Consider the following 230,686-nt stretch of genomic DNA (forward strand, 5'->3'; position numbering starts at 1 on the left):
ATTCTGCACAAGAAATTGCCAAAGTCATTCAACCACAATTTAAAGATACTTCTTTAGAGATAATAGAAATAGTAATTGAACGATATAAAGAGCAAAACTCTTATTCACTTAATCCGATTCTTGATGAGAAAGAATGGAATAACCTTCAAATTATTATGGATGAAGCAAACGAATTGAGACAATATGTAGACCATGAAACACTAGTAAAAACTTCCATTGCTAATGAGGTTAGTGGACAATGAAAAAAAAAGAACTATTTAACTATTGAACATGTTTCTCACACCTTCTTCACTAAGGATACATTTACACATGTACTTGAAGATATCAACTTCACAATAAATAGAGGAGAATTCATATCATTTTTAGGGCCGAGCGGGTGTGGAAAGACAACCTTGTTATCAATTATCGCTCAACTAATAAAACCAACAAACGGAAACGTCTTACTAGAAGGTAGGAACATTTCTCTAAAGGAAACACAAATAGGTTATATGCTTCAACAAGATTATCTATTTCCTTGGAAAACCATTCAAGAAAACATTTTACTCGGGTTAAAAATATCAAAACAATTATCTAATGAAAAAAAAGAACGAACCTATCAGCTCTTAATGGATATGGGACTTGAATCGACTATAAATAAATTACCCCAGCAACTTTCAGGGGGAATGAAACAACGAGTCGCGTTAGTAAGAACGTTAGCTACAGACCCGTCTTTATTTTTATTAGATGAGCCTTTTTCTGCTATTGATTTTCAAACTAAATTAAAATTAGAGGACCTTGTCTTTACAACCTTAAAAAAATATCAAAAGACCATGATTTTAGTAACACATGATATTGGAGAAGCCATTGCCATGAGTGACCGTATTTTTTTATTTTCAACAAAACCTGGACAAATAAAAAAAGAAGTTTTAGTTAACAAAGAATTAAGTGAAACGACACCTTTCCATGCAAGACAAACTTCCTCCTACAAATCTTTATTTCAACATTTATGGAAGGAGATTGAACAACTTGACAATTAAGGACAATCAAATACTTCACCAAGCTTATATTAAACAAATGAAGAGAGATAAAATTTCGATTATTTGCTCTCAATTATTAATCGTCATTTTCTTTTTTTCATTCTGGCAACTTGCCTCTGATGAAAAATGGATAGATCCATTAATATTTAGCTCTCCGGCCAAAATCTTTGATTTATTTATCTCAAAAATGTTAGATGGCACACTTCTACCTCACGTAAGTCTAACTATATTTGAAACCATTTTAGGTTTCTTAATTGGAACCATTTTAGGAACAGGAATAGCCATGGTTTTATGGTTTTCAAAAAAGCTCGCTAGAATTATGGACCCTTTTCTAGTCATTTTAAACGCTATGCCTAAAGTAGCACTAGGTCCACTCCTAATTGTTGGGTTAGGTCCTAATTTATCTTCTATTGTTGCAATGGGAGCGATAATATGCGTCGTTATTACGACCATAGTCGTATACTCAGCCTTTAAAGTAGTTGATCAAAATTACAAGAAAGTACTATTAAGCTTCGGTGCATCTAAATGGGACATTTTTAAGGAATCTGTCTTACCAGCTTCGTTACCCACCATAATTTCGACTCTAAAAGTTAACGTTGGCCTGTCATGGGTGGGTATCATCGTAGGAGAGTTCCTCGTCTCAAAACAAGGTTTAGGATATTTAATTATATACGGATTTCAAGTGTTTAATTTCACACTCGTTTTACTCAGTTTACTGCTCGTCGCATGCTTTGCCACCATTATGTACCAAGGTGTAAGTTGGTTAGAAAAAAGACTTATTCGTCACCACTAACAACGTACCCACTCTCCTCAATATACTCCATAGTCATAGGAAGAACATCATCTTTCATAATAAAGCTATATCGATCGTCATCTATAATCTTATTGGGAAATTCTTTAACTAAAATAGGACCCCATGTTTCAAAATAATGATGTTTCTTAACAATTGAAGAGACATAGGCAAAATAAATATTTTTAATAATACACGAACCCTTTCCAACTACTTTATATTGACCTATATATTTTATCTCATTAACTATACCTCCTGTCTCTTCCTCAACTTCTCTGCAAGCAGCTTCCAGTGGTATTTCTCCTTCCTCTACCTTTCCTCCAGGAAATTCAAACCCACGGTGTTTATGTTTTGTTAACAACCAATGATGATCAAACCGACAAACAACCCACACATGTTTTGGATTTTCAGAGAAAGGATGATCATCAAAGGACAATTGAATTTGATTTCGATAGTAATCGTAAAAGTAAGAAATCATAAAAGTCTCCATACTCCAATCTCTTTTTTTCCTCTATATTCTAACACAAGAAAAGGAAAGCGACTTGTAAAGGAAGTGGTAAAAGAAATTTGTAAAAATTATGTTTGACGATCTATTTCAGAAACCAATCTTTCTGAAGAAATATGATTTTTTGCCTCTTCATCCCCTAATTCATATAACATCTTATAAATTTTTTTATGAAGATCATCAATATGATCATTCTCCCGATCATAATGATATTGTATATATGGAGCATGAGAACGAAAAAAACCTTTCCAGTCTTCCCTGTATAGTTGGTCAAAATACTCTCTTAACAGAGTAATTTCGTCATTATCTGCTTTAATTTTAAAATCCCAAGGTGAGTCTGTAGCTGTCGTTAATATTTCACCACTAGATATCGAAATATAGTAAGTTTTTTTCATGATGCACCTCTTCTTTTTTTATTATTCTTTTAAAAGAAAGAAGGTTCTATACAAAAAGCATATAGGACCTTCTTTCCATTTTATTTTCGACGAATATACTTACTCATCCAGTTTACTAAGTCATGCAAAAATCCAGGAATGGGTATTCCTACACGATCTGAATTCTGTAAAATAGATAAGATCTCATAACAAATATAAAAAAATAATGGTTGCATCTCGAATAACTAGGCTTGTTTGAAAAAAGTAGTCCAAAAAATGAGCTACTGAAACCAAAGAAAGGATAGTAATTTTTCCAAATATCTTGTTAATAATGAAACGAACTTTTAATTTTTTTTTGTAATATTCCACAAATGAACCTGTATAATATTCAATAACCATTAATGAAACCAATATAAAAAACAGTGTGTCTAATTCTCCAAATAAAAAACTAACAGTAGCTGCACTAATAGAAAGTATAGCAAGGAACCCTCCATCTCCACGACTCATATCATCTCCTCCTATCTTTTAGATTTTTGGAGAGTTTTGCCTTTCTACTATCTATCATATGTAGCATTCAAATAATTGCTTGGACAATTTATTATTAAATCTGTCCATTTTAATGTAAAAAAAAGAGTATTCAATAAAGAATACCCTTTTAAATCACTATTTTATTGTTTTATTATTGTAAAAATGATTTTAACATCCAATTGTGTTTTTCTAAGCTTTGATGGATAGCAAGAAGCATATCACCTGTGGATTCATCTCCAACTTCATCAGCTAATTCCATTCCTTCTTTTAATTCCTCTGCTACTTTTTCAAAATCTTCTTTAATGGTTTGTACCATTTGTTCAGCTGTTTCACTTCCATTCGCTTCTAAAATCGAAGATACTTGAAGTACCTCTCTCATTGTAGCAACTGGTTTTCCATCTAAAGCAAGTAAACGCTCCGCTAATTCATCAATATTGGTTGCTGCTTCTGTATAAAATTCTTCAAATTTTTCATGTAAGGTAAAGAATGAGGATCCTTTCACGTACCAGTGATAGTTATGTAGCTTCACATACAAAACCGTCCAATTTGCTACTTGCTTGTTAACAACGTCATTTAATTTTTGAGACATAAGATGACCTCCTAAATTTTTGTTGTTCAATATTACCTTACCCTTTTTACTTGATGATAAACTTTCTCTTCTTTATATTTTGTCCATCCTTATTATAACATGCTAAACATAAATCAAAAAATAATATGAATATTATTTAGATAATTAAGGAAGCTGATTTTAATTTGTGAACAGAATATGAAGAACACCACCTAAAACAACCTTTATATCCAAAAAGGAAGAAGACGTATAATCGTCCTCTCCCCTTTCTCTCTTTTTAGCCGAACACTCTTTCTAAGTCTTTCTTATCTTGACTTAACCAAAAATTCATTAAGCGTTTTGCTCCATCAAGATCGTGAAGTTTCGCTTGACCACATTGTTTTTCATTAGCAGCAGGAATCTCCGTAATATTCACTGCATCCTTGAATGTTTCTTCTAGTAAGTCAATGATTTCAGAAACCTTAGGGGTTCCACTAACAACTAAATAGTATCCAGTTTGGCATCCCATTGGTGAAACATCAATAATATCAAAATGATCATACTTCTCTGCGTACTTACGAATCGTAAAGGCTAATAAATGCTCAATAGTGTGAATAACATCTGGCTTCATCGTCTGTTTATTTGGTTGACAAAAACGTATATCAAACTTATTAACAACTCCATCTGTTCCAATGTGATGTACTCCACAATGGCGAACATAAGGGGCTACAACTGCATTATGATCTAATTCAAAACTTTCAACTGATGGCATTACTTTGACACTCCTTATTGTTCCAATATTATTATGATCTACGTTACTCATGATACTATTAATTCCGATTAATTTCATCTTTTTTGTTTCAATTTCCTTTTTTTTAAGCAAAACAAACTGTGATTAAGGGTAATTTATTTGTTAAAATATATTTACTATAAATGCAGAGATGGTGACGAAATGAAACGCATATTTATATTGGCAATCAAACTTTATCAAAAATTTATTTCTCCCTTAAAGCCTCCCTCATGTCGATTTTATCCTACTTGTTCAAATTACGGAATTCAATCAATAGAACGCTTTGGTATTTTTAAGGGAGGATTTTTAACCATCTATCGTATTTTAAGGTGTAATCCCTATAACCTTGGTGGTATTGATCCAGTCCCTGAGAAAGATGATAAACGAAGCTTCTTTGCTATTCTGCGAAATAATAAACAAAAGTAAACCATTAGTAACTACATACTAGTGGTTTTTTTTTAGAAAATAAAAGGATTATGAAGTTGAATATTTGAAAACATGAATATCTCCCTACTATCTTATTATAAAACAAACTAAATATTCAGTTTTATATTTTTCTGTTCTCAAATCGGAATCATTACGATATAATGTGTAAGTATGATTTACAGGAGGGAAACAAATTGAAAAAACTATTTAGTATTTTTACTATACTTATATTCATTACTGGCTGTTCTAGCCAAAGCGCTGAAAACGAAACGGATCAATTGAGTGTTAGTACAACTATTTTTCCACTATATGATTTCACCAAAAAAATTGGTGGGGATGAAGTAGAAGTAACAACTATTTATCCACCTAATGTTGATGCTCACTCGTATGAACCTTCTTCTAAAGATATGGTTGAAATGGCTTCGGAATCTTCCTTTATCTATTCAGGTATTGGATTTGAATCCTCTTCTAAAAAAATAGCGGAAAGCTTAGAAAAAGAAGGAGTGAAAATCATCGCAACTGGCGAAAATCTCTCTCTTCTAAAGAACAATGAAGAAGAACATCAAGAAGACGAAAGCCATGAAGAGGAATCTCATCATCATGATGTAGATCCGCACATTTGGTTAGACCCTGTTCTAGCTATCGAACTTGCCGAAAATATTAAAAATGGTCTTATTGAATTAAATCCTGAATCAGAAGAAATTTTTGAAGAAAATTTTCAACTGTTAAAAGATGATTTAGAAGCTCTCGATCAACAATTTAAAGAAGTAGTAAACGAAGCTCCACAAAACAAATTTTTAGTTGCACATGGTGCTTATGGTTACTGGGAAAAACGTTATGGCATTGAACAAATAAACGTATTAGGACTCTCACCAAATCAAGAACCTTCTCAAAAATCGTTGCAAGAAATAATTGAAACATCGCAAGGATATGATTTTAAATATATGATCTTTGAAAATAACGTTAGCAACGAAATCGCAGAAGTTGTTCAGCAGTCAATTGGGGCAGAAACACTTACTCTTTATAACTTGGAATCCGTAACAGAGGAACAATTTCAAAACGAAGATTACTTTAGCTTAATGAAAAAAAACCTTAAAACACTTTCTATCGCTCTTCAAAATAAATAAATGATCAACGCTACACCTGCTGTTTTTAAGCAGGTGTTTTATTATAAAAAAAACGAATACCGAATAGAAAAGAGTGGATAATAAGGAAAACAAAAACTTGAAGGAGAATCTTCATGGAACATGTAGTAATTGCCCGATCATTATTTGGCTTAACGATGGCTTTTCATATTATCTTCGCCACATTAGGGGTCGGTATCCCTTTAATGATCTTGATATCAGAACTACTATATCAACGAACAAAGGATAAAGACTATGCAATTATGGCTAAAAGGTGGACGAAGGGGCAAGCTGTCTTGCTAGGAGTTGCCATTCCTTCCGGTACTATTGCAGGTGTACAGCTAGCCTTGTTATGGCCAGGGTTCATGGAGATAATTGGGAAAGTCATGGCTTTACCTTTCCAAATCGAAATTTATGCTTTTTTTATTGAAGCTCTTTTTATGTCCATTTATGTCTATGCCGCTGATCGAATTTCTCCCTTCATGCGAATTGTAAGTGTCTTTTTTGTCCTAATTGGCGCGACTGCTTCCGCTGTTCTTATTACAAATGTTCATGCATTTGAAGGAACTCCAGCAGGGTTTGAAATAAAAGATGGAACAATCACAAACGTTGATCCATGGGCTGCCTTTTTTAACCCAAGCTTCCTTGTTACAGCTGGACATGTCGTTGTTTCTGCTTTTATGACGGGGGCTTTTGTCATTGCATCAATTGCTGCCTTTAAGATGATTAAAAATAAAAACAACGAACGCATATACAAATTTCATCGCAAAGCCTTATTGATTGGGTTAGTTGTTGGTGGGGTATTCTCGCTATTGACAGCGATTAATGGGCATTCATCCGCACAATACTTACACGAATATCAACCTGAAAAGTTGGCCGCTGCTGAAGGATTATTTGAGACTCAAAATTATGCCCCACTCGCCATCGGAGGTTTTACAGATAAAGAAACAAAAGAGGTGAAATTTGCTATAGAGATTCCTTGGGCACTAAGTTTCCTAGCAGGCAATTCATTTGATACCGTTGTTGTGGGGTTAGATGACTTTCCTGAAGAATATTGGCCTCCTCTTTTTGTACATACTCTATTTAATGCCATGGTTGGTATCGGAAGTATGTTAATCCTGCTTTCCATCATTGGTTTTTTATATTATAAAATTCTTAAACGTCCCTTCTTTCCACAATGGCTTATGTGGTTATTTGTCGCTTCAGGACCGTTATCTGTTTTAGCAATTGAATTTGGTTGGATTTTCGCCTGTACTGGAAGGCAGCCTTGGGTTATTTATCGAATCCAGAAAACAGTTGATGCTGTAACAAATGTTCAACCTTTAGGAATATGGCTATTATCCTTTTTCTTTGTCTATATCGTTCTAGGTACTGCTGTTGTTTTAGTTCTTCGTTCTTATTTTAATCGTCATTCTGTGGAAGATGATCTAAATAGGATTAATCATAATCAAATGAAAGGAGAGCCATTATGACCTCGGATGAACTACTAGCGATAAGTATTGTATGGGGGTTTATTTTTATTTACTCCGTTATGGCGACCATGGATTTTGGTGCTGGGTTTTGGTCGATGCTCTACGTTAACAAACGAAATACAAAAGCTTCTTCTATTGCAAATCGCTATTTGTCACCTACCTGGGAAGTCACAAATGTATTTATCGTTGCTATCGTAGTCGCTTTAATAACCTTTTTTCCTGGAGCGATTTATACGCTTGGAAGTGTACTTTTAATTCCTGGAAGTATTATCTTAATTTTATTAGCTATTCGTAGTGGTTTTTTAGCCTTTTCTCATAGTGTGAAAGGCTACGAAAGATTATTAGTGATCATTTCAGGAGTATCAGGGTTTATTATTCCCGCTTTATTAATCCTTGTTTTACCGATCACGCATGGGGGTTTTGTTGACAATCGAAATGGTGTACCCTATTTATCCTTTAGTGAGTTACTGACGAGCCTTAGTTCCTATGCATTTATTGCTTTTGCTATAAGTAGTACTCTGTTTCTTTCTGCCCTGTTATTAGCAGATTACTCTAACGTAGCAAAAGAAGAAGATGCTTATTTATCCTATCGTAAAGACGCAATCATAACAGGGCCAATTTCCTTTTTTTCTGCTCTGTTAATTATGTTAACAATTAAACAAGATGCAAACTGGCTTTATGAAGGTATGGTACAAGACGTCCATTTATTAATCCTTTCTGTCTTGTTATTTCTTGGAGCTGGACTTGCGCTCTTTATACCTAAACGGTCTCAAAAAGGAAGACCTAGACTTGCCATTATTTTGATTACAATTCAATATTTTTTAGCAAGCTATGTTTATGGGAAAGCACATTTACCTTACTTAATTTATCCAACCATCACAATAAACGATGCCTTCACTCACCCAAACACGTTTAAAGCCTTATTTATCACTTACATCTTTGCCTTTTTAATCTTGTTCCCCGGATTCTATTATTTCTGGAAAATATTTATGAAAGATCAAAAATATGTTGAGGGGAAAAAAGTGTCTAGCGACAACAAGCATTAGGATCATCAACAATACAAGGGTACATCAACTAAGTTAGCCACGTTGGGTGCGTCAAAAACGAACGTATTGATACATAAGCACTGGTGCAAAGTAAAACAAAAATGTAATAGTTTCTTAATTGTTCAATGTATGTTTCTTCTTAAATTTAGCTAAACTAATAATGACTTTAACAAAGGGGGGAAAAAACGATGCCAAATAGTGTTCAATGTGAAGTTAATAACTGTACCTATTGGGGTTCAGGAAACAATTGTACAGCTGATGCCATCTATGTTGTTAGTCACACAGGACGTCAAGCTTCTGAAACGAAAGAAACTGACTGTAATACGTTTAAACCACAAAATTTATAAACAATTGAAAGGAGATTGAACGCTAAATGTCAATCTCCTTTCAATAAATTAATTAAAACAGGATTATTAAAAGGAGGTAAGGTTATGTCTATTGAAGAAACCATTAACGATGCGGTACGTTTTGAAATGTCAGGATTTAATGATACCGAATATTTCCTTACCCTTCACAGTTCCCTTCACTTATGGGATGATGATTTCACAAATTACTACTCTCTTCCAAAAGAAGTTCAGCAATTAATAAGAACTAAAGAATATAGCGTACTATAACTTTGAAGCACTCATTTGAGTGCTTTTAGAAGCCATCTTTCTTCTTACAAGCCATTTACTAATTAATCCATGACTTGGTGAGAAGATGAAAGCTAAAATAAACAACACACCCGTTGCACTTGCCATAGAACCTGAAATTGACACATTAAATAAGCTTGCGAAATAATAGCCTATAAAGGCAGATGAGACCCCTATTACGACACTAATCCAAAGCATATGAACTAACTTATCAGTCAATAAATAGGCGGTAGCTGCTGGTACTATAAGCATGGCCACTACTAAGATCGCTCCTACGCTATCAAATGATGCGACGGTTGTAAAAGACAGCATGGTCATTTGTAAATAATGAATGAATGTAATCGGTATTCCAAGCGCTAACGCCATTTCTGGATCAAACGATGCGACCTTAAATTCTTTGTAAAATAGACCGATAATAACCAAATTCAATAGTAATACAAAGCCTAGTAGCCAAACAGCTTGAGGAATTCCACTGATACCAAACAAGGTTATCGTTTCCCATGGAATAAATGTGATTTCTCCCATTAACGCATGATCAACATCTAAGTGAACATTCCCACCATACACCGACAGTAAGATAACTCCTAGAGCAAATAAAAAAGTAAAAACGACACCGATCGAAGCATCGGATTGAACTCCTTTGTTACTTAACACTTGTACTAGATAAGCTGTTAACAAACCGACTACAGCCGCCCCAAGTAAAAGTGCTCCTCCATTTAGCGTTCGGGTTACAAAATAAGCCCCTACAATCCCTAACAAAACACTATGGCTAATTGCATCGGCTAACATTGCCATTTTTCGAAGAACCAAATACGATCCTATTAATCCACAGGAAGCCCCAACTAATGAACCAGTTAATAATATCCACGCATCATAACTCATTTGCATACATTCCTTTAGGTTTTAATTGTGGTACTCTCTGATGGACTTCTAAAAGTTTCATCAGCTGATGCTTGACATCAGAACCAAGTTGCTCAAGGGAGAAATCTTCCTTATCCTTTAAATGCAAATGACTAAATTCCATTTCATGCATTAAATACATCTCATATAATCGTTGATTTAAAGCAAGATTATAGGCTTTTTCAAGACCTATTTCTGTCAACTTCCACTTATTCGAAACATTTTCAACAACATTTTGTTTTTGAAGATCATTCAATAACCTTTCTGTTTGAAAACCTTGAACAGGACGTTTCAAAATAATTTCATCAACCGAAAACAACACTTGTTTACTGTCCAATTTTTTTTCCTCAGTTAAGTCATATAAAGACAAAAGAATTTGGTTAATTGCGGTTTTTCTCCTAAATCTCAAATGTTTAAGCATAACTGAAAACAGTCCACGATTGGGTGCAAAAATAAGCGAGAAAACAAATAAACTTGTTGCAGCAACAACAATTAAAGGTCCAGTAGCCATCCCTTCTGTTACTGTACTTAAAAGTGTTCCAATTACACCTGATAATGCTCCAATAATTCCAGAAATAACAATCATGACAGATAGTTTCTCTGTCCAATACCTTGCTGCAATAGCCGGAGTAATTAACATGGCTGCCATCAAGACAACGCCCACTGTTTGCAGACCAATGACTACGGCTAATACAATCATTAACATTAAGATGGCATTAAAGAATTGAGTAGGTATTCCTAATCCTTTTGCAAACTGCTCATCGAAGGTAATTAATTTAAACTCTTTAAAGAACAAGCCTGTCAAAATTAATAGTGACAAGGCGATCACTGATATTAATTGGACATCACTCTTAATAACAGAAGCAGCCTGCCCAAATATAAAGCTATCTAAACCACTTTGATTTCCGTTACTTGAGTGCTGTATATACGTTAATAAAACGATTCCAAAGCCGAAAGAGACCGAGAGAACAATACCGATAGCTGAATCCTCTTTAATTCTTGAATGTTTAATAATCGCTTGAATACACCATGTTGAAATTAAACCGGCGATCGTAGCACCAACAATAAACCAAAACAACGATTTCTCACCCACAAATAAGAAAGCAAAGCATACACCTGGAAGAGCAGCATGCGCCATAGCATCTCCCAGTAGGCTTTGTTTTCTTAAAAGGGCAAAGCTCCCCAGTACTCCGCTAGCTAAACCTAACAAAAGTGTTCCCATCAAGACCCACTGTGTATTAGGATCTTGAAGCTGATTGAGTAATGCGTTCATCTTAACCTCCCCTTTTCTAGGTTAAATAAGTATACAAATATACAATATTTAAACAGCCAATCGTACTTTTCTTTAATTGGTTATCATTGTTTTATCTTGTAAAAATGTTAATTTACCACCATATGTTTTCTGTAAATTGTCAACCGTAAATACTTCGTCCGATGGCCCAAAGGCTACTTTTCTCATATTCAACAACAAAACCCAATCGAAGTATTCCGTTACTGTTTGTAAATCATGATGAACCACAAGAACGGTTTTTCCTTTAGCCTTTAATTCATTCAATAAAACAATAATTGCTTTTTCTGTTGCCGCATCCACCCCTACAAAAGGTTCATCCATAAAATAAAGGTCCGCGTCTTGGGCTAATGCCCTAGCTAAAAAAACACGCTGTTGTTGTCCACCGGATAATTGACTAATTTGCCTGTTCGCAAACTCCAGCATTCCTACTTTTTTCAAACAAGATTTTGCAATTTCCACATCATCTTTACTAGGACGTTTAATCCAACCGACGTGACCGTATCGTCCCATAGTAACAACGTCAATTGCGTTTGTAGGGAAATCCCAGTCTACAGAACCTCTTTGAGGGACGTACCCAATTCTTTTAATCATTTTTTTATATGTGTTACCAAAGAACTTAACATCTCCTGAAGCTTTCGGGATCAAACCTAGGATCGCTTTAATCAAAGTAGATTTTCCAGCCCCATTCGGCCCAACGATTCCTATTAATTTTCCTTCCGGAACATCAAAAGTTATTTCCTGTAACACTGGTTTTTTATGATAAGCAACCGTGACATTCTCTATCGATAAAGGTGCAGTCATGACAAGATGCCTCCTATTTTAAAGAATCAACAATCGTATTAATATTATGTTTATACATGCCTATATAAGTACCTTCTTCCGTTCCTTCTTCTCCCATTGCATCACTAAACAGTTCTCCACCTATAGATACTTCATGCCCTTTTTCCTTTGCTCCTTCAACAACCGGATCAAGGTTCCCTGGGTTAATACTACTTTCAATAAATACCGCTTTTATTTGACGTTCCGTAAGAGTGTTCACTAAATTTTGTACATCTTTAAGCCCATATTCTGAATCCGTACTCAATCCTTGCAATCCTAATACTTCAAATTCAAATTGTTCACCAAAATAAGCAAATGCATCATGAGCTGTAACGAGTACTCGAGAATCTTCAGGAATTTCTTCAACCTTTTTCTTTGATTCAGCTAATAAAGTATCTAACTGCTTCTTATAGCTATCTGCGTTAGCCAAATAATCTTCTTCGTTTTCTTTATCAGACTCAATTAATTGTTCTGCAACGGCATCTACTGCATATTTCCAAAGTTCAATATTAAACCAAACATGAGGGTCATGCGCATTAGGGTTAGCTGGATCTTGAATCAATTCGTCCTCAGGAATAGCGTCCGCTACTGCGACTGTTGGTTTATTTTCTGACATTTTCTCTAATACTTCACCCATTTTTCCCTCTAAGTGAAGACCATTATAAAAGATGACCTCAGCATTATTCAATTTTTTAATATCTCCTTGAGAAGCTTGATATAAATGAGGGTCTGTTCCAGGTCCCATTAAAGATTCTACTTCAACATGGTCACCACCTACATTTTTAACAATATCTCCGATTTGAGCAATTGTTGTGGTAACTTTTACTTTCCCTTCACTGTTTCCATTACTTGCTTCCTCTGTTCCACATGCACTAATAATAAATAAAATCAATAAAGATATAACACTCAACATCCATTTTTTCATTTTCAATTCCTCCTACTCCCTACAATTTTCCCTTAATTTTATTTTGTTACTTATATTGTGTAGAAATTAATTTTATTGTCCTAAAAAAAAATAGACTGCTATAAATATTTTTCCTACATCCAACAATTTAACCTATGACTAATTTCCTGTCAATAGTTTTAACTTATAAGTGAGAAATATTTTCAAAAGAATGAAGAAACAGAAGGAATTTAATCTTTCTAGAGGCAAAAAAAAATTCTTAAAGGGCTCCATTTAAAAGGAACTCTTTAAGAATATTATATAAACATGAGCTTGTTGAGGTTATATTGAAACTCATTCCTCAATAGAAATGTATCACATCTTTTTTATTTGTGCTTATTTGAATTTTAAGAAAATCACTTCATGATACCGGTAAAAAGCACTATTTTCACAAGGAAAAAAGATGTTATGGAGCCTTTTTTAATGATTTATCACTTTATTTTAAATAATCTCCTCTATTTTCGTTACATAGTTAAACAATTGGTCCTCATTAACTTCGATACCAGATTGAGTAGGAACTTTCACTTTTCCCCTCGTGGATGGTAATTGGTTTTTTCAAAATATCTTGCTCAAAAAAACGGGAAGACTCTGAAATATCCCCTGGTATTGTAAAGTTAGGGAGCGTGGCTAGGGCAATATTTTGCGACTTGGAAATTCCGGTTTCTACCATACCTCCAACCCAGACTGGGATATTATGCTCTCTACATAAATGATGAATATTGGTGGCTTCAGTTAAACCACCTACTTTACCAGGTTTAATAGTCATGACTTTACAGCTTTTTAGGGCAATGGCTGTTTTTGCATCAGACAAACTATTAATACTTTCATCTAAACAAATAGGTGTTCCCATTCTTTTTTGAAGTTCTGCATGCATGGTAAAATCGTTAAAAAGAAAGGGCTGTTCAATCATAAGAAGGTTAAACTGGTCAAGTTGCTTTAGTAAAGAAAGCTCTTTTAAAGTATAGGTACCATTGGCATCTACCATTAAAGGTATAGTAGGAAACTCTTCTCTTATTTGTGCAATAACCTTAACATCATTTCCAGGCTTTATCTTTACTTTAAAACGTTTATATCCTTGTTCTTTTCTTAAATGAATGTCATCTATCATATTTTCAATTTTAGATAAGCCTATGACAACGCCGGCATCAACTTCGTGCTTTCTCCCCCCTAGTAAGAAAGACAGGCTCTTCTTCTGTAGTTTACTATAAAGATCCCAAAGGGCTCCCTCTAACCCTGATTTGGCCATATGGTTTCCCCTTATAACGTTAAATAGTTGAGCAGCTTCAACAGGGTGTAATAAAGGTTTTTCCAATACGAGAGGTGCTAAAAATTTTTTTAATGTATATAAAGCTGATTGTAACGTTTCTTCTGTATACCAAGGAGAGGAAAAGGCAACAATTTCTCCCCAGCCTGTTCTTCCATCTTCATTCGTCACTTTTAGAACAATCACTTCTCGATTTTGTAGTACATTCAAACTCGTTTCAAAGGGATATTTAAGTGGGAGATTAATTTGGTAGACAGTAATTGATTTTATATTAATCATGTTGAATATCCTTTAACTTATGCCTTAAAAGTTTATTTGTTGCATTGCGAGGTAATCGATCCATAACATATATTTTTTTTGGAATTTTATATTTCGCAAGTCTTTGATAACAAAAATCTTGCAACACTTTTGTATCCACTGTACTCTCTAACACAACAAAAGCAACAGGGACTTGTCCCCAAATAGAATGCTTTTCTCCCACAACTCCTGCTTCTATTACCTCTGGATGTGACTGAAGGACTTGTTCAATTTCTACCGGGTATATATTTTCTCCTCCTGAAATTATTAAATCGGAACGGCGATCAACAACATACAAAAAGCCTTCTTCATCTAAATAGCCTAAATCTCCTGTAAAAAACCAACCTTCATGAAAAGCACGTGTTGTTCCTGAATAATAACCCCTCGTTACATTAAGACCTTTAACTGTAATCTCTCCAACCTGATTTGCTGGGCATAGCTTTCCATCATTCATTATTTTTATTTGGCATGGAAATAACGGTTTCCCAGCTGATCCAAGTTTAACCATACTAGATTCAGGTGATAAAGTAGCAATTTGTGAACATGTTTCGGTCATTCCATAAGTTTGATATACCGGAATTTCTCTTTTTTTACATTGCTCTAATAAGAAATCATCAACTGGACCTCCACCTACTAACATGCAGCGAAATGATGGTGGATAAACCTCTTTTAAATCCTCTATCATTAGTTGAAGCATTGTATTTACAACGGATATAATCGTCACCTTTTCATTCATAATTGCCGCATTCGTTAATACTGGATCGAACTTATCATGAACGATGATTTTGATCCCATAAATCATACTCCGAATTAAAATGGATAACCCACTAATATGAAATAGTGGAACAGTTACTAACCAGCAATCTCGATGGTCTAGACCTAGATTTAAAGCAGAACCTACGGCACTCCACCAATGATTTTCATATGTTTGTAAAACAGCTTTAGGACGTCCTGTCGTTCCGGACGTATACATCATCGTTGCTACATTGGACAAAACCACTTCTCTAGCATTCATCGTATTTTTAAGAAGATCTAAATCGTAAACTTTAGACATAGAAATTTTTTTTTGATTAGATAAAAATGAAAGTACTTCCTCAAAATGATCATCCATTATAACAAATTGCAATTTACTATCTTCAATTTGATACTGTAACTCTCTTGCAGATAACTTAGTATTTAAAAAAACAACGACAGCGCCTAAATGAAAAAGTGCATGGATGTTCAAAACCATATCAAGACTATTTGTCATATAAACTCCAATATGATTTGACTTTCTCACTCCCAAATTTGCTAGTTTTTCAGCTCTTTGGACAGATTGTCCATAGAGCTGTTTAAAAGTTAACACTTGATCCTCATATTGTACGGCTTGACGATCTGGTGTCAATAAAGAACGTTGATAAAGCCAATTCGGCATCGTTTGATTCATAGAATCACCCCATTTCTCATGATAACCGTTCACAAAACAAAAAGTGCCCTTGGCACTTTTTGTTTTCATCTTATGGGAAGCGTGGAAACTGCTTAAAGTCAGGATTTCGCTTTTCTTTAAAAGCGTTTTTCCCTTCTTTTGCTTCTTCCGTTGTGTAATATAAAAGTGTTGCATCCCCTGCAAACTGTTGTATTCCAGCTAGTCCGTCCGTATCTGCATTAAAAGCAGCTTTTAAGAAACGTAAAGCTGTGGGACTTTTTTCAAGCATTTCCTTACACCATTGAACTGTTTCTTCTTCTAATTGCTCAAGTGGGACTACTTTATTTACTAATCCCATTTCATATGCTTCATCTGCACTGTATTGGCGACATAAATACCAAATTTCACGCGCACGCTTATGACCAATGATTCTCGCTAAATATCCTGATCCATATCCTGCATCAAAACTCCCAACTTTCGGTCCAGTTTGACCAAAAATAGCATTGTCTGCTGCCAATGTTAAATCACATACTACATGTAAAACATGTCCTCCACCAATCGCATAACCAGAAACCATGGCAACAACAGGCTTAGGAATGACCCTTATCAATCGTTGTAAGTCGAGTACATTTAAACGAGGAATCTCATCCTCTCCTACATAGCCCCCATGACCACGAACATTTTGGTCTCCACCTGAACAAAAAGCTTTGTCTCCTGCACCAGCTAATACGATTACACCTATTTCAGAGTCATCCCTAGCATAAGCAAATGCATCAATTAACTCCATGACCGTTTTTGGTCTAAACGCATTATGTACCTCTGGACGATTGATTGTTATTTTTGCAATACCTTCATGTGTTTCATATAAAATATCTTCATAATTTCGTTCACTTACCCATTCTATTGACATTTAAAACCCTCCAAATTAATGATGTAAATAAAATCCCCTCACTATTTTACCAAAAATCTCTGGACGTTCCACATGAATTGCATGTCCAGCATCTTTTATATTCGTATTTTTTACATCAGGGAACTTTTTTTTCATCTGTTCATGGATTAAACAAAATTTTTCATCTAACTTTCCGCTTATTAAATGTACTGGAACATTTACGTTTTCAAGTTGGTCCCACCATGAAGGCTGACGACCTGTACTCATTCCTCTTAAAGAAGCAGCTAAACCTTTAGGATCATTTTTCAGACGTTCTTCCTTCAACATCTGTTGTATAGATTCAGGGAGCCTTTTCAACGATTGAAAGAGAGGGATGTTTCCCCAATAATCCACAAATGATTCGAGTCCTTCGTTAAGAATAAATTGTGCTAACTCATCATCATTCACGACTCTTGCTTCTCTTTCAAATTCTGTCATTAACCCTGGGGAGCTACTCTCAAGAGTTAAAGTAAGAACTCTCTCATGAAAAAATTGAACAAAAGATAACGCTACTCTTCCTCCCATTGAATAACCAAGCAAATGCACCTTATTCAATGAGTAAACATTCAATATTTCATTTAAATCTTTACATACCTCTTCCATGGAGTACCTTTCAAATCTTTCTGGTTGGGCACTTTGACCATGTCCTAGCAGATCTATAAGGATGATTTTAAAACCCATTAATGATTTCTTAACGATTGGTTTCCACTGATTTTTATTGCCAGTAAACCCGTGAAGCAATAAAATAGGAAAGCCCTCACCTACAATCTCAATGTCATAAAATACGTCACGGACATATGTTTTCAATTCATCCACGCCTTCTTTATTTCTTCTGATACTTTCCCAATTAACGACCTATGACGCTCTGCTCGTTGATGACGATCCGTCATCACTTCGACAACTGTAAAACCGGTTGGATTAGTTAATGCTACTTTTAACTGTGTCCACTCTGTTACACGATGATAGTTCGCACCATACATTGTGGCTGCAAATGAAAAATCAAGGTCAGTGGCAGTTCCAAACAAAGTTTCAAAATGTTCTTTTTCCTTCGATTGAGGTAGAAAAGAAAAAATACCTCCCCCATTATTATTCACCAAAATAATCGTTATTGAAAGGTTGTACAATTTTGCTGCTAGAAGTCCATTCATATCATGGTAAAAAGAGAGATCCCCTATAATTAAATAAACATGTTTATGAACCTTGGATATGCCAAGACCTGAGGAGATTATTCCGTCAATTCCGTTTGCCCCTCGATTTGCATAGCACGTAAACTCTTTATCACATTTACTTAAAAAAGTATCAACATCCCTTATTGGCATGCTATTACTAATAAAAAGAGAGGATTCGTTAGGTAAAATTTGTGGCAATTGAGTGTACAAATGTCCTTCAAACATAGGGAGATCATCAGGCGTTAATTTCATTATTTCCCAAGAAATCCGATTGGCTTCTAACCATCTTTTTGTCCAATCTGTTAAATGAATATTCTCTAATCGATTAGCAAGAGTATAACAAAAATAAGCTTCATCACATTGTATATGCTTAACTGCCTGAAGTGTAGCGTCCCTCCATCCTCCCGCAGCATCAATAACCCATTGTTTAATATCTGCATGTTTTTCAAACCATTGGAAAATTGATTTAGAAACAGGCATAGAGCCAAATCGTAAAACGAGTTCTGGCTTGAGCGTTTCTTTCATTTGTTCATCTTTTAAAAGTGTATCATATTGATCAATTATCAACGTCTTATCATGATTGCCATATCTAAGATTCGAAAGTGGATCCGCTAAAATTGGAAAACCTGTTTTTTCTGCTAAAGAGAGAATTGCTTCTTTAAAGTTAGGATGATGAAGTTCACCACAGACGATTAAACCTTTTTCAGTTGCACTTAGTTCTTTTTCAAAAGCATCAAAATTTTCGATAATAGACATTCCCAAACTAGTCTCTATTGGTTGTTCACATTCCTCCCATAAATCTTCTGACAGATTAGGAGTTAAAGGTTCTCGAAATGGAAAGTTTAAATGAACAGGACCTTTCGGTTGCTTCATACTTTCTAAGGCGGCTCTACTTGCCATTGTTTTTGCATATGTTAATAACTTTTTTGTATCTTCTGGGATCGCCATATCGACAAAATATTTCACATGTTCCCTATAAAGATGAGTTTGGTCAATGGCTTGAGGTGCTCCAACACCTCTCAATTCATGAGGGCGATCTGCCGTTAAAATAATTAAAGGTACTCTTGATAGATTCGCCTCTACAATAGCAGGCATATAGTTTGCCGATGCCGTTCCTGATGTACAAAGAATAGCCACCGGCTTTTGCTTTGCTTTTGCAATCCCTAAACCAAAAAAGCCTGCTGAGCGTTCATCAACATGGACATATACATTGATTTCTGGATGTGAATGAAATAGCATCGCGAGAGGAGTAGACCGTGAACCTGGACTAATAATAACTTCTTCTACGCCCGACTGCACAAGCTGATGAACAAATTGACTTACATATTTCGTTAAAGATTTAATCTCGCACATTATTAAGCCCCCCAACTGCTGAGAGCATTGGTTTTAACTTGATGATGGTTTCTTCATATTCGAGTTCTGGGTCAGAATCACGAACGATTCCACAGCCAGCAAATAAAAAAGCTCGGTTATTTTGAATCAAACCCGAACGTATAGCTACTATAAATTCCCCATTGTCCTCAAAATCAAGCCAACCAATGGGCGCTGCATACCATCCTCTTTCCATCGGTTCTTCATCACGAATGTATTTCATCGCTGCTTGTCTTGGAAATCCCCCAAGTGCTGGTGTGGGATGAAGACTTTCTACAAAATCAAAAAGTGAATAACCTTTTTTAACAATCCCCATTATAGGTGTATATAAATGCTGAACAGATCTTGTCTTCAATAAAGTAGGTTTTTTTTGACATTGATACGTAATACATCTTTCTGAAAAATTTTCACGAATCATATTAACAACAATTTGATGTTCATGAAGATTTTTATGATCTCCAAGAAGATCGTTCCCTAGCTGATGATCTTCTTCTCTATCCTTTCCCCTTTTAATCGATCCTGCTAAACAAGTAGAAAATACTTTTTGCTCTTCTTTTTTTATTAACCGTTCAGGTGAAGCTCCTAAAAATGTGCTCTCATTACTTTCAATTGCATATATGTAGCTTGCTGATTGTTCTCTTTGCAGTTTTTCAATGACTGGCTCCACATGCTTTTTATGCTCAAAACGTAACATGATTTCCCTTGCTAAAATTACCTTTTCAAACGTACCTTCCTTTATTTTCGTCGTCGCTTTCTCAATGGATCGCTTCCATTCCGAAACATAGTATTCTTCGCAAATAACCGACGCCTCATGATCATCTATCGGTTTTCGATTTAATTCTACCGTGAATAAATGTTGGATTTCATGAAAATAATCCATAACACTTTTAACCGTGTCTTCTTTTTTTACAACTTTATTAATGGTCAAAAAAGCTTTTTGTCCCTTTAAAGTGTATAAAAATGAAGGCATAAAAAATAATCCTTCACCGAAGTCATTCCATTTATCTTCCAACTTTTTTTTCGGATCAAACGATACGCCCCCGATAAGAATAGCCCCTGTACCGATGACTCGAGGACCAACAAGGTACGAAGACCTTCTCCATTCATGCCATTGCGCCTCTATTGTAAAGAATCGAGTATTTAAAGTAGAGTCATTTTTAAAGACTAACTCATGACCAATTCCCACTTGTGTGAATTCTTGGTTAGGTGTTGACCAATAACTTCTTTGTCCTTTATTGTGTCGAAAAGCACGAAAAACTTGCAGGGGATCCATCCGATTTATCTCCCGTACTTCACTAATAATTTGCTCACAACTATGTTTTTTTACTTTTTGTATAAGTTCACTAACTTTTTGCCTTAAAGATTCTTCTTGCTGTGTAGATACCAAATACATCATCCCCCGTTACAAATGACTAAAAAGCGGAAGCGCTTTTATATGAAAGTTCTCTTTTTCTTTTTTTAAACTACCTTTATTATATACTTTTTTGAACTAGTATGAAAAAATAAAGATAATGACCCCGCTACATTATTTCTTACTTTGATCACATACTTGGAAAATCTATTATATAATAACAATGAAAAAAGATTGACACAAAAACGTCAAACTTCTAAACTTAGCTTGGAGTTAATCTATTTATAAGTGTTCATCAAGTAAAAAAAGTCCAGACACCAACTTCACTTTTTGAACAAATGATTAACTCAAAAAAGGAGTTGATATCATATGGGCAATTATGCCTCAGCATCTAGTTTACCACCATTTAAACACGATAAAAATTTTAAAATTTGGTTCCAATTATTAAGACCCCATACGTTGACAGCTGGGTTTATCCCCGTATTTGTTGGGACTGTTTTAGCTTTATTAGATGGATTTTTTCGTTTAGACTTATTTATCGCTATGCTGATTGCCTCACTATTCATTCAATCAGCAACCAATATGTTCAATGAGTATTATGATTTTAAACGTGGGCTTGATCATGAAAATTCTGTTGGTATTGGTGGAGCGATTGTCCGACATGGTGTTAAACCTGAAACAGTTCTTCGCCTTGCATTTGTTTTTTATGGTATTTCATTACTATTAGGATTATACATTTGTTTTCATTCAAGCTGGTGGATTGCCTTGGTTGGATTTATTTGTATGTGCGCAGGTTACTTTTATACTGGAGGTCCCTACCCTATTGCCTATACCCCTTTTGGTGAGATAACAGCTGGGTTATTCATGGGCGTTATTATTGTTTCCATTTCTTTTTTCATACAAACTGGATTCATCTCATTACAAGTAATTCTAATGTCCTTGCCATTATCCTTATTAATTGCAACTATTCTTATGGCAAATAATATACGTGATTTAGATGGTGACAAACAAAACGGTCGCAAAACGTTAGCCATTATGTTAGGAAGAAAAAACGCTATTATTTGTTTATCCATTATATTTGGACTAAGTTATTTGTTACCAACACTTTTCATTATATTCGGCTATGGTTCTTTATGGTTATTACTTGTAGCTTTTAGCATCCCTCATGCGATTAAAGCAATAAAAGGTTTTATAGGAAAAATAAAGCCTATTGAAATGATGCCTGCCATGAAAGCAACAGCACAAACGAACACTATTTTTGGTTTATTTTTATCCATAGGGCTTTTAATTCACTATTTTATTGAAAATTATTCTTAATCAAACAGCTCCGTCTAAATGTTCTTTCAGACACTTAGGCGTTTTTTACATAAAAATTGCCGTAATGTTTTTGCCTCCTATTTTAAATACTAAATAAAAAGGAGGCTTAACATGTTATCACCTGAACAGATTTCACACTTTCGTCTTCGTTTATTAAATCGACAGGAAGAAGTCAAAAAACAGCTAAAAGAAAATGATCACTTTGGGCTGGAAAGGAGCTTAGGTCAAGAATCAACTGGGGATTTATCGTTATACGATAACCATCCCGCTGATAGTGGGACAGAGCTTTACGAACGAGAAAAAGATATCGCATTAAATGATCATTGTAAAGAGCAATTACATGAAATTGAGAATGCACTTGAACGTATTAACAATGGAACATATGGGTATTGTTCTGTCTGTGGCAAAGATATTGACATTCAAAGACTTAAAAGCATTCCAACAGCCAAAACATGTGTTGACCACACAGTGAATCAACCATTAAAGCACTCAAGGCCAATCGAAGAAGAAACGTTTCTTCCACCATTCGGACAATACAATTATGATGATAGAGGTACGGCGGCTACGGACTCAGAGGATATTTACCAAGAAGTAGAGAAGTATGGATCGTCGAATACTCCTTCTGATTTTTCTTATCCACCTAATGATTACAGTGAAACGTATGAAGAGTATAACGAGCCCGTTGGTTATGTAGAAAGTTTTGAAAACTTTATTGGAACCGATATAGAGGGGAAGAATATAAAAGTTTACCCTTCTATAGAACACGAAGAATATGAGTCATCTCTTGACGAGCAAGGAACTATGACAAGCTTTGGAGACTTACCTGCCTATGAGAAACAACCATATATTAAAAAAAAGCTGAAGTCTTGGACGGAAATAAGTAATAAAAAGAAGAGAGGCATCCATGTGCCTCCCTTTTGTTTCCTTATTCTATCGTACTAATATTCCAAATTTGATTCGCATATTCAGAAATGGTTCGATCACTGGAAAAGTAACCAGAATGAGCGACATTACAAATCGCTTTATTCATCCACATTTGCGGTTGATTTTTATATTCGTTTTCAACAACCTTTTGTGCAGCCAACATAAGAGGCAAAATCGCGAATCACAAAGTAATAGTCATTTTCAGAAAGTAAACTGTCGAAAATAACTTCAAACTCATTATGACCTGTTTTAAAAAGACCGTTTTTTAGCTGATTAACCACTTGAAAAATTCTTTCATCCGAATGATAATACTCAGTTGAACGGTACCCACCATGTCGATAGTAATCTAACACTTCATTTGCCTTTAACCCAAATATAAAGATATTTTCTTCTCCAACCTCTTCTCTAATTTCTACATTGGCTCCATCTAACGTTCCGATTGTTAGAGCTCCATTCATCATGAATTTCATATTACCTGTGCCTGAAGCCTCTTTACTTGCAGTTGATATTTGTTCACTGACATCTGCTGCAGGGATAATTTTTTCAGCTAATGATACGCGATAATTCTCCATGAAAATAATCTTAATCTGATCGTTTATAGTTTTATCATTATTAACAATATCAGCTAAAGAATGAATAAGTTTAATGATCTTTTTTTGCATAATAATAACCTGGAGAAGCTTTAGCACCAAAAATAAACGTTCGTGGATATATAGAAAAATTAGAGTCTTCCTTTATTCGATTGTATAAATACATGATGTGTAATACATTAAGAAGTTGACGTTTATAAGCATGCAAGCGTTTAACTTGGACATCAAAAATAGACTGTTCATCAACTACGATTCCCATCTGTTCTTGAATATGATTAACTAGAAGATGTTTCCTTTCTTGCTTAACGCGTTGAAATTGCTGCTGAAAAATCCGATCATTCGCATATTGCTTTAGGTCCAATAATCGTTTTGGCTTCTTAACCCACTCATCCCCTATCGTTTCCGTAATCAAACATGATAGTTGAGGATTCGCTTTTAATAACCAACGTCTATGTGTTACTCCATTTGTTTTATTATTATATTTCTCAGGATAGATTTCATAAAAATCTTTCATCTCGCGGTGCTTTAAAATTTCAGAATGAAGCTTAGCCACGCCATTTACACTATAGCTACCTACAATAGCCAAATGAGCCATTTTAACAACTCCATGGGCAATGATGGCTGAACGTTCAATTCGGTTCCAATCTCCAGGATACATATTCCATAAATCATGACAAAAACGTTCATTAATCTCTTCAACGATCATGAATATTCTAGGTAATAGTGGCTTAAAAAGGTGAATTGGCCACTTTTCTAATGCTTCTGATAAAGTTGTATGATTCGTATAGGAAACTGTATGATTGGTAATAAACCATGCTTCCTCCCAGCTCATCCCTTGCTCATCCATTAAAATTCTCATCAACTCAGGAATGGCTAATACTGGATGAGTATCATTCACATGAATGGAGACATAATGATGTAAATCTTCAATATTGAGCTTTTTTTCTACATGAGTCTTTATAATTTTTTTTAGACTAGCTGAAACTAAGAAGTATTGTTGTTTAAGCCTTAATATTTTTCCTTCGTCATGTTTATCATCAGGATATAAAAAACCTGAGATTTCTTCTGTTTGTCTCTTATATCTTAAAAGATCATTTGTGTTGAACTGTTCACTTGGTTCTGCACTCCATAGTCGTAACGTATTGACCGTTGATGTATGATATCCAACAATCGGCACTTCGTAAGGGACTGCCTTAACAATCTCTTTATCAATATGTCGGAAGCATAAACGACCTTCTTCAACTTGTGTTTCAACTTTTCCCCAAAAGGGTACTTCAACTGCTTCATCTTCCTTACGAACTTCCCACACGTTCCCATTTTTCAACCATTGTTCTGGGTACTCAATTTGGTCCCCATTAACAATCTTTTGATCAAACAAACCATGTTTATAGCGAATACCATAACCATGACCAGGAAAGTTTAGAGAAGATAGTGAGTCCATAAAACAGGCAGCTAAACGGCCTAATCCTCCATTACCTAGCCCAGCATCACTTTCAACATCTTCAATCTCCGACAACCGTAGCCCTAAATCAGTTAAACCTGATTCAACAATATCATAGATACCTAAATTCAATAAATTTTGTCCTAAGAGCTTACCTAACAAAAACTCAATAGATAAATAATAAACTTGTTTATGACTATCAGTACGAAGTTTTTCATTTGTTTGAATCCACTTTTGGCTTATCATTTCTTTTGTCATTAGTCCTACCGTTAAATATTGCTCATCTAAAGTAGATTCTTCTACCGTTTTTCCAAATTGGTTTTTTATCCGATTAACAAACTGCTTTTTAAACTCTTTCTTATTCGAGAACATTATTTTCTCTCCTAGCTATTAAATCAGCATATAACTGATTATATTTAAATGCAGATTGTGCCCAACTATAGTCCTGTCTCATTGCCTCTTTAACAAGGTCTTCCCACAAGTCTTTTTGCTTATAATAAAACAATGCCCGTTCAATAGTATATTTCATATCATGGGCATTAAAATGGGTAAATGTAAAACCGTTTCCTTCTTTCGTATCTTCTCGAAAAGATTTTACGGTATCATTTAAGCCTCCCGTTTCACGAACAATTGGAATTGTCCCATATTGTAAAGAAATCATTTGACCTAGTCCACAAGGTTCAAACTTTGAAGGCATTAAAAACAAATCCGCTCCGGCGTATATTCTATGTGCTAAAGGCTCATCAAATCCAATATAAGACTTACACTTTAATGGATATGTATACTCTAAATACCTAAAATAATCTTCAAACTCCTTTTCACCAGTACCTAATATAATTACTTGTACATCTTGCTCTTCAATAATTTCATGAAAAACACGCTTAACTAAATCCAGCCCTTTTTGCTTCGTTAATCTAGTAATGATAGAAATAATAGGGATACTTTTATCTTTTTTTAACCCGAACATTTCTTGCAATGCTAACTTATTCAAACTTTTTTTATAAATGTTCTGTTCACTATACTGAACTTTAATATATTGATCTATCCTTGGGTTATATAATCCATCATCTATCCCATTAAGAATTCCAACTAACGAATCATCTCTTATGTTTAATAATCCATCTAAATCTTCTCCGTAATAGGAGGTCTTTATCTCGTTTCGATAAGTAGGACTAACCGTTGTAATGATATCTGCAGAAACAATACCAGCCTTCATAAAATTAATTGCGCCAAAAAACTCTATCTTTTCATAAGATTGATCTGTTAAGTTTAATAAGTCATGTATAACTTGCCTTGGAAATACACCTTGAAACTGCAGATTATGAATGGTTAATATAGTCTTCGTGTTAGAAAAAAAGGACTGCTTGCTGTACTCCTCTTTTAACAAGAATGGAATCATCGCTGTGTGCCAATCATGACAATGAATAATATCTGGCCTGAACTTTATTTTTTTTGTCACCTCTAATACTGCTCTTGAAAAAAATGAAAATCTTTCCCCATCATCGTAGTGGCCGTATAATGAATCACGTTTAAAGTAATATTCATTGTCAATGAAGTAATAATCCATCCCATCTACTCGAAGAAATTCAATTCCACAGTATTGTTTTCTCCACCCAACATCAATCGTGATGGTATCAATCTTTTTCATTCTTTCTATATATTTTTCAGGGACTAACCCATATTTAGGTAACATTATCTTTGTTTCTGTACCTAGCTTTTTTAATTCCTTTGGCAAAGCTCCCGCGACATCCGCTAATCCACCTGACTTGATAAACGGAACACATTCACTTACAACGAACAAACTATTCACGATTTCATCAACGCTCCTTGTGATGTCCCTTTTTTCACAACATACGGTTCAGAACTTGTTCCTGACAACTTGATTTCCTCTCCAATTTGCACATCTTTGTCTAAAACGGCATTCTCTATCTTACAACCATCTCCTATTTGAGATTTCTGCATTACAATACTGTTTTTCACTATCGTATCTTTTCCAATCTTTACAGCTCTGAAAATAATACTATTTTCTACTTCTCCTTCAATAATGCATCCATTTGCAATTAACGAATTTTTAACCTTTGACCCTCGAACATATCGAGTAGGAGGTTCGTCCTTTACCTTTGTATAGATAGGCATTTTAGGATGAATTAAATGCTTCCAAATAGTCGGATCTAACATTTCAAGACTATGTTTATAGTAATGAAAAACTGAATCAATAATAGCGACATACCCGTCATGCTCATATTGACATACAGTCAATTGAGATGAATCCTCCACTAAATCTTGCACCGTCATCGTTTCAGAGTCTTTATATGTATCAATTAATTGAAGCAGTAATTCTTTCTCCATTAAATATATCTTTAATGGTTGACCATTTTGGCATATTTCAGTGATATCACATCCTATACTAATATGGCGTTCCAATACAGGTTGAAAGTTAATATTGATGACGGTATTACTGTTGCTTATAACCGCATATTTTTGACGACTTCTAAGAAAATAGTCTATATGATCAGCATATTTCTTAAATGATCCTATCTTTTTATTTTCTACATAATTTTTTGGAGAAGGGAAAAAGAACAATCCATCTCGTTTTCGATTCAAATTCCATTCTTTCCCCTGATCCTAAATGATCCATTAACGACCTATATTGATATATTGGAAATATCCCCACACTATCAATCTCTGAATTAACCATGCTCGATAAAATGAAGTCAATCAATCGATATCTTCCCAAAATAGGGATTGCTGCTGTATTTCTTACTAAGGCTAACTCTTTTAGTTCTTCACGATCCATCGTCGCATCGATTACTCCTAACATCTTAGCCAAACAATGATCATCCTTTCATTTAGTTTAGTATATAGATGACATTCCTCTTCTTTGACTTTTCAAAAGGGACTTATGGAGAAATATTTGATTGTTCGATCATTTCTTCTGTTACTAAAATAATTTCATCTTGGTTTTCCTCGAGCTTTAAAATAAATCCATTTGGTATTTCAACATCACTTGGAACAATGGCATTTTCAATAAACACATTTTCACCTATAACAGCATTAGGCATTATGACAGATTTTTTTATAAAAGAGTTGTTTCCAACTGTCACTCCTTGAAATAGAACTGAGTTTTCCACATTCCCACTAACAAAACAACCTTCATTAACGAGAGATTCAACTACTACAGCCTTATCATCAATATATTGTGGTGGATGATTCGGATTCACGGAATAAATACGCCAATAATAATCAAAAAGATTTAACTGAGGACGTTCCTCCAATAGATCCATATTCGCTTCCCATAAACTTTTAACTGTCCCGACATCTTTCCAATACCCTTCAAAAGGATAAGCAACTAACTTTTTACCTTCATCTATTAAAAGAGGAATGACATCTTTCCCAAAATCATTACTCGAGTAAGGATTTCTTTCGTCCATTTCTAAAAAATCTTTTAAAATAGACCAATTAAATATATAGATTCCCATGGAAGCCAAATTATTTTTCGGATACTGTGGCTTTTCATCAAATTCTTTCACAATCATATGTTCATCCGTATTCATAATTCCAAATCTACTTGCTTCATCCCAAGGCACTTCAATGACAGAAATAGAAACATCTGCTTTTTTTTCAATATGATAATCAAGCATCAAGGAATAATCCATCTTATATATATGATCGCCTGATAAAATTAAAACGTACTCAGGATCATATTGTTTTAAATAATTTAAGTTATGATATATGGCACTGGCAGTCCCTTTATACCATCTCACCTCTGAGGACTCTGCATATGGAGGAAGGACACTAACGCCTCCATCCTTTCGATCCAAATCCCACGCGCTACCAATGCCAATGTAAGAATGTAATTCTAAAGGTTGGTACTGTGTTAATATACCGACTGTATCAATTCCTGAATTTGAACAATTACTCAATGGGAAATCTATAATTCGATACTTCCCTGCAAATGGTACAGCTGGCTTAGCGATATTTTTAGTCAATGAACCAAGTCGACTACCTTTTCCTCCTGCTAGAAGCATTGCTACGCACTTTTTTTTCGTCATTAACTTTCTTCCCTCCTCGCTTTTTTACTGCTCGTAAAATTGAAATACCTAAAGGCGGAATAGTCATTTCTATATGATATGGTTTCCCATGATAAGCTTCATCAATGATAGGCAAATCTTTTTTGTTCACTTGACCAGACCCCCCATATTGTTCATCATCGCTATTTAACACTTCCACATAACGAGTTTTAAGTAAAACCCCTACTTTATATTGGTGGTAAACTTCAGGAGAAAAGTTACATACTACTAAATATTGATCCTGATTATTCGTTCCTTTTCGAATGAATGAAAAAATACGTTGCTCTCGGTTGTTAACATCGATCCATTCAAATCCATCTTGATGATGGTCCAATTCATATAACGGTTTTGAACGTAAATAGAGCTTTATTAAATCCTTCGTGTATTGATGAGCTTTACTATGCATTTCATAATCAGTAATAAACCAATCTAACTGCTCTAAATCTTTCCATTCATCATATTGTGCGAACTCACTACCCATAAATAATAATTTCTTTCCTGGATGTGAAGTGAAATAGCCTAGTAGAAGTCTGAATTGAGCAAACTTTTTCCAATAATCACCTGGCATTTTATTCAATAACGATCTTTTCCCATGCACGACTTCATCGTGAGAAAAAGGTAAAATAAAGTTTTCAGAATAAGCATAAATCAAGGAAAAAGATACTTTATCATGCAAATGTTTTCTTTCTTCGAATCCAGCTTCCATATAAGTTAAAATGTCATTCATCCATCCCATGTTCCATTTATAGTTGAAGCCTAGTCCTCCATCATATGTTGGACCAGTCACCATTGGCCAATCCGTTGAGTCTTCTGCAATCATTAAGATCGTTTCATCTGTAGCAAAAACCGCCTCATTCAATTTCATTAAGAAAGCAATAGCATACGGATTAGGTTGAAGCTCATCACTATTTTGCCAATAAACCATATTGGCAACTGCATCTACTCGAAACCCATCAATATGATAGTTCTCAATCCAAAAAATTGCTGAAGAAATAAGAAAGCTTTGAACTTCTGGTTTTCCTAAATCAAAGTTTGCTGTTCCCCATATATAGTTTTCTCGGTCCTTCTCGATAGGATAATCGTAGGTTGGTGTTCCATCAAACATATATAAACCATGCTCATCTTTACAGAAATGTCCAGGAACCCAATCTACAATTACCCCTATATCATTTTGGTGACATTGATCAATAAAGTACATTAAGTCATGAGGCGTACCGTATCTACTGGTAGCAGAGAAATAGCCCGTTCCTTGATACCCCCAAGAGCGATCATATGGGTGCTCAATGATTGGCATTAGTTCAATGTGAGTAAATTTATGATCTTTAATATACGGAATCAACTCTTCTACCAACTCACGATAAGTCAAAAAGGATCCATCATCATGTTTTTTCCAAGATGCTAAGTTTAGTTCATAAATAAACATAGGACGATCATAGACTGCTTTTCTCTTTTTCTTCCGATACCATTTATCATCGTTCCATTCATATCCCCCTATGTCATAAACTTTAGAAGCAGTATTTGGTTTCACCTCAGCAAAAAAGGCGTATGGATCTGCTTTTAACTTTTTTTGACCGCTTTTTGTCCATATTTCATATTTGTATAATTGTTCACTTCTCATACCTGGCACAAACAAAGACCATATTCCTTGCTCATTTATTTTTCTCATTGGATAATGTGTACCGTCCCATTCATTAAAATCCCCAACTAAGCGTACATCCATAGCATTTGGAGCCCATACGGTAAAACAAACTCCTTCAACACCGTCAACGTTCTTCATATGTGCGCCAAATAGGTTGTAACTTTTAAACAAGGAACCTTCGTGAAATAAATGGACATCAAAATCGGAAGGAATTAATACTGACATTTATATCACCTCTATTAGCTTTCCGTCTCCCTTATTACCATAATTCAAAAAAAAAGAGGAAATCCCTTTTCTGAAAACGCTTCAACATTTTGACATAGTTCGTCATTTTTTTCATTCTAAAATATTTTATTATTTATTTTTTAATTAATAATTCTAACTATTCCATCAAATATTTATTTAACAGTATATATAGGTATATAGATATCTTAATAAACTATTCTAACAAATTGAACATTTGTCGATTTATGTCGTAAATAAAAGAAACAATTCTCCTCTTCCTAATAAGGATTAAAAAATATACAGTTGGACCTATATCTATTTTTTATTAGTAAAAATTAGTGGTAATGTGATCATAAAGAAAATTTTGAAGATATTTCGTTAAGAGACAAGTGCGGAGAAAAACATACGAGTAGTTGGGCAGTGGAACTAGATAACAATGATAACATCAGCCAAATCAAAACAGATCTTTATACTTTCTTTCTTAAGAACACACAAAAAACCTTAGAGGTTCTATTCTCTAAGGTTTTTACATTCCTATTATTTATGACCCGTACGGGATTCGAACCCGTGTTACCGCCGTGAAAGGGCGGTGTCTTAACCGCTTGACCAACGGGCCTTACATTAATGGCGGAGAAGGAGGGATTTGAACCCTCGCGCCGCTCGCGCGACCTACACCCTTAGCAGGGGCGCCTCTTCAGCCACTTGAGTACTTCTCCTTATGGCTCCGCAGGTAGGATTCGAACCTACGACCGTTCGGTTAACAGCCGAATGCTCTACCACTGAGCTACTGCGGAATAACAACAAAATATAATTTACCACCATAGTATACATGGTGGGCCTGAATGGACTTGAACCATCGACCTCACGCTTATCAGGCGTGCGCTCTGACCAACTGAGCTACAGGCCCATAATATGTATGGAGCGGGTGATGGGAATCGAACCCACGACATCAGCTTGGAAGGCTGAGGTTTTACCACTAAACTACACCCGCAATTTTTTATGGGGCGATTGATGGGAATCGAACCCACGAGTGCCAGAGCCACAATCTGGTGCGTTAACCACTTCGCCACAACCGCCATAATTCTAAAATGGTGGCTCGGGACGGAATCGAACCGCCGACACATGGATTTTCAGTCCATTGCTCTACCAACTGAGCTACCGAGCCTATATAGTAATATTTGTTAAAATGGCGGTCCCGACGGGAATCGAACCCGCGATCTCCTGCGTGACAGGCAGGCATGTTAACCGCTACACCACGGGACCACTTTTTTTAGTTTTGGTTGCGGGGGCAGGATTTGAACCTGCGACCTTCGGGTTATGAGCCCGACGAGCTACCAGACTGCTCCACCCCGCGATAGTATTAGTTATTTAATTATTCTATGCTCTTAGTTAGCACAGACTGTCCCGATCTCAAATTGTCTATTCAAGATGCTGCTCGATCGGTACAACTCGCTGTGGATTCGACGATGCTTTTGCTCGTTGCTCCACCCCGCGATAGTATTAGTTATTTAATTATTCCATGCTCTTAGCTAGCATAGACTGTCCCGATCTCAAATTGTCTATTCAAGATGCTGCTCGATCGGTACAACTCGCTGTGGATTCGACGATGCTTTTGCTCGTTGCTCCACCCCGCGATAGTATTAGTTATTTAATTATTCCATGCTCTTAGCTAGCATAGACTGTCCCGATCTCAAATTGACTATTCAAGATGCTACTCGATCGGTACAACTCGTTGTGGATTCGACGATGCTCTTGCTCGTTGCTCCACACCACGATAATATCAACAGTTTCTTAAAAAATAATATGGCGGAGGAAGAGGGATTCGAACCCCCGCGGGCTTTGACACCCCTGTCGGTTTTCAAGACCGATCCCTTCAGCCGGACTTGGGTATTCCTCCAAATTATGGTGGACCCTGTAGGACTCGAACCTACGACCGTTCGGTTATGAGCCGAATGCTCTAACCAACTGAGCTAAGGGTCCACATTCACATAATTTATTATTGGTAGCGGCGGAGGGGATCGAACCCCCGACCTCACGGGTATGAACCGTACGCTCTAGCCAGCTGAGCTACACCGCCAAAATATATCATTTTCATAATCTAAATATTTGGTGGAGCCTAGCGGGATCGAACCGCTGACCTCCTGCGTGCAAGGCAGGCGCTCTCCCAGCTGAGCTAAGGCCCCTTGTTAAAACATAATCGATCGTGGTCGGGAAGACAGGATTCGAACCTGCGACCCCATGGTCCCAAACCATGTGCTCTACCAAGCTGAGCTACTTCCCGTAAATGGCGCGCCCGAGAGGAGTCGAACCCCTAACCTTTTGATCCGTAGTCAAACGCTCTATCCAATTGAGCTACGGGCGCTAAATGGTGCCGAGGGCCGGACTTGAACCGGCACGGTAGTCACCTACCGCAGGATTTTAAGTCCTGTGTGTCTGCCAATTCCACCACCCCGGCATGGGGAATGATCTTGGAGCGGAAGACGGAATTCGAACCCGCGACCCCCACCTTGGCAAGGTGGTGTTCTACCACTGAACTACTTCCGCGTATCTTAATGCGGGTGAAGGGAGTCGAACCCCCACGTCACAAGGACACTAGATCCTAAGTCTAGCGCGTCTGCCAGTTCCGCCACACCCGCGAAATTCAAAATGGTGAGCCATGAAGGACTCGAACCTTCGACCCTCTGATTAAAAGTCAGATGCTCTACCAACTGAGTAATGGCTCTAAAAAACTCGTGGTGCCGGCAAGAGGACTTGAACCCCCAACCTACTGATTACAAGTCAGTTGCTCTACCAATTGAGCTACACCGGCGTATAAAAAGTGAACTATTATTTGATTTTTCTTTCTTAAAACGTCATCCCGACTTCTATTAGTTTATTCAAGATGTTGTTCAGTCGGTATGCTGATGCTTATTCTATGAAGCCTATTCGGTCGTGCTCTACCAATTGAGCTACACCGGCGTATATACCCAGACCTTACGGTCTTTGTTTTAAATATTATTAGATAACAATTTCATTTTAAATGGTGGAGGATGACGGGATCGAACCGCCGACCCCTTGCTTGTAAGGCAAGTGCTCTCCCAGCTGAGCTAATCCTCCAATGCTTGGCAACGTCCTACTCTCACAGGGGGAGACCCCCCAACTACCATCGGCGCTAAAGAGCTTAACTTCCGTGTTCGGCATGGGAACGGGTGTGACCTCTTTGCTATCGTCACCAAACATAGGGTTTACGACTTTTAATAAACGGCACATTTTTTTGTCATCTTCTTTCGTCAACGTCGTCACGTACTGGAGTACGCTCCTCGGTTTCCTCAGTTGATTCCTGAAATTACTCGCCTCTCAAACCCCTTGTCCCATTTTAGAGGGACAAAATATATTATACTTATTTTTATGATAATATCAAGCGTTTTTTCAAAAGAAAATTCATTCTTTCAAAACTAAATAACGAAGGGTGACAAGAATCGCATGTGTGTGGTTAAGTCCTCGATCGATTAGTATTCGTCAGCTCCATGTGTCACCACACGTCCACCTCGAACCTATCAACCTGATCATCTTTCAGGGATCTTACTCTATTGCTAGATGGGAAATCTCATCTTGAGGGGGGCTTCATGCTTAGATGCTTTCAGCACTTATCCCTTCCGCACATAGCTACCCAGCGATGCCTTTGGCAAGACAACTGGTACACCAGCGGTGCGTCCATCCCGGTCCTCTCGTACTAAGGACAGCTCCTCTCAAATTTCCTGCGCCCACGACGGATAGGGACCGAACTGTCTACGACGTTCTGAACCCAGGCTCGCGTACCGCTTTAATGGGCGAACAGCCCAACCCTTGGGACCGACTACAGCCCCAGGATGCGATGAGCCGACATCGAGGTGCCAAACCTCCCCGTCGATGTGGACTCTTGGGGGAGATAAGCCTGTTATCCCCGGGGTAGCTTTTATCCGTTGAGCGATGGCCCTTCCATGCGGAACCACCGGATCACTAAGCCCGACTTTCGTCCCTGCTCGACTTGTAGGTCTCGCAGTCAAGCTCCCTTGTGCCTTTACACTCTACGAATGATTTCCAACCATTCTGAGGGAACCTTTGGGCGCCTCCGTTACTTTTTAGGAGGCGACCGCCCCAGTCAAACTGCCCACCTGACACTGTCTCCCACCCGGATGACGGGTGCGGGTTAGAAGGTCAATACAGCCAGGGTAGTATCCCAAAGACGCCTCCACCGAAGCTAGCGCTCCGGCTTCCAAGGCTCCTACCTATTCTGTACAAGCTGTACCAACATTCAATATCAGGCTACAGTAAAGCTCCACGGGGTCTTTCCGTCCTGTCGCGGGTAACCTGCATCTTCACAGGTACTATAATTTCACCGAGTCTCTCGTTGAGACAGTGCCCAGATCGTTGCGCCTTTCGTGCGGGTCGGAACTTACCCGACAAGGAATTTCGCTACCTTAGGACCGTTATAGTTACGGCCGCCGTTTACTGGGGCTTCGGTTCACACCTTCGCTTACGCTAAGCGCTCCCCTTAACCTTCCAGCACCGGGCAGGCGTCAGCCCCTATACTTCGCCTTACGGCTTCGCAGAGACCTGTGTTTTTGCTAAACAGTCGCCTGGGCCTTTTCACTGCGGCTCTCTCGGGCTTGCACCCTACCAGAGCACCCCTTCTCCCGAAGTTACGGGGTCATTTTGCCGAGTTCCTTAACGAGAGTTCTCTCGATCACCTTAGGATTCTCTCCTCGCCTACCTGTGTCGGTTTGCGGTACGGGCACCTCCCACCTCGTTAGAGAGCTTTTTTCTTGGCAGTGTGGAATCAGGAACTTCGGTACTCTATTTCCCTCGCCATCACAGCTCAGCCTTCATGATGAGCGGATTTGCCTACTCATCAGCCTACCTGCTTGGACGCGGCGATCCAGTGCCGCGCTTACCCTATCCTCCTGCGTCCCCCCATCACTCAAATGGTGGGGAGGTGGTACAGGAATATCAACCTGTTGTCCATCGCCTACGCCTTTCGGCCTCGGCTTAGGTCCCGACTAACCCTGAGCGGACGAGCCTTCCTCAGGAAACCTTAGGCATTCGGTGGAGGGATTCTCACCCCTCTTTCGCTACTCATACCGGCATTCTCACTTCTAAGCGCTCCACCAGTCCTTCCGGTCTGGCTTCACCGCCCTTAGAACGCTCTCCTACCACTGTTCCATACGGAACAGTCCGCGACTTCGGTGATACGTTTAGCCCCGGTACATTTTCGGCGCAGAGTCACTCGACCAGTGGTATTACGCACTCTTTAAATGGTGGCTGCTTCTAAGCCAACATCCTGGTTGTCTAAGCAACTCCACATCCTTTTCCACTTAACGTATACTTTGGGACCTTAGCTGGCGGTCTGGGCTGTTTCCCTCTTGACTACGGATCTTATCACTCGCAGTCTGACTCCCAAGAATAAGTTTCTGGCATTCGGAGTTTGACTGAATTCGGTAACCCGATGAGGGCCCCTAGTCCAATCAGTGCTCTACCTCCATAACTCTCATCTTGAGGCTAGCCCTAAAGCTATTTCGGAGAGAACCAGCTATCTCCAAGTTCGATTGGAATTTCTCCGCTACCCACACCTCATCCCCGCACTTTTCAACGTGCGTGGGTTCGGGCCTCCATTCAGTGTTACCTGAACTTCACCCTGGACATGGGTAGATCACCTGGTTTCGGGTCTACGACCCTATACTCTATTCGCCCTACTTAAGACTCGCTTTCGCTACGGCTCCGCCTTATCAGCTTAACCTTGCATAGGATCGTAACTCGCCGGTTCATTCTACAAAAGGCACGCCATCACCCGTTAACGGGCTCTGACTACTTGTAAGCACACGGTTTCAGGATCTCTTTCACTCCCCGCCAGGGGTGCTTTTCACCTTTCCCTCACGGTACTGGTTCACTATCGGTCACTAGGGAGTATTTAGCCTTGGGAGATGGTCCTCCCTGCTTCCGGCAGGATTCCTCGTGTCCCGCCGTACTCAGGATCCACTCTGGAGAGAATGAGATTTTGACTACAGGATTGTTACCTTCTCTGATGGGCCTTTCCAGACCTCTTCATCTATCTCATTCCTTTGTAACTCCGTATAGAGTGTCCTACAACCCCAAGAGGAAACCTCTTGGTTTGGGCTAATTCCGTTTCGCTCGCCGCTACTCAGGAAATCGCGTTTGCTTTCCTCTCCTCCGGGTACTTAGATGTTTCAGTTCCCCGGGTGTGCCTTCCATATCCTATGTATTCAGATATGGATCCTACTCCATTACGAGTAGGGGGTTTCCCCATTCGGATATCTCCGGATCAAAGCTTACTTACAGCTCCCCGAAGCGTTTCGGCGTTAGTCCCGTCCTTCATCGGCTCCTAGTGCCAAGGCATCCACCGTGCGCTCTTTCTAACTTAACCGTTAGAATCTATCTTTTTGACTTTTCAGTAGTTCAAAAACTCTTGAAAAAATGACGGTCGAATAACTTTGTTGTCTCGCTACTCCACTCCTCATGTACAGAGTACGTACACTGTGGTGCTCATAGCTTCGACGCCTCGTTCTTCTCGGCCCTTTTCCCCTTCGCTTTTTGAACAAGATCTTTCAGTCATAAATCACAATTTTGATGTCTTGTCATTTCGTTATTTAGTTTTCAAAGAACGAAGTCTTTCTGTTTGAGAGATGATCTCTCAAAACTAAACAAACCAAAAAGAGTCTTTACGTTTATGTCTCGAAAGAGACAGTTTTCCTTAGAAAGGAGGTGATCCAGCCGCACCTTCCGATACGGCTACCTTGTTACGACTTCACCCCAATCATCTGTCCCACCTTAGGCGGCTGGCTCCCTAAAAAGGGTTACCCTACCGACTTCGGGTGTTACAAACTCTCGTGGTGTGACGGGCGGTGTGTACAAGACCCGGGAACGTATTCACCGCGGCATGCTGATCCGCGATTACTAGCGATTCCGGCTTCATGTAGGCGAGTTGCAGCCTACAATCCGAACTGAGAATGGATTTTTGGGATTGGCTTCACTTTGCAGCTTCGCTGCCCTTTGTTCCATCCATTGTAGCACGTGTGTAGCCCAGGTCATAAGGGGCATGATGATTTGACGTCATCCCCACCTTCCTCCGGTTTGTCACCGGCAGTCACCTTAGAGTGCCCAACTGAATGCTGGCAACTAAGATCAAGGGTTGCGCTCGTTGCGGGACTTAACCCAACATCTCACGACACGAGTGACGACAACCATGCACCACCTGTCACTTCGTCCCCCGAAAGGGAACCTTCTATCTCTAGAAGTAGCGAAGGATGTCAAGACCTGGTAAGGTTCTTCGTGTTGCTTCGAATTAAACCACATGCTCCACCGCTTGTGCGGGTCCCCGTCAATTCCTTTGAGTTTCAGTCTTGCGACCGTACTCCCCAGGCGGAGTGCTTAATGCGTTTGCTGCAGCACTAAAGGGCGGAAACCCTCTAACACTTAGCACTCATCGTTTACGGCGTGGACTACCAGGGTATCTAATCCTGTTCGCTCCCCACGCTTTCGCGCCTCAGCGTCAGTTACAGACCAGAGAGTCGCCTTCGCCACTGGTGTTCCTCCACATCTCTACGCATTTCACCGCTACACGTGGAATTCCACTCTCCTCTTCTGCACTCAAGTTCCCCAGTTTCCAATGACCGCTCGCGGTTGAGCCGCGAGATTTCACATCAGACTTAAAGAACCGCCTGCGCGCGCTTTACGCCCAATAATTCCGGACAACGCTTGCCACCTACGTATTACCGCGGCTGCTGGCACGTAGTTAGCCGTGGCTTTCTGGTTAGGTACCGTCAAGGTACCGCCCTATTCGAACGATACTTGTTCTTCCCTAACAACAGAGCCTTTACGATCCGAAAACCTTCTTCACTCACGCGGCGTTGCTCCGTCAGACTTTCGTCCATTGCGGAAGATTCCCTACTGTCGCCTCCCGTAGGAGTCTGGGCCGTGTCTCAGTCCCAGTGTGGCCGATCACCCTCTCAGGTCGGCTACGCATCGTCGCCTTGGTGAGCCGTTACCTCACCAACTAGCTAATGCGCCGCGGGCCCATCTGTAAGCGATAGCTAAAAGCCACCTTTCAACTTTAGACTAGGTAGTCTTAAGGTTCATCCGGTATTAGCCCCGGTTTCCCGGAGTTATCCCCGTCTTACAGGCAGGTTGCCCACGTGTTACTCACCCGTTCGCCGCTAACACTATGAAAAGCAAGCTTTTCATAGTGTTCGCTCGACTTGCATGTATTAGGCACGCCGCCAGCGTTCGTCCTGAGCCAGGATCAAACTCTCCGATAAAATGGTGTCAGATTTAATCTGATCATTTTATGAGTTTGCTAACTCATTGTTGTTTCAAAAAAATTGACGCTTTTGGTTTGTTTAGTTTTCAAAGGTCATCAACAAGAACAGCTTTTTAATGATACTAAAATCAAAAGAGAAAGTCAATGTTCTTTTTTATTTTTTTCTTCTTGTTGTCTTAGCGACGAAAATAAATATATCATGATCAAAAATAATAATCAATAGTTTTTTTAGAAAAAACACAATAAAGTCTTCAGTTAATTTCATTTTTTTCTATTCTATAAAATTTAGGTGCGTGTTTAAAAATATGGAAAAATAATGCTGGATAGAAAAACTTAAACCCTTTCTAACTACATCATCTAATAAAAGAGAAACATCAACTATGTACATCCAATATATATAAACTTTAGACGTCTTCGATGAAAGAGTTGAAGCTAAACAAGAACAAGACTGTCTACTTATAGGGGTGTCAACTAAGAGCACCCTAAATCTGTGAATAACGAAGACCCAATTTCCTGTAGGCGTCTCCCAACGAAGTGCAATAGAAAACATTAAAAACCACAACTCAATAAAAAAAGTTTACATATCTAATCATGTTGAAAATACTTCCATTAAAAGAATTCAGCTATCAAAGACCTCCAACAATCATCATAGCTAAAATCCAAACTTACTGAACATTGACTGTTACGTTAGTTCAATTGTGTATTAGTAATAAGAATCCAAAAAGTCCGTAATATCGTTATTTATTTTTAACAATCCTTCATTGGAAGGAAAGTGTCCCATATCGATTGTTCTGAATGTTATTAAATTAGGAATTATATCTTTCACTATATCACTTAAACGTTCAACTGGAAAAAAGATATCATTCACTCCAGTAATCACTAAAGTAGGAGAATAATAGTGAAGCAAATCCTTCTTTTCTGTTAACTTAGGCATGTCCTGTTCTAGTTTCACATATTTAAAGATATCCCCTATTATTTGCTGGTCTAAATCTCCCATGTCACCATCTGACATTGCAGTTGTTATTTTTTTCAGTTGCTTCTGGGATGATGTGATTCTATATAAAAAGAGTGGGATTAAAATATTCATTACCATTTTGGTTTTCAATCCTAGTGAAATTCCCGCTGGGGCAACTAAGGCAGAACAACTTATTCTTTCCGGATGATATGTAGCAAGTCTTAGAACGATACCAGCACCGTAGGAGGGACCAATAAAAGCACTATTTGCTATCTTAAGGGAATCCATCAGTTGAATGATCCATTTAGCAAAACAATCACCCTTTGCAGAAATTCGTTTTTCCTCACTAAACCCCGGATGACCTATTGTATCAGGTGCATAAATTCTATACTGATTAAGTAAGGGAGTAAACCACGACAAAGTCATCGGATAAATACAATTACCACCTTGCAATATAAATAAAGGCTTAGCATCTTGAGGACCTGTGACTAACACATGGGTTTTACCAGCGTCAGTAAGAATAAACCTACGTTCAAACACCACAGGAAGAACATTTAAATAAGTTTCATAATATCGTTGAATCCTTCTTTTTCCTTCAATACTCCTATAAATCGACCTACTAACCATCCATATCCTCCACCCTAGCTTTACTACTTTTCTTAATTATTTATTCAAGAAAACATACGATAACCCTCTACAGAATAATTGTCCATCTCATAGGGGAATATAACGAAACATAGTCACATTAAATAGGTGAGAGAATGAACAAGCGTACAATTGAAGAATACAATAAAATATACGTCCAAAACCAAGAAACCATTAAGTCTTACGTTGACTATTGGAAGGAAAATGTTTTGTTTCAATGGGAATGGTGGTTACTTGTGGCTTTCTTAGTCGTACCTTGGCTATTATTTCTTCGTTATAAAAACAAAGAACGACTCCCAGAGATTTTAATTTTTGGTCTACTCTGGATAAATACCTCTATTCTTTTAGATGGGCTCGGTTATAACTTCGGAGCATGGGGATATCCAGTTCAAATCATTCCCTATCTTCAGAAAGCACTACCATATGACTTAGCCATCATACCTGTTACTTTTATGTTTATGTATCAGCTCTTCCCAAAAGGGTTAGCGTTTTATGTTGCCAATCTAATCTGTTCATTCGGTGCTTCTTACATTGCTGAACCTCTTAGTGAGTGGGTTCATCTTTACGAAATAAACGATTGGGAATACATTTATTCTTTTATTATCTATTTTATCTTAAATACTCTTTTTCGTTTACTGACTTTAAAAATCACAACTTTCCATAGGGAATAATCACCTTTTTAATACAAACAAACTAATCCCTAAAATAATGACACTTCCACCTATTATTTGCGTTAATGTCACTTGTTCTCTTAACAACCAATAAGCCAACAGAATAGCTCCAACTGGTTCAAACAGAATGGCGATGGAAATTATATTCGTGCTCACCCATTTCAATAACAAGTTAAAAAGAGAGTGTCCAAGTAATGTTGGAAAGATAGCCAACAAGAGAAATAAAGTCCATTCATTCATATCATATCCTATCAAAGGGTATTGAATTACCAGGCAATAAAGAAAGAGTGTGATGGAACTAAAAGAATAAACAGTAAACGTATACGTGGTGATAGATACCCGTTCTCGAACAGATTGACCAACTAGCAAATATCCTGTGATAAACGCACAAGCCAAAAGGGCCAATAAATCTCCAAATAAAGCAAGCCCATTAATACTAAAATCACCCCAGCTGATGATCACACTTCCGATAATCGCTACACAGGCACTTAAAAGACCTGTATAGCTGATTTTTTCTTTAAATAATAAATATGTACCGATAAAAGAGAAAATCGGCTGCAAGGTCACAAGTACGACAGAACTCGCTACAGAAGTGTATTCAAGTGAATGGAACCATAAAATAAAATGGAAAGCTAAAAGAACACCAGCTATAGCCGAGAACAACCATTCACGTCGAGTTAGGTTTTTTATTTCTTTTCGGCTTTTCCAAACAAAATATGGACATATTAAAAGGGCGGCTAAAAAAAGACGATAGAAGGCAAGCACAGGTGCGGGTGAGGTAGAAAGCTTAACTAAAATGGCAGAAGTAGAAACAGACATAACAGCCCCAATTAAAATAAAAGTTATACTTAGTTTATTCATCATTTAGACCTCTATATCTTTATCAGTTTCGTTAAATTATTAATTAAGCAGAGAACGGAGCGCTAAATTACATCATTTACTATAAAACGTCCGTTAAACGTAAAGGTAGTGATTTGTTAACAGTCAATTGTTATCCGTTTTCAACTAACCTAACTTTTTAAGACTAATTGTTACGTACAATTAAAACGGTGCTCACACTTCTCTGCTACTGGTTTCACCCAGCTTTAAAAATATATACAATTAATACTCTTAAAGCTAGGAAAAATCTAGCCTCTTTTAGTAATCTAAATATCTTGTTGCGCTTTTAAACTCAAACTCTACTTGATGATTTTTCGCTTCAATATCTTGAGACAGTCTGTTGACTTGTCGTTCTAATTTCAATGCTTTTTTTCGATACTCTTCAGGATCATATAAGGTATGGATCATAACCTTCTCCTCATGATGCCAATTCGAAGATAACGTTTGTTTCTTCCTTTTTCCGTATTCCTTAAACACATTTACCTCTTCACGTAATTGTTTAGCTAGTTCGATTGCTTCTGTAATAGAAATCTCCTTATCGTCCCAGAAAACCTTAGCTTGCAAATTCATTTCCGCCATTGAAGTATCTAACCGTCTAAAGTCTTTTCGGGATCTTTCGATTTCAATCGTGACATCATCCACTGATCGTACAGGCTTTTCATATTTTTCTCCAACAATTGTTTCTACTGTCGAAACGGAATCTCTTTCCTCTAGTAAATCAGCAATATATCTTGAAATAATGCTTCTTAAAGGAACCGCTTGTGCTAAAGTAATTTTCAAGTAGAACAACTCCCTTACACTTAATAAGATGAAATATATTTTAGCACATCATCTAAAAAAATCCTCTATAAAACTCTCTTAAAGGTTCTTTCTATTTCATCTTGAATTTATATTCGAACAGGAGGGATTGATATGACCATTACATTATCCGGTGTTCAATTTAATCATGCTGAAAACTATATATTAGAAAAATCAAGACCTTTAGAAAGCGCGTTATATTTATACGATTTTAAAGATGGAAATAAGGAAGAAGTCTTAAAAGAACTAAAGTTTTTTCAAAACGAAGATGGTGGCTTTGGAAATGGGTTAGAACCTGATTTTAGATGCAAGCATTCATCTGCCCTTTCTACTTCTATTGCTTTGAATATTTTATTAAATATAGGTACTGATCATCACAATCAACAAGTAAAAGAAGCTATAAATTACTTGTTAGGAACTTATGATAAGAACAAAAAAGGTTGGGCAATCGCTCCAGATGAAGTAACATCAGCTCCACATGCGATTTGGTGGAGTATGCCTGACCAGTTTGCATGGGGAAACCAAACAGCTAAAATTATTGGTTCGTTATTTTCATATAATCAACTTGTGGATAGAACCTTTTTAAAAAAATTAATTGAAGAAGCAATAAGTTATCTACATGCTCAATCAAAAATGAATCAGCATGAGTTTCTTAGCTTTTTACGTTTAGCTGAAAAATTATCTAAAAAAGAAGCAGAACATATATATTCCAAATTACTTCAATTATCAACCGAAACTGTTACAACAGACATTGCTAAATGGAGTACATATTGTCTTCAACCACATCAAATCGTTCGCACAACACAATCTCCTTTTTATGAGACTTACAAAGACATTTTATTCGACAATCTGTCTTATTTAGCGGAGACACAAACAAAAGAAGGATATTGGCAGCCTACATGGCATTGGGGACAATACGAAGATGTTTGGCCAATCGCCGAAAGAGAGTGGAGAGGTAAACTAACCTTAGATAATCTCATCACATTACGAATGTTTGAATGGATCGATTGAGTATATAGTAACATTATAGATAAGTATAATATTCCTATTCCAATCCCCTAACTGGTAATATATACTTTTAATTCAGATAATGGTTATCTTTTCATTTTGTATTCAGTTCGAAGAGTACATAAAGATGTAATCATTTCTTATAAAAAAAAATAAAAAAGGAATGTTTTGATGCGAACAAAAATAATACTTTTTTCTATTGTTTTAACATTAATAACAGGATGTAGTCTTTTTGCATCTGAAGAGCAAGAAGAAATTATTGATTTTGTTAACAATGATATTCAAAAAATTGCTACATATGAAGCTGAGGCACAACAAGCACTAGATACTGTTATTGGAGAAAACTATACGAATGATGCAAAAATGTATGAAGTACTAACTGAAACCGTTATCCCTACTTATCAAAAGGCGGTAGACGAAGCTAATCAGCTTAATTCTGACTTGGATGTATTAAAGAATTTAATTTCTAAAATCAAAGAAGGATCAAATGTCTATTTAGAGGGAGTTATGTTACTAAAAGAAGGAATAGAAAAACAAGATCCTGAACTAATAAATCAAGCCAATGACAAATTAGAGAAATATACACAACTATCTACAGAATACCAAGAACAAGTAGAACAGATAGCAGAAGAATATAACCTTGAATATGAAGATGAATCTATTAAGAATGAAACAACTCAATAAATATAAGAAACCTTTCATTAAAGAATAACCTACTAGAGGTTGTTCAAAAAGTCATAAAAAATTGCTGTCGAATAACTTTGTTGGTTTGCTTTTCCAACACTCCGACGCCAGGATTGGCTAGCACGGGTGTTGTCCCTAGGATGGCGATGCAGACGATGTGCTAGCGTCAACGTTCCTCCTTTAGCTCGTGATCCTTCTGTACGTATACGTACACCCCGAGTGCTTCGATGCCCAGGACGGGCTAGCGCGGGCGTTGCTCTCGAGACGTGGTTAAAATTAGCCCGCGTTCCTTTAGCAGACCGCCTCGTTCTTCTCGGCTCTTTTTCCCCTACTTTTTGAACACGCACTATTAATATTTAAAGGATTTGGAATTGAAGAAGATTCAATTTAATTAATTGTTCAATTGTGTTATAGGGAATACCTTCGAACGACGAAAGTATTCCCCTTTTTAAATCTTCCTTTTATTGCTCCTTTATAACCAGTCCAATTGCTTTCGCAAAACCAAGTGCTTGTTCAGGTGAGACGATACACCCTTCAAGCTTTTCCATTGATACAGTGAGGTTCTCAAACTGACAAGAACTTAAATCGAGTTTCTTCATCGTCACCTCAGCAAAATTAGCTTTATTCACATTACATCCATCATAGAAAACATTCAGAAACTTTGATTCATAAAAATCCGTTTGAACAAGTGAACATTGTTCAAATCTAATTTGCTTTAAATCTGAAAAACTAAACGAAGCTAGATTAGCCATGCAATTGAAGAACTTTACATTTCTTAAAGCCGCTCCTGACAGATTAATCCCCATGATTTTCGAGTCAATTATTTCCACGCGATGAATGATAGCATCACTTAAATCTAGGTTAGATAAATCACATTTAATAAACTTTACATCTGTCAACTCACTAAATCTCAATGAAACATTGTGAAATGATACATTTTCAAATACCGTTTTATCTAAATAGAGTTTTTCACTCTCATGGTTAGCAATCTCCTGGTCAGTAAGAATTACACCATTCATTTCTTGATCAACTATTGAATCAATACGATCTAAATGTGCAGGGATTTTCGGTGGAGTCGGTTGAGTTGTTTTTCCCATAAACATGAGTCTCCTTTTCATTTATACAAACTAAATTCTATTTAATCATTTTAAACCCTCTTTGAGTTAAATAGATAATTTCACAAACAATTAAATAGTAGTTGCACATGACAAAAAATGATGGTAAAATTTTTCGTGACGGATTATTTAGGGGCATTAGCTCAGCTGGGAGAGCGCTACACTGGCAGTGTAGAGGTCAGCGGTTCGAACCCGCTATGCTCCATATATAAAGAACACATTTAACCCCTAGTTTATAGGGGTTTTTCTTATGTAACAGTTTTCTAGTAAATGAGTAGTACAGGGCGATTGGGGACGAATTGGGGACACTTTTATTAATAAGGTATTTTATTAAGGCTCTTCGCCATTTAGAATGATCATATAGTATTTTCAAAGGCGGACAAGGGAGTGAGTTCAATTGATCGCTCAGTATTCTCCACCTGTTACAAGTTGAAAAAACCAGCTCTGTAAGGAAGAATACACCTTTTTATTAATTGAGTTGATTTCAGATGTTTAGATTTAAGCACTTACTTTACACTGTAAGTAGCGAAGAAGCTATTTTAAAGAGGTTTTTAGTACCCCTCTTCCCTTTTATAGGGGTTATTCAATATTACTAAAAATATAAACCACAAAACTTATTGTAATGGATCATTTTTTTCTTGTGATTTTTGTATAAGAGAAGGTAACCCTTAGAGCCACAATGGATATAGCGATTTTAGTTTTTTAAATGGTTTCTGTATATAACCCTTAAACAACAAAAGTTGCACTAAACGACTCCGCACTAAAGTACGGAGGTTTCTCGTAGGCGGACTGAACCGCCTACGAGTTTTATCGGCTAAAGCCGACTAAAAGAAATGCTATGGTTTTATACCACACCTCCTGCTACGCAAGTGCTTCCGCAAGCTAAAGCATCGTATTTAAAATAGAGTTGGTTGTTGCATCAATCTCAACAACGTTATTATCATCTGCCACGTATACCCTCTGAGTTAGTTCGTTAACCGCTATGCTATATGGGTCAAAGAAGCCCGTTATCGTGTCGACAAAAAGATTCGTATCCGCATCAAGGACACCTACTATATTATTGAATCTATCAACAAAGTAAACCGTATTTAATAGATTGTTTGCCGCAACTCCATTGAACGTTCCTGATAGTGTAGTTGTAACCATATTTGTCAGTAGATCAATTACATTTGTAAAAATACCTAATACTAGAATTGAATCCACAACGTATAATTGCTGGGTATTAAGACTGATTGCCATATTTTGAACATCAGTAAGGTCTGAAGAGAGGGTGACCATGTCAATTATTTCATTTGTCGTACCATCAATGACAGTTAATTAATCTAATCTTTCATAACCGACATATAATAATTAACAAGGGATAGTAGTATAGTTTCATGGACACACCTGAGTTAAGTTTTCTAATTCTTGACTATAATAAAAAACGAAAGGATGTGTCCTTGATGGGTAACCAAGGTGTTAGTAAAAAATTCAATGAAGACTTCAAAAAAACGGTGGTTAATCTTTATCATTCTGGCAACTCAGTAAGCAATCTAAGTAGCGAATATGGCGTGTCTGAAGTGACGATTTATAAATGGATTAAACGATTCTCTCCAATCAATTTAGAACATGGTTCGACCGTTACAACGGACGATTTAATCCAATTAAAAAAACAAATGCGCCGCCTTCAGGAGGAGAATGAAATATTAAAAAAGGCTATGGCCATATTCGCGAAAAAGTAAGTAAAACTGAGTTAACCGCTACGATTGAAAAGTATAAAGATCAACACCCTATACAAGCACTGTGTGAAGTCCTAGATATTCCAAGAAGTACGTATTATCAATCACTACATGAATCAGAGTCTAATCGTGATCGTGAGAACAAGGAACTAACCAAAGAAATGATGGAAATTCATATAGATAGTAAAAAACGGTACGGAGCACCCAAAATTCATATGGAACTCGAAAAAAAAGGATTTTTCGTGAGTCTAAAAAGAGTTCAAAGGCTAATGAAAAAAGCTGGAATCCGCTCCATTATACAAAGGAAATATCATCCTTATACTAGTCAGCACCAAGTAACAGAACAAGAAAACTTATTAAACCGAGACTTTACCACCACAACGATTAATGAAAAATGGGTGGGAGATATTACGTATATCCATACGATTAAAGATGGTTGGTGCTACTTAGCTTCAGTGATGGATTTACATTCTAAGAAAATCATAGGTTATTCCTTTTCAAAAACGATGACGACAGACCTAGTGACAAAAGCACTGGATCATGCGTATGAAACGCAATTTCCTAAAAAGGAGCTCATCTTTCATTCGGATTTAGGCTCTCAATATACAAGTGAAGAATTTGCAGAATCCATCCGTTCCAAGGGGATCAAACATTCATTTAGCCGAAAAGGTTGCCCATATGATCATGCTTGTATTGAATCGTTTCACGCTATTTTGAAAAAAGAAGAAGTCCATCAAGTTAAATACCTAAACTATCAATCGGCTAACATGGCTTTATTTCAATATATTGAAGGCTGGTACAACCGGAAAAGAATCCATGGAGGTATTGGGTATCGAACTCCAAAAGAAGTAGAAGACAGCATTCGGGCATGCGCATAGCGACTCTCTAACATGTGTGAATCAAGCTTTATAGGGAGTAGCGGGCATGATAGCCTCCTTTGGCGATGCCGATGTCGGAGCATCTGGTTTCTCGGCAACAGAATCATGCCCGCGGAGGGACCCTGTCAAGCGTCAAATTAAAACAAGTTTTCTTCGAGCATAGGTATTAAAGTGAACTAACTTTTTTGTGTCCGAAAATTTGACTCAGATCCACAAGTTATCTCGGTTAAACCAATTGTTGCGAATTGTTGACCATTCACATTAGCGGTTGCTGTAATAGTATCTTGTTGACCACCCACATTAGCGGTTGCTGTAATAGCAGCTTGTTGACCACCCACCGATACAGTCGAAGCAAAATTACCGCTTTCATCTGTCACCGAAGGATTAGGAGAGAAAAAGACGCCAGCACTAGATGAGAATGTAACATCTACGCCTGAATCTGGTACACCATCTGTGGTGACACTTCCCGAAATTACCCCTTCACATACAATCAAATCTGGTAAGAATAAGTTCACTTGTGGCGTAATTGGATAGTCAATGTCTTGCAAGGTTTCTGAGTGGATACAAGCAATCGAACAAATTGAACAAACTCACTTGTGGCATCAAATAACGTAACGGTTGGATGAACAGCCGTCGCCGTCGTTGCATCATTGCGATTATTTAATTCAATTTCCACTTCTACTAAAAATGAAGATAAGGATGCCGCGCTATACACCTCCCTTTCAGTACTATTTGGACTTACAGTAAACGAATCCAAATTAACAAGTAACTCGGGTGATGAGCTTTCATTATAAAAACTTACGGTCACATTGGCACTACTTGACGGATCCGTATTGCGGATAAGGATTTCAACAATATTTACATTTAAAATCGAGTTATCAATTGGTCCTGTAGTAAAAATAATGGTCACTGAGAATTTACACTCCTTTCTAGTTTGTCTTATATCATATGTCATTGTTTGAGTAGTGATTGGACGAAAGCATATTTTTGGTTTTTTTAATAAAAGGTATCTGTCAAATCCCGCTGAGTTTTCTGACCTTCTTGTAAAAAAGCATTAAACATAGTTTAAAGTGTGTAAATCATCTAATTTACGAATTACAAAGGAAGGCTGTCTGTTAAATCAACGTCACGATTTAACAGACAGCCTCTTCTTCTTACAGCCTTGGATCAACAGGATCTGATTCCAATGCTAATGTTCCTAAAACACATTCATGAATTCTTTCAACAGATTCTAAATGGACAAACCGTTTAATTCCTTCCATACCTAATGAAAATTCCTTCAAAGCTAATTTTTGCTTTTTATTTGTGTTTCGTTTCTTCAATCGAGTAAGATTCTCAGGCTGCAAATAATCCATCCCATAAATAATATGTAGATATTTACGACCTCTTACCTTAATAGCAGGTTGAATTAACTTTCCCTTTGATTCGGTCAAAAAACACTCGGGTTTTATAACGATTCCTTCATGTCCATCTTCTGTTAAACGTTCCCACCACACAATGACTTCTTCTTCACTTTCTTGGTTTGTAATAATTTTATACTCAGTTTCAACAAAAAAGTTTGAGCATTCAGCGAACGTTCTATTCATATCCATATGCCATAGATGTGTCTGATGAAAGAAGGTTTCCTTACTATGTGCAAGCAAATGGAAAGGAGCAATTTGAATTTGTTCAATATCATGAACATCCCAACAGTATTGTTGAAAAACATATTTGAATAGATGGGCATTGTCGAGCTTTGTCTCATACTCATCTAACCAGCTTTGTAAGCCGTCCATGTTATTTTTCGCTTTAGTTAACTTGTCTTTTATGGTTTTTCTGTCCAGAATCGCATGTTCAGAAACATGTGCATACTGACTCTTAATTAGTTCCTGTGCTTTTAAATTCCAAGGCATAATTTCAGCATCTAAAAGGATAAAGTCGGTATCATATTTTTCAAAATAACCGCTTTTAAGTAAGTCATTATTAATATTTATCAGGAGTTTCTCTTCTGTAGCTTCATCAAAAAAACGTCTTCCCGATCTCGTATAAATAGTCCCTAACCCTTCTCTTCCAACATATTTAACTGAAGCTTGTTTATCTTTAAATAAAAGTAAAATAGCTCTACTTCCCATATGCTTTTTTTCCGCAATTAATGTTTGTATACCTTTGCTACGATAATAGTCAATGGCTTCTTGTGGATGCTCTAAATAATCCTCTTTCTGTGAAGGATTTGGTGTTGGACTCATCGTTGGTGGAATGTAAACTAAATCCTCCAAAGGAACAGTGAAATGAGAGAACGTATCGATAGCTGGATATACATATTCTTTCGGAATCTTAACGTTACCAAAGTCACTTGTTACAGAATAGCCTTCTAAATATTTTTCAATATTTGGCGGATTCAACCGAATTTGTTCCCATTTTTTCAGTGGGTTGTCTACTTCTTGAGCGTAATTTTCTTTAGCTGGAATAGAAATTAGTTGTTTTTCTGGATAACGAAAAGCCGTTAATTTCCCACCGAAAACAGCCCCTTGGTCAATATTAAGAGTGTTATTATTAATAAATGGCGCCGGTTTAGGTTCATGCCCCCAAATAATCAAATGACTCGTTTTATGATCTACTGTCCAATCGACCCTTACTGGTTTTCCTCTTTCATCTAGTCCATCTGTTTCTCCATATCGGCAAAAATCTTGAATATCAGGTGATTGCTTTGAAATAAATTCATCTTTTATTCCAGCGTGTGTACATACAACTAACCCAATCCCATTTTGTTTTAAAACATAATGAGAAGGTGCCTCCAACAGTAATTTTTTTAGTCGTATTGCTAACTTTGCTGTTTCTTCTTCCCCTTGTCTCTTTTCATAAATTTGAAATTCTTCTTCTACTTTTTCATCCCCATGTTTTAACGTCACGTTTTTACCGTCTAACCAACGAGCAATTTTCCACCCATGGTTACTATCAATCATATAAGCAAGGTCATTCTCAACGTGTTCAAGAAAAAAAAGCATCGTGTTAAGCGATTGAGGCCCTCTGCTCATAATATCTCCTAGCGATAAAAATTTCCTTCCTTCTGGGTGAACATAATGGCCTTGAACATCTTTTTCATATCCGAGTTTCTCTAGTAGTAAAAGTAATTCATCAAAGCAACCATGAATATCCCCAATAATATCTATTCCTGCTCCTATCTCTAGCTCAAGAGGATTTTTCTTTCTTATTAAATGGATGTCCTCATCACTATTCATAAAGTAAGTTGCCAAATAAGGTTCTTTTTTTATGAACCTCTTTTCTTTTTTGAATGTGTGATATTGTTGTTTAATCCTCCTCTTTCCTCGTGGAAAATCCCTTTTCTCATCTCTTTCTAGCAACAATTCTTGATCCGTATCAAAGACAAGCGAAACAATAGGGAGATGATTTTTTTGAGCTATTGTAATCATTCTCATTCGGTCTTCAGGATTAAGGTGAGTAGCATCAACAAATGTTCGTTTATTTAACTTACATCTCGATTGAATAAGGGTATCCATGATAGCAAACGCTTCTATCGAAATGCTTTTATATTCATCAAAAAGGAGATCAACTTGATCTTGAGAGTCTCCTTCCATGTTAATGAATTCTTTATCACTGACTAACAATCGACAATCATCAGAACTTACAATTTCTGAAGGATCTATTTGATTTTCCTCTAATAACTTTTTCAAAAATGTCGTTTTTCCACTATTCGATGGGCCTATTAACAGAACGATACAAGCGTGTGGCAAGACAATATCCATCTTTATTTCTCCTTCCTTATAAATGTACACATTTGAGTAGGTGCTCCAAACCGTTCATGAGATTCACCTATTTCATAGAAAAAAAGATCATACTTGCTATGTTGGTTATAAGTGTGACATCTTTTTTTAAACTCTTCACGTGTCCATTCAAACCGATGGTCACCATGTCTATACTCATCTTCTAACTGATAAACCTGATTATATTCTCTATTTGGCGTTGTAATTATCAAACTATTGGGTTGATATTGATGCAATAGCATATCCATCACCCTTGGAAGTCTTGATGAATCAATATGTTCAATAACCTCACATAAAATAACAATGTCTTTATTTTTTAACCTTCGGTCAAAGTAAAAAAGTGAGCTTATTATCGGTATTGGGTATAAAAATCCCTTTTCTTCGCTTGCTTCCTCAAAGCGTTTTCTTGCCTTTGTTGCTGATGATAATGACGGTTCTACTGCTAAAATTTCTCTGACTCCTTTTAAAAATCCTAATTTTAACGACAAATTTCCTTCACCAGAGCCAAAATCAATAATAGACTCATGCTTTGTTAGCTTTTTGATATGGTCAATGATGGTTTCGTAACGCCAATCATTTAATCCTTTACTCTTTCTACTTTCATTTGGTTGAATATCTTCAACTAACCGAATGACTTCCTTAAACCTTAACGATCTTTTTAAGATAAAGTTCCTTTGCGGATGAAGATCGAGCCATCCTTCCCCGTATCGTTCGATTTTTTCAATTTCTTTCTCATCTATATAATAATGCTTATAATTATCCAAAACAGGTATTAGAACAAACAATTGTCTTAATCCCATATGTAACGTCGTTTTCTTTTCTATTTGAACAAACCTAGCCGAGCTGACTGTTTTAAAGTCAAATTGATAATTCGTGTCGCCTTTAGATATAGAAACGTTATATCCTATGGGAGCAAAAAGATCAATTATTTGCTGGTCCGATAAATCAGAAGCTATTGGTCCAAAACTGAATTCTAAATTAAAACAATGACTCACCCATTTTGAATATTCTTCTTTTGGCTTTCCATTAAGAGCAGTGCCAAGAGCTGATCGAGTAAGGGAGCAAAAAATACTACTAATGGCAAACTCTCGATCGTTTATATACGAAGTGATGTCGTATCGTTCGGAACTATTTTTTACCAATTCAATTGGATCAGGCGTAACGAAAATAGTCGCTTCCACCTCATTCTTTTCAAACGTATTGTAAAACAATCTAACTAAATGACCATTTTGCTTTCTTTCATATAAATTTTGCGGGTTTTTTGCCAATAAAAAGGATAAAACCCTAACATTTTCTCCCGTTGCTTTTATTGATAACTGCATTTCTACCACTTCTTTCTTAAATGTTCTGGTATTATAGTTATAACATATAGTAGTAAAGGAAACGAATTCTTATATTTATCCCTTAATCACCCATTCAATATTAATATATATGGAAAAGGTGCTGTTTAAAAAAGAAGAAAATTGTTAGCTTAATAGGATCTTTTTTCTAGTAGGGTTACTTTTGTGTCTATTAATTTTTTTCAAACAAACAGAGCCTCTAGATATCGGTACGATTTCATCATCAAATGAAAGAGACGTTGTTTTAGTAGGTTTTCGGAAACAGGCAATCTTTTGAAGAGTTAAAAATCAAAGAAGTGCTTATAAACAATAGAATTGAACCAAATGAAGAAGTAATGCAAGTAGTTAACCCATCTGAAGCATTTGTTATCGGAGAACTACTTGAGGAAGAAGGTAGTCAACCTCTGAAACTACCTTCTTTTATACTATGCTCAAATACGAGCATATAAGAACAGATTAATAGATTGGATAACAGTACTCCAGAAGAAGAAAAGGGCTATAGCGTGAAGGTATGGACGATAAAAAAATTCAACAAGTAGCTATTTTCTATACGTGGCTCGCTGTAACTAATGAAAATGTGGTTATTATTCCTAAGTGAAAAATAAATAAACAGTGAAAGTGCATGTTTAAAAAGTAGGGGAAAAAGGACGCTGAATAGAAAAGCTGAAGCCCTTTGCTCACACCCGACCAGCATAAGGAGAACATAAGGTGAAGGTGTTCTTTACCTTCACTAGATGTTTGACTATTTCTGAAGATCTACTAAGAACAGTCACGTCCTGTGACTAACGTAGATCCACCTAAATCCTTTAGGCGTCTCCGATGTAAGGGCCGAAGCTAGACAAGAACGAGGCGGTCTGCTTAAGGAACGCAGGCTAAGTTCAGCCACGTAGCGAGAGCAATGCCTGCGCTAGCACCTCCTGTGCGTCGGAGGAGCGGAAAAGCAAACCAACAAAGTTATTCAACCGACATTTTTTTAGGACTTTTTTAAACAACCTCTAAAAGAAGAATATGTAAAATTCACTGTTTTTTATCTACTACTCTTAGTAACTACCATTAACTCACTCACTACCTACTTTCCCATCAACTACTTTTATCTTATAGATATAAAGCCATTCACTCGTTCGCACAATATTTTCAAGGTCTTTCTCCGTTAATCCTTCAATTGTTATCGAACCAATCGGTTTTTCAGAAGAAGTAAGTTTTTTGAGTGCGATGACATTTTCTTTATTAAGTTCAATCTCAGTCTCCTCTTCAAGCATGCTAAAAATAGTGGCAAAAATGCTTTGGTCATTTTCATGATAAACATATTGCGTATGATCATGCTGTTCATTATCGATGAAACTTGCTTTAAGAATAGTATCACTTTGTTGTTCTTCATTTTGATCGATCGTCAATTCATCAAATAGAATACTAACTACTGAAGACTCTGGTTTGAAACTACTTTTATGTAAAAACTCCTCTAACTTTTCTCCATCGAGGTATCTTTCAATCCAAAGTTCTACAGTATATCGATCTAACTTCCTAGAAGATATATCGTACGCTAAGGTATAGTTACCTTTTAGTGCATCAACAATTCCCTCTTCACGTTCACTCATTTCCATCGGTTCAAGAATAATATCCTCACTCATAAATAAGGATAGATCGTTCCGATACAGATACAAAAATAGTCCAATGATACCGATGATCATGGTAATAAAAAACATCGACTTTTTCTTCATAATACTCTTCTCCTTTTATTAACAATCCTAATTTTTAATGAAGGGACTATTTTAATTATTTTCTTGGGAAACATTTGAGTTTTAAAGCGTCGTTTTTATTGTTTAAATCACTCTTCGTCTCTCTTATATTATTTTTTGTCAGACGTTTTAGGAACGATTGCAGTTAACAAAAATCCAATACCAAGGACAATCAAAATTCCTGAACCTGCATGACCAATCGCTAATCCAATCCCTAACCCTAATAAAAGACATCCTGGTATAAAATAATTATTTCTATTATTCATTCTAGATGTTGTTCAAAAAGTCATGAAAAATTGCTGTCGAATAACTTTGTTGTCTCGCTATTCGACTCCTCAGGCGCACACGATGTGCTAGCACAGGCGTTGTCACAGGACGTGACTGAACTTAGCCTGCATTCCTTTAAGCAGGCGCCTCGTTCTTCTCGGCCCTATTCCCCCTATTTTTTGAACACGCACTTCTAAAAAAAAACACTCCTCTTTTTATTAAGTAATCACTTCATAACACTTTCCGTATTCAAATGATATATTCGTAAACCATCCTTGATATTCCTGCCGCGGGGTCCTTCTATTAATTTCTAAAAAAATACAGAAGCCAAGTAGACGATAAAATCGTCATTCTTGGCTTCTGTATTTTTGACCACCTTCAAAAAGGTTAATCCTTTTTCATGATTAACTTTTCTATTTTTTCGACAATGACGTCTTCAAGTGACCTTGATTCTTGTAAAAGGCTCTTTACATTATCTTGAAGAATAACCTTTCCTTCATAAAAAAACAATACTTCATCCGCTAGTTCTTCAACAAATGATAAAGTATGCGTTGAAAAAACGATCGTTTTCCCTTTACTTTTCTCCTCAAGCAGTCGATTCTTTAACCATTTAACCCAGTATGGATCTAAGCCATTTGTTGGCTCGTCTAATAAAAGTACCTTTTCATCAGACAATAGCGTTTGAACAAACGATAACCGTTGTTTCATTCCTTTTGAATACGTGTTGATTCGTTCATTTCTTACTTCATATAAACCAACTTCTTTCAATAAAGAATTACACTTCTTACTATCGACTTTTTTTAAAGTCCCCAATAATTTTATGGCTTCTATCGCTGTTAAGTTTGCTGGGAACTCAAGGTCGTCTGGCATATAAGCAAATTGATCTTCTCCCCAGTTCACTTGACCTGTTGTTGGACGAATATTGTTCGTTAATAATTTCAAAAATGTGCTTTTTCCAGCTCCATTTCCACCTAGTAACGCCACACATTGTCCTAAAGGAACTTGATAAGTAAAAGGCTGAAACCCTATTTTTCCTGTTCGATATTTTTTTGAAAGTTGACTGATTTCAATCAAGTTGGATTAACTCTCCTTTCTTTTCAAAATAAAATTGCTGATAAAGATGGGGATAACAACCCATAGTCCTGAAATGATTACATATACAGTCATTCCTATTGGTGATAAAAAAAAGCTGGAAAATTCATAATAGACCGGTCCAAGAGTAGAAGAATAACCAGAATAAATCATAAACCCTGTTCGAAGCCATTCAGCTGGATTAGTAAATGTTAAAACAATAACCATATTCTTCAATAGATTTCCCGACACGATCGTACCTAAAGACATTATCATATAATCATAGATAAGTAAGAAAAACGCCCATACAGTTAATGATAAAGATAAACTATGTATTCGGTTTGTCGCCAAGCACCCTATTAAAATTGATAAAGAAGAAAAAATTGCAACCGTACCGATCGAAAGGAAAAATAATAACCAATCCAAATGATGACCACGTTGAAGAGAATAAAATAAAATCACAAAGCCAAATCCTATGATTAACATCGTACAAAAAGAGAAAAACAATGAAATTAGCTTTCCTGTCGTATAACTCATCATATTTAGTGGATATGTCTTCATGAGCGAGAACCATTTAGACTCAACGTCGGTAGAGATTGATAAAGAACCAATCGTCAATGTAAACAAAGGTAGTAAGAATAATAATACATTTAAAATAGAAGCAGAAAACCTTGTAAAGGAAGCCGTAGGTGGCAATGAAAAAAGCTGAATACTCGTAATTGTCATTAATAAAAATGTAAAAAGTAAGCCGAACAGGAAGAACGTGCGATTCCTAAACATACTTTTTTGTTCAGACGAAATAAATACTTTTAATTTGTTCATTGATGATGAACACCCCACTCATGTTGCTGCAAGTCGTCGAAGGACAGGAGCTTCCCTTTTCCTTCTTGATTAATAAATTGATCGGCAGCTTCTTTTGTAGAAAAAGCAACAACTCCATACGACATCGGTGTCCAAAGTACAGGATCAAACACATAAAATGCATCACTCACCTCAATCCATTCATTTGTTCCATACTCTTTTACATAGCTAGCACCAATTTCGTTATCTTCTTTTTGAAGAACATCCTGTACTAAACAACCAATATCATCATACATAAGATGATCTTTATTAGCTAAAACGACTTGGGCTTCGTAACCTTCATGAACAATACTCATATTACAAACAAGACATACATCCACTTCTTTTTTGATTTCCTTAGGACTATAATCCTGTTCACTACACCCTGAAACAAAAAATACCAACATAAAAAACAAGGTTAGCTTGAACTTCTTCTCCATAAAACAACTCCTCCTCCTATTAACAAAATAGAAAGTCCAAACAAACTCTTATCAAAAGAGATTTGACCTTCCTGTTCAGCAGATTGAATGAATGGTTTTTGGTCTATAACCACACTTTCATAGTCAATTGATAATTTTTTCTCTAACTTGTTAAGCATCGTTACTGCGGGTGATTCGAAAAAAAATTGAAATGCTTGATGTTGGTTTATGAGCTTCGCAAAGGAATCTGAAGAATGATATGGAGTATCGCCAAACATGTCATGATTCATATCAAACCCTGTATAGTCATCCCAAAAATTCTCAGTCACAATTGCTCCTTCAGTACCAGAAATGGAGGATAATATGTTTCCATAAAGTTGATTTTGGTTAAAGAGGTTGGTTGAATTATAATTTAGAAATTGGACGCCCGTCTGATTACCACTAATTACATTATCCTTGATTGTTGATTTTCTTACCTTTTGCAAAGACAAGCCTACTTGATTATACTCAAAGCGATTGTCTTGAATTGTCGCGTCTTCTCCTTCAAAAAGCACTAGACCATATCCGTTATAATCCGACTGATGAGCAATGAGATTTTCTTTAATCAACGTGTTTGAAGTCACCATTTGCATAATACCGGTGATATTATCTTCTAATTCATTTTGAACAACCTCATTATCCCTTGTATACATCAAATGGATACCATAACGTGAGTTAGAGACTTGACTATTTAAGATTTTAGCTCCTTGATCATTTTCAATATAAATTCCATCTAAAAAAGAATCAATGTGGAAATTGGAAAGAGCAATATTTATTGTATTATATAACGTAACTCCATTTCCTTTATTAGAGAAATGACCTTCGATACCATTTATAATGACATTGTGTAATTGACTGCTCTTTACTTCAGTTAATTCAATTCCCTTTTTCATACTTGATAGTTGAACATCTTTTATCGTTACACCCTCACTATTATTTACCATTATTCCAGTTGTTTTTTTATCTGATCCTTCAATTGAAATGTTCTCTACATGAACATTTGCTGTGTCTTTTATTAAAATGTATGGTTGCTCAGTTTGATTTTTAAGCACTACATTCCCTTTTCCAATCAGGTTAATTGATTTATTAATGCTAATTGGTTCAATGTATATTCCTTCTTCTATGTAAACGGTAGCACCAGGTTTTGCTTGATCGATTTTTAGCTGAACGGACTCACTTGCAAAGGAATGTGAAGCAAAAACAAAAAGCAACAAGTTTAAGAGTGATAAAAAAAAACATTTTCTCATCTAGTTCACCTCTCTTCATCAATAAAAAAGAGCTAAAACTATGTCTTAGCTCCTTTATTTATAATGATTAATGAGAATCGTGGTTGTCTTCCTCATTATCTTCATCACTCATATCATGGCCCTCATGATTTTCTTTATCATCGTGGCCCATCCCTTCTCCATCTTTCATTTTCTCCATCTTTTTCATGTGACGATGACTTGCTACTTCATCAATATCATTTATTGTAGAAAAGGATGCTTTTTCGCTGCCTAAGTCATCAATGAACGTTTGTCCTTCTTCTTTAGTTGAAAAGAATGCATATCCATAATTCATCGGCGTTTTAATTTCAGCTTTTACAATGGTTGCTTCTTCTAACTTGATCCATTCATCTGTATTGTAATCTCTAACATATTTTTCTAATGTTATCTTATCCATTCTTTCTTGATTTAACATACAACCGATATCGTCAAAGAACAGACTATTTCCTTCTGAAGTGATTCCTTGTGCAGAAAATACGCCCATATCATGATCCTTTGGATAGACCATCATTTCACAATAAGCACATTTTGTTTCTTCACTCGGTTCTTTCATCTCGCTATCAACTTCAGTCATTTTTGTTTCTTCATTCACCTTTTCAGTAGTTTCTGATTCAGTTGTATCATTTTCATTATTATTTCCACAGCCAACAGTAAAAATAAAAGACATACAAATTATAACTACTAACCATTTTTTCATCTACCTCTCTCCTTTCCATTAAAAATTTTACAAATTAAATGTGAAATATCCATGAAGAATAGTGTGTCTAATTTATGTCTTTTTTAATAATCAAAAAACAGGAAAGTGGGTGTTATTGCAAATTCACAATTGCTCTATAGTTCTTAACATTCCATTCTATATTCCGATATAAACAAAAAGGCTTTGGAGTTGGTTTTAGTGAAGAAGAAGAGAAATAAAACAATTTTTATTTTATTCATAACAGGCTTATTGACCATCGTAGTTACTCTCACTGCATATGGCCTATATAATTACCAAAGAGCAGAACAACAAATAGATGAAGCAATTTGGTCTTCAAAAGAATTATCTTTTCTATTAGATGACCTTACCTCTTATATTTTAAATGACCAAAAACTTCCTCTAGATGACCTCGAAAGTGAAAACATAAATACATCTGCAAAACTATTTCAAACAAATGAATATATGGGGAAATTTATGATTGGAAACAAAGAGGAATTACAAGACATACTTGACAAAGAAGTGAAGGAACCGTTAGATGAAGCTAGTAAACTTTTTCAAACTTTAAAAACATACGAGAATATTTTTGAACAATTTAATGAAGTATCAAGTTTGTATGTAGAATTACCTCTAGGCAAAAAAACAATAGCCGCTATCAATGACTTGAATCATCTGTTAGAATCTGAAGAGAAAAACCTCTCTAACTTAAAGAAAAATGAAGTTACTCAAGCCATTCAATACAAGCTATCAACTTTTGAAAAATTCATGACAAAATCTTTAACCGTTATAGACATAAATCATTCTTTGGATGAAATTGAACAATCTCTCTCATTAAATGGAGTTGATCTCGACATTATTGAAGAGAAATTAGCAGAGATAGATGATCAAATTGCGCTAGTCGAAGATGAAAAACCAAAAGAGATATTATTCGATCGTTTCAACTCTTTACAAGATAATTATCAACAACAATCCTATAACATGGCAATCATAGCAAAACAAAACGAGACAAATTCCAGTTTAAACGTAGCTGATACTCCGCCTACCACTACTAGCAACAAATCTGTTGTTATTAAGACCAGTGAGAATAAGACAGAACAAGAAAAGAAAATAGATAACAATCAAAGCTCTCAACAACAATCTGACGAACATGAAACAGAAGAAGGGATACCCGAGACTTCAACTGAGGAACAATCTAGAGAAGGGGTTGAAGAAGAACCATCGGAGAATAAAGACGAAGAAAAAGAGGACGATTCAAGAGAAGATAAAATTGATGAACCAGAAAATCCAGGTAGTGAGGAACCCGAAGAACCTAATGAGCCAAGTAATTAAAGATTAACAAAGCGCCCTTTTCTAAAAAAGGGAGCTTTGTTCCTTCTTTCTTCTTACTCTTTTATAACCTTTACATCATCTACGCCTGCTTCAACGAGGCTACCACTTCCTTCATCTGCTGCTTCAAATTGAAGAAAGATCGTTTGACCTGCATACTCCGATAAAGAAAAAGATTCTGTTGACCAATTGGCATCTTGATCGGTTGAAGAACCTAATTCTTCATAAAGAAGATCTTCACTTCCATCACTCTTAATTATTTTTACCTTGAAGTAATCATCCGAAGTTGCATTTGAATAATGACCTAAATAGTAGGCAAATGTCAGCGTGAGTTCACCATCTGATGGCAAGATTATTTCTTGAGAACGAATGGACGTCTTCCCACCATCTATATCATTGCTTCCAACAGAAAATCCAGCACTTCCTTCTGTTACTAATCCATAACTACCACTAGGCGTGGTGCCCTGTTGCTTAATTCCACTATAAGAAGTTGATTCTGGATTGGCTCGTTCCCAATTACCGGTTGTAGCGGTGTCATTATTATTAGGATTAGGGGTCCATCCTTTATCTGACTCAAAGTCATCTTCAAAAACGATTTCCCCATCGTTTCCTCCATCGTCACCACAATACTGACCTTCTTTTCCAATCACGCCATACGGACAATCTGCTTGTTCTGTCAAATAAAGAACCGCTTCTTTATTTCGTTCGGTTTCTTCATCAATGACCTCATCTGGTGGATAAAAACCTGGATTCGAGCTAGTAGGATACATTTCAAACGTAAAGGCAAAGATTCCTTGATCACCATAAGCCCAATCTGACATATCTCCATCTGTAACATATAAGTCACTTGATTGTTGGGGCGTATAACCGTTTAACGCTCCCATCTGTTCAGCCATCTCGACAAATACGTCATAATCATCTTGGGACATATCACTAGGAACATCTGTATACGTATAGCCGTATGGATAGAGAATTAACTCACTATACGTATGGAAAGATATAGCTGTTGTAATTTGTTGCTTCCCATCAACAACTCTTCCTTCAATAAAATCACGAATAGCTGCTGTTTCTGGAGCTGAAAATGCACTTGTTCCTCTATACGTATCACTATAAGGGTTTCCACTTGAGCCACCACAACATCCCCAGTTGTAACCATAGTTACGATTTAAGTCTGTCCCCACATAAGATGAACCACTATTAGGTTGACGGTTTTTCCTCCAAAAATCGTAACCTCCATCTTGAATATCATACTCTCCTCCGTCAGGATTTAAGTTAAAAATAATAAATATCTCTTTTGAGTTCACTAAGTCCGTTATTTGAGTGTCTAATCCATAATTATCCGTAAACAATTCTAGTAAATAAAGAGTCATTTCAACCGTCAAATGTTCTCTTGCATGATGCAATCCAACGTAAAGCACTTCAGCCTCGTCTTCATCCACAGTTGGATTATCACTAATTTTGACAGCAACTAAATCTCGGTTTTCATAAGAATTTCCAATAGTGAATTTCTCAACAATGTCGCTATGATCATCAACTGCTTGTTCTATTTCTTCAACCATCTCATCATAATTATGATACTCTGAATCACTAGGGGGAAAATCAAAGATCTTCGCATAATCATTAAGCAATTCTTGTTTTTGGATTTTGAAATCCTTCTTAATCTGTTCAATCTCTGAAGTGAGTCCTACCACTACAACATAGTCTTCACCTATCTCTTCAATAACAGCTCCTGATTGAGCCACTTTTGTTCTTTCCTCTTTCGTGTTGACATCTAACACTTTTACCTTCTGTTTCTCTTCATTGGCAAAAGCTTTTTCTGCATGAATAAACATAGGTGAGCAAGCCAGAACAAGCAAAGACAACATCATCAATACAATACGTGCTTTCTTTTTCAATGCTTTTCTCCTCCCTATAAACCAAATTATATTTCTGAATATTTTTTATATTAGCAATATTATTAATATTTAACAACAGTATTTATTACGAAATTAAAAAGATGATTCAAAAGGCATTGTTTCAAATAATAAACGCTTCTCTTTCTTTTGATTTTCATTCTTTTTACCTAGTAGAAAAAAACTCTTACTTTTATGGCATAATAATTGTCTGTATTCTATCATTTTTATCTACTGCTCCATATGCTTAAAAATAAATATGAAATTAGAAATAAATATGGGTTTAGACATTTTAGTAAACTAAATATCTAAAATTTTTATATAATTATACATAAATTTTTATATAATATTTTTCGAATCTATTGACCTATTGGTCAATCAGCTTAAAACTCTTATGATTAGAGTAGACTAATAAAAAAGGAGGAAGTTATGAAACTTTTTATGAGCTTTATAATCGTAGTAGGTTTGGTTTTTATTCTTTTAACCCCTCAAATGAAAGCGGATTCATCAGGTAATGCGTATCCTATCGTTCTAGTACACGGACTTGGTGGTTGGGGTAGTGAGGAGATTAGTGGCTTTAATTATTGGGGTGGACTAAATAACATTCAATCCCATCTTAATAAAAAAGGGTTTGAAACACACGTTCCAGCCGTTGGGCCAGTATCAAGTAACTGGGATCGTGCAGCTGAACTATATGCTTACATTAAAGGTGGAACCGTTGATTATGGTGCAGAAGCTCATTCAAATCAACATGGTCATGATCGCTATGGAGATACATTCCCTGGTGTTATTAATGATTGGAATAGCACAAATAAAATTCATTTGTTAGGCCACAGCATGGGAGGACAATCATCAAGACAACTAGTAGAGTTCTTGAAATCAGGTAGCGAAGTAGAAAAAACATATCATGAAAACCATCCTGAAGAGGAGGCCATGTCATCATTGTTTGAGGGAGGAAAAGATTGGGTTCATAGTGTAACCACACTCGCTACCCCCCATAACGGTTCAGCTATATCAAACGAATCTGAAGATTTTCTTCCTCTAATTAAATCTTTAATATGGAAATATCTTTCTTTAATGGAAACACATACAGGAAACTCTTTTAACTACGATTTTGATTTAGATCACTGGGGGCTCAAACGTCAATCTGATGAATCACTTCATTCGTATATTGACCGACTCTTCAATAATGCTTTTTGGGAAACAAACGACACCTCTCAATTCGATCTTTCCCTAGAGGGAGCTAATGAGTTCAACAACCAAGTAAAAACATACGAAGACATATATTATTTTTCTTATACGGGGGATGCCACTTATAAGTCTGTTATAAATCAGTATCGTCTTCCTTTACTTTCAATGAATCCACTTTTTTACACGACTAGCTTTTATTTAGGCCGATACGATGACATTTTTTATGGAATAGACTCATCATGGTATCCAAATGACGGACTTGTTAGTGTTCCTTCCTCCCAGTACCCTATAGGTCATTCCGCTAAGGCAGTAACGAGTCAACAATTCGAAAAAGGGGTTTGGAACTATAACCCTACACAATACCGTTGGGATCACACAGACTTTATCGGAATAGATATTTCTGACACTCTTGGTTTTAGTGATATTAAAGGCTATTACAAGGACATTGCCGAAAACCTAGCTTCCTTACCTGAATAAAGAAATAAAGAGTAAAGGAGAAGGGATTAGACCCCTTCTCCTTCATTCTTTTTTACCCTTAATGTAAATGTTGTACCCTTAGTTGAACTTTCCGTTAACTGAAGGTCTCCGTTTTGCGCATGAGCAAGTAGGTGACTAAATGATAAACCTAGACCTAAACCTCTTACTTTATGCTTTTTATCTTCCCCTCGGTAAAACCGTTCGAAAATAAACGGTTGTTCTTCCTCAGGAATTCCTGGTCCATTATCTTTCACATCGATGGCGACATATTGCTGTTCTTCATAAACATGGATTTCTATGATCCCTTTCATATTCATAGCTTGGCTACTATTATTCAATAAATTGATTAATATTTGTTGGAAGCGATGAGGGTCTGCAACTGCAAAGGTATTTTTGGTATGACTTTTAATATCTATCTTTATTTTTTTCGACTCGTCGTGCACTACTTGCCATTGATACACAATTTCTTTGACAATTTCAACAACATCTACACTCAACAAATTAACCTTCAATGCTCCTGATGAAAAACTGTTAAAATCCAACAAATCTTCCACCATTGTCTCAAGACGCTTTGTCTCATTTAAGGAAATTGCTAAAAACTCTTTTGCTTCTTCTTGACTGACAATACCATCTTTTACGGCCTGAATTAAAGCACTGATAGAAGTGACAGGTGTTTTCAATTCATGTGTAACTCCAGCTAACAACTCCGTCCTTATTTGCTCTAATTCTTTTAGCCTTTTTGCCATTTCCTGAAACGAATTATTTAACTGATGCAACTCCAATTCTCTTACTTCTGATATTGGATCAATATGATAATCACCGTTTTTTATTTGGTTAGCTGCATCTGCTATCTCTTGAATTGGTTTTGCTAATTTTTTCAACATCAAGTAAATCGTTACCCATCCTAACATTCCGATGATAATACAAAATCCGATCAACAAACCAATCTGTTCTTTTGATAAAACGTTTTCCTTTGGCTGAAAAACAACTGCATTCCCAATAATTTCATCTTCTTCATTTGTTATAGGTGCAATAATTAAATACCCTTCACGATTATCAGGTAAGTTTATTGTCTCCACTTCTGTATCCTCAGAAACTTCAACATTTTTCACTTCTTCAAGAATAAACTGGGCAACCGGATCAATAATAGGAAGCTCATTTGATTGCTTCGCTTGTTTCTTAAAGGTACTAAACTGTACCTCATGATGTTGATCAATAATAAATAAGTGCTGTAATTGCTCAACTCTTTCCCCGTTTTGCATTAACCTCATCACAATTCTTTCAATTTCAGTGTTATCTTTCAATCGATCGTTAATTACTACATCTTCCGCTACATTTTGTATTCTTATTTTTATTATTTCTAGTCGATTGTTCATTTCTGTTTGTCTCATCCAAACTATTGCTATTAAAGCAAAAACAATCAAACCAATTAATAATGTAAGAAAATACCGCCTAGTCCAAATGTGTATGAGTGGTGATTTCTTTTTATTCACAAACACAGAACTGATACCCCGTTCCTCTCAATGTTTTTATTTCCCCTTCTTCCTTTGGCCAATTTCCTAATGACTTACGAAGACGCTTGATCGATAAATCAACCGCTCGGTCACTTCCTTCATAATCAATTCCCCATACATGTTCAATCAGTTGTTCCCTTGTAAACACTTGGTTTGGGTGTTCTAAGAAAAAAAGTAGCAGAGCTTTATCCTTGGGTGTGCACATCACTTCTACACCATTTAAGTAGACTTGATGACTAACCTTATCGAATCTTAATGAACCGTAATAACGTACATCTTCACGTTCTAGCACTTTCCCCGTTCTTCTTAACATTGCTTGAACACGAGCGACTACTTCCTCTCCAATGAATGGTTTTGTAATATAATCGTCTGCTCCTTCGTTAAACCCCTTCAGTTTTTTATCTGTATCTGATAACGCTGTGATCATAATGATAGGAATTGAATATTTTTCACGAACCTCATTTAATACCTCCCATCCATTTTTCTCCGGCATCATCACATCTAATAAAATTAAAGAAGGATGAAAAGATTCTAGGATTTCTAGTGCCTTGACACCGTCTTCAGCCAGTTTGACTTCATACTCTTCTTTTCGAAGATAAGCTGCTAGCACACGTGCGATCGATTGTTCATCTTCAACAATTAATATTTTTTCCATGTTATCTCCCTTGCAAAATTATCTTTATGTAAAATAGTGCTTTTAGTTTAACCTAAAAGCACTGATATTGATACAAGTTATATAATCTGTTTCATACCCTGGTTGACTGCGTTGTTCATATATTCCATCAGAGCTTGACGATACTCTGGGTATTCATTGAGAGCCATTTCAATGTTGGAAAGAATAAACCCTAGAGGTTCCCCTACATCATAGCGTTTTCCTTCAAATTCATAAGCATACACCTTTTGTTCAGTCATTAAGGAAACAATCGCATCCGTTAACTGAAATTCTCCACCGCTTCCTGTCCCTATTTTTTGAAGGTGCTTAAAGATTTCTGCTGTTAATACATAACGTCCCATGATTGCTAAAGGAGAAGGAGGGTTCTTTTTTAGGTTTTTCAACACATGTCTGTAGTTGATAAAGCTTTCCTTCTCTACTCACAGGATCAATGATCCCATACCTACTTGTTTCTTGTAACGGTACTCTTTTTATACCAATGACAGAAGAGCCTTTTTTCTCATGTTGTTCCATCAACTGCTTAATAGCTGGCTTTTTTCCTCTGACAATGTCGTCTCCCAATAAAACAGCAAAAGGCTCATCTCCAATAAAACTTTTTGCACAAAGAATAGCATCTCCTAATCCTTTCGGTTCTTTTTGTCTAACGTAATGAATGTTGGCTAATGTTGATATAGACTTCACTTCTTGTAACAAACGATCTTTCCCTCTATTACTTAATGTACGTTCTAATTCACCTGCTCGATCAAAATGATCTTCAATGGCTCGTTTATCTTTTCCCGTTACAATAATAATATCTTCTATTCCAGCTTGAGAAGCTTCTTCCACAATATATTGTATTGTGGGTTTATTAACAATTGGTAGCATTTCCTTTGGTGTTGCTTTTGTGGCTGGTAAGAATCGAGTTCCTAGTCCTGCTGCTGGTATAATCGCTTTTTTAATTTTCATGTCAATCCCTCCGTTTTAATTGGTAAATACCCATAGCTTACTTAAAAAAAAGTTAAGAACGACACCTAAGATGGTTGCTATTCCCTTACTTACAATAATTGAAAAGGTTGATAATGCGGTCATACACAACATGGTGAAAGCTAAAACAAGGATATTCACTGTGACAAACTTAAGAAAAGTAGCTTTTGATTTTGATGATGTTTGAAAGGTAACCCTTGAATTCCAAAAATAACTATTTGCAACTCCTGCCCCATAAGCAACCGGTTGAGAAATCAAGTAATGAAGATTTAATAGATCATACATCATCCAAAACGTGATAAAATCTACTATTGTATTAGATATACCTACGATAGAAAAAAGTAGAAACTGTTGATATCTTTCCAAATTAGCACTGATAAGGGCGAGGACTCGCTTACATAATAAGCGAATCACGTTTTATTTCCTTTCTTTTGTTTCGCTCACTTTCAATAATATACAAAGGGCGATCTCTAGCTTCGTCGTAAATTCTACCGATGTATTGTCCAATGATTCCTAAAATCATGAGAATGACCCCAAAGAAGAAAAGATTAATTGAAACAATCGATGCCCAGCCACTAATAGTCGAGTCAGTAAATAGTTTAATCATTAAAACATACACCAAGTAGATAAAACTAAAACCAGAAGTCATAAAACCTAAATAAATGGCAAGTTGTAATGGTTTATCCGAAAACGAAGTAATGGCATCTAAAGATAATTTCATCATCTTTTTAAGCGGGTATTTTGTTTCTCCTGCGAAACGTGGCTCACGTTCATATTCTAATGCACACTGTTTAAAGCCTACCCAGCTAACCAATCCTCTAACAAAGCGATTTTTTTCTTTGATAGAGGAAAGTGCGTTACACACTTTCCTATCAATTAACCGGAAATCTCCTGTGTCTAAAGGAATATCTACGCTTGTTAATGAGCGAAGTGTTCGATAAAATATTGAAGCTGTCGCTTTTTTGAAAAACGTTTCTCCTTTTCTTTCCTTTCTCTTTGCATATACGACTTCGTATCCTTCTTCCCATTTATCAATCATTTGTTTAATAATTTCAGGTGGATCTTGCAAGTCTGCATCAATCACCACAATTGCGTCTCCTTTGGCTGAATCCATACCAGCTGTAATGGCAATTTGGTGACCAAAATTCCTTGAAAAATTGAGTACCCTTACATGATCATCACGTCTGTATATAGCATCAAGCTTTTCTAACGTTTTATCTTTACTACCATCATTTACAAAGATTAATTCATATCTGTATCCAGATTGATTCATGACATTTTTCAATCTCATGTAACACTCTTCAATGACTTCTTCTTCGTTAAACATCGGTACAATGATAGAAACCATTTTTCTCATCATTTTCACTCCTAATTTAATTTATATAAATCGGAAGATCCACCCATTTTCCCAGGACCTTGTTGTCTACTTTTTTCCATTGATTGCGTATTTTCATCACTATATTCAGATTCCGGAACAAGCTCTCCATTTTCCCTTATCCAATCTTGAATGTCTTGAGAAAGACGATTACTTACCATGATATAAGTTGCCTTTCCTTCTTCAACTAACTCTTGAAGCATTTCAAGTGTGAGAATATTGTCTCCTCCGTTAAAACCTCCATAGGCTACAGCAGGTAATCCTGTTTCAATAATCATTGTTGAAACGTCATGTGAAGATTCCGCCATTACTAAATAGCTTTCTTCTTGATAGTTTTCAACGAGATAGTCTTGTAAAGCCGAACTTGAATCCCCACTTGGCCCACCCTTCTGGTCATTGTCTAAATCTGGACCTGCATATGGTAATGAACTTGATGCTCCATAGATGATCGGCGTTAACGCCCAGTAACCAGGTGCCACTAACAATGTAGAGATTCCTAAAATAGCTGCTATCTTTTTCATTTGAGGACTTGTGTTTAAAAATAAAACTACCAATCCTGCAACACCGATAATAGCTGTTAAAGGTATCATCCACGATCTGACGCTTTCATAAGACCACACAATGGACATTTCATATACTACCGTAGTGATCCAAGCTACAGGTAGTAACCATTTTCTCCAAGTCTCTCCTACTTTCCAATCTTTCCACATTTGCTCAAGCCCAATAGCCGCTAGAGCTGCTATCGCTGGAGCAAGCATCACTAGATAATATCTATGGAAAAATCCTGCAAAGCTAAAGAAAATCGCCATTGGTACAAACCAACTTAACCAAAAGAGTGTCATTTCTTGCTTTCTAGTTAAACGAAAGCTTTTCACTTTACTAAAGATGGCGATGCATGTAAACAAAATTAAAGGAATTAACCAGCTTATTTGACCAGATAACTGTTGGTTAAATAACCTTAAAATACTTTCCGATCCTGTTTCATTATCCATTCCACCGCCATTTCCATCAGCTTGACCTTGACCATCATTTGGACCATCCTGACCAAACCGACCTTGACCATCACTCGTTCCGCCTTGACCCGATGGACCTTGACCACCATTTGGACCACCTTGACCAGGCACCATCATTTGATTCCCTTGACCCCCTTGTTGTTGGCCACCTTGGCCTCCCCCGCCACCTCCAACTAGGCGGGATACACCATTATGACCAAATATTAATTCCATTACGGTATTATCTTCGGAGCTACCAATATAGGGACGATCCTCTGTTGATACAGAATCAACTGCAAATGCCCATGAAAAGGATACGCATCCTACAATCACTCCTGCGACTATAGTTGGAACAATCTTTCTTTTCCATGAAACCTTTGCACCAATCCAAAAGATAAGTAGAAACGCCGGGATCACCATATAGGCTTGAAGCATTTTAATATTGAATCCTAATCCCACAAGAAAAGCTGCAATAAATAACCATTTCCACTTTCTTTCGTCTATTGCCTTAAATAACAACCAAGTGGCAATTAATAAATCGAAAACTAATAAACTATCAATCGTGTTATTTCTTGCTACAGCAACTGCTATTGGCGTTAGTGTAAAAAACAAAGCTGCCATTAACCCTACTGCTTTACTAAAACGCTTCGTAAGAATGAGATAAATCATCCCTGCTGACAAGGCTCCTGCTAGTGCTTGAGGAAGAATTAATACCCAGCCTTTATACCCAAACACATTTGCAAACATTGTTTGGATCCAAAAACCAAAAGGTGGTTTATCAACTGTGACAAATCCTGCAGGGTCGAAAGATAAAAAGAAGAAATTATGCCAGCTTTGCATCATACTTTGAACAGCGGCTGCATAATATTCATTTCCCCATCCATCTTGAGCAATGTTATAAATATTTAAGAAAAATGCTAGTACCATAATTCCTAAAAGTGCGATTACATGTTTTTGTTTCAATTTATTTATCATCTTTACTTGCACTCCTTGTTTGTGATGTTAAATAAATCATAATCAGTGAATGTGTCAATAGAATGTCAATAAGAAAATAAAAGCGCAAGCGGCCGTTTAACGACGAAGGGGCTTGAGCACTTCGTATGAGATAAAGGAAACACGAAAAGCCCGAAAGCGGAGGATCTACTAAGTTCAGCCACGTCCTGTGGCAACGTAGATCCACCTCCCTCCTGGAGGCGTCTCCGTTGACTTATCATAGAGAAATGGAACATCATCTAAAGACGTCCACGTCCTGTGGACAACGATGATGCTAGCACTTCCTGTGCGTCGAAAAACTTACGAGTCGTTGGGCGCTGGAGCTAGACAAAAATAAAAGCACCATCCGAATAAGGACAGATTTTTATACTTTCTTACTCTGAAATAAAAGCGCATGCACCCGTCTAGCGACGCAAAGTAAAGGAACGTCAACTAAGTACAGTCACCTCGTTCTTCTCGGCCCTTTTCCCCCTACTTTTTTGAACACACAATTTAAAAATATAGTGTCCTTAAATTGATTGAATGAATAGGCTGAAGGAGGAGGGATAGCCATGATTCAAATTCAATATCAACCTATTTCTCAACAAGCGGTCAGTAGTTTGATGGGAAGCTATGGAGAAATTTTATCTAAAATGATTCAATATAAAGAAGTTTATCAGTACAACAATCTACAAGAGTTAGCATTTGAATTGTATTTTCGAAAACAAACGATGAAAGCAAGCGTAGATTTAAATAAGAGTGGGGTCACCTTCGCCGTTTTTAAGGAATCATTTTGCAACCCTAAGTATTGGAGGTTAACCAATCGAGGAGCCTTCGTTATTAAAAGTGGAATAAGACCTCGTGACGCAATTAGAGATATTTTTCTCAACGGAAAAAAGTATGCGTTTGAGTGCGCAACGGCTATCGTTATTATTTTTTATAAAGCGGCTTTACAATCCATCAAAGAAGAACAGTTTGATCAACTATTTAGTGGTTTAACACTTTACGATTGGCATTATGATGATGATCTTGGAGTCATTACAAAAGAGGGGAATGACTATTTGCAAGGTGATTGTGTTTATTTTAAAAACCCAGATGTTAACCCGTTAACTCCTGAATGGAGAGGTGAGAACTGTATTATTTTACAAAACGATTTGTATTTTGGACATGGGATTGGTATAAAAACGGGGAGAGAAATGATTGAAGAGATAAATCAATTTAGAATACCTGGAGCCACTCGTTCTGCCTACTTGCTCTCGCAAGTAACTAGACCTAACTATCAATACTTATCACAATTTAAAAAAACCCTATATTTTCTAATTTTCCGAGAATCGGGGCAGCCTCTTTCATTTGAGACGCCCTATTCCCTTCATTGTTTCATTTGATATAACTCTTGCCTCATAAGGATTCAAAGAAAAGCTCGTGATATTATAATGAGTGTCGCTCTGATAATTTGTCATGACTAAATAATCTGAACTCAATAAAATGTCTTCATTTTGATAATGTGCTTCATTATCACTTAAATTTACAATTACTACTGCTATTTCATTTTTAAATGAACGTTGATACGCAAATATTTGTGGATGATTTTCTAATATTAATTCATACTTTCCATAAATAAATAATTTATTATATTTGCGTAGTTGGATAAGTTTCTTATAAAAATTCAAAATAGAATCTTCTTCTTTTAGCTGTTGTTCAACATTAGTATCAATATAATTATTATTTTCTCCGAACCATGGCGTTGCTTTAGAGAATCCGCCATTCATAGTGTCGTTCCATTGCATAGGTGTTCGTGAATTATCTCTTCCTTTCTTCTGGATGATCTTCATGACTTCTTCATGGCTACGACCTTTCTCTGTTTCAATCTCATAAAACTTTTTCATCCCTACATCATTATATTGTTCAATTGTCGAAAAATGAACGTTCTTCATTCCGATTTCTTGACCTTGATAGATAAAAGGTGTTCCTTGCATAAGAAAATACATAACAGCTAGTGCTTTTGCACTCTCACTAAGGTACTGTTCATCGTTTCCCCAAACAGAAACTGCTCGCGGCTGATCATGATTCTCAATAAAAAGAGCATTCCAACCTTTAAGGTGAAGCCCCTCTTGCCACTTAGACAATGTCTTCTTTAATTCAACTACATCAACTGACCCTTCTAATTCTGTATCCCATAACCCTAAATGTTCAAATTGAAAGATCATATTAAAAATACCATTTTCTTCTCCTACCCATTGCTCAGCTTCTTCAATTTTCACACCATTTGCTTCGCCGACTGTCATTATGTCAAATTGTGCAATCGTTTGCTCTTTGAGCTCAAATAAAAAATCCATAATCCCTTTTACGTTCATATGATAATCAAAAGAAGGTACATACTCTAGTTGTTTAGGATTCGGCAAACTAGGTAAACCAGGTTGTTTTTTTATGTGTGAGATCGCATCGACTCTAAACCCGTCAATTCCTTTATTTAACCACCAATTCATCATTTCATATATGGCTTCTCTCATCAGCTTATTTTCCCAGTTCAAATCTGGCTGTTTCTTATCAAAAACATGTAAGTAATATTGACCTGTTTGCACATCGTATTCCCATGCAGAACCACCAAAAATACTCTCCCAGTTATTTGGCTCTTTCCCGTCTACCCCATCTTTCCATATGTACCAATCTCTTTTATTACTGCCTTTACTTTTCCTTGCCTCAAGAAACCATGGATGCTCATCACTTGTATGATTAATGACTAAATCTAAAATTAACTTCATCCCTCGATTATGAACTTCTTTTAATAAAAGGTCAAAGTCATTCATATCCCCGAACTCTTCCATGATGGCATAATAATCACTAATATCATAACCATTGTCCGCATTGGGGGATTTGTACATTGGACATATCCATATGATATCGATTCCAAGTTCCTTCAAATAATCCAGCTTTAACATGACTCCTTGCAAATCTCCTATTCCATCATTGTTCGCATCCATAAAGCTTCTTGGATAGATTTGATAAACAACTGCTTCTTTCCACCAAGTCTCAGTCATAACACCATTCACTCTCTTTACAATTTTTATATCCAGCTATTGCAAAAGTGAAAGGAGAGTTCCAAATAACTTTCCCTTTCACTCCGGATCTTTGTCATTTTATAATGTATTCTTTCTAACTTCCACCGTTTTTATATGATAATTTTCCTTTTCAATTACTTTGAAAGAAAAGGCGCCTTCTATTATTTCTTCTCCTTCCTCTATATTAAACTTTTTCTTTAAAAGCCAACCCCCTATTGTATCAACGTCTTCATCTTTTATTTGAACATTTAATATATCGCTTATTTCTTCGAGCAACAACTTTCCATCTACTATATAAAAATCCTCATCCTTTTTTTGAATGTCTGATATTTCATCTTCATCAAATTCATCTTTTATTTCTCCGACGATTTCCTCAAGAATATCCTCCACTGTTACTAAACCGGAAGTCCCTCCATATTCATCGACTAAAATCGCCATATGACTTTGTTCTGATTGCATCTTGAGAAGCAATTCATTAATGGATATCGTTTCAAGTACGGTGATAACAGGACGAGTAAATTGGGACAGTGATAGTTCATCTATATTTATTTTTTGTATACCATAAAATAAATCTTTTAAATGGACAACCCCAATAATATGATCTTTGTCCGCTTCTATAACAGGATAACGAGAGAATCGTTCCCTTTTCATATAGTTTAAGCATTCTGGAACTGTACTATTAGTTGTTAATGTTCTCATCTCTGTTCTTGGAACCATTATTTCATGAGCTACACGATTATCAAAATTGAAAATTCTTTCGACATATTGATACTCAGACTGATTTATTTCACCACTTTTATAGCTTTCAGACAAGATAATACGTAGTTCCTCTTCACTAAGAGCTGCCTCAGCCCCCTGCGTGTTTTTTACCCCTAGCATTCCGGAAACGATTCTAGCTGATTGATTTAAAATAACAATAAAAGGGTACATCACTTTTTTGAACATCAATAAAGGCTTTGCCAATCTCAATCCAATGACTTCTGCTTTCTGTATAGCAATTCTTTTAGGAGCCAATTCTCCAAATACAACGTTTAAAAAAGTGATAAAAGCAAAAGCAACACCTACAGATAAGATCGTCGTTATCGACTGATTTAATGGCAAAGCACCAACAAGTGGATCCAAGACTGCTTTAATAGTTGATTCCCCTAGCCACCCTAGTCCCAGCGCAGTAATCGTCACCCCTAACTGACAGGCGGATAAATACTCATCAAGATTGTCGATTATTTTTAAAAGTGCTCGAGCATTCGAGCTCCCTTCGTCAACTAATTGTTTTATCCTCGTACGTCTTACTTTAACGATGGCGTATTCGGTGGCAACAAAAAAACCTGTTAAAGAGATTAACAAAGCTACGGCTAAAAATTTTACTAATATCAATGTTATAGACTAATGAAGGCAAGAGAAGTATTTTAATTTTCATCATGGTTTCTATAGTACGAAATACTTTTCTTGAGTTAGTCTCTTTCACCTCCATAAAAAGAATCAATCCCGATTTCCTTGCATAAAAATCAACAAAAACTTGAAAAGCTGTAACAAAGATAATAGAGCGGCGCAACATAAGTTAATGCAGCTGCATTTAAAACTTTATTGACGCCCATTTCTTCATGATTGTTTATTATTCCTTCTTCTAATAAAATTCTTTTTGCTCGCGAGCCTAGCATTAAATTCAACAGGTAAGGTAACGAGTTGAAATAGAACAGCTACCGAAAAGAAAATAACCCCAAGACCAATCAAATCTAGACTCCCGAATAAAATACCTCCAATTAATAATAAAGGAGCGATGCTCGAACTAAAATTGACAGCAGGAAACAATTTATGTCGTAATACAAGCGCTCCATATGATTCTTTATGTTGAATAGCATGTCCAACTTCATGTGCAGCTACTGAAATGGAGGAGATAGAATGACCACGATAGACAGGGGTTGATAACCTAACCACTTTTTGTACAGGATCATAGTGATCTGTTAGACTCCCTTTCACATGTTGTACAAGTACATTTGTTAAATCATTTTTATTAAGTATTTGTCTTGCAACATCTGCTCCAGTGACACGTGAAGAAGCTGTAACTTTTTCATACTTTTGAAAATTTCCTTTCACCTTAAATTGTGCCCATATTGTAAGACCGAAAGCAAGTAATATCAGTATATCAATTGGAAAAAAGAACATGGTGAATTCACCTTTCTTTTGATTGATGTATTTTTCATTGCCTCATCTTATTGTTTCTTCATTACATAATTCATTATGCTACTTTTTTGTTTTTGGATAGTAAACGACCATAATGATTAAAATAAAACCAACCATAATTAAATAAAATGAAGTTTGACTCGTTACAATTTTCAAAAGCTCGACAAGCGAATAATCTTTTTGGTAATGGTTATATATATTTAGATCTAATATAAACATAATTGCGCCAACAATTGCAATTTGAATACCGATAAACAGTAGAAATATTCTTTTAGAGAAGGTCATACGTATCCCCTCTTATACTTATATTGTTACTTATATGTATGGGGACGAAATCAAAGTTATACATGCTTGTTTAAAGAAAAGCGGAAGCACACGTTTAGCGAACTATAAAACCAAATACAAGAAGAAGAGAACAATTTTTAGCTGAAACCTTCAACTAAAAAAGCAACCCAAGCAGTTGTTAATCGTTATGTAAAATTTTTTATACAAATTGGGTTAATACCATCTTAAAAGAAATCTTTACTTTTACTCTCGATAAGGAACAGGATGATTTTCGTGAAAACTAATAAAGTTTTTATTTTTTGGCTTAAATGGCCCATATACTTGAGAATAGCCTTTATCGTACTCATTATAGTAATTCTTTTTGGAGAATTTATTTCCTTATTGGAACCTCAAACCTTTGCGAGTCCTTTTGATGGTATTTGGTGGGCATTCATTACTATTTCTACCGTTGGTTACGGAGATTTCGTTCCTGAAACCCTAATAGGAAAAACGACCACTATTTTACTTATTCTTCTTGGTGCAAGCTTTATCACTTCTTTTTTCGCTCATTTATCAGCAGCAGCCATTTATAAGCAACGTTCTTATATAGAGGGAAGCGTTTCTTTTCAAGGGAACAAACATATTGTCATTATCGGTTGGAATGAAAAATCAAAAAACTTGCTAACCACTCTACAAAAAATAAAACCTGAATATTCAATTGTATTAATAGATGAAACGTTAGAAGAAACCCCTTTTTTAGATGAACATATTCATTTTGTGAAAGGGAGCCCTTCATGGGATTCAACTTTACATAAAGGGAATATAAAAGAAGCTGAGGCAATTTTCATTACTCCAGATCAACATAAAAGTGAGCTGGAAGCAGATATGCAATCGATCTTAACTCTTATTGCTGTTAAAGGGTTAAATCCTTCTATATATGCTGTATGCGAAATTTTAACAGAACCTCAAACGATGAATGCTTATCGCGCTGGAGCTGATGAATTAATCCGTTCTTTTGAATTAACGAGTCAAGTGATGGTGAACAGTTATGTATCAAAAGGAGGGCTTTCTGAAGTATTTTCAGAATTTAATCCTGCTAATGGTCATTTTTTCGCATTAAAAGAAGCCTCAGATGAATGCATTAATCAAAACTTTTATGATTTACACCAGAAATTATTAAAAGAAGGAATTTTATTATTGGGTATTAAAAGACAGGGGAAGACATATATCCATCCTCCCCTTACTTTTATATTTTCAAAAGGTGATTTATTGCTTGTTTTGACTAGTTAACAGAAGTTTCTCAACCTTTTTAACAATTTGTTTACCCACCGGGATAATTTCACTCGGAACAGTAGCATCTGGGTCTTGTGGTTCTTGAAATTGGTCAAAAGAGGCTGATAGATTTCCTATATGGACATGATCATCTAACCCAATTTGATATTTATGGGAAAGAATATACGGCCTCATCAGCTCGACCTGCACACCCTTAGTATCTAACTGTCCATCTACTACTTTAAAAGGGATTCGAACAAATTGATAGCCAACATGGTCATCCATTTTGTAATCAAATGACCCATGGTCATAGTCCCAATTACCTCCAATTGAAAATCCTAAAGGTTTAAGAGCTTCCTCTAAAAAATCTAACTTATACTGACGTTTTTCAAGTTTTGATGGTAGTTCAATCAATTAAAAAACCCTCCTCGCATTTGTTAGCTTTCCCAAAAAGAAAGAGAATACGAGGAGGGAGTGAAATTATTTATTTAAGCGTTTTTCAAGTTCCGCTTTCTTTTCTTCAAAACCTGGCTTACCTAATAAAGCAAACATATTGACTTTATATGCTTCAACCCCAGGCTGATCAAAAGGATTAACCGCCATTAAATAGCAACTCATCGCACAAGCAAGCTCAAAGAAATACACTAAATAACCAAAACTATATTCATCCAATTTTGGAACATTAACCACTAAGTTAGGAACTCCCCCATCTTCATGAGCAAGCATTGTTCCTTGAAACGCTTTTTTGTTAACAAAATCAATGGATTTTCCAGCTAAATAGTTCAATCCATCTAAATTTGATTCATCTTCCTCAATCGTTAATTGATGACGCGGTGTCTCAACATTAATGACCGTTTCAAATAATTCTCGTCGACCTTCTTGTACATATTGACCTAATGAGTGTAGGTCAGTTGAAAAGTTAGCTGAAGAAGGGAAAATTCCTTTTTGATCTTTTCCTTCACTCTCACCAAAAAGCTGTTTCCACCATTCAGAGAAATACTGAAGGGATGGCTCATAATTGATTAACATCTCAATTGTATACCCTTTTCTATAAAGGACATTACGGACAGCTGCGTATTGATAAGCAATATTCTCCTCTAATTCGGAGCTACTTAATTGTCCCTTAGCATCTTGAGCACCTTTCATCATCGCTTCAATGTTTGCTCCTGATACGGCAATTGGTAATAATCCAACAGCTGTTAAGACTGAATATCTTCCACCTACATCATCTGGAATGATGAATGATTCATACCCTTCTTCTTCAGCAAGTGTTTTTAATGCTCCTTTTTCTTTATCTGTCGTTGCATAAATTCTTTTTCTAGCTACTTCTTTCCCGTATTTTTCCTCTAGAATCTTACGGAAGAAACGAAAAGCAATTGCTGGTTCTGTTGTTGTACCTGATTTTGAAATGACATTGATAGAAAAATCTTTGTCATTTAGCAAGTCTACTACATCTTTCATGTATGTGGAGCTAATGTTGTTACCTACAAAAATAACTTGAGGTGTATTTCTTTGCTCTTTAGTTAACGAGTTGTAGAATGAATGATTTAACATTTCAATTGCGAGCTCGAGCACCCAAATAAGAACCACCAATACCAACAACTAATAAAACATCTGAGTCTGTCTTTATTTTTTCCGATGCCTTTTGGATACGAGAGAATTCTTCTTTGTCATAGGCCTCAGGTAGTTCAACCCAACCTAAGAAATCGTTCCCAGCACCCGTTTTTTCATGAATTGAATGATGTGAAAGTTTTACAAAATCTCTTAAGTATGTAAGTTCATGCTCCTGAAAAAAAGATAAAGCATTGGAATAATCAAATTGAACATGCGTCATGTGATTTTCCTCCATAATCATAGTGAATTTTTTCATTTTCTATCTCACTTTATCGAATATAAAAAAGTAAATCAAGATAACATGTCACATGAAAGCGCAACCATATAAAAATTTTGTTTATATGTAGTAAAAACAAAACAAAACTGTCACGATAGCTTTGTGACAGTTTTGTTATATAATCTCTTAAAGTGAGGCGCGTAAAATTGCAAGAGTACCTTCTCGATCCAACTTGTTAAAGTTTCCATATTCTCCATTCACAATTGCTTTGTCAGCGATTACATCAAGTGTCTCTTCATTAATTTGATAATCTAAAAGCTTCGATGGAGCACCTATTGATGTCCAAAAACGGGTTAACTTTTCAATTCCTTCAATGGCAACATCCCGATCCGTTTTATTCGTTGAATCTACATGAAACACTCGTTCAGCTAACTGCTTAAAACGGTCCACATTTATATCAACATTGTGCTTCATCCAATTTGGAAATAGAATAGCAAGACCACCTGCATGAGGAATATCATGTACAGCAGAAACAGCGTGCTCTAAATTGTGAGTGGCCCAATCTCCTCTATATCCCATTTGAAGAGATCCATTTAAGGCGATTGTTCCACAATATAAGATTGTTTCACGATGTTCATAGCTATTGAGATCTTCTAATAACTTTGGTGCTGCCTCCATCACTGTTTGCAACACAGATTCACAAAGTCGATCTTGTAGTGGGGTATTGGTTGTATTGTGAAAATATTGTTCTAAAACGTGAGACATCATATCAACAATTCCATAAATAGTTTGATCTTTTGGAACTGTATATGTATTTTCAGGATCTAAAATTGAAAATTGAGGGAAAACAACTGGTGCTCCCCAACCATATTTCTCTTTCGTTTTCCAATTCGTAATAACTGAACCTGCGTTCATTTCAGAACCAGTAGCTGCCAACGTTAAAACTGTACCAATAGGGAGAGCTTCAGTTGGGAAATGCTTTCTAGTGACGATATCCCATGCGTCCCCTTCGTATTTAGATCCAGCAGCAATCGCTTTCGAACAATCAATTACACTCCCACCACCTACTGCTAAAATAAATTCAACGTTGTTATTTTTAGCGATTTCAACTCCCTTTCGCACTGTTGAAATTCTAGGATTAGGTTCTACTCCAGAAAGTTCAAAAATTTCTTTATCCGTACTCTTTAATTCATTTACTACTTGATCATAGATTCCATTTCTTTTTATACTTCCTCCACCATATACTAACAGTACATTTTTAGTACTACTAGGAATTTCCTCTTTTAGTTTTGACATTTGACCTTTTCCAAATATCAATTTTGTCGGATTCCAATAAGTAAAGTTATCCATATCCAAAACACCTCCACCTCATATTATGGACAATCGTTCTTTTTAAAGTAAAGTAATCTGCTTTCTTACTCTGTTATAAAATTGTGAGGTATATTTTTTAATTTTTTTCACAGTCTATTGATAAGTGTTCAAAAAGAAAGTAGCTTTCTATTTTGGACAACTTTTCTTATATTTAAAGGAGGCATTTGGATGAGTGGAATACAGAGATCAGCTCTTGTCCTTACGATAATTGGCGCAGTGAATTGGGGATTAATTGGTTTTTTTCAGTTTGATTTAGTAGCGGCTATATTTGGTGGGCAAAGTTCAGCATTATCCCGTATTATTTACGGTCTTGTAGGAATTGCAGGATTAACAAATTTAGGACTTCTATTTAAGCCTACAGAAGAAATGGCAAATGAACCGAACCATGAAACACATTGAAAAAGGAACCAAAACAACTATCTACTTATAAATAGAAAAGGAAGCCAAAAGGATTTTTTCCAGATGACTTCCTCTTTCTTATGTCTTACTTTTTCAATAGATCTTCTCTTGAGGACTGCTCAATCCACTCTTCTAGTTTATCTTTCAAAGTATTAAAACCTTGTGAAGAATTTTCTACTTCAATAGACTTTTTAGGTGCTTTCTTTTTAGGTGCTTTTTCCTCCGTTTGTCTAATCGATAAACTAATTTTCTTTTTGTTTTCTTCAACTGATAAAATTTTCACTTTTACCTCTTGACCTAATTTTAAATGGTCATTTATATCTTTTACAAAACCATTTGTCACTTCTGAAATATGAACGAGACCTTGGGTTTGATCATCTAATTCTATGAACGCACCATATGATTGAATCCCAGCAACTTTTCCAGTTAATACATTTCCCACTTCTATATTAGTTTCCATAATGACACTCCTACCTAAATATATACATTTTATTTCGTTCTGATTACGCAATAAAAAATTATATCATAGTTATTCATGATTTTAAAGTGAATATTAATTACACTGAATATCTTATCAGTTCAAAAATATGGTATTATGTTATAGAACATATACAATGTTGTTGGAATTTATTCAAAGGAGGAGGTAGGTTCATTGAGTACAGTGGGAAATAATATTAAGTTCTTTCGAAAACAAAAAGGGATGAGTATTCGAGAACTAGCCATAAAGGCACGTATAGGTACCCAAACAGTAACAAAATATGAAACCGGCGAGCAAATTCCTGACACTTCAACAATCATGAAAATCTCAACTGTTTTGGATATCCCTGCATCCGAACTATTAGAACATGTAGAACCAAACATGAGCGGCATAGATCAAGAACTAGAAAGTTTAATTAATGAACTCGGTATTAAAAAGACAAAATTAATATTAAGAAGGGCAAAAGAGTTTACAGAAGAAGATTTTCTCCATGTTATGCATATGTTAGAGAAAATAAAAAAGACTTAAAGTGCGTGTTTAAAAAGTAGGGAAAAAAGGACGCTGAAGAACGAGGCGGTGTAGCTTTGAGCACTCACAGTGTACGTTCTTGGTACATGAGGAGCGGAAAAGCAAACCAACAAAGTTATTCAACCGACATTTTTTTTAGGACTTTTTAAACAACCTCTTAAAGAAATGAATGAACGAAGGTTACTCCATGACCTTCGTTCAGTTCAATATCAACTATTTAAAAATCTTTCTATTCGTTTAATTGCTTCCAGTAGTTCATCTAAAGAGCATGCATAAGAACAACGTACATACCCTTCTCCACCTTCTCCAAAAACATTTCCAGGTACAACAGCTACTTTTTCCTCAATTAAAAGCTTTTCTGCAAATTCTTCAGAGCTATACCCTGTTTTAGTTATGCTAGGAAAGGCATAAAAGGCTCCTCCTGGAAGATGACAATCTAATCCTATTTCATTTAGCCGTTTAACAAAAACATTTCTTCTTCGCTTATAGTTTTTCTTCATATACATAACGTCTTCTTCTCCGTTTTTAATGGCTTCTATCGCACCGAATTGTGCCATCGTCGGGGCACACATCATGGAATATTGATGAATTTTAAGGATAGCTTCAGATATGAAATCTGGAGCTGCTACATACCCTAGTCTCCATCCTGTCATAGCATACCCTTTTGATAATCCAGAAACCAAAATGGTTCTTTCTTTCATTTTAGGTAGAGATGAAAAGCTAGTATACTGATCATCATAGGAAAGCTCAGCATAAATCTCATCAGAAATAACGATTAAATCCTCTTCTTCTGCTAAGCAAGCTAAACTATTTAATTGATATGTAGATAACGTAGTACCTGTTGGATTGTTAGGGGAACAAATTAAAATCGCTTTTGTTCGTGAAGTTATGTATGGCCTAATTTCCTCGGCATGAATGCCAAATCCATTCTTTTTTTTAGCGGTAACAAAGATTGGTGTTCCCCCAGCTAAAGAAACGAGCGGACCATAGGAAACAAAACAAGGAACAATAACAATCACTTCATCTCCTGAATTTATAATGGCTCTTAACGCTAAATCAATCGCTTGACTGGCTCCAACTGTCACGAGTATTTCTGAATCGGGACGATAACTAGCATTGAATCTTCGTTCTAAATATAGAGAAATTTGTTCTCTTAACTCAAAGAGACCAGCATTAGCTGTATAGGAAGTAAATCCTTGTTCTAGTGAATTAATACAAGCTTCCCTTACGCTCCATGAAGTAATAAAATCAGGTTCGCCCACCCCTAAAGATATGACTCCTTCCATATTAGCAGCTAAATCAAAAAATTTTCTAATCCCAGATGGCTTTATCTCTTTAGCTCTATGGGATAAATAATCAAGCTTTGTTTTCATGGAGACACCACAATTCTTCTATCAGGGTTTTTTTCATCGAAAATTTTCCCATCATGTTTGTATTTCTTCAATATAAAATGGGTGGTTGTCGAAAGGACAGACTCAAGAGTGGATAATTTTTCAGAAACAAAGTTTGCAATAGCAGACATGCTTTTGCCTTCAATAATGACAGATAAATCATAAGTCCCTGACATTAAATACACGGATTTAACTTCATCAAATCGATATATTCTTTCGGCAATTTCGTCAAATCCAACCCCTCTCTTTGGTTGAACTTTCACATCAATCATAGCGGTTACACCTTCTTGACCATCAACTTTTTTCCAATTGATGGTTGTTGAATAATCTACGATGACATTCTTTTTTTCAAGTTCTTTAATGATTTTCTCAACTTCTTTTTCAGAAAGATCAACCATATCAGCAATTATTTCATTTGAAACACGACTATCCTTCTCTAAAACCTCAAGTATTTCAATTTCCTGTTTTGTTAGTTTCACCCAAATCCATCTCCAAACAAATGATTTTTTGAATAGTATATCACGATTTATTAAACAATCCTCTCCATATAAAAACATTTTTCTATGTGCTGTAACTTAAAAAATTACCATGAAACTCGGCTTTTAAATGGGGACAAACTAATCGAAAGAATTTCAATGTAAATGGAGAGAAGCACCATGATTGAACAAACAAAAAAAATTTTAGGAATAAACATTCATTACCAATATTATTTCGAGCATTCAAGTAAACCATCCGTTATATTAATCCATGGTTTTTTATCTTCATCCTTTAGTTTCCGTAAATTAATCCCTTTACTCATGAATCATTTTAATATTATTAGTATTGACTTACCTCCATTTGGCCTTACCGAAAAATCTCCATCCTTTGTTCATTCATATAGAAATATGTCAAATGTAGTGATTCAACTTTTAGAAAAATTAAATATTAGACGAGCCATTTTTATTGGTCATTCTATGGGGGGACAGATTGCTCTTTATACCGCTAAGTACCGTCCTCAGTTAGTGGATCGCTTAGTGTTATTGTGCAGTTCTAGTTATATGAAACGAGCACGTTCATCATTAACGATAGGCTCAAGAATTCCTTATTTTCATATAATCATTAAACGAGTTTTAGCTAAACAGGGAGTATTAAACAATTTACGTAATGTTATTTATGATCATTCGTTAATTGATGATGAAATGATTAACGGTTATTTACAGCCATTTTATGATCATAATATCTTTATTGCTCTCCAAAGAATGATTCGTGACAGGGAGGGTGATTTACAAGAGGAAGAATTAAAAAAAATTACCATTCCCAGTTTATTGATTTGGGGAGAAAATGATAAAGTCGTTCCAGTTGATGTAGGAAAAAGACTTCAAAAAGATTTGCCTTGCTCTAAATTAATTACTGTGAAAAGAACAGGTCATTTACTTCCTGAAGAGAAGCCAGACCTTGTTTACACAAAGATAATGGATTTTGTTGTAAAATAGACCAACGAGCTAAAGTTGGTCTATTATCGTTCACAAGATTGTTCATTAACCTTCTCTTGCAATAACCCAGCCATATTTATACATTCTTGAATAGGAATCATTTGTTCAAATGATTGAAAATAGATTTCTTGAATACGTGAAGCTAGCTCTTTTAGATCATTCATTGAATAAAGATAACTAATTACCTCCATAACTTCAGTTTCATACGCTGCCTCACCATATCCAAGAGGGTCCCAACTTTTTAATAACCCGATAATTTTATCCACGATCAGTTTTAACACCTCAAAATTTGATAATTTACACTATCTTATCATAGATTTAAGATCAATTACTTAGAACAACTTAGAAAACTTAGGTATAGTAGAATAAAGGAGGATTTTCATAATGAATAAACTAGATTATGTTTTTGATCGGACAGGAACTTCATCTGTAAAATGGGACTTTTCGAAAGTGAAATTTGGTCAAGAGCACCTTTTACCGATGTGGGTAGCTGACATGGACTTTCAAGCTCCCAAACCCGTTATTGACGCTATTCAAAATAGAGCTGAGCATGGTATATTCGGTTATTCTTCTCCTACAATACAAACAAGAAGAATTGTTACAGACTGGGTTGAAAAAGAATATCATTGGAACATTCCCACATCATCCATCGTATTTACTTCTGGTATTGTAAATGCTATTAGTATGGCTATTCAGGCCTTAACAAATAAACAAGATCAAATTATGATACAAACACCCGTTTATTATCCTTTTTTCGAAATGATTGAGCGTAATGAAAGACAAGTAATTGAAAATCCATTGCAATTAGTAGACAACCGTTATGAGATTAATTTTGATGATCTAGAAAATAAATTTAAGGAAAATAACATAAAAATGTTTTTGCTATGTCATCCACAAAATCCTAGCGGCAGAGCTTGGTCAAAAGATGAACTAAATCAGGTTGGAGAACTATGCGTCAAATATGATGTAACGATCGTTTCTGATGAAATTCATTGTGATTTAATGCTATATAATAAAAAACATATCCCTTTTGCATCATTGAACAATGATATTGCTGATAGAACCATCACTTGTTTAGCTCCTAGTAAAACCTTCAATATTGCAGGTCTTCAGTCTTCAGCTATTATAATTGAAAACAGTGTGATGAGGAAAAAATTCGAGGATACACTAAAGAGACATGGTTTATTCACACTTAATACATTTGCTATTACTGCTTTAGAAGCTGCTTATCAACACGGAAGACCTTGGTTAGATGAATTGAAAGAATATCTCCAATCTAACATTGAATTTGTAAAAACAGAACTAGAAAAATCTCTCCCTTCTATAAAAGTCATGATACCAGACGCTAGCTATTTATTATGGATTGATTGTAGAGAAATCTTATCAAATGAATCACAATTAAAAGAGTTACTACTTCAGAAAGGGAAGGTTGCATTAGAAATGAGTGGTCAATATAGAGGGGAACCTGGATTTGTAAGAATGAATATCGGATGTCCAAAGGAGCTGGTAAAAGAAGGAGTTCAAAGATTGATTTTCGCTCTTTCTTAGATAGATCCTTTACTATATACTTAAACAAGAATGACTTAAGTAATAGGACGTGAACAACATGAAAAAAAACAAACAACTTATCCCACTCTTATACAGTCTTTTCATGACAGGAGCAATCTTTGCACACCATTTTTTTTGGATGCATTTTTTCGAATCAGCTTATACAGCTATACTAGTTTTTGTTTTAGTTATTGTTTTAATAATTAGCAATTTTACTTTTTTTCGCGACGACTTAAAAAATTGGTTAAGTGTTTTTTTACTTTTTTGGTCAGGCAATTGGCTACTTTTATTATTCTTAAGATCTGATGTATTGCAATCAAGCGCATTTATTAGTTTCTGTTTTTTTCTTACTCTCACCATTTTCTTATTGATCAAAATTCAAATTGAGAAAAGACTAAAAAAATCATAGAAGAGGCTTCAGCAAAAGGAAACTTGATAACAGTAAAAGCCAAGAATGCTGTTATGTAAACATTCTTGGCTTTTGGTGTTGCGCTTTTCTAAGACAAAAATGGACTTTCTAGACAGCCCTCTACTTAAACTACCTCATTCTTCTTCAGGCTCTATCACATTTTTATCTTTTCTTTCGGCTTCTTCTTCCGTGATTTTCCCACATGCAATGCGCTCACCTGAATCTCCAGATGGTTGAGTCATACCATCATCCCTTTGACTCGTAATAATAAGGGATGTACCTTTTTGAGAAAAAAGAGACCCTTTTTGCCCTTTCTTAAGCGTTAACTGAGGACCAACAAGTTCTACATCTACTTTTCCACTATCAACAATTAAATTTGGTAAATCTCCAGCATGGGCTCCATCAGGATGCATAAGCCCATGATCAACATTATCAGGATTAAAGTGATTTCCAGACGTTTTAAATTCGGGAGCTTCACAGTTTGGAAACTCATGAACATGTATACCAAGCTCACCGGAAGGAAGTCCCTCTAATGTCACTTTTAAACCTACGCCCTCTGGCTCTTCTGTCAACTTCACTGTCCCCAATGAGTCTCCATTACTATTAAACATTTCTACATCCATCTTGGTTATCGATTCATCACCAACGCAGCCTGACAGAAAAATAAACGCTAATACGAGTGTACGAAAGGTTTTTTGCATAATCTGACACTCCAAGAAAAAGATTCTGAAATTTTATCCTCACTTATTATAGAGTGCACAACTCGAAGAAAACTATTCATTTTAACAGACTACATACACATAAAGTGAAAATATAGTACATCCTTTACAAATCATTTTTCAGGCAACTTTTCTTTATACTTCGTTTCTGTTTCTTTCTGTTCCTTTTTGGACATACGGATAATCCATAAAAATGTAATAAAAGCAAAAATGATAAAAACAGCCATTGTAATAAATGCGGGAATATATTCTCGTTTATCTTCAGGAAAATATAAAAAAAGACCATATATTAAATTAATCATACAATTCATCCTTTTTTTCAAGTTAGTCTCATTTTATCTCTACCAGTAAAAAAAACACAAGAAAATCGAAATATGTTTACTTTTTTGTTAACATATAAGAAAAGCGGAAGCGCACGTTTAGCGACGAATGATGAATAACGTCAACTGAGTACAGTCACGTCCTGTGACTTACGTTGACGCTAGCACATCGTGTACTTCGGAGTCGCTGGGTGCTGAAAAGAGCACGTTTGGCGAATCATGAGACACTACTAAAAGATAATATCAAGGAGTGAGAACAGTGAAAACCGGCGATCCAGTTACTGGGATTTATAAGACAGGGAAATACATAGGAGAAATTACAGAGGAAAGACCGCAACATTATTTAATAAAAGTAAAAGCCGTTATTAAACATCCTACACAAGGAGACTTACATAACCCTAATAAAGTTGAAGTCCCTATATTTCATGAACGAAGAGCTCTGGCTGAAAATGAACAAACAAATATCCCAAAGGGTATGGTGAAACCTTATGAAGGCTCGTTACCCGATTATAAAGAATCACTTAAACTGTCCCTAAAGAATCAACTTGACGAACTCGAACAAAAAAACACTCCCTGGTCAAGAAAATCTAAAGAAACGTTATTATCTCTTAAAAAGGACTATTTCAGCAAAGATTAAACAATTATTATTCTAAATAATTGTTAGGGTGAGATAGATGAAATGAGCTCGTTTAACCACCTCATCGATTGCTTTGTTCGCATGACTTCTTGCTCTATTTTCATTTTTTCTTAAATACAGGAGTCCTTCCTTACCTTATTTGAAGAAACCCAAAAGTCAATAGAACTTTTGGGTTTTTATGTTGCAAACTTCTTTAAAATATTTTTCTTATCAATTCGATCTCCTATTGTCGTTGGTTGATGCTCCTCTAAGTAACGTTTATCATTTTGAACTAAATTATATATATTTAAGGTCGTCATTGCATCATCTAAAGCACAATGATGTTTTCCAGTCCCTTTTTTTCCATATTCCTCAACTGCTTTCCATAGACCTGTTTGATTTTTGTCACCGAAAAACCGCTTATACTCCATGGATAAATCATGATTTTTCCCTTTTAAAGGATTAGGTAGATGATGCTTAACACAGTTTGACTTTAATACCCTCATGTCCATATTTCCCCATGTAATAACAGTTCTTTTATTTGGACGATCAATTTGCTTCAAAATACTAGTGAGCTCATAAAAACTAATTCCATGATCAACCTCTTCCTGAGTAATTGACAAAAAAGATTTACATCTTTCCGTTAACTCTGGAAAAAATGTCGGTTTAACAAAAGAGGAAAACTTACGTTCAATTTTTTGATTTAAAACACAAACCATTCCAACTTCAATTATTTCTGGAAAAAAACCTTGTGGATGAAATTTTCTTTCAGGCATTGTAAACTCAAAATCAATAAATAACAAGCTCTTGTCTTCCTTCATAATCACTCCCCCAGCTGTTTTATTTGAATCATTAGTAAAATATCTTTATTCACCAGCAGTTACTGCACTTTATAATCATTATATCACCGAGTTGTTATAATTATCTTTGTTTTCAGAAAAAAATATAAAGACAATTGTTTCATTTTTTAAAATGTTTCTTGTAGCATCCAATCATCCACTTGGTTGAAATAACGATACTGAATCTCAGTGACTTTTTATTCAAACAGAATAAACAACTCTTTCTATGAATAAACATAGTTTAAGAACTTGTCAGTTTTGAACACGACTTTTATAGATTGTCAATGCGGAAAGGAGATAAATAATGAAAATCATCAATATTATTCTTTTTTGTTTTTTATTATTTTTTGTTCCCTTAGCTGTCTCAGCAGATTCAAATTCGGTAGATAATACGCTCAGATCAGAACTCAATGAAAAACTATCGAATGAAGTTAACTACTATAACGAAGGAACAGTGAAAGTAAAAGACTGGAAAACAGCTAATGGGGAGATAATTGAAAATGTGACAGACGAGAATGGGGTGGAAACTAAACCATACAATTCTAAAGTAACGATTATGTATGTTGAATATCAAACGGTCCGTGACCAAATCGTTTATTTTGATAAAACAGGCCTTTTTATTTGGGACCATAACAAAGAAAAGTTTTTAACCTTGTCAAACATCTCTAATATTCCTGAAATAAAAGAATTTTTCACTAATTATTCAGGTGAACTTCACACTAATCTACAAATTTCTAGTCAAATCATTATAATTTCGATGATTCTTTTCATTTTCATTATTCCTCTAATCCAAGCTTTCATTTTAACACCCAAAAAAGCCACATCTCATTTACCAAATAACCAGAGAGTTTATGACTAATAAGAAAAGCGCAAGCGCCTGTTAAGCGACGTACATTAAATAACTCCTCAGAAAAGAGATGCCTACACAGCATCTCTTTTTAAAATTCTTCCCTATAGAGAGGGAAGCTCATGCAACGTGGGCCTCCACGCCCTCTTGATAATTCTGAGCTAGGAACTTCAATTACCTCAAGACCATGTTGGCGTAACAGTTTATTTGAAACATAATTTCGATCGTAAGTTACAACTACTCCAGGTTCAATTGCTAAAGTATTGGACCCATCATTCCATTGTTCCCTAGCAGAAGCAATGGGATCCCCTCCTCCGCAAGGAATGAAGTCTATCTCATTTAAATCCAGCACTTCTTTTAACGTTTCCTTTAAATTAGATCGACGTTCGATTTTTATTTTGTTCTCGTTTTTACTAGGCTGTAAAATAAAGATATTCATATGATCATCTTTTCCTAGAATGGTAGGATGAATGGTAAACTGTTCTTTATTAATCATCGTAAAGACCGTATCTAAATGCATAAAAGCTCTTAATTTAGGTATCTCAATTGCCACTACTCTAGTTATAGATGTTTGATTTTTAAATAAATTTAATGCTAGTTGTTCGATTGCTTGAGGCGTAGTACGAGAGCTTACACCTATAGCAATGGTTTGTTTATTTAATATAAGCTGGTCTCCACCTTCTATTGAGAAAGGACTACTACGCTCAAACCATATTGGAGTGTCTAAATTAGAAAGTCTCGGATGAAAACGAAAGATATAATTAATAAACATGGATTCACGAATTCTAGCTGAACGTGCCATTTTATTAATAGACAGCCCTCTTCCTACAACGGCTGCGGGATCTCTAGTGAAGTACAAATTAGGTAGTGGATCTAAATAAAAGGGATAGTGGTTGTCCATAAATTCATGGAGATGTACTTTCTGGTTTTGGTGGATTTCTGTTTTCAACACGCCTGTCATCGACTTTTCAATGGTATGCTTAGTACTACCTTTTAAAAAAAAATTCTCTCAAATGCTCTTTTGAACCATTTATATTCAACTTATTTTCCATGAGAAGATCATCAACAAATTGTTCTTTAATATCACTTGAATATAATGTTTGTTCAAGCAATGATTCTAAATAATAAACTTCAACACCCTTATCCTTTAACACGTTTGCAAAAACATCATGCTCCTTTTGAATAGTAGGTAAATAAGGTATATCATCAAACAGTAATCGTTCCATATACTGAGGAGTTAAATTCTCTACCTCTTTCCCTGGACGATGAAGAATGACGGATTTTAACTTGCCAATTTCTGATTGAACTTTAAGTGATGTTAGTTTCAATAGTATTCTCTCCCTTTCCCCTAATATATTTATGTTCTGCAATTTCTACAAAATTCCTGTTAAAACTTCCAATATTACGGTTCCTTTTTTTTGATTACCTTTATATATTCTCTTGGTCCAAATTTGAATTGTTTATACTCCTCTTGCTCAACTTGTTTATAGTTAATATTCTCAATATAAGAATTATGTTCATCCTTATCAATCGTGCTATTTAATTGCTTGTCTAAAAAAGCTGCACCAACAAATAAGATAAAAAAAATGAGCAACGCCACCAAACTTTTCTTTTTACTCATCATCTAAACCTCCTCATTGTATATGGTGGCTAATGAAAAAAAATTTATTCTTCTTTCCTATTTAATAAATCATATCCTCTAAAAATGAGACCATAATAAGGTAAGATAAAGTACTTTTCTTCTTGATATTAAGTACGTTATAATATTTTCAGGGTCATCTGACCATGAAATGAAAATTTGAGGAGGTACATCATGTCGCTTTTACACTGGGCAATTCTTTCACCTTTTATTTTTGCCCTTTTCGTTCCATTGTTTTTTAAATACTTAAAAAACATTCATACAGGTTGGTTTGTTCTTCCACTACCAATCTTATTGTTTTTTTATTTCATATCTTTCATTCAAGAAACCATGCATGGTGAAACTATTAAGGAGTCAGTAGCTTGGATTCGATCACTTAATATTTCTTTCACCGCCCATGTGGATGGTTTATCTCTTCTCTTTGCCCTATTAATTACAGGTATTGGGACGCTCGTCATTTTGTACTCAATTTTTTACTTGAATAAACAAAAAGAACAGCTAGGTTCTTTTTATTTGTTCTTAATGTTATTTATGGGAGCGATGCTTGGTGTTGTTTTATCCGACAATATCATCGTTTTATATACATTTTGGGAACTAACAAGCTTATCTTCTTTCTTGTTAATTGGTTATTGGAATAATAGAGAAAAATCTAGATACGGTGCTCAAAAGTCATTATTAATTACCGTTTTTGGTGGGCTATCCATGCTAGGAGGCTTCATCCTCTTATACTTAATAACAGGCACATTCAGCATCCAAGAGATGATGAATCAAACGAATCAAATTTTAAATCATGAGCTTTTCATTCCAACCATGATTTTGATCCTATTAGGTGCCTTTACAAAGTCTGCACAATTCCCTTTTTACATATGGCTTCCAGACGCCATGGAAGCACCGACACCAATCAGTGCTTATTTACATTCAGCTACTATGGTAAAAGCAGGCCTTTATTTAGTAGCAAGATTGAGCCCTATTTTCGCATTTTCTTCTACATGGTTTTGGATTGTATCAAGTGTTGGAATTTTCACCTTACTATGGGGATCAATAAATGCGGTTAAGCAAACAGATTTAAAAGCTATTCTAGCTTTCTCAACTGTCAGCCAACTTGGGATGATAATGTCCCTTCTAGGTGTTGGAGCAGCTTCCTTACACCTTGAAAGTTTAAGCGATGGAATATATCCTGTCGCAACAACAGCAGCCATCTTCCATTTATTTAATCATGCTACCTTTAAAGGAAGCTTATTCATGGTGGCTGGAATTGTTGATCATGAAACAGGAACAAGAGATATTCGTCGTTTAGGTGGACTGATGACTGTTATGCCGATTACGTTTACAATTGCTGTAATTGGTTCTTTTTCAATGGCAGGATTACCTCCGTTCAATGGGTTTTTGAGTAAAGAAATGTTCTTTACTGGTATGGTTGAATTAACACATATGGATTTTTCTAATGTTCAAACATGGGGAATATTATTTCCTATTATCGCTTGGATAGGGAGTATCTTTACCTTTGTTTACTGTATGATCTTTGTATTTAAAACATTTACAGGACCTTATAAACCTGATCAATTAAAGAAACAAGCTCATGAAGCTCCTATTGGTATGTTGATCTCACCCATTATTTTAGCTTCATTTGTAGTGATTGTTTTCTTCTATCCAGACTTGATCTCTCATACGATTTTAGAACCAACTGTTGCAGCGATCCTGCCTGCTCAATATATCGTAGAGGAGATTCACATAAAGCCATGGCATGGATTCAATATCGAATTATTTATGACCATTGGTGTCGTTATTTCAGGTGTTCTCCTTTATAAATTATGGCCGAAATGGCAAGCTATTTATAACATCATGCCAAACAAGCTTACTCTTAACAAAGGTTATGATCACGCCTTAGCTAGTTTAGAAAAAAACTCGTCAAATCTTACAAAACTCTATATGACTGGATTTATTAGAGATTACCTTATTTATATCTTTAGCTTCTTCATTCTTATTTTAGGAGCCACCATGGTGATTAAAGATGGATTTGTTTTCAACACAGAAAATATCACGTCCATACGATTATACGAAGTCATTTTAGCACTTGTGATGGTCGCTGGAACGATCACCACCGTTCTGTCCCGATCAAGACTTACAGCTATCATCGCTTTAAGCTCAGTTGGATACTCTTTATCTTTATTTTTTGTCTTATTTAGGGCTCCAGATTTAGCCTTAACGCAGCTGATTATTGAAACGGTCTCTGTCGCTTTGTTTTTATTAGCTTTTTATCATCTACCTGAATTAACTAAGCACGAAAGAAAATTACATTTTCGTTTTGTTCATATTTTAATCTCATTTGGTGTCGGAATAATGGTTACCTTAATAGCCATTTCTGCCAACAGTCAACGAGTGGGGCAGTCCATTTCTAAGTATTATGAAGATTTTAGCTATAAGATCTCGCTGGTGGAAAAAACATGGTGAATGTTATACTCGTTGACTTTAGAGGTTTTGATACGCTATTTGAAATAACAGTACTTGGAATCGCCTCTTTAGCTATTTACAGTATGATCAAATTAAAGGTTGCAAAGGAGGGGGAAAGTTGATGGCAAATCAAAAAATAAAAACAAACGATGTCATTCTTCAAACAGTTACACAAATCATTTTATTTATTATCATCATCTTTTCTATTTATTTGTTCTTTGCTGGGCATAACGCGCCAGGTGGAGGGTTCATAGGTGGTTTAATGACGGCAAGTGCGATCGTTCTTTTGTTAATTGCCTTTGATATTAAAACTGTAAAAAAAATCATTCCAATAAATTATATATTACTTACCTCTATTGGGTTAATGATCGCCGTATTATCAGGCGTTGGTTCGTTCTTTTATAACGAGTCGTTTTTATCACATACGTTTGATCACTTCCATCTCCCTTTATTAGGTGAGACGGAGTTAGCAACCGCGACCATTTTTGATCTCGGTGTTTACCTCGTTGTAATTGGGGTAACGATGACCATTATTCAAACGATTGGAGAGACGGAATAGTGGAAATAGTAATGTCAGTCGTTGTAGGGATTCTGTTTATGGCAGCAACTTACCTTATTCTATCGAGGAGTTTGTTACGAATCATCATTGGTACTGGGCTATTAAGTCACGGTGCTCACCTTCTCATCCTAACGATGGGAGGTCTAAAACAAGGGGCAGCCCCTCTTTTAAGTGAGAAAGCCGGATCTTATGTTGATCCCTTGCCACAAGCTTTAATATTAACTGCTATCGTTATAAGCTTTGGTGTAACCTCCTTCTTTTTAGTTCTAGCTTATCGCTCGTATCAGGAGCTTGGAACTGACGATATGCACCGATTAAGGGGAAATGACTAAATATGATTAACTTTATTATTTTACCAATTCTTTTACCACTTTTAACAGGGATATTATTGATTTTTTTTAGAAAGCAAATCAAAATACAAAAAGTCATAAGTACATTAATATCGGCAATTAGTATTATATTGTCCATTTACTTAGTATGGTTAGTTCAAACTGAAGGAATTCAAACATTAGAAATTGGCGGTTGGCAAGCACCTTATGGAATTGTGTTAGTAGCCGATATGTTTGCTAGCTTGCTCGTTTTAACAACAAACATCATTGTATTTACATCGCTTCTTTTCTCGTTTAAAACAATCGGAGTTGAGCGAGAAAAGTTCTTTTACTATTCAGGCATTCAATTTTTAGTAACTGGTGTAGTTGGAGCATTTTTAACAGGGGATATCTTCAACCTGTTCGTCTTTTTCGAGGTTATGTTAATGTCTTCTTATTTTCTAATTGTATTAGGTGGAACGAAGATTCAATTAAGAGAATCGATTAAATATATATTAGTAAACGTGATATCATCTGCTTTATTTGTGATAGCTATTGCGTACTTATACGCTCTAACAGGAACGCTAAATATGGCAGATCTAAGCGTAAAAGTATCTGAACTAGGACAATCAGGAATTATTACCGTCATTTCTGTCTTGTTTTTAATTGTTTTCGGACTAAAAGGAGCAATCTTTCCATTGTTTTTCTGGCTTCCTGGGTCTTATAAAGCTCCACCTGCAGCAGTCACTGCACTATTTGGTGCCTTGTTAACGAAAGTAGGGGTCTATTCGATCACTCGTGTTTTCACTTTAATTTTCATTACTGACGTAGGCTTTACTCATGGATTGATTGGTTGGTTGGCAAGCCTTTTCAATGATCTTTGGTGTCATTGGCGCAATTGCTTATTGGGATATTCGCAAGATTGTCATCTATAACATTATCACTGCCGTTGGAGTCATTTTATTTGGGGTTTCAACTATGACATTTGCAGGAGTCAGTGGAGCAGTCTTTTATGTCATTCATGATATTATTATTAAAGGTGCACTGTTCTTCATTATTGGTGCACTGTTCATCTTAACAGGAACGGCAAACTTGAAAAAGATGGGTGGATTAATTCATAATCATCCGTTATTAGCATGGTTATTTTTTATTTCTACTTTATCATTGGCAGGGATTCCACCTTTAAGTGGATTCATTGGAAAGATTAATATCATTCAAGGCGGCTTTGAAACGGAAGACTATGTTATATCCTTCGTTGTTCTTTTCTCAAGTCTACTTGTCTTGTACTCAGCATTAAAAATATTTATCAACGGGTTCTGGGGTGAACAGAAGCTTGCAAAAGATGAAGAAAAAGGATCAATTAATGTACTTTATGTACCGATCACCATTTTAGTTGTTATTTCCATCGCATACGGCTTTGGAGTTGAGCTTATTTACCCGTTCGTTTCTCAAGCGACAGAAACGTTATTAGACCCTACCATTTATATAGAAGCCGTTCTAAAGGAGTAGATGATATGGCTTTTCAAATTTTAATTAACTTCGTCATTGCATTAACTTGGATGTTTCTAAATAACCACTATAGTGGAATATCTTTTATTGTTGGTTATTTGATCGGATTATTTATTATCTTTTCTTTAAGAAGATTCTTTTCGACAAGGTTTTACATGTATAACGTCATTGCTGTAATCAAGCTTGTGTTCATTTTTTTCAAAGAATTAATCCTTTCAAATATTTCTGTTCTCAAGGTTATTCTTTCACCAAAATTGAATATGAAGCCGGGCATTTTCGCTTTAGAAACTGAACTAAAGACCGATTGGGAAATTTCAATCCTTGCTAATCTAATCACGTTAACACCTGGAACACTTGTCATTGATATTTCGGATGATAAGAAAATATTATATATTCATGCAATGGATATTGAGGACGTTGAAAAAGCTAAGTTAGATATAAAAAACACTTTTGAAAAAGCCATACAGGAGGTGAGCAAGTAATGCTACAAACGATTTTTATTGTATCATTAGGAATTATTGCGATCTCCTCTCTCTTCCTTATTTATCGCTTAACAAAAGGGCCATCAATACCTGACAGGGCTGTTGCATTAGATGCAATTGGTATAAATCTAATAGGAATTACAGCCATTATCTCTGTCGTACTCAAAACGAAGGCATTTGTTGATGTCATTTTACTAATAGGAATTCTCGCATTCATTGGTACGGTAGCCATTGCTAAGTTCCTAGAGAAAGGAGAAATTATTGAAAATGATCGTAATAAGTAAAATTGTCATCGGCTATCTCATCCTTCAAGGGGCCTTATTAAGTTTAATATCATCAATCGGGATTATTCGATTACCTGATATTTACACGCGAAATCATGCGGCTTCAAAAAGTGCAACACTAGGTATTATCTCCATATTGTTGGGTGTATTTTTAGATTTCTGGATAGTAGAGGGTTACATGAACGCACGAATTATATTAGGGATTATTTTTGTATTCTGTACAGCACCCGTTGCAGGTCATTTAATTAGTCGTGCTGCATACAACACGGGTATTCCCATGTCTGAGAAAACCGTGAAAGATGATTTAAGAGCAAAGAAAAAAAGATCTGTCCAATAACTTGTTAACAGATCCTTAAACTTAAAAACGTTGATTTAACCATCAACGTTTTTTTGTGATGATTATTGAAAATAATTCGTTCTTTATTACTAGCTTACTCTCTTAACAAAAAAATAACAATAACCATATAAACGATTAACAAAAAAATGATAGGTAAGACACCTTCAACATTCAACATGTATCCCCCCTTAGAAGTTACTCGCTCAATAATTATTTTTCTATCCATTCTAACGGAGAAAAATCATGTTGAAATTGATTTAATGTATCATTTATGTAAATTAAGAAAAGCGGATGCGCACGTTTAGCGACGAATGATGAGGAACGTCAACTAAGTACAGTCACGTCCTGTGGGCAACGATGATGCTAGCACCTCCTGTGCGTCGAAAGCGCTACCCGTCGCTGGGCGCTGGAGCTAGACATTAAGAAAAGCGGATGCGCCTTGATAAAACATTTACTTAAGGAGCAACACCTAATAACGTCTAATGTGAAACTAATACACCCTTTACTTTTTTTTCACTCATTCAAAGTAACAACTTGTTTTTCACTATTTTCTCCATCTCACTTACTGAACGTTCTATTGTTGCTTGTTTCAAATAGACGGGGCCGTTATACTCAATGGTGTAATCAACAATTTGTTCATTTTGCAGTAGACACTCTACCCTTGCTACTCCTTCCATAAAACGAACCTCAAATTGTGCAACTAGCTGATCATCTAAAACATAAAAAGTAGGATCATCAACAACCAAAGAGTTTCATCCCTTTCATTATTATTTGACTCGGCGAACTTGAACAAAACAAACTATAAACACGCAAGAATTAGTCAATAATGAGATACTTCTTCTTTTAATACCAATTTCCTTCTTTATTCTCCTTTTTTACGTGCTATTTACAATAAGTAAATCGTTATACAAAATTCAACAATAAGATTCTGACAAATGCCCATAGTCAATGTGAATATAGAATCAATATTGACGATGATCCATATACATTACTTGAGGTGAATGAAATGAAATATTATTATCCTGTTTATCCCCCTTTCATCCCATACTACTACCGCCCGTTTCCAGCTATTAGTCCAAACACGTTTATTGAATCTGCTAAAACCATTCCGCCATACTTGAAAGACTTGACTAGTCTTGCTGAAAAGATTTCTTCTGATAGGCAATATTCCGAACAATTAATGAATGCAGCTCAAGAATCTGACCAGCAAAAAGTAGATTCACTCATTCAAGGACTAAACTTAGAACATTCTATAAAGACCACATATACGCCTGATGGAGTGCGCTTTGAAATATCAAGTACACGCTGTCGGGTATCAATGTCTTTAAGATGGAGATAACCATTCCATCACCATTTATTCATTGATGTTATCTCCATTGTCCATTCAAACGCTTTTTGGTAAATATAAATTACCTCTTGTTCACAAATATGGAAATATTGAAGGTTCCATTCAAATTTCTCAATTTATAAGGAGCATTTTAAAACCTTACTAATAGTACGTGTTCAAAAAGTAGGGGAAAAAGGGCCGAGAAGAACGAGGCGAATGCTTAAAGGAACGCAGGCTAAGTTCAGTCACGTCCTGTGTCAACGTCTGCGCTAGCCCGTCCTGGGCATCGAAGCACCACAGTGTACGTTCTCTGTACATGAGGAGTGGAATAGCGAGACAACAAAGTTATTCGACTGCAATTTTTCATGACTTTTTGAACAACCTCTAATATCATTATCTTTTCTAACAAAGCTCCCTCTATTGTATAGTCTAAGGGTAAAGATCGGACTATTTTGATGTAGAAGTGTATCCATTAGAGATAACATCCCTGTTAGAAAATAGGTAGACGAATTTTTTCTTCCCATTTTCATTGAAAGTAATTCACATATTTTTGCCCACGTTAATGAGCTTAATCACTTCATTATGAGCACTATTTTTATTGTCAGATAATATTTAATTGATAAAATAAAAAACCATTTTTTCATTTTTTTTATTCCTAGTAATACAATCGCTTGTTGGATTGATTGAATTTGACACCTTCTTTTTAACCCTGGAGAATGAATTAATTTTAATAACTTTTAGCTAAGTGCGAGATCTTGTTCGATAATTTTCGTTAATTTCGTTACATCCGGCTCGTTCTTGTCAAAAGCTCTTGTAGCACTTGATAATAAGAATGAAGAGACGTAGTAGGTACATCGTAACCTGATAAGATCTTAGGCTTACAAAGAAGTACCCCTAAAAAAATCAAATCCCGATTGATAAGCTTCTAAATATTCTTCTCTTGTCTCTACCTTTTCTGCTAAAAATAATATCTCAAAATCTTTAAATTGCTTAATGATTTCTTTTCTAACAACTTTTGATGTCTGTTTAAAATCAATTTTTAAAATATCGATAAACGGTAAAATCTCCTTAACATTAGGACTATTAACAGCTGTGAACTACATACCACCTACGCTAGCGCTTAGAGGTGGATGCTTCCTAGGTACAGAAACCTAATGGTCTCTAATGGACTAGGCGATCCCTCGTGAACCAAGAGTTCTTGTTTCCTTTATGTAAGCTTTCGAATACCTTCGTTTTTGATATTGATTGACGCATTCCAATCACGATCGGACGAGAATCCACAATGACAATGGAACACTCGGTCAGAAAGCGTCAATTCTTCCTTGATTTGACCACAATTTGAGCATGTCATTTAGAAGTGGGCGACTTCTCGGCAATTACGTTAAAATTATCTAATGCAATCACTTCTTCTTCTCTATTAAATATAGGTTCTCTACCAACATAAACTTGCAATCCGTTCACGTCTATATTAAATTAAGTCATTTAAACCTATGTTTATTTTAATGATAGGTTTTATAGAGTGTTGACGATAATTGTCGAATTGTACTAAACCCCATATTAAATTGATTTGAATTCTTCTCATAATTTTAAATTGTCACTAATAGACGAACACCCACACTCATTGAATACGACTGCATATAGTATTTTAACGAAAACGTGAAGGAGTGTGTAAATATTGCCAGCCATTTCAGGACAACAATACATTCAACGAATAGATAATATGAATTCGAATGTTTGGTATTGTGGAGAACAAATAACAGGGCGGTTATCAAAACACAAAGCTTATAAAGGGGCTATGGGCTCTAAAGCTAGACTTTATGACCTACAAATGACAAAACACTTACGAGAAAAAATGCTGTATTCCTCTCCTTTATCAGGAGACTTTGTTGGGTTATCTTTTTTACAACCAAAGACAAAAGACGATTTAATTCGAAAAAGGGAAATGTATATAGAATGGGCTAAAACAACTCATGGTCTAATGGGGAGAACTCCTGACTATTTAAATACAGGATTAATGGCTCTTGCTTCTGCATCTGTTATCTTGAAGGATCAAGATAACCAGTTTGAAAAGAATCTTTATAATTTATATGAAACAGCAAGAGAACAAGACTTATCATTTACCCATAGCTTTATCAACCCACAAACCAATCGTTCTTCTTTTTATTTTGAAGATCAAGATGAACCAATTGCTTTAAGGATTGTAAAAAAAACCTTTGAAGGAATTATTGTATCTGGGGCAAGATTACTGGCTACAGAAGGTGGAATGACCGATGAAGTATTAATTTTCCCAACAGGTGGTACTTTAGTGGATGAACAATATTCTTTCGCTTTCAGCATCCCAAGTAACACAGCTGGGTTACACTTTTTATGTAGAAATACTTTTGTTCAAAATGACTCTACCTTTGATCACCCTCTTTCATCGCAGTTTGAAGAGATGGACACTTTATTAGTTTTTGATTCTGTTTTAGTTCCTTGGGATCGAGTGTTCTTTTACCATCGAAAGGATATAGCTGAAAGGTTGTTTAGTAAGAGTGGATTCACTCCACATATATTGCATCAAGTCGTTAGTCGTCAAGTCGTTAAAACAGAGTTTTTATTAGGTATTGCTCAGTTACTAGTAGAGACACTTAGTGTCTCTGAATATCAACATATTCACGAAAAAATAACAGAACTTATTATTGGATTGGAAACCCATCAAGCTCTCCTATATAAATCTGAAAAAAATTGTAAATTGGATTCTTTTGGTCTTATGACACCAGAAACAGAACCTCTTTATATTGCAGTAAAGTTGTTTACAAAATGGTATCCAATATACACAGAGGTTCTTCAATTAATTGGAGCAGGAGGATTGATGATCCTCCCAACAGAAAATGACTTTAAAACTAAATTTACAGAAGAAGCTTATTCAAAATATATATTAACAGACAAAGTGAATGCTAAGGGTCGAACGAAATTATTTCGCCTTGCTTGGGATTTAACGATGAGTTCCTTTGGAACTAGGCAAACATTGTATGAACGCTTCTTCTTTGGTGATCCAACAAGGTTAGCTACAAATTTATATAAGAGCTATCCACGGGATGAATATAGAGAGAGAGTTTTATCCTTCCTTAATATTGGACCATTAGACAATTAAGAATTTGTCACCATTTTCTATTTACATTTCTCTTGACCAGTAGGTTATTTTTTTCGCTAGTTGCTCTGCAATTTTTTTTGAAGTTCTAAGCTCAATCGATTGAAAAAGTTCACTGTATAGCTCTTCATAGGACATATTATAATCAAATATCGTGGACCATTGTATTTGTGGAATAGCGACCAATGTATATTCCTCTTTTTTATTTTCATAAATGTAAACATTTTCGATGTTAACATCGTCAAACGTTATGTTCGCTTTTCTTATTTTCATAATTATTTCTCCTTTCGCATAAAATGTACCTAATTATTATACATTTTTTTTAACATATAAGAATAAGAAAAGCGCAAGTGCCCGTTTAGCAACGAAGGGGCAAAGGAACGTCAACTAAGTACAGTCACGTCCTGTGACTAACGTTGACGCTAGCCCGTCCTGGGCATCGCCGTATGAGATAAAGGAAACACGAAAAACCGCAGGCTTCGATGTTGACTTATCATAAGGAGGAGGGCGAGGAATGAGGAATAATGAACGTCAACTAAGTTCAGCCACATCCTGTGACTAACGTTGACGCTAGCACATCGTGTGCGTCGGAGTTGCTGGGCGCTGGAGCTAGACAACGATGAAAGCACTCTCTTATAAAGGACAAAGTTTATACATTCTTATCTTTTTAAAAAAACAGGTGATTAGGGTCACCTGTTTTCATCTAAGAACAATCTATCTACAAGTTAAAAAACTGATTTTGATCAAACACATTAGGATTATATTCATTTGAAATATTTTTTTCATTGTAGTAACGATGTATATCACCACTATTATTGCTTCCGGCACCGCTAGCAGCTTTTAAACTACTTTTAGGAGATAATTTAAACGTGTCACCTACTTTAATCCCACCATCTTGAATTCTTTCTACTTCCATCGGTCCAACAAAAGCTGGCATTAAACATTCTCCTTTCAACTTATCATATGGTTCAGATATAAAATATGCAGGGATTTATTTAGTGGTGCAAGTATATATGTTTAATAATCTCCTTTTAAGGAGGAATCCTCATTGTTTATTATGCCTGTTGATAAAGATCTCTATATTCAACTATTAGAAACACATCATGCTAGTGAATTGTATATGCTCATAGAAAAAAATAGACTCTTCTTACAAGAATGGTTGCCGTGGGTAGCTTATACAACTACACCAGAACAAGTTCAACAATTTATTCAACTTTGGCTTGAACAGTTTTCACAAAATAATGGGTTTAATGGAGGAATACGATATCATCAACAATTAGTAGGGGTAATTGGAATGCATCATATTGACTGGCAGAACCTAAAAACAATGATTGGATATTTATTAGAAGAAAGGGCTCAAGGGAAAGGTATTATGACCAAATGTACTTCCGTCATGTTAGATTATATTTTCTTTGAAAAAGGATTACACCGTGTAGAAATTAGCTGTGGAGAACATAATGAAAAAAGTTGCGCAATACCTGAACGACTGCGTTTTAAAAAAGAAGGAGTATCAAGGGATGGAGAAAGATTAATGAACCGCTTTCATTCATTAATAAACTATTCCATGCTTAGAGATGAATGGCTAAAGTTAAAAGAATTTAAATAATTTTAGAATATTCATTTTATTTATGATAACCTATAAAGAAAAGATAAAATAAAGGCTGGCTCAAAGGGTGATCGAATGTTAGATATTGAACAAATGAAAACATTTCTTGCCGTTGCACAAACTCATCATTTTACTAAAGCAGCAAAAGAATTAGGTGTAACACAATCTACAGTCACATCAAGAATCAAGCAAATTGAAAGTATATATGGAACCTCTTTATTTTCTAGGAATAATAGAAAAGTAGAACTGACAACAGCTGGTCAATCTGTCGTTCCTATTTTCCAACGAACTTTGCAGCTCCTGGAACAATCCATTTCAACTATTCAAAATCGCAACCGGTATTTACAAAAACTATCTATCTCTTGTATTGATCCAATATGGACGAATAATTTCATAACAATGGTTCGCGACTTCTCATCTCATTATCCTGAAATTTCGTTTTCATATAAATCATTGTCAAACACGGATTCCCTGCATACACTCACTGATGGAATATCAGATATTTGTTTAACCTCTAGACCTATCTATCATTCAGATATCAAATGCGAAAAAGTTATTGAGGATCAGTATACGTTATTTGCACATCAAGATAGTAGAAAAGTAAAAACAATATCGCCTAATTTATTTAAAAAGTCCTTGTTTATTGAATACCCATGGGATGAGACGTTTAACCAATGGTTTAAGAAGCATGTTTCTTATCAAGTAGCTGACTTGAAAATTGAAAGTTATCCTTTACTAATTAAGTTAATGAAACAAGAGAAAACATTTTATTCCGTTTCATTAAAAAGTACAATTATGCAAGAAGATGATTTTACTCCTATCAAATTAACGATGAAAGAACCGTTTCCAAATCAAAGTATTTTCATAGCCTATAAAAAAAGCCATCCTCTTTCAACATGTTTAAATGAATTACACCAAAAAATAGAAATATTTTATCAAACCATCATCAAGTCCAATTTAATGGATAATGAAGCACCTCCCCTTCCTTGGCAACAACCGTTAGAACTAAATAAGATGCTTTAGTAAAGCTGCATCTTTATTATGCAAAAACCAAGCGGGCTAGGCAAGTCCATAGAACGTGGATGCTTTCCACTCCTGAAAGGTTTTAATCGTTTAAAAAGAGCTTGTCCTCCTAACTGGAGGCAAACTCTTTTTCTATCTTTTAATATACGCCTACTGCATTCCAAGCATCTTTTACTGCATTGTACTCAGTACTATTGCTACCATAAATATCAGCTGCAGATTGAAGCAATGCTGCACGTGCATCAGTAAACTGACTTGTAGATGTTAAATAGTTTGTTAGAGCACGGTAATAGATCTTTTCTGCTTTTGAATCACCAATTTCTTGAATGGTGTAGTAAGCCGCCTTGTTTGGAATTCCACTATTAATATGAACTCCACCCCAGTCACCTTCCTTAGTTTCAGGAAGATTTTGATAATTATTCATATGAGCAGGTTGATCATATAAAGTTGGATCAGACAAACTTCTTAAAGCATCTCCTGAGCGACTTGGTGTGTAAATATCTTCACCTAATAAGAAATCCTCTGGTTCAACAAAGTAACCAAATACGTCAGAAAAGGATTCGTTTAAAGCCCCTGATTGACTGACATATTCCAAACCGGCTGTATATTCTGTTACAGCATGTGTTAATTCATGAGCAACAACGTCTAATGCGCCAGATAATGGATCGAAAGTATACCCATCTCCATCACCGTAGACCATTTGCGTCCCATTCCAGAATGCATTATTGTAATTTGAATCATAGTTTACAGTCGAACGAATCGTTGAACCTCTATCATCAAAACTATTTCGGTCATGAGTTTCATAGAAATAATCATAAACAATTTCCGCATTCGCGTGCGCATCGACTGCTGCACCTTGAGAACGTGAAGTCCAAGCATTGTTCCTATCAGTAGAATAAGACCCTGGTAAAGACGTGTAATTATTAGCTGTTCTTGTTTGAATCGTACCACTCATTGCTGACTTTGTTTCATCATATAAATAATACGTACCGTTATAGTAATATGTGTTTAACGACTTCTTATCTCCATTAACTCCATACCCATATCCAGTTGTTGATGCTTCATGGATAACGTTTTGAGATGAAATTACTTTTCCATTTTTTGCATTAATATAAATCATCCAGTTAGCTCCGTATGGCTGAATGAATTGCAAATTCACTTTATACGCTAATAAGAATTTCCCCTCATTTTCATATACAACTAACTCAGCATTTTCCACTGTATCTTCAACATCACTGAAAGCAAATGGATCTGAGAGGTCTTTTTCAACAATGGTTTCTTCTTTATTAAGATCGATATGTTTCCATGCTTTTTTCAATGCTTTATTCGTGTCTATTTTTGCTTTCGTATTTTTTAATTTTTTTGATGCTTCTGGTTGGAGATTCCCGTTTGTAGCAACGACTTCCCCTTCTTTATTGACATGAACTAAGAATTCACTACCATCCACTGGGACACTATTTACATGTTGAATATATTTATAATGTTTCATTCCAATTTCATCATTTTCTACTCTTACTAGTTTTAATTGGGCACGAGGATCGATATCAAATAATTGTCGGTTTTCCTCTAAGAAGGATTCAACTTGCCCGCTAGATTTAACAGAATCATCAGATAACTTACCTGATAAAAAGGTAGGTGAATCTTTCTCTTCATTCCATTGTTTCTCTACTAATTCAAGCTTCTCTAGTGCCTCTTTCTTCTCTTTACTCGTTTCCTGCTAGAACTCCGGGTGCAAACGTTGCAACTGATAGTCCAGTAGCTAATACAACAGCTAAACTTTGTTTTTTCAAAAATATCTCTCCCCTTTTTTAAAATAGTTTGAAAAATTGTTATAAAAACACCTTAGCATAGAAATAGACATACGTATATTGGGAAACTTGTCGAAAAATCTAATGAATATACAAAAGATTTTATATTTATTTCCCAATTTTATATGTCTACTATTCTTGATATAATAGATTGTTCATCAAATTTAATAAAAACAAATATACAGGTCGATAGTTTCATAAATATTTTAGAACGTTTTAACTATTGTTCATAATGTATTTGCTCTTTCATTGACTCTTTACGGAAAAAAAGTGTATAATCTTGATTTGATTTTCTTCCAAAAATGCGAAAACAATATACATATGTAAAAACAAATCCCAGCGAGAAAAATGAAAACAAAATAACAATAATCATTTCGAAATACTTCATTTGAACAACTCCAATTTACAGATATTTTCTCTACTGTTTTGACGACAGTCATCGACAAAAAGTTTCATAATGTTAAACCTTTAATAAACTTCATTTTGTTTTAATAGCATTTACATAACAATCACAAATGTATTTTAAATTCTTTTGAAATTCGAAGTAAACACTTCTAGAATTCTCCAAGTACGTGTTCAAAAAGTAGGGGGAAAAAGAGCCGAGAAGTCGAAAAGTATCATCGCCTTGATCAGCCACGACAAACATAAGATGGGATTACTTTGAAAGGTGCTCTTTACCTTTCATGAAATCCTAGCTATTTCTGAAGATCTACTAATACAATGGATCATCAACTAAGAACGGCCACGTCCTGTGGCAACGTTGATACTAGAACATCCTGTTCATCGACGTCCTGTGGGTAACGTAGATCCACCCCCTTCCTGTAGGCGTCTCCTGGCTAGGCGATAGAACTAGACAAGAACGAGGCGCCTAGTCAAAGGAACGCAGGCTAAGTTCAGTCACGTCCTGTGACAGCGTCTGCGCTAGCCCGTCCTGGTCATCGAAGTACTCGCAGTGTACGTACACATAAAGGATCACAGGCTAAGAACAACCACGTCGCGCGAGTTAACGACTGCGCTAGCACATCGTGTGCGCCTGAGGAGCGGAAACGCAAACCAACAAAGTTATTCGACAGCAATTTTTCATGACTTTTTGAACAGCCTCTTCAAGGTTACTCGCTAATAAGCTACCCTTCATACCTTAGTCTCATTCAGACTATTCAGTCATCTTACTTTCGAATCATTTTCATGTGACATTAATCATATTTAACAAAAAAGTATATCTAATTTTACATATCTATTATATGATTATTCACGTGATAGTTTCAGACTATTTCAATAATAATATACGGAGGTTTTGTCATTTGAGAAGAAAACTACTATTGTTACTCGTCTTTGTTATGTTTATTCCACAAGTAGCTGAGGCAGGAAAGTTTTTCCCTGGAGAAACTAGCACTCCTGGTGAATGGTTTTTAGGAGACATACCTACTGAGATTGATTACTCAAAAGCCCCTTTGGTATTTGTTCATGGTTTGAATAGCTCGGCAGAGACATGGACCGACGACAATGATATGGATGAAATGGTTTACGAGAATGGATATGAAAGCGCTTATATTAATCTATATCCTGAAGAAGATATGTGGGATAATGGAAAACTATTAAAAGAAAAATTAGAAGAGATATATGACCATTTTGGAAGAAAGGTCATTCTTGTAACGCATAGTAAAGGTGGAATTGATTCGCAGGCTGCATTAGTTCATGAGGGCGCTGATGAATATGTAGAAAAGGTAATTACGCTATCAACTCCTCATTATGGTTCTCAGTTAGCAGATCTTGCATACAGTAGTTGGGCTAGCTGGCTGACTTCTATCATTGGTAGTAAAAGTGATGCTCTTTATTCACTTCAAACAAGCTACATGAGCTATTTTAGAGAGCAGACAGATTCCGACCCTGATAGTCAGTCCACACCTATCTATACATTTGGCGGAAAGGATTGGGGTTCTTTTGGGGGATACCTTTTTTGGGGAGGATTATACTTAAGCAGCTATGGAAAAAATGATGGTGCTGTTACCGTTAAAAGTTCAAGGCTGCCGTATTCAACAGAAATAAGCGTTGGAAATTGGGATCACTCTACCATCAAAACGGGTAGTGCAACCTTTAACCTATTCGAGTCATATTTAACTAGTTCGAATGCAAATCAAAATTCACTGACAACCTCATCCACATTATCAAAACAGAACACATTCAATTTAGTACAAAATTACAATAGCTCTTTTACGACTAATGTCTCTTTGGATGAAGAAAAGACTACTGCTAACTCTATTTTTCGCGGTGGAGAATATATTGGAAAACAAAAGGAAACATTTTTTGTAGATGAAACGACAACCTCAATTAATCTTGATTGGATGAGTGCATACGAAGATACGAAAATTACGTTGATTAGTCCAAGTAAAAAGGTGTATAAAAATGTTCAAACATCCCTTGATGTAGACTCTGTTTTTAAAGGAGCCTATCACCACAAAATAACAGTAAATAAACCTGAAGTAGGAAAGTGGACGGTTAAAGCGAAACAACCTAATAAGAAGGATGGATACTTCTTACAAATATCATTTGATAGTGATTTGAATGACGACCTTGAAATTGAAAAGAAAAAGACGACAAAAAATAAAGTTCAGATGAAACAACAAGTTAAACACATTAAAAAGAATTCTCTCTCAACAGATGTAACGATTCAGTATTCAGAAAATGGCGAAAAGAAAGAAGAAAAACTATCTTCTACTAACATTAAAGATCTCTCGGACATCCCTCTACAAAATAAAGGAGAAGGTATTTATCATATCTCGATGGAAATAGAAGGTAATACAGAGAGAAATAATAAATTTGAACGATCTCTCCTTTATACTATCTACATTGATGACAAAGGAAAAGTACACCAAAAGTAAGGATACAAAGGTGGCTTAAGCTGTACTGCTTGAAGATTTCTTCTTCCTATTTTGAACAGCTTGAGTCACTTTCATTTCTAAATCAGCAATTTTTTTACTCGCTAAATGTAACTCTATTTTCCGATAATGATGCCTTCCAAACGGTTCTTCATCTAATTCATCCGCTAATTTCACAACCTTTTGCAGGGGACTTACTGCTAACTCACCATCTGGCAAGTAAGAATCTGTATGCAGTAATATGGCGATGGCAATTTTTTTAGCATCTTGAGGCTTCTCGCCGAGCTTGATCAAAAGCTTGTGTGCACGTTCAGCCCCTTTAATGGCGTGTATGTCATTTTCCCGATACCTTTGAAAATCCCATGTTCCATCGGTATACCATTCGTAATGTCCAATATCATGAAGCAGGGCAGCCTTTGTTGCTAAATCAGGATTTACTTCATGACTTATGGATAATTCGAAAGCATGAAAACTAGTAGAGATGGCATGCGCTAAACCTGAACGTTTTAAATATTTTTGTGCAATAGGGTCATTAAAAACATCCGTTAACGATACTCTTCTCATTTCCAAATACCCTCCTAAAAGTTTTCTTTACAACATAACATATAGCAAACTATGCTTCAACTCATTTGGCATATTTTATAACCAATCTTCTCATTCAATAGTATTTGAGTGTTGTGTTTTGAAAAGTCCTGATCAATAGTGTATAATTACACTAACACTACTTAAGTTAGGAATGACCTATGTGAAAAAGAAAGATTGGATCAAGCTCATATCGACTAAGATACGTTTAATACGAACCGAACAACATTATACTCAAAATGAATTCGCTGAAATTGTCGGAATAAGCAAGAAAACACTGGTACAAATTGAAAAAGAAAGACAACTTGCAAGCTGGCCTTTAGTAGTCACTATCTGTGCTATATTTAAAGAGAGTGAACTGTTGCAGCAACTTGCAGGTGGAGAACCTATTGAACTTGTTACTCTACTCTCCCCTGCAAAAGCCACCGATCCAAAAAGAAAAAACACTCGGAGGTAAAGTATGGTGGAAAAATATAGAACATTCAGATGGATTTCGATTACAACAAAATTTAATTAGTCAACATTATCGTATCCTAGATGACCAAGACTTCAGGTGCTTTTTTTCATTTGATTATGAAGAAGCCCTATTATTTTTTGAAAAACTAAAAAGAGATAAACACATATAAGCCTGTGTTTATCTCTTTTCCCATTCAACCGAAAATACAACACCATTTTGACTATTTTCAATGGTTAATTTCACATTATGCAAATCAGCAATCCGCTTCATTATTGCTAATCCTAACCCAAAATTCCCGTTTTCTCCTTTAACAAAAGGTTTAAAAATAGATTGAGCAACCTCTTCTGAAATCGGATCACCATCGTTTTTAAAAGTAGCTATGACCTCTCCTTCTATCGTTTTGTAAATATCAATGGAAATTTTCGTTTTTGCATACTTAAGCGCATTGTCAATCATATTTTCAAAAAATATTTTCCACTGTTCGTGGTCACCTATAATTGTGACATCTTCAATTGAAGAATCTATGTTCACTTCTTCTCGTTTATGATGGAGACGGATAATTACCTGCTCAACAAGTAGTTTTATATTTATTTTTTCTTTTTTTCGTTTTTGTGAAGCTAAATAGTCCAGTTTAGTTAAATATAATAAATTTTTAATCTTTTTCTCAAGTTGTGCCGCTTCTTCCTCTATCACTTCTGCTGAACCTACTAGACTACCTGAAGGATAAATCCCATCTTTAAGCGCCTCAGCATAGCTTCTTATCACCATAACAGGTGTTTTCAAGTCATGTGACACATGTTGAAGCATAGTTTGCTGGGTCTCATCTTGCTTTTTTAATTGCTGTCTCATTACTTCAATAGATGAAGCTAAGACACCAATTTCATCCGTTCGATCTAACTCAAGTGGTTCATTCCATTTTTTCTTAGCAAGTTTTTGAACATGCCTTTGGATTTGAACAAGCGGTTTTACGAACCATTTTGAAAAGAAAATCGACAACACTACCGCTCCTAATAAAACAACTCCTAAAACAAGGTACAAGCGTTGAAGTAAAGTTGATACGAGCTCTTCACGATACGTCTCCCAAAGAAATGAGACAAGATAAAATTCCTGACCATTGATAATGACACTATTTTTTATGACATAAAACATCTTTTTCCCATCAATTTCTTTTTCATAACGTTTCGATTCTTCTTCCTGACTTATAGCTTGGTGAATAATAGAATTTAATGTCTCTATAGGGTTGGGAATTGAAAAGCTATCTTTTTTATTAAGTCGATAAGTTTGATTAGATTCTTTATGGATAACAAATTCCTTAACTGACCGGAACGATTGTTGATCAGATTCATCAATTTCCCATTGTTGTAACCCATCTCTCGTTTGATAATTTTGCCAATCTTCAATCGTTCGATAAATCTCATTTGTAAAAAAACTATTTAACGTCATAGGGATGACCAACGATAATATGCCACCAATCAAGATTGAAAAGCAGGTAAAAATAATCAATAGCTGTTGCCATATTGGTCTATTTTTCATGTACGTCCACCGCTCGGTATCCGAAACCATAAACCGTTTCTATATTTATAAAGGGCATTTTCCTTCTTATTCTTCTTACTAAATCATCAACCACTCGATCGGAACCAAAGTAATCTTCTCCCCACACTAGGTTTAAGATCTCTTCTCTTGAGAACGCTCGTCCAATATGATCAGCAAACAAGGCAAAAAGATCAAATTCCAATGATGTTAGAGAAAGTGGATTTCCATCTAAAAACACGAGACGTTTTTGTTTGTTAATCTCATATGGTCCATATTTTTCAATATTTGTTTGGAATTTTTCATACGTACGATTTAAGATTTTTTTTGCTCGAATAATTAATTCCTTTGGCAAAAAAGGCTTCGATAAATAGTCTTCACTTCCAAGCTCTAACCCTAATATACGATCTAAGTCCGCGTCCCTTGCACTAATAAAAATAACAGGGGTGGACTGATTATGATCTTTTATTTTCTTTAATATTTCATATCCATCTACTTCAGGTAACATAATGTCTAGTATCCACAAATGAGGTTCATTTGCAATTACATTTAATGCCTCCTTCCCATTGGTAAAAGAGGTAACATCCCATCCTTCTTGTCTTAAATACATCGTTAATACTTGATTTAAATGGTGCTCATCTTCAACTAAATATATTTTAAAACTCATGAAAACACTCCTCTACGTTCATCTTTCTTTTAACAATCATAAAACATGATGACGAGATAATCTATAATGTATTAATCTAATATTATGTTGAATAACACAAAAGAAGGTGAGTATATGAATCATGACCCTTTTAAGTATAGCTTTAACAACTTAGACGATATTGCAGATCGAATAAGTGAAATCCTTCAATGTGCCATCACAATAGAAGATATTAACCATCGATTATTAGCCTATAGTTCGCATAAATCGGGAACAGATGACGCAAGAACAGCCACAATTATCGAACGAAGAGTACCAGAAAAAGTAATTAATCGCCTATGGAAAGATGGGATTATTCCTAAACTACTACAAACAGACAATCCGATCAGAATTAAAAATATTGAAGAGATTGGACTAAACGACCGTGTCGCTATTTCCATATGGCATAAACAGGAAGTTGTAGGATTTATTTGGGCCCTTGAAAATGAAAAAAACCTTGAAAAGGATGACATCGAATTACTAAAAAAAGCAGCAAAGTCAGTCAAAAACAAATTATTAAACCTTCAAGCAAGAAGAATTAAAAAGGTGGAAAAAAGCCAAGAGTTTTTTTGGAAATTACTTACTGGACATGTAGCAACGACCAAAGAGATAAAGGCAGGTATTGAAGAACTTTTATATACAGTGCCATCATCTTATTCGATTGTGATTTTAAAATTTCCACACCCAATTGATGAAGGAACAGAGAAACATATCCATTATCTTTTAGAGACAACACAGCAAGTGACGATCCTTCTTTCAACCATTGATTATAATGAATTACTGATGTTTATTATCCCAAAAACGGAATATCCATTAAAAGATATTAAAACCTTTTTACATTGGTTGGATTTACAACTAGGCGACCGTTACTCTATCAAAGGAGTTATGGCCAGTATTGGTGGTATTTATCAAGATTTAACAAACATTGTAGGAAGTTATCAAGAAGCTCAAACCGTACTGAAAATAAAAGAAAAATTCCCAACTGAAACGCTCGATCTCGTTAGTTATTCTGAACTAGGAATTTATCAATACTTAGATATCTTAGCAGATCAAAGAAAGCGGTATGGATTTATTAATTATTCCTTGATGAAGTTACTTCAATATGACGAATATCACAATACAGACTTAGTAAAAACATTGGAAGCATTCCTTGATGAAGACGGCAATGCCAAATCTGCTGCCAATTCATTAAAGGTTCACCTTAATACGCTTAGTTATCGTATCAAAAGAATTGAACAAATAGGTGAGATTGATTTAAAAAATATCAATCAAAAAATGACAATCTATTTAGATTTGAAAATACGTAAAATGACTTTGTGAATTTTCACAAAGTCATTTATTAAATTTCTCCTTTTCAAACAAACAACCTTTTCACATTTTTAATTATACTAATAATAAATTATATGGTTATTATACGAAGAATAACATTAGGTTTTTTGCATAAAGGAGGAATCTTTATGATTATTGGTGTACCAAAAGAGATAAAAAATAACGAAAACCGCGTGGCTTTAACACCTGCTAACGTCTCCCAATTGGTCAGTCATGGACATAAAGTCTATGTTGAACAAGAAGTTGGGGCAGGAAGTAACTTCTTTGATGAAGACTATGAAAATGCAGGTGCACAAGTCCTCTCTGATGCGAGTGATGTTTGGTCACATGCAAATATGGTTATGAAAGTAAAAGAACCATTATCTGAAGAATATCAATTTTTCAGAGACGATTTGATCTTATTCACCTACTTGCACTTAGCTGCTGAACCCAACCTTACAGAAGCATTAAAGAACAGTGGAATTACAGCCATTGCTTATGAGACGGTCGCTGATGGACACTCTCTTCCATTATTAACTCCTATGAGTGAGGTTGCTGGTCGAATGTCAGCACAAATTGGAGCTCAATTATTAGAGAAACCAAAAGGTGGAAAAGGCATTCTCCTGTCTGGTGTTCCAGGGGTGAGTAGGGGCAAGGTAATCATTATTGGAGGCGGTGTTGTTGGAACAAATGCCGCTAAAATTGCAATTGGACTCGGAGCGGATGTAACAATTGTCGATGTTAACGCCAATCGATTACGACAATTAGAAGACATTTTTGGAAACCAGATTAAAACATTAATTTCGAATCCCACAACACTTATTCAAGCAGTTGCTGAAGCAGATTTACTAATATGCGCGGTGTTAATTCCTGGAGCAAAGGCTCCTACGTTAGTAACAGAAAAAATGGTAAAAACAATGAAAAAGGGCTCAGTCATCGTTGATGTAGCCATTGACCAAGGTGGAATTGTAGAAACGATCGATCATATAACGACTCATGATAACCCAACTTACGAAAAGCATGGTGTTTTACACTATGCAGTAGCAAATATGCCTGGTGCTGTTCCACAGACCTCAACAATCGCCCTTACAAATGTGACAGTACCTTTTGCCCTTGAAATAGCAGACAAAGGTTTGCAAACGGCTCTTTCTGATAACCCTAGTTTAAAACATGGTGTAAATGTAGCCGCAGGTCAAGTAACATATAAAGCCATTGCGAACGATTTATCATACACCTATGTCCCAGTTGAAACAGCTTTACAAGAAGTAACAACAAAAATATAATCTGCCCATAGAACAACCTCGAATCAACTAAAAAGCTACCTTCCATAATTTAGAGGTAGCTTTTTACCTTATCTTTAACTAATAGCTGGCAATAAAATATATACATTTGTTCCTTTTCCTTCAATACTTTCAAACTGAATATCACCTAAATGCTCTTCTTTTATTATTTTATAACAAACGGTTAAACCTAACCCTGTTCCACGGTCTTTTGTTGTGAAGAAAGGCTCCCCTAACTTTTCTAACATTCCAGGAGGAATACCCCCACCTTCATCCTTAATGGACACATCAATATAGGTGCCGTATGAAGTAACCTCTATATCAATTTTACCCTCACTTGACATTGATTCAATCGAATTTTTAATCAAGTTGATAAATACTTGTTTCAGATGGTTTTTATTCGCTTTGATCAACGGCAATTGATTTTGAACAGTATAATTAAGTTCAATATCCTTTTTTTTGAGCCGCTGTACTCATTAATAAAATAACATCTTCTAAAATCCCCTCAACTCTTTCCTCTGTAAAATCTTTTTGATGAGGTTTTGAAATAATGAGAAGCTCTCCAATGACTTCATTCATTCTGTCGATTTCTTCTTCCATAATTTTATAATATTTCATTGAACGATCATCATACGTATAGGACTCCTTTAGAAATTGTATAAACCCTTTAATGGAAGTCAACGGATTACGAATTTCATGAGCAATCCCCGCAGCTAGTTCGCCTATGACACTCATCTTTTCTGATTGAAGAATAAAGTCTTCCTGTTTTTTTTAATTCAGTAACATCATTACCTATACAAAGAAGAAATAGCTTCCCTTTCATATGAATAGGAATCTTCGTTACTTCAATAATTCTTTTCTCACCTTGATAAGATTCAATTACTTCAATTGACTTGTTTTTCTTGACTTTGTTTTCAAGTATAAAACGTTCTTCCTGTTCAATGGTCGTTGCTCTTTGAGAGTTGTTATCTAATTCTGTTTCTTTTCTTCCTATCATTTCTTTTTCAGACAACCCGTATAATTGCTTAAGTGATGAATTAATGAGGATAAACCTATGATTAAAATCCTTCACATAAATATAGCTTGGATTTAAATGAATAATTTTAGCCAATAAATATCTGTACTCTTTCAAATCAATATTAATCATAGAAAGATTATTAGATTGCAAAGTAAAAAAACCTGTAAATATAATAATCGTAGATAGCACTGACCCAAAATTCGAAAAAAATATAGGGATGACTTCCATTTTACTTAATATCCCTATAATAAAAATAAGAAATACAGCAGTGGATAAATATGTACAAAATATTCTTAAGGAAGCTTCTTTCAAACGAAAAGTAATAAAAATAAGTAAAAGAATCCCCAACATTCCGATGATATCATTTAAAAAGAATATCCAACCTAATGAACCATAGTGAGGATAAAAATATGAAAGATCATGATAGGTTTTAAGTTCCAGACCAGCTATTCCAAAATTAGACCAACTAAAGATATAAACAATGGTTGAGAAAACAAGTAACAAATAAAAGAATCTTTTATTCACCCAATTAAAATGATGATGATAAAAAATATCTTCAGATGGAACGTATTTAATTAATAATCTAGAAATCAAAAATATTACTGGTGTCGTATAAATGTTGGCTATATTAAGAACTTTATATAAAAAATGAACGGTCTGTTCATCAAACAAATTCACACTATATAAAAGGGAGATGTTTACTTGCCCTAAAAATTGAAAAGCTAAATAAATGATTACCACTTTTGATAATGGTATACGGTAAAGCAGAAAAATAACAAAAACAAACGAAAGTGGAATCAAAGAAACAAGGAACAGAAGCATAAAAATCATATTCAATCACTCCAAACAAGCTACCTCTTCTATCCTCTCAACAATTTCTTACAATGAATTTGTAATGATAATTTTTAATCACCTCATTAACTATACTAAAATTTCTTTTTTCTATCTATATATTTCACTAAATTCAATGAAAACAACGTTAAAGACTCAACCAACATATTTCAAGTTAGCCTAATTAAATCCTAAAAGGGGAAAACAAATTCAAAAATGTTAACCTTATATTATAATAAGTTGACAATACTAGTGTTTATCAATTAAATTAAGTCTATAGAAATATATATACGAGGAGTGATTATATTGAAATCAATTCGAGCTTACGATATTACTTTAGTAGCTATGTTTGCAGCTCTCATGGCAATTGGAGCAAACCTTACCTCTTGGGCTCCTTTTCTACAAGTAGGGGGGGTACCTCTTTCCATGGCACCATTTTTTTGTATTTTAGCAGGGCTCCTTTTAGGAAGTCGATTAGGTGCCTTATCTATGACTGTCTATATGTTAGTAGGAATCGTAGGAGCACCCGTTTTTGCTCAGTTTAAATCAGGTATATTCGTTATTATTGGCCCGACAGGTGGGTTTATCATTTCATATATTTTAACCGCCTATGTTTCAGGGAAAATAGTCGAAAGAAAAAAAGAACCTACTTTCCCAACATTCCTGATTGCTTCATTAGTAGGAATTTCTACTATTTATTTATTTGGGACAACGTATTTCTGGGTAGCCAATAATGTTTGGCTAGACTTTAAAATGGGGTATGGAGCAGCCTGGGGAATCATGAGTTCGTTTATGATAAAGGATTTGGCCTTTACCATTTTGGGAGCAATCATTGCTCCAAGAGTTTTTCAAGCAGTAAAACGAGCAACTAACTATCAAAAACATCATGCGGCATAAGAAAAGCTAGAGGGACACGATAAATCTTTAAAGTGCGTGTTCAAAAAGGCGGGAAAAAAGAGCCGAGAAGAACGAGGCGACGAAGCTATGAGCACCACAGTGTACGTTCTTTGTACATGAGGAGTGTAATAGCGAGACAACAAAGTTATTCGACTGCAATTTTTTTAAGACTTTTTGAACAACCTCTTAAAGGATGGAATCTAAATAAGAAAGCAAAGTTAGAACATTTTTCAGGCCATATAAGTCTGTTAAAAAAGCTGGCGATTGCCAGCTTTTTTTATTCACTAAAATTTTCAATGAAGTTCGCAAGAGTCCTTGACATAACACCTGTGGCTCCACTTGGACCTAAATCATCCGCTTGTTTTTTCATAGCCGTACCTGCAATATCTAAATGAACCCATGGTGTTTTCTCGACAAATTCTTGTAAGAAAGCAGCAGCAAAAATGGCGTGACCGTCACGTCCAGGAGAATTGTTTAAATCAGCTACTTTACTTTTACATACCCGTTCTTTATGTTTAGGAGGTATAGGCAATTGCCAAATTGGCTCTCCGCAATTTTCAGATGCTTTTTCGACAGACTGGAGTAACTCTTGATCATTGGTCATTGTTCCTGTGGTCTCATTTCCAAGAGCAACAACAACCCCTCCCGTTAAAGTTGCTACATCTATTATATACTTGGCTCCATTTTGCTTGGCATAGGTAATTCCATCAGCTAGAGCTAATCGACCTTCTGCATCTGTATTTAATACCTCAATTGTTTTACCAGACATAGAAGTGATGACATCATCTGGTTTCATTGCTCCACCGCTAATCATGTTATCTGTTGAAGGTATAACCGCTAACACATTTTGTTCAGGTTTTATCTGCGCTATAATTTCCATTGCTCCTAAAACAGATGCGGCTCCCCCCATATCTGTTTTCATTTCAACAATACTGTCTTTAGATTTCAAGGAATATCCACCTGTATCAAAAGTAATTCCTTTCCCAACAAGGGCAATAACATCTTCCCAGTTCTTCTTCCCTTGATACTTAAGTATTATCATTTTAGGTGGCTCTTCAGAACCTTTGTTTACAGCTAATAAAGCACCCATTCCTAAAGACTCCATTTGATCTTTTTCAAGTATGTCATATTGCAATCCATACTGTTGGGCAATCGAAATAGCTTCTTCTGCCATCTTTGTAGGAGTTAAAATATTACCAGGCATATTTACTAACGTACGTGCCTTATTCGCACCTGTTCCATATAAGGACCCTACCTTGATATTCGCTGATATTGCTTTATGTTCACCGTTTGTATCAACTTGTACCTTTTTGAGGTTTGAAACTTCCTCACCTGTTTCACTTTTCTTATAATGAACAATGCGATAAGTCGAAAGAGTAGCAGCTTCCCCTAATAGTTGCGCTATTTTCACTTCATCAATTTCTGATTGTATAAAGGTATCTAAAACAACACTAACTTCTTGATGTCCATCGCCTTGAACCTTTTGACACACCCGTCCGAAAGCTTCTCTTGCTATATCAACACTGTATTGATCTTTATATCCTAGCCCAACAAAATAGATTCTTTTTATAGGTAACTTACCTAGCGTATGTATTGTACTCACTTTTTTTGAGTCTGAACGAATGTCTTTATCTTTGATCATGTCCATTAAGGAGCCATCCATTTGACGATCCATTTCTAAGATTGTTTCATTATAGGACGTATCTTCTTTGAAAACTCCAACTATTAACGTTTTTTTCTCATATAGATGTTCTTTCTTTTTTACTGTGAACTCCATTCCTACACCTCCGAGGTTATTTCTTTATGTTTTACGAACTCTCTTTATTATAAATGATCCACTCATATTTTTCGATTCCCTAAATATTAGTCTCAAGCAATCAATATTTAAATTCACTTCTTTAAAAAATCATCCTTTTTTTATGGTAAGATAATGGTTAAAATAAAAACATTGATTTCTTTTGATCATTGTTTAAAGGAGCGTTCTCAATCACATGAATGAACTGTTAAACTTTCCTTTACTTTCTTCTTTATGCGCCATTTTTTTTGCTCAATTTATAAAAGTACCCATACAATTTGTCGTTAGCAAAAAATTAGATTGGTCACTTTTAACTAGTACAGGAGGAATGCCTAGTTCTCATTCCGCAGCAGTAACTGCCTTATCAACGGCTATCGCTATAGATCATGGCTTTCATTCTCCTATATTTGCAGTTGCTGCCATTTTTTCAATTATTACAATGTTTGATGCTACTGGTGTACGAAGACATGCGGGTGAACAAGCTACCGTACTTAATAAATTAGTAATTGATTTCAATCGTTTTGTAGAGGAAGCCAAAATATGGCCTAAAATAGAAGAACAAGAAAAACAAAGAAGGCTAAAAGAGCTTTTAGGTCACCAACCTATAGAGGTCTTTTTTGGAGGACTTACCGGAATTTTATTAACTCTTTTTTTACACTACATCCTATCTACATGATTATGTAAATTATCGGAAAAGAAAAGAGCTAACAACGTACTGTTAGCTCTTTTCTTTTAAATATTTTTGCCTAAAAACTTGCATGTCTTTATTTTCGTTTAACTTTCTTAACTCTTGTTCCGTTAACTTTCCATTTCCTTTTTTAATGATGTATACTTCAAGTTGTTTTTTTCCCCATTCAGTGTAAACCTCATTTACAGAGTCAAAGTAAAGGTCTAAACGATTTCCTTTTATAGCCCCACCTTTATCAGCAACTACTCCGTACCCATAATTAGGAATATAGATAACTGTACCAATTGGAAATACCTCAAGGTCTGCCGCAATTGTTGAGTATAAATCTCGCTTCACCTCAACACCTGAATAGGTTAGGCCATACTGTGGATGATTTGGCGTTTTTCCCGTTGATTCATAACCTGCTGTATAACCTGTTGCCAATACCGTTTTACTTGGATATTGCGACCAATCAAAATGATCTAAAGACATATTCTCATTTATTTTCGCTTCACTAGATGAAGTTTTTGTAGTTGCGCTGATTGACTATGTAATGATTTATAGAATAAGCCAATCATTTTGAATGGATTTTGGTCATAAAGTTCGTGATTGCTCTTTAAAGCATGTCTTATATCTTGGGCTTCAACTCCTGAAATGGAATTCAAGGTACTAATAACCGCAGCAAAAAAAAGAATGATCATTAAAAATCGTTTTAAAACGTTTTTTATACGATTCATTTTCTTCCTTTTCAACTCCTCTCACTAGACTATTCGTTCCCTTTTCATGAACGATTTATACAATCTAATGAGAAAATAAACAAAAGGTAATTTTTTCAACAAAAAAACTTGTTTTATTTCTCCCTAAAAAAAGAGAAATAAAACAAGTTAAAATTAAAACATCTGATATCCATTTTTTCGTAGCATCTTAATCACAACCCCTGATAAGATGGCACCTACAAAACCAGAAATCAGTATAGTAATATCCGCCATGTGTAATGAAGCCGATTTTTCTATTAAAAAATTGATTGAACCGCTCAGGTCTCTAAAATAATCAATCAATCTAAGGTCATCATCTATAATGGCTATACAAACAATTGGATAAATGATGGCCATAATCCAAGACATTCGAAGAAGCATATTTAAAATAAAACCTATTGAAAAAAACAAAACTAAAAATATGAGTATAGATAATAGTACCTGTGGTAAACTAAGACCCAATCCCTTCACCTCCATCGCGTCATTCATAAGTTTACTGGAGGTTCTATCTAAGAGTCAATCAACAATCTCTTGAACTTTTCAAAGGGATCATTATTTAACAAAACGTAATTTTACTTGTTTCGTCAGTCACACCAGTTCCTTGACATTTAGAGCACGTCTCTGATCCACCTAGTAGCAATTGAAAATATCCTTTTCCAGAACAGTAGGGACATTGATTTTTTGGTGATGATGATAAGTACACCGCTACACCTTCTTTTTTCTGAATTTTTAAAATTTTATTCAGTATATCAGCTTCTTCCTCAATATTAAAGTTAGATTATCTGACAAAAAGTCAAAGGTAAGCGTTATCATCTTCTGTTTTCTCTCGCTTTCTTTTACTAAGTCTAAATATGATTAAAAAAGAGAGAGTACGACTTATACCCAAACTGCTCTCCTGGATCAAATTGATCATGGAGTTCAAACTTTTTGAAAATGACCCTTTCTTTCTGCAAACTGTTTTATTAATAATGAGCTATCTGAACTCTTAATTAAGTCATCTGGACGAATAAACTTGCCCTCTGACAACTCTTCTTGTTGAATGATAATTTTTTCTGTCTTCGCTTTCATAGAAAAAATAATCATATTATCACTAATATCATTAGAGAGAACACCACTTCTAATACCGATAACACCTTCAATAACAGTTTGAATTCCTGTTTCTTCAGTTATCTCTCTTAAAACTGCATCATTTATTCTTTCACCTTCATTAACAAATCCAGCAGGAAAAGACCATTGTCCCTTTAAACCTCCATATTTTTTCTTAACGACAAGCCATTCTCCTTTTTCATTTTCAACTAATCCACAAACGGCCAACCATACTTTCGATCTTTTCATCTACATCCCCCAATTTTGAAAAGCACAAGCGTTCTTTTTGTGACGCAAAAAAGACAAAAGCATTTATACGCTTCTGCCTTTTTTAACATGAATTAAAATACTTTAAACTTCCCTTTTTTTCAATACTAGTCCTGCTCCACCTATCATATGTAGAGCACGGTTATCAATCATTTTCTTCATAAAGGACGCTTTTGTTCCAACCATTTTCTTACCAAAAGCTACACCCACAGCATCATCTTCACCAAGTGAAGCTACCGTTCCTTTTATGTCTGCTTTAAATTCTATTAATTCACCTTGTCCTTTAATAAGCACCGCTATATTTTTTGCACAAGTTTCACCTTGCTGCATTGCTATTTGTGCTGTAGGAGGGTATGGACGTTCTGTTTCTTCGTTAATAATTAAAGCACAATCACCAATGATAAATACGTGATCATTATTAGGTACTCGCAAATCTTTCTCTACCTTAACGCGTCCACGCATATTTTCAAATCCTGCTTCTTCAACTAGACTATTTCCTCTTACACCCGCAGCCCATACAACTGTACCAGCTTTGATTTCTTCTAATTTATCATCTTTTGCAACAATAATTCCATGTTCATTTGCTTCTTTAATCATCGTTCCGATTTTGAATTCTACACCTTTTTTCTGCAAGTAATTCATTGCATAATCAACAAGTTCAGGATCAAACCCTGGTAGCGCAGTAGGAGCTGCCTCTACACAAATAATACGAACCTTTTTATGATCTACATCATATTCGCGGCATAGCTCAGGAATGCGATTTGCTAATTCACCTAAAAATTCGATTCCTGTAAATCCTGCACCACCTACAACTAAAGTAAGGCGAGAATCATCTTTTTCTTGCTCTGTATTGTAAGTAGCAAATTGATATTCAATATGCTCTCTAATATGGCGGGCAGAGTTAATGTTAGAAATACTAAATGTATGCTCTTTCAATCCTTTAATACCAAACGTTTCAGGATGAGCACCAAGTGAAATGACTAAATAATCATAAGATATTTCACCATTTTCAAGGATAACCTTTTTTTCTTCTTTGTTGATTTTCTTCACGGTATCTTGGATAAATTTAACTTTGTTTGTATCAATTACATCTTTTATATTGTAACGACACTTATCATGATGAAGCGTCCCCGCTGATGCTTCATGCAACCATGTCGTTTCATAGTGATACTCATTTTTATTCACAAGTGTAATATCCGCTTGGTTAATACCAACTAGTTTTTGCAAGCGTGTCACCGTCATTAAGCCACCATAACCTGCACCTAATACAACTACTTTAGGAGTTTTCAAAGAAATCACATCCACCTTCTGTAATAATTTTTCCTTTACTTTCAAAAATTAAATCTGTCTATTTGTGAAAGTTTTCACGATAATAAGCAAAAATTTAGAATTTAAAAAAGATAAGACCTATGCTTACCGTTCGCAAAAAATGACAAAATAATTCATAAAATCTTAACATAATGACCTATAGTATATGTTATCTTTTTAATACTTTAATTTCAAGGCTTTATCCCACTGATTAATAACTTTGAATTTTCTGATATATATTGATCTTCCATGTTCATAACTTCACTTTATGGTATGATAAAAAAAGCGAGAATTTAAGAAAATGTTCAAAAAAGACAGGCAAGTAGCTCGTCCTTTTTCATTTTCTAAAAGGAGAAAGGAGAATTATGGTGAAAGAAGACACTCAAGTATATGACATAACCATTATCGGCGGAGGTCCAGTTGGATTGTTTACAGCATTCTATGGAGGAATGAGACAAGCCTCTGTCAAGATCATCGAAAGCCTTCCACAATTAGGGGGACAACTCTCAACCTTATACCCTGAAAAATATATTTATGATGTAGCAGGTTTTCCAAAAGTCAGAGCTCAAGAGCTTGTGGACAATTTAAAAGAACAAATGGAGAAGTTTGATCCAACCATTGTATTAGACCAAGCTGTCGAAGATGTTGAACGCCAAGCAGATGGAGCTTTTAAAATTACTACAAATGCAGAAACTCATTATTCAAAAACCATTATTATTACGGCTGGAAACGGTGCATTTAAACCAAGAAAATTAGAGTTAGATAATGCTGACTTATATGAAAATAAAAATTTACACTATTTTGTTGATAACCTTGATCGATTTAAAGGCCGTAGAGTAGCGATATGTGGTGGTGGAGATTCAGCTGTAGACTGGGCCTTAATGCTTGAACCAATTGCTGAAAAAGTAACCTTGATTCATAGAAGAGATAAATTCAGAGCGCATGAACATAGTGTTGAAAATTTAAAGAACTCCAAAGTAGACATCCTCACACCTTTTGTTCCAACAGAGATCAATGGTGAAGATCATATTGAACAAATAGTCTTGGAAGAAGTAAAAGGAGATCGAAAAGAAGTCTTAGAAATAGATGACTTAATCGTCAACTTTGGATTTATTTCTTCTTTAGGTCCAATTAAAAATTGGGGTTTAGATATTCAAAAGAATAATATTATTGTAAACTCAAAAATGGAAACAAATATAGAAGGTATTTATGCTGCTGGGGATATTTGTACGTACGAAGGGGAAAGTAAAATTAATTGCTAGTGGCTTTGGTGAAGCGCCGACAGCTGTTAATAATGCAAAAGCATACATTGACCCTAAAGCACGCGTACAACCAATGCACAGCACAAGCATGTTTGATAAATAAGAAAGGCGCAAGCGCCCGTCTAGCGACGCAGGTGAAAAGGTACGTCAACTAAGTACAGTCACGTCGCGCGAACTAACGTTGACGCTAGCACTTCCTGTGCATCGCCGTATGAGATAAAGGAAACACGAATAGCCCGAAAGCGGAGGATCTACTAAGTTCAGCCACGTCCTGTGGCAACGTAGATCCACCTCCCTCCTGGAGGGGTCTCCGTTGACTTATCATAGAGACATTGGAACATCAACTAAAGACGCCCACTTCCTGTGGGCAACGTTGATGCTAGCACTTCCTGTGCGTCGAAAGCGCTACCAGTCGCTGGGCGCTGGAGCTAGACAAAAATAAAAGCACCATCCAAATAAGGACCTATTTATATACTTTCTTACTCTGTAAGAAAAGCCCAAGCGCCCGAAAATACCAATTAAAAACTCCAAGTCAAACTTGGAGTTTTTAATTGCCAAAGATCGTTTCATAGACATTCTTATCTACTTGACGATGAAAATTGATTAAGACGGTTAAGCTACGATATTTAACATCTAAACCAACATCCGCTTGGATAATGTGTTTATATTCATTTAAGAAAAAATTTTGATAAACAGGCTTGAATGTTTCTTCAAACTTTTCATTTAAGTCCACAACACTAGCCAATACTTCTGCACCTTCATGTTCATTACTATAAATGTTATCTGTCTTTATTTCCTGAACATTTACATTTTCCACCGAAATCACCTCATTCATTTATATGAGGACAATTAAGGAAAATGCATGATACATTTCTATCCTTAACATTCTTCAGGTGTTCCTGCATTGGTCTTCGTTCTAAAGGAAGAACCGCAACCACAAGAAGCAATCGCATTAGGGTTATCGATTGTAAAACCGCCCCCCATTAACGATTGTTTATAATCAATTGTTGTGCCTTTTAAAATAGGTTGATCTGCTTTTTTAACTAGGATCGATAAACCATGCTGCTTCAATTCATCGTCCTCTTCGCTTTTTTCAATCTCAAAATTCATACCGTATGAAAGACCACTACATCCCCCACCATTAACACTTACACGTAAATAAGGGTTCTCTTCTTCGTGCTCTTTCATCATATCTTTTATTTGAAAAGCAGCAGCCTCCGTAATTTCAACTATTTCTTCCATTTTATTCAACCTCCTTTTGAAAGGATATAATCAATCTTAATCTTGAATTCATATCAGTCTCTTTTATTATAACGTGCTCTTCTTTGCACCTCAAACATCTGAATCCTCTTGGTTTATATAAAATACACCTTCACAAACCGTCACTGCTGGTCCCTTCATCCACACGTCACCATCATTTCTCCATGTAATGAATAAGTCCCCTCCATCTAGATGAACAACTGTTTCTTTATTTTTATTCGTAAACTGATTTAATACGGATGAGACCACAGCTGCACATGCACCGGTACCACAAGCCTCTGTCACCCCTGAACCTCTTTCCCAAACACGAAACGATATTTCTCCTTCATTTACCACTTCTACAAACTCAACGTTGACTCCTTCTGGGAATCGTTCATCCTTTTCAACAATTGGCCCTAAAGTCGTCACAGGTGCTTGAAGAATATCATCAACATAAAAAATAATATGAGGATTTCCCATAGATAATATTGTCACATCATAGTCTTGATCATTAAACGAAATTGTTTTTCTAATCGTTCTTTCTAATGATGAGTTAAAGGGAATTTTTTTATTCTCAAAGATCGGTTTTCCCATATTGATCGTAACAGATATTACCGTTCCCTCTTTTTCTTCAACTTTTGCAACAACACAACCAGATAAGGTTTCAATTAGAAATTCGTTATCTGTCACTATTTTATGCTCATACACATATTTTGCAACACATCTAAGTCCATTTCCACAGTTTTTCCCTTCAGATCCGTCCTTATTAAATATTCTCATCTTTACAGGTGCTACTTGGGATGGGGCTATTAAAATCATCCCATCTGCACCAATTCCTGTTTTCACACAAGACAATTGTTGAGCAAGTAGCGACAAATCTCTTCCTTGTAATGATTGTTTAAACAAATCAATATAAATATAATTATTTCCGAGCCCATGCATTTTCGTAAATTGTATCGTTTTCATAATGCCTCCAAAAAAGTTTTTTTAAAGTATAAAACGTAATGAAATAGAACACAATATTAACATCCCCCGTTTATTTAAATATTTGTTGGACTGAATCATATAATTCTACTCTTAAGAATATTAGTAGAATTGATTCGGTCTTTTTTTTTATGATTTTAAGTGCGTGTTTAAAAAGTAGGGGAAAAAGGACGCTGAATAGAAAAGCTGAAGCCCTTTGCTCACATCCGACCAGCATAAGGAGAACATAAGGTGAAGGTGTTCTTTACCTTCACTAGATGTTTGACTTATGACCTCGAGGATGTAAGGGCCGAAGCTAGACAAGAACGAGGCGGTCTGCTTAAGGAACGCAGGCTAAGTTCAGCCACCTCCTGTGGCAACGCCTGCGCTAGCCCGTCCTGGGCGTCGAAGCACTCACAGTGTACGTACACATAAAGGATCACAGGCTAAGAACAACCACGTCGCGCGAGTTAACGCCTGCGCTAGCACATCGTGTGCGCCTGAGGAGCGGAAAAGCAAACCAACAAAGTTATTCAACCGACATTTTTTTAGGACTTTTTAAACAACCTCTTTAAGCGAATTCTTTGACGGTTATCCTATTCAGTCATACTATTAAGGTAGAAACTTTTTCTTGGAGGTGAGCAAGATGGAAACAGCATTAGAAACACAAAGTATTGAAACACTTATTGACGAGCATGTAAAAAGACAAAAAGATTACTTTCGAGCAGGTCATACTCGCTCAATTGAAGAACGGGTCAACCAATTACAAACACTAAAAGAACTAATCAAAGCAAATGAAAAAGAGATTTTAAATGCTTTAAAAAAGGATTTAAACAAGTCAGAAACTGAAGCTTATTTAACTGAGATAGGCATTCTATTTGAAGAAATTCGTTTTGCTTTAAAACACATTCACCAATGGACGAAACCTAAAAAAGTAAAAACAGCTCGCACACATATCGGCTCAAAGAGCTACCAAGTTTCTGAGCCATATGGAGTTAGCCTAATCATCTCACCATGGAATTATCCATTTCAATTAGCCATTGCACCTTTAATTGGAGCCATAGCCGCTGGGAATACAGCCATTATTAAACCTTCAGAATTAACCCCTAATGTTTCTTCTATTATAGCAAGAATGATAAATGAAAATTTTCACCCAGGATATATGTATGTCATTGAAGGTGGAATTGAAACGAACCAGCAATTACTAAAGCAACCGTTTGACTATATCTTTTTTACAGGAAGCGTTCCGGTCGGAAAGATCGTGATGGAAGCGGCGGGAAAACAATTAATTCCGGTTACGTTGGAGCTAGGAGGCAAAAGCCCTTGTATTGTTCATAAAGATGCAGATATTGCTTTAGCTGCTAAACGTATCGCTTTTGGAAAACTAACGAATGCAGGACAAACATGTGTTGCGCCCGACTACCTTTTTGTGCATGAAGACATTAAGGAAAGTTTTATTAATGAATATACTTCTATTGTTAAAAAGTTTTATGGAGATCAACCATTAGAGGATGAGAAATACGGAAGAATCGTAAATTCAAAACATTTCAAGCGCGTTGAGAGCTATTTAAATGATGGCCATATCCTCTTTGGAGGTCGCACAAATGAAGCAATATTAAAGATTGAACCTACTTTAATGGAACCAGAAAGCTTGGAAGTACCTGTGATGCAGGAAGAGATTTTCGGCCCTATTTTACCAATCCTAACCTATCAAAATATACAAGAAGTGATAGACACGACTAGTCAATACCCTAAACCACTTGCACTTTATTTATTTACAAAAGACTCAACAATTGAAGATCAAGTAGTAGAGAACATTTCATATGGCGGGGGATGTATTAACGATACAATCATGCACTTAGCCTCTCCTTATTTACCTTTTGGTGGAGTTGGAGAAAGTGGAATTGGGAGCTATCATGGAGAAGATAGTTTTCATACGTTTTCACATCATAAAAGCATCCTAAAACAAACGAATAAGATGGACCTTCCTTTTCGCTACCCAAATGCTAAAAACAGCCTAGCTATTATTAAGCGACTCATGAAGTAAGAAAGGGAAAAACGAAAATGAGCAAAAAAATCCACTTTCATTATGAAAGTGGATTTTTATTTATATATTTATTAGAAGATAAACATACCTGCAATTGCCGCACTTAAAAGGTTTGCTAAAGTACCTGCGATAATTGCACGAACTCCTAAACGAGCGATATCTTGACGGCGGTTAGGGGCTAATCCACCCAAACCTCCAAGTAAAATCGCAACAGAAGAAAGGTTTGCGAATCCACAAAGTGCGAAACTGATAATAGCTGCTGTTTTATCAGAAAGCTCGGCAATTTGTGGTGCAAAGTTAGAATAAGCAACAAACTCATTTAATACTAACTTTTGACCAATGAAGCTACCTGCTTTTACAGCTTCATCCCAAGGAACACCAATGACAAATGCTAATGGAGAGAATACGTAACCTAAAATTAACTCTATAGTTAAGTTCTCAAAACCAAACCATCCACCAATTCCTCCGATGATTCCGTTTAATAAAGCGATAAGTGCGATAAATGCAAGTAACATTGCACCAACGTTAAGAGTAAGTTCAAACCTGTAGAAGCCCCTTTAGCTGCTGCATCGATTACGTTAGCTGCATCTTCGTCTGCTTCCATTTTAATATCGTCTTTCGTTGCAGATTCTTCTGTTTCAGGAATAAGCATTTTCGCCATAATTAATCCTGAAGGAGCTGCCATAAAACTTGCTGCTAATAAATATTCTAAAGGTACACCTAATGCAGCATAACCAAATAATACAGAACCAGCAACAGATGCTAGACCACCAGTCATAACTGCGAAAAGCTCAGACTTTGTCATATCTTTAATGTAAGGCCTTACAACTAACGGCGCTTCCGTTTGTCCTACGAAAATGTTAGCTGCTGCAGATAATGATTCTGCTTTACTTGTTCCTAATAACTTTGATAGTGCTCCACCTAGTAATTTGATAATCCATTGCATAATTCCTAAGTAATAAAGAACTGAAATTAAAGAAGAGAAGAAAATAATGATTGTTAAAACGTTAAAAGCAAATACGAAACCAATAGCTTCAATAGAAGGATTAACTAAGTTCCCGAACAAGAAGCTTGTTCCTTCATTCGCATATCCGATTACATTAGAAATTATTTCAACTAAATATTGAAATGCATTCTTTCCAGCTTCCCATTTTAATACGATAAATGCGAAGGTAATTTGGATAGCTAAACCACCTAAAATCGTTCTTGGGTTAATTTTCTTTTTGTTTTCAGATAAAATAAAAGCGATTACAAAAAGAGATACAATACCTAACATACCCCATAATATATCCATGATTTCACCTCTTAAGAAGTTTTTTTAATATCATTGCTACTCTAAAATATCAAGAAGTTAGACATCTGTCCATAGTTTTTCATTAAAAATTTAATTATTTTAGACAATTACCTTGTTTTCTAGTTAATGGGAACCAATAGTTCGTTGTAACTAACGACCCTTATGTAATTAGTCATTAAAGACTTTCCCTTAACACTACGTTATTTTTACATCATGATCTCTTTATTATTCATCTATTTCAAAATCAATTTAATGATTTTTAATAAAAAGAAAAAACGTTTAATGATCTTCTCATTAAACGTTAAAATTTGAGATTATTAAAACATGGGATTTTCTTCTAAATAAATATATATATTATCAACTAGTTCTTCAGAAGTTGTGCCAGAAACGAATTCTCCATTTACTAGTGCAAACGGGCTCTCCATACATTTTCCGCAGTAACCTAAACACCCATATTCGACAATATCTAAATTCGGATCTTTTTCCAAAACTTCTAAAGCCTTTTGTGAACCGTTTGCCAAGTTACTAATGCAAAATTCAATAATCGGCTTCATCTTAATTTCACCTCTTTAACTGTATCTAATCGTACATTGTATAATTGAGCTAGTCAATTATGTTGATTTATTACTTTCCATGTTATACTACTTATTAATTTGAATGTAATTTCACCCGTTCTATTGTGATTTCAAATCAAATTCGTTATACTTTTAATGGCTTTTAAATAGCTTCACGACACATTTTAATAGCAATTCATAAGATATTATATCTTATTTACTTTATTCATTGTTATTTATAGTAGTAGCATCTTTGTTATTTCAAACTTGGGGGGAAAAGGGGAAATTTAACAGATGAAGAATTTAGTCATTGTCGGTGGCGGCTATGGGGGAATGAAAGTTTTATCAAAATTACTTCCAAATCAATTACCCGATAATAGATCGATTACGTTAATAGATCGAAACCCATATCATTGCTTAAAGACTGAGTATTATGCGTTAGCAGCTGGAACAGTTTCTGATACAACCATTCGAGTTCCTTTTCCAGAGCATGAACAAGTTGAGTCTGTATATGGAAACGTTAAGGGAATCGATTTATCGAATAAACAAGTCCATGTAGAGGGGCAATCAAATGTTCATTATGATGACCTTATTATCGGCCTTGGATGTGAAGATAAATATCACGGGGTTCCGGGAGCTAAAGAATATACATGTAGCATACAATCAATTGAAAAGTCTCGTGAAACATACCAGCAACTTAATTGTTTACCAGCCGGTGCAAAGGTTTGCATTATTGGTGCAGGTTTAAGTGGAGTCGAACTTGCAAGTGAGTTACGTGAAAGTAGAGCTGATCTAAACATTGATTTATTTGATCGTGGATCACGAATCTTATCCGCTTTTCCAAAGAAATTGAGTTCCTATGTACAACGCTGGTTTGATGACCATCAAGTAAACATCGTTAGCAACTCTAATATTACGAAAATTGAACCAAATCTCGTCTATAACCATGATAACCCTATCCATGCTGACGTTATCGTCTGGACTGCGGGTATTCAGCCAAATGAAATCGTCCGAACACTTCCTGTTGAAATAGATGAGCAAGGAAGAGTGGTATTAACAAAGTATCACCATTTACCAGAAGACGAGCACGTTTATGTGCTGGGAGATTGTGCAAGTTTACCACATGCACCTAGTGCTCAACTTGCAGAGGCACAGGCTGAGCAAATTGTCACAATATTAATGAAAAAGTGGAATAATGAACCTCTTCCAAATGAGTTGCCAAAATTCAAATTAAAAGGGATCCTTGGTTCATTAGGAAAGAAACACGGCTTTGGCTTAGTAGGCGAACAACCATTAATGGGGCGAGTCCCTCGCCTATTAAAGTCCGGTGTGTTGTGGATGTATAAGTATCATAACGGATAGACCAAAATACACTAAAAACCCTGATGTAGCAGGGTTTTTATTTTTGTTCTCATGAGAGTAAATCGAAAAAAAACAAAATTTGAGTGGGTTTTAAACCGCACCGCAATTGTTAAACACCACACAACAGTTGAAGGAGCATTTTTCTTCCACTAAATTTTTCAAAAAATAAATTACAAGCAGTTTACCATTACTTAAATGGAAATAAGAGTTCAAGTGAAATTGCTAAATCTTTAGGTTCGGATCATATAACAATTCTGAAGAGGGTGAATTAATTTTAATATAATGAGGAAGAAGCATTTTAAAAAAGTCAGTAAAATTGCATCAAATACTTTAGACCATCAATTTACAGCCGATAACCCAAATGAAAAGTGGACAACATGCCTAACAAACAAGTTATTCTGTGAGTAACTTTATTCTGACAATTCGCATGGTCAAGGGTGACATTATCAAATGAAGAAATATATTGATGTACTTCAATCAAAAAGAATAGTCAAAACAGTTTCTCTTAAAAGAAACTGTTTTGACAAACTCTATTATCTAAAACTTCTATGTAATAATGAGATTTGAATTCCTTTACATTAGAGAATTTGAGAATGTAGAGCACTTTGAAATAGAATTAAAAAGCTCTATACTGAATGTGGTGATACAGATAATTCTGAAGCATATTTCACTACTGCCCAAAAAAACAGATCGATTACTACAACAAAACAAATCAAGCATAAAATTAAAAATGAGTCCGGTTAAATTACCGAACTCATTTTACTCAAGTTGACTAATGAAATAACAGTGTCAAGTTTTTAGATGTCACTTCTGGAAGCTCTTTTCTTTTAACTATATTTATAAACTTATACTATTATCAGAAATTCCATGGATATTTTAGATGATAGATAACATATTTATCTACTGCTTGTTCTCCGCCTAATATATTTAGTTGCTTAATGTTATCATAATTTGAATACACTACGGATATCGTGTCGTTTGTCGGTACATAATCACTTGTTAGTAATATCGCATGATTATTTTGAGCTGCAAAAGCCGAACCTGATAAAGCATCAGGAAAGTTATTTCCTGTGGCAACATGAATAATAGATGGGTCTATACCTTCGATGAAAGTATTAATAATCTGTTTATTCGTTTCATATCTGTCTTTTCCAAATATTCTTTCACGATTTGGAAAATGACCAGCAACTGATCTATTTATAGCTTTTTCTCCGCCGATAATATATGACTTATCAATATTTTTTTGACTGATATAAAGACCAACTTCTTCTACAACCCTATCTGATTCTGTTAGAATAACAGGCATTCCTTGACTAGCTGCTATAGGTGCTATGGACAACGCGTCTGCAAACTCTTCTCCTGTTGCAACTACAATCTCAGATGGATCGGGATCCACTTCTTCTGCAACTTTAATAGCTGTTTCATACCTGTTCTTACCTGCAATTCTATTGAAATTAATATCTAAATCTCTTAATTGTTTCTCTATATTGCTTGATAGCGCTTTTTCTCCACCAATAATATCTACCTTTTTTACACCTAACCTTTTCAACTCCTTAACAACAACATCTGGAATTTCTCCTTCTTTCGATAATAATAAAGGAGCATTGTATTTCTTCGCCAAAGGAGTCGCCGCTAAAGCATCTGGATACTCTTCTCCTGTTGTTAACACTGCATACTTGGTTTCTTCCTTTGGCCACTCTTTAGATATTTCAACAGATGTTTCATAACGGTCTTCACCACTTATACGTGAGTGTGGAATATACGAATAGTAGTCAAAAATATAATTTATCGACTCATCACTGCTTGTTAGATCAGATGACACTTTGATAAAATAATCGCCCTTTTTTAATAATGTCTCTATAGAAAGATCAATAGGTTCACGTTCATCAGGCACCCCTTTAGCTATAAGGGTTCCATTTTCATCAAATAACTCAAATTTTATTTTCTTAGTCTCTGGATCTATTCTGTTATGCTCTTCATTATTAACGCTAATCCCTATATCTAAATTACGATCATTTGGAATAGAGAATTTATACATATCAATATCTTCGCTAAGGTTGTCAATCTTCCCCACATAATTAGTAGAATGGTTTGCTACAATAGCAGTTTCAAATGTATTATTTGGTTCTTCCTCATCTATATGAGGTTGTTCACTAGCTTCTATCCTAGGAGTAATACTTAATAGAAGAGAAGTTGCTAAAACAGTTGTTAATATTTTTTTCATTTTTAATTCCCCCTAATTTTTATATTACAAGTACATTACAAATATATTACCAATACGTTACAAGAAATAAGTTACAAATATATTACAATATTTTCTTTAATTAGACGGTTAGTTTTATTAAATAGTTTCTTAGAATTAACAATTCATACAAAAGAGACCTCAACTAATTTTATAGACTCTTAAATGATTAAAAATAACGAGGGATAAACTATTTCAGACGTAGAAAGTCCATAATCAATGTATTAGATCAAATATGTCCGAGTGTATGAAGAAACACATAAATCCTTGATAAATCACTTTGGGCTTTTGATGTGATTGTTTTATAGATAAATGCTTAAAATCAATAGTGTTTTCTCTATAAAAACCATAACTCAAAATCATGAAGATCTTATTCAATATTATTTTTCTCTTTTGATATCAAACCCTTAATTCTTTTTTGACATTAACACCAGATGTTATTTCGACACTCCTACACATTAATACCGTTTCTTTCTTTAATTTTATCAAGGGATTCATACAATGAGGGAACTTATAAATAGTTTCTTTTAGTGCGTGTTCAAAAAGTAGGGGAAAAAGAGCCGAGAAGAACAAGGCGGTGTAGCTTTGAGCACTCGCAGTGTACGTACTCTGTACATGAGGAGCGGAAAAGCAAACCAACAAAGTTATTCGACAGCAATTTTTTATGACTTTTTGAACAACCTCTTTTAAAACAGAATTTCCTCACTGAATAGACACTAGTACACCATACATTGATAATGTCCTTTATCACCATTGCTCCTACATAAATAAGAAGATGATGCACCTATTCACAAAGTTCAACTCCATACATATTGTAAACTAAACGACTCCGCACTAAAGTACGGGGGTTTCTCGTAGGCGGACTGAACCGCCTACGGGTTTTATCGGCTAAAGCCGACTAAAAGAAATGCTACTAAAAGTAGATGGTTTTATACCACACCTCCTGCTACGCAGGTGCATCCGCAAGCTAAAGCTAGGTATAGAAAATAAACTGTATCTTAACACCATGATTAATATGAGTAGTTACAATAAAAGAACAAAAAATAAGCCCCAAAAGGGACTTACATTCTCATTTCATATATCACTAGAATGCCATTGTCATATTTAAAAACAATCCAATTTCGATCGAGTATATCTTCATTTTGAATTAAATAAAGATATCTAGTTTGATTGCTATTTTCTTTAGTAATTTCCCATTCATCAATTCCATTATATTGTTGTAAAAAATCTTCTTTACTAATCCATGAAGACGATAAAGAATTTAAATAACTTAAATGTTTCTCTTTTGAATAAGTAAACTTGCTAATTACCATACCTTCTCCAAATATATTGTCAGTTGTATCTTCAAGAATTTCAACTTCTTTAGGATTAGGTAAATCAACTCCCCATTTCCTTTCGTATGTCTTAACATCTTGGTACGACATAAATTCATCAAAACTATAAAAACTGAGCAAAAGCGCAAAAATTGTCAGTATCACTCTTACGATTATTTTTTTCGTAATGAGACCTGATAAATAAAAAAATAAAATGATTAGCCAATACAATATAAATATAATCGGTACGACAAGAAAAACTCCTATAATGATAAAACCTATCCCATACAACCCTATTTCACCATTTGTTGGAAATGAAGTTTCGTAAATTAGCATACATACTCCTAAACTGATTAAAAAGATAGGGATAGAAACAGAAATTATGGTGAACATTTTCTTCAAATTTGGTCAACTCCATATTATTTAAAAATCATTTTATCTCTTATCATCTTAAATAAAACTAATGAACAAATAAATGACTCATCTGAATGATTCAACAGATTTTAATTCTAAATCTAGATTCAGTTCGTCTAGTTTCAAATTGTATTCTTCTTCATTTAATGGACCTATGGCTGCGGTTGTACTCTTTTCCACAATCCAATGATTCTGATCAGTTTCATCTGGAACTTCATATTCAGAATTAGGGTTCTCTTCATTTCTTTTCATACCAACTTGTTTTGCAATAATACAGTTCTCGTTATAATTAACTGCAATAACTTTCTCGGGAATTACATTTTGATATGAAGAATTGTTTTCAGTATCGTTATTGTATGTAATCTTTACATTATCTGCACTTGATCTGAATATTTGATAGTTTTCACCTAAATCTGCTTGGTAATCCCCAAGTCCCGCACACCCTGTTAAAAAGATAGGTATAGTCAAAATCATCAGTAATTTTTTCATAAGGTTCAACTCCATACATCTAGCAAATTAAATTGCATCTTAGTATCTTAGTCAATATAAGTAGTTACAACAAATAAACAAAAAAATAAGCCCCAAAAGAGACTTACTCGTCTCTATGTTTTTGCTTTTCAATTTCTAACAACTCTTTTACCATTTCACTCGTTTCAGATGCGTCAATCCCTGTTTGAACAGCTTTTTGGATAACGATATAGAGTATAAGAAATGAAATGATAGTCAATAAAATAGTAATTAACATTTATACACCTCACAAAAACGATTGTCTTAACTTTGATTTCTGTTTTCTCTCTCTTTTAAATATCTTTCATATGTTATCCTATCCTTCAAAGGATCTTCTTGTTTAATTGATTCAGGAACCATTTTCGAGAGCTTCTTGTCAACTAAGTGAAGTAAATATAAACCTCTAAATATACAACCTACTACTATACCGAATGCTAAACCTCAACCAATAGGTCCCATTGCAAAAAGAATACCACCCAGTATACATGTCAAAATGATAATCAATATTAACAAAATAAAAGTCCTCCTAAAAAAATACGTCAAAAAGGGCTCAGTCGCAAATTAATTATAACTATTCTTCTCAGAATTTTCATTGTACACTATACTCCTATTAGGTCAATGGAAATTGATACAACACCTTGATAGATTTCAATCACATATCACAACGCTAAAATGAAATTTTATATGTGGTTAAAATTCAAGATTAGTATTTAGGACCTCCCTTCATGGTAAATAATTACTATGGTAGAATGAGAATTTAAATACCAGAGATACAACTGAAGTTGAATAAGGCGTTGAAGATAAATATATACAGAAAATAGGTGATAAAATTGAGTTTCAACCAGTTGCTTTTATTGCTTATTACTACATTATTGACATGGTCTTTTGTCAGTTTTCTTATATCAAGTTTTGATTTAGCTATTCTTGGTGGCAGCTTAATGGGGAATGTATTGACATACTTACTTATAAACGGTATTAAAGGGGCCTTACGGTGAACTACATACCACCTACGCTAGCGCTTAGAGGTGGATGCTTCCTAGGTACAGAAACCTAATGGTCTCTAATGGACTAGGCGATCCCTCGTGAACCAAGAGTTCTTGTTTCCTTTATGTAAGCTTTCGAATACCTTCGTTTTTGATATTGATAGAGGCATTCCAATCACGATCGGACGAGAATCCACAATGACAATGGAACACTCGGCCAGAAAGCGTCAATTCTCCCTTGATTTGACCGCAATTTGAGCATGTCATTTAGAAGTGGGCGACTTCTCGGCAATTACGTTAAAAACAATATCATAAGGAGTTTATGATGTTTTTATTACATATTTTATTTGGAGTGCTATTAATATTATTCCTATTTGCCTTAGTTGAAACTCCTCTCTATCTATTAAAAGTAAACGAGACAAAAATCATTACATTTGCAAAATATATATTGGTATCACTATTATTTTATTACACTGGAGAATTCATTTTCACTTCTTATAAATCCTTACTTGAAGCATTCGCATTCGGAGGGATAGTCGTGGGAATCATTTCACTTTTTAAGAAAGACACAGAAGAATAAAACCATACTTTACTATTTTCATGATGATTTTATTCTCCTTGACCCTTTGCCAGACTATTTTTCATATGTTTTTACCCTATTATTCTATCCCTGCTGATAACCGTAACTTTCTAAACTGGTGATAATTTTTTTCAAGCTAGGGTTTCCTTCATCGACCACTTCATCTTCAACTGTCACTAAAGGATAAAAATGCTCATCATTGAGTATTTTTTCACACATTATTTGTTTCTGTTCCTCACTTTGTGGCACATTAATATCAATATACCTTATGTTTATTGATTCATTTGGGAACCTTCTCGTTAAGGCGGACTGAAGCCATTCAAAAGTATCTTTAGCTGATGGTAAGTTCACGCAGCTTGCACAGACGACATCTGCTCCGTAAACACAAATTTCTATGTTGGCCATCTCATGTCTCTCCCTTTTTTCCTTATATACTTGCCATCAATTATATGGTACAGTTTATCTAAAAAACAACTATTTGTGCGTGTTCAAAAAGTAGGAGAAAAAGAGCCGAGAAGAACGAGGCGGTGTAGCTTTGATGTACGTACTCTGTACATGAGGAGCGAAAAAGCAAACCAACAAAGTTATTCGACAGCAATTTTTTATGACTTTTTGAACAACCTCTATTTGATGTTTTTATAAATAAAGTCCTATGAAGCAATATATGAACAAGTGCATTCTTCTTCCTGAATAACATGTAAATATGATACAATACATGATGAAAGAATACGCATATGAAAATTAGCAATTGGTTCATATACTTGATATTCAAGATCAATATGAAGGGAGTAATATAGATGTCTACAGAAGTTTCAATGAAAGAGCAAGTTCAAGAAGTGCTTGATAAATTACGTCCATTCTTGCTACGTGATGGTGGAGATTGTGAGCTTGTTGATGTAGAGGATGGTATTGTAAAATTACGTCTTTTAGGTGCATGTGGAAGCTGCCCAAGTTCAACGATTACGTTAAAAGCAGGTATTGAGCGTGCATTACTTGAAGAAGTTCCTGGCGTTGTAGAAGTAGAACAAGTTTTTTGATTTTAATAAAAAAATCCACCACCTGTCCTAAACTGAGATGATGGACTTACAAAGGGCTACGATCTTTCTTTTCAGCGCCCTTTTTTTTGAACACATATTTTAAGGGTATATCAGATGGATATACCCTCTTTTAATGCTATATTTGTTGTTGTCTAACAGAAACACCCTCCACTACAACTTTCAGCTCTTCAATATGAGAATCCGAGAGTTCCATTTTCAGAATTCGCAATCCTTCCTCCACACGATCTTTTTGCAAAAATACTATCATACAAGGACCTGCACCACTGATGGTAGCTCCATAAAATTGATGTTCCTTAACTATTTTTTGAACCTTAGCATGTTCTTTTATTAAAGAAGAACGATACGGTTGATGAAATAAATCTTGAGCCATCATCTCACCAGCTAGCTGCCAATCGTTTTGCATGAGAGCTGCAACTAGAAGGTTGCTTGCGGCACTACTCTTTACTGCATCTTTATGAATCATTTTTTCTGGTAAAGCAAGGCGAGCGTCTTTTGTAGATAGTTCATAGGGAGGGATAACAGCGATCATTCCTACCTCGATCTCTTTTTGATGAATCACTCTCGTTTCCGCTCCATCAAAAAAACCGATGACTAGTCCTCCGTAGATGGAGGCACCCACATTATCGGGATGTTTTTCTAGACTGGTTGCAAGCTGTAGTTTTTCGTTATTTGTTAAAGATATATTACCTAGTTGATTGGCCAATTCAATTCCTGCTACAATCGCCGCTGCACTACTTCCTAAGCCTCTTGTAAATGGAATGTTACTGCTTACTTCAACTTGGCAACTAGGTAAATCAAAGTCATAAACACCTGCGACATAGTGTGCTGCTTGAAATATGAGATTATCTTTACCTCTAGGAATACTCTTTACCTGATCGCTTAAAGGTATGAAGCTCCATTCATTTGATCTTCTCACTCTTAATTTTAAAAAACGATTCACCGCTAATCCCAATGAATCAAACCCTGGTCCTAAATTAGCCGTGCTTCCTGCAACGATAATTTCCATCATATTTGAACTAGCCCCTTTAATGCTTCTAACACCTTTTCTTTATTTGCGGTTACCTGTTTCGGACGAAACTCAGCAACCTCAACTGCAAAGTTAGGATCTTTCAAGCCATTCCCTGTTAAAACGGAGACAACTACACTTCCCTTTGGTATAACACTCGAGGTAACATCCTTGATTACACCAGCGATTGAGGCACATGAACTTGGTTCTGCAAAGATGCCCTCTTCTTTCGCTAATAGTTGATAAGCAGCAATGATCTCTTCGTCTGATACTTCATCGATTTTTCCGCTTGATTGTTGACTTGCTTCAAGAGCAAAGGTCCAACTAGCTGGATTTCCTATACGAATGGCAGTGGCAATCGTTTCAGGATTTTCAATGACTTTATTTTTTTACAATGGCAGCCGAACCAGATGCTTGAAACCCATGAATTTTTGGTAAACCAAACTTCCCACTATACTCTTTAAATCCTTTCCAATAAGCTTTGATATTCCCTGCATTGCCCACAGGTATCGTTAAAAAATCGGGGGCCTTCTCTAGCTGTTCGCAAACTTCAAAGGCAGCCGTTTTTTGTCCTTCAATACGATAAGGATTAATTGAATTGACAACTGTAACAGGCAACTCTTCGCTCAATTCTCTTACAAGCTGAAGAGCTTGATCAAAATTCCCATCAATTTCAATGATTTCTGCCCCGTACATCATCGCTTGAGCAAGCTTTCCATACGCAATTTTCCCTTTTGGAATAAGAATGACACAATTCATATTTGCTCTTGCTGCATAAGCAGCAGCTGAGGCAGACGTATTTCCCGTCGAGGCACATATAACTGTATTGCTACCTGATTCCTTTGCTTTTGCAACAGCTAATACCATGCCTCGATCTTTAAAAGACCCTGTAGGATTGACTCCTTCTACCTTTACATAAAGATTAATTGATAAGTCATTCGACAACTTCTCTAAATAAATTAATGGAGTATTCCCTTCATGTAAGGTTAACCTAGGAGTTTCTTTCGTAACAGGTAACTTGTCTTTATATCGATCAATCAATCCATTCCAATCCATAAACTCACAACCCTTCTACGCGATACGTGCTCTTAACTTCATCCACAACTGGATAGAATTTTAATATCTCTAAAATTTCTTCAAAATCTTTTAGTGAACAAGGGTGTGTAATGATCACAATTTCAGCAACATCATGTCCTTCTAGTGGTAACTGAAGTATTTTTTCAAAACTAACCCCTCTTTTTGAAAACAGCTCCGTTATATGAGCAAATGCACCAACTTGATCTTTTACATGAATTCGTAAAAAATATTGAGCAAATATATCTCCTCTGTTTTTCAACTGTTTCTCATGCTGGGGTACAACGGAACTCTTACCATTGACACCTAAGTGGAGATTTTTTAAAATGGCCACTAAATCAGATACAATAGCTGTTGCTGTCGGAAGACTTCCAGCACCAGGACCATAAAACATCGTCTCTCCCACCGCTTCACCATAAACATAAACGGCATTATACTCATCCTGAACATTCGCTAGCGGATGGTCTTGAGACAATAGAGTCGGTTCCACACTTACTTCAATACTTTCTTGGTCCCTTTTTGCAACACCAATCAACTTCATCTCATAACCTAGTTTTTGACTGTAATAAATATCATCCTCGGTAATATGACTAATTCCCTTGACCCTAACGTCTTGCAAATCAACGTTCATAGAAAAACCAAGTCGTGCTAAAATTGCCATTTTCCTTGCAGCATCAATACCTTCCACATCAGATGACGGGTCCGTTTCTGCAAATCCGAGATCCTGTGCTTGTTTCAATACTTGTGAATATGGAGAACCAAATTTACTCATCTTTGTTAAAATAAAATTCGTCGTTCCGTTTACGATTCCCATCATTTTTGTAATACGATCAGATACTAATCCATCCACTAAACTTCTAATAATGGGTATCCCTCCAGCTACAGAAGCTTCATAAAATAAATCACACTCATTTTCCCTAGCTGTAGCTAAAAGTTCCGATCCATATACAGCGATTAAATCTTTATTTGCGGTTACCACGTGTTTCTTATTATGCAGGGCCTGCATTAAATAGTTTTTCGTTTGCTCAATGCCTCCCATTACTTCAATAATAACGTCAATCTCAGGATCATCAATCAACTCGTTTGCCCGTGTCGTAATTTTACTATTATCGATAGAAACATCACGCTGTTTTGATTCATCCTTCACTAAAACCTTTTTTATATTAATCGAGCAACCTAATTCATGAGCCAATTTATCTTGATGATTTTTTATAATTTTTACCACACCACTACCAACAGTCCCTAACCCTAATAATCCAACAGATATTGATTTCAACCTCTTATCCCCCTATTGTACATTTTATATGAACATTTGTTTATTATAAAAAGACAGATATTTAATAGTCATTATAAATGAGTAAAGAAAAAAAACAAGGGGGATTTTTATTAATTTTGTAATTTTTATGGATTACCATCATTTAACCATTCGAGTTTAGGAATTTGCACTTGATGATTACGAAGAGGAATTTGTTTCATCATGGACGATAAAAACGTTTCATATTGTGTTGGTTTCGTAACGATATGTTCTAGTTTGTTTTCGTAGTGGATACGCTTTTCTTCCGAGGAAAGATAATAACTTTCCACACATTCAAAATAATGAACAGGAAAAAGCAACCTGCTATAATATAACCTCCAAGAAAATGGACTAAGTTTTTGTACTCCTTCATAGGAAGATAAAAATTCAACACATTCATTTATTCTGTTTTTAAAAAAACATTGTCTTGTATACTCAGCCAAATCTCGACTCGCATGATCGAAAAGCCATTCGGTGGATATTTTATAAGGTATTTCATTGGACCAAGTTTTGTCAGTGAACCGCTGATAACAAACAGTTCCTGAATCAACTTGCTGAGGTTGTTCATCTAGTTCAGTATCCACTAAATATTGAATGGCATTTTCGCAAAGCCCAATATAATACGGAAAAGTTTCAACGAATAGCTGATCAAAACTTTTAATTGGTTTCGCATGAAGTTTCGATTTCCAAAAAGATTCTAATTGTTCCAGCCTTATTTCCCATAAACTTTTCCATTGACCAATACGAGAAATGTGCTGAAGATGATACGGAAATTGACGTCCAGCTTGATGAAATAATGCCAATTCCTTTCCTATTGGGTCAGTTTCTCTTTCTCGACTGTCAAAAAGAGAGGCTTTCAATAACGCAAAGTTCTCTTCTTCATACCTAAAGCCAAATTGACCATTTCGGGTAAGAGCAAAAACTGTCACACGTTGATCTCCATGATCATATAAATATTGACTTAAATAATATAATTCCGTTAATTCTTGATCATTCATATTTAATGGGACAACCAGATAAAGATTCCGTTCATTTCTAAATGCTTGATATTTAGATATGGAGAAAAATTCATGAACTCTCATTCCATAATGTTCTTGAATGACTTTTTTCATTGTCTCACCTCTTTACGTTGTTTCGTGTATTTATATAAACCACATTTACAAAAGTGTTAAATTTTACTGATAAGCATTATTCTGATACGATTATGTTAACTGTAGGATGCTTTTTCAACATTATATGCACATCCCCTAATAATGAATGATTACAATCCATTTGTTGAACACTTAAAACATAGAAAACACTCTTTATCTTTGAAATGAATATACTGTTAATGCTCTCTTATAGAAACTCACACTGAATAAAGTTAGGATGATTCGTAATGACTGAACAAAGAAATTTAGATAAAGTTGGAAAATCAGCTCGAGATTTATTAAAGAAACGAGGAGTGGAAGCAACAGATATAGCGGAGCTTGTCTATTATCTGCAACACAAATATCATGAAGAATTAGAGATGGATGAATGCCTTGAAAATGTAGAGAGAGTTTTATCTAAACGAGAAGTCCATAATGCCATCTTAACGGGAGTACAACTCGACCTTCTGGCAGAGGAAGGAAAATTAATGGAGCCTCTACAATCCATTATCGATACAGATGAAGGATTATATGGGGTAGATGAAATTTTAGCCTTTTCCATCGTTAATTTATATGGTTCAATCGGTTTCACCAATTACGGTTATATTGATAAACAAAAACCTGGAATTTTAGAGAAGCTTAATGATAAATCTTCAGGTAATTGCCATACATTTTTAGATGATATTGTTGGTGCTATCGCAGCTGTTGCATCTAGTAGACTTGCACACCGCAATGAAAACGTAGAGTAAGAAGAAAAGTGAAAGCGCCTTGCTCAGCCACGACAAGCATAAGGCGCGGAGAAAAGAAAGATGTTCTTTATCTTTTGTTCTCCGTAACTTATGACCTCGAGTGGCTAGGCGCTGTAGCTAGACAAGAAGAAAAGAGGAAGCACCTTGCTCAGCCACGACAAGCATAAGGCACGGAGAAAAAGAAAGATGTTCTTTATCTTTTGTTCTCCGTAACGATTTCAGAAGATCTACTAAGTACAGTCAACTTAGATCCGCCCACTTCCTTTAGCCGTCACTTATCTAGGTGCTAGGGAAAAGCGGAAGCACACGGTTAGCGACGTATAAAAAACCAAGTGTGATTAAAAGACACACTTGGTTTTTTAATTAAATATACTTTATCCACTCTTCCAATGAATTAATTGTGTAGGTTGGTTGTTGCTCCTTTTTACTCAAGTGATCTGCTGTCGTTACCCCTGTATGGACTAATAGAGTATCGAGTCCGGTATTCATGCCCGCCATTATATCAGTATCATAATTATCACCGACCATTAACGTTTCCTCTTTTGCTGTTCCTAATACTTTTAATGCTTGTTCCATAATAATAATCTCAGGCTTACCAATAAAAATAGGATCAACAGTTGTTGAAACCGTTAACACAGATGTTAATGATCCGTTACCTGGGAGAAGACCCCTTTCAGTTGGGATAGCAATATCACCATTTGTTGATATGAACGTAGCTCCATCTCTAATGGCAATACATCCCTTTGCTAATTTTTCGTAATCAATTCCTCGATCAATTCCAACTACTACATAGTCAACATTTTCATCTCTTATTGTATGGCCATTGTCTAGCAATGCTTGTCTAATTCCCTCTTCCCCAATAACATAAACTGAGGATTGTTTTTTCTTTTCTGAAATAAAATTAGACGTTGCCATACTTGTTGTAAACACTTGGTCTTCAGATGTAGGAATATCAAATTTGTTTAATTTTTCTGCCACCTGCTCAGGCGTTCTTGAAGAATTATTTGTGACAAATAAATAAGGAATATTCTTTTTATTAAGTTGCCTCACAAAATCTCCAGCTTCTTCTATCTTTTCTGTCCCGCGATACATAGTTCCGTCTAAGTCTATTAAGTACCCTTTATATTGCTTCATATTCTTGCTCCTTTACAATAGAAAAAAACGCTTTATCTAAAAGCGTTTTCCTTATTTATTATGTACAGATATGCACAATATAACGGTTTAAAAATAGGTTCATTTTATGCACACCCTTTCAAATTTTATTATATCGGTTCGTTCTATTAATGTCTAAAGGCAGAAACTGGACCCAATTCTTCATTCAAATAACGCCTTACCCAATTTGGAAATTGTTTTATATCTTTTATATACTCCATAATCGTGCTTTCAATATAACGATGGTCAATTTCTAAATAGTTTTGAACAAGTACTTTACGAAGAGAGATCACCTGTTTAATAGCATCTTCGAATTCATGAGGAATGACGTTTTCATCAACTAAAATGTCCACTATATCTTCATAACTTCCTGGATCTCTCATAATAAAACCATCAATCATTCCATTACCTACGTCAAGAATAGCTTCAATTAATAAGTGAGCCGCACGTTCGAGAGCTAGCGCTTCTATACTTGTCTTCCAATTTGATTGGTTTTCAATTATTACTATATTTTTTTCTATGAAGAATAATTGTTCTTCGATTTTTTCTCGGTCAACAAAATACATTTGATTGTTCCCTCCCATTCATGTTGAATTCCCTTTATAGTTTATCATAGACTCCTCTTCAACTTTTCAGTCATTTGAGATCATGATACAATTTTCTAGACTATAGAAGGGGGAATTTTTATGACGGAACGCTTTTATTTATATGATGATACAGTTGAAACTAAAACTCGGTTCATCAGCTTTATGGGAGAATCACAGCGATTTGATTTAGCGCTCATTTATTCAGACCGATACTATGGGAAAGTCATCGTGCTCAACATACAAGATAATTGCTTTGCCATTGTCGGACATGACGACTTAGAAGAAGAAGGATTTATTCAATCTAGTTTTTCATTGTCTGATGATGAAGCAGAGGAATTAACACTTTTTCTCCAAGAAACAATATGAATAATCCAACACAATCCCTCAAAAACTAATACATGTAACTAAATCAGCCACTTACACTTTTGGAGGGATAACATGGACGATAAAAAAAAGTACTCAGATTTCTCTAATGTAGAAGCAATGAAAAATTACTTAACTCCTGAATATTTACCAGAAGGTCCATATGGTTCTCCTAGAGGGAAAGACGAGCCCGTTTATAATAAAAGTACTCCTTGGAGAAAGGGACAGCGGTATTATAGTGCCTTTAATTATGAATTTAAAAATTTACATCAGGATCTTCCTCGACACGATTACCCTGCTCACCCTACACATGACGATCCTAAAAGAACAGAAGAGTAATGAAGAAAAGAGGAAGCGCCCGTTTAACGACGAAGGGGCTTGAGGACTCCGCATGAGATAAAGGAAACACGAAAAGCCAGAAAAGAAAGTAGAGGATCTACTAACTACCGCCACGTCCTGTGGCAAACGTAGATCCACCTCCCTCCTGGAGGCGTCTCCGTTGACTTATCATAGACAAATGGAACATCATCTAAAGACGTCCACGTCCTGTGGACAACGATGATGCTAGCACTTCCTGTGCGTCGAAAAACTTACGAGTCGTTGGGCGATGGAGCTAGACAACGGTGAAAGCATCATCCAAATAAGGACAATTTTTTTTTACACTTTATTACTCTTAAGAAAAGCGGAAGAGTCCGTTTAACGACGACAACAAACTGATGAACATCATCTGTACTTTGAAAAAGGTGGGCTGCTTATTCGCTCACCTTCTTCAATACAAAAAATGCACATCCAAAATTACAATATTCATAAACGTATTCATCTAACGTACTAATTTTATTATCAAACGAAGCTTTAGGGTTCTCATCTTCAAAAAAGCCTCTTAACCTTAATTGGTTGTATCCCCAATCTCCTACTATATAATCATATTTGTTTAATATTTCGCTATAACGATCAAGAAACTCATCCTCAGCAAAACCGTTTTTAAAGTCTTCAATTAACTCATATTTTTGATTTTGCACACAAATCATTAGCGATTCCCCTCACTCAAAAATTATCTTTGCTTTCATCTTACTTCATTTCTCCATCAATTGCTAACAAGTTATTTTATGAAAGGAGCATGATATAGAATATAGGGGCGTACAAAAAGGCATCAATCTGAGAAGGTGATTTTTAAAAACTTAGATGGTTTTTTTGAACACGCAAAATATGGAGGTGAACAAAAATGAAGAAGTTACTACTCCTTTTCCTGATGATAAGTCTAATGGGGTGCCAAAATGAAGAAGAATCCTTTTATAATGAAAGCAACATTACAAAAGTAAAGAGCCCACAACATTACAACGAAGAAAATACCACTAGCAATTCATATGGCTTTGTTAGACACCAAAAAAAAGATTCAACAAACCAAAATAAAACACCTAATATTAACAGAGAGCAAATTGCCGACGTTATTAGTAGTCTTTCTGTACAACTTCCTAATGTGGAAGATGCGGCTACTTTAGTAACAGATGCTAAAGTATTAATTGTGTATGAAGCTTCAGAAGGTGATCGTTTTGAAGTGGCTGATCAAGTAAGAAAAACTGCCATGTCTGTTGTTCCAAGCTACTATGAAATCTTTGTTTCCGATGATCCTTCATTAATGGATGATCTTCAAACTTATAGCAATGTAACATCTGATATGAATAACACAAAAGGAAAGTTAGAGAATTTAATTAACAAAATGCTTCTCTCCCCACAAGGGAAATTAGCTAATGACGAAGAAATGTGAAAAATGCTGAGAGGTTTTATCTCTCAGCATTTTTTATAAGAAGCTATGCGTTAACTTGACGCTGTTTAGCAGCTGAATTCACTTGTTCATCCGCATGATAAGAAGATCGTACTAATGGTCCAGCTTCACAATGGCTGAATCCTTTTGATAAGGCAATTTGTTTTAACTCTTCAAATTCTTCTGGATGATAGTATTTTTTAACTTTCATATGCTTTTTAGAAGGTTGTAGGTATTGACCAATGGTGATAATATCAACATGATTTGCTCGAAGATCATCCATTGCTTCAATAATCTCTTCTTTTGTTTCTCCTAAACCGATCATAATACTTGATTTTGTTGGAATATCAGGTTGCATTTCTTTCGCTCTTCTTAAAAATTCTAAGGAACGCTCATATGTAGCTCGAGCACGAACTCTTGGAGTTAAAGAACGAACCGTCTCAATATTATGGTTTAAAATATCTGGACGAGTATCCATTAACGTCTTTAAATTTTCATATACTCCACCCATATCAGAAGGAAGAACTTCAATAGTCGTAAATGGATTTTTACTTCTAATTGCACGAACCGTTTCAGCAAAGATACCAGCTCCACCATCTTTCAAGTCATCTCGGGCAACCGCTGTAACGACCACATGCTTTAAATTCATCGTAACGACTGAATCAGCTACACGTTCTGGTTCTTGTGTGTCCAATTCGTTAGGTAATCCTGTTTTCACGGCACAAAAACGGCATGCTCGAGTACATACCGCTCCCAAGATCATAAATGTTGCCGTACGACGAACAGCCCAACATTCATGAATATTAGGACACTTGGCCTCTTCACACACTGTATTTAAACTTTGCCCACGCATTAATTTTTTTAAGCCAGTGTAATTTTCGTTTGTATTAAGTTTTATCTTTAACCACTCGGGTTTACGTAAATATTCTTCTTTTTTAGCCATATACTTATCATCTCCATTATGTAAGATTTAAGTTTGTAATCTATTTTCACTCTCAAATGCTTAGTAGAGGTTCTATTTCAACACTACTAGAACTTTAACATAATAAAAAGGTTCGGACAAGAACAACGGTTTTAACATTTACTAATTTTTTCTACTAATGAATAGTACACCTTGATCCAAAATAAGAAAAGGCATTTAAAGAACGAGTTTAATTAAATATCCCCATTATTTCTTAAAAGGAGTTATTATAATGTTAAAAAGAAGGATAACAGCCCTACTACTTATTTTTTTATGTCTTTATCCTTTTATTGGAAAGGCTGAAGAAAAAGACCCAGTTCTTGAAAAGCGTATGGAGCTTTATAAAAAATACGAATCGATTACATTTATCCCTTGGTATATATTAGCTGGGGTTGATCAGTATGAGCGAAATGTCCGATCTGTCAGAAAAGATATACCGAAAGCAAAAGGTGTTATTGGTATATACATTCCTCCCGAAAAATGGTCGGGTTATTTAAATCCTTCTTTAAACGATCATGATGAACGAACGATTGTACTCTTTAATGGATTAGGAAAAGATGGAGATGGAGACGGGAAAGCAGAACTCGATAATGATGAAGATCTTCTCTTCAGTTTTGCTTCCTACCTTAGCTCCTTTGGAACAGAGCTAGAAAACATAAAGATAGGTTTATGGAATTATTATCATCGGGATAGAGCAGTAGGAATCATTATTGGTCATTCTAATATTTTCAAAAAATATAATACGTTAAAACTTGATCAGCATGCTTTCCCTCTCCCTTTACATGCAAATTATAGTTATCGAAGTACTTGGGGAGATGCAAGAGGATGGGGTGGACGAAGAATTCACGAAGGAACAGATATTTTTGCAAATCATGGGGTTCCTGTAAGGGCAACAGCTTATGGAGTCGTTGAAATGAAAGGTTGGAATCGTTTCGGAGGCTGGAGAATAGGAATTCGAGACATCCAAAATAATTATCACTATTTTGCACACTTAAATGGATTTGCAAAGGCTTCATAAAGGACAAATTGTAGAACCTGGACAATTGATTGGTTCCGTTGGTAGCACAGGTTATGGACCACCTGGAACAGCTGGAAAATTCCCTCCACATTTACACTATGGACTCTACAAAGAAAACGGAAAAACAGAGTGGTCTTATGATCCATATCCTCACTTAAGGCTTTGGGAAAGACAAGAACGAGAAAGAGAAAATAAACGACTCCGCACTAAAGTACGGAAGTTTCTCGTAGGCGGACTGAACCGCCTACGAGTTTTATCGGATAAAGACGACTAAAAGATATGCTCCTAAAAGTAGGTGGTTTTATACCACACCTCCTGCTATGCAGGTGCTTCCGCAAGCTAAAGCTAGGTATAGAAAATAAACAAACCAATCTAAAGTACCACTTTATAATATCTATTCATTGAAAAAAGCTAGCGGGAATTTTTCACTCTCCGCTAGCTTTTTAAAGCATACTACTTAGTTACTTTTCGACTTTACTACTGCATTAGCAATACTAGCAATTAAACCTCCCCAAATAATAACCATACCGACAACCATCATCGTAATTGCTCCACCACTCATTTGTTTAAACCCCCTTATTTAATGATGAGGAATTATCTTGTTTCTTTTTCTTTAAAGTAAATAAAACTCCGATTAAGATGGCACCGATCGCAACAGACCAACCCGAATAGATTAAAAACTCTGTTGAATAGTCGCCTCCTCCATAAGGTTCGGTAATGTTTGAATATAGATTTTTTATAAACATGTAACCTAACACTATAGGTGTAATAATACCTAAACAAATTCTCCACCAAGCACCTAACTTAATATCTGAAACTTCATTCGCATAGCCTTGGAAATTTTTCAATTCTCTTGCAATCCAAGCAATAGCGATTACCTCAATCAGACCAGCAAAGGCAATACCAAAGTTATTGATGAAATAATCCGCAACATCTAAGAAATAAAGTCCACCTTGAGTAGCAAAGAGAATAGAAATAATTGCAGCAAATCCCCCTCCTACAAAGACCGAAAAGGTACGGGAAACTTTAAATTTCTCTTGAACACCTGCTACAAATGTTTCCACAATCGAAATGAGTGACGAGAGTCCCGCTAAGACTAAACAAGCGAAGAATAAAAATCCAAATAGTTCATTAAAGATCGGCATTTCATTTATTATCTGTGGGAAGACGACGAAAGCTAATCCGACTCCACCATCTACTACTTCATCTACAGATAACCCTTGTGCGCTCGCCATAAACCCTAGAGCAGCGAATACACCAATACCTGCTAAAAGCTCTACTCCAGAGTTACTAAATCCTGTAATAAATGCATTGTTGGTAATATCCGATTTTTTCGGTAAGTAACTAGAGTAAGTGATCATAATGGCGAAGGCGATCGACAAACTAAAGAATATTTGACCATATGCTGCAACCCAAACCGTCTCATCAGTCAAACTTCCCCAATCTGGTTTAAAGAACGCATCTAAGCCTGTCATCGCTCCGTCTAATGTTAGCGCACGAACAACGATGATTAAAAACATTATTAATAAGGTTGGAATAAAAATCTTATTGGCGATCTCTATCCCTTTTTTGATTCCTCTAAATAGAACACCTAATGTCACAAACCAAACAATTACTAACGGAATGAGCACTCCGGGAACTAAACTACCAAATTCACCAGGAGAAGCTTCTGTTAATTTTAAATAATCAGAAAATAAAAACGTTCCCGTATCTTCTCCCCATCCTAAATCAAATGAAAATACTGCATAAGACATTGCCCAAGCAATGATGACGGCGTAGTAAGTAGAAATAACAAAAGAAATAGCAACTTGCCACCATCCAATCCACTCTTTACCTCTACCGATTTTTTCAAAAGAGGCTGGAGTGATCCACGATATTTATGACCGATAATAAATTCTAATACTAAAAGTGGAATACCCGCAGTTAAGAGTGCAAATAGATAAGGTAGGAAAAAAGCTCCTCCTCCATTTTCATAAGCTGTCGCCGGAAATCTCCAAATGTTCCCAAGACCAACTGCTGAGCCTACCGCAGCTAGAATAAAACCTGCTCTTGTTCCCCATTGTGGACGTTGATCCATACATTTCCCTCCTCAAATTTTTCGGTCCATTATAGTAAGAACCTTAATAATATTGAATAAATTCAGATTATTCTCTTAATCTATACATAGTATAATTGGACATTATTCCTATGTCAAAGAAATTTTTTTTACTAAATAATAGGCTTAATTCATTTAGCTTTCAGTATATTCTCAATTTTATCTTTACTAATATAGCATTTCGAACACGCAGTGTATATCAATAAAGCTCTCCCAAAAAATGAGAGAGCTCTGGAATGTACCTATACAATATTTTTACTTATTTAGCTACTATGCTTGCACTTCCATATTTATATCTTTAGTTTTACTTTTCAAAAATAGGACTGCTATGACCGTTAAAACCAAAGTAACAACTAGAGCGACTATAGTACCAACAAATAGATCTCCAGTTAATCCTAATACTAAATAGCCGATTGCAGCAATTGCCCCCGCTAGTAAAGCATAAGGAAGCTGTGTCGTTACATGGTCAATGTGATGACTCCCAGCACCTGTGGAAGAAAGGATGGTTGTATCGGAAATTGGTGAACAATGATCCCCTAATACAGACCCTGCTAATACGGCAGACATCATCGGTATAATTAAGGAAATATCTGTACCATTAGCAAGCTGTCCAGCGATTGGTAGCATAATCCCAAACGTCCCCCCAAGAAGTCCCTGTTGCAAAAGCCATACCTCCTGCAAGGATAAATATTATGAAAGGAAGATAGGAAGCGGATAAATTTGCTTGTTTAACAAGTTCTGCTAAATAAGCACCCGTTCCTAGTTGACCAATTAAATCAACGATCATCCAAGCTAAAATTAAAATTGAAATGGCTGGTAACATAGATTTGATTCCTTCGACAAATGCTTTAGGAAGGAAATTTTTCTCTATTCCTTTAGCGAAGTATAAAACTAACGTCACAACTAAACTAAAAATACCACCATAAAGTAATGAATCAGTAACTAATGTTGCTTCGAAAATATCTAATATATTATTGCTCCCAGATTCTTGGTATCCCGTCCATATCATCGAGCCAACTGTTCCGATAACTAAAGCTACGATTGGCCATATCAAATTTCCTATGGATCCTTTTTTACTCACTGATAAATCTTCTTTCACCTCACCAAGTGGTGGTCTTGCTGGATCGGTTAATTTTCCTTCCTTGATCGCACGATTCTCATGTGTTCGCATAGCCCCAAAATTAAGATTAAAAATAGCAACAGCAAAGACAAGCAACAAGGCAACAATGACATAAAAATTCATTGTTCCCATCATTAAAAAGGCAGAAAAAGCGCTATATTCCGTTATACCGTATCCTACTAGAATTGGAGCAATTAATCCGATAATATACGCTCCCCAGCTAGAAATAGGAGAGACAACACATACGGGTGCAGAAGTCGAATCAATGATATAGGCTAGCTTTGCGCGAGAGACTTTCTGACTATCCGTAATCGGACGACTAACTTGACCGACTGCAAGAGCATTAAAGTAATCGTCAATAAAGATTAAAACACCAAAAATTGCTGCTGTGATTTGAGCACCCGCTCTCGTCTTTACCCTTTTTTGGGCCCATTCAGCGAAAGCTCGACTTCCACCTGCCACAGAAATCAATGCTGTAATTATCCCTAATAAAAACAAGAATATAAGAATATAAACATTCCACGTATTTAATTCAAAATTTCCATCAGAAACAGTTCCGAAAATATTGGAAAATGCATACCAAATCGATGAGAGTGTCGACAAAACCGAAAATTCATTAACAATTAATGCAGAAAAAATAATACCGACTCCTAATGATAGCAACACTCGCTTCGTTAATAAAATCATGATGATTGCAATAAGTGGGGGAATAATAGACCAAAAAGTTTCAACCATAAATGCATAGCCTCCTAAATTTGTATTTTGGAGGGCTCACAATGTAAGAGGGTAATAGGTGAGTAAGTATAAAAAATGAGTAATGACAGACAATAACTATCATTACTCATTTGTGAGTATGTTATCCTCGTTTGATCAGTAGCCCTCCATTATAGATACACCTATAATGACAGTATTACTCTTATTCAAAGCAATACCAGCAACAAAGGTTTAACATCCTTTATCACTTCGGCGAAAAAACCTTTTAATAATGGTCAATGGCGTCACCCTCGCATTATTTACTGATCTTTTTCGCGCCTCTACCTCATCTAATAGATAAGGCAAGTATTCAGTTTTACTTTTATGCATCGTAACAAATTTTTATGCAAATATCAAGGGCTAGTCGGAACTTCTATGGATGGGTTCGCTTCTCCGTTTCCGTTATAAAAATCTGGCACTTCTCCTTGAATGGATCTTATCGCAATGGGAATCGAATCAGAAACAGTAATTCTTTCTGTTGCAAAAGGGATGACCACTTGAACATTGACTTCCACTTCTACATCAATTTCAATTAGCGCATTATTAATGCCATATGGTGTGACTGTCTTATTTACATCTGAGATTGCATCACCAATTACATAAAAACGAACTGGAACTTTTGGACCTAAGTTACCTAATAATGCATTGTTTGTCGCCTGTCCTAATGGAATATGATAAATAATCCCTTCTTCTTGTGACTGTCCTTCTTTTTGAATTTCGATATCAGGAATTTCCAATACATCCATATTCCCTTTTTCTGCTTCTCTCAAATTTTTTAACACTTTTTGAGTAATCATTGCTTGAAACCGCGTAATGGTTTGAGCATTAAAATCAACCGTCATTAACTTTCCACTTTCATCTGTTTCTACTACTATAAGCTCCTCTACATCAACCTCTTCATTAATCTGTTTATTGATCGCATTATTAATGACGATCTTAGCAATTCTTCTTGTCTCTGTTACAGCAATGCTTTTCAACGTCGGTTCAATCCCTTTATTAATGACCCACAGTCCAGCTGCTGTTGAAAATATAAAAAAAACAAAGGAAAGCAAAAAAACGTATCGAAATGGTAAGGGACCTCTAGGTGAGCGCCTTCTTCGATATTTGATCAAACGAAATCCCTCCTCTACAGCATATTTATGCTGAAAAGGAGGGTTGTATATCATAAATCTAATGAAAAGATTAAATCATCTTTAATAACGCTTCTCTACCTTTCATTCCAACTATAATTCCTCTGTTTTCCGCTTCAAATGTGATCGATTCTAAAGGAGCTTCTAATAATTGTTCAATTGTTCGAACACCTACAGCTCTTCCAGCAATAATACCTCTATCCTTTAACTTATTATTTAAAAGAGCAACATCTAGTGCCCCACACATAATATATCCATTGTCATTTGTAACAGCCATAAAGTTTGTTTTCGGTAGCTTTACTGTAATCGCAGTAAATTGGTAACCATCGATAATAATTGGTGACATATTAACCATTACATTCCCCTCCCTAATTCACTTTATGAAGGAGATAGACGTTATGTGAGAGGTTTTGCTTAGCAATCTCTTGAAAGACTTATTCTACTTTTTTAACTCCCATTCAATTAAATCACGAAGTAGCTCAGGCATAAAATATTGTTTTTTTGTTCCATGGCTTAATTCAGGATATAAAGGACCTAAAGTAAACATATCAACAGTGGAAACTTTATACGTTCGATCGTGGTCTAACGGTATACCATCCACCCATATTTCCTTGACATGGCGCTCTCCATCTTCTAATTCTTCGGCTTCAAATGTAAGACCATCATAAATCATCTGTCCCATTACTTTCCCTCTAAAACCTAACCCTTTTAACACAAAATTTTCCATTCGTTTTGAAGAAGCTTGTAAGATTACTTCTTTTAGCTGGTTACCTTTAATCCAAACATTACAAGGATTAATAGGATGAGGGCATAGTCTATGAATATCCTTTTTTGTAATTTCCCCTTTCGGAAGAGGTTCAAGAATTATTCCTGCATTGACCATACTTATTTCTCCATTACACCAATCTTTAATAGACTTTGCTAAAAGTGTAGTAAATGGTGACGGTTTAAACCAATCTAAAGAAAGTTCCTCTTCTAGAAAGGTAATTGGTTGATTTAAAACCTGTTCACTTTGTTCTATCAGTCGATCAATTTGCTTATTAGACCGCTCATTTTCATGCTCCCACTTGTCCATTGAATATAATTGTGCATGCTTTTCAACAATTTTGTTTATTTGTAAATCCAACGTAATTTCGATTTCCCCAACATATTGTCCAAACTTACCGGCACCTGTTAATAAAACGCCATTAACCCTTTTGCCACTTTGCAAAACATGATGAGTATGCGCTCCAATTATCACATCAATTTGTGGGTATTTCTCTGCTAACCATTCATCATCAGAAATTCCTAAATGAGATAAAAACACGATCATATCACAGAGAGATTCAAGTTTATTTAACACTTCTTCTATTCGGGAATAAGGGTCTTCAATTTTCCATTTTAATGCTTCGTAAAAGAGTGGATAATATGTTGTTAAACCAAAAACCCCTACTTTCACACCGTTTTCTAACGTGAAAACCTTAAAAGAATTGGTCCAACTAGGAGAGGAACCATCTGGATAAAAGAGATTATCGACAAGAACAGGAAATTTAGCCTCATTGTATAAATTGTCTAATGCTTCATGTGAGAGAGTAATACCCTCATTATTTCCGATGACATGACCATCAATATGGAGATCATTTAAAAGTGCAATATTACCTTTTCCGTCTGTTGCTTCTGAAAGAGGATGAAATCGATCAACATGGTCCCCTCCGTCAAAAACAAGAACACTTCGACCCTTTTCTAAATAGTGATTTCTTTTAAAATCAATAAAACTGATGATTTTAGACCAATTTTCAAAATGACTATGTAGATCGTTGATATGAAAGATGTGTAGCTTCTCTTTCACTTCCCCTCCTCCTTTCAATTAAAAAATAAGGCGTATTCCTATAATAATGAGAACCATCCGCAGTACTCTGACAACCGTTTCACTTTTCATTCGTTGATTTAACCAAGCACCTAGCTTGCTACCAAACCAAGCACCAGGCAAAAGTGCCATGGTAAATAGCCAATTCACATGTCCTAAATAAATATGCGTACTGGAGCTTAAAATTGCCGACAAAAGAATCATAAACATCGATGTTCCCACCGCTATATGTGGAGGAAAAGCAAATAATAAAATCATTGCAGGAACCATTAAAGATCCTCCACCTATTCCAAAAAGACCAGAAAGCAATCCGACAATAAAAGCAATACTCACAGCAATAATAGGTTCAATTGAATAGGTCTGCTCCTCACCGGTATCATCTATATACGTTCTTATTTTTTTTGTTCCAATATTAAGATTAAGCGGCTTTATGTAGTTTTTCACCATTAAAACAATGGATAAAAAAATCATAAATAAACCAAACCATAGAGAGAAAGACTCCGCGTTTAAATATTTATTAATAAAAGCTCCAACAATTCCTCCAGGTCCACTTCCTAAAAAAAATAACAACCCACTCTTATAGTCAATTTTTTTATATTTCATATAAGCTAACGTTGAGGACAAAGCTGTACCAATGATAATAACAAGAGATGTTCCCACCGCCATCTGAGGCGTTAACCCGCTAAATTTACTGTGGAAGGCTCCTAAAAATAATAAGGAGGGAACGATAATTACTCCCCCTCCAAGCCCAATTAAACTTCCTAATACCCCTGCCACAAAACCTAAGAAAATTAATATTACGATCCAATCCATATTTGTCTTCCTCTTTCTATACTTAATACGTGTTCAATATATATAAAAAGTTACAATCATTCAAACAAGTGAAGCTGTTTAGGTGCTAACCCCTCAAAATCGAGTCCAAGTAAATCTTTCAATTGTTTTGCATTATCTGCTGCATCTCCGCCAGAATTGTTATTAAACAAAATGGTGAGGTTTTTACTCTTGCTTTTTATTTTCTCTATTTTTTCTTTCCATTCTTGTAATTCATTATGATTATACCTATATAAATAACGAACCTCTCTCCAGTTGCCTTCTTTCGGTTTTAGCCACCCATGCGTATTCCTACCATGTAATCGAACAAGAGTCGTTTTCTCATTGGTAGGTTCCAATATAGTGGGGACACAGCCTTGTCCAATTTGGGGTTCATCGCAAATACTATGAATCCAACCTTCTTTTTTCATAAAAGAAATGGTTTGATGCTCCATCAACTCAGTAAACCAAGAACGGTGACGAAATTCAAGTGCAACAGGAGTATTTTTCATCAACTCTTTACATTTCCTTAAATAATTTACGTTCCTTCTCGTACAATCAAACCATGGTGGAAATTGAAAAAGAACTACCTCTAACTTTTTTGCCTCTAAATAAGGTTTAATAGATTCAAGGAACGCTTCAAACATCATTTCAATGTTTTGAAAGGGCTCCATATCTTTTTTATGAAGCGTCATTCCTTGGAATGCTTTAACAACAAATCGAAAAGAATCTGGTGTTTGCTTAACCCATTTTTCAGCATTTTTAACAGGTTGAATCGCATAAAAGCTTGAATCAACTTCTACTACTGGAAAATGAGCGGCGTACTGTTCTAATTTATTTTTACTAGGTTCAGTATACAAGGTATCATGATCTCCCCATCCTGTTAAACCGATTAAGATCACCGTAAATCCCCCTATCACTTTTTCCGAAACACCTTAAAAAACAAATAAGTCAGCGTAGAATTATCCCCCTGACTTAAAACTATTGTAGCATTATTTTCTTTTGTTTTCCCATTTCAGATTCTTTCAGTTGAGTAATTAATATTCATACCATTCAATATATCAACCATGACATCTTTAAATATATTAGCAGCTACACCATTAAAGTTCTCATAATAATCAGACTGATCATCATTAAAAAACTGAATGATTTGACTAGATATTATTGGAAATACAGCAACCTCACCAAAGCGTTCTGATAAAAGAACCGTTTTGAAAAGGTGATTTGTTTCAAGAGCTACTACTAATAATTCAGCTATTCCTAAAGCTGTCTTTACACATAATTGATCAGCCCTTTTTCTTGTGAATTCTTCTTCGACAATTACTTGTAACCGAACTCCACTAAAACAATACTCCTTCGTAATTAAAGAATCTAAAGCTTGAGCTTTTTTTTCACCATTCACGATTATCCTTAAAATGAACAGATTACTTGTAATTTCTTGTAGTGGTCTAATACGAACAAGAGGATCGTCTCCCACCGTATGGATAATCTTTTCAGATTGTGTCATCCAAGGGGATGATAAACTAGGGTCCAACTGATTTCCCCCTTTCTTTTTAATTAGTATATGTTCCGTTACTATGTTTGCTTGAGCACTGTACCTAACTTTTTAAAAAAAGTTAGGTTATATGAATGATAATATAGGAACAAAATTAATATACTATGTGTAAATGATATAAGTGCGTGTTCAAAAAATAGGGGAAAATGGACGCTGGGACGCTGGATAGAAAAGCCGAAACCCTTTGTAAGTCCATCATCTAAGTACAGCCACGACGCGCGAGCTAACGATGATGCTAGGCCATCGTAGGACTTTTTGAACAACCTCTATAATGAATATTGTTATATTTTTCCAAAGAAGGAGCTAATATAGAACCCACTACATAACGATCATGTTATTCTAACTTATATGAATTAATACTTCATGTAAGTGTTTAGGTTCATTTAATGATATAATTTAAAGATAATAAAAAATATTGAACGGGGGCTACAGATGAATTACGGAACATGTTACTATTGTGGAAGAACATTTCAATCGTTTGAATTATCATCACTTCCCAATACTGATTCTCAATCTTCACAAAAAGAATATTGTCCTGAATGTTACTCTGAAGTGGTAGAACGACTTAAAGAGGAATCTGAAAAAGATACTGATCGTACATCCTAAAACTAATTAAAATATCTATAATAAAGCCATCTTCGAAAACAAAGGTGGCTTATAGTCGTTTGAAATATTATAAATATACCCTATAGAGAAAACCTCATCCTATCTCCTTCATAAAGTTTTCTTCAAAAAATCTCTATCGATGATGTTCAGGTGGTTTATTCGTTTCAATTTTTTTTGTGAAAAGGTTGTTTGAATGATTTTCTTCTACCATTGAATAAGATTTAGTCTCTTGAAAAATATTTTTTATTTCTTGTAATTGTTCTAAAAGCTGATGAAATTCTTTCATTGTTATGGGTTTAGCCTCTAGCGTTAATTCAACCCCGATTGTTCCGTTAGGTTCTAATGTTGCCCATTTGACATCCGTTATTTCACTAACTCCCTTGTTTCTTAAATTCATTTCTAATTCATCTACTGTCATTCGTACATGTTTAAAATTAGTTTCAATTATTTTTCCATTTTCAATCAGAATCTTTGATTTCCCCGATAGCATCTTTTCAAACCAATCAAACTTCAACTGAAGATATTCAATTATAATTAATGTGAGTACCAGAACAAACCCTATTAAAATGGTTATCCATAAATCCTTTCCAGAAACGGGTCTTATTAATAAAGGACCAATTGCAATCATAATAACTGTTTGGGATAATGTCATTTGCGAAATTGATTTTCTTCCAGCAATTCTTAACAACATGGTACCAGCGAAAACAATGAGCACGGTTTTCCATATCCAATCGAACTCCATTTCCTCAACTCCTTTACCTTTTTGATGAACCTATTTTTCTATACTTTTTGTTTCATATGCTTCTATTATTCATTTTCAATGAAAGGGAATTTAGTGAGTCTATTCCTCCTTTGATATCCATTTCACTACTTTCATATACATTATTTTCAGAAAAGATTAATATAATTACAGCCATTGAATCGTTTACATACACTTTTACAAAATATATTTCTAAATTTGAAATGGAGGTATCAAAAAAAAGCCCCAAAAGGGACTTATATGTCTTTCTAACCTTCGCTTTAGTCATTATGCATTGTGAATAGCGATTGAACTAATCTTCCATTGACCTTCAATATTTTGAACCCAATAAGATGTCGGCTCTTTTTCATATACTTCGTCATTACTGTTAATTCGAGTCCAAGTTACATTAATTAGAGCTGCTCTTGGATTAAATACCGTTACAACTCTGTTGCTTTCAAATGTATCTTTATGATTGTGATTATTAAAATTATCCAGTTGTGCTTTTAACAACGCATGTGCTTCTTCGTGAGAATGGGTTGCGATGTAATTTGAGTCCTTTGTAAAAGAGAATGTTACATTAAAGAAGTTTAGGAGTTGAGAAATATCTTCTGGTCGGTTTCTAATCTGATCAAGAAAGGTCTCAATATAGCTATCAAACCACTTTTTTATTGATTCTTCTGTTGTTACCATAGTATTTTGCATAATAAAAACTCCTTTCGTGTACTAAATAAATTTTAACATCTACATATATATATTTTATTGATATAGAAAAAAAATTCAATAAATATACATAAAATTACCGCTAATACATGCATCCAAAAGGCGGAGCCTTGGATTTGTACCAGCGGTATACAGAAAATATTTAATTTGTGGGTGAAATGTGGGTGTTTTGTTCAACCCCAACACTCCACCCTTTATATATCAAGGCTATCCAATACTACCTTCCATTTCAAATTTAATTAATGGAGGTTTTCAAACTAAATTAAAACGGTCGTAAAATACTGATAAATAAAGGTTTTTAATTACTTGGATATCAAATCAAATCATTTTACATTGAAATGAACCGGCACAAAATCGGCACGAAGTCGGCACAAACTAAAAATCACATTACTTCTCATTATATATATCGGTTTTTAGATAAGTTTTTTCTTATAAGAATTTTTCAACATCAATATCTTTCCCTAACTTGTTCAACCCTTTATTAATTTTAACAATGGTTGAGTATTTAGGTTTGTAATCTTTATCATTACAAAGTTTTGATATTGTGGGGCGTCCTAACTGGGACGCTTTTTCTAACTTCAATTGGTTAATGTCCTCCTGTTTATCTAACCAACGTCCGAACTTTGTTCTACTCTTCCCCAATCCAAACAACTTCTCACTCTCCTTTATGTTTTTTATCTCCATTCTAGCCATTATGTACGTTTTTTAAACTTTAGAAAAAAAAGTTACATAATGGACAAGCGATAGTTAATATCCTTTAACAAGACGTCAAAACAAGGCGTCTACAACTAAAGGAGGGAATCAACATGAATGAAGAATTAGCGTTGTTATTGATCGAGTGCGAGGACGTCTACCTCACAGAAGAGGGACGTCAACTATTAGGAGAGATACTTAACGATATAAAATGTTCAGAAAATATCGTAAAGGAAAAAGCGTCATGAGTTATCGTCCGACCGTCAGATACGATAAAAGATATAAAAAGTATGTGGATAAACTTTTTAAAGCGCCAACATTAGATCGTAACCAAATTATCAGATTAGCTCTTTTCACCGCTGCACACTCAAGGGATTTTTTTAAACGTGATCCAACAATATAAAAGAATAGACGTCCCTCTCCCCTCTCCATCGTGGAATATAGGTGATACCGATTTATGGCGGTATAAGAGTGCACCAGAGATAAATGAGAAGGGGGACGTCAGCAATGTTATCGATCGAAGAACAAATGAGGTTGAAAAAGTTAGCGGAGATCCTAGACGGTCAGGTGACAGACTCGCCCAAAAGCAAAAGACGGAACTACGTGGACGACAGACTGAGGGACGTTCTGGGGAGATTCATGAGCACAGAATCATCAATCAAGGAGGAATCCGAATTAAATTGGGATAGAGATATAAAGATTGTCAGGGTTAAAGATGGTTACGGGAGTTATCTAGTCAAGGATCGCCTGTTTACGGCTGAGGACGTCTGTAACTTTGTGGCTGTGGGCGCGGTTATATTGGGAGGGTTATGGCTCTTTAAATAAAAAACTCCATAAAGGAGCAAGTAGACGCGTGGGAGGTGTAAACCTTCCTTTTATGATATAAAAAAATTGAAAAATTTATTAAAAATTAGATAATATACCCAATCACGAAGATATGTTTTTCATATTTATATAGTATAATGTGATTTTTTATGGGAAGGAGTTGATTAATTAATATGTACCACCCTTGTGATGGGCTAGCTGAAATTCTAAAATGTCAGATAAACAGAGCAGTAGCTTTACTTCTTAACAGTGGGGATATTCAAAATCTCGTTGTTAAAAAAGTGGAAAATGGAGTAGTTGCTGGAAAAGATTTAAACAATCCCCAGGCTGTTTATTTCGTATCTATTGATAAAATCGAACGTATTATTACGTATCCAGATTAAGTTGAGCTATCAACCCACTCGCTTGAGTGGGTTTTGTCATACATTAAAGGAGATCTTAGCAGTATGGTCAGATTATTTCACTCTTAGTCTTTGCCCTGGATAGATAAAGTTCACCTCTTTAATTTGTGGGTTGAGCTTTTTAAGCTTGGACAAGTTAGTTTCATATTTTTTTGCGATCTCGCTCATCGTGTCACCGGATCTAACCTTGTGATACTCTTTAGCTTACCCTTTTAGCTTTAATCGTTGCCCTGGATAGATTAGATTAGGATTTTTGATGTTGTTGAGACTAGCGATATATTTAACGCTTAGATAATATTTATCAGTGATTTGACTTAATGTATCTCCTTTTTTGACCACATGCATATAGCCATCTGATTTAGGTTTTGCCTTTGCTTTTGGTTTAGATTTAACAGTCTTTTTAGTCTCGCCCGTGAAAAACTCTAGCTTTTAATTGCTCAAGATACGGTTTAGATCAAAATTACTTGCGTATCCATCTAAACGGCCTTTATCGGTGTACTCGTGAAGATCACAAGGGAAAGATGGTTTGCTGTTAGGTGTTCCATCATTCCTTCCATAGTGAGGAATCCAAACCGCGTCAACTTCATCTAGATTTAATCTTTTGTACCAGTGATGACATACGTAGATACCTACTTTTTTCGCTCCTAAACTACGAAGCTTTTTAACATACGCTGATACACCGGCTCTCATATCTTTCATAGATTCCTCTTCGACATCTAACCACCAGAAGGTAGAATTTAAAGATTTTGTACGGCTATAGAAGTCTGTAGCTTCAACCTCCATGTCATTTACATTCACTCCGCGTACCCATGCATAAGCAGCCGTTGGAACCCCACGTTTTTTAAACTCGTCATGGTGTTGTTTATAGTGTCTGTCAATGGTTAGTGATCCGTATTGAGTGCGGATAATCGCTAAGGATACTTGGCTAGCAAGCTTGGCATAATTGATCTTACTTGGTACTTGGTGATGTGTACGTCGATAATATATTTACTCATAATCTATCACTCTTATTATTTTTAATATGAAAAAAAGAGCCACAGTGTGACTCTATTGATCCTTGTATCCTTTTCCTAAGCTTGGGTTGTTGATAATACCCCCAGCTACTAAAACAGCTAGGATTGCATCTACATAAGCTTGATATTTGTCTGGAGCAAGTAGTCCAAGATCATTTACAAAAAGACCTCCAAGAGCTGCCACACTGACCCATAAACCATAGTTTTTAAAACGTTTTGGCAAGGATCTCACCTCCTCCCATGAGCAAACCTAATAGACTCAAAACAATAGCTCCTATTACGATTCGTAGGAGCCATGTGGTGTTGTTTTTTATACTTGCTAAGTCTGTCTTTATATCAGTGATGTTCGATTCTGCGACTGCAACACGAGTCTTTAAATCTGTAACATCGGATTCTAGTTGTCTTACTCTTTGCTCCATCTTTTCATCTCCTAAAATGCAAAATAAAAAAGCCTATTCGGCTCCTTCTAATCTAATACTTTCTGCGAGATCGTCGCGTTTTCTTTCACTTCCACGACTTGATATTGCACGTTGATTAAGTTTCCGTTTTCGTCCAATTCCTCGACGGTGAATGTGTCTACGACATGTTTTACCATGTGACCGCCTCCTCTCGGATTTTAATGGAAATATATCTACTCTTTGATTTATCTACGTTTGTTTGATTTATATACTTCAGCATAATAGGTATATTTTTATCGAATTCTGTGTTTAAAAAATGATTCTGTAACTCTAAAATTGTCCTACTATTCACTTCGCTTCCTATATCAACTCTATTACTAATAATTCTCAACGTGTTGCTTGACTTGACATTCGTAATTTTGTGGTGGTATTCATTTTTCCCGCTCGCTAAAACGATTTCGTGTGTTCCGCTTCCACCTAAGGGAAAATCTACGTAAATGAAAATCGATTCCACTTTAGCGATTGTTCCGTCTGTAGGCTTAATTTCTATGATTTCACTTCCCCCAGCAGGGACTGTTGTTGATGAATAAACTTCTATCATCGTCAACCTCGCCTTTCGCTCCTGCAAGCTGACATCTGTGATCGGTCCACTTTTCCCGTTGTCTCGAGCGATGGTAAACGTGTTAAAGGCTTTGTTTAAAAAGTTTAATCCCATTGAGTTGCCTCCTCTCGGACTAAAAGGACAATTTTCCTTTCATTGTTATGTGATGCATTTGTCGAATTCGTGTACCCTATTGATAATATTTTAGGTAGGTTCAGTTGGTTATAGCTGACCACACCGAATAAGTTGCAACTATAGCTAATAAAACCATGAAAATATCTTCTCGTATCGTTTTTTTATTTAATTCGTTCGCTCTTAATGTTGTAAAGATTCTTTTCAAGCGAAATACGCCAAATATAACAATAACAATCCAACTACCTAACCAGAATATATTAAATAGAACAGGGAGAAATTTTTTAATGATGCCAAGAATACCAATAAAAATAATTACAAAAATGATATGTTTAATCTTCTCCAAAACAAAAACTCCTTTCTCATCCATTATACGACATAAAAGAGAGAGGGTTTCATTCCTATATTCATCTTAAGTTTGTACCCTTCATTATGCTCCAAGAAATAACCCCTGTTATACCTGCGAAAAAAACATAAAAATAACAGCTATCAAAAAAGTTATAACCGTAGATTCCTGATTCATAAAAATATCCATTAAACCAAATGTCAAATACTATAAATATAAAAAAATACATGCCAAGACCTATAAATATCTTCTTTGAATACAATGCCGTTATGACACCCAGTAAAATAGATATGGGTATTATTAATAACTCCAAAATAAGTGGATGAAATACATCTGATATTCCCATTTATGCTTCTCCATTCTTCTCAGATAATTTGTCTTGTTCTACTTGTTTAGACAAAACTTCTTGGGAAAAGTTACAGAATAAATTCTAAAAGAGAAAAAACATCCTAATTAGGATGCTTTTATCGGATTACCTTCTTTATCTTTGAAACTACCAACAATGATCATAATAAAATCAATCAATACCCATATCCCAAATCCACCACCTGTAATAAGCATTAGAATTCCTGTACCGATCTTTCCGACATAGAAACGGTGTACACCTAGGACACCTAAGAAGAAACATAATAATAACGTTGCTACCCAATTTTTCTCTGACATTTAGCATCTCTCCTGTTTAAATAAAATAATTGCAAAAGAATTTCATATTAAATTATACGACATAAAGGAGATAAAGTTTCAAATACATAATATTTAGTTTTTTTAAAAATAATAATATTAAGAGCCACCACACATCCACGTTCAAAAATTGTTTTGTACAATTCGACCTAGTAGGTGGCTCGCACAAAAAAGCACCCTGCTGGATGCTCTTATTTAAACTTAACTTTATCAGATGGCATATTCCGTTTCACAATACCCTTAAATAAATTAATTTCTTCTTCTAATTTGAAAAATCGTCTTGGTAATATCATTGCCTGGTTTTGAGAGATATATAGTAATAATAAATCTTTAGTGGCTCTTCGCCATTTAGAATGATTATTTAGAAAATAAAAAACTTCTTTTCTAAAAGACTTAAAAGCGGACAAGAGAATAAGTTCAATTGCTCGCTCAGTATTTTCCACCTGTTACAGGGTTAAAAAACGGATCCCTGGTTACACTATTTACTGGACAAGGGAATGAGTTCAGTTGTGAAGCGAGGTATGGCTCCAAACTGTTACTTGTTCTTTTTTATTTATTTAATTTGAAGTCCAGTTTTCCATGGAGTAAAAAGACCATGGCCACCATATTTTTATGCGAACGATAGCCTCGTGCTTTTCTTTTGGCAGCCTGAAAGACACTATTAATTCCTTCTAATAAGCCATTGTTTAGCTTGGATGAGAACCACCTGATAATTCCGTCATAGTGGTCTTTAATGGTCTTTGAAACATCTACCATGGGCTTCAGTCTGCAACGAAGTCCCCACTCAATCCAGTCGTTTAATACCATAGGGGCAATTTCACGAGGGTATTGAAAGATTTCTTGAAAGCTTATTCGCATACGATAGGCTTTCGCTGTATCTAAGTTACAATCTTTTAAACGATCAAGGGTTTCTCTTTGAGAGCTTGTTAAGTTTTTCTCATTTTTTAACCAGACATATCGTGTGTTTTTTAAGTCTTTACACGTTTTTTGTTCCTTACGACGCACATCGTCTACTGCTTCATTTACGGCTTTGACGACATGAAACTTATCAAATGTGATGGATGCTTTGGGGAAGTTTTCTTTCGCTCCCTTAATAAAAGCAGGGGACATATCCATACATACTTCTGTTATTTTCTCTGCCTGTCCTCCGCGAGATTCTAAATGTTTCTTACACTCTTCCCATGTACTAGAGTCCTTTCCCTTTGTGACGTGGATGACATTCTTTTTTTGGGGATCCATAAAAATCGTGATATAGTTATGCCCTCTCTTTGAAGAGGTTTCATCTGTACTAATCATCGTCACTTCTGATAAGTCTTGAGACTCAATCGCGTTGTCCACATAATAGTGAAGAATTCTCCACAACTGGGTATCGTGTTCACCAACTAAACGGCTGATCGCACTCATAGGCATATCTTTTGCCAGGGTCATAATCCATGCGTCGAAAAGGATCGTGAAATTGGATCGACTCTTAATCGCCCAAGGGATTTTCACACGATGAACCTTTTGGCAGTTCTGACAATCCGTCCTAGGTAATTCTGCATGGATATAACAGGGATATTCGAGGAAATTTAAATGCCTCCACGTTCGGTTGTAGTCAGCTATGTCATATACGGATTGGCTTTCTGCTCCACAATTCGCACAGGAAAACCGTGCACCTTTACGAATATCTACATAGACATCTAATTGTTGATGTTCATTGCTAAATATACAACTTTCTATATACCATGGCTCCGAAATATGAAAGACCTCTTCTATACCCTTCACTTCTATTAACATCTTGATCACCTGTATTCTATTGTTTTAGAATCCAGTATCGTCACTATTGCACCATCTTAAACAGCGAAGAAGCTCTTTAGTTCCAACTGCTTTGTAAATTCTATCCCATTCATGGTAACTATGAGATTGATTTAGTATTTGTTGTGTTCCATTATCATTAATAATCATTAGCTTTGAATTAACTATTTTTCAAAATGTCAATACCTTTATTGAAAGAAAAAACTTGAATATTATTGAAATTATGGAAAATACAAGTCTTTTTAGGTATAAAAAGATCCTTTATAATTTGGAGAACAAGTAGCACATGTCCAAATCCAAACTATAAAGGAAACAAGCATGGATAATTGTAGCACACATCCTACTTTAAATAAACTACTAGAATTTTTAGATGAAGATACGTTTAAAAAAATAACCAACGTTCACAATTTAGATAAGTACATAAAGAAACTGACGACCTACTGTTTATTTCAGATTTCCATTGTTGCTCATATTCGAGAGATTGAAAGTTTAACCCATGTTTCTCTTTATTTAGAAGATGAGAAACAACTGCAGGAAATGATCAAACTTGATTCCATTAGTACTTCTCAATTATCCAGAAGGCTTAAAGCCATTCCTTCTTCTGTTTTTGAAAAGGTTTTTCGCCACCCTTTTGATGAAAATTCACTATCGATTAAAAAACAAGCCTATTATTCGAGAGATCAGTCGTTTACATGTGATCGATTCTTCTACGATGACCATGTCTTTATCTCAGTATCCATGGGCCACGTTTCGAAAAACAAAAGCCGGTATTAAGCTGCATCTTAAAGTCGTTGTGACAAAAGAAATGACCATTCCAGATGAGGTCGTGTTATCTCCTGCGAACCATTCTGATCTTTCTAAGATGGATTCGTTAGTGGAATTAGACCCTGATTGCCTTTATCTTTTTGATCGTGGGTATATGGATTATAAACAGCTTGATCACTATTGTTTTAAAGACATTCGATTTATTACAAGGTTAAAGAAGAACGCCAAAATCGAGTATTTAAATGAACAAGTCCCGGATCCCGAAAATCTCATTTTTCAAGACGCTGAAGTGTATCTTGGGGGTGAACAAACAGGGACAAAGATGATGCACACGGTTCGTTTAATCAAAACAAAGGATCGTGAAGGTAATGAAGTTATTCTCATTACAAGTTGTTTTGACTTAACCGCAAAAGAAATTGGTGATCTATATCGATATCGTTGGAAGATCGAAACCTTTTTTAAATGGATGAAGCAGCATCTTAACATCACCTCTTTTTATGGAAAGAGTCCAAACGCGGTTTATAATCAAATTTGGATCGCTCTTATTACGTATAGCCTAGAGGTATTACTGAAGCTGTCCTTAAATGATGATGGTTCCCTACTAACCTTTAAGAGAAGACTGGAAACCTTGTTATATCAGCCGTTTCATATATTTGTTAAAGCGTTGTTCAAAGAAAAGACCCGAACCTCCAAAGGGCGAAGGAAGCAAAATTGGGAAGTAGAATACAGGATGCTCGAGCAGCAAGTACTTAGAGGGGAGGTGGACTTTTTAGACAAACCAACAGGCGAACCTCTTTTTGTACACTTTTCATAATAAAAGTATAATTCTTTAAAAATATGGATAAAGGCTGCTTGATACAGAGGTTCTCTCTTTTTTAATTTTAAAAAGACGGAAAATTCAGTTATTAGAAGTGTTTTCCAATCGAAGGCTGCTTGATTTTTATTGTGAAGTTTTATGCAACGTTAATGAATCAATACAAATAACGCCCATCAAGGCGTCCATTACATTTTGCTAATCTTATTATACAGTAAGGCGTTTCAATTTGTAACCACTTGGTTTTATTTTGCAAATCAGTTATAATGAACTCAGGACAAGCATAGAATAAAAAAGACCGCGGGTGCGCAAACACCCACGGTCGATATACAATAGACGCTCTAAGGGCGATAGTTCTGAATTATGTTCAGAAAAATAACCACCACTTAAAGTTTGGATGCTTGAGGGTGGTTATTTTTTATGGTTAAAAGACAATATTGCCACAATGAGCGATCCAAAAGCGATCATAGCCATCAATGTTTCAAATACTGTCATACGTCCACCCCCTTTCGATAGGGGAATGAACTACCACCCTCAAAGCCGATCTATTGTTCAAGAAGAATTATAACATAATTTGGACAAAGAAATTTAATTTGTAAAATAGAATTGGTAAAGTTATGATAAATAAAAATAGGCTGTCCCTCCACCGCCAAGTTTGAGGACAACCCATTCAATCATTACTTTGAGTTTATAGTAAACAAACCCCTTCTGCAAGTGTTTAGAAGTTGGTGAATGTGAGTGGACAGCCTTATATTGAGTTTGAGATGATTCAATTGGCTACATTCAGAAAATCAAAAAGCGGAAAATGGCAAGCGAGAGTATCAAAAGAAGGAAGAGAGTTTAGTATTGGTACGTTTAGAACGAAAAAAGAAGCCGAGATTGAATCTTCAAAAGTAGAAGAAAGAATTTATTACGGACAAACTTTAAATGACAGAAATATGCTGTTTGAAGATGTGGCAAACGAATGGTTATTCAAACACAAAAAATCAAACGTAAAAGATTCTACGTTCGTACAACTAGAAATGACTGTAAGAGTTCATATCTTACCTCGGTTCGGATCTCATAGAATTATGTTAATCAGGAGAGCAGACATAAAAAAGTGGACGCAAGAATATACGAACATGGTTGATGAAGTTGGAAATGAAAAGTATTCATTTGGTACTAGATTGAGACATTTATCGGTATTAAAGAGCATTTTCCACTATGCCGTACATGAATTAGAGGTATTAGAAAAAAAACCTTGTGATCGTTTAAGAGTCCCAGTTAAAGACTCTGTTGGAATTAACACAGAAACAAAGTACTATATTCTTGACGAACTAAACGCATTGTTAAACTATATGAAAGAATACAAACACCAAAGATATTCAGGCTATCAGATTTACTATATGTTGATGTATTTTCTAAGTCAAACTGGAGTGAGAATTAGTGAAGCCTTAGCTTTAAGGTGGAGTGACATTAATGGGAACAAACTGACTGTAGAACGGCAAACAAGTAGGGATGACCATAATAATGTGAAAATCACCACACTCAAGAACTCATCCTCATATAGAACAATAGGACTAAATGATGAACTTTTACATGAACTCAAAAAATTTAAACTCAAGCAAAACGAAATGATATTAGGGACAGATCACTTCTACAAAAATAGCGACGGTATCATTTTTCAAAACTATTTAGGGAACTACCTAACACCTTCAACTGTTCGAGACTCCATTCGAGATTATTGCAAAAAAGCTGAAATCGATTATAAAGGTACCCATGGATTTAGACATACACATGCAGTTTTACTTCTTGAATCAGGAGCAAGCATTAAGTTTGTTTCCAAAAGATTAGGACACAAAACCATCAAAACCACTGCGGACACTTACCTGGATATTACCGGAAAAATAGAAGAAGACGAACTTAAAAAGTTCGCCTCCTACACTCATAATTAAATCTGAATCGGCACAAAATCGGCACGTTTTAGTTTTCATTGAGAAATGGTGTTAACAAAACATTGATATATCAATGTTTAAAGCACCTTATCCAATACTACCTTCCATTTCGAATTTAATAAGACGGTTCATTTCTACCGCATATTCCATTGGAAGCTCTTTTGTAAATGGCTCGATGAAGCCCATTACAATCATTTCTGTTGCTTCTTCCTCTGAAATTCCTCTACTCATCAAGTAGAAAAGTTGTTCTTCGGATACTTTTGAAACTTTCGCCTCGTGCTCTAACGAAATGTTATCGTTAAAGATTTCATTGTAAGGAATTGTATCTGACGTTGATTCGTTATCCATAATGAGTGTATCACACTCAATGTTTGATCTTGCTCCTTCTGCGCGGCGGCCGAAGTGAACGATTCCACGGTATGTTACTTTTCCGCCTTGTTTGGAAATGGATTTTGAAACAATCGTAGACGAAGTATTCGGAGCTAAATGAATCATTTTTGCTCCTGCATCTTGGTGCTGACCTTTACCTGCTAAAGCAATCGAAAGGGTCATTCCACGTGCACCTTCACCTTTTAAAATGACAGCCGGATATTTCATCGTTAGTTTAGATCCAATATTTCCGTCAATCCATTCCATCGTTCCATTTTGTTCGCAAACTGCACGCTTCGTTACAAGGTTAAAGACGTTGTTTGCCCAGTTTTGGATCGTTGTATAACGGCAATAGGCATCTTTTTTGACGATAATTTCTACTACCGCGCTGTGCAATGAGTTTGTCGTATAAACAGGAGCCGTACAACCTTCAACGTAGTGAACGTGAGCTCCTTCGTCAACGATGATAAGGGTACGCTCAAACTGTCCCATATTCTCTGAATTAATACGGAAATAAGCTTGTAATGGCGTTTCAACCTTTACTCCTTTTGGAACATAAATGAATGATCCACCAGACCAAACAGCAGAGTTTAAAGCCGCAAACTTATTATCTGTAGGAGGAATGACAGTCGCCCAATGCTCTTTGAAGATTTCTTCATCTTCACGTAAGGCACTATCGGTATCCTTAAAAATAATTCCTTGTGATTCTAAATCTTCTTGCATATTATGATAGACAACTTCGGATTCATATTGAGCAGAAACACCTGCTAAATATTTTTGTTCAGCTTCAGGAATTCCTAACTTATCAAACGTTTGTTTTATCTCTTCAGGAACTTCATCCCATGATTTTTCTGACTTCTCCGAAGGTTTGACATAATAGGTGATTTCATCGAAGTTAAGTGCAGCTAAATCGCCACCCCATTGTGGCATCGGCATATTATAAAAATGCTCAAGAGATTTTAAACGGAAGTCTAGCATCCATTGTGGTTCTTCTTTCATTTTAGATATTTCTTCAACAATTTCCTTTGTTAATCCACGCTCTGAACGGAAAATCGAAACATCACGATCATGGAACCCATACTTATAATCACCAATTTCCGGCATTTGTTTAGCCATTATCCCTATCACTCCTTACTTGTTTTAGTCTTCCTTAAAAGCCTTCTCCATCGCTTTCCAGGATAGAGTCGCACACTTAATTCTGGCAGGAAACTTTGCCACTCCTTGCAAAGCCTCAATATCTCCTAAATCAAGTTCTTCTTCATCATATTCTTTACCTTGCATCAAATCAGAAAAGATATTCGAAAGCTTTAATGCATTTTCGATTGTTTGTCCTTTAATCGCTTCTGTCATCATTGAAGCAGAAGACATTGAGATTGAACAGCCTTCTCCTTCAAATTTTGCATCAACAACCTTATCTCCCTCTGTTTTCATCGTTAGACGAATTCGGTCTCCGCAAGTCGGATTATTCATATCTACGGTAATACCTTCATCAATAATCCCTTTATTACGTGGTCTTTTATAATGATCCATGATCACTTGGCGATACAACGTGTCAAGGTTATTAAATGACATTACTAAAATACTCCTTTGTTTTCACTAGCCCTTCTACTAGCTTATCGATGTCAGCTTCTGTATTGTATAAATAAAAGCTAGCTCTAGCAGTAGATGAAACATTTAACCATTTCATTAATGGCTGTGCGCAATGGTGTCCGGCTCTAACAGCGATTCCTTCAGCATCTAATACAGTAGCCACATCGTGTGGATGCACTTCATCAATATTAAAAGTAACAAGTCCTGCTCGATTTTGGGGGCCGTAAATCGTTAATCCATCAAGAGAAGACATTTTCTCTATAGCATATTGCGCTAGATGGTGTTCATATTCAGCAATGTTATCAAGTCCTATGTCTTCTAAGAAATCAATCGCAGCAGCTAAACCAATGGCTCCTGCAATGATCGGTGTTCCCGCTTCAAATTTCCACGGGAGTTCTTTCCATGTCGATTCATACAACCCTACAAAATCAATCATTTCACCACCGAATTCGGCTGGTTCCATATTTTCTAGAAGTTGCTTTTTCCCATACATTACGCCAATCCCAGTTGGACCACACATTTTATGAGCAGAAAAGGTTAAAAAGTCTACATCTAAGTCTTGAACATCTATTTTCATATGTGGAGCTGCCTGAGCGGCGTCAATAACGATCTTTGCTCCTTTTTTGTGAGCAATTTTTGCAATATCTTTAATAGGATTGATCGTTCCTAGTACGTTTGATACATACATAATGGAAACGATTTTTGTTTTTTCGGTAATGGTCTCTTCTACATCTTTTAAAGAAATCGATCCATCTTCTTGAAGAGGTAAATACTTTAACTCTGCGTTTTTCTTCTTCGCCAGTTGCTGCCATGGAATAATATTCGAATGGTGTTCCATATAGGTGATGACAATTTCATCACCTTCTTCAACATTTGCCCCACCATAGCTAGAAGCAATTGAATTTAATGCCGTCGTCGTTCCACGAGTAAAAATAACTTCTTCTGTGCTATTAGCATTAATGAATTTTCTCACACGTTCACGAGCACCTTCATATCGATCCGTTGCCTTTGTCCCTAGCGTATGAACCCCTCTGTGCACATTAGAGTTATAGTGATTATAATAATGGGATAACTCATGGATGACAGAGAGTGGCTTTTGCGATGTTGCTGCGCTGTCTAGATAAACGAGTGGTTTTCCATTCACTTCTTGATCAAGAATCGGAAATTGATCACGAATATGCTGGATATCCATTATTTAACTTTCCTTTCAATAACCTCTGTTAACTGCTTCTTCACTTCTTCTATCGGAAGATTATTAACAACAGGAGCTAGGAAACCATGAATAACAAGTCGCTCCGCTTCTACTTGCGATATTCCACGACTCATTAAATAGAATAATTGAATTGGATCTACTCGCCCAACAGAAGCTGCATGACCTGCTGTAACATCATCTTCATCAATCAAGAGGATAGGATTTGCATCTCCACGAGCCTTTTCACTCAACATTAAAACTCTAGACTCTTGTTCCGCATTTGATTTAGAAGCTCCGTGTTCTATTTTTCCAATACCGTTAAATATTGAAGAAGAACTCTCTTTCATTACGCCATGCTTTAATATATATCCTTCTGAGTTTTTACCAAAGTGAACAATTTTCGTGGTGAAGTTTTGCTTTTGTTTCCCTCGGCCGACTACGACCATCTTCGTATCACCATATGAACCATCGCCCATTAGATTGGTTACATTTTCAGAAATTGTATCTCCGTCATTCATTAACCCAAGTGCCCATTCAATACGACCATCTTTACGAGCAACACCACGACGATTTACATAAGTGGTTACATTCTCAGCTAAATTGTCAACTGTTCCAAACGTTACTTTTGCATTCGTTTCTGCATGTACTTCTGATACAATATTAAAAATCGCATTTTCAACTTTAGTGGTAGAAATATAGGATTCTACAAACGTAACAGAACTATGGTCATCAGCTACGACAATCACGTGATTGAATAGATTCGTATTCGGATTCCCATGAACATAAATGGCTTGTAATGGTGTTTTCACTTCAACATTTTTAGGAACGTAGACAAAAACTCCACCGTTCATGTATGCTGCGTGAAGAGCCGTTAAGCGATGTTCATCAACCTTGACACCATCATCTGTCATAAAATATTTTTGAACTAATTCTGGATGTTCTTTAGCAGCCGTATGAATATCAGTAAAAATAACCCCTTGGTCTTTTAATTCCTTTGTAAGGGAAGTGTGTACAGGTGTTTGATCTTTCTGTACATAAAGGTTTTTGGTCGACTCATCTAAGTTAATTAACGCTTTCACTTCTTCTGGAAGGTCTTCCAAAGAGTTCAACGTTTGCTCTTCAACAATATGGGTTGCAAACTGAGTTAAATTCCATCCTGTAATTTTCGTTTTATCTGGATTTGGCATTGGGAGATCTTCTACTTTTGCAAGTGCCTGTAAGCGAAGTTCCTTCAACCAATTCGGTTCACCCATTTTTTCGGAATAGGATTTAATATATTCCTGATCAAATGTCAAATTCGTTTCAACTGTCATGGTTATCCTCCTTCCTTACGCTTCTTGCCCTACAGTTTCATCTTCAATCCCTAGTTCAGCTTTAATCCAATCATAGCCTTCATTTTCTAAACGCTGTGCTAATTCTGGACCACCAGATTTAACAACCTTTCCTTGCATCATAACATGAACAAAGTCAGGAGTAATATAGTTAAGAAGACGTTGGTAGTGTGTAATAATTAAACAGCCAAACTCACTGCCACGCATTTCGTTAATTCCTTTAGAAACGACTTTTAAAGCATCTATATCTAAACCTGAGTCAATTTCATCTAAAATCGCGATCTTAGGGTTAATCATCATGAGTTGAAGAATTTCATTACGTTTCTTTTCTCCACCTGAGAATCCTTCATTTAAATAACGTTGTGCCATATCTGGGTCCATATCTAATAGATCCATCTTTTTATCCATTTCACGAATGAACTTCATTAGAGAAATCTCATCGCCTTCTTCACGACGAGCGTTAATAGAAGAACGTAAGAAGTCCGCATTCGTAACCCCTGCAATCTCACTTGGATATTGCATGGCTAAGAATAAACCTGCTTTTGCACGCTCATCGACTTCCATTTCCAAAACGTCTTCTCCATCAAGAATAATGCTTCCTTGAGTTACTTCATATTTAGGGTGACCCATTATTGCTGCGGATAATGTAGATTTTCCAGTTCCGTTCGGTCCCATAATCGCATGAAACTCTCCGCCGTTAATTTCAAGGTTAACACCTTTTAAGATTTCTTTTCCTTCTACAGAAACATGTAAATCCTTAATAACTAAAGTAGAACCTGCCATGTCAATACCCTCCATCAATCATATATTCATCAATTTAATAATTCTCATTTTATTCTCATTCTTATCTTATAACAAATTAAATTACATTACAACATATTGAATCCATCTTCATATTTACAAATGATTCCCTTATAAATAAATTGTTAAACAAGATGTCTATAACAATCATAAAACGAAATCGGCTATATTATCATAACAATTTATTATATATAATAGAAGAAACTCGTATATTAACCCAATTTATGTACACAAATAGTGAAGGACTATACCCTTAATAGGTATAGCCCTTAGCGTTATTGTTTATATTTGTTTAATTCCTTTATAGATTCTTGTAACAACGTAACTGATTGGCTCATAGCTGCTCCACCACCAAACGCTGCTGAAACACCTGCAACCTCCAATATTTCTTCTTCTGTTGCACCTTGATCGACGCAACCTTTTGTATGATATATCATACAGTATTCATCTTGAGTAGCAATACTAATTCCTAAGGCAATCAATTGCTTCTCTTTTTGAGAAAGAGAGCCTTCTTTGAAACATTCTTCTGTAAACTGATTATAGTGTCTAGCAAGTTCGGGCATCTTTTTCGAAAAAATACCTAATCCTGTTTTGTAATCATGCAAAGCAGCTTCTGTTGAAGTACTTGGTTGATAATGATCCATAATGGACACTCCATTCTTAACATTAGTCACCCATAGTATGCTTAAACTCTCCTTTTGTATTCAAGTTACACCATAAAATATTGAGCCTCGGGATGAGAAACGACAAAGGCAGAAACAGACGCCTCTGGTTCCATCATATAGCCCTCTGTTAGTGTCACACCAATATCTTGTGGCTGAAGAACATCAAAAAGTGCCTCTTGATCTTCAAGGTTAGGACAAGCTGGATATCCGAAAGAATATCGGCATGTTTTGTATTGTGCTTTTAATATATCCTTTATTGACAATCCCTCGTCAAAATATCCGAACTCTTCTCTAATGTTTTTATGAATGAACTCTGCTAATGCCTCTGCTACTTCTAACGCCAAGGCTTGAATGAGGTGTGATTTTAAATATTCGCCATTCTCTTTATACTCTCGTGACCTTTCACTTACACCTTCTCCAGCGGTTACCACCATTAAAGCAATACAATCTAAGTCGTTATACTGTTTAGGTCTTACATAATCTATAGATAGGTATTTATTTTTTGTTTGTCTTGGAAATTGAAATGTTTGAATGGTTTCATTTTTGACTTTATCGTACAGCACGACTTGATTTTTAAATGAATAAGCGTGAAAAAATTGATATTTTGCATTAAGTGTCATCAATTTATTTGTCTGTCTTATCTCTTCAATCATTTCAAGTATAGATGATTTCAATTCTTGTTTTTTTAATTGTGAAGTCGTTGGCTTCACCCCCTAAATGTTTACCTAATAACATTTTCCAATTAATATAAGAGATAACCTGATCAATTGGATAATCTTTATATAATTTAGGAGAAAAACAGTTAGGTAAAGAAATTTTATGATGATGAGAAATGGTAGGATTAACGACCAAGGCAGGAGGAACAAGTTGGTTTTTTTGCTTGCTTGTTTGTATCACTGGACTTTGTCGTTCAAGTTGATTTTCATTTTCAATGTTTTGTAATAGACGTAATCCACTCATGGCATCTTTTGCATAAAGAACGCTTCCCCCATATTGTGGTGCTATCTTTTCAGTTGTAAATTTTTTAGATAGCGCGGCTCCGCCTACTAATATAGGAATATCGATTCCTGCGGACTTTAAATCTTGAACGGTTAGCACCATTTGTTGAGCTGATTTCACTAACAACCCTGATAATCCAATCACATTCGGTTCTTCTTTTTTATAAGCCTCAATTAAACGATCTGAAGGAATCTTGATGCCTAAATTGATTACTTGATAACCGTTGTTCGACATAATGATATCCACTAGATTTTTTCCAATATCATGAACATCCCCTTTTACTGTCGCTAATAACACTTTTCCTTTATTAGCTACTTCTGTTTTATCCATCCACTTCTCCAGATAATAAACAGAGGTTTTCATTACTTCTGCAGACTGCAACACTTCAGCAACAATCAATTTATTATCATTAAACAACTCACCAACTTTTTGCATTCCTTTCATTAACGGCCCATTTATTATATCAAGAGGCGGCATTTCTTTCCTAACAAGATCCAAATCTTCTAGGAGTCCCTCCTTCGTTCCTTCCACAATACATTGGGCTAATCTGTCCTTTGGGTCTGTTAATAGACGTGATTTCTTTTCTGGAACTCTTTCTCTAAATAGATTAACAAACTCAGATACATCTTGTTCTAAAGTTCGAAACAATAAATTTTCAGATAACGTGATTTCTGACTCCGGAATCGAAGCATATCTGACTAGCTTTTCAGTATTTACAATGGCATAGTCTAATCCTGCTTTCGTACATTCATAAAGAAATACAGAATTGAGCACCTCTCTTCCTAGTGGAGGTAAGCCAAAAGAAATATTCGAAATTCCTAGTATGGTCAAGCATTGAGGAAATATCTTTTTAATTTCAATAATCGCTTCAATCGTCGCATTTGGCGATCCTTTATAGTTTGCATCACCAGTTGCAATTGGGAAAACTAAAGGGTCAAAGATGATATCCGAAGGGTGAACTTCATACTGTTCGATTAAAATATGATAAGACCTCGAAGCAATTTCTATTTTTCTTTCTGTTGAAATGGCCATCCCTTTTTCATCAATTAAACCAACCACTAAAGCTGCCCCGTATTTCTTAGCTAAAGGAATAACCTTTTCAAACCTTTCAGTTCCATCTTCTAAATTTATCGAATTAATAATGGATTTTCCTTGAGTATATTTCAATGCTAACTCAATCACTTTTTCATCAGTAGAATCAATTACCAAAGGAACTTTAAGAAGTTTGGTTGCAATTTTAAGGAATTCTTCCATATCTTTTTCTTCTTCTCTATCTGGGTTAGCTAAGCATATATCAATCACATGAGCCCCTTTTTTCACTTGAGAACGAGCAATTTCCGCAAGGCCTTTTCATATTCACCATCTACAATTAACTTTTTAAACTTCCTAGATCCGATGACATTTGTCCTCTCTCCAACAAATATCGGTGTCTCTTTAGGGTCGTAGTGCAATCGTTCAATTCCAGATACAGAATGCAAATGAAGAACTCGCTTTTGTGTTTGAATGGGGTATTTATTTAACATTTCCCTCAATGATTTAATATGTTCAGGTGTTGTGCCACAACAACCTCCTATTATATCGACCCAACCATTCTTAACAAATTCCTCTAACTTCTTTGATAATGATAGGGGTGTTTCATGATAGGTTCCGTTTTCATCAGGTAATCCAGCGTTAGGATAACATAATATGCGAGTATTAGAGATCGAAGATAACGTTCTTATATGATCCTTCATAAAATCGGGACCAGTTGCGCAGTTCATTCCGACAGCTGTTGGGTTTAAGTGCTCAATCGATGTATAGAACGAATCGATTGCTTGACCGGCTAACATGGTTCCCATCGGTTCAATTGTTGCAGAGATGAAAATAGGCACTCTTTCGTTTCGGTCAGCAAACACTTGATTAATTCCTATCCCTGCTGCCTTTACATTTCTTGTATCTTGGGAGGTTTCAAGTAATAAACAGTCCACTTTGCCCATTAATAAGGAATTAGCTTGATCATAATAGTTGGAAACGAGTTGATCAAAGCTCACTCCTCCAGTTACAGAAAGAGCTTTCGTCGTAGGGCCCATTGCTCCAGCAACAAATACTTGCCTTCCATACTTTTCTTCATATAATTGAACGGCTCCTTTTGCTAATTGTGCTCCTTTTAAAGTAATTTGATGGGCAAGATTTTCTAATCCATATTCAGATAACACTATTGTTGTAGAACCAAATGTGTTCGTACAAATAATATCTGACCCTGCCTCTAAATATCGTAGGTGAATAGATTCAATGATTTGGGGTTGAGTGAGATTTAAATATTCATTACACCCTTCATAAATATCTCCTCCAAAGTCTTCTGAATTAAGGTTCGCTTGTTGTAACAACGTTCCCATTGCACCATCTAACAATAGTGTTTTGCTTTTTATTTGTGACGAGAGTCTATCCTTCATAAAAGCACCTCTTTTTTCATATGACTACAAATTTCAGCGGTGATATCATATTTCATAAAAGGTGTGATTAAATAAAGTCCTTTAAAGAACCGTCTTGCATATTCTGCTAAGTTAATCGCAATTTCGATCCCTGCTTTTTTAGCATCATCACCCTTATATTTCGCCATGGTACTTAAAATATCTGAAGGGATATTAACCCCCGAAACATATTGATCAAGAAACTGAGCATTTTTAAAGGAAACAAGTGGCATAATGCCTATAAATATAACAGTGTCCTTTACATAAGTTTCAATCGATTCTGCAAACCTCGTTATCATCTCTTTAGAATAAAAAGGCTGTGTTAAGAAGAAACGACAACCTGCCTTTATTTTTAGATCTATTCTCTCCAGTGAAGGTGAACCATACTTTCCCTGATTAATAGCTCCCCCTATTTTAAAAACCGTTTTGCTTTTCATCTGATCACCCGAAAAAAATTGGCCATCATTTAATCCTTTCACTTTATTCATTAGGTTAATAGAGTTTGTTTCAAACACCGCTTTTGACTGAGGCAGATCGCCTGATCTTGGAGGATCACCTGTAACAATCATTACCTTATCAAGACCTAATATGTGAAGGCCGAGGAATCTCGACTGTTGACCAATAAGGTTTCGATCTCTACAAGCGATATGAACAAGAGGATTAAAGCTCGTCTCCGATTTTATGATGGAGGCAACTACTGTATTACAAATTCGTGAATAAGACATGGAATTGTCTGCTATTGTTATCGTATCAGCTCCTGCTTTTTCGAGTTCTTTAACCCCTCTTAAATACTCGCTTAGGTTCGGTTCCTTCGGAGGATCTAATTCCACAATGACAGTCGTTCGATCTCCCGCTGATTCTATATAGCAAGATTCCTTTTCCACATCTCCCTCTCCTTTTTTTAATATTCAGATATTTAAACTAACACTATGCAAGTGAAAGCGCTTTTCATCACCCTCACTTGCCATTTTCACTTTATTAATTAGCTGGTAAAACGGTTCCCTGGTATTCCTCTTCAATGAACGTTTGAATTTCTTCTGATTGTAAAACCTCAACAAGAACTTTAATTTTCTCTTTCTCCTTATCTTCTGACCTTACAACAATAAGGTTCGCATAAGGATTATCCACACCAGATTCTAGCTCAATCGCATCCACTGCTGGATTTAACCCACCATCTAACGCAAGATTTCCATTGATTAGAATTGCATCTGCTTCATCGTTTTCATATGCCTTCGTTAACAGAGCTGGTTCTACATCAGTTTGAAAAGAAAATTTTTTAGGATTTTCCGCAATATCATCTACTGTAGCTTGCCGATTTCTCGACTTCATCTTTCAATGAAATAAGCCCTTTTTCTTCTAATAAAGATAGGATGCGACCATGATCTGAAACCGAATTACTCATCAAAATAGAGGCTCCTTCAGGCAGCTCTTCTAAAGAAGAATAACGTTTCGAATAAACGCCAATTGGCTCAATGTGGACGGCTCCTACACTAACAAAGTCATATTCATGTTCTTCTTTTTGAAGCTCTAAATAAGGGGTATGTTGAAAATAATTTGCATCAATCTCCCCTTCATTTAAGCTTTTATTAGGAAGCACATAATCGGTAAACTCAACAATTTCCAACTCATACCCTTTTTCCTCAAGCAAGTTTTTCGCTTCTTCTAAAATTTCCACATGTGGCACGGGAGAGGCACCTACTTTAATTACATTCTCTGAATCAGCCGATGTTCCACACCCAGTTATAAATAAGAATAAAGCTCCTAACGTTAGTGAAAACAATAATTTCTTCATATTTTTTCCTCCTCTATGTTATCTTTTATCTAATTTGTTTGATGTATAGTCACCTATAAATTGAATGATAAAAACGATCAATAAGATTATTAATGTTGCAACGATTGTGACATCCCCTCTATTTCTTTGAAACCCCTCCAAATAAGCTAAGTTGCCTAATCCTCCAGCCCCAACCACACCTGCCATTGCAGTATAACCGACGAGCGCAATAGCCGTAACAGTTAAACTTGACACAAGAGTGGTAATGATTCTGGAATTAACACTTTATAAATAATTTTAAATGAATGAGTGCCCATTGATTTGGCTGCTTCAATTACACCTTTGTCAATTTCTCGAAGCGATGTCTCTACCATTCGTCCAAAAAAAGGAGCGGAACCAATAATGAGTGCTGGCAAGGCAGCATTCGCTCCTAACATGGAACCTACAATCACTTTTGTAAAAGGTAAAAGTAAAATAATTAGGATGATAAAAGGAATTGAACGAGACGTATTAACTACTCCTGCAATGATTGCATTTACACTTTTGTTCTCCCACAAGTTATCCTTTGAAGTTAAGAAGAGTAACACTCCAAGAATAAAGCCAAACATACAGGTAAATACAACAGAGATTGCGGTCATATAAATGGTTTCTAAAGTAGCTTCAAGCACTTTATCCCAATTTACATTTTCAAACTTCAACATGCGTGCACCTCTACTTTAACCTGTTCATCATTCAACAGTTGTTGCGTTTCTACTACCTCTTCAATTGTCCCATCTATATGAACGATCATCGTTCCAAAAGCGCCTTTTTGTGTATAAGAAATGTTTGCTTGTAAAACATTCATGTCAACCTTCAATTTTTCAATAACTACAGCTAGTATCGGCTGACTAACGGAAGCGCCTGTAAAGGTAAGTTGCAGTAAAAAACCCTTTTTATATAAAGCTTGCAATTCTGCGAGTGATTCTGAACCTCCAGAGATTTGCTTTACAAATTTTTTCGTTATTGGTTGAATGGGATCTTTAAAAACTTTTAAAACATCTCCCTCTTCAACCACGTTGCCATTCTCCATAACCGCAACTTTATGACAAATTTTTTTGATGACATGCATTTCATGAGTTATTAACACAATCGTTAATCCTAATGATTGATTAATATCTACTAACAGTTGTAATATCGAATCTGTTGTCTGTGGATCTAAGGCAGAAGTGGCTTCATCACACAATAGTACTTGAGGATGATTGGCTAATGCTCTAGCAATACCCACTCTTTGCTTTTGACCTCCACTAAGTTGAGACGGATAAGCATTTTCTCGCCCCTCCAATCCAACTAATTGAACCAATTCTTCCACTCTTTGAAGCCTTTCCTTTTTAGGTACTCCTGCAATTTCTAGAGAAAAAGAAATGTTCTCTTTCACAGTTCTAGACCACAAAAGATTAAAATGCTGAAAGACCATTCCTATTTCTTTTCTTTGTTTTCTTAATTCTTTTTCATTTAACTTGCTAAGATTTAGTTGACCAATGTGAACTTCACCTTCAGTAGGTGTTTCCAACCCATTTAACAAGCGAATTAACGTACTTTTTCCCGCCCCACTGTAACCTACTATTCCATATATTTCACCTTTATTGATTTTTAAATTAATATCATCTAATGCTTTTATAGCACCACTTCCATATTCTTTACTAATGTTTGTTAGCGTGATCATTGCTTCACCTTCCCTCATGTTGAAAATGACTGTTAAATAAAACAAAATGCCTTTCCGCATATAAGCAGAAAGGCATTTTAAATTACGTATTAAAAACCTTTCCCTCATCTTTCAAAGCGAGTATAATTCGCATTGCGTGATTTGGCACCATTTCAATATTTCATTGACGGTTGCCGGGCTTCATAGGGCACTTCCCTCCACCTCTCTAAATAAGAGAAAATAACTTTTATTCAATTTTAACGTACTTATTTAACATGAGAGAATTCTATCACGGGTCAAAAATAGTGTCAACAAAAAATTCTTTACGTTACTCCTATTTCACACTCGATGCATATTCTAAAACCTTTTTAAAGGCTTGATCTAGATCCTTTATAAGGTCATCAATGTGCTCGATGCCCACAGATAATCGAATCAAATCTTCAGTCACTCCTGAATCGGTCAATCCTTCATCACTCAATTGTTGATGAGTTGTACTTGTAGGATGAATAATTAAGCTCTTTGCATCTCCAACATTTGCCACATGTGACCATAGGTGAACTGAGTTAATAAATTGCTCTCCTGCTGCTCTTCCGCCTTCAATCCCAAAGACAATAACAGAACCGGCACCTTTAGGTAAATATTTAGTGGCTAATTCTTTTGTCGGATGTTCATCTAATTCAGGATAAGTCACCCAAGTTACTTGTGGGTGTTTTAGTAAATACTTCACTAACAAGCGTGTATTTCGGATATGTTCCTTTATTCTCACATGTAGTGTCTCTAGACCTAAACTAAATTGAAAAGCATGGTATGGACTTAAAGCAGGTCCAAGATCTCTTAGAAGCTGTACTCGCGCTTTTGTTATGAAAGCTGCTTTAGGGACGTCCCTAGCATAAACAATCCCATTATAGCTTTCATCAGGTTGAATAAGGCTTGGAAACTTTTCTGAATTCCAATCAAAATTCCCACCATCAACAATAATTCCTCCTAATGTAGTCCCATTTCCTAGTAACCATTTCGTTGCAGAATGAATGACAATATCAGCCCCATGTTCAATCGGCCTACATAAATAAGGAGTAGCAAAAGTATTATCAATAATTAATGGAATTCCTGCTTCATGAGCAACTTCAGCAACAGCTTCAATATCGAGGACAACTAAGCTAGGATTGCCAATGGTTTCTGCAAAAATCGCTTTCGTTTTCGAAGTTATAGCTTGCCTAAAGTTTTCTGGGTCAGTCGGATCAACAAACGTCACTTTAATTCCGTACTTAGGTAAGGTTACCGCAAATAAATTGTATGTTCCTCCATATAAGGTTGAGGCTGAAACAATTTCATCCCCTGCTTCTGCTATGTTTAAGATCGATAAAGTAATGGCGCCATCCCGCTGGCAACTGCTAAACTACCAATTCCTCCTTCAAGAGCGGAAATTCGCTCTTCAAGTACCGTGACTGTAGGATTATGAATTCGAGTGTAAATATAACCAGGCTCTTTCAAAGCAAATAAGTTGGCAGCATGTTTTGTGTCTTTAAATAAATATGCAGTGGATTGATAAATGGGGACTGCTCTTTCACCTGTGGTGGACCTATCCTGTAAACCTCCATGAATATTCAATGTTTCCAATTGGTATTCTTTAGTCATCAGTAAATCCTCTCCTTTTTTAAGTTTGATAAAACAAAAAGAGATTAACAAAAGGGACAAACTCGTTCACAAGAAGAAATAATCAAGTAACGGTCTGTAACCTATGTTAATCTCTTACTTAACATGATTATCTTCTTATCTTTCAGAATATAGATATTCTGCTGGAATTAGCACCGTGGTTTAAAACCGGTTGCCGGGCGTCTTAGGGCCAGTCCCTCAGCCTCTCTTGATAAGATTTTATATGGTGACTCTAATGATTACTTATAATAGCAACAACTTTTCTGAAAGTCAATAAAAATTCTGAATATTTTAAATAATATTCCTTAAATAAAGGATCGCATCCAATTTTAATATATGACGATACGATCCCTTTACAGTAACTTCATTTGATTTTATTAAAGAATAAAGCGACACCTTTCCTTTTACTAAATTTTCGAAGAAGGGTTCAGTCACTTTAATCACGATATCAACCTGAACATTGGTTATTTCACACTTTATCAATCCTTGTTTTTTCAAGATATATAGATCATTCTGCTTTTCTTTTTGAAAGCAAACCGTAAGCTTGTATGGAGGGACCATTTTTTTGACCGCTTCATTTAGTATAGGAAATTCATCCATCACAAAAACCTCCTTTAATATAAAAAGTACGTTTTATTTAGGAGGTTTCCTTTATTTTTCATTCGACAATTTCCCAAGAAATATTCTCTAACTCGAAAAGTTTTTTTTGTTAACTTATGAATTCTGATGCTCATTAATGATGGAAATAATGTTTTCAACTGATCCAAAAGCAAACACTTTTTCAATAATTTTTTGTTCTTTTAATATAATTAATGCTGGGACACTTTGAACACCCCAATTCATTGCATGTTCTGGTATGTAATTCAAATCTTTTTTGTATATTTTAATGGAAAGTATAGTTTCAGTCACTTCCAACATTTTAGATGCCATCTGACATGTACCACAAAGAGGAGTATATAAATAAATAAAATGAACTTCACGATTTTCAAATAGTTCTATTAATTCTTCTTTTGTGATTTCTTCCATAACTCTCTTCTTACCTTTCTAAAGTACTCGATAACTTCATTAGTAAAAGTCACTATTTTTAATACTGGACAAATATTGTGACTGGACCTCAAAATTTGCCTGTGCCAAGACCGTTGCAACATGCCGCTCGGGAGCTGTCGCAACCTCCCGATAACTTTTATCAACATAAAGATGCATAGCCTCAGGAAATTCCTTTTTAAAATGCGCTCTAATTTTATCACCTGAATAATCCGAATCAACAAATATATATACGTCTCTATTAGCCAACTCTTCAATCAACTGATCTAGTTTTGCAATGCTTAACGTTCCATTTGTACATATCACTTCTATGGGTTCATTTATGACCATTTCCACTTTTTTCTTATCTGTCTTTCCTTCAACAATAATCACTTTATCAACTTCAATCACAGACATATGTACCACTCATCTCTTCACAGAATCTAAACAACACTCAACAAGTGCGTGTTCAAAAGTAGGGAAAAGGTCGCTAAAAAAACTGAAGTCCTTTGTACGTTCATCATCTAAGTACAGGTTAACGATGATGGTATTATCACCGACTTTAACAAGGCAACCTCCAGTCCTTATCTTCATCCCTTTATTACATACTTATTCGATATGTCATAAAAATACCCTGCAAGGAGAGAAACGACCGTTTTAAGAATGTAGATACAAATCATGAATTATATAAGAAAAGCGCCCGCGCCTTGCTCAGCCACGACAAGCATAAGGCGCGGAGAAAAGAAAGATGTTCTTTATCTTTTGTTCTACGTGACAATTGCAGAAGATCTACTAAGAACAGTCACTTCGTGTGACTAACGTAGATCCACCTACTTCCTGTAGGCGTCTCCTGGCTAGGCGCTGGAGCTAGACAACGATGTTAGCACCTTCTTATAAAAGACAAAGTTTATACTTTATTATCTTATAAGAAAAGCGCCCGCGCCCGTTTAACGACGCACAACAATTAGAACGTCAACTAAGAACAGTCACGATGCGCGAACTAACGTTGACGCTAGCACATCGTGTACGTCGGAGTTGCTGGGCGCTGGAGCTAGACAACGATGAAAGGACTGTCTTATTAAGGAAAAAGTTTATACTTTCTGATCTTAAAATAAAAAGAGAACGACATAGAAGTCATCCTCCTTAACACCAGCCATTCTCTTCATCACAATCTACAAATTTTTGATCCGGTTGCACGGTAACATCTGCAAATTGATAAAAACGACTATTGTGATATTCAAACCCATTTTTGAGATTTAAGGGTGAATTTTCAGATTGAGGGATTTGACCAATTGGTTCTCCCTCCATATATAATTCAATTTGATTACCAGTAAACTTTCCAATAATTCGGTCTGTTACATCTATTTTTTGTTTTTCAAAAGTCATCGTGCACCCTCCTATTTAGTTAACATACGCTTGTCGTTAGTCTTCACCTAAATAGGAGTCATCATGTATTTTCAATTAATCTTCGTTTATCATTTTTTGATATTGTTCATCCGTCATTAAGCTATCAATTTCTGATAAATCCTTTGGTTCAACAACCACCATCCATGCCTTTTCATATGGTGATTCATTAACAAACTCCGGACTATCTTCCAATTCTTCATTTATTTCTAAAACTGTACCATTTATCGGAGCATATAACTCAGAGACTGTTTTTACAGATTCTACACTTCCAAAAGGCTCATCGGCTTCAATTTCGTCTCCTACTTCAGGGAGCTCGACAAAAACAATGTCACCAAGTTCTGACTGCGCAAAATGTGTGATTCCAATTCTAACCTTTCCATCTTCAATCTTTACCCACTCATGTTCTTCTGAATAACGTAAATCTTTAGGTAAACTCATCTGTTAAAACCTCCTAAAATGACATTTGTGATCAATCATTACCCCAAATTGCTTCAAAATCTTCTACTTTAAACCCTACTGTTACTCGCTTTCCATCTGTTACAATCGGTCTTTTCAGTAACATTCCATCTGAGGATAATAGTGCTAGTAGTTCTTCTTCTGGTAATACTCCTACTTTATCCTTCATCCCTAGCTCACGATACTTTTTACCGCTTGTATTAAAAAACTTTTTTAATGGTAGTCCACTTTTTTGATAAAGTTCTTTAATAGTGTCTTTGGAAGGAGGATGTTCAACAATATGTATTGGCTTCAAATCAATTCCTTTTTCTTCAAACCAGTTTTTCGCCTTCCGACAAGTGCCGCATTTCGGATACCAATAAAAGGTTAACTCCAAAAAATCACCGCCTTCAAACTTTCTCAACCGTATTGTAGCATATTATGAAATGAAATCATAACCAACACGGTTATTATATTATACTTAAAATTAAAAAAAGCTGACTCACTTAAAAGAGTCAGCCTTGTAAATTTAATTATACGATAAATCTTTCAGCTTCAAGGATATTTTTCGCAATTTCACGTTTTTTCTCAATCACATTAATTGGATTGTGTCGAGTGAACTTACGTAATGCCGAAAGCATCATGCGCAATGTGTCTCCACTTTCTGATGCTATGATGGACTCTTTTGCATCTGCTTCAATTGCGCAAATGCTTCTTGACAATACACTTGAGTATAAAGAAGTTTTTGTCTCGCTTTTTCTTCTCCAACCGAATTGATTGCTTTTTCTGTACGTAAAATAGCTGATTCCATTGTATAAATGTTGTTAACCATATCTGCAATATTCACCAATATTTCTTGCTCTTTTTGAAGTTTTTCTCCATATTTTTGTGCAGCAAGACCAGCAACCATTAAGCCCATTTTCTTGGCATTTTTGAGTAAATATTTTTCTTGTTCTAAGGCTCCATCACCAACTTCTTCTGGCATCATCATCATTAACTCTTCTTGAAGTGCTTGAGCTTTTTGAAGTAAAGGTAATTCACCCTTCATCGCTTTACGCATAAATGTTGCCCGGAACAATTAAACGGTTAATTTCGTTTGTTCCTTCAAAGATACGATTAATACGAGAATCGCGATATGCTCTTTCAACCTCATACTCAGTCATGTAGCCATATCCACCATGAATTTGAACTGCTTCATCGGCAATATAGTCTAATGTTTCAGAACCATGAACTTTATTTAGTGAACATTCAATCGCATATTCAGAAATGGCATCCGCAACCGCTTTACCGTCTTTAATCTCTTCTTTTGATAGGTTACTCATACGAGCTTCAAATAATCCTACAGTACGATAGGTAGCACTTTCTGATGCATATAATTTAGAAGCCATATTTGCTATTTTCTCTTGAATTAGTGAAAAGCTAGAGATTGGTCTTTTGAACTGTTGGCGTTGGTTTGCATATTCTGCAGAAAGTTGAACTAAACGTTTAGATGCACCAATTCCACCTAATGCTAATTTATAGCGTCCAATGTTCAAAATATTAAAGGCAATGATGTGACCTTTTCCTGCTTCACCTAAAAGGTTCTCTTTTGGTACTGCTACGTCTTCTAAAATTAAAGTACGTGTAGATGAACTTTTGATCCCCATTTTCTTCTCTTCAGGTCCTGTAGAAACTCCGTCATATTCTTTTTCTACAATAAACGCTGAGAATTGTTCTCCATCAATTTTCGCATACACAACAAACACATCAGCAAATGCTGAGTTTGTAATCCATTGCTTCTCACCATTTAAAATATAATGAGTACCTTCGTCATTTAGTTTTGCTGTTGTTTTAGCTCCTAATGCATCTGATCCAGAACCAGGCTCAGTTAACGCATAAGCAGCTAATTTTTCACCTGTCGCTAATAAGGGAAGATATTTCTTTTTTTGTTCTTCATTACCAAACAAAACGATAGGTAAAGAACCGATTCCTACATGAGCACCATAAGATACTGAAAATCCACCAGCACGAGCAAACTTTTCAGTAATTAAAGCTGTACTAATCTTATCTAATTCTATTCCACCATACTCTTCAGGAACGTCTGCTCCTAATAATCCAAGTTCCCCAGCTTTTTTCAGTAACATGACAGATTTATCAAATTCATGATTTTCCATTGCTTCCACATTAGGAAGAACATCGTTTAATATATAATCTTCCGTTGTTTTTGCAATCATTTTTTGTTCGTCAGAGTATTCCTCAGGTACAAATACTTCTTCTGCTAATACTTCATCAATTAAAAAGCTTCCACCCTTTGCAACTTTCTCCGTAACGTTAGCCATTAAAAAATTCCCCCATTTCATTCTTTTAAAATGATTAATCTAAGAGTACTAGACATTACAAATGGAAAATCTAGTACTCTTACTATTTCAACGTTTAACTTCTTGCCAAAGTCGACATAATTAAGAGATTAACTCAAATACTCCAGCTGCACCCATACCGCCACCAATACACATTGTTACTACGCCGAACTGCTCATTACGACGTCTCATTTCATGAAGTAAGCTTAGTGTAAGTTTGGCTCCAGTACATCCTAGAGGATGCCCTAATGCTATTGCACCACCATTGACATTCACTTTTTCTTCATCTAGTCCTAATTCGCGAATAACTTGAATAGACTGTGAAGCAAAAGCCTCATTTAATTCAAACAATCCTATATCAGAGACTTCTAAGCCAGCTAGTTTTAGAGCCTTCGGTACAGCTACAACTGGTCCAATCCCCATAATTTCAGGAGGAACTCCACCTACCGCGAAAGAACGGAATTTAATTAATGGTTGTAAACCTAGTGATTCAGCTTTCTCACGTTCCATAACCATAACTGAAGCAGCCCCATCATTCGTTGGTGAGGAGTTTCCAGCTGTAACTGATCCTTTAGCAGAGAAAACCGGTCGTAGTTTTGCTAAAGTTTCTGTATTCGTACCAGGTCTTACACATTCATCTTGACTAAAGGTCATCGTTGTTTCCTTAAGTTTTAAATCTGCCCCAACTTCTCTTTTCGTAACCTCAACTGGAATGATTTCTTCAGAAAACTTACCTTCAGAAAGGGCAACTGCCGCTTTTTGATGACTGCGAACAGCAAATGCATCTTGTTCTTCACGTGATATTCCATATTTCATTGCTACTTGCTCTGCAGTATGCCCCATGCTCATATAGTACTCGGGAGCTTCTTCAGCAAGTTTCGCATTTGGACGTATCGTATTTCCCATCATAGGAACAAGACTCATAGATTCTGCTCCACCTGCAATAACAGTATCTGAATGTCCAAGCATAATTCTTTCTGCTGCATAAGCAATACTTTGTAGACCCGATGAACAATAACGGTTAATAGTGATGGCAGGAACTGTGTTAGGAAGTCCTGCTAATGCACCAATATTACGCGCCATGTTTAAACCTTGTTCTGCTTCTGGCATCGCGCAACCAAAAATAATATCATCGATATTCCCTTCATAATTCCCTGCACGCTTCAACGTTTCTTTAACAACTAAAGCACCTAAATCATCTGGACGAACATGAGTAATGTTCCTTTTTTTGCTTTACCTACAGGTGTTCTAGCACCTGCAACAATTACTGCTTCTTTCATAGTTTCATCTCCCTCCTTTGTTAGTTACGAAGTGGCTTTCCTTTTACAAGCATATGCTGCATGCGTTGCTGAGATTTTGGTTCAGCTACTAGACTTAAAAATGCTTCTCTTTCTAAATCTAATAAATATTGCTCATCGACTTCAGTTCCAAATGGTACACGTCCACCAGCGATAACAAATGCAAGTTTTTCAGCAATTTTCAAATCATGCTCGGAAGCGTACCCTGATAAATGCATCGATCTTGCACCTAGTAACAAGGCAGCCATAACCTGACTCACCAACAACAGGAATTTTCTTTCTTACTGGTGTCGTGTATCCACCATCAAATAACGATATAACACGCTGTTTGGCATCATGTAACAAGTGATCACCGTTAATGCTAATTCCATCTTCCTTATTTAAGAATCCTAACGTTCTTGCTTCTTCTCCAGATGTAGACACTTTTGCAGTTGCAATCGTTTCAAATGTTTTGTTCGCTACATCTTGTAAGTCAAAGCCAACTTGACTATTCATCGTATCTAACAGCTTAATATAAAGCTCTTTGTTTCCTCCCCCCACCAGGGATTAAACCTACTCCAGCTTCAACTAATCCCATATACGTCTCAGAAGAGGCTTGGATTTGACTAGTAGGAAGACAGATTTCTGTTCCTCCACCAAGAGTCATACTATAAGGTGCAGCAACAACTGGCTTAGAGCTATATTTCATTTTCATCATGGCTTTTTGGAATTGACTAATCACCATTTCTACATCGAAATAGTTTTCATCTTGCGCTTCCATTAAAATCATCGCCAAATTGGCACCGACACAGAAGTTTTTCGCTTGGTTTCCTATAACAAGCCCTTTGTAGTTTTTATCTACTTCATCAAGAGCATAATTTAACATTTGGATAATATCTAATCCGATTGCATTATTAGGAGACGTAAATTCTAGTAACGCAACATCATCACCCAAATCAATTAAACTTGCTCCAGAGTTTTTCTTAATAACTCCTTTTGCCTCTTTCACTGTTTTTAAGTGAATGGCTTTTGGATTCTCATGGAATGCTCTATATTCGCCATTATGGTAATAGAAAGTAACCCCATTCTCTTGCTTATAGAATGTTTCGTTTCCTTTTTCAATGAATTCTTTTATCCAATTTGGAATCTTTTTACCTTCAGATTCCATCTTTTCTACTGCTTTATTTACACCAATCGCATCCCAAATTTCAAACGGACCTAGGTTCCAACCAAATCCCCATTTCATTGCTTGGTCAATCGCCATTACATCATCTGCAATTTCTCCAAGTAATTCAGCTGAATAAAGAAGGGGATGCACTCGTGATGTTCCAAAGCAAGTTCCCAGCTCGATCATCAGCATATAGAAGCGCTTTCAATTTGTTACGCGTTCCTTTTACTTGCTTAGCTCCCTCAATTGAAGCCGTTTTCAATTTCTTACGAGGAACATAATCCAAAAGATTGGTAATCTAGTTCTAATATTTCTTTTCCTTCTTTTTTATAAAAACCTTGACCCACTTTACTTCCTAACATACCTTCATCCAACATTTTCTTCATGAAGGAAGGCAGTTCAAAAACAGCTTTCTCGTCACCTTCAACCTTGTCATAAACATTTTTTGCAACGTGACCAAACGTATCTAGACCAACAACATCCAATGTTCTAAAGGTGGCACTTTTCGGTCTACCAATAAGTGGACCTGTAATAGAGTCTACTTCACCTACAGAGTATTCACCTTTGACCATTTCTTGGACAGTCACAAGTAATCCATACGTTCCAATTCGATTGGCGATGAAATTCGGTGTATCCTTTGCTTCTACAACACCTTTACCTAATTCATCTTCACCGTATTTCTTCATAAACGCTAATACTTCTGGGTCCGTATCTTTAGTTGGAATGACTTCTAACAACTTTAAATATCTTGGCGGGTTAAAGAAGTGTGTTCCTAAGAAATTTTTACGAAAATCTTCAGACCTACCTTCAGCCATCTCTTCAATAGAAATACCTGAAGTGTTTGAACTGACAATGCTCCCTGGCTTCCTATTTGCCTCAACTTTTTCAAATACTTTTTTCTTTATATCTAAGTTTTCAACTACAACTTCAATAATCCAATCTACATCTTTAAGTTTTTCAAAATCGTCTTCAAAGTTACCTGCTTCAATTAATAATAGGTTTTCTTTTGAAGTTAATGGTGCCGGTTTTTGTTTCAACAACTTTTTCATCGATTCGTTAACAATACGATTACGCACTACCTTATCTTCTAATGTTAATCCTTGCTTCGTTTCCTTGTCCGTAAGTTCTCTTGGGACGATGTCTAATAGTAATACAGGAATACCAATGTTCGCTAAGTGCGCGCAATTCCAGAGCCCATTACACCTGACCCTAAAACAGCAGCCTTTTTAATTCGCTGGACCATTTATTATCCCCCTTTAAGTTTGAATGAATAATCATTCATTTTTATTGTAAAAAATTTTATGAATATTTCTCCCACTACTTATACTATAAAATATTTTGAGGATGATCTCAATAGATTTGTTCCTATTTTTGTTTATTTTCAGTCTTGAAGGGTAAAATAGGCTCGAACATCCTTATGAGAGGTGAAATATTTTATGACAAAACGACAAAAGCAACCATCCAAAGCCGCTGTCAGTTCTTCTAGTGTAAAAGGAAATGCAGGACCTACAAATGAAATGGATGGCGGTGGAAAGAAAACGAGTCAAAACCAGCAATATGGTAAAGAAAATATGGGGACTGAATAGCTAACTTTATGGCCTGCTTTTTAATAGCTAAAAGCAGGCTCCTAATCAATTATTTTTTTACCATTCCTTTCAAAACAAACGCCACGTTAGCCGGTCGCTCTGCTAATCGTCTCATAAAATACCCATACCAGTCAGTCCCATAAGGAACATAAACCCTCATTCGGTATCCTTCTTTAACGAGCTCTCTTTGTCGATCTACACGAATACCATATAACATTTGAAATTCAAACTGTGATTTTGGGATGTTGTGTTTTTTAACTAATTGTTTTGTATAATTAATAATTTCATCATCATGTGTAGCGATTGCAGTATAGTTTCCATTTAACATATGAATCGCAATGATCTTTTTAAAGTTTTCATCTACATCTTCTTTTTTAGGAAAAGCTATTTCTGGCGATTCTTTATAAGCCCCTTTCACTAAACGTAAGTTAGGACTATATTGATTCAAATCTTGAATATCATCAACCGTTCTGTAAAGGTAGGCTTGCAAAACGGTCCCAACATTATCATATTCAGATATTAATCGTTTAAAAATTTCAAGGGTTTTCTCACATCTTGAATAGTCTTCCATATCTATCGTCACAAACACGTTATATTCTTTTGCTACTTTTAAAATTCTATTCATATTAAAAAGAACAATTTCATCAGATAAGTCCAATCCCATAGAGGTCATTTTTAAAGATAACTGAGAACGAAGTCCTTTTTGTCCGATTGCCTTGATTGCCTCTATACAATGATCTGCCATTTCATTTGCTTCAACTTCGTTATCAACAAACTCACCTAAATAATCAATCGTCACATCTAAATTTTCTTGATTTAATTTTCGAATAACATCGGAAGCAAGATTAATGGTTTCCCCTGCAACAAACCTTGAAGCACCAAATTTAAGTCCATATCGTTTAGCCAACTTTGTTAATGCTTTATTTTTCGATAAGAATAAAAATGAATTTCGTAAAATTTGTTCCATAGAACAACCTCCTAAAGACAAAATCACTCCTGATAATAACGTTAAATTTAGCTAAATCAAGCCATTCTTAGTTATTTTATATCGTCTGCCTTATAATATTTTATCATTAATCTCCCTTTGTTTAATATACTTTTATTTACTCAAGATAACAAGCAAATTAAAACGAACATGAAAAATGAACTTTGAATAAAAAATCAAACATGTGGAAGTCTATTATTGACTATTGTGTAAGGAGGAACAAACCAATATGCAACAACAAACGTCAACCAATCAAGTAACGAATACAATGAATCAGCCACCTAATGTTTTATCAACGAAAGATCTATTATATTTAGAGGACATGTTGTCTTGGAATTTAATTGCGATGAAAAAAGCACATTCCTTCGCGACTCAATGCACGAATCCGGAAGTACAAAATGAGTTAAATAAGGTGGGAGAAATGCACAACAAACACTATCAACAAATTTTACAAAAGCTCCAGTCTAATAACCAACAATCAATTCAGTAGGAGGGATCATAACTATGAATCAACAAAATCAACCACAAAAAATAGGAAATCCTGAAACGCCCATTTCAAAAACTCCTGAGATGAATGAAAGGGATTATGTCAATGACTTATTAGCCACTGAAAAATATATGACTGGTTCATATTGTACAGCTTTAAATGAAATGAGTCATGAATCCTTGTATAAAGACATACAAACTATTTTTAACGAAACACAAAACTGCCAGCGAGAAATATATGACCTTATGTTTAAAAATGGTTGGTATAAACTAGAGCCTGCTGAAACAACAAAAATAAACCAATCTTATCAACAATTTTCAACCTATGCCCAACAACAGTCTCCATATGTGCAATAAAGAAAAAAACATCAGAGCGCAATCAGCTGCTCCGATGTTTTTTAATTTTCCCTTTTTTGTTCAGCTCTATATGCTTGATTTAACGTCCGTATCTCCTCTATAAGTTCCTTCATAGCTTGTTTCCCTTCTGGAAATCTTTCATTCCAATGCTTGACTAAAGGGGGCATCGATTTGGAAATATAAGTATAAAGCACCCACGTTTCAACCTTTTTTTTGTAATTCTTCGTTCGATTCACCTAACATCAATTCTGTATATTTCTCTAATAAACTCCCAAACTGATCCGTAAATTCTTTATCCAACTCAATAGTCCTCCCCTCATATTTAGATCTATTAACTAGGCTAAACGATTATTCGCTTCCATTACCCTTCTCCCTTTTCCATGAGGGATACACATCGGTGTACCAAAAACGGGATCATTTGTAATACTACAATCCAAATTAAAAACATTGTTGACAAACCTTTCTGTCACAATTTCTTCCGGACGACCGTATTGAACAACTGTTTTTCCTTTTAAAGCAATGAGGTGATGAGCATATCTGCAAGCTAAATTTAAATCATGAAGGACCATCACGATTGTTCTCCCATTGTTCTCGTTCAGTTCAAACAATAAATCTAACACTTCTATTTGATGGCTCATATCCAAATAAGTCGTAGGTTCATCTAGAAGTAATATTTCTGTATTTTGTGCAAGTGTCATCGCAATCCATGCACGTTGCCTTTGTCCGCCGCTCAATGAATCAATCGGTTGATCCGCTATATGATCAATATGGGTTGACCTTAAAGCGTCCTGAACAATATCCTCATCTTCAATTGACCATTGTTTGAGCCATGATTGGTGAGGATACCTCCCTTGCCTAACTAGCTGATAAACAGTAATTGCTTCAGGAACCTCAGGAGATTGAGGAAGAATGGCCACTTGTTTTGCCACTTCTTTCGTCGATTGCTTATGAATGGATTCTCCGTCTAAGTATACCATCCCTTTTTTTCGGCTTTAATATTCGAGCGAGTGATTTCAATAAAGTAGACTTTCCGCAGCCATTTCCACCTATTAATGCTGTAATTTTCCCCTCTAGGTATGGATAAATTTAACTCTTCTATAATTAACTCTTTACCATAAGATAATGATAAGTTTTCTGCTACCAATCCAGTCATGCCTACCCCTTCTTTCTATACATTCCGATTAGAATACAACAAATAAAGAAAATAAGGTGCCCCTATTGCCGCAGTAAAAACACCTGCAGGTACTTGAATCGGAGCGAATAACGTTCTTCCGATTAAGTCAGAAGCAATCACAATCATTCCACCAACTAAAGCCGCTACAGGAAGCAGTGCTCCGTACATTGATCCGACTAATTTTCTAGCAATATGCGGGGCGATAAGTCCAACAAAACTAATGGCTCCTGCAAAGGCAACGGACATTCCTGTTAAAGAAACACTCAAAATAAACAATAAGCTTTTGGTTAACTGTACTTGGTTCCCTGTTCCACGAGCAATTGTATCTCCTAACTCCTGAATATTCATCATACGGATAGAGAAGAGCGACAAAATCATTAACAATAAAACGACTGGAAATAAGACATTAATTTGCTCCCAACTAGCTGTAGCAACGGTACCTGTAATCCAAACATTTGCTTGTTGAGCCTGATATAATGGTCCACTAATCATGAAAAGCGTTGTTAATGACTGTGTAAACAAAGAAATACCTATACCAATTAACACAAGTCGAATTGGGGATATCCCTTTAGACCAAGCAAAAATATAAATCAAGAGTCCTGTAAGAAATGCGCCTGTAATTGCAACGGCTGGAAGCCATTTAATACTCACTGTTAAAGACGTTGACATAGTAGAAAATTGCGTTAAAAATATAACGACAGCAAGTGATGCTCCTCCTGTAATCCCAATCACATCAGGTGACGCCAATGGATTCTTGACGATGTTTTGCAAAATAGTTCCTGCAACAGCTAAACATATTCCAACAAACAAAGACATTATGATTCTTGGCATACGAAAAGAAAGAATAAACAAGTTTTCTAGACTACTTCCATTTCCAAGGAATGTTTGAAAAACACGGATTAAACTAAAGTTTTTTTCACCTATCGCCGCACTACTAAGAATGAATAAAAATGTAAGTACGATTAATATGACGATTGTTATTAGGGCCTTCACATCAACTAAAAAGGAGAAATGATTTTTTGCCCTGACAGTGATATGTCTATTCATTTCCCTACACCCTTTCTAGCGATATAAACAAATAAAGGAATGCCAATTAATGACGTCATCACCCCTACTGGCGCTTCTTCTGGGCTAACAACATATCTGGCACTTATATCTGCAATGACAAGAAGAATCCCTCCAAGCAGTCCACTTAACGGGATAAGCCACCTATGATCTGTACCAATAATGAAGCGACTTACATGTGGAATAATAATACCTATAAAACCAATCGGACCTGCCACACTAACTGCACCACCAGCTAATAATACGACGGCTATCGCAGCTATTAAACGTGTATAGATTGTCTTTACTCCTAACCCCTCTGCTACTTCATCGCCCATCGATAGAAGATTTAGTTGATTCGCTATGTGGAAACTTAAAATGATGGCAAGAAACATAAATGGTAAAACTGGATAGAGTTGTTCTAAATCACGCCCTTGAACAGATCCTGCTAACCAAAATAAAACTTGATCTAAAGCTGCCTCATTAATCACAAGTAAGCCTTGAGTTAATGAAGAAAACAGGGCAGCAATCGCCGCGCCAGCCAGCGTAAGCTTCATTGGAGTAACTCCTTCTCTCCCAATAGAACTAAAAACGAAAACGACGATTGAAGCGATAGCAGCACCTAAGAAGGAGATAAACATAAACGATGTTACATCATTAATTCCTAAAAAAGAAAAGGCGAATACAATAAAAAAACCAGCACCAGAATTGATTCCTAAAATAGTAGGAGAAGCAAGTGGATTTCTCGTAATCGCTTGCATTAAAACGCCTGCTATAGCTAGCCCTGATCCAACTACAGCCGCTATAATTGAACGGGGCAGCCGCACGGTTTGAACAATTAAATGATTGTTTTCACCATCAAAAGAGGTAAACGATCGATACACTTCCCCCCATCCGATATCCGTGTATCCATATACTAAACTAGCAAGCATTGACATTATAAGAATAAATAACAGTAATATGAGAACAAAAACCTTAGTGATTATAGTAGAATGTCTAAACAAGATTTTCACACTTTCTATTGATAATGAGAATTATTTTCACTATTTATCTTGACATTTATTATTATACCAAATATTATATCTTATGTGAATGATATTCATTATCAATAAATTTCAATACATAACTTAGGGGGATTATAGATGAAAAAAGCATGGCTATTTGGGCTTGTTCTTTTACTTGGGCTCATGACTGCTTGTGGCAACTCTGAAACTGCAAGCTCTGATGAGAAAAATAAAGATGATAATAAAACTGAGGATACTAGTTATACAATCGAACACGCTATGGGTGAAACAACATTAGAAGAAACACCTGAAAAAGTTGTTGTTTTAACGAACGAAGGTACAGAGGCTCTTCTTGCAGTTGGTGTTAAACCGGTAGGGGCTGTTCAATCATGGTTAGGGGATCCTTGGTATGATCATATTGCTGATGAAATGGATGGAGTAGAAGTAGTTGGAAACGAAATGGGTCCTGACTTAGAAAAAATCGCTACCCTAGAACCAGATTTAATTATCGGAAATAAAGTACGTCAAGAAGCTTTTTACGATAAGCTTAATGAAATTGCGCCAACGGTTTTCGCTGAAACGTTAACAGGCAATTGGCAAGCAAATTTCGAATTATATACAAAGGCATTAAATAAGGAAGAAGAAGGAAAAGAAGTCATCGCTCAATTTAATGACCGCATCGAAGAAGTCAAAACAAATCTTGGAGAAAAAACAGACCAAACTATTTCGGTTGTTCGTTTCCAAGCTGATATGGCGAGAATCTATTATAAAGATTCATTCTCGGGTGTGATCCTTGAACAATTAGGTTTTAAACGTCCAGAAAACCTTGAAGCATTGTTTGATGGCAACGAGTACGGCAATTTTGCAATGGAAGTAACGAAAGAGCAAATTCCAGAGATGGATGCAGATCATTTATTCTATTTCACGTACGCTCCTCCATATGACGAAAAATCATACGACGGAGCAATGAAAACTGAAGAAGAATGGACAAACGATCCACTTTGGGAGAAATTATCTGTTGTTGAAGAAGGCAATGTAAAACGCGTTGAAGATTCAATTTGGAACACAGCAGGTGGCGTTAAAGCAGCAAACTTGATGATTGATCAGCTTGAAGCATACTTTGCTGAATAATTAAGAAAAGCGAAAGCGACCGTTTAGCAACGAAGGGGCTTGAGCACTCCGTATGAGATAAAGGAAACACGAAAAGCCGCAGGCTTCGATGTTGAAGAAATGGAACATCATCGTTGTCCACGTCCTGTGGACAACGATGATGCTAGCACTTCCTGTGCGTCGAAAAACTTACGAATCGTTGGGCGCTGGAGCTAGACAATAAGAAAAGCGAAAGCGACCGTTTAACGACGCATATAAAAAGAGGAATATCAACTTAAAGAGGTATTGATCAGTTAAATAACTGGTAAATGCCTCTTTTTTCATCCATTCATAATTGTCATGTTTAAGGATAAGCTATGTGAAAAGGAAGATTCGGAGGAAATCCAATGTTTCAAGCAGCCTTTTGGGGGGCAGTATCCGGTTCAAGTATTCTTTTAGGAGCTTTTTTCGCACAGTTTAAGTTTTTCACTGCAACAAGGACGGCCTTTATTATGGCATTTGGAACCGGAGTGTTAATTGGTGCAGCTTCTTTTGAACTTTTAGATGAATCTTATTCACAAGGTGGGTATCTTTCCAGCTCGATCGGCTTTTTAAGTGGGGCGATTATTTATACCATAATAGAATTCATTCTTGCTAAAAAAGGAGGGAATGAAAGGAAGCGTTCAACCCCTAATCCTAAAGGGCATTCTGGCTTATCCATTTTCTTTGGAACACTGTTAGATGCGATACCAGAATCGATCATTATCGGGGTAAGCTTGTTAGAAGGAGGAGGATTAAGCTTTTTAATGGTCATCGCCGTTTTCATTAGTAATTTTCCTGAAGGTCTTTCTAGCACAAAAGGGCTCCTTGAGGATTATTCTAAACGAAAAATATACTTTTTATGGTTTATGGTTGTTGTATTAGCTACCGCAAGTTCTTTTTTTTGGATATGTATTTCTTGCAGACACAAACCCTCATATTACCGCTTTTATCGGTGCTTTCGCAGCCAGGAGGAATCATTGCCATGATTGCTTCAACAATGCTTCCTGAAGCCTTTGAAGAAGGAGGACCTATCATCGGCCTCCTATCATCTTTAGGTTTACTCTGCTCCTTTTTATTATCGCACCTTTAGAGAATGATAAAAAATGGACGAGAGTTTCTGGTCGTTAACAACCACATTGCTTTATAGCTTTTAACCATGTTATTCAAACTTATTAATAAGGTCGTTTAATTCACTAGAAAGATTGGCTAAATCCACTGCCTCTCTCTCGATTTCTTCCATAGATGAATTGGATTGTTGAACAAAGGCCGTAGCTTCTTCGACAGCTGCGGCACTCTCTTGAGAAATAGAGGCAATATCATCAATAGAAGCATCCATACGATTCCCATTCTCGGCAATATCATTTAATTCATTTGATGTTCTTTCGATCAATTGACTAATCCCTTCTAAGACTTCACGAATTTTGGAAAATGTCTCACCTGTGCTCTTTATTCGACCATTGCCTTCCTCAACTGTTTCAAATACATTTTTTTTAGATGCTTAGAGACTTCTGTCGTTTCATTTTGTACACTTCCAACTATATTTGTAATCTCCTCGACTGAGGTAGACACTTGTTCAGCTAATTTTCTAACCTCATCTGCTACAACGGCAAATCCTCTTCCATGTTCTCCTGCTCTAGCTGCTTCTATTGCTGCATTTAAAGCTAATAAATTAGTTTGTTCAGCAATTGTTTGTATAACCGTAACGAGATTATTAACGGACTTCGTTTGATCCTGTAATGAGTTTACCTTTGTAAGAGACTCGCTTACACTTTTATGAATATTACTCATAGAATGAACAGACTTCTCCATTAAGTCCACTCCTTCTTCAGTTGTTCCAACTACTTCAATTGCAGAGTTTTTAGCCATGTCTCCGTTATCCTTCGCCATTTTAATAACTGAAACATACTTCCTCATATCATCAGACAAATGGCTTGTTCTCTCCACCTGAACTTCTACTCCTGAAGCGATTTCTTGCATCGTACTGGCAATTTGCCCCGTTCCTTGTTTCATCTCACTTGAAGACTGTGAAAGTTGAATACTCCTCTCTCTTACTTGTCTTGATATCGCGATTATGCTACTCACCATCGCTTCTAAATCTTCATTCATCTTTACAATGGAAGATGACAACTGTCCTATTTCACTATTTTCAGATAATGATAACTCCATGGAAACACCTTTTGCAGTCGTTAGTTTACCAGTTGCTATAAACTTAGCCACCGTTGTAATCTTTGTCAGTGGTTTTAACCTCTTATTTATATACCGATAGATAAACAACACAATTACGGTAAGAGCGATCAAATTAGTAACAATAACAACAGGTAATTGATCCATTAATACTGAATACGTGATGGAAGAGATCATGGATGTATTGGCATCAACCCCCACAACTCCTATTACCTCTCCCTTTTCATCTATAATAGGGCTAAATGCCGTCAAGTACTCTCCTTTTTCATTATCGTATAAAACGTCCGTTACAAACGCATCATCCTTTAACACTCTCTCAATTGTCGCTTTTGATATATTAGGTAAAGGATCACCTATATCATATCTCACCTTTGAATCTGAGTTTCCTCCATCAATAAGGATCACAGGTTTATTTGTTTCCTCATCGATCTCTACTAAGTAAACATACTCAGAGTCTGTATTCTCTTTAAATTCTCTTAACTGCTTTTCTATTTGAAAGTATTGAACATTTTTATTCTTTGCCTTTATAAAACTTCGATAATCTTGTGCTTCTATCTTACTTGATATAAACTTTGCATTATTAATGGTGTACTCTGAAATACTATTTTTTACGGATTGCAAAGATGTATAATAAAGTAACAAAGAATTACCGATTAAGTATACAATCAACAACATAAGAATCACTCTTGATATTTGTCTACTTAACCTCTTTTCTTTTCTTTTTCCTTTCGTCATTCGCCACCACTCCTATTTTATTTATTTCCACTTCCTTCATAGTCATAGGTCTATAGTAGTATATCGTCCTAAAAACAAAAGGTTTTTAGAGGTTGTTCAAAAAGTCATGAAAAAGAATGTCAAAATTGAGTTGAATCCTGTCAGATAATCAACTTGCACGTAAAAAAGCACCCCAACTCTCATATGAGCTAGAGCGCTTCTTAATATAAAAGCGGATTACTTTTCTGTTAGTGACATGAACTCTTCTACATCTTCCACTATTAAATCAAGACCTTGCTTCCAAAATGATGGAGAGGTTAAATCTACTCCTAAATGCTTTTCAGCTAATTGTTCAACCGTCATTGAGCCAGTATCCTGCAATAATGAAATATATTTCTCTTCGAACTCTTTTCCTTCTTCAATTGCTTTCGCATAAATACTTAAAGAGAATAAATAACCGAAAGTGTAAGGAAAATTGTAGAACGGTACATCTGTGCTATAAAAATGAAGCTTAGATGACCAGAAGCTTGGATGATAACTTTCTAGAGAATCAAGATAAGCTTTTTTTTGAGCTTCTTCCATTAATTTATTTAATCGTTCTGGTGACACGAATCCACTCTTTCTTTCTTCATAAAAGTTGGTTTCAAAAATGAACCGAGCATGAATGTTCATTAAGAAGGCAACACTTCTTTGTAATTTGTCATCCAACAAAGTGATTTGTTCATCTTTTGAGTTCGCTTCTTTATAAGAAGCATCCGCTACAATCATTTCAGCATAAGTAGAAGCCGTTTCTGCTACATTCATGGCGTACATACGATTAAGAGGATGTACATTCTTCATTACGTCTGAATGAAAAGCGTGACCTAATTCATGTGCCAAAGTAGAGACGTTAGAAGGAGTACCCGAATACGTCATAAAAATGCGAGATTGTTCACTTTCTATAAAACCAGTACAAAATCCTCCTGGACGTTTACCTGCACGATCTTCAGCTTCAATCCAGTTTTCTTCAAATGCCTTTTTAGTAAATTTACCTAACTCCTCTCCAAATTGAGAAAAATGCTTAAAAATAAATTCTGCACCTTCTTGATAAGATTTTGTAGAAACTTTATCGTTTATCGGAGCATCTACATCAAACCAAGATAATTTTTCAATATCAAGTAATTGTGCTTTACGGTTCAAATATTTAACCAAATACCCTTTATATTCTTCGATGGTATTCCACATAGCGTCAAGTGTTGATTGTGTCATTCTATTGATATCAAGAGGTTCACTTAAAATATGATCCCATCCTCTAGCTTTATAACTGGAGATACGAAAGCCAGCTAGATGATTAATCGTTCTTGACAAAAGATTAGCTTGCTCTTCCCAAGCCATCTCCCATTTTTTAAAAGCTTCTTTTCTAATTGATCTTTTTTTCGTGAGAAAGGTAATTATGTAATTGACCAACAGATAAATGTTTTTCTTCTCCTTCAATTGTAAGAGGAATTTCTATTGACGAAACAATATCATTATAAAGTTCACCCCAGCCATGATAGCCATCGACGGATAATTGCTCTATTAAAGCCTCTTCAGATGCTGACAGCTTCTTTAAGGCAATTTGTCTTCTTTCGTTTAATACAAAAGATAAGGGCTGCACTTTTTCTTGTTGTAAGAAAGTATTCCATTTGTCTTCATTCATTTCGGCAAGCTGAAGATCAAGAATAGTGTTAGCTGTCTTAAAAGTGGACATGATCGAAGTAATTTGACTATTAAGCTGAACAGCCTTCTTATCAGACATATCTTGAGCCTGCAAACAACTAACAAAAGATAATGCTTGACTTAATTGTTTTATTATTGCTGCACTTTTATCAATTGACTGAAATAATTCCTTACCCTCTTTTACTAAAACTTCAAATTGATTAACCTCTTTATTTAATCGTTGTAAATATTCTTGAAATTGTTTTGATTCACTTTCACCCTCAAAAAAAACATCTAAATCCCATGTTTCTTTAAGTTTTTCCATTTTATCAACCCCTTGTTACTCATTTTCTTTCGACTAACGAAAGACTTTCCTTTCCATTATAACACAGTCATACTACCTTCCCTTTTACAATTTTGCTACCTTAAAGAAATAAATACCACAAGTGACAAGAAATAGCACCATTACTCCATAAATAAGGTTATTAGAGATCGTTTTGGATGAACTGACAAAAGAGGATTGATTGATCGAATTTGACTTCTCATCAAACTCCACTTTTTGTAATCCAATCTCTTTAATTGTTCGCCCATCTTCCCCCGTAATAATCATTGAATCTCCTTTTACATTTTGCTCAATCTTTTCATCTTTATATTTCACGTAAAATTGCTCTTGACTTAACTCATATGAATCTCCTTGATATTCATAAGTTTGATCGTTAACAACCGAATCAATCGCAAAATGATCAAAACCATATGTTAGCAACTCAATTGTATCTTGATAGGCTAATCGGTCGTAACTGGCTTTCATGGTTACAACGATTACGTTTAATCCATCTTTCTGAGCATTCGTGACTAAAGTAAAACCCGATTGATTTACAAATCCATTCTTTCCACCTACTACTTCAGGATAATCATTACTAATCAATAGTTTATGATGATTATATAAAGTAGTATCCCATGATTGACCATCCCAATCCATTTTTTTCATCCCAAATATAGTTGAAAAAGTTTGATTTCGAATAGCGTATGCTGTGATTTTCGCCATATCACTAGCTGTTGTATAATGATCTTCATTAAATAAACCATGTGGGTTGGTAAAATGAGTATTTTCTATGTTTACATTTTCTTTTAAATATTTGTTCAAATCTACTGCAAATTGTTCAACACTGCCACTTAAATGTTCTGCAATCGCTATTCCTGCATCGTTACCTGAGTTGATTAGTAGCCCCTTCACTAACTTATCAAGTGAAACTTCCTCTCCAGCCTCTAAATATACCCGTGTACCATCAGCCTCTCGTGCTCGTTCACTCACCTTCGTAACATCTTGTAAATTTCCGTTTTCTATAGCATATATGGCTGTAGCAATTTTCGTTATACTAGCAGGATACATTTGCTTTTCTTCGTTTTTAGCATATAATACATCCCCACTTGTTGCTTCAATTAAGATAGCTGCCTCACTCTCAACCGTTGGAGTGTCCACTTCTGCTCCTGCAATGGCAGGGGAAACTAATAGTATAAAAAACAAAAAAACTATGAATCTCTTAATGAACAAATTATTCACCTACTATCTCTTTATTTCTATTAATTGGTTCTTTTTGTCTATTTTTTCTATTATTTTATTTAGGTCGTTTTTCCTAATTATCATATCACAACAATTAATTTATGAAAAAACCAATACATAGTAGAGATAAAGGAAAATGTAAGTGTAATTATTTTCTCTAACAGAAAAAACTAACCGCTCGTAAAAAACGGTTAGTCATTTCCAAACATGGATATATGATTACGTTAAAGAAAGGTTTCGTTGAATAGTAGGTTTACTTAATGCGGGAGAATCTATGTAGTCATGGTCATCTAATAAACTTTGCGGCCCAATATATTGAGCACCATCACCAAAGTTCTCCCCGTAGCCTTGATTTTTCTTTGTGGAGTTACTTAAATCTGCGAGGAAGCTTTGACCGATATTTAAAGAAGAGCAGCCATCAATTGTGGTGACCTTTATAAAAGCAACATTTATATTCATAGGTTTTTGATTCGTCATACTACACTCCTTTTATCCTTTTACCTCTATACTATGTAACTAATCCTTTGAAAATGACCATTTTTTGATGGAGGGACTTTTCATCCCTCCCTACCTTGAAAATAAATACTCCAAACACCTTAAAGCGAGAGTTTTTTTCTAGTGAAATTTACATTTCCCACTTTTGTGCTTCGGAATGTCTTCTCTTTCATAAAAAACGATTGCATTTAACGCCCTTGAACCATACGATACTGTAGTACTGCTATCTGAATCATTTCTAACAGCTAATATTTCATAAATATTGTTCCCTCTAGCAGGCATCATATCGCAATAAGTTAACATGGGAGAAAAAGTAAAAGTTAAACCACCTGGAATGCTTGGAAAACTTGCAGAGGAGTTTGTTGTTGCAATAGTCTCACCATTTCTAGTTAGCATATAATCAATGTCCTGACCAAAACCAGCTCCTACCCCTTCAGAAATTGAAGTCATTTCATCTGCAAAAAAGTCAAGCTTTACCGTGACCTTTTTACAAAATACTGTTGGTGCAGTGCAAACTGCAAGGCGTAGAAGTCTTCTAGTTTGACCTGGGCTTATCGAAAATGATGACGTATCTTGTGTACAAAATAGTTGAGGACTTGAACATTCACTCATAGTCTTATACCTCCTTATCAGTTAGTCTATATCATATTATTCAACTCATAAGATAGTGTACAAGACAAATGTCTAACTTAAATAAAAATATACGAATGACTAGGTTTCAATATTGAAATTAAAACCATGAATTTATTTGCCATACTAAAAAACCTCGATAAGTGAACTCATCGAGGTGAAAAATGGACTAAGTATGTGTGAATGGATTAGTAACATTCACAATCGTCATCTTTTCCAGGGAATACCGAAGGACATTGTGGAGGAAATGGTTCTGTTTTACAGAGGTGACAGGTATTTCTTCTCTAGGAGAGCAGAATTTACCTTCAATTTGAATTTTAACATTCGTTTCCATTTGAACGCTTAAACAGAAAGTAATCGATATATCTAACTGTTGGAAATAAGAATCTACACATAACAAGTCAGCATCGCATTCGAAAAATGTAACATGACCATTTAATTCGGTTCCTTCTGGTGCGCATAAGAAGAATGTTTGAGAGCTGATGCGAATGGGATAGGGTCTGATGTACAAACATTCCCTTTTGCATCACAAATTTCAACTACTACAAAGCCTTTTACTAATACTTTCACCTTTTGCAAAATGATTTTTTTTCCTGAAGGAAGAGTCGTACTAACATCTTGTCTCCCATTAATTTGGGTTATTTCTTGAACAAGAATAGAACCTGGACTGTTTGGATCTACAGGCTTACCAAGTGAGTTTGTTAAAAAACATTTGACCTGTGCATTTGAGGTATCAATTACTGCGCATGGATCATCACAGCCTCCTGTTACCCCTCCACCAGTTACTCCATCACAATCAAATCCTATCTGTATTAAATCATGAAGAGATATTAAGGGTAAGTCAACTTGGCGCTCTACCCAATCATATACTTTTGGGACACGAATACACAGCTTTTCTCTTTCTCTTTGCTCATACATGATGTCTGTAAACCTCCTATGCTCAAAGTAGATACATCTAATATATATGAGCGTGGTGCTTGTAACATTTCAACAAATATAATAAAAGCTTGTTTCTCCATAAAAATAATAAGTAAGGATTTAATGAACAAAAGATGAACAGTACCTTAAAATAAAAAAACTTTTTATGACTCTTTTCTAGCATTTGGAAGGATGACAGTAAAGCAAGTCCCCACTCCTTTTTCACTGTCAACTTCAACCTTTCCATCGTGATTATCTAAAATCTTTGCCACAATAGATAACCCGAGACCACTGCCGCGACCGCTTCTAAATGGATCAATTTTATAAAAGCGTTTAAATATATGTCTCAATTCATCTTGTTCCATTCCTATTCCTGTGTCTTTTATCGTTATAATAGCTCTTTCTCCTCTTTCTATTAAACCTATAGAAATACTCTCTCCCTCACCTGTATAGCGAATAGCATTCGTTAAAAGGTTAACCCAAACCTGCTCTAAAAGTTCCTGGTTTGCCATAATAGAAACAGATTGACAGTCTATATTAATTACTTGTTTTTTCCTAGTCCATTGAGGACCAAGAGAAATCACCACTCTCCTTAATTGCTCATCCAAGGAATATCTCTCTTTCTTCACGTTCTTTCCATCCGTATCCATCACCGATAGCTTCAACAAGTTCTCACTTAGTGAGGATAAACGCTGACTTTCCTTCTCAATTACAGATAAATAATGAACTTGATCCTCTTTACTAGATACCACACCATTCTTTAAAGCCTTTGCAAATCCTTGAATAGATGTTAATGGAGATTGAATTTCATGAGAAACATCTGATACAAACCTTTGACGCATCTCATCTACTTTCCCTAATTCTTCAACCATGTAATTAAAGTTTGAAATCAAATCACCCATTTCATCCTTTCGTTTAATCTTTAATGAAATATTGAAATTTCCTTCTGATACTTTTTGAGTTGCACCGGTTAAATCATGAATCGGTCTGACTAAATATCTTGATAAAAAATAAAAAATGATATTCCCTACAATAAAGATCGTAAAGAAAATAATGATCATTAGATCTTTAAAGCTTCCAACCACCTTGCTGAAATTTGGACGTAAAAATAAAGCATAGTTCATACCTGCAACTTGAAAGGGAATCCCAAGCACTCTAGGTCTTTCTTCTTCTAAAGTAAAACCATTTCCCTGTAACACATGTTGTACTTGTTGATCTTTTATAAACCAAGTGCTTCCGTTCGTCCTTACAATTTCCTCTGATTCATCAAATAAAATCGCTTGATAATTAAAATTATCCAATTTGCTTATGTAAACCTCTATTTTACCTTCAGGGCTGACTTCATATAAGTGAATAATGACTTCAGATAACTCTTCCATTTCTTCATGTAAATCTGAATAGGTACTCTGTTCAAATAAGGGAATGGCGATTAGAAAAGCCAAAATAAGGCTACTCAATGCAGCGAATAAAAAAGTAATGATGAACTGGGTATGAATATTTTTCAATCTTCTTCTACCTCTAATCGATAACCTAAGCCTCTAATCGTTTTAATTTGAACTTTGCTTGTTAAAGGCCTCAATTTTTCTCTAATTCTCTTTATATGAACATCGACCGTTCGTTCATCTCCTTCATAATCATGCCCCCATATTTGTTCAATAAGTTGAGTTCGAGTATATATTTGATTTGGATAGCTTGCTAACTTAAAAAGCAATTCGAACTCCTTCATTGGTAACAAAAGTCTCTCTTCCTTGTTGATAATTAGTTCCATTGTATTTGAGTCCAGTTCTATATTATCAATCGTCAATTTTCGTGAGGTTTGTATTCTATACCTTCTTAAAACTGCTTTTACTCTCATGACTAATTCCATCGGATCAAAAGGCTTGACTATATAATCATCTACCCCTTGTTCAAACCCTTTAATCTTATCTTGTGTTTGACTTTTTGCAGTTACCATAATAACAGGGATTTCATAATATGTTCTTATTTCTTTGCACAGTTCGTATCCATCAAGATTTGGCATCATAATATCGATAACGGCCAAGTTTATACACTTTGTTTCCACAATGGTTAAAGCTTCTTTGCCATCCTTTGCTTTAAATACACGTAATCCAATGTTCTCCATATATAAAGAAACTAAATCTAATATATGTTGATCGTCATCTGCTACTAAAATATTAATCATTCATTATCACCTTATTAAAATGACTTCCTTTTTATTAAACAATGAGTGACTAAAAAAAGCAAAAATCCACGAAGAACGGCCTTCGTGGAAGGGAGAAATGCGAAAGCTACCTTTTAGAATAGATTGGCTGAACTTACTACTATTTTTTTATAAAAACTAAGCATGAATTCTCTTTATCTTTCATCGACCTTATCTCAAACAAGCTTTACATTCATTTGCACAATGCATACACATTTGTGCACACATTTGCGATTCTGGATCTGGATATTTCGCACACTCACAAGCACAAGCTTCACAAATTTGAGCACAAGCTCTTAAAATCACTTGACAACAAGGACTATTTCTAGCTACAAACTTAGCTGCAACCCCACAAATATCTCCGCAATCCATAAGTAATTGGATTTGACACGCACGACAAGCACTATCATTCATATACAGTAAGCAAGTAAGGGTATGCTCACACATCGCTTCACAATTTTGCAATGTTTGGAGTAATGGGTGTTGACATCCATACTGATATGGGCTCACTTCTTGGGGCATGTTAGGCATATTTGCTTCTGCTCCTGCTACATTCGCCATATTATTTGTTGCTGCTCCTGCTACATTCGACATATTATTTGTCGTTGCTCCTGCTACATTAGTAGCATTATTATAACCATAAGGCATTGTATTATTTCGTTGATGGTACATTTTACTTCCTCCTCATTATTGTTTCACAGAAGTAGAATATGTACCGGGCGATTGTCCTGTGCAAAAAGTTGACGATAGAAACCTTATTTGGGCTCTATCATTTCATCAGGGTTAACATAACGGTCAAACTCTTTCTCTGTTAAAATGTTTAACGTTATAGCAGACTCTTTTAAGGAGATTTTATGATCATATGCATGCTTTGCTATTTTTGCTGCTTTCTCGTATCCAATATAAGGATTTAATGCAGTAACAAGCATTAAAGAACGATGAAGATTCTCATCAATTTTATCCTTATTCAATTCCAGCCCTTGTAAACATTTTTCATCAAATGAGACGATTGCATCCGTTAATAGTCGAATGGATTGCAATAAATTATAAATAATGACAGGCTTAAAGACGTTTAGCTGGAAATTACCTTGACTTGCTGCAAAACCAATCGTCGCATCATTTCCCATTACTTGAGCAGCAACCATCGTTACAGCTTCACATTGGGTCGGATTCACTTTCCCTGGCATAATGGAGCTCCCGGGTTCATTGGCAGGAATTAATTGTTCCCCTATACCTGAACGAGGACCACTTGCTGACCACCTAACATCATTTGCAATTTTCATTAAATCTGCAGCTAGCCCTTTTAATGCCCCATGAACCGTAACAATATCATCATGACTCGTCAACGCATGAAATTTATTTTCAGACGAACGAAACTTTTGCCCTGTTCGCTTGGTTATTTCTTCAACAACAAGCTCTCCGAAGTTCGGTACTGTATTAATACCAGTTCCAACAGCTGTACCGCCTATAGCTAAATCTCTAATATAATCCACAGTAGTGTGAAGCATTTGTTCTGACTTCTCTAGCATATGAACCCAGCCACTAATTTCCTGACCAACGGAAAGAGGGGTTGCATCTTGTAGGTGTGTACGTCCAATTTTTATAACCATATCAAATTTAGATTGTTTCTCTTGTAACGTTTGCTTTATTTGTTTTATAGCAGGGACCAACTTATGGTGAATTTGTAATACAGCTGCAATATGCATAGCCGTGGGAAACGTGTCGTTTGAGCTCTGACCCATATTCACATCATCATTAGGGTGAATAAATTCTCCGTCCTCCTCCAACAATTCGGTTGCTCGATAAGAAATAACCTCGTTTACATTCATATTTGTTTGAGTTCCACTTCCTGTTTGCCAAACAGCTAAAGGAAAGTGTTCGTCCAACCTTCCTGTCGTTATTTCATCACAGACTTTAATGATTGCATCAGCTTTGTTCTCCTCTAACTTTCCTAATCTCTTATGTATGACAGATGCAGCTCTTTTAACTTCAGCAAAGGCGTAAATAACTTCTATGGGCATTTTTTCAATCCCAATGGCAAAATTATTCAAACTACGCTCCGTTTGAGCACGCCAATATTTATTTGCTTGCACATTCACTTCACCCATGGTGTCTTTTTCTATTCGAAAGTCCATCATCATTCCTCCAATAAAAGGTTCTTCATATTACCCTTCAACAAAAGGGGAAAAGAATCCTTTTTAGTAAGATGACCACCTATATAAAAAGGTTGCTCTTTAAGTGAACATTCATACTTAAAGAGCAACCTTAATTTAATTTGATGCTGACCTTTTATTAATTTTATAAAGTAATACAAGATGAGAAAGGACTACTTTTGAAACCGCATAGGATGGAATGACAAAAATAATACCGACAATCCCCATTAATTTTCCAGATGTTAAAATTAAGACGATAATCGTTAAAGGGTGTATTTTTAAAGTCTTCCCCATAATTTGCGGCGAGATGATATTCCCTTCAATTTGTTGGGCAATGACCATAATAATAGCAACATAAACCGCCATAATTGGATCTTGTAATAAAGCCACTAAAAAAGCTGGAATGACAGCGATATAAGGACCTAAAAACGGAATGACATTCGTAAACATACCAAACATCGCTAAAACAAGGGAATAGTCTAATCCAATGATCCAATATCCAATAAAAAGTAAAGTCCCTACAAACACACTGACAAGAACTTGTCCTTGAATATACGCTGCAATCGTATTGTCCATATCTTTAAGGACTTTTAACACACCAGATCGATTACTCTTAGGAAAGAATTTTGCGACATTAGGGGCAAAACCTTCCCCATCCTTTAACATGTAAAACAATATAAACGGGACAAGTACAAGGTAAAACAGGGTATTGACAAAACCTCCGATAAAGCCAAAAACGCTAAGAACGCCACTTGTGATATCCCCAAGGTTTTCTGTTAATTGATTTTCTAATTCTTGACTAGAAGTTAAAATAGCATCTTGTACGAAATCAGGGAATAAATCACGATTTTCTTGCGCATATTCCACAGTTTCTGTCATCACCGTGACCATTTTCGGTAAGTTATCAACCAACGTTTCAAGCTGGTCATTAATAACTGGGGCGACAAGGCGAATCACAATATAAAAAAACAAAACAATGGAAAGATAGGCAGCTAATATAGATAACCATTTCGGCACTTTTTTTTCCACTAACCATCTAGTAAGTGGGCGACAAAGATAAAACAGAATTCCCGATACGACAAACGGTAAAAAAATGGTTTTGAATAGGACAAAAACCGGTGTAAATAAGTAAGCCGTCTTTTCTAATAGAAAGGCTATCAATAATATTAAGATGATTCCAATCATCGTTTTAAACCAACGTTTTTCACTCAAATGCATTTTATTTCCTCACAATTCTATATAAGTACTTCTATTATCAATGATACAGCAAAACATAGCAATAGTGTCCATCTACTGGAGCGGACACTATTTTTATTCTTTCTTTACCAATTCAATCCTGATTATGTTATTCGTATTAATAATGAGTCCATTAATTTCTAACCATTTTTGGTTGTTTAATAAGTACTGTTGGATGCCTTCTTCAACTTCAATTAACTGTTGTGAGCCATCAACATAGTAAAATCGATAGGCATTGATCATGTAAAATCTCCCCTTTAGTCTTAGCATTCGACATAAGGAGACATTATCCTTCTCTACTTCGAATTAGGAGAGCTCAAATGCTCATGAATCAGTTTCCAATGATCCTTCTCTTTCGTAAACACATTTGTTGCTCTCCCAGCACCCGAGCAATATCGCCCATCAATTCATCCTTGCAGCTATCATTTTTGGAAATCAACAACAAAACCAGATATGTACAAACTTTCTTTCAATGGCTTCATCTTATATCTGTAAAAAGGTATATAGAGATTGATCTACTAGTGAAGGAAAAAGACTCTGCACAGTCGAATAAACTCATATAGATAACTTTCAGAATATTTTTGAAAAGAGGTCAAAGAATGGACTTTTCTACTTATAGTAAATTATTCGACGGCAAAGAAAAACCACTGGCTTATGTTGATATGGATCTACTAGACCAAAACATTGCCGACATTTTAGCAACGACCAACAACAAAAACATTCGTATCGGCAGTAAATCTATCCGTTCCTTACCTTTAATAAAATATATTTTAACCAAGCATTCTAGATTCAATGGTGTTTTTTGTTTCACCCCTTCTGAAGCCGTTTTTTTATCAGAAAATGGAGTAGACAACATTTTGATAGGTTATCCAACTGTAAATAAATTAGAAATCAAAAGAGTTATAAAACAAATTAAATCTGGAAAAGAGATTATTTTCATGATTGATGATATTAAACAGGTGATGCTAATTGAGGAATCTGGCAAAGCACACAATGTCCATGTTCCTATTTGCATAGATATTGATATGTCATTACGTTTGCCCTTCATCCGCTTTGGAGTTTATCGTTCATCTACCTCTTCCATACAACAGTTGGAAGAAGCTTTAAGAACGATAAAGCAATTAAAAAATGTAAAACTTATAGGAATGATGGGCTATGAAGCACAAATTGCAGGGATTCCCGATTACTCAGAAAAACAAAGGTTACAAAGTTTTCTCATTAGACAGCTAAAAAAAGCTTCGCTAAAAAAAGTTAAGAACTTAAGAAAAGAGTGTTTAAAAACGATACATTCCAATGGATTTTCTTTATCTTTTGTAAACGGGGGAGGAACGGGAAGTCGCCATTCTACAAGTGATGAAGCGTCTATTACTGAAGTAACCATTGGCGCTGGCTTTTTACAACCTTCTCTTTTTGATGGTTTTTCACAAACAACATTAAAGCCTGCCTTAGGATTCATATTAGAAGTGAGTCGTCATCCTAGTAAACATGTTTATACGTGTCTTGGTGGAGGGTATGTTGGGTCTGGCTCTACTGGGAATGAGAAACTACCTAAAATATCCCATCCGCTCAAAGCAAAATATTTAAGTTTTGAAGGAGCGGGTGAGGTACAGACTCCCATTTTCTATAAAGGTAATTTGCAAATAGGAGATGATGTTTTTTTTAGACCTAGTAAAAGCGGTGAACTTTGTGAACGTTTCTCAACCATTTATGGTGTATCAGATGGGAATGTAACGCATACTTTTAATACATATAGGGGGGATGGACAATGCTTTCTATAGAGAGCGAAAAAAATACGAAACAATGGATGAATTGGTCAGAGCAAGTGAAATTCACACCGGAACACATTTTATATCCTGGAACAATTGAAGAAGTACAAACCATTGTAAAGGAATGTGTACTCAAAGAGAAAAAGATAAGAGTGATTGGTTCAGGTCATTCCTTTTCTCCACTGATCGAAACGAAACAAACCTTAATCTCACTAGACCATCTTCAAGGAGTGGGGCAAATTGATACGGGAGAAAATACGATAGAAGTACTAGCTGGAACAAAACTATACCGACTAGGTGAGTTATTACATGAGTTAGGGTACGCAATGGAAAATATGGGGGACATTGACCAACAATCCATTGCAGGTGCCATTAGTACAGGTACACATGGGACAGGAGTACCTTTAAAAATATTGCTTCACAAGTGACTGAAATCACCTTCGTTTCTGGTGAAGGGGAAATCGTAACGGTTTCTAAACAAAAAGATGGAGAACTTTTTAATGCAGCAATTATTTCATTAGGGCTTTTAGGCATTATCGTCAAGCTTAAACTACACGTACTTCCATCCTATAAACTACATTTTAAATCTTACAAAATACCGCTCACGGATTGCTTACAACAAATAGAAAAGCTTAAACAAAATCGCCATTTTGAATTTTACTTTTTTTCCTTATACCTCTAATGTGCAGGTTAAAATTGCGAACATCACAGATGAACCTGTATCAAAAAACCCCTTATCGCAAAAGCTAAAGGAACAATACATTGAAAACGGACTATTCTCTCTTTTATCTAAAGCAAGTCGAAAACAACCTAAACTCGCTAAAAATGTTAGCAAACTATCTGCCGCCGGTATTCCTCTTTCAGAAAAAGTCGATTACAGTCATAAAGTGTTTGTCACTACTCGAAATGTGAAGTTTTGTGAGATGGAGTATTGTGTCCCTGCCTCGAATACAAAGAAGATTACATTAGAAATACAAGAACGTATTATAAAAGAACAGTTCGCTGTCCACTTTCCAATTGAGTATCGCTTTGTAAAAGGAGATGATGCTTGGTTAAGTCCTTCTTACAAAAGAGATTCTTTATATGTAGCGGTGCATATGTATAAAGGAATGGATTTTGACCATTACTTTCATGTCATGAATGAGATTTTTGAAAAGTACGAAGGGAGACCGCATTGGGGAAAACAAAGTTATTTACCTGTAGAAAAATACCCTAGTCTTTATAGGGAATTGAATAACTTTAAAAAAATTCGAATGCATTTTGATCCTCACAATTTATTTGTAAATGACTATTTATCATTCTTTTTAAAGTAGTTTTAGCTAAAAAACTAGGCTGACTCATCTGAAGTCTGACTCCTTTTATTACTAAAAATAAAAGAGCTAGATGAATCAGCCTACATTATTATGAAATAGCCGCTTCTAACGCTACTTTAATCATATCGTTAAATGTTGTTTGACGCTCCTCGGAAGTTGTTTCTTCACCAGTTAGAATATGGTCACTAACCGTAAGGATTGATAATGCTTTTCGATCATATTTAGCCGCTAATGTATAAAGAGCCGTTGTTTCCATCTCAACTGCTAAAATGCCGTATTTTGCCCATTTCTCTAACTCAGCGTTATCATTATAAAATTGGTCAGCAGTAAATACACTTCCTACTTTAAGCTCAAGTCCTGCATCTGTACCTTTATCATACGCTTTTTTCAATAAATCAAAGTTAGCTGTTGGTGCATAATCAACTCCACCAAAAGTCAAGCGATTCATTTGTGAATCTGTTGAAGAAGTCATGGCTAAGATTACGTCGCGAACTTTAACATCTTTTTGTAGTGCACCACAAGTACCTACACGAATTAAGTTTTGCACACCATAGCTTTGCATTAATTCATTAATATAAATAGAGATCGATGGCACGCCCATACCTGTTCCTTGAACAGAAATACGATGTCCTTTATACGTACCAGTGAAACCCAACATTCCACGAACTTCATTATAGCATTTTACATCTTCTAAAAAGGTTTCTGCAATATATTTAGCACGTAACGGGTCTCCAGGTAATAGGATCGTTTCTGCAATCTCATTTTCTTTTGCACCAATATGTACACTCATCTGTCTATTCCTCCAAGTCATAGTATAGTAACGTTTTCAACCTTACTATACCACACTTAATATCCCCATCAAAGTTTCATAAATAAAAATTTGTGTATAAGTGAACAAGGATATATTTCCCTCCGTTAATGGACATAAAAGACCTCAGACAATGCCGAGGTCTTCATCAAATTATTCTTTTCTAAACGGCCACCAATTGGCTTTTCCGAATAACTTCACCATCACAGGGACGAAGAACGGTAAGATTACTAATGCATAAAGCATTAATCCTGTTATAACAATCGTTGCAATTTGCATAAGGGATAAAATATTCGCGGCATACATGGCAGCAAAGGTCCCACCTAGAATTAAGGCAGCTGAGATTATCACCGTTCCCATGTTTGTCATTGCTTTTAAAATCCCTTCTTGAATCGGCAAATCTCCGTATTCTTTAAAGCGATACATTAAAAAGATACTATAATCGATCCCCAAAGCTAACAGCAAAACAAAACCATAGAATGGTACCGCCCAATTGATTCCGCTATAACCTAACAAATCAACAAATATGAATTCACTGAAGCCTAAGGAGGTGTAATAACATAAAACTAACCCTAATATTAAATAAATGGGTGCAACTATGGAACGCAACATAATGACTAATACAATAAACAAGCCTGTAAAAATAAAAATTGATGTACGTTGAAAGTCGGACTTAGACACTTTCCCAAGATCAGCAAAAATGGAAGAGTTGCCTCCAATTCCATACTCCGCTCCTTCTAAAGCTGTACCTCTCATTCCATCTTCCACAATCTCATCGATTTCAGCCATCAAATCTAAGGCTTCTTTAGAAAAAGGATTAATCGATAAAACAACATCCATTGTTACCGTTTTACGATCACTTGAATAGTAACCATCAATCAGCTCTTGGAATTTTTCAGTCCCTAATGCTTCTTCCGGTATATAAAGATCTTCACTGTTATCAGCTAATGAACTTAAATAAACTTGAGCATCCGTTAAACCAGTGGATATTTCACTTAAACCTTCCGAACCTTTTTGCAACCCTTCCTCTAATTCTTTTGCTTGTTGTTGAGATTCAGATAACTGGTCTTCCAAACCACTTTTAAACTGACTTTGACCTGATTCTAGGTTAGATAATCCATCACCAACTTTAGATGTACCAGAGGGAAGCTGACCTTGATTGCTTTCTATTGTCTCAAAGCCTTCAAGAAGCTGGTAGTAACCTACTTGAAATTTATTTAACCCTTCCGCTAGATTTTTTACTCCAGTTTCTAATTGTTTATACTTTTCCTGTGATTCTACATACTTCTGTTTTAATTCAGCTATTTTATCATTAAATTTTTTCAATTCATCATTATGTTTTTGATAAATATTGTTTAATTCATTATATACATCTTGCAATTCAGGATAGTTCTGTGAAAGCTGCTCTAATTCAGTTAATTTTGTTTCAAAGCTTTGATTAAGATTTTGAAATTGGGTAGCAAAAGGAGATATATCCTCAATAATATTAGTTAAATTAGATTGGTAATTTTCTAAAGTATCCGATATTTGAAGTATTCCTTCTTCTAATTTGTTACTCCTTTAACCAGCTCATCTAGGCTTTCACCTGCTTCTTCCATTTCAAATGTAACAGTTTCCAAACCGCCATTAAGTTTTACAATGTTATCTTCTAACTCTTGAACACCCTTTTGAAGGTCATTCGTCCCTGAAATGAGTCGGTCAATCTCATCTATCCCTTCATTTCCAGAAGACGATTCCGCAATTTGTTGACTCGTTTCATCTAAACCTTGACCGATTTCATCTACTCCATTTACTGCTTGATCCAATCCCTCATTTAATTCTTCAAGTTGACTCGCTACTTGAAACTCCTCTAGCGTTTCTCCTAGAGGCCTCGTGACACTTCGAACCGATTCAACTTCATCCAGTTTTTCAATAGTAGAAGCGATGTTCTCCAACGCTATCATGTGAGCATCTGTATCCATGGCTTCATTCTTTTGAAGAATGATATTAGTTGGTAACGATTCTCCTGGTCCAAAAGCCTCTTCCACTATGTTAAAACCTTTGACAGAATCGTATTCATCACCTATCTCTGCTAATGCATCATAAGAACGAAGATTTCCATTTGTCACTAAAAACGGTAAGGTCACTAAAGCCACAATTAAGAGGGACCATATAGGACGAGTAAGGGAAAAAGTCCCTAACTTCTTCCACAAGCGACTCTCATTATGTTCAAGTGACCCTCTCACAGGCCAAAAAAGCTTCTTATTTAAAACAGCCATAAAAAATGGCATGACAGTGAATAGCGCAATAAGTAATACTGTAATGCTTACTGCATTCGCTACTGACGAACGGTACAAATTAAATTCTGAAAAACCTACGGCTACAAAACCAACTAATACAGCAAGCCCACTATACAATACTGTTTTACCAGCCGTTTGGTACGTCCGAATAATAGCTCCTGTTACCGTTTGTTCATCATTCGCTAGCTCCTCCTTAAATCTACTCAATAAAAGAATGCTATAGTCGGTACCAATACCAAAGAGAATCGAGACCATAAAATTTTGGGTAAAGGTCGATATAGGAAAATTAACACCGTCAACTAAAAATGCAACAACACCATGAGCAGTTAAATAACTGAAAATAACCGTAACAAGAGGAATAAACGGAGTCACAATTGAACGGAAAACGATCAATAAGATAAGAATGATGATAGCAATTGTAATTCCTTCTGTTTTCTGAACTCCTTCTTGAGCACTCGTAATATTATCATCATCAATAAACGGACTTCCGGTATAATAATAATCGACAGAGTCAACAATTTTCAGTTCAGAATTCAATATTTCCCGAACGTCTTTTACCTCTCGTTCATTAAACTGTGCACTGAGCGGAACGATTAATGTTGTATGATCTTCACTTAATAATCTCTCCTCAAGATCTGGATAATCAAAAACACTAATGATATCGGAGAACTGATAGTCTTCTTGATTTTCTTGTATATGATTAAGAGCTGTTTCCATTTGTGATAAATCCTGATCTGAAAACGAATCTTCATCATGAAAGACAATAACAAAGTTCCGATAGCCTTCTTCTCCTTCATTCAAATCTTCATATAATTCAGCCGCTTTTGAAGAGAGATAACCTTCTGGAACTTCAAGTTGCCCTTTCTCTCGTATTAAATCACCAAAGTCGGGTTTCGTAATGGTTAAAATAGCAATCATTGCGATCCAGAAACCTAAAACAAACCATTTCCCTTTAAGTATTACCTTTAAAAACTGTTGCACGAACTAACCTCCTTGTATAGTTGATAGAAATAGCCTATTCACATAACTTATGTCAGTATTAACCACTCATGCATAGGCGTTTTACTTATTTTATATTAAAAAGAAAATATGAACTGAGTATGAACAATACAGACACTAAAGAAAACCGTTTAAACAAAGTCAAATTAAAAACCCCTGACTCATTTGAATTCAGGGATTCGATTAAATTTCACATGTTTATAATAGTTTTCTTTTTGCTAATACCACTCCATCCCCGTCACAATATATATATTCGCCAGGCGTCCAAGTTACTCCACCAAAATGTAGAGAAATTCCGACCTGTCCCTCTCCTTTTTTCTTACTTTTTAACGGATTGGTTGCGATTGCTAAGATTCCAACATCAATATGCTCGAGCTCTGCAGAATCACGGACACACCCATTGATAATGATGCCAGAAATTTTTCGATCGAATGCAATCGTTGCTAAACGATCTCCTAAAAGCGCACATTTAGTAGAAGCTTGACCATCTACAACGAGCACGGAACCTTCTTCTATTTTCTCTAATTGATCCACTACTAATACATTATCCTCAAACACTTTCACTGTCGCTATTTTTCCATAGAAACTCCTTTTTTCACCAAAAGACTTGAAAATTGGTTCAGCAATTTGTAATTCTTCCGAAAATTGATCACATAAATCTGCGGTTGCAAACATCTTAAACTCCCCTTTCAAAATGTACGTTAAATTTATTCAATAAAAAGAAGGGAATTTCCTGCAAAAAAAGAACACCTACCGAATTGGTAGATGCTCTTCAATAATTAAACTTATTTCCAAGATTTCTCTAAATCATCACTAATAACCATTTTACCACCATAAATGTAAATGTCTTTCATTCCAATAAACTCAACTGTTTCTTTCACAGCTTTGTCCGATTGAGCAAGAAGGATCGGCATATCTTTTCTATAAGCTAGAGTTCCACCGCCTAAAGCATCTGGGAACTTCATACCATTGGAAACTGCAACTGCTTCAGACTCATTGAAATATGATTTAGCGATCTCTAAACTTGTGAAGTAACGATCTTCACCCCATTTTCGATCTACTTCAATTTTCATACCTTCAAGTTCTTTAGCAATTTCTTTTCCTACTACTGCTTCTCCACCAACAATCGTTACTTTTTTCACTTTATGTTCTTCTAAGTAGTTCTTAACATCATCATTCAATTCATGTTTTTCATCTGTCAATAAGATCGGCATTTTATGTTTTGCTTCAGCCGGAGTGACACTTAGAGCATCTGCAAAGCTATATCCATAAGCAAGGAATACTTCCTCAGAATCTTTGTTAGCTGCTTCAGCAATCTCCATCGCCGTATGAATACGAGTCTCACCAGCTAAACGCTCTACATCGCAATCTTTATCAAAGAAATTCTCTATTGATTTTGGTACAGCCTTTTCTCCACCTAAGATGTAGACTTTACCACCATCTTGTAATAAACGAGCAACTTCTTTTTCTGCGTTCTTAAGAACTTTTTCATCTTCATTAACCAAAACCATTGCACCTTCATGAGTACTATTTAATACCCCACCAGCTAGCGCATCTGGATAGTTTTCACCAGAAGAAATAATAATATTCTTGGCACTATCATCTTCTAATTCTTGTAACATATCAATGTTTGTTTCATAACGATCTTCACCAGCTAAACGAGTAACTTGACGATCACTTTGCTCACCGTCTTCGCCGCCCATATTCTCTAATAGTTCAAAGATATTTTTAGCATTGTCAGTGTTGTCGATAAAGCCGGCAAAACGTTCTTTTTCAGGACCAAAAGCGTATACAGGTACTTCTTCTCCTGTATGACCACCTGTTGTCCATCCAGCATATGTTGCTGTGTTAAAGATGTCCTCAATTGCATTATCTACAGCTACAAAATGATCATACGCATCATATTCTTCTTTACCATCACTTTCCTTAGTTGTATATAAAGAAGGGTCATTCACATCTTTCACTTGTTGAATCTGATCAGTAGTAACTTTAAGAAAATCTGAATCAATGTGTTCATTTAATACTTCCTCTACGTCTTCTCCAGAAACTATTTGTTCTGCCATATAATCAGGCGTTTTCTTCGCTGCTTTAATTGGATCTACAAAGAAGTTGTATTCTCCATCTGCACCAATCGTGAATCCACCTGTTGAATGGTCTGCTGTAACAACGACTAATGTTTCTTCGTCTTCTTTCGCAAATTCCATTACTTCTTTAAACGCATTCTCAAAGTCTTGCATTTCACTCATGGCTGCTACAACATCATTATCATGTCCAGCCCAATCGATCTGACTTCCTTCTACCATTAAGAAAAAGCCATTCTCATTTTTACTTAATCTATCAATCGCTGCCCCTGTCATATCTTGTAAAGAAGGAAGCGTATCTTCACGATCAATCATTTTAGGCATTCCTTTTTCAGCAAATAAACCTAAAATTTGATCACTTTCATCATTCATTAACTCTTCTTTATTTGTTACGTAACTGTAACCTTCTTTTTCAAATTCACCTGTTATGTCTCGGATATTTATTTCTTTCTTTTTGTCTTCTTCATCTAACTCTTTATTTTCTTCAACTATTTTATCGGCTTCTTTTTTTCTTCCTTCTTCAGTGAAATAAGTTGTTCCACCACCTAGTAGCACATCTACTTTTGGTTTTCCATTAATTCTATCATCAATAAAATCTTCAGCAATTTCATAATAATTTTTTCTACTCTCATCGTGAGTTGCATAAGAAGCTGGAGTTGCATGATTGATTTCTGAAGTTGCAACTAAACCAGTTGACATATTTTTTTCTTTCGCTTCTTCTAATACAGTTTTAATTACTGTTTTTCCATCTTTTTCTACAGCAATTGCACCGTTATATGTTTTGACTCCGCCTGACATCGCTGTCGCAGCTGAAGCTGAATCTGTTACATTTTGATGATCATCATCTGCATATGTTGTTTGCATACCGACTAAATATGGGTCAAATGCCGTTTTTTCATATTCAACTGTGTCTGGGTTATCATTCATATAACGAAGACCTGTCATATAAGGGACACCCATTCCATCACCAATCATAAAGATGATGTTTTTAACTTTAGAATTTGATTCTGCCTTTACCTCTACTGGCTTATTCCCAAAGCCACTTAAAGCCATCGCACCAACAAGTGCTGTAGAAAGAACGATTTTTCCTGTCTTTTTAAGCATAATTCATCCTCCTTTGTTTTTGTCCACAAAAAAAATTGTAACATAGATTTCTAAATTACCTGTAAATATACTATTAAACTAGTGTAAATAATTGAAAAAAAAAGGCGAATTAACAAGAATTTTATCAATAAAAAGACTTGATTATTTGTAAGTATAAAGAAATATTCAAGTCTTTATAATTGTTTTAAATTAGGTATTAATACCTATAAATTTAGATAAAAATGCACATGAAAAAGTCTATGAAAAACACTTTTCATAGACTTAAAATCAAGCAAATGAATTTTACAATCCCTTAACAAAATAAACTATAAAATTTGTGATAAAAAAGCTTTCGTTCGCTCATGTTGAGGGTTATCGAACAATTCCTCTGGTGTTCCCGTTTCGACAATCTCGCCATGATCAAATAAAACAATGCGGTCAGCTACTTCTCTAGCAAAACCCATCTCATGGGATACAACAAGCATGGTCATTCCCGATTCTGCTAACGTTTTCATGACATCTAGCACTTCACGAACCATTTCTGGGTCTAAGGCCGATGTCGGTTCATCAAAAAGCATGATTCTCGGTTGCATCGCTAACGCTCGTGCAATCGCAACCCGTTGCTGTTGACCTCCTGATAGTTGCCCAGGAAATTTATCCGCTTGCTCTGGAATTCCTACTCGTTCTAAAAGCTCCAAAGCAATCTTCTCAGCCTTATCTTTTTTCCACTTTCTAACCCAAATAGGGGCTAGCGTTATATTTTTTAAGATTGTCATATGAGGAAACAAGTTAAATTGTTGAAAAACCATCCCCGTTTCTTTCCGGATTTCTTCAATGGCCTTCACATCATTCGTTAGTTCAATTCCATCAACAACAATGCTTCCTTTCTGAATTTCTTCTAGTGCATTAATAGCCCTAATAAACGTAGATTTACCAGATCCCGAAGGACCTAAAATAACAACTACCTCACCTTGTTTTACATTTAAATTGACATCTTTTAAGACGTGAAGCTCTCCAAACCATTTGTTCACATCCTTTACAACAATCATATCGTCTCGTTCATGTAAAGGAGTTGTCAATTTCTCTACTGCAAATATACTACTCATCCTATTCCTCCTATCGTTGCCCCACACCAAGTGAGGATTCTAACCGTCTACTAACATATGACATTAAATAACAGAAAATAAAGAAGACAAATGCGATAAAGATTAGCACTTCCATTTCCTTTCCTAAGAACTGCGGGTTTGCATATATTTTTTGACCAATTCCTAGTAAATCACTCAGTCCGACAATCGTAACTAATACAGTGTCTTTAAATATACCGATAAACAACCCAACATTTGCTGGAATTACTACTCGTAACGCTTGTGGGAGAATAATAAAAAAGGTCCGATGAAAGGCGTTTAATCCTAATGCTTTTCCTGCTTCAAACTGTCCTCTAGGAATAGACTGAAGTCCACCTCGAACATTTTCTGCAATATAGGCAGCAGCGAAAGCCGTAAAGCCAATCATTACTCTTAATACGGCATCTAGCTCAATGCCCCTACCTAAAAAAATCGGTAAAATAAATTGCGATACATAAATAATTGTGATTAGTGGAACTGCTCGAATAAGTTCGATATATGCGATACTAAACCACTTAACAATAGGGAGAGAGCTTCTTCTTCCTAAAGCAAGTAAAACACCTATAGGGAATGAACAAACAATAGCCACAACTGAAATTAAGATTGTTAATAAAAATCCGCCCCATACCCTTGTACTCACGGGAGATAATATGCCCATCCCTGAAAGAAGCACAATCGTAAGAGGAAAAAGAACGACCCACCCGATAATCGTTGCCACTTTTAATTTCAACGTGTTTCGAGTAATCAAAAAGCCGGCCACCATTGCAAGAACATTTGCCACTAACCAAACTCGTGTCATCATTGAAATAAACGGCAGGAGCGCAATAATAATCATTAATGAACCGATCGTAAAGCAAACCTGCTTTAATGGTCCTTTCCAAGTCCCCCATGAAGCCCCCAATAGAAGCGAAAGGATCGTCATTGGCATCCAAACACGCCACAGTTGCTCTTGTGGATATTGTCCTACAGTAAGAAGTTTGAAATTTTTAGAAATAACAGACCAATCCGCTGAAAATAAAATCCATTTCCCTGTATTTGTTACAATGTATAGGATTAAAGCTAAAGAAAGGATGGTTAACACTGTATTTAACCAGCTATTGAATAAATTTTCTCTCACCCATCGAATTGGAGAACGATTTGAAGACGGCTGAACTTGTTTTTGTAATTCAACTTCTGCCAAGAGATCACTCACCTCTCTACTATTTGAAATTTCTTATTAAATATGTTCATGATAACGGATGTTATTAAATTAATAATCAAGTATACCACCATAAAGATTATGACAATTTCAATATAATGCCCTGAATTATTCATGACTGTGTTCCCGACATTCACTACATCTGGGTAAGCAACGACAACCGCTAAACTGGAGTTTTTAATTAAATTTAAATATTGACTCGTTACAGGTGGAATAATAATGCGAACTGCTTGAGGCAAGACAATCGTGCGCATGATTGTTGGCCCCTTTAACCCTAGTGCTCTTGCTGCCTCTACTTGACCTTTTGGAACACCTAAAATACCTCCACGAACCACTTCAGCAATATAAGTCGATGTATAAATAACAAGCGCAATTAATACCGCAGAAAACTCAGGCGATACAACATAACCACCAACAAACTGTTTCGCATTGATTGTGGGTAAAGAGAGTTGATAAGGGACTCCTCCTGTAAAAAGACTAGATAATATTAATATAACGAGAAAAACACCTAAAGATGATAAAGCTGGATACATTTTTTTTCCCGTTTTAATTTGCTTATCTAATCGCCACTTCCATACAATAAAACCAACAATGATTGCCACAATAAAGGCAATTAACCAGAAAAATGACCCTTCTTTCCCATTTAGCCATGGAATTGCAATTCCTCGAT

At 35.6% G+C, this 230,686-nt stretch carries 207 protein-coding genes, 22 tRNA genes, 3 rRNA genes, 31 pseudogenes and 3 riboswitches (2 of these 266 running past the window's edge); of the genes and pseudogenes, 69 read left to right on the forward strand and 194 right to left on the reverse strand.

Annotation, left to right across the window (positions count from 1 at the left end; translation table 11 throughout):
• The 3 genes in view from LC087_RS09370 to LC087_RS09380 are tightly spaced (at most 37 nt apart) and all read left to right on the forward strand, a layout consistent with a single transcriptional unit that may run on beyond the window.
• Nucleotides 1-242: the 3' portion of an ABC transporter substrate-binding protein gene (locus tag LC087_RS09370; protein WP_226539097.1), read on the forward strand. 748 nt of this gene lie to the left of the window's left edge; the window shows 242 of its 990 coding nt (coding positions 749-990); its start codon lies beyond the left edge, outside the window; it ends in the stop codon at nt 240-242.
• A 21-nt stretch (nt 243-263) separates the two neighbouring features.
• Nucleotides 264-1,016 carry an ABC transporter ATP-binding protein gene (locus LC087_RS09375; RefSeq protein WP_306020798.1) on the forward strand — a complete coding sequence of 251 codons (753 nt, stop codon included), beginning with the start codon at nt 264-266 and terminating at the stop codon, nt 1,014-1,016.
• A gap of 37 nt (nt 1,017-1,053) precedes the next feature.
• Entirely contained in the window at nt 1,054-1,809 is a 756-nt protein-coding gene (locus LC087_RS09380; RefSeq protein ID WP_226539278.1) for an ABC transporter permease, read from the forward strand.
• Here LC087_RS09380 and ytkD read toward each other — a convergent pair.
• From ytkD to LC087_RS09405, 6 genes are all read right to left on the reverse strand, one after another.
• Nucleotides 1,793-2,296 (reverse strand): RNA deprotection pyrophosphohydrolase, encoded by a 504-nt coding sequence (gene ytkD, locus LC087_RS09385; RefSeq protein ID WP_264189820.1) that lies wholly within the window; start codon nt 2,294-2,296, stop codon nt 1,793-1,795. The two genes, LC087_RS09380 and ytkD, sit on opposite strands and share 17 nt — an antisense overlap.
• Nucleotides 2,297-2,382: 86 nt before the next feature.
• Nucleotides 2,383-2,706 carry a hydrolase gene (locus tag LC087_RS09390; protein ID WP_226539095.1) on the reverse strand — a complete coding sequence of 108 codons (324 nt, stop codon included), beginning with the start codon at nt 2,704-2,706 and terminating at the stop codon, nt 2,383-2,385.
• An 80-nt stretch (nt 2,707-2,786) separates the two neighbouring features.
• Nucleotides 2,787-2,921, reverse strand: a complete 135-nt coding sequence (locus LC087_RS19670; RefSeq protein WP_371932576.1) for a phage holin family protein — start codon at nt 2,919-2,921, stop codon at nt 2,787-2,789.
• Entirely contained in the window at nt 2,890-3,192 is a 303-nt protein-coding gene (locus LC087_RS09395) for a phage holin family protein (protein WP_306019521.1), read from the reverse strand. Before LC087_RS09395 ends, LC087_RS19670 begins: the two co-directional genes overlap by 32 nt.
• A 172-nt stretch (nt 3,193-3,364) precedes the next feature.
• Nucleotides 3,365-3,802 carry a Dps family protein gene (locus tag LC087_RS09400; RefSeq protein WP_226539093.1) on the reverse strand — a complete coding sequence of 146 codons (438 nt, stop codon included), beginning with the start codon at nt 3,800-3,802 and terminating at the stop codon, nt 3,365-3,367.
• Nucleotides 3,803-4,058: 256 nt separating this feature from the next.
• On the reverse strand, nt 4,059-4,532 hold the full coding sequence (locus LC087_RS09405) for an S-ribosylhomocysteine lyase (protein ID WP_226539092.1): 474 nt from the start codon (nt 4,530-4,532) through the stop codon (nt 4,059-4,061).
• A 180-nt stretch (nt 4,533-4,712) separates the two neighbouring features.
• Here LC087_RS09405 and yidD point away from each other — a divergent pair, with 180 nt between their 5' ends.
• The 6 genes from yidD to LC087_RS09435 all read left to right on the forward strand — a co-directional run bounded on the left by yidD (nt 4,713) and on the right by LC087_RS09435 (nt 9,232).
• Entirely contained in the window at nt 4,713-4,976 is a 264-nt protein-coding gene (gene yidD / locus LC087_RS09410) for a membrane protein insertion efficiency factor YidD (RefSeq protein WP_226539091.1), read from the forward strand.
• Between the two features lie 194 nt (nt 4,977-5,170).
• A complete protein-coding gene (locus tag LC087_RS09415; protein WP_306019522.1) occupies nt 5,171-6,103 on the forward strand; it encodes a metal ABC transporter solute-binding protein, Zn/Mn family in 933 nt (310 codons plus the stop codon).
• Between the two features lie 113 nt (nt 6,104-6,216).
• Complete coding sequence (locus tag LC087_RS09420; protein ID WP_226539089.1) at nt 6,217-7,572, forward strand: cytochrome ubiquinol oxidase subunit I; 1,356 nt, start codon at nt 6,217-6,219, stop codon at nt 7,570-7,572.
• Nucleotides 7,569-8,618 carry a cytochrome d ubiquinol oxidase subunit II gene (locus LC087_RS09425; protein WP_226539088.1) on the forward strand — a complete coding sequence of 350 codons (1,050 nt, stop codon included), beginning with the start codon at nt 7,569-7,571 and terminating at the stop codon, nt 8,616-8,618. The genes LC087_RS09420 and LC087_RS09425 overlap by 4 nt, the downstream gene beginning before the upstream one ends.
• 188 nt (nt 8,619-8,806) lie before the next feature.
• Nucleotides 8,807-8,965 (forward strand): DUF1540 domain-containing protein, encoded by a 159-nt coding sequence (locus LC087_RS09430; RefSeq protein ID WP_226539087.1) that lies wholly within the window; start codon nt 8,807-8,809, stop codon nt 8,963-8,965.
• Between the two features lie 84 nt (nt 8,966-9,049).
• Entirely contained in the window at nt 9,050-9,232 is a 183-nt protein-coding gene (locus LC087_RS09435) for a hypothetical protein (protein ID WP_226539086.1), read from the forward strand.
• Here LC087_RS09435 and LC087_RS09440 read toward each other — a convergent pair.
• From LC087_RS09440 to LC087_RS09485, 10 genes are all read right to left on the reverse strand, one after another.
• Nucleotides 9,227-10,132: a metal ABC transporter permease gene (locus LC087_RS09440; RefSeq protein WP_226539085.1), complete on the reverse strand. Its 906-nt coding sequence runs from the start codon at nt 10,130-10,132 to the stop codon at nt 9,227-9,229. The two genes, LC087_RS09435 and LC087_RS09440, sit on opposite strands and share 6 nt — an antisense overlap.
• Nucleotides 10,122-11,423, reverse strand: a complete 1,302-nt coding sequence (locus LC087_RS09445) for a metal ABC transporter permease (RefSeq protein ID WP_226539084.1) — start codon at nt 11,421-11,423, stop codon at nt 10,122-10,124. Before LC087_RS09445 ends, LC087_RS09440 begins: the two co-directional genes overlap by 11 nt.
• Nucleotides 11,424-11,495: 72 nt before the next feature.
• Nucleotides 11,496-12,242 carry a metal ABC transporter ATP-binding protein gene (locus LC087_RS09450; RefSeq protein WP_226539083.1) on the reverse strand — a complete coding sequence of 249 codons (747 nt, stop codon included), beginning with the start codon at nt 12,240-12,242 and terminating at the stop codon, nt 11,496-11,498.
• Between the two features lie 13 nt (nt 12,243-12,255).
• A complete protein-coding gene (locus LC087_RS09455) occupies nt 12,256-13,185 on the reverse strand; it encodes a metal ABC transporter solute-binding protein, Zn/Mn family (protein ID WP_226539082.1) in 930 nt (309 codons plus the stop codon).
• A gap of 508 nt (nt 13,186-13,693) precedes the next feature.
• Entirely contained in the window at nt 13,694-14,746 is a 1,053-nt protein-coding gene (menC, locus tag LC087_RS09460; RefSeq protein ID WP_306019523.1) for an o-succinylbenzoate synthase, read from the reverse strand.
• Nucleotides 14,739-16,190, reverse strand: a complete 1,452-nt coding sequence (locus LC087_RS09465) for an o-succinylbenzoate--CoA ligase (protein WP_226539081.1) — start codon at nt 16,188-16,190, stop codon at nt 14,739-14,741. The genes menC and LC087_RS09465 overlap by 8 nt, the downstream gene beginning before the upstream one ends.
• Before the next feature lie 70 nt (nt 16,191-16,260).
• Nucleotides 16,261-17,079 carry a 1,4-dihydroxy-2-naphthoyl-CoA synthase gene (gene menB, locus LC087_RS09470; protein ID WP_226539080.1) on the reverse strand — a complete coding sequence of 273 codons (819 nt, stop codon included), beginning with the start codon at nt 17,077-17,079 and terminating at the stop codon, nt 16,261-16,263.
• A 15-nt stretch (nt 17,080-17,094) separates the two neighbouring features.
• Entirely contained in the window at nt 17,095-17,904 is an 810-nt protein-coding gene (gene menH / locus LC087_RS09475) for a 2-succinyl-6-hydroxy-2,4-cyclohexadiene-1-carboxylate synthase (protein ID WP_226539079.1), read from the reverse strand.
• Nucleotides 17,901-19,619 (reverse strand): 2-succinyl-5-enolpyruvyl-6-hydroxy-3-cyclohexene-1-carboxylic-acid synthase, encoded by a 1,719-nt coding sequence (gene menD / locus LC087_RS09480; RefSeq protein ID WP_306019524.1) that lies wholly within the window; start codon nt 19,617-19,619, stop codon nt 17,901-17,903. The genes menH and menD overlap by 4 nt, the downstream gene beginning before the upstream one ends.
• Complete coding sequence (locus LC087_RS09485) at nt 19,606-21,024, reverse strand: isochorismate synthase (protein ID WP_226539077.1); 1,419 nt, start codon at nt 21,022-21,024, stop codon at nt 19,606-19,608. Before LC087_RS09485 ends, menD begins: the two co-directional genes overlap by 14 nt.
• Before the next feature lie 333 nt (nt 21,025-21,357).
• Here LC087_RS09485 and LC087_RS09490 point away from each other — a divergent pair, with 333 nt between their 5' ends.
• Nucleotides 21,358-22,305, forward strand: coding sequence for a 1,4-dihydroxy-2-naphthoate polyprenyltransferase (locus LC087_RS09490; protein ID WP_306019525.1), 948 nt, complete (start codon nt 21,358-21,360; stop codon nt 22,303-22,305).
• Nucleotides 22,306-22,416: 111 nt separating this feature from the next.
• Nucleotides 22,417-23,247 (forward strand): TraR/DksA C4-type zinc finger protein, encoded by an 831-nt coding sequence (locus tag LC087_RS09495; RefSeq protein WP_306019526.1) that lies wholly within the window; start codon nt 22,417-22,419, stop codon nt 23,245-23,247.
• On the opposite strand, the pseudogene LC087_RS09500 reads toward LC087_RS09495, so the two are convergent.
• From LC087_RS09500 to LC087_RS09645, 30 genes and pseudogenes are all read right to left on the reverse strand, one after another.
• Nucleotides 23,231-25,632, reverse strand: a pseudogene (locus tag LC087_RS09500) (glycogen/starch/alpha-glucan phosphorylase). The gene LC087_RS09495 and the pseudogene LC087_RS09500 sit on opposite strands and share 17 nt — an antisense overlap.
• Nucleotides 25,619-27,070, reverse strand: coding sequence for a glycogen synthase GlgA (gene glgA / locus LC087_RS09505; RefSeq protein WP_226539073.1), 1,452 nt, complete (start codon nt 27,068-27,070; stop codon nt 25,619-25,621). Before glgA ends, LC087_RS09500 begins: the two are co-directional and overlap by 14 nt.
• Nucleotides 27,067-28,081: pseudogene (locus LC087_RS09510) on the reverse strand (sugar phosphate nucleotidyltransferase). The gene glgA and the pseudogene LC087_RS09510 overlap by 4 nt, the downstream one beginning before the upstream one ends.
• Before the next feature lie 79 nt (nt 28,082-28,160).
• Nucleotides 28,161-29,312 (reverse strand): glucose-1-phosphate adenylyltransferase, encoded by a 1,152-nt coding sequence (locus LC087_RS09515; protein ID WP_226539072.1) that lies wholly within the window; start codon nt 29,310-29,312, stop codon nt 28,161-28,163.
• Nucleotides 29,263-31,194 carry a 1,4-alpha-glucan branching enzyme gene (glgB, locus tag LC087_RS09520; RefSeq protein WP_226539071.1) on the reverse strand — a complete coding sequence of 644 codons (1,932 nt, stop codon included), beginning with the start codon at nt 31,192-31,194 and terminating at the stop codon, nt 29,263-29,265. Before glgB ends, LC087_RS09515 begins: the two co-directional genes overlap by 50 nt.
• Before the next feature lie 544 nt (nt 31,195-31,738).
• Nucleotides 31,739-31,810: transfer RNA gene (locus tag LC087_RS09525), tRNA-Glu, on the reverse strand.
• A gap of 9 nt (nt 31,811-31,819) precedes the next feature.
• Nucleotides 31,820-31,910: transfer RNA gene (locus LC087_RS09530), tRNA-Ser, on the reverse strand.
• Between the two features lie 3 nt (nt 31,911-31,913).
• Nucleotides 31,914-31,988 (reverse strand) — tRNA-Asn (locus tag LC087_RS09535).
• A gap of 36 nt (nt 31,989-32,024) precedes the next feature.
• A tRNA-Ile gene (locus LC087_RS09540) sits at nt 32,025-32,101 on the reverse strand.
• A gap of 10 nt (nt 32,102-32,111) precedes the next feature.
• Nucleotides 32,112-32,185: transfer RNA gene (locus LC087_RS09545), tRNA-Gly, on the reverse strand.
• A 9-nt stretch (nt 32,186-32,194) separates the two neighbouring features.
• A tRNA-His gene (locus LC087_RS09550) sits at nt 32,195-32,270 on the reverse strand.
• A gap of 13 nt (nt 32,271-32,283) precedes the next feature.
• Nucleotides 32,284-32,359: transfer RNA gene (locus LC087_RS09555), tRNA-Phe, on the reverse strand.
• Between the two features lie 22 nt (nt 32,360-32,381).
• Nucleotides 32,382-32,457: transfer RNA gene (locus LC087_RS09560), tRNA-Asp, on the reverse strand.
• A gap of 14 nt (nt 32,458-32,471) precedes the next feature.
• Nucleotides 32,472-32,548 (reverse strand) — tRNA-Met (locus LC087_RS09565).
• A 450-nt stretch (nt 32,549-32,998) separates the two neighbouring features.
• Nucleotides 32,999-33,091: transfer RNA gene (locus tag LC087_RS09570), tRNA-Ser, on the reverse strand.
• A gap of 6 nt (nt 33,092-33,097) precedes the next feature.
• Nucleotides 33,098-33,174, reverse strand: a tRNA-Ile gene (locus LC087_RS09575).
• Between the two features lie 20 nt (nt 33,175-33,194).
• Nucleotides 33,195-33,271: transfer RNA gene (locus LC087_RS09580), tRNA-Met, on the reverse strand.
• 30 nt (nt 33,272-33,301) lie between these two features.
• Nucleotides 33,302-33,377 (reverse strand) — tRNA-Ala (locus LC087_RS09585).
• Between the two features lie 21 nt (nt 33,378-33,398).
• A tRNA-Pro gene (locus LC087_RS09590) sits at nt 33,399-33,475 on the reverse strand.
• Nucleotides 33,476-33,479: 4 nt separating this feature from the next.
• Nucleotides 33,480-33,556 (reverse strand) — tRNA-Arg (locus LC087_RS09595).
• A 4-nt stretch (nt 33,557-33,560) separates the two neighbouring features.
• Nucleotides 33,561-33,649: transfer RNA gene (locus LC087_RS09600), tRNA-Leu, on the reverse strand.
• A gap of 14 nt (nt 33,650-33,663) precedes the next feature.
• Nucleotides 33,664-33,738 (reverse strand) — tRNA-Gly (locus LC087_RS09605).
• A gap of 9 nt (nt 33,739-33,747) precedes the next feature.
• Nucleotides 33,748-33,830 (reverse strand) — tRNA-Leu (locus tag LC087_RS09610).
• A gap of 11 nt (nt 33,831-33,841) precedes the next feature.
• Nucleotides 33,842-33,916 (reverse strand) — tRNA-Lys (locus tag LC087_RS09615).
• Between the two features lie 11 nt (nt 33,917-33,927).
• Nucleotides 33,928-34,003: transfer RNA gene (locus LC087_RS09620), tRNA-Thr, on the reverse strand.
• Between the two features lie 211 nt (nt 34,004-34,214).
• Nucleotides 34,215-34,290, reverse strand: a tRNA-Val gene (locus LC087_RS09625).
• Between the two features lie 3 nt (nt 34,291-34,293).
• A 5S ribosomal RNA gene (gene rrf, locus LC087_RS09630) occupies nt 34,294-34,410 on the reverse strand.
• 252 nt (nt 34,411-34,662) lie between these two features.
• Nucleotides 34,663-37,594 (reverse strand): 23S ribosomal RNA (locus LC087_RS09635).
• Nucleotides 37,595-37,925: 331 nt separating this feature from the next.
• Nucleotides 37,926-39,485 (reverse strand): 16S ribosomal RNA (locus LC087_RS09640).
• The 16S, 23S and 5S rRNA genes sit together here with 21 tRNA genes alongside, the layout of an rRNA operon.
• A 705-nt stretch (nt 39,486-40,190) precedes the next feature.
• Entirely contained in the window at nt 40,191-41,069 is an 879-nt protein-coding gene (locus LC087_RS09645) for an alpha/beta fold hydrolase (RefSeq protein ID WP_226543346.1), read from the reverse strand.
• A gap of 134 nt (nt 41,070-41,203) precedes the next feature.
• Between LC087_RS09645 and LC087_RS09650 the strand changes: the two genes are divergently transcribed.
• Nucleotides 41,204-41,758 carry a CBO0543 family protein gene (locus LC087_RS09650; protein ID WP_226543344.1) on the forward strand — a complete coding sequence of 185 codons (555 nt, stop codon included), beginning with the start codon at nt 41,204-41,206 and terminating at the stop codon, nt 41,756-41,758.
• On the opposite strand, the gene LC087_RS09655 is transcribed toward LC087_RS09650, so the two are convergent.
• Both LC087_RS09655 and LC087_RS09660 read right to left on the reverse strand, forming a co-directional pair.
• Nucleotides 41,759-42,622, reverse strand: a complete 864-nt coding sequence (locus LC087_RS09655) for a DMT family transporter (protein WP_226543342.1) — start codon at nt 42,620-42,622, stop codon at nt 41,759-41,761.
• Between the two features lie 273 nt (nt 42,623-42,895).
• Nucleotides 42,896-43,417 (reverse strand): DIP1984 family protein, encoded by a 522-nt coding sequence (locus tag LC087_RS09660; protein WP_226543341.1) that lies wholly within the window; start codon nt 43,415-43,417, stop codon nt 42,896-42,898.
• 132 nt (nt 43,418-43,549) lie between these two features.
• Between LC087_RS09660 and LC087_RS09665 the strand changes: the two genes are divergently transcribed.
• Nucleotides 43,550-44,446, forward strand: coding sequence for a hypothetical protein (locus tag LC087_RS09665; RefSeq protein ID WP_226543340.1), 897 nt, complete (start codon nt 43,550-43,552; stop codon nt 44,444-44,446).
• A 168-nt stretch (nt 44,447-44,614) separates the two neighbouring features.
• Nucleotides 44,615-45,127 carry a hypothetical protein gene (locus tag LC087_RS09670; RefSeq protein WP_226543339.1) on the forward strand — a complete coding sequence of 171 codons (513 nt, stop codon included), beginning with the start codon at nt 44,615-44,617 and terminating at the stop codon, nt 45,125-45,127.
• 461 nt (nt 45,128-45,588) lie between these two features.
• On the opposite strand, the gene LC087_RS09675 is transcribed toward LC087_RS09670, so the two are convergent.
• Nucleotides 45,589-46,224, reverse strand: coding sequence for a pentapeptide repeat-containing protein (locus LC087_RS09675; RefSeq protein ID WP_226543338.1), 636 nt, complete (start codon nt 46,222-46,224; stop codon nt 45,589-45,591).
• A gap of 150 nt (nt 46,225-46,374) precedes the next feature.
• Here LC087_RS09675 and LC087_RS09680 point away from each other — a divergent pair.
• Nucleotides 46,375-46,447 (forward strand) — tRNA-Ala (locus LC087_RS09680).
• A gap of 677 nt (nt 46,448-47,124) precedes the next feature.
• On the opposite strand, the gene LC087_RS09685 is transcribed toward LC087_RS09680, so the two are convergent.
• The gene (locus LC087_RS09685; protein ID WP_226543337.1) at nt 47,125-47,481 is read right to left on the reverse strand and encodes a YncE family protein; all 357 of its coding nucleotides are present in this window, start codon (nt 47,479-47,481) and stop codon (nt 47,125-47,127) included.
• Between the two features lie 203 nt (nt 47,482-47,684).
• Here LC087_RS09685 and LC087_RS09690 point away from each other — a divergent pair.
• Nucleotides 47,685-48,838 (forward strand): IS3 family transposase gene (locus LC087_RS09690; RefSeq protein WP_306019527.1). Its coding sequence is split into 2 segments (ribosomal slippage): nt 47,685-47,928 and nt 47,928-48,838, totalling 1,155 coding nucleotides; the frame shifts between segments, so codons are not numbered across the junction.
• Between the two features lie 176 nt (nt 48,839-49,014).
• Here LC087_RS09690 and LC087_RS09695 read toward each other — a convergent pair.
• From LC087_RS09695 to LC087_RS09710, 4 genes are all read right to left on the reverse strand, one after another.
• The gene (locus tag LC087_RS09695; RefSeq protein ID WP_306019528.1) at nt 49,015-49,353 is read right to left on the reverse strand and encodes a hypothetical protein; all 339 of its coding nucleotides are present in this window, start codon (nt 49,351-49,353) and stop codon (nt 49,015-49,017) included.
• Nucleotides 49,350-49,748, reverse strand: a complete 399-nt coding sequence (locus LC087_RS09700; protein WP_306019529.1) for a hypothetical protein — start codon at nt 49,746-49,748, stop codon at nt 49,350-49,352. The genes LC087_RS09695 and LC087_RS09700 overlap by 4 nt, the downstream gene beginning before the upstream one ends.
• Before the next feature lie 244 nt (nt 49,749-49,992).
• On the reverse strand, nt 49,993-52,581 hold the full coding sequence (locus LC087_RS09705; RefSeq protein WP_226540150.1) for a polynucleotide kinase-phosphatase: 2,589 nt from the start codon (nt 52,579-52,581) through the stop codon (nt 49,993-49,995).
• Nucleotides 52,582-52,583: 2 nt separating this feature from the next.
• On the reverse strand, nt 52,584-53,921 hold the full coding sequence (locus tag LC087_RS09710; RefSeq protein WP_226540152.1) for a methyltransferase domain-containing protein: 1,338 nt from the start codon (nt 53,919-53,921) through the stop codon (nt 52,584-52,586).
• A gap of 314 nt (nt 53,922-54,235) precedes the next feature.
• On the opposite strand from LC087_RS09710, the gene LC087_RS09715 reads away from it, so the two are divergent.
• Nucleotides 54,236-54,388 (forward strand): hypothetical protein, encoded by a 153-nt coding sequence (locus tag LC087_RS09715; protein ID WP_306019530.1) that lies wholly within the window; start codon nt 54,236-54,238, stop codon nt 54,386-54,388.
• A gap of 609 nt (nt 54,389-54,997) precedes the next feature.
• Here the strand turns inward: LC087_RS09715 and LC087_RS09720 are convergent.
• The 7 genes from LC087_RS09720 to LC087_RS09750 form a co-directional block, all read right to left on the reverse strand.
• Complete coding sequence (locus tag LC087_RS09720; RefSeq protein ID WP_226540160.1) at nt 54,998-55,657, reverse strand: hypothetical protein; 660 nt, start codon at nt 55,655-55,657, stop codon at nt 54,998-55,000.
• A gap of 128 nt (nt 55,658-55,785) precedes the next feature.
• Entirely contained in the window at nt 55,786-55,941 is a 156-nt protein-coding gene (locus LC087_RS09725; RefSeq protein WP_226540161.1) for a hypothetical protein, read from the reverse strand.
• A gap of 388 nt (nt 55,942-56,329) precedes the next feature.
• Nucleotides 56,330-57,016, reverse strand: a complete 687-nt coding sequence (locus LC087_RS09730; RefSeq protein WP_226540170.1) for an ABC transporter ATP-binding protein — start codon at nt 57,014-57,016, stop codon at nt 56,330-56,332.
• Nucleotides 57,017-57,022: 6 nt separating this feature from the next.
• Nucleotides 57,023-57,835 (reverse strand): ABC transporter permease, encoded by an 813-nt coding sequence (locus tag LC087_RS09735; RefSeq protein ID WP_226540172.1) that lies wholly within the window; start codon nt 57,833-57,835, stop codon nt 57,023-57,025.
• The gene (locus tag LC087_RS09740) at nt 57,832-58,293 is read right to left on the reverse strand and encodes a nitrous oxide reductase accessory protein NosL (protein ID WP_306019531.1); all 462 of its coding nucleotides are present in this window, start codon (nt 58,291-58,293) and stop codon (nt 57,832-57,834) included. Before LC087_RS09740 ends, LC087_RS09735 begins: the two co-directional genes overlap by 4 nt.
• A complete protein-coding gene (locus tag LC087_RS09745; RefSeq protein ID WP_226540176.1) occupies nt 58,272-59,558 on the reverse strand; it encodes a right-handed parallel beta-helix repeat-containing protein in 1,287 nt (428 codons plus the stop codon). Before LC087_RS09745 ends, LC087_RS09740 begins: the two co-directional genes overlap by 22 nt.
• 67 nt (nt 59,559-59,625) lie before the next feature.
• Nucleotides 59,626-60,273, reverse strand: a complete 648-nt coding sequence (locus LC087_RS09750) for a nitrous oxide reductase accessory protein NosL (protein WP_226540178.1) — start codon at nt 60,271-60,273, stop codon at nt 59,626-59,628.
• A 198-nt stretch (nt 60,274-60,471) separates the two neighbouring features.
• Between LC087_RS09750 and LC087_RS09755 the strand changes: the two genes are divergently transcribed.
• Complete coding sequence (locus tag LC087_RS09755; RefSeq protein WP_226540179.1) at nt 60,472-61,599, forward strand: ring-infected erythrocyte surface antigen domain-containing protein; 1,128 nt, start codon at nt 60,472-60,474, stop codon at nt 61,597-61,599.
• 53 nt (nt 61,600-61,652) lie between these two features.
• Here LC087_RS09755 and LC087_RS09760 read toward each other — a convergent pair whose 3' ends face one another.
• Nucleotides 61,653-63,491, reverse strand: a complete 1,839-nt coding sequence (locus LC087_RS09760; protein WP_226540180.1) for a M14 family metallopeptidase — start codon at nt 63,489-63,491, stop codon at nt 61,653-61,655.
• A 426-nt stretch (nt 63,492-63,917) separates the two neighbouring features.
• Between LC087_RS09760 and LC087_RS09765 the strand changes: the two genes are divergently transcribed.
• Entirely contained in the window at nt 63,918-65,156 is a 1,239-nt protein-coding gene (locus LC087_RS09765) for an esterase/lipase family protein (RefSeq protein WP_306019532.1), read from the forward strand.
• Between the two features lie 26 nt (nt 65,157-65,182).
• On the opposite strand, the gene LC087_RS09770 is transcribed toward LC087_RS09765, so the two are convergent.
• The 6 genes and pseudogenes from LC087_RS09770 to LC087_RS09795 form a co-directional block, all read right to left on the reverse strand.
• The gene (locus tag LC087_RS09770) at nt 65,183-66,655 is read right to left on the reverse strand and encodes a sensor histidine kinase (RefSeq protein WP_226540184.1); all 1,473 of its coding nucleotides are present in this window, start codon (nt 66,653-66,655) and stop codon (nt 65,183-65,185) included.
• Nucleotides 66,642-67,325, reverse strand: a complete 684-nt coding sequence (locus LC087_RS09775; protein WP_226540186.1) for a response regulator transcription factor — start codon at nt 67,323-67,325, stop codon at nt 66,642-66,644. Before LC087_RS09775 ends, LC087_RS09770 begins: the two co-directional genes overlap by 14 nt.
• A 77-nt stretch (nt 67,326-67,402) precedes the next feature.
• Nucleotides 67,403-68,288 (reverse strand): annotated as a pseudogene (gene galU / locus LC087_RS09780) (UTP--glucose-1-phosphate uridylyltransferase GalU).
• A 15-nt stretch (nt 68,289-68,303) separates the two neighbouring features.
• Nucleotides 68,304-68,720, reverse strand: a complete 417-nt coding sequence (locus tag LC087_RS09785; protein ID WP_226540190.1) for a GtrA family protein — start codon at nt 68,718-68,720, stop codon at nt 68,304-68,306.
• On the reverse strand, nt 68,701-69,663 hold the full coding sequence (locus tag LC087_RS09790; protein WP_226540195.1) for a glycosyltransferase family 2 protein: 963 nt from the start codon (nt 69,661-69,663) through the stop codon (nt 68,701-68,703). The genes LC087_RS09785 and LC087_RS09790 overlap by 20 nt, the downstream gene beginning before the upstream one ends.
• A gap of 11 nt (nt 69,664-69,674) precedes the next feature.
• Nucleotides 69,675-71,648 carry an ArnT family glycosyltransferase gene (locus LC087_RS09795; protein WP_226540197.1) on the reverse strand — a complete coding sequence of 658 codons (1,974 nt, stop codon included), beginning with the start codon at nt 71,646-71,648 and terminating at the stop codon, nt 69,675-69,677.
• A 569-nt stretch (nt 71,649-72,217) separates the two neighbouring features.
• Here LC087_RS09795 and LC087_RS09800 point away from each other — a divergent pair.
• Nucleotides 72,218-73,030: a protein-glutamine gamma-glutamyltransferase gene (locus LC087_RS09800; protein ID WP_306019533.1), complete on the forward strand. Its 813-nt coding sequence runs from the start codon at nt 72,218-72,220 to the stop codon at nt 73,028-73,030.
• Here LC087_RS09800 and LC087_RS09805 read toward each other — a convergent pair.
• The 4 genes and pseudogenes from LC087_RS09805 to LC087_RS09820 all read right to left on the reverse strand — a co-directional run bounded on the left by LC087_RS09805 (nt 72,992) and on the right by LC087_RS09820 (nt 77,170).
• Entirely contained in the window at nt 72,992-74,683 is a 1,692-nt protein-coding gene (locus tag LC087_RS09805; protein ID WP_306019534.1) for a glycoside hydrolase family 13 protein, read from the reverse strand. The genes LC087_RS09800 and LC087_RS09805 overlap by 39 nt on opposite strands.
• A 99-nt stretch (nt 74,684-74,782) precedes the next feature.
• Complete coding sequence (locus tag LC087_RS09810) at nt 74,783-76,078, reverse strand: hemolysin family protein (RefSeq protein ID WP_226540200.1); 1,296 nt, start codon at nt 76,076-76,078, stop codon at nt 74,783-74,785.
• Nucleotides 76,079-76,183: 105 nt separating this feature from the next.
• Nucleotides 76,184-76,867 (reverse strand): annotated as a pseudogene (locus tag LC087_RS09815) (zinc metallopeptidase).
• A 78-nt stretch (nt 76,868-76,945) separates the two neighbouring features.
• Nucleotides 76,946-77,170, reverse strand: coding sequence for a YuzI family membrane protein (locus tag LC087_RS09820; protein WP_226540202.1), 225 nt, complete (start codon nt 77,168-77,170; stop codon nt 76,946-76,948).
• A 273-nt stretch (nt 77,171-77,443) separates the two neighbouring features.
• Between LC087_RS09820 and LC087_RS09825 the strand changes: the two genes are divergently transcribed.
• The gene (locus LC087_RS09825) at nt 77,444-78,439 is read left to right on the forward strand and encodes a potassium channel family protein (protein WP_226540207.1); all 996 of its coding nucleotides are present in this window, start codon (nt 77,444-77,446) and stop codon (nt 78,437-78,439) included.
• On the opposite strand, the gene LC087_RS09830 is transcribed toward LC087_RS09825, so the two are convergent.
• From LC087_RS09830 to LC087_RS09840, 3 genes and pseudogenes are all read right to left on the reverse strand, one after another.
• Complete coding sequence (locus tag LC087_RS09830; RefSeq protein ID WP_226540216.1) at nt 78,416-78,835, reverse strand: YugN-like family protein; 420 nt, start codon at nt 78,833-78,835, stop codon at nt 78,416-78,418. The genes LC087_RS09825 and LC087_RS09830 overlap by 24 nt on opposite strands.
• A gap of 66 nt (nt 78,836-78,901) precedes the next feature.
• Nucleotides 78,902-80,255: pseudogene (locus LC087_RS09835) on the reverse strand (glucose-6-phosphate isomerase).
• Between the two features lie 183 nt (nt 80,256-80,438).
• Nucleotides 80,439-81,602: an iron-containing alcohol dehydrogenase gene (locus LC087_RS09840; protein ID WP_226540220.1), complete on the reverse strand. Its 1,164-nt coding sequence runs from the start codon at nt 81,600-81,602 to the stop codon at nt 80,439-80,441.
• Nucleotides 81,603-81,791: 189 nt separating this feature from the next.
• Here LC087_RS09840 and LC087_RS09845 point away from each other — a divergent pair, with 189 nt between their 5' ends.
• Nucleotides 81,792-82,022, forward strand: coding sequence for a DUF378 domain-containing protein (locus tag LC087_RS09845; protein WP_226540222.1), 231 nt, complete (start codon nt 81,792-81,794; stop codon nt 82,020-82,022).
• Between the two features lie 85 nt (nt 82,023-82,107).
• Here the strand turns inward: LC087_RS09845 and yugI are convergent, their stop codons facing one another.
• A complete protein-coding gene (gene yugI, locus LC087_RS09850) occupies nt 82,108-82,482 on the reverse strand; it encodes a S1 domain-containing post-transcriptional regulator GSP13 (RefSeq protein WP_226540224.1) in 375 nt (124 codons plus the stop codon).
• Nucleotides 82,483-82,674: 192 nt separating this feature from the next.
• Between yugI and LC087_RS09855 the strand changes: the two genes are divergently transcribed.
• A complete protein-coding gene (locus tag LC087_RS09855) occupies nt 82,675-83,028 on the forward strand; it encodes a helix-turn-helix domain-containing protein (protein ID WP_226540225.1) in 354 nt (117 codons plus the stop codon).
• Between the two features lie 209 nt (nt 83,029-83,237).
• Here the strand turns inward: LC087_RS09855 and LC087_RS09860 are convergent, their stop codons facing one another.
• Together LC087_RS09860 and LC087_RS09865 are read right to left on the reverse strand one after the other, a co-directional pair.
• Nucleotides 83,238-84,401, reverse strand: coding sequence for an aminotransferase (locus LC087_RS09860; protein ID WP_226540227.1), 1,164 nt, complete (start codon nt 84,399-84,401; stop codon nt 83,238-83,240).
• Nucleotides 84,398-84,898: an Lrp/AsnC family transcriptional regulator gene (locus tag LC087_RS09865; RefSeq protein WP_226540229.1), complete on the reverse strand. Its 501-nt coding sequence runs from the start codon at nt 84,896-84,898 to the stop codon at nt 84,398-84,400. Before LC087_RS09865 ends, LC087_RS09860 begins: the two co-directional genes overlap by 4 nt.
• A 177-nt stretch (nt 84,899-85,075) precedes the next feature.
• Between LC087_RS09865 and LC087_RS09870 the strand changes: the two genes are divergently transcribed.
• On the forward strand, nt 85,076-85,891 hold the full coding sequence (locus tag LC087_RS09870; RefSeq protein ID WP_226540231.1) for an alpha/beta fold hydrolase: 816 nt from the start codon (nt 85,076-85,078) through the stop codon (nt 85,889-85,891).
• Nucleotides 85,892-85,914: 23 nt separating this feature from the next.
• Here LC087_RS09870 and LC087_RS09875 read toward each other — a convergent pair whose 3' ends face one another.
• Nucleotides 85,915-86,157: a DUF1871 family protein gene (locus LC087_RS09875; protein ID WP_226540232.1), complete on the reverse strand. Its 243-nt coding sequence runs from the start codon at nt 86,155-86,157 to the stop codon at nt 85,915-85,917.
• Nucleotides 86,158-86,275: 118 nt separating this feature from the next.
• Between LC087_RS09875 and LC087_RS09880 the strand changes: the two genes are divergently transcribed.
• Nucleotides 86,276-87,439, forward strand: coding sequence for a MalY/PatB family protein (locus tag LC087_RS09880; protein WP_226540234.1), 1,164 nt, complete (start codon nt 86,276-86,278; stop codon nt 87,437-87,439).
• 543 nt (nt 87,440-87,982) lie between these two features.
• Here the strand turns inward: LC087_RS09880 and LC087_RS09885 are convergent.
• Together LC087_RS09885 and LC087_RS09890 are read right to left on the reverse strand one after the other, a co-directional pair.
• The gene (locus LC087_RS09885; RefSeq protein WP_443111815.1) at nt 87,983-88,552 is read right to left on the reverse strand and encodes a superoxide dismutase family protein; all 570 of its coding nucleotides are present in this window, start codon (nt 88,550-88,552) and stop codon (nt 87,983-87,985) included.
• A 128-nt stretch (nt 88,553-88,680) separates the two neighbouring features.
• A complete protein-coding gene (locus LC087_RS09890; RefSeq protein WP_226540236.1) occupies nt 88,681-88,869 on the reverse strand; it encodes a hypothetical protein in 189 nt (62 codons plus the stop codon).
• Between the two features lie 268 nt (nt 88,870-89,137).
• Between LC087_RS09890 and LC087_RS09895 the strand changes: the two genes are divergently transcribed.
• A complete protein-coding gene (locus LC087_RS09895) occupies nt 89,138-89,524 on the forward strand; it encodes a kinase-associated lipoprotein KapB (RefSeq protein ID WP_226540237.1) in 387 nt (128 codons plus the stop codon).
• A 176-nt stretch (nt 89,525-89,700) separates the two neighbouring features.
• Here the strand turns inward: LC087_RS09895 and kapD are convergent, their stop codons facing one another.
• Entirely contained in the window at nt 89,701-90,324 is a 624-nt protein-coding gene (gene kapD, locus LC087_RS09900; RefSeq protein WP_226540238.1) for a 3'-5' exonuclease KapD, read from the reverse strand.
• 322 nt (nt 90,325-90,646) lie between these two features.
• Here kapD and LC087_RS09905 point away from each other — a divergent pair, with 322 nt between their 5' ends.
• Complete coding sequence (locus tag LC087_RS09905; protein WP_226540239.1) at nt 90,647-91,201, forward strand: hypothetical protein; 555 nt, start codon at nt 90,647-90,649, stop codon at nt 91,199-91,201.
• Nucleotides 91,202-91,280: 79 nt separating this feature from the next.
• Here LC087_RS09905 and arcA read toward each other — a convergent pair.
• Both arcA and LC087_RS09915 read right to left on the reverse strand, forming a co-directional pair.
• Nucleotides 91,281-92,523 (reverse strand): annotated as a pseudogene (gene arcA, locus LC087_RS09910) (arginine deiminase).
• 68 nt (nt 92,524-92,591) lie between these two features.
• Entirely contained in the window at nt 92,592-92,810 is a 219-nt protein-coding gene (locus LC087_RS09915; RefSeq protein ID WP_226540242.1) for a hypothetical protein, read from the reverse strand.
• 192 nt (nt 92,811-93,002) lie between these two features.
• Between LC087_RS09915 and LC087_RS09920 the strand changes: the two are divergent.
• The 7 genes and pseudogenes from LC087_RS09920 to mnhG all read left to right on the forward strand — a co-directional run bounded on the left by LC087_RS09920 (nt 93,003) and on the right by mnhG (nt 98,758).
• Nucleotides 93,003-95,401, forward strand: a pseudogene (locus LC087_RS09920) (Na+/H+ antiporter subunit A).
• On the forward strand, nt 95,401-95,838 hold the full coding sequence (locus LC087_RS09925; RefSeq protein ID WP_226540247.1) for a Na(+)/H(+) antiporter subunit B: 438 nt from the start codon (nt 95,401-95,403) through the stop codon (nt 95,836-95,838). Before LC087_RS09920 ends, LC087_RS09925 begins: the two are co-directional and overlap by 1 nt.
• Nucleotides 95,838-96,170, forward strand: a complete 333-nt coding sequence (locus tag LC087_RS09930) for a Na(+)/H(+) antiporter subunit C (RefSeq protein ID WP_226540248.1) — start codon at nt 95,838-95,840, stop codon at nt 96,168-96,170. The genes LC087_RS09925 and LC087_RS09930 overlap by 1 nt, the downstream gene beginning before the upstream one ends.
• A gap of 2 nt (nt 96,171-96,172) precedes the next feature.
• Nucleotides 96,173-97,655, forward strand: a pseudogene (locus LC087_RS09935) (Na+/H+ antiporter subunit D).
• A gap of 5 nt (nt 97,656-97,660) precedes the next feature.
• Nucleotides 97,661-98,137, forward strand: a complete 477-nt coding sequence (locus tag LC087_RS09940; protein WP_226540250.1) for a Na+/H+ antiporter subunit E — start codon at nt 97,661-97,663, stop codon at nt 98,135-98,137.
• The gene (locus tag LC087_RS09945) at nt 98,137-98,421 is read left to right on the forward strand and encodes a Na(+)/H(+) antiporter subunit F1 (RefSeq protein ID WP_226540251.1); all 285 of its coding nucleotides are present in this window, start codon (nt 98,137-98,139) and stop codon (nt 98,419-98,421) included. The genes LC087_RS09940 and LC087_RS09945 overlap by 1 nt, the downstream gene beginning before the upstream one ends.
• The gene (mnhG, locus tag LC087_RS09950; protein ID WP_226540386.1) at nt 98,405-98,758 is read left to right on the forward strand and encodes a monovalent cation/H(+) antiporter subunit G; all 354 of its coding nucleotides are present in this window, start codon (nt 98,405-98,407) and stop codon (nt 98,756-98,758) included. Before LC087_RS09945 ends, mnhG begins: the two co-directional genes overlap by 17 nt.
• Before the next feature lie 521 nt (nt 98,759-99,279).
• Here mnhG and LC087_RS09955 read toward each other — a convergent pair.
• Nucleotides 99,280-99,504, reverse strand: a complete 225-nt coding sequence (locus LC087_RS09955; RefSeq protein WP_226540252.1) for a hypothetical protein — start codon at nt 99,502-99,504, stop codon at nt 99,280-99,282.
• A 260-nt stretch (nt 99,505-99,764) separates the two neighbouring features.
• Here LC087_RS09955 and LC087_RS09960 point away from each other — a divergent pair, with 260 nt between their 5' ends.
• Nucleotides 99,765-100,097 carry a YuzC family spore coat inner layer protein gene (locus LC087_RS09960; RefSeq protein ID WP_226540253.1) on the forward strand — a complete coding sequence of 111 codons (333 nt, stop codon included), beginning with the start codon at nt 99,765-99,767 and terminating at the stop codon, nt 100,095-100,097.
• 560 nt (nt 100,098-100,657) lie between these two features.
• Here the strand turns inward: LC087_RS09960 and LC087_RS19675 are convergent.
• A pseudogene (locus LC087_RS19675) lies at nt 100,658-100,810 on the reverse strand (hypothetical protein); the annotation flags it as partial.
• Nucleotides 100,811-101,292: 482 nt separating this feature from the next.
• The gene (locus LC087_RS09965) at nt 101,293-101,436 is read right to left on the reverse strand and encodes a zinc ribbon domain-containing protein (protein ID WP_371932577.1); all 144 of its coding nucleotides are present in this window, start codon (nt 101,434-101,436) and stop codon (nt 101,293-101,295) included.
• A gap of 324 nt (nt 101,437-101,760) precedes the next feature.
• Here LC087_RS09965 and hpaB point away from each other — a divergent pair, with 324 nt between their 5' ends.
• Nucleotides 101,761-103,218, forward strand: coding sequence for a 4-hydroxyphenylacetate 3-monooxygenase, oxygenase component (hpaB, locus tag LC087_RS09970; RefSeq protein WP_226540254.1), 1,458 nt, complete (start codon nt 101,761-101,763; stop codon nt 103,216-103,218).
• 21 nt (nt 103,219-103,239) lie between these two features.
• Here the strand turns inward: hpaB and LC087_RS09975 are convergent, their stop codons facing one another.
• Both LC087_RS09975 and LC087_RS09980 read right to left on the reverse strand, forming a co-directional pair.
• Nucleotides 103,240-103,488: a YueH family protein gene (locus tag LC087_RS09975; RefSeq protein WP_226540256.1), complete on the reverse strand. Its 249-nt coding sequence runs from the start codon at nt 103,486-103,488 to the stop codon at nt 103,240-103,242.
• Between the two features lie 445 nt (nt 103,489-103,933).
• Nucleotides 103,934-104,152, reverse strand: a complete 219-nt coding sequence (locus LC087_RS09980) for a spore germination protein (protein WP_226540259.1) — start codon at nt 104,150-104,152, stop codon at nt 103,934-103,936.
• A 120-nt stretch (nt 104,153-104,272) separates the two neighbouring features.
• On the opposite strand from LC087_RS09980, the gene LC087_RS09985 reads away from it, so the two are divergent.
• Together LC087_RS09985 and LC087_RS09990 are read left to right on the forward strand one after the other, a co-directional pair.
• Nucleotides 104,273-104,821, forward strand: coding sequence for a GNAT family N-acetyltransferase (locus LC087_RS09985; RefSeq protein ID WP_371932693.1), 549 nt, complete (start codon nt 104,273-104,275; stop codon nt 104,819-104,821).
• Nucleotides 104,822-104,896: 75 nt separating this feature from the next.
• Nucleotides 104,897-105,844: a LysR family transcriptional regulator gene (locus LC087_RS09990; RefSeq protein ID WP_226540263.1), complete on the forward strand. Its 948-nt coding sequence runs from the start codon at nt 104,897-104,899 to the stop codon at nt 105,842-105,844.
• 139 nt (nt 105,845-105,983) lie between these two features.
• Here the strand turns inward: LC087_RS09990 and LC087_RS09995 are convergent, their stop codons facing one another.
• Complete coding sequence (locus tag LC087_RS09995; RefSeq protein WP_306019535.1) at nt 105,984-107,333, reverse strand: M4 family metallopeptidase; 1,350 nt, start codon at nt 107,331-107,333, stop codon at nt 105,984-105,986.
• Nucleotides 107,334-107,872: 539 nt separating this feature from the next.
• On the reverse strand, nt 107,873-108,040 hold the full coding sequence (locus LC087_RS10000) for a hypothetical protein (RefSeq protein ID WP_226540267.1): 168 nt from the start codon (nt 108,038-108,040) through the stop codon (nt 107,873-107,875).
• A 913-nt stretch (nt 108,041-108,953) separates the two neighbouring features.
• Between LC087_RS10000 and LC087_RS10005 the strand changes: the two genes are divergently transcribed.
• Nucleotides 108,954-110,531, forward strand: a complete 1,578-nt coding sequence (locus LC087_RS10005) for an esterase/lipase family protein (RefSeq protein WP_226540269.1) — start codon at nt 108,954-108,956, stop codon at nt 110,529-110,531.
• Nucleotides 110,532-110,546: 15 nt separating this feature from the next.
• Here LC087_RS10005 and LC087_RS10010 read toward each other — a convergent pair whose 3' ends face one another.
• Entirely contained in the window at nt 110,547-111,092 is a 546-nt protein-coding gene (locus tag LC087_RS10010) for an HD domain-containing protein (RefSeq protein ID WP_226540271.1), read from the reverse strand.
• A gap of 181 nt (nt 111,093-111,273) precedes the next feature.
• Between LC087_RS10010 and LC087_RS10015 the strand changes: the two are divergent.
• Nucleotides 111,274-111,736, forward strand: a pseudogene (locus tag LC087_RS10015) (helix-turn-helix transcriptional regulator).
• Between the two features lie 8 nt (nt 111,737-111,744).
• Here the strand turns inward: LC087_RS10015 and LC087_RS10020 are convergent.
• On the reverse strand, nt 111,745-113,100 hold the full coding sequence (locus LC087_RS10020; protein ID WP_226540275.1) for a sensor histidine kinase: 1,356 nt from the start codon (nt 113,098-113,100) through the stop codon (nt 111,745-111,747).
• Complete coding sequence (locus tag LC087_RS10025; protein WP_226540278.1) at nt 113,090-113,764, reverse strand: response regulator transcription factor; 675 nt, start codon at nt 113,762-113,764, stop codon at nt 113,090-113,092. The genes LC087_RS10020 and LC087_RS10025 overlap by 11 nt, the downstream gene beginning before the upstream one ends.
• Before the next feature lie 114 nt (nt 113,765-113,878).
• Between LC087_RS10025 and LC087_RS10030 the strand changes: the two genes are divergently transcribed.
• Nucleotides 113,879-115,102 (forward strand): PucR family transcriptional regulator, encoded by a 1,224-nt coding sequence (locus LC087_RS10030; protein WP_226540287.1) that lies wholly within the window; start codon nt 113,879-113,881, stop codon nt 115,100-115,102.
• A gap of 137 nt (nt 115,103-115,239) precedes the next feature.
• Entirely contained in the window at nt 115,240-116,373 is a 1,134-nt protein-coding gene (gene ald / locus LC087_RS10035; RefSeq protein WP_226540289.1) for an alanine dehydrogenase, read from the forward strand.
• Nucleotides 116,374-116,447: 74 nt separating this feature from the next.
• Here the strand turns inward: ald and LC087_RS10040 are convergent, their stop codons facing one another.
• Genes LC087_RS10040 through LC087_RS10050 form a run of 3 tightly spaced genes read right to left on the reverse strand, consistent with a single transcriptional unit; the run spans nt 116,448 to nt 118,219 of the window.
• The gene (locus tag LC087_RS10040) at nt 116,448-116,789 is read right to left on the reverse strand and encodes an ATP-binding protein (protein ID WP_371932578.1); all 342 of its coding nucleotides are present in this window, start codon (nt 116,787-116,789) and stop codon (nt 116,448-116,450) included.
• A gap of 25 nt (nt 116,790-116,814) precedes the next feature.
• On the reverse strand, nt 116,815-117,105 hold the full coding sequence (locus LC087_RS10045; protein WP_306019537.1) for a histidine kinase dimerization/phospho-acceptor domain-containing protein: 291 nt from the start codon (nt 117,103-117,105) through the stop codon (nt 116,815-116,817).
• Nucleotides 117,065-118,219, reverse strand: a complete 1,155-nt coding sequence (locus tag LC087_RS10050) for a PAS domain S-box protein (protein WP_306019538.1) — start codon at nt 118,217-118,219, stop codon at nt 117,065-117,067. The genes LC087_RS10045 and LC087_RS10050 overlap by 41 nt, the downstream gene beginning before the upstream one ends.
• A gap of 306 nt (nt 118,220-118,525) precedes the next feature.
• Here LC087_RS10050 and LC087_RS10055 point away from each other — a divergent pair, with 306 nt between their 5' ends.
• Nucleotides 118,526-119,116 carry a biotin transporter BioY gene (locus LC087_RS10055; RefSeq protein ID WP_371932579.1) on the forward strand — a complete coding sequence of 197 codons (591 nt, stop codon included), beginning with the start codon at nt 118,526-118,528 and terminating at the stop codon, nt 119,114-119,116.
• 277 nt (nt 119,117-119,393) lie between these two features.
• Here LC087_RS10055 and LC087_RS10060 read toward each other — a convergent pair whose 3' ends face one another.
• On the reverse strand, nt 119,394-120,893 hold the full coding sequence (locus LC087_RS10060; protein ID WP_226540291.1) for a leucyl aminopeptidase: 1,500 nt from the start codon (nt 120,891-120,893) through the stop codon (nt 119,394-119,396).
• 214 nt (nt 120,894-121,107) lie between these two features.
• On the opposite strand from LC087_RS10060, the gene LC087_RS10065 reads away from it, so the two are divergent.
• Nucleotides 121,108-121,587, forward strand: coding sequence for a divergent PAP2 family protein (locus LC087_RS10065; protein ID WP_226540292.1), 480 nt, complete (start codon nt 121,108-121,110; stop codon nt 121,585-121,587).
• A gap of 42 nt (nt 121,588-121,629) precedes the next feature.
• Here the strand turns inward: LC087_RS10065 and LC087_RS10070 are convergent.
• The 6 genes and pseudogenes from LC087_RS10070 to LC087_RS10095 all read right to left on the reverse strand — a co-directional run.
• Nucleotides 121,630-122,061 (reverse strand): annotated as a pseudogene (locus tag LC087_RS10070) (3D domain-containing protein); the annotation flags it as partial.
• Between the two features lie 17 nt (nt 122,062-122,078).
• Complete coding sequence (locus LC087_RS10075) at nt 122,079-122,315, reverse strand: hypothetical protein (protein ID WP_306019539.1); 237 nt, start codon at nt 122,313-122,315, stop codon at nt 122,079-122,081.
• Between the two features lie 153 nt (nt 122,316-122,468).
• A complete protein-coding gene (locus LC087_RS10080) occupies nt 122,469-122,795 on the reverse strand; it encodes a YuiB family protein (protein ID WP_371932580.1) in 327 nt (108 codons plus the stop codon).
• A gap of 94 nt (nt 122,796-122,889) precedes the next feature.
• The gene (locus tag LC087_RS10085) at nt 122,890-123,036 is read right to left on the reverse strand and encodes a YuiA family protein (protein ID WP_226540295.1); all 147 of its coding nucleotides are present in this window, start codon (nt 123,034-123,036) and stop codon (nt 122,890-122,892) included.
• Between the two features lie 142 nt (nt 123,037-123,178).
• A pseudogene (locus LC087_RS10090) lies at nt 123,179-123,668 on the reverse strand (NUDIX domain-containing protein).
• A gap of 92 nt (nt 123,669-123,760) precedes the next feature.
• Nucleotides 123,761-124,976 (reverse strand): annotated as a pseudogene (locus LC087_RS10095) (NAD(P)/FAD-dependent oxidoreductase).
• A gap of 386 nt (nt 124,977-125,362) precedes the next feature.
• On the opposite strand from LC087_RS10095, the pseudogene yumC reads away from it, so the two are divergent.
• Nucleotides 125,363-126,359, forward strand: a pseudogene (yumC, locus tag LC087_RS10100) (ferredoxin--NADP reductase 2).
• Between the two features lie 444 nt (nt 126,360-126,803).
• Here yumC and LC087_RS10105 read toward each other — a convergent pair.
• The 3 genes from LC087_RS10105 to dapF all read right to left on the reverse strand — a co-directional run bounded on the left by LC087_RS10105 (nt 126,804) and on the right by dapF (nt 128,461).
• Nucleotides 126,804-127,073 carry a hypothetical protein gene (locus tag LC087_RS10105; RefSeq protein WP_226540299.1) on the reverse strand — a complete coding sequence of 90 codons (270 nt, stop codon included), beginning with the start codon at nt 127,071-127,073 and terminating at the stop codon, nt 126,804-126,806.
• A 62-nt stretch (nt 127,074-127,135) separates the two neighbouring features.
• Nucleotides 127,136-127,498 carry a HesB/IscA family protein gene (locus LC087_RS10110; RefSeq protein WP_226540301.1) on the reverse strand — a complete coding sequence of 121 codons (363 nt, stop codon included), beginning with the start codon at nt 127,496-127,498 and terminating at the stop codon, nt 127,136-127,138.
• Nucleotides 127,499-127,588: 90 nt separating this feature from the next.
• Nucleotides 127,589-128,461: a diaminopimelate epimerase gene (gene dapF / locus LC087_RS10115; RefSeq protein ID WP_226540303.1), complete on the reverse strand. Its 873-nt coding sequence runs from the start codon at nt 128,459-128,461 to the stop codon at nt 127,589-127,591.
• A gap of 643 nt (nt 128,462-129,104) precedes the next feature.
• On the opposite strand from dapF, the gene LC087_RS10120 reads away from it, so the two are divergent.
• Nucleotides 129,105-130,505, forward strand: coding sequence for an aldehyde dehydrogenase (locus LC087_RS10120; protein ID WP_226540305.1), 1,401 nt, complete (start codon nt 129,105-129,107; stop codon nt 130,503-130,505).
• 71 nt (nt 130,506-130,576) lie between these two features.
• On the opposite strand, the pseudogene LC087_RS10125 reads toward LC087_RS10120, so the two are convergent.
• Nucleotides 130,577-131,721: pseudogene (locus tag LC087_RS10125) on the reverse strand (NupC/NupG family nucleoside CNT transporter).
• Between the two features lie 395 nt (nt 131,722-132,116).
• Nucleotides 132,117-132,353, reverse strand: coding sequence for a YuzB family protein (locus LC087_RS10130; protein ID WP_226540308.1), 237 nt, complete (start codon nt 132,351-132,353; stop codon nt 132,117-132,119).
• 294 nt (nt 132,354-132,647) lie between these two features.
• Here LC087_RS10130 and LC087_RS10135 point away from each other — a divergent pair, with 294 nt between their 5' ends.
• Entirely contained in the window at nt 132,648-133,715 is a 1,068-nt protein-coding gene (locus tag LC087_RS10135; RefSeq protein WP_226540309.1) for an NAD(P)/FAD-dependent oxidoreductase, read from the forward strand.
• A gap of 856 nt (nt 133,716-134,571) precedes the next feature.
• On the opposite strand, the gene LC087_RS10140 is transcribed toward LC087_RS10135, so the two are convergent.
• From LC087_RS10140 to LC087_RS10160, 5 genes are all read right to left on the reverse strand, one after another.
• On the reverse strand, nt 134,572-135,939 hold the full coding sequence (locus LC087_RS10140; RefSeq protein WP_226540310.1) for a cell wall-binding repeat-containing protein: 1,368 nt from the start codon (nt 135,937-135,939) through the stop codon (nt 134,572-134,574).
• 1,079 nt (nt 135,940-137,018) lie between these two features.
• Nucleotides 137,019-137,672, reverse strand: a complete 654-nt coding sequence (locus tag LC087_RS10145; protein ID WP_226540311.1) for a hypothetical protein — start codon at nt 137,670-137,672, stop codon at nt 137,019-137,021.
• Between the two features lie 78 nt (nt 137,673-137,750).
• Nucleotides 137,751-138,173, reverse strand: coding sequence for a DUF3997 domain-containing protein (locus LC087_RS10150; RefSeq protein WP_226540312.1), 423 nt, complete (start codon nt 138,171-138,173; stop codon nt 137,751-137,753).
• 103 nt (nt 138,174-138,276) lie between these two features.
• Complete coding sequence (locus LC087_RS10155) at nt 138,277-138,429, reverse strand: hypothetical protein (protein ID WP_226540314.1); 153 nt, start codon at nt 138,427-138,429, stop codon at nt 138,277-138,279.
• Between the two features lie 868 nt (nt 138,430-139,297).
• Nucleotides 139,298-139,441, reverse strand: coding sequence for a zinc ribbon domain-containing protein (locus LC087_RS10160; protein ID WP_371932581.1), 144 nt, complete (start codon nt 139,439-139,441; stop codon nt 139,298-139,300).
• Between the two features lie 58 nt (nt 139,442-139,499).
• Here LC087_RS10160 and LC087_RS10165 point away from each other — a divergent pair, with 58 nt between their 5' ends.
• Nucleotides 139,500-139,754 (forward strand): hypothetical protein, encoded by a 255-nt coding sequence (locus tag LC087_RS10165; RefSeq protein WP_226540316.1) that lies wholly within the window; start codon nt 139,500-139,502, stop codon nt 139,752-139,754.
• Between the two features lie 84 nt (nt 139,755-139,838).
• Here the strand turns inward: LC087_RS10165 and LC087_RS10170 are convergent, their stop codons facing one another.
• Entirely contained in the window at nt 139,839-140,159 is a 321-nt protein-coding gene (locus LC087_RS10170) for a YuzD family protein (protein ID WP_226540318.1), read from the reverse strand.
• Nucleotides 140,160-140,551: 392 nt separating this feature from the next.
• Here LC087_RS10170 and LC087_RS10175 point away from each other — a divergent pair, with 392 nt between their 5' ends.
• The gene (locus LC087_RS10175; RefSeq protein WP_226540319.1) at nt 140,552-140,791 is read left to right on the forward strand and encodes a NifU family protein; all 240 of its coding nucleotides are present in this window, start codon (nt 140,552-140,554) and stop codon (nt 140,789-140,791) included.
• 136 nt (nt 140,792-140,927) lie between these two features.
• On the opposite strand, the gene thrB is transcribed toward LC087_RS10175, so the two are convergent.
• From thrB to yutH, 4 genes and pseudogenes are all read right to left on the reverse strand, one after another.
• Nucleotides 140,928-141,821, reverse strand: a complete 894-nt coding sequence (gene thrB / locus LC087_RS10180) for a homoserine kinase (protein WP_226540320.1) — start codon at nt 141,819-141,821, stop codon at nt 140,928-140,930.
• Nucleotides 141,818-142,874, reverse strand: a pseudogene (gene thrC / locus LC087_RS10185) (threonine synthase). Before thrC ends, thrB begins: the two are co-directional and overlap by 4 nt.
• 4 nt (nt 142,875-142,878) lie before the next feature.
• Complete coding sequence (locus LC087_RS10190) at nt 142,879-144,168, reverse strand: homoserine dehydrogenase (protein ID WP_226540323.1); 1,290 nt, start codon at nt 144,166-144,168, stop codon at nt 142,879-142,881.
• Nucleotides 144,169-144,293: 125 nt separating this feature from the next.
• Nucleotides 144,294-145,298 carry a spore coat putative kinase YutH gene (gene yutH / locus LC087_RS10195; protein ID WP_226540325.1) on the reverse strand — a complete coding sequence of 335 codons (1,005 nt, stop codon included), beginning with the start codon at nt 145,296-145,298 and terminating at the stop codon, nt 144,294-144,296.
• Nucleotides 145,299-145,564: 266 nt separating this feature from the next.
• Between yutH and LC087_RS10200 the strand changes: the two genes are divergently transcribed.
• Complete coding sequence (locus LC087_RS10200; protein WP_306019541.1) at nt 145,565-146,065, forward strand: phosphatidylglycerophosphatase A family protein; 501 nt, start codon at nt 145,565-145,567, stop codon at nt 146,063-146,065.
• A gap of 363 nt (nt 146,066-146,428) precedes the next feature.
• On the opposite strand, the gene LC087_RS10205 is transcribed toward LC087_RS10200, so the two are convergent.
• Together LC087_RS10205 and LC087_RS10210 are read right to left on the reverse strand one after the other, a co-directional pair.
• Nucleotides 146,429-147,199: a TIGR01457 family HAD-type hydrolase gene (locus tag LC087_RS10205; RefSeq protein WP_226540329.1), complete on the reverse strand. Its 771-nt coding sequence runs from the start codon at nt 147,197-147,199 to the stop codon at nt 146,429-146,431.
• 146 nt (nt 147,200-147,345) lie between these two features.
• The gene (locus LC087_RS10210) at nt 147,346-147,783 is read right to left on the reverse strand and encodes a DUF86 domain-containing protein (protein ID WP_226540331.1); all 438 of its coding nucleotides are present in this window, start codon (nt 147,781-147,783) and stop codon (nt 147,346-147,348) included.
• Between the two features lie 120 nt (nt 147,784-147,903).
• Between LC087_RS10210 and LC087_RS10215 the strand changes: the two genes are divergently transcribed.
• Nucleotides 147,904-148,170 carry a DUF3055 domain-containing protein gene (locus tag LC087_RS10215; RefSeq protein ID WP_226540332.1) on the forward strand — a complete coding sequence of 89 codons (267 nt, stop codon included), beginning with the start codon at nt 147,904-147,906 and terminating at the stop codon, nt 148,168-148,170.
• A 72-nt stretch (nt 148,171-148,242) separates the two neighbouring features.
• Nucleotides 148,243-148,506, forward strand: a complete 264-nt coding sequence (locus LC087_RS10220) for a cytosolic protein (protein WP_226540333.1) — start codon at nt 148,243-148,245, stop codon at nt 148,504-148,506.
• Between the two features lie 413 nt (nt 148,507-148,919).
• On the opposite strand, the gene LC087_RS10225 is transcribed toward LC087_RS10220, so the two are convergent.
• Nucleotides 148,920-149,195, reverse strand: coding sequence for a YutD family protein (locus LC087_RS10225; RefSeq protein WP_226540334.1), 276 nt, complete (start codon nt 149,193-149,195; stop codon nt 148,920-148,922).
• A gap of 194 nt (nt 149,196-149,389) precedes the next feature.
• Here LC087_RS10225 and LC087_RS10230 point away from each other — a divergent pair, with 194 nt between their 5' ends.
• Nucleotides 149,390-149,932: a YhcN/YlaJ family sporulation lipoprotein gene (locus LC087_RS10230; RefSeq protein ID WP_226540335.1), complete on the forward strand. Its 543-nt coding sequence runs from the start codon at nt 149,390-149,392 to the stop codon at nt 149,930-149,932.
• Nucleotides 149,933-149,975: 43 nt separating this feature from the next.
• On the opposite strand, the gene lipA is transcribed toward LC087_RS10230, so the two are convergent.
• On the reverse strand, nt 149,976-150,872 hold the full coding sequence (gene lipA, locus LC087_RS10235; protein ID WP_226540336.1) for a lipoyl synthase: 897 nt from the start codon (nt 150,870-150,872) through the stop codon (nt 149,976-149,978).
• A 250-nt stretch (nt 150,873-151,122) separates the two neighbouring features.
• Here lipA and LC087_RS10240 point away from each other — a divergent pair.
• A pseudogene (locus LC087_RS10240) lies at nt 151,123-152,098 on the forward strand (M23 family metallopeptidase); the annotation flags it as partial.
• 267 nt (nt 152,099-152,365) lie between these two features.
• Here the strand turns inward: LC087_RS10240 and LC087_RS10245 are convergent.
• The 9 genes and pseudogenes from LC087_RS10245 to LC087_RS10285 all read right to left on the reverse strand — a co-directional run bounded on the left by LC087_RS10245 (nt 152,366) and on the right by LC087_RS10285 (nt 161,196).
• A complete protein-coding gene (locus LC087_RS10245; protein ID WP_226540340.1) occupies nt 152,366-152,470 on the reverse strand; it encodes a methionine/alanine import family NSS transporter small subunit in 105 nt (34 codons plus the stop codon).
• 4 nt (nt 152,471-152,474) lie between these two features.
• A pseudogene (locus LC087_RS10250) lies at nt 152,475-153,985 on the reverse strand (sodium-dependent transporter).
• Between the two features lie 288 nt (nt 153,986-154,273).
• Nucleotides 154,274-155,858: pseudogene (locus tag LC087_RS10255) on the reverse strand (Na+/H+ antiporter NhaC family protein).
• A 131-nt stretch (nt 155,859-155,989) separates the two neighbouring features.
• Nucleotides 155,990-156,168: riboswitch (Lysine riboswitch) on the reverse strand.
• Between the two features lie 61 nt (nt 156,169-156,229).
• On the reverse strand, nt 156,230-156,988 hold the full coding sequence (gene yunB / locus LC087_RS10260; RefSeq protein ID WP_264189896.1) for a sporulation protein YunB: 759 nt from the start codon (nt 156,986-156,988) through the stop codon (nt 156,230-156,232).
• A 70-nt stretch (nt 156,989-157,058) separates the two neighbouring features.
• Nucleotides 157,059-157,361: a YunC family protein gene (locus LC087_RS10265; protein WP_226540349.1), complete on the reverse strand. Its 303-nt coding sequence runs from the start codon at nt 157,359-157,361 to the stop codon at nt 157,059-157,061.
• Between the two features lie 84 nt (nt 157,362-157,445).
• Entirely contained in the window at nt 157,446-158,834 is a 1,389-nt protein-coding gene (locus LC087_RS10270) for a bifunctional metallophosphatase/5'-nucleotidase (protein WP_226540350.1), read from the reverse strand.
• Between the two features lie 18 nt (nt 158,835-158,852).
• Entirely contained in the window at nt 158,853-159,665 is an 813-nt protein-coding gene (locus LC087_RS10275) for a sulfite exporter TauE/SafE family protein (protein ID WP_226540351.1), read from the reverse strand.
• A 56-nt stretch (nt 159,666-159,721) separates the two neighbouring features.
• Nucleotides 159,722-160,564: a DUF72 domain-containing protein gene (locus LC087_RS10280; protein WP_226540352.1), complete on the reverse strand. Its 843-nt coding sequence runs from the start codon at nt 160,562-160,564 to the stop codon at nt 159,722-159,724.
• A 113-nt stretch (nt 160,565-160,677) separates the two neighbouring features.
• Nucleotides 160,678-161,196, reverse strand: coding sequence for a hypothetical protein (locus tag LC087_RS10285; protein ID WP_226540353.1), 519 nt, complete (start codon nt 161,194-161,196; stop codon nt 160,678-160,680).
• Nucleotides 161,197-161,649: 453 nt separating this feature from the next.
• Here LC087_RS10285 and LC087_RS10290 point away from each other — a divergent pair, with 453 nt between their 5' ends.
• Entirely contained in the window at nt 161,650-161,823 is a 174-nt protein-coding gene (locus LC087_RS10290; RefSeq protein WP_226540354.1) for a hypothetical protein, read from the forward strand.
• A gap of 133 nt (nt 161,824-161,956) precedes the next feature.
• Here LC087_RS10290 and LC087_RS10295 read toward each other — a convergent pair whose 3' ends face one another.
• The 3 genes from LC087_RS10295 to LC087_RS10305 all read right to left on the reverse strand — a co-directional run bounded on the left by LC087_RS10295 (nt 161,957) and on the right by LC087_RS10305 (nt 163,936).
• On the reverse strand, nt 161,957-162,565 hold the full coding sequence (locus LC087_RS10295; protein ID WP_226540356.1) for a DUF421 domain-containing protein: 609 nt from the start codon (nt 162,563-162,565) through the stop codon (nt 161,957-161,959).
• A gap of 285 nt (nt 162,566-162,850) precedes the next feature.
• Nucleotides 162,851-163,267 (reverse strand): DUF6841 family protein, encoded by a 417-nt coding sequence (locus tag LC087_RS10300; protein ID WP_226540358.1) that lies wholly within the window; start codon nt 163,265-163,267, stop codon nt 162,851-162,853.
• Between the two features lie 447 nt (nt 163,268-163,714).
• On the reverse strand, nt 163,715-163,936 hold the full coding sequence (locus LC087_RS10305; RefSeq protein ID WP_226540360.1) for a helix-turn-helix domain-containing protein: 222 nt from the start codon (nt 163,934-163,936) through the stop codon (nt 163,715-163,717).
• A gap of 155 nt (nt 163,937-164,091) precedes the next feature.
• Between LC087_RS10305 and LC087_RS10310 the strand changes: the two genes are divergently transcribed.
• The 3 genes from LC087_RS10310 to LC087_RS10320 all read left to right on the forward strand — a co-directional run bounded on the left by LC087_RS10310 (nt 164,092) and on the right by LC087_RS10320 (nt 165,186).
• The gene (locus LC087_RS10310; protein ID WP_264189898.1) at nt 164,092-164,226 is read left to right on the forward strand and encodes a hypothetical protein; all 135 of its coding nucleotides are present in this window, start codon (nt 164,092-164,094) and stop codon (nt 164,224-164,226) included.
• A 259-nt stretch (nt 164,227-164,485) separates the two neighbouring features.
• A complete protein-coding gene (locus LC087_RS10315) occupies nt 164,486-164,803 on the forward strand; it encodes a hypothetical protein (RefSeq protein ID WP_306019543.1) in 318 nt (105 codons plus the stop codon).
• Nucleotides 164,804-164,976: 173 nt separating this feature from the next.
• Nucleotides 164,977-165,186 carry a hypothetical protein gene (locus LC087_RS10320; RefSeq protein ID WP_226538649.1) on the forward strand — a complete coding sequence of 70 codons (210 nt, stop codon included), beginning with the start codon at nt 164,977-164,979 and terminating at the stop codon, nt 165,184-165,186.
• Between the two features lie 447 nt (nt 165,187-165,633).
• Here LC087_RS10320 and LC087_RS10325 read toward each other — a convergent pair whose 3' ends face one another.
• The 9 genes from LC087_RS10325 to LC087_RS10360 all read right to left on the reverse strand — a co-directional run bounded on the left by LC087_RS10325 (nt 165,634) and on the right by LC087_RS10360 (nt 170,151).
• Nucleotides 165,634-166,191, reverse strand: a complete 558-nt coding sequence (locus LC087_RS10325; RefSeq protein ID WP_226540402.1) for a glycoside hydrolase family 25 protein — start codon at nt 166,189-166,191, stop codon at nt 165,634-165,636.
• 60 nt (nt 166,192-166,251) lie between these two features.
• The gene (locus tag LC087_RS10330) at nt 166,252-166,440 is read right to left on the reverse strand and encodes a holin (protein WP_264189899.1); all 189 of its coding nucleotides are present in this window, start codon (nt 166,438-166,440) and stop codon (nt 166,252-166,254) included.
• Nucleotides 166,424-166,636: a hemolysin XhlA family protein gene (locus LC087_RS10335; protein ID WP_226540375.1), complete on the reverse strand. Its 213-nt coding sequence runs from the start codon at nt 166,634-166,636 to the stop codon at nt 166,424-166,426. Before LC087_RS10335 ends, LC087_RS10330 begins: the two co-directional genes overlap by 17 nt.
• Before the next feature lie 47 nt (nt 166,637-166,683).
• A complete protein-coding gene (locus LC087_RS10340) occupies nt 166,684-166,812 on the reverse strand; it encodes a hypothetical protein (protein WP_264189900.1) in 129 nt (42 codons plus the stop codon).
• Complete coding sequence (locus LC087_RS10345) at nt 166,806-167,330, reverse strand: hypothetical protein (protein ID WP_226540376.1); 525 nt, start codon at nt 167,328-167,330, stop codon at nt 166,806-166,808. Before LC087_RS10345 ends, LC087_RS10340 begins: the two co-directional genes overlap by 7 nt.
• A 100-nt stretch (nt 167,331-167,430) precedes the next feature.
• A complete protein-coding gene (locus tag LC087_RS10350) occupies nt 167,431-167,694 on the reverse strand; it encodes a hypothetical protein (RefSeq protein ID WP_226540377.1) in 264 nt (87 codons plus the stop codon).
• Between the two features lie 453 nt (nt 167,695-168,147).
• Nucleotides 168,148-168,357 carry a TM2 domain-containing protein gene (locus LC087_RS10355; protein WP_226540379.1) on the reverse strand — a complete coding sequence of 70 codons (210 nt, stop codon included), beginning with the start codon at nt 168,355-168,357 and terminating at the stop codon, nt 168,148-168,150.
• Between the two features lie 209 nt (nt 168,358-168,566).
• Nucleotides 168,567-168,818, reverse strand: a complete 252-nt coding sequence (locus LC087_RS19690; RefSeq protein ID WP_371932582.1) for a YcxB family protein — start codon at nt 168,816-168,818, stop codon at nt 168,567-168,569.
• Nucleotides 168,819-168,924: 106 nt separating this feature from the next.
• On the reverse strand, nt 168,925-170,151 hold the full coding sequence (locus tag LC087_RS10360) for an ISL3 family transposase (protein WP_306019544.1): 1,227 nt from the start codon (nt 170,149-170,151) through the stop codon (nt 168,925-168,927).
• Between the two features lie 336 nt (nt 170,152-170,487).
• On the opposite strand from LC087_RS10360, the pseudogene LC087_RS10365 reads away from it, so the two are divergent.
• Both LC087_RS10365 and LC087_RS10370 read left to right on the forward strand, forming a co-directional pair.
• A pseudogene (locus tag LC087_RS10365) lies at nt 170,488-170,637 on the forward strand (DUF4372 domain-containing protein); the annotation flags it as partial.
• Between the two features lie 166 nt (nt 170,638-170,803).
• On the forward strand, nt 170,804-171,748 hold the full coding sequence (locus tag LC087_RS10370) for an IS4 family transposase (protein WP_306020806.1): 945 nt from the start codon (nt 170,804-170,806) through the stop codon (nt 171,746-171,748).
• A gap of 411 nt (nt 171,749-172,159) precedes the next feature.
• Here the strand turns inward: LC087_RS10370 and LC087_RS19695 are convergent, their stop codons facing one another.
• Nucleotides 172,160-172,243: a putative holin-like toxin gene (locus LC087_RS19695; protein ID WP_226541186.1), complete on the reverse strand. Its 84-nt coding sequence runs from the start codon at nt 172,241-172,243 to the stop codon at nt 172,160-172,162.
• A gap of 239 nt (nt 172,244-172,482) precedes the next feature.
• Here LC087_RS19695 and LC087_RS10375 point away from each other — a divergent pair, with 239 nt between their 5' ends.
• Nucleotides 172,483-173,682 (forward strand): tyrosine-type recombinase/integrase, encoded by a 1,200-nt coding sequence (locus LC087_RS10375; protein ID WP_226541075.1) that lies wholly within the window; start codon nt 172,483-172,485, stop codon nt 173,680-173,682.
• Nucleotides 173,683-173,769: 87 nt separating this feature from the next.
• Here LC087_RS10375 and sufB read toward each other — a convergent pair whose 3' ends face one another.
• From sufB to LC087_RS10480, 22 genes and pseudogenes are all read right to left on the reverse strand, one after another.
• Nucleotides 173,770-175,167, reverse strand: coding sequence for a Fe-S cluster assembly protein SufB (gene sufB / locus LC087_RS10380; protein ID WP_226541077.1), 1,398 nt, complete (start codon nt 175,165-175,167; stop codon nt 173,770-173,772).
• Between the two features lie 24 nt (nt 175,168-175,191).
• A complete protein-coding gene (gene sufU, locus LC087_RS10385; RefSeq protein WP_226541079.1) occupies nt 175,192-175,623 on the reverse strand; it encodes a Fe-S cluster assembly sulfur transfer protein SufU in 432 nt (143 codons plus the stop codon).
• On the reverse strand, nt 175,613-176,833 hold the full coding sequence (locus LC087_RS10390; RefSeq protein WP_226541081.1) for a cysteine desulfurase: 1,221 nt from the start codon (nt 176,831-176,833) through the stop codon (nt 175,613-175,615). Before LC087_RS10390 ends, sufU begins: the two co-directional genes overlap by 11 nt.
• Nucleotides 176,833-178,146, reverse strand: a complete 1,314-nt coding sequence (gene sufD, locus LC087_RS10395; RefSeq protein ID WP_226541082.1) for a Fe-S cluster assembly protein SufD — start codon at nt 178,144-178,146, stop codon at nt 176,833-176,835. Before sufD ends, LC087_RS10390 begins: the two co-directional genes overlap by 1 nt.
• Nucleotides 178,147-178,161: 15 nt before the next feature.
• On the reverse strand, nt 178,162-178,947 hold the full coding sequence (sufC, locus tag LC087_RS10400) for a Fe-S cluster assembly ATPase SufC (protein WP_226541083.1): 786 nt from the start codon (nt 178,945-178,947) through the stop codon (nt 178,162-178,164).
• Nucleotides 178,948-179,240: 293 nt separating this feature from the next.
• Nucleotides 179,241-179,609, reverse strand: coding sequence for a carboxymuconolactone decarboxylase family protein (locus LC087_RS10405; RefSeq protein ID WP_226541084.1), 369 nt, complete (start codon nt 179,607-179,609; stop codon nt 179,241-179,243).
• A gap of 65 nt (nt 179,610-179,674) precedes the next feature.
• A pseudogene (metH, locus tag LC087_RS10410) lies at nt 179,675-183,061 on the reverse strand (methionine synthase).
• Nucleotides 183,058-183,963 (reverse strand): methylenetetrahydrofolate reductase, encoded by a 906-nt coding sequence (locus tag LC087_RS10415; protein ID WP_226541086.1) that lies wholly within the window; start codon nt 183,961-183,963, stop codon nt 183,058-183,060. The pseudogene metH and the gene LC087_RS10415 overlap by 4 nt, the downstream one beginning before the upstream one ends.
• A 94-nt stretch (nt 183,964-184,057) precedes the next feature.
• A pseudogene (locus tag LC087_RS10420) lies at nt 184,058-184,871 on the reverse strand (MetQ/NlpA family ABC transporter substrate-binding protein).
• A gap of 18 nt (nt 184,872-184,889) precedes the next feature.
• Nucleotides 184,890-185,551 (reverse strand): annotated as a pseudogene (locus tag LC087_RS10425) (methionine ABC transporter permease).
• The gene (locus tag LC087_RS10430) at nt 185,545-186,552 is read right to left on the reverse strand and encodes a methionine ABC transporter ATP-binding protein (protein WP_226541090.1); all 1,008 of its coding nucleotides are present in this window, start codon (nt 186,550-186,552) and stop codon (nt 185,545-185,547) included. The pseudogene LC087_RS10425 and the gene LC087_RS10430 overlap by 7 nt, the downstream one beginning before the upstream one ends.
• Nucleotides 186,553-186,653: 101 nt before the next feature.
• Nucleotides 186,654-186,768: riboswitch (SAM riboswitch) on the reverse strand.
• Nucleotides 186,769-186,865: 97 nt separating this feature from the next.
• Nucleotides 186,866-188,166, reverse strand: a pseudogene (locus LC087_RS10435) (O-acetylhomoserine aminocarboxypropyltransferase/cysteine synthase family protein).
• 132 nt (nt 188,167-188,298) lie between these two features.
• Nucleotides 188,299-188,402: riboswitch (SAM riboswitch) on the reverse strand.
• 73 nt (nt 188,403-188,475) lie between these two features.
• On the reverse strand, nt 188,476-188,784 hold the full coding sequence (locus LC087_RS10440; RefSeq protein WP_226541094.1) for a hypothetical protein: 309 nt from the start codon (nt 188,782-188,784) through the stop codon (nt 188,476-188,478).
• Between the two features lie 114 nt (nt 188,785-188,898).
• Nucleotides 188,899-189,210, reverse strand: a complete 312-nt coding sequence (locus LC087_RS10445) for a thioredoxin family protein (RefSeq protein ID WP_226541096.1) — start codon at nt 189,208-189,210, stop codon at nt 188,899-188,901.
• 39 nt (nt 189,211-189,249) lie between these two features.
• Nucleotides 189,250-189,624, reverse strand: a complete 375-nt coding sequence (locus tag LC087_RS10450; protein WP_226541097.1) for a ribonuclease M5 — start codon at nt 189,622-189,624, stop codon at nt 189,250-189,252.
• Between the two features lie 726 nt (nt 189,625-190,350).
• Nucleotides 190,351-190,593 (reverse strand): YusG family protein, encoded by a 243-nt coding sequence (locus LC087_RS10455; protein ID WP_226541099.1) that lies wholly within the window; start codon nt 190,591-190,593, stop codon nt 190,351-190,353.
• A gap of 75 nt (nt 190,594-190,668) precedes the next feature.
• Nucleotides 190,669-191,052, reverse strand: coding sequence for a glycine cleavage system protein GcvH (gcvH, locus tag LC087_RS10460; protein ID WP_226541100.1), 384 nt, complete (start codon nt 191,050-191,052; stop codon nt 190,669-190,671).
• A gap of 31 nt (nt 191,053-191,083) precedes the next feature.
• Complete coding sequence (locus tag LC087_RS10465) at nt 191,084-191,446, reverse strand: arsenate reductase family protein (protein WP_226541101.1); 363 nt, start codon at nt 191,444-191,446, stop codon at nt 191,084-191,086.
• 136 nt (nt 191,447-191,582) lie between these two features.
• Nucleotides 191,583-192,109, reverse strand: a pseudogene (locus LC087_RS19700) (hypothetical protein).
• Nucleotides 192,102-193,367: an acyl-CoA dehydrogenase family protein gene (locus LC087_RS10470; RefSeq protein ID WP_371932583.1), complete on the reverse strand. Its 1,266-nt coding sequence runs from the start codon at nt 193,365-193,367 to the stop codon at nt 192,102-192,104. Before LC087_RS10470 ends, LC087_RS19700 begins: the two are co-directional and overlap by 8 nt.
• 120 nt (nt 193,368-193,487) lie before the next feature.
• Nucleotides 193,488-194,665: pseudogene (locus LC087_RS10475) on the reverse strand (acetyl-CoA C-acetyltransferase).
• 20 nt (nt 194,666-194,685) lie between these two features.
• Nucleotides 194,686-197,073 (reverse strand): annotated as a pseudogene (locus tag LC087_RS10480) (3-hydroxyacyl-CoA dehydrogenase/enoyl-CoA hydratase family protein).
• Between the two features lie 193 nt (nt 197,074-197,266).
• On the opposite strand from LC087_RS10480, the gene LC087_RS10485 reads away from it, so the two are divergent.
• Nucleotides 197,267-197,416 (forward strand): YuzL family protein, encoded by a 150-nt coding sequence (locus tag LC087_RS10485; RefSeq protein ID WP_226541106.1) that lies wholly within the window; start codon nt 197,267-197,269, stop codon nt 197,414-197,416.
• 49 nt (nt 197,417-197,465) lie between these two features.
• On the opposite strand, the gene LC087_RS10490 is transcribed toward LC087_RS10485, so the two are convergent.
• Nucleotides 197,466-198,383: a proline dehydrogenase family protein gene (locus tag LC087_RS10490; RefSeq protein ID WP_226541107.1), complete on the reverse strand. Its 918-nt coding sequence runs from the start codon at nt 198,381-198,383 to the stop codon at nt 197,466-197,468.
• Nucleotides 198,384-198,630: 247 nt separating this feature from the next.
• Here LC087_RS10490 and LC087_RS10495 point away from each other — a divergent pair, with 247 nt between their 5' ends.
• Nucleotides 198,631-198,891, forward strand: coding sequence for a hypothetical protein (locus LC087_RS10495; protein WP_226541108.1), 261 nt, complete (start codon nt 198,631-198,633; stop codon nt 198,889-198,891).
• Nucleotides 198,892-198,905: 14 nt separating this feature from the next.
• Nucleotides 198,906-199,244, forward strand: a complete 339-nt coding sequence (locus tag LC087_RS10500; RefSeq protein WP_226541109.1) for a spore coat protein — start codon at nt 198,906-198,908, stop codon at nt 199,242-199,244.
• Between the two features lie 41 nt (nt 199,245-199,285).
• Here the strand turns inward: LC087_RS10500 and LC087_RS10505 are convergent.
• From LC087_RS10505 to LC087_RS10520, 4 genes and pseudogenes are all read right to left on the reverse strand, one after another.
• Nucleotides 199,286-199,544, reverse strand: a pseudogene (locus LC087_RS10505) (DUF2573 family protein).
• 35 nt (nt 199,545-199,579) lie between these two features.
• A pseudogene (locus tag LC087_RS10510) lies at nt 199,580-200,397 on the reverse strand (ABC transporter ATP-binding protein).
• A gap of 15 nt (nt 200,398-200,412) precedes the next feature.
• Entirely contained in the window at nt 200,413-201,465 is a 1,053-nt protein-coding gene (locus tag LC087_RS10515; RefSeq protein ID WP_226541112.1) for a FecCD family ABC transporter permease, read from the reverse strand.
• Nucleotides 201,462-202,400, reverse strand: a complete 939-nt coding sequence (locus LC087_RS10520) for a FecCD family ABC transporter permease (protein WP_226541188.1) — start codon at nt 202,398-202,400, stop codon at nt 201,462-201,464. The genes LC087_RS10515 and LC087_RS10520 overlap by 4 nt, the downstream gene beginning before the upstream one ends.
• 204 nt (nt 202,401-202,604) lie before the next feature.
• On the opposite strand from LC087_RS10520, the gene LC087_RS10525 reads away from it, so the two are divergent.
• Nucleotides 202,605-203,597: an ABC transporter substrate-binding protein gene (locus LC087_RS10525; protein ID WP_226541114.1), complete on the forward strand. Its 993-nt coding sequence runs from the start codon at nt 202,605-202,607 to the stop codon at nt 203,595-203,597.
• 365 nt (nt 203,598-203,962) lie between these two features.
• Complete coding sequence (locus tag LC087_RS10530) at nt 203,963-204,583, forward strand: ZIP family metal transporter (protein ID WP_371932584.1); 621 nt, start codon at nt 203,963-203,965, stop codon at nt 204,581-204,583.
• 173 nt (nt 204,584-204,756) lie between these two features.
• Here the strand turns inward: LC087_RS10530 and LC087_RS10535 are convergent, their stop codons facing one another.
• The 14 genes and pseudogenes from LC087_RS10535 to LC087_RS10600 all read right to left on the reverse strand — a co-directional run.
• A complete protein-coding gene (locus LC087_RS10535) occupies nt 204,757-204,987 on the reverse strand; it encodes a hypothetical protein (RefSeq protein ID WP_306019545.1) in 231 nt (76 codons plus the stop codon).
• 56 nt (nt 204,988-205,043) lie between these two features.
• The gene (locus tag LC087_RS10540) at nt 205,044-206,516 is read right to left on the reverse strand and encodes a methyl-accepting chemotaxis protein (RefSeq protein ID WP_306019546.1); all 1,473 of its coding nucleotides are present in this window, start codon (nt 206,514-206,516) and stop codon (nt 205,044-205,046) included.
• Nucleotides 206,517-206,732: 216 nt separating this feature from the next.
• Nucleotides 206,733-208,497: pseudogene (locus tag LC087_RS10545) on the reverse strand (M3 family oligoendopeptidase).
• 84 nt (nt 208,498-208,581) lie between these two features.
• Entirely contained in the window at nt 208,582-209,697 is a 1,116-nt protein-coding gene (locus tag LC087_RS10550) for a D-alanyl-D-alanine carboxypeptidase family protein (protein WP_226541121.1), read from the reverse strand.
• Between the two features lie 255 nt (nt 209,698-209,952).
• The gene (locus tag LC087_RS10555; RefSeq protein ID WP_226541122.1) at nt 209,953-210,210 is read right to left on the reverse strand and encodes a hypothetical protein; all 258 of its coding nucleotides are present in this window, start codon (nt 210,208-210,210) and stop codon (nt 209,953-209,955) included.
• Between the two features lie 138 nt (nt 210,211-210,348).
• Nucleotides 210,349-210,840, reverse strand: coding sequence for a hypothetical protein (locus LC087_RS10560; RefSeq protein WP_226541123.1), 492 nt, complete (start codon nt 210,838-210,840; stop codon nt 210,349-210,351).
• 453 nt (nt 210,841-211,293) lie between these two features.
• Nucleotides 211,294-211,776 (reverse strand): BMQ_0737 family morphogenetic spore coat protein, encoded by a 483-nt coding sequence (locus LC087_RS10565; protein ID WP_306019547.1) that lies wholly within the window; start codon nt 211,774-211,776, stop codon nt 211,294-211,296.
• Between the two features lie 164 nt (nt 211,777-211,940).
• Nucleotides 211,941-213,281, reverse strand: a complete 1,341-nt coding sequence (locus tag LC087_RS10570) for a sensor histidine kinase (protein ID WP_226541125.1) — start codon at nt 213,279-213,281, stop codon at nt 211,941-211,943.
• Nucleotides 213,278-213,958 (reverse strand): response regulator transcription factor, encoded by a 681-nt coding sequence (locus LC087_RS10575; protein WP_226541126.1) that lies wholly within the window; start codon nt 213,956-213,958, stop codon nt 213,278-213,280. Before LC087_RS10575 ends, LC087_RS10570 begins: the two co-directional genes overlap by 4 nt.
• Before the next feature lie 189 nt (nt 213,959-214,147).
• On the reverse strand, nt 214,148-214,648 hold the full coding sequence (locus LC087_RS10580; protein WP_226541130.1) for a four-helix bundle copper-binding protein: 501 nt from the start codon (nt 214,646-214,648) through the stop codon (nt 214,148-214,150).
• Between the two features lie 83 nt (nt 214,649-214,731).
• Nucleotides 214,732-216,111 (reverse strand): class II fumarate hydratase, encoded by a 1,380-nt coding sequence (fumC, locus tag LC087_RS10585; protein WP_226541132.1) that lies wholly within the window; start codon nt 216,109-216,111, stop codon nt 214,732-214,734.
• 135 nt (nt 216,112-216,246) lie between these two features.
• Nucleotides 216,247-217,347: an AI-2E family transporter gene (locus LC087_RS10590; protein ID WP_226541134.1), complete on the reverse strand. Its 1,101-nt coding sequence runs from the start codon at nt 217,345-217,347 to the stop codon at nt 216,247-216,249.
• Between the two features lie 93 nt (nt 217,348-217,440).
• Complete coding sequence (locus LC087_RS10595) at nt 217,441-217,608, reverse strand: hypothetical protein (RefSeq protein WP_226541136.1); 168 nt, start codon at nt 217,606-217,608, stop codon at nt 217,441-217,443.
• A gap of 53 nt (nt 217,609-217,661) precedes the next feature.
• Nucleotides 217,662-217,751: pseudogene (locus LC087_RS10600) on the reverse strand (nuclear transport factor 2 family protein); the annotation flags it as partial.
• A 213-nt stretch (nt 217,752-217,964) separates the two neighbouring features.
• On the opposite strand from LC087_RS10600, the gene LC087_RS10605 reads away from it, so the two are divergent.
• The 3 genes from LC087_RS10605 (at nt 217,965) to LC087_RS10615 (ending at nt 220,444) form a co-directional block, all read left to right on the forward strand.
• The gene (locus LC087_RS10605) at nt 217,965-219,143 is read left to right on the forward strand and encodes an alanine racemase (protein ID WP_226541138.1); all 1,179 of its coding nucleotides are present in this window, start codon (nt 217,965-217,967) and stop codon (nt 219,141-219,143) included.
• A complete protein-coding gene (locus tag LC087_RS10610) occupies nt 219,131-219,559 on the forward strand; it encodes an FAD-binding protein (RefSeq protein ID WP_306019548.1) in 429 nt (142 codons plus the stop codon). Before LC087_RS10605 ends, LC087_RS10610 begins: the two co-directional genes overlap by 13 nt.
• Nucleotides 219,560-219,781: 222 nt before the next feature.
• The gene (locus LC087_RS10615; RefSeq protein ID WP_306019549.1) at nt 219,782-220,444 is read left to right on the forward strand and encodes a D-arabinono-1,4-lactone oxidase; all 663 of its coding nucleotides are present in this window, start codon (nt 219,782-219,784) and stop codon (nt 220,442-220,444) included.
• An 88-nt stretch (nt 220,445-220,532) separates the two neighbouring features.
• Here LC087_RS10615 and deoD read toward each other — a convergent pair whose 3' ends face one another.
• From deoD to LC087_RS10660, 8 genes are all read right to left on the reverse strand, one after another.
• Nucleotides 220,533-221,234 carry a purine-nucleoside phosphorylase gene (gene deoD, locus LC087_RS10620; protein ID WP_226541140.1) on the reverse strand — a complete coding sequence of 234 codons (702 nt, stop codon included), beginning with the start codon at nt 221,232-221,234 and terminating at the stop codon, nt 220,533-220,535.
• A gap of 171 nt (nt 221,235-221,405) precedes the next feature.
• Nucleotides 221,406-222,632, reverse strand: coding sequence for an MMPL family transporter (locus LC087_RS10625; protein ID WP_306019550.1), 1,227 nt, complete (start codon nt 222,630-222,632; stop codon nt 221,406-221,408).
• Between the two features lie 164 nt (nt 222,633-222,796).
• The gene (locus LC087_RS10630) at nt 222,797-224,512 is read right to left on the reverse strand and encodes an MMPL family transporter (RefSeq protein WP_306019551.1); all 1,716 of its coding nucleotides are present in this window, start codon (nt 224,510-224,512) and stop codon (nt 222,797-222,799) included.
• A gap of 216 nt (nt 224,513-224,728) precedes the next feature.
• Nucleotides 224,729-225,205, reverse strand: a complete 477-nt coding sequence (rraA, locus tag LC087_RS10635) for a ribonuclease E activity regulator RraA (protein WP_226541142.1) — start codon at nt 225,203-225,205, stop codon at nt 224,729-224,731.
• Nucleotides 225,206-225,315: 110 nt separating this feature from the next.
• Entirely contained in the window at nt 225,316-227,715 is a 2,400-nt protein-coding gene (locus LC087_RS19705) for an alkaline phosphatase (protein WP_371932585.1), read from the reverse strand.
• A 305-nt stretch (nt 227,716-228,020) separates the two neighbouring features.
• Complete coding sequence (locus tag LC087_RS10650) at nt 228,021-228,743, reverse strand: amino acid ABC transporter ATP-binding protein (RefSeq protein WP_226541193.1); 723 nt, start codon at nt 228,741-228,743, stop codon at nt 228,021-228,023.
• Nucleotides 228,744-228,810: 67 nt separating this feature from the next.
• On the reverse strand, nt 228,811-229,998 hold the full coding sequence (locus tag LC087_RS10655; RefSeq protein ID WP_226541143.1) for an amino acid ABC transporter permease: 1,188 nt from the start codon (nt 229,996-229,998) through the stop codon (nt 228,811-228,813).
• Nucleotides 229,999-230,006: 8 nt separating this feature from the next.
• On the reverse strand, nt 230,007-230,686 hold the 3' portion of the coding sequence (locus LC087_RS10660; RefSeq protein ID WP_226541144.1) for an amino acid ABC transporter permease. It continues 493 nt past the right edge of the window; the window shows 680 of its 1,173 coding nt (coding positions 494-1,173); its start codon lies beyond the right edge, outside the window — the gene reads right to left on this strand; it ends in the stop codon at nt 230,007-230,009.

This window comes from Bacillus carboniphilus (genome assembly GCF_020524035.2).
GTDB lineage: Bacteria > Bacillota > Bacilli > Bacillales > JAIVKR01 > Bacillus_CC.

Bases quoted from the DNA above. Each gene is read 5' to 3' on its own strand.
- LC087_RS10165 (WP_226540316.1), top strand. From the start codon at position 139,500: ATGTTTTTATTACATATTTTATTTGGAGTGCTATTAATATTATTCCTA.
- LC087_RS10495 (WP_226541108.1), top strand. From the start codon at position 198,631: ATGCAACAACAAACGTCAACCAATCAAGTAACGAATACAATGAATCAG.
- deoD (WP_226541140.1), bottom strand. From the start codon at position 221,234: ATGAGTGTACATATTGGTGCAAAAGAAAATGAGATTGCAGAAACGATC.
- LC087_RS09980 (WP_226540259.1), bottom strand. From the start codon at position 104,152: ATGCCAGCTTTTGTTGGACCGATGGAAGTAGAAAGAATTCAAGATGGT.
- LC087_RS10315 (WP_306019543.1), top strand. From the start codon at position 164,486: ATGTTATCGATCGAAGAACAAATGAGGTTGAAAAAGTTAGCGGAGATC.
- LC087_RS09465 (WP_226539081.1), bottom strand. From the start codon at position 16,190: ATGAATCAAACGATGCCGAATTGGCTTTATCAACGTTCTTTATTGACA.
- LC087_RS10360 (WP_306019544.1), bottom strand. From the start codon at position 170,151: ATGTTAATAGAAGTGAAGGGTATAGAAGAGGTCTTTCATATTTCGGAG.
- LC087_RS09650 (WP_226543344.1), top strand. From the start codon at position 41,204: ATGAACAAGCGTACAATTGAAGAATACAATAAAATATACGTCCAAAAC.
- menC (WP_306019523.1), bottom strand. From the start codon at position 14,746: ATGATTAATATAAAATCAATTACTGTCTACCAAATTAATCTCCCACTT.
- LC087_RS09870 (WP_226540231.1), top strand. From the start codon at position 85,076: ATGATTGAACAAACAAAAAAAATTTTAGGAATAAACATTCATTACCAA.
- LC087_RS09880 (WP_226540234.1), top strand. From the start codon at position 86,276: ATGAATAAACTAGATTATGTTTTTGATCGGACAGGAACTTCATCTGTA.
- LC087_RS09430 (WP_226539087.1), top strand. From the start codon at position 8,807: ATGCCAAATAGTGTTCAATGTGAAGTTAATAACTGTACCTATTGGGGT.
- LC087_RS09425 (WP_226539088.1), top strand. From the start codon at position 7,569: ATGACCTCGGATGAACTACTAGCGATAAGTATTGTATGGGGGTTTATT.
- LC087_RS09665 (WP_226543340.1), top strand. From the start codon at position 43,550: ATGACCATTACATTATCCGGTGTTCAATTTAATCATGCTGAAAACTAT.
- LC087_RS09445 (WP_226539084.1), bottom strand. From the start codon at position 11,423: ATGAACGCATTACTCAATCAGCTTCAAGATCCTAATACACAGTGGGTC.
- LC087_RS09720 (WP_226540160.1), bottom strand. From the start codon at position 55,657: ATGAAGAAAAAGTCGATGTTTTTTATTACCATGATCATCGGTATCATT.
- LC087_RS10470 (WP_371932583.1), bottom strand. From the start codon at position 193,367: ATGGCTAACGTTACGGAGAAAGTTGCAAAGGGTGGAAGCTTTTTAATT.
- LC087_RS10205 (WP_226540329.1), bottom strand. From the start codon at position 147,199: ATGAAGCAATATAAAGGGTACTTAATAGACTTAGACGGAACTATGTAT.
- LC087_RS09905 (WP_226540239.1), top strand. From the start codon at position 90,647: ATGAAAATCATCAATATTATTCTTTTTTGTTTTTTATTATTTTTTGTT.
- LC087_RS10150 (WP_226540312.1), bottom strand. From the start codon at position 138,173: ATGAAAAAATTACTGATGATTTTGACTATACCTATCTTTTTAACAGGG.
- kapD (WP_226540238.1), bottom strand. From the start codon at position 90,324: ATGAAGGAAGACAAGAGCTTGTTATTTATTGATTTTGAGTTTACAATG.
- LC087_RS10275 (WP_226540351.1), bottom strand. From the start codon at position 159,665: ATGGATTGGATCGTAATATTAATTTTCTTAGGTTTTGTGGCAGGGGTA.
- LC087_RS10580 (WP_226541130.1), bottom strand. From the start codon at position 214,648: ATGTACCATCAACGAAATAATACAATGCCTTATGGTTATAATAATGCT.
- LC087_RS09515 (WP_226539072.1), bottom strand. From the start codon at position 29,312: ATGACGAAAAAAAAGTGCGTAGCAATGCTTCTAGCAGGAGGAAAAGGT.
- LC087_RS10405 (WP_226541084.1), bottom strand. From the start codon at position 179,609: ATGGATCATTATCAACCAAGTACTTCAACAGAAGCTGCTTTGCATGAT.
- LC087_RS09765 (WP_306019532.1), top strand. From the start codon at position 63,918: ATGAAACTTTTTATGAGCTTTATAATCGTAGTAGGTTTGGTTTTTATT.
- LC087_RS09490 (WP_306019525.1), top strand. From the start codon at position 21,358: ATGGGCAATTATGCCTCAGCATCTAGTTTACCACCATTTAAACACGAT.
- LC087_RS10595 (WP_226541136.1), bottom strand. From the start codon at position 217,608: ATGATCAATGCCTATCGATTTTACTATGTTGATGGCTCACAACAGTTA.
- LC087_RS10590 (WP_226541134.1), bottom strand. From the start codon at position 217,347: ATGCATTTGAGTGAAAAACGTTGGTTTAAAACGATGATTGGAATCATC.
- LC087_RS09685 (WP_226543337.1), bottom strand. From the start codon at position 47,481: ATGGCAATCAGTCTTAATACCCAGCAATTATACGTTGTGGATTCAATT.
- LC087_RS10610 (WP_306019548.1), top strand. From the start codon at position 219,131: ATGCTTTCTATAGAGAGCGAAAAAAATACGAAACAATGGATGAATTGG.
- LC087_RS10500 (WP_226541109.1), top strand. From the start codon at position 198,906: ATGAATCAACAAAATCAACCACAAAAAATAGGAAATCCTGAAACGCCC.
- LC087_RS19705 (WP_371932585.1), bottom strand. From the start codon at position 227,715: ATGCTTAAAAAGACAGGAAAAATCGTTCTTTCTACAGCACTTGTTGGT.
- LC087_RS10025 (WP_226540278.1), bottom strand. From the start codon at position 113,764: ATGAGTTTTAAAATATATTTAGTTGAAGATGAGCACCATTTAAATCAA.
- LC087_RS09435 (WP_226539086.1), top strand. From the start codon at position 9,050: ATGTCTATTGAAGAAACCATTAACGATGCGGTACGTTTTGAAATGTCA.
- LC087_RS09975 (WP_226540256.1), bottom strand. From the start codon at position 103,488: ATGAAAATAAGAAAAGCGAACATAACGTTTGACGATGTTAACATCGAA.
- LC087_RS10135 (WP_226540309.1), top strand. From the start codon at position 132,648: ATGAAGAATTTAGTCATTGTCGGTGGCGGCTATGGGGGAATGAAAGTT.
- LC087_RS09405 (WP_226539092.1), bottom strand. From the start codon at position 4,532: ATGCCATCAGTTGAAAGTTTTGAATTAGATCATAATGCAGTTGTAGCC.
- LC087_RS09965 (WP_371932577.1), bottom strand. From the start codon at position 101,436: ATGACATGCTCAAATTGTGGTCAAATCAAGGAAGAATTGACGCTTTCT.
- LC087_RS09985 (WP_371932693.1), top strand. From the start codon at position 104,273: ATGCCTGTTGATAAAGATCTCTATATTCAACTATTAGAAACACATCAT.
- LC087_RS10120 (WP_226540305.1), top strand. From the start codon at position 129,105: ATGGAAACAGCATTAGAAACACAAAGTATTGAAACACTTATTGACGAG.
- LC087_RS10060 (WP_226540291.1), bottom strand. From the start codon at position 120,893: ATGGAGTTCACAGTAAAAAAGAAAGAACATCTATATGAGAAAAAAACG.
- LC087_RS10310 (WP_264189898.1), top strand. From the start codon at position 164,092: ATGAATGAAGAATTAGCGTTGTTATTGATCGAGTGCGAGGACGTCTAC.
- LC087_RS10220 (WP_226540333.1), top strand. From the start codon at position 148,243: ATGGACGATAAAAAAAAGTACTCAGATTTCTCTAATGTAGAAGCAATG.
- LC087_RS10605 (WP_226541138.1), top strand. From the start codon at position 217,965: ATGGACTTTTCTACTTATAGTAAATTATTCGACGGCAAAGAAAAACCA.
- LC087_RS09805 (WP_306019534.1), bottom strand. From the start codon at position 74,683: ATGACTGAGACTTGGTGGAAAGAAGCAGTTGTTTATCAAATCTATCCA.
- LC087_RS09750 (WP_226540178.1), bottom strand. From the start codon at position 60,273: ATGAAAAAATGGTTAGTAGTTATAATTTGTATGTCTTTTATTTTTACT.
- LC087_RS10440 (WP_226541094.1), bottom strand. From the start codon at position 188,784: ATGGATGAATTTCCTATACTAAATGAAGCGGTCAAAAAAATGGTCCCT.
- yidD (WP_226539091.1), top strand. From the start codon at position 4,713: ATGAAACGCATATTTATATTGGCAATCAAACTTTATCAAAAATTTATT.
- LC087_RS09925 (WP_226540247.1), top strand. From the start codon at position 95,401: ATGGCAAATCAAAAAATAAAAACAAACGATGTCATTCTTCAAACAGTT.
- LC087_RS10430 (WP_226541090.1), bottom strand. From the start codon at position 186,552: ATGATCACGCTAACAAACATTAGTAAAGAATATGGAAGTGGTGCTATA.
- LC087_RS10130 (WP_226540308.1), bottom strand. From the start codon at position 132,353: ATGAAGCCGATTATTGAATTTTGCATTAGTAACTTGGCAAACGGTTCA.
- LC087_RS10215 (WP_226540332.1), top strand. From the start codon at position 147,904: ATGACGGAACGCTTTTATTTATATGATGATACAGTTGAAACTAAAACT.
- LC087_RS10340 (WP_264189900.1), bottom strand. From the start codon at position 166,812: ATGGTAAAACATGTCGTAGACACATTCACCGTCGAGGAATTGGACGAA.
- LC087_RS10455 (WP_226541099.1), bottom strand. From the start codon at position 190,593: ATGACTTTTGAAAAACAAAAAATAGATGTAACAGACCGAATTATTGGA.
- LC087_RS09645 (WP_226543346.1), bottom strand. From the start codon at position 41,069: ATGGTTAGTAGGTCGATTTATAGGAGTATTGAAGGAAAAAGAAGGATT.
- LC087_RS10445 (WP_226541096.1), bottom strand. From the start codon at position 189,210: ATGGAAGAAATCACAAAAGAAGAATTAATAGAACTATTTGAAAATCGT.
- LC087_RS10485 (WP_226541106.1), top strand. From the start codon at position 197,267: ATGACAAAACGACAAAAGCAACCATCCAAAGCCGCTGTCAGTTCTTCT.
- LC087_RS09960 (WP_226540253.1), top strand. From the start codon at position 99,765: ATGAAATATTATTATCCTGTTTATCCCCCTTTCATCCCATACTACTAC.
- mnhG (WP_226540386.1), top strand. From the start codon at position 98,405: ATGATCGTAATAAGTAAAATTGTCATCGGCTATCTCATCCTTCAAGGG.
- LC087_RS09705 (WP_226540150.1), bottom strand. From the start codon at position 52,581: ATGGATATTGTCTTGCCACACGCTTGTATCGTTCTGTTAATAGGCCCA.
- rraA (WP_226541142.1), bottom strand. From the start codon at position 225,205: ATGTTTGCAACCGCAGATTTATGTGATCAATTTTCGGAAGAATTACAA.
- thrB (WP_226540320.1), bottom strand. From the start codon at position 141,821: ATGATGGAAATTATCGTTGCAGGAAGCACGGCTAATTTAGGACCAGGG.
- LC087_RS09670 (WP_226543339.1), top strand. From the start codon at position 44,615: ATGCGAACAAAAATAATACTTTTTTCTATTGTTTTAACATTAATAACA.
- LC087_RS10160 (WP_371932581.1), bottom strand. From the start codon at position 139,441: ATGACATGCTCAAATTGCGGTCAAATCAAGGGAGAATTGACGCTTTCT.
- LC087_RS09840 (WP_226540220.1), bottom strand. From the start codon at position 81,602: ATGGATAACTTTACTTATTGGAATCCGACAAAATTGATATTTGGAAAA.
- LC087_RS09845 (WP_226540222.1), top strand. From the start codon at position 81,792: ATGAGTGGAATACAGAGATCAGCTCTTGTCCTTACGATAATTGGCGCA.
- LC087_RS10390 (WP_226541081.1), bottom strand. From the start codon at position 176,833: ATGGATATCCAGCATATTCGTGATCAATTTCCGATTCTTGATCAAGAA.
- LC087_RS10110 (WP_226540301.1), bottom strand. From the start codon at position 127,498: ATGGAAGAAATAGTTGAAATTACGGAGGCTGCTGCTTTTCAAATAAAA.
- yutH (WP_226540325.1), bottom strand. From the start codon at position 145,298: ATGAAAAAAGTCATTCAAGAACATTATGGAATGAGAGTTCATGAATTT.
- LC087_RS09890 (WP_226540236.1), bottom strand. From the start codon at position 88,869: ATGATTAATTTAATATATGGTCTTTTTTTATATTTTCCTGAAGATAAA.
- LC087_RS10320 (WP_226538649.1), top strand. From the start codon at position 164,977: ATGTACCACCCTTGTGATGGGCTAGCTGAAATTCTAAAATGTCAGATA.
- LC087_RS09455 (WP_226539082.1), bottom strand. From the start codon at position 13,185: ATGAAAAAATGGATGTTGAGTGTTATATCTTTATTGATTTTATTTATT.
- LC087_RS10230 (WP_226540335.1), top strand. From the start codon at position 149,390: ATGAAGAAGTTACTACTCCTTTTCCTGATGATAAGTCTAATGGGGTGC.
- LC087_RS10010 (WP_226540271.1), bottom strand. From the start codon at position 111,092: ATGAGAAGAGTATCGTTAACGGATGTTTTTAATGACCCTATTGCACAA.
- LC087_RS09655 (WP_226543342.1), bottom strand. From the start codon at position 42,622: ATGATGAATAAACTAAGTATAACTTTTATTTTAATTGGGGCTGTTATG.
- LC087_RS09675 (WP_226543338.1), bottom strand. From the start codon at position 46,224: ATGGGAAAAACAACTCAACCGACTCCACCGAAAATCCCTGCACATTTA.
- LC087_RS19670 (WP_371932576.1), bottom strand. From the start codon at position 2,921: ATGCAACCATTATTTTTTTATATTTGTTATGAGATCTTATCTATTTTA.
- LC087_RS10020 (WP_226540275.1), bottom strand. From the start codon at position 113,100: ATGAAAAATAGACCAATATGGCAACAGCTATTGATTATTTTTACCTGC.
- LC087_RS09395 (WP_306019521.1), bottom strand. From the start codon at position 3,192: ATGAGTCGTGGAGATGGAGGGTTCCTTGCTATACTTTCTATTAGTGCA.
- LC087_RS09790 (WP_226540195.1), bottom strand. From the start codon at position 69,663: ATGAGAAAAATGGTTTCTATCATTGTACCGATGTTTAACGAAGAAGAA.
- LC087_RS10000 (WP_226540267.1), bottom strand. From the start codon at position 108,040: ATGAAGTATTTCGAAATGATTATTGTTATTTTGTTTTCATTTTTCTCG.
- LC087_RS10370 (WP_306020806.1), top strand. From the start codon at position 170,804: ATGAAAATTCACTATCGATTAAAAAACAAGCCTATTATTCGAGAGATC.
- LC087_RS09940 (WP_226540250.1), top strand. From the start codon at position 97,661: ATGGCTTTTCAAATTTTAATTAACTTCGTCATTGCATTAACTTGGATG.
- LC087_RS10245 (WP_226540340.1), bottom strand. From the start codon at position 152,470: ATGAGTGGTGGAGCAATTACGATGATGGTTGTCGGTATGGTTATTATT.
- LC087_RS10555 (WP_226541122.1), bottom strand. From the start codon at position 210,210: ATGACGAATCAAAAACCTATGAATATAAATGTTGCTTTTATAAAGGTC.
- LC087_RS10650 (WP_226541193.1), bottom strand. From the start codon at position 228,743: ATGATTGTTGTAAAGGATGTGAACAAATGGTTTGGAGAGCTTCACGTC.
- LC087_RS09915 (WP_226540242.1), bottom strand. From the start codon at position 92,810: ATGAGTAAAAAGAAAAGTTTGGTGGCGTTGCTCATTTTTTTTATCTTA.
- LC087_RS09420 (WP_226539089.1), top strand. From the start codon at position 6,217: ATGGAACATGTAGTAATTGCCCGATCATTATTTGGCTTAACGATGGCT.
- LC087_RS10030 (WP_226540287.1), top strand. From the start codon at position 113,879: ATGAATCATGACCCTTTTAAGTATAGCTTTAACAACTTAGACGATATT.
- gcvH (WP_226541100.1), bottom strand. From the start codon at position 191,052: ATGAGTTTACCTAAAGATTTACGTTATTCAGAAGAACATGAGTGGGTA.
- LC087_RS10490 (WP_226541107.1), bottom strand. From the start codon at position 198,383: ATGGAACAAATTTTACGAAATTCATTTTTATTCTTATCGAAAAATAAA.
- LC087_RS10295 (WP_226540356.1), bottom strand. From the start codon at position 162,565: ATGGAGTTCGATTGGATATGGAAAACCGTGCTCATTGTTTTCGCTGGT.
- LC087_RS09450 (WP_226539083.1), bottom strand. From the start codon at position 12,242: ATGACTGCACCTTTATCGATAGAGAATGTCACGGTTGCTTATCATAAA.
- LC087_RS09995 (WP_306019535.1), bottom strand. From the start codon at position 107,333: ATGAAACATTATAAATATATTCAACATGTAAATAGTGTCCCAGTGGAT.
- LC087_RS10175 (WP_226540319.1), top strand. From the start codon at position 140,552: ATGTCTACAGAAGTTTCAATGAAAGAGCAAGTTCAAGAAGTGCTTGAT.
- LC087_RS10540 (WP_306019546.1), bottom strand. From the start codon at position 206,516: ATGACGAAAGGAAAAAGAAAAGAAAAGAGGTTAAGTAGACAAATATCA.
- yugI (WP_226540224.1), bottom strand. From the start codon at position 82,482: ATGGAAACTAATATAGAAGTGGGAAATGTATTAACTGGAAAAGTTGCT.
- LC087_RS09745 (WP_226540176.1), bottom strand. From the start codon at position 59,558: ATGAGAAAATGTTTTTTTTTATCACTCTTAAACTTGTTGCTTTTTGTT.
- fumC (WP_226541132.1), bottom strand. From the start codon at position 216,111: ATGGACTTTCGAATAGAAAAAGACACCATGGGTGAAGTGAATGTGCAA.
- dapF (WP_226540303.1), bottom strand. From the start codon at position 128,461: ATGAAAACGATACAATTTACGAAAATGCATGGGCTCGGAAATAATTAT.
- menD (WP_306019524.1), bottom strand. From the start codon at position 19,619: ATGTGCGAGATTAAATCTTTAACGAAATATGTAAGTCAATTTGTTCAT.
- LC087_RS10525 (WP_226541114.1), top strand. From the start codon at position 202,605: ATGAAAAAAGCATGGCTATTTGGGCTTGTTCTTTTACTTGGGCTCATG.
- LC087_RS09800 (WP_306019533.1), top strand. From the start codon at position 72,218: ATGATTCAAATTCAATATCAACCTATTTCTCAACAAGCGGTCAGTAGT.
- LC087_RS09990 (WP_226540263.1), top strand. From the start codon at position 104,897: ATGTTAGATATTGAACAAATGAAAACATTTCTTGCCGTTGCACAAACT.
- LC087_RS10520 (WP_226541188.1), bottom strand. From the start codon at position 202,400: ATGTCAATGCTTGCTAGTTTAGTATATGGATACACGGATATCGGATGG.
- LC087_RS09380 (WP_226539278.1), top strand. From the start codon at position 1,054: ATGAAGAGAGATAAAATTTCGATTATTTGCTCTCAATTATTAATCGTC.
- LC087_RS10565 (WP_306019547.1), bottom strand. From the start codon at position 211,776: ATGTATGAGCAAAGAGAAAGAGAAAAGCTGTGTATTCGTGTCCCAAAA.
- LC087_RS19695 (WP_226541186.1), bottom strand. From the start codon at position 172,243: ATGACAGTATTTGAAACATTGATGGCTATGATCGCTTTTGGATCGCTC.
- LC087_RS09390 (WP_226539095.1), bottom strand. From the start codon at position 2,706: ATGAAAAAAACTTACTATATTTCGATATCTAGTGGTGAAATATTAACG.
- LC087_RS10530 (WP_371932584.1), top strand. From the start codon at position 203,963: ATGTTTCAAGCAGCCTTTTGGGGGGCAGTATCCGGTTCAAGTATTCTT.
- LC087_RS10200 (WP_306019541.1), top strand. From the start codon at position 145,565: ATGACTGAACAAAGAAATTTAGATAAAGTTGGAAAATCAGCTCGAGAT.
- LC087_RS09440 (WP_226539085.1), bottom strand. From the start codon at position 10,132: ATGAGTTATGATGCGTGGATATTATTAACTGGTTCATTAGTTGGGGCT.
- glgB (WP_226539071.1), bottom strand. From the start codon at position 31,194: ATGTCAGTATTAATTCCTTCCGATTTTGATGTCCATTTATTTCACGAA.
- ald (WP_226540289.1), top strand. From the start codon at position 115,240: ATGATTATTGGTGTACCAAAAGAGATAAAAAATAACGAAAACCGCGTG.
- LC087_RS09710 (WP_226540152.1), bottom strand. From the start codon at position 53,921: ATGCAGTTATCAATAAAAGCAACGGGAGAAAATGTTAGGGTTTTATCC.
- LC087_RS10170 (WP_226540318.1), bottom strand. From the start codon at position 140,159: ATGGCCAACATAGAAATTTGTGTTTACGGAGCAGATGTCGTCTGTGCA.
- ytkD (WP_264189820.1), bottom strand. From the start codon at position 2,296: ATGGAGACTTTTATGATTTCTTACTTTTACGATTACTATCGAAATCAA.
- sufU (WP_226541079.1), bottom strand. From the start codon at position 175,623: ATGTCATTTAATAACCTTGACACGTTGTATCGCCAAGTGATCATGGAT.
- LC087_RS09400 (WP_226539093.1), bottom strand. From the start codon at position 3,802: ATGTCTCAAAAATTAAATGACGTTGTTAACAAGCAAGTAGCAAATTGG.
- LC087_RS10450 (WP_226541097.1), bottom strand. From the start codon at position 189,624: ATGTCTGTGATTGAAGTTGATAAAGTGATTATTGTTGAAGGAAAGACA.
- sufB (WP_226541077.1), bottom strand. From the start codon at position 175,167: ATGGCTAAACAAATGCCGGAAATTGGTGATTATAAGTATGGGTTCCAT.
- menB (WP_226539080.1), bottom strand. From the start codon at position 17,079: ATGTCAATAGAATGGGTAAGTGAACGAAATTATGAAGATATTTTATAT.
- LC087_RS09820 (WP_226540202.1), bottom strand. From the start codon at position 77,170: ATGACCTTCTCTAAAAGAATATTTCTACTGTTTATCGGTATTCAAATT.
- LC087_RS10065 (WP_226540292.1), top strand. From the start codon at position 121,108: ATGAATGAACTGTTAAACTTTCCTTTACTTTCTTCTTTATGCGCCATT.
- LC087_RS10045 (WP_306019537.1), bottom strand. From the start codon at position 117,105: ATGAGTGTCATAGGCGAACTAGCTGCGGGGATTGCTCATGAAATTCGT.
- sufD (WP_226541082.1), bottom strand. From the start codon at position 178,146: ATGACAGTTGAAACGAATTTGACATTTGATCAGGAATATATTAAATCC.
- LC087_RS10225 (WP_226540334.1), bottom strand. From the start codon at position 149,195: ATGATTTGTGTGCAAAATCAAAAATATGAGTTAATTGAAGACTTTAAA.
- LC087_RS09860 (WP_226540227.1), bottom strand. From the start codon at position 84,401: ATGAAAACAAAGCTTGATTATTTATCCCATAGAGCTAAAGAGATAAAG.
- LC087_RS09795 (WP_226540197.1), bottom strand. From the start codon at position 71,648: ATGATAAATAAATTGAAACAAAAACATGTAATCGCACTTTTAGGAATT.
- LC087_RS10155 (WP_226540314.1), bottom strand. From the start codon at position 138,429: ATGTTAATTACTATTTTATTGACTATCATTTCATTTCTTATACTCTAT.
- LC087_RS10515 (WP_226541112.1), bottom strand. From the start codon at position 201,465: ATGAATAGACATATCACTGTCAGGGCAAAAAATCATTTCTCCTTTTTA.
- sufC (WP_226541083.1), bottom strand. From the start codon at position 178,947: ATGGCAGGTTCTACTTTAGTTATTAAGGATTTACATGTTTCTGTAGAA.
- LC087_RS09945 (WP_226540251.1), top strand. From the start codon at position 98,137: ATGCTACAAACGATTTTTATTGTATCATTAGGAATTATTGCGATCTCC.
- LC087_RS10335 (WP_226540375.1), bottom strand. From the start codon at position 166,636: ATGGAGCAAAGAGTAAGACAACTAGAATCCGATGTTACAGATTTAAAG.
- LC087_RS10355 (WP_226540379.1), bottom strand. From the start codon at position 168,357: ATGTCAGAGAAAAATTGGGTAGCAACGTTATTATTATGTTTCTTCTTA.
- LC087_RS10560 (WP_226541123.1), bottom strand. From the start codon at position 210,840: ATGAGTGAATGTTCAAGTCCTCAACTATTTTGTACACAAGATACGTCA.
- LC087_RS10140 (WP_226540310.1), bottom strand. From the start codon at position 135,939: ATGAAAAAAATATTAACAACTGTTTTAGCAACTTCTCTTCTATTAAGT.
- LC087_RS10265 (WP_226540349.1), bottom strand. From the start codon at position 157,361: ATGGTTAATATGTCACCAATTATTATCGATGGTTACCAATTTACTGCG.
- lipA (WP_226540336.1), bottom strand. From the start codon at position 150,872: ATGGCTAAAAAAGAAGAATATTTACGTAAACCCGAGTGGTTAAAGATA.
- LC087_RS10075 (WP_306019539.1), bottom strand. From the start codon at position 122,315: ATGAATCGTATAAAAAACGTTTTAAAACGATTTTTAATGATCATTCTT.
- LC087_RS09495 (WP_306019526.1), top strand. From the start codon at position 22,417: ATGTTATCACCTGAACAGATTTCACACTTTCGTCTTCGTTTATTAAAT.
- LC087_RS09725 (WP_226540161.1), bottom strand. From the start codon at position 55,941: ATGAATAATAGAAATAATTATTTTATACCAGGATGTCTTTTATTAGGG.
- LC087_RS10210 (WP_226540331.1), bottom strand. From the start codon at position 147,783: ATGTATTTTGTTGACCGAGAAAAAATCGAAGAACAATTATTCTTCATA.
- LC087_RS10290 (WP_226540354.1), top strand. From the start codon at position 161,650: ATGAATTACGGAACATGTTACTATTGTGGAAGAACATTTCAATCGTTT.
- LC087_RS10575 (WP_226541126.1), bottom strand. From the start codon at position 213,958: ATGATTAATATTTTAGTAGCAGATGACGATCAACATATATTAGATTTA.
- LC087_RS09735 (WP_226540172.1), bottom strand. From the start codon at position 57,835: ATGAACAAATTAAAAGTATTTATTTCGTCTGAACAAAAAAGTATGTTT.
- LC087_RS10050 (WP_306019538.1), bottom strand. From the start codon at position 118,219: ATGATTTTTATGCTTCTGTTCCTTGTTTCTTTGATTCCACTTTCGTTT.
- LC087_RS09775 (WP_226540186.1), bottom strand. From the start codon at position 67,325: ATGGAAAAAATATTAATTGTTGAAGATGAACAATCGATCGCACGTGTG.
- LC087_RS09740 (WP_306019531.1), bottom strand. From the start codon at position 58,293: ATGGAGAAGAAGTTCAAGCTAACCTTGTTTTTTATGTTGGTATTTTTT.
- LC087_RS10300 (WP_226540358.1), bottom strand. From the start codon at position 163,267: ATGCAAAATACTATGGTAACAACAGAAGAATCAATAAAAAAGTGGTTT.
- LC087_RS10345 (WP_226540376.1), bottom strand. From the start codon at position 167,330: ATGGGATTAAACTTTTTAAACAAAGCCTTTAACACGTTTACCATCGCT.